The sequence below is a fragment of the Aminobacter sp. GW821-FHT11F06 genome (assembly GCF_058808215.1).
On sequence record NZ_JBXARL010000004.1, the window covers coordinates 1 to 221,696 of the forward strand.

At 63.4% G+C, this 221,696-nt stretch carries 221 protein-coding genes, 1 tRNA gene and 2 pseudogenes (1 of these 224 running past the window's edge); 95 read left to right on the forward strand and 129 right to left on the reverse strand.

Annotated elements, in window-relative coordinates; translation table 11 throughout:
- Positions 1-599: sugar nucleotidyltransferase (locus AC1RTB_RS11370; protein WP_492879000.1), on the reverse strand; the 599-nt coding region annotated here is incomplete at its 3' end.
- Positions 600-872: 273 nt separating this feature from the next.
- Between AC1RTB_RS11370 and AC1RTB_RS11375 the strand changes: the two genes are divergently transcribed.
- A complete protein-coding gene (locus AC1RTB_RS11375; protein ID WP_492878998.1) occupies positions 873-1,466 on the forward strand; it encodes an ankyrin repeat domain-containing protein in 594 nt (197 codons plus the stop codon).
- 71 nt (positions 1,467-1,537) lie between these two features.
- The gene (locus tag AC1RTB_RS11380; protein WP_492878996.1) at positions 1,538-2,641 is read left to right on the forward strand and encodes a CaiB/BaiF CoA transferase family protein; all 1,104 of its coding nucleotides are present in this window, start codon (positions 1,538-1,540) and stop codon (positions 2,639-2,641) included.
- 105 nt (positions 2,642-2,746) lie between these two features.
- On the opposite strand, the gene AC1RTB_RS11385 is transcribed toward AC1RTB_RS11380, so the two are convergent.
- From AC1RTB_RS11385 to AC1RTB_RS11410, 6 genes are all read right to left on the reverse strand, one after another.
- A complete protein-coding gene (locus AC1RTB_RS11385) occupies positions 2,747-3,145 on the reverse strand; it encodes a F0F1 ATP synthase subunit epsilon (RefSeq protein WP_109574319.1) in 399 nt (132 codons plus the stop codon).
- A 107-nt stretch (positions 3,146-3,252) separates the two neighbouring features.
- Positions 3,253-4,806 carry a F0F1 ATP synthase subunit beta gene (atpD, locus tag AC1RTB_RS11390; protein ID WP_492878994.1) on the reverse strand — a complete coding sequence of 518 codons (1,554 nt, stop codon included), beginning with the start codon at positions 4,804-4,806 and terminating at the stop codon, positions 3,253-3,255.
- A 21-nt stretch (positions 4,807-4,827) separates the two neighbouring features.
- Complete coding sequence (locus AC1RTB_RS11395) at positions 4,828-5,712, reverse strand: F0F1 ATP synthase subunit gamma (RefSeq protein ID WP_492878992.1); 885 nt, start codon at positions 5,710-5,712, stop codon at positions 4,828-4,830.
- Positions 5,713-5,728: 16 nt separating this feature from the next.
- Positions 5,729-7,258, reverse strand: a complete 1,530-nt coding sequence (gene atpA, locus AC1RTB_RS11400; RefSeq protein WP_492878990.1) for a F0F1 ATP synthase subunit alpha — start codon at positions 7,256-7,258, stop codon at positions 5,729-5,731.
- Positions 7,258-7,818 carry a F0F1 ATP synthase subunit delta gene (locus tag AC1RTB_RS11405; protein ID WP_492878988.1) on the reverse strand — a complete coding sequence of 187 codons (561 nt, stop codon included), beginning with the start codon at positions 7,816-7,818 and terminating at the stop codon, positions 7,258-7,260. Before AC1RTB_RS11405 ends, atpA begins: the two co-directional genes overlap by 1 nt.
- A 238-nt stretch (positions 7,819-8,056) precedes the next feature.
- Positions 8,057-8,452 carry an AGROH133_08824 family phage infection protein gene (locus AC1RTB_RS11410; RefSeq protein WP_492878987.1) on the reverse strand — a complete coding sequence of 132 codons (396 nt, stop codon included), beginning with the start codon at positions 8,450-8,452 and terminating at the stop codon, positions 8,057-8,059.
- Positions 8,453-8,665: 213 nt separating this feature from the next.
- Here AC1RTB_RS11410 and AC1RTB_RS11415 point away from each other — a divergent pair, with 213 nt between their 5' ends.
- The 3 genes and pseudogenes from AC1RTB_RS11415 to AC1RTB_RS11425 form a co-directional block, all read left to right on the forward strand.
- Positions 8,666-8,908, forward strand: coding sequence for a type II toxin-antitoxin system Phd/YefM family antitoxin (locus tag AC1RTB_RS11415; protein ID WP_492878986.1), 243 nt, complete (start codon positions 8,666-8,668; stop codon positions 8,906-8,908).
- Positions 8,905-9,357 (forward strand): type II toxin-antitoxin system VapC family toxin, encoded by a 453-nt coding sequence (locus tag AC1RTB_RS11420; protein WP_492878985.1) that lies wholly within the window; start codon positions 8,905-8,907, stop codon positions 9,355-9,357. Before AC1RTB_RS11415 ends, AC1RTB_RS11420 begins: the two co-directional genes overlap by 4 nt.
- A gap of 18 nt (positions 9,358-9,375) precedes the next feature.
- Positions 9,376-9,909, forward strand: a pseudogene (locus tag AC1RTB_RS11425) (SAM-dependent methyltransferase); the annotation flags it as partial.
- A 5-nt stretch (positions 9,910-9,914) separates the two neighbouring features.
- On the opposite strand, the gene AC1RTB_RS11430 reads toward AC1RTB_RS11425, so the two are convergent.
- Positions 9,915-12,098 (reverse strand): primosomal protein N', encoded by a 2,184-nt coding sequence (locus AC1RTB_RS11430; protein WP_492878983.1) that lies wholly within the window; start codon positions 12,096-12,098, stop codon positions 9,915-9,917.
- A 90-nt stretch (positions 12,099-12,188) separates the two neighbouring features.
- Here AC1RTB_RS11430 and fsa point away from each other — a divergent pair, with 90 nt between their 5' ends.
- Complete coding sequence (fsa, locus tag AC1RTB_RS11435) at positions 12,189-12,842, forward strand: fructose-6-phosphate aldolase (protein WP_492878982.1); 654 nt, start codon at positions 12,189-12,191, stop codon at positions 12,840-12,842.
- A gap of 57 nt (positions 12,843-12,899) precedes the next feature.
- Here the strand turns inward: fsa and AC1RTB_RS11440 are convergent, their stop codons facing one another.
- A complete protein-coding gene (locus tag AC1RTB_RS11440) occupies positions 12,900-13,337 on the reverse strand; it encodes an Lrp/AsnC family transcriptional regulator (RefSeq protein ID WP_492878980.1) in 438 nt (145 codons plus the stop codon).
- Positions 13,338-13,468: 131 nt separating this feature from the next.
- Here AC1RTB_RS11440 and AC1RTB_RS11445 point away from each other — a divergent pair, with 131 nt between their 5' ends.
- Entirely contained in the window at positions 13,469-14,359 is an 891-nt protein-coding gene (locus AC1RTB_RS11445) for a DMT family transporter (protein ID WP_492878978.1), read from the forward strand.
- Here the strand turns inward: AC1RTB_RS11445 and AC1RTB_RS11450 are convergent.
- Genes AC1RTB_RS11450 through leuS form a run of 3 tightly spaced genes read right to left on the reverse strand, consistent with a single transcriptional unit; the run spans position 14,356 to position 18,685 of the window.
- Positions 14,356-15,486 (reverse strand): AAA family ATPase, encoded by a 1,131-nt coding sequence (locus AC1RTB_RS11450; protein WP_492878977.1) that lies wholly within the window; start codon positions 15,484-15,486, stop codon positions 14,356-14,358. The genes AC1RTB_RS11445 and AC1RTB_RS11450 overlap by 4 nt on opposite strands.
- Before the next feature lie 18 nt (positions 15,487-15,504).
- Positions 15,505-16,068 (reverse strand): LPS assembly lipoprotein LptE, encoded by a 564-nt coding sequence (lptE, locus tag AC1RTB_RS11455; RefSeq protein ID WP_492878976.1) that lies wholly within the window; start codon positions 16,066-16,068, stop codon positions 15,505-15,507.
- Positions 16,055-18,685, reverse strand: coding sequence for a leucine--tRNA ligase (gene leuS, locus AC1RTB_RS11460; RefSeq protein WP_492878975.1), 2,631 nt, complete (start codon positions 18,683-18,685; stop codon positions 16,055-16,057). The genes lptE and leuS overlap by 14 nt, the downstream gene beginning before the upstream one ends.
- Before the next feature lie 141 nt (positions 18,686-18,826).
- On the opposite strand from leuS, the gene AC1RTB_RS11465 reads away from it, so the two are divergent.
- The 3 genes from AC1RTB_RS11465 (at position 18,827) to AC1RTB_RS11475 (ending at position 20,244) form a co-directional block, all read left to right on the forward strand.
- On the forward strand, positions 18,827-19,489 hold the full coding sequence (locus AC1RTB_RS11465) for a YggS family pyridoxal phosphate-dependent enzyme (protein WP_492878973.1): 663 nt from the start codon (positions 18,827-18,829) through the stop codon (positions 19,487-19,489).
- 97 nt (positions 19,490-19,586) lie between these two features.
- Entirely contained in the window at positions 19,587-19,841 is a 255-nt protein-coding gene (locus AC1RTB_RS11470; RefSeq protein WP_492878972.1) for a type II toxin-antitoxin system Phd/YefM family antitoxin, read from the forward strand.
- Between the two features lies 1 nt (position 19,842).
- Complete coding sequence (locus AC1RTB_RS11475) at positions 19,843-20,244, forward strand: type II toxin-antitoxin system VapC family toxin (RefSeq protein ID WP_492878970.1); 402 nt, start codon at positions 19,843-19,845, stop codon at positions 20,242-20,244.
- Positions 20,245-20,348: 104 nt separating this feature from the next.
- Here the strand turns inward: AC1RTB_RS11475 and AC1RTB_RS11480 are convergent, their stop codons facing one another.
- The 3 genes from AC1RTB_RS11480 to AC1RTB_RS11490 form a co-directional block, all read right to left on the reverse strand.
- Entirely contained in the window at positions 20,349-21,455 is a 1,107-nt protein-coding gene (locus tag AC1RTB_RS11480) for a branched-chain amino acid ABC transporter substrate-binding protein (protein WP_492878968.1), read from the reverse strand.
- Between the two features lie 151 nt (positions 21,456-21,606).
- On the reverse strand, positions 21,607-22,734 hold the full coding sequence (locus tag AC1RTB_RS11485; RefSeq protein ID WP_492878966.1) for a phospholipase effector Tle1 domain-containing protein: 1,128 nt from the start codon (positions 22,732-22,734) through the stop codon (positions 21,607-21,609).
- A gap of 103 nt (positions 22,735-22,837) precedes the next feature.
- Positions 22,838-23,110 carry an usg protein gene (locus AC1RTB_RS11490; protein WP_492878964.1) on the reverse strand — a complete coding sequence of 91 codons (273 nt, stop codon included), beginning with the start codon at positions 23,108-23,110 and terminating at the stop codon, positions 22,838-22,840.
- 309 nt (positions 23,111-23,419) lie between these two features.
- Between AC1RTB_RS11490 and acs the strand changes: the two genes are divergently transcribed.
- Positions 23,420-25,372, forward strand: a complete 1,953-nt coding sequence (acs, locus tag AC1RTB_RS11495; RefSeq protein ID WP_492878962.1) for an acetate--CoA ligase — start codon at positions 23,420-23,422, stop codon at positions 25,370-25,372.
- Positions 25,373-25,419: 47 nt separating this feature from the next.
- Here the strand turns inward: acs and AC1RTB_RS11500 are convergent, their stop codons facing one another.
- Positions 25,420-25,689, reverse strand: a complete 270-nt coding sequence (locus tag AC1RTB_RS11500) for an excalibur calcium-binding domain-containing protein (protein ID WP_492878960.1) — start codon at positions 25,687-25,689, stop codon at positions 25,420-25,422.
- Positions 25,690-25,864: 175 nt separating this feature from the next.
- Between AC1RTB_RS11500 and AC1RTB_RS11505 the strand changes: the two genes are divergently transcribed.
- Positions 25,865-26,689 carry a creatininase family protein gene (locus AC1RTB_RS11505; protein ID WP_492878958.1) on the forward strand — a complete coding sequence of 275 codons (825 nt, stop codon included), beginning with the start codon at positions 25,865-25,867 and terminating at the stop codon, positions 26,687-26,689.
- A 47-nt stretch (positions 26,690-26,736) separates the two neighbouring features.
- On the forward strand, positions 26,737-28,353 hold the full coding sequence (locus tag AC1RTB_RS11510) for an ABC transporter substrate-binding protein (RefSeq protein WP_492878956.1): 1,617 nt from the start codon (positions 26,737-26,739) through the stop codon (positions 28,351-28,353).
- A gap of 78 nt (positions 28,354-28,431) precedes the next feature.
- Here AC1RTB_RS11510 and AC1RTB_RS11515 read toward each other — a convergent pair whose 3' ends face one another.
- Positions 28,432-29,697, reverse strand: coding sequence for a class I SAM-dependent methyltransferase (locus AC1RTB_RS11515; protein WP_492878954.1), 1,266 nt, complete (start codon positions 29,695-29,697; stop codon positions 28,432-28,434).
- A 153-nt stretch (positions 29,698-29,850) separates the two neighbouring features.
- Here AC1RTB_RS11515 and AC1RTB_RS11520 point away from each other — a divergent pair.
- Positions 29,851-30,265: pseudogene (locus tag AC1RTB_RS11520) on the forward strand (MerR family transcriptional regulator).
- Positions 30,213-30,608 (forward strand): carboxymuconolactone decarboxylase family protein, encoded by a 396-nt coding sequence (locus AC1RTB_RS11525; RefSeq protein ID WP_492878952.1) that lies wholly within the window; start codon positions 30,213-30,215, stop codon positions 30,606-30,608. The pseudogene AC1RTB_RS11520 and the gene AC1RTB_RS11525 overlap by 53 nt, the downstream one beginning before the upstream one ends.
- A gap of 309 nt (positions 30,609-30,917) precedes the next feature.
- Here the strand turns inward: AC1RTB_RS11525 and AC1RTB_RS11530 are convergent, their stop codons facing one another.
- A complete protein-coding gene (locus tag AC1RTB_RS11530) occupies positions 30,918-31,184 on the reverse strand; it encodes a PepSY domain-containing protein (RefSeq protein WP_492878950.1) in 267 nt (88 codons plus the stop codon).
- Positions 31,185-31,268: 84 nt separating this feature from the next.
- Positions 31,269-31,481 carry a DUF1674 domain-containing protein gene (locus AC1RTB_RS11535; protein WP_492878948.1) on the reverse strand — a complete coding sequence of 71 codons (213 nt, stop codon included), beginning with the start codon at positions 31,479-31,481 and terminating at the stop codon, positions 31,269-31,271.
- A gap of 106 nt (positions 31,482-31,587) precedes the next feature.
- Here AC1RTB_RS11535 and htpX point away from each other — a divergent pair, with 106 nt between their 5' ends.
- From htpX to purH, 4 genes are all read left to right on the forward strand, one after another.
- On the forward strand, positions 31,588-32,604 hold the full coding sequence (gene htpX, locus AC1RTB_RS11540) for a zinc metalloprotease HtpX (protein WP_492878946.1): 1,017 nt from the start codon (positions 31,588-31,590) through the stop codon (positions 32,602-32,604).
- Entirely contained in the window at positions 32,601-34,004 is a 1,404-nt protein-coding gene (locus tag AC1RTB_RS11545) for an RsmB/NOP family class I SAM-dependent RNA methyltransferase (RefSeq protein ID WP_492878944.1), read from the forward strand. Before htpX ends, AC1RTB_RS11545 begins: the two co-directional genes overlap by 4 nt.
- Before the next feature lie 92 nt (positions 34,005-34,096).
- A complete protein-coding gene (locus AC1RTB_RS11550; RefSeq protein WP_492878942.1) occupies positions 34,097-35,815 on the forward strand; it encodes a heparinase II/III family protein in 1,719 nt (572 codons plus the stop codon).
- A gap of 93 nt (positions 35,816-35,908) precedes the next feature.
- Entirely contained in the window at positions 35,909-37,525 is a 1,617-nt protein-coding gene (gene purH / locus AC1RTB_RS11555) for a bifunctional phosphoribosylaminoimidazolecarboxamide formyltransferase/IMP cyclohydrolase (protein WP_492878940.1), read from the forward strand.
- 149 nt (positions 37,526-37,674) lie between these two features.
- On the opposite strand, the gene AC1RTB_RS11560 is transcribed toward purH, so the two are convergent.
- The 3 genes from AC1RTB_RS11560 to AC1RTB_RS11570 form a co-directional block, all read right to left on the reverse strand.
- A complete protein-coding gene (locus tag AC1RTB_RS11560) occupies positions 37,675-39,051 on the reverse strand; it encodes an MFS transporter (RefSeq protein WP_492878938.1) in 1,377 nt (458 codons plus the stop codon).
- A 106-nt stretch (positions 39,052-39,157) separates the two neighbouring features.
- Entirely contained in the window at positions 39,158-43,951 is a 4,794-nt protein-coding gene (locus AC1RTB_RS11565) for an NAD-glutamate dehydrogenase (RefSeq protein ID WP_492878936.1), read from the reverse strand.
- A gap of 189 nt (positions 43,952-44,140) precedes the next feature.
- Positions 44,141-44,752, reverse strand: coding sequence for a LysE family translocator (locus AC1RTB_RS11570; RefSeq protein WP_492878934.1), 612 nt, complete (start codon positions 44,750-44,752; stop codon positions 44,141-44,143).
- A 203-nt stretch (positions 44,753-44,955) separates the two neighbouring features.
- On the opposite strand from AC1RTB_RS11570, the gene AC1RTB_RS11575 reads away from it, so the two are divergent.
- Positions 44,956-45,270 (forward strand): YciI family protein, encoded by a 315-nt coding sequence (locus AC1RTB_RS11575; RefSeq protein ID WP_492878932.1) that lies wholly within the window; start codon positions 44,956-44,958, stop codon positions 45,268-45,270.
- Positions 45,271-45,353: 83 nt separating this feature from the next.
- On the opposite strand, the gene typA is transcribed toward AC1RTB_RS11575, so the two are convergent.
- From typA to AC1RTB_RS11590, 3 genes are all read right to left on the reverse strand, one after another.
- Positions 45,354-47,174: a translational GTPase TypA gene (gene typA, locus AC1RTB_RS11580; RefSeq protein ID WP_476781814.1), complete on the reverse strand. Its 1,821-nt coding sequence runs from the start codon at positions 47,172-47,174 to the stop codon at positions 45,354-45,356.
- 131 nt (positions 47,175-47,305) lie between these two features.
- A complete protein-coding gene (locus AC1RTB_RS11585) occupies positions 47,306-48,265 on the reverse strand; it encodes a small ribosomal subunit Rsm22 family protein (RefSeq protein WP_492878930.1) in 960 nt (319 codons plus the stop codon).
- Between the two features lie 206 nt (positions 48,266-48,471).
- Complete coding sequence (locus tag AC1RTB_RS11590) at positions 48,472-50,520, reverse strand: M3 family metallopeptidase (RefSeq protein WP_492878928.1); 2,049 nt, start codon at positions 50,518-50,520, stop codon at positions 48,472-48,474.
- 123 nt (positions 50,521-50,643) lie between these two features.
- Between AC1RTB_RS11590 and AC1RTB_RS11595 the strand changes: the two genes are divergently transcribed.
- Together AC1RTB_RS11595 and AC1RTB_RS11600 are read left to right on the forward strand one after the other, a co-directional pair.
- A complete protein-coding gene (locus AC1RTB_RS11595; RefSeq protein WP_492878927.1) occupies positions 50,644-51,120 on the forward strand; it encodes a MarR family winged helix-turn-helix transcriptional regulator in 477 nt (158 codons plus the stop codon).
- Positions 51,117-52,370, forward strand: a complete 1,254-nt coding sequence (locus AC1RTB_RS11600; RefSeq protein ID WP_492878925.1) for a multidrug effflux MFS transporter — start codon at positions 51,117-51,119, stop codon at positions 52,368-52,370. Before AC1RTB_RS11595 ends, AC1RTB_RS11600 begins: the two co-directional genes overlap by 4 nt.
- A 3-nt stretch (positions 52,371-52,373) precedes the next feature.
- Here AC1RTB_RS11600 and AC1RTB_RS11605 read toward each other — a convergent pair whose 3' ends face one another.
- Genes AC1RTB_RS11605 through AC1RTB_RS11620 form a run of 4 tightly spaced genes read right to left on the reverse strand, consistent with a single transcriptional unit; the run spans position 52,374 to position 54,728 of the window.
- Complete coding sequence (locus AC1RTB_RS11605; RefSeq protein WP_492878923.1) at positions 52,374-52,778, reverse strand: nuclear transport factor 2 family protein; 405 nt, start codon at positions 52,776-52,778, stop codon at positions 52,374-52,376.
- 27 nt (positions 52,779-52,805) lie between these two features.
- Positions 52,806-53,564 (reverse strand): DUF429 domain-containing protein, encoded by a 759-nt coding sequence (locus AC1RTB_RS11610; protein ID WP_492878921.1) that lies wholly within the window; start codon positions 53,562-53,564, stop codon positions 52,806-52,808.
- Entirely contained in the window at positions 53,561-54,466 is a 906-nt protein-coding gene (gene pdxY, locus AC1RTB_RS11615) for a pyridoxal kinase PdxY (protein WP_492878920.1), read from the reverse strand. Before pdxY ends, AC1RTB_RS11610 begins: the two co-directional genes overlap by 4 nt.
- A 4-nt stretch (positions 54,467-54,470) precedes the next feature.
- Entirely contained in the window at positions 54,471-54,728 is a 258-nt protein-coding gene (locus AC1RTB_RS11620; RefSeq protein ID WP_492878918.1) for a hypothetical protein, read from the reverse strand.
- Between the two features lie 102 nt (positions 54,729-54,830).
- On the opposite strand from AC1RTB_RS11620, the gene AC1RTB_RS11625 reads away from it, so the two are divergent.
- The 5 genes from AC1RTB_RS11625 (at position 54,831) to ppa (ending at position 58,437) form a co-directional block, all read left to right on the forward strand.
- The gene (locus AC1RTB_RS11625) at positions 54,831-55,466 is read left to right on the forward strand and encodes a LemA family protein (RefSeq protein ID WP_492878916.1); all 636 of its coding nucleotides are present in this window, start codon (positions 54,831-54,833) and stop codon (positions 55,464-55,466) included.
- A 213-nt stretch (positions 55,467-55,679) separates the two neighbouring features.
- Positions 55,680-56,516 (forward strand): TPM domain-containing protein, encoded by an 837-nt coding sequence (locus AC1RTB_RS11630; RefSeq protein ID WP_492878914.1) that lies wholly within the window; start codon positions 55,680-55,682, stop codon positions 56,514-56,516.
- 6 nt (positions 56,517-56,522) lie between these two features.
- Positions 56,523-57,161, forward strand: coding sequence for a TPM domain-containing protein (locus tag AC1RTB_RS11635; protein WP_492878912.1), 639 nt, complete (start codon positions 56,523-56,525; stop codon positions 57,159-57,161).
- Between the two features lie 128 nt (positions 57,162-57,289).
- Positions 57,290-57,796 carry a GNAT family N-acetyltransferase gene (locus tag AC1RTB_RS11640; protein ID WP_109574280.1) on the forward strand — a complete coding sequence of 169 codons (507 nt, stop codon included), beginning with the start codon at positions 57,290-57,292 and terminating at the stop codon, positions 57,794-57,796.
- 104 nt (positions 57,797-57,900) lie between these two features.
- Positions 57,901-58,437 (forward strand): inorganic diphosphatase, encoded by a 537-nt coding sequence (gene ppa, locus AC1RTB_RS11645; RefSeq protein WP_476783301.1) that lies wholly within the window; start codon positions 57,901-57,903, stop codon positions 58,435-58,437.
- 88 nt (positions 58,438-58,525) lie between these two features.
- Here the strand turns inward: ppa and AC1RTB_RS11650 are convergent, their stop codons facing one another.
- Positions 58,526-58,840, reverse strand: a complete 315-nt coding sequence (locus AC1RTB_RS11650) for a DUF167 family protein (RefSeq protein ID WP_492878910.1) — start codon at positions 58,838-58,840, stop codon at positions 58,526-58,528.
- A 7-nt stretch (positions 58,841-58,847) separates the two neighbouring features.
- Entirely contained in the window at positions 58,848-59,138 is a 291-nt protein-coding gene (locus AC1RTB_RS11655; RefSeq protein ID WP_109574439.1) for a YggT family protein, read from the reverse strand.
- A gap of 243 nt (positions 59,139-59,381) precedes the next feature.
- Between AC1RTB_RS11655 and AC1RTB_RS11660 the strand changes: the two genes are divergently transcribed.
- The 3 genes from AC1RTB_RS11660 (at position 59,382) to AC1RTB_RS11670 (ending at position 61,633) form a co-directional block, all read left to right on the forward strand.
- Positions 59,382-59,457: transfer RNA gene (locus AC1RTB_RS11660), tRNA-Ala, on the forward strand.
- A 373-nt stretch (positions 59,458-59,830) separates the two neighbouring features.
- Positions 59,831-60,475, forward strand: a complete 645-nt coding sequence (locus tag AC1RTB_RS11665; RefSeq protein ID WP_492878908.1) for a class I SAM-dependent methyltransferase — start codon at positions 59,831-59,833, stop codon at positions 60,473-60,475.
- A gap of 186 nt (positions 60,476-60,661) precedes the next feature.
- Entirely contained in the window at positions 60,662-61,633 is a 972-nt protein-coding gene (locus tag AC1RTB_RS11670) for an Lnb N-terminal periplasmic domain-containing protein (RefSeq protein WP_492879039.1), read from the forward strand.
- 24 nt (positions 61,634-61,657) lie between these two features.
- Here the strand turns inward: AC1RTB_RS11670 and AC1RTB_RS11675 are convergent, their stop codons facing one another.
- Entirely contained in the window at positions 61,658-63,736 is a 2,079-nt protein-coding gene (locus tag AC1RTB_RS11675; RefSeq protein ID WP_492879037.1) for a TonB-dependent receptor domain-containing protein, read from the reverse strand.
- 255 nt (positions 63,737-63,991) lie between these two features.
- On the opposite strand from AC1RTB_RS11675, the gene AC1RTB_RS11680 reads away from it, so the two are divergent.
- Entirely contained in the window at positions 63,992-65,482 is a 1,491-nt protein-coding gene (locus AC1RTB_RS11680; RefSeq protein WP_492878906.1) for a glycosyl transferase family protein, read from the forward strand.
- On the opposite strand, the gene AC1RTB_RS11685 is transcribed toward AC1RTB_RS11680, so the two are convergent.
- Positions 65,457-66,551 (reverse strand): fatty acid desaturase, encoded by a 1,095-nt coding sequence (locus AC1RTB_RS11685; RefSeq protein ID WP_492878904.1) that lies wholly within the window; start codon positions 66,549-66,551, stop codon positions 65,457-65,459. The genes AC1RTB_RS11680 and AC1RTB_RS11685 overlap by 26 nt on opposite strands.
- 225 nt (positions 66,552-66,776) lie before the next feature.
- Here AC1RTB_RS11685 and AC1RTB_RS11690 point away from each other — a divergent pair, with 225 nt between their 5' ends.
- Complete coding sequence (locus AC1RTB_RS11690) at positions 66,777-68,042, forward strand: AGE family epimerase/isomerase (protein ID WP_492878903.1); 1,266 nt, start codon at positions 66,777-66,779, stop codon at positions 68,040-68,042.
- Here AC1RTB_RS11690 and AC1RTB_RS11695 read toward each other — a convergent pair whose 3' ends face one another.
- Positions 68,043-70,073: an acyltransferase family protein gene (locus AC1RTB_RS11695; RefSeq protein ID WP_492878901.1), complete on the reverse strand. Its 2,031-nt coding sequence runs from the start codon at positions 70,071-70,073 to the stop codon at positions 68,043-68,045.
- Between the two features lie 230 nt (positions 70,074-70,303).
- On the opposite strand from AC1RTB_RS11695, the gene AC1RTB_RS11700 reads away from it, so the two are divergent.
- Both AC1RTB_RS11700 and AC1RTB_RS11705 read left to right on the forward strand, forming a co-directional pair.
- A complete protein-coding gene (locus AC1RTB_RS11700) occupies positions 70,304-70,738 on the forward strand; it encodes a hypothetical protein (protein ID WP_492878900.1) in 435 nt (144 codons plus the stop codon).
- A gap of 165 nt (positions 70,739-70,903) precedes the next feature.
- Positions 70,904-72,145, forward strand: coding sequence for an MFS transporter (locus AC1RTB_RS11705; RefSeq protein WP_492878898.1), 1,242 nt, complete (start codon positions 70,904-70,906; stop codon positions 72,143-72,145).
- A 60-nt stretch (positions 72,146-72,205) separates the two neighbouring features.
- On the opposite strand, the gene AC1RTB_RS11710 is transcribed toward AC1RTB_RS11705, so the two are convergent.
- The 6 genes from AC1RTB_RS11710 to hemC all read right to left on the reverse strand — a co-directional run bounded on the left by AC1RTB_RS11710 (position 72,206) and on the right by hemC (position 78,201).
- Entirely contained in the window at positions 72,206-72,934 is a 729-nt protein-coding gene (locus AC1RTB_RS11710; RefSeq protein ID WP_492878896.1) for a glutamine amidotransferase, read from the reverse strand.
- A 7-nt stretch (positions 72,935-72,941) separates the two neighbouring features.
- On the reverse strand, positions 72,942-73,421 hold the full coding sequence (locus AC1RTB_RS11715) for a tellurite resistance TerB family protein (RefSeq protein WP_492878894.1): 480 nt from the start codon (positions 73,419-73,421) through the stop codon (positions 72,942-72,944).
- Between the two features lie 47 nt (positions 73,422-73,468).
- Entirely contained in the window at positions 73,469-75,043 is a 1,575-nt protein-coding gene (locus tag AC1RTB_RS11720; protein ID WP_492878892.1) for a heme biosynthesis protein HemY, read from the reverse strand.
- Positions 75,044-75,053: 10 nt separating this feature from the next.
- Positions 75,054-76,433: a COG4223 family protein gene (locus tag AC1RTB_RS11725; protein ID WP_492878890.1), complete on the reverse strand. Its 1,380-nt coding sequence runs from the start codon at positions 76,431-76,433 to the stop codon at positions 75,054-75,056.
- Positions 76,434-76,554: 121 nt separating this feature from the next.
- On the reverse strand, positions 76,555-77,271 hold the full coding sequence (locus AC1RTB_RS11730) for a uroporphyrinogen-III synthase (protein ID WP_492878888.1): 717 nt from the start codon (positions 77,269-77,271) through the stop codon (positions 76,555-76,557).
- Positions 77,272-78,201, reverse strand: coding sequence for a hydroxymethylbilane synthase (gene hemC / locus AC1RTB_RS11735; RefSeq protein WP_492878886.1), 930 nt, complete (start codon positions 78,199-78,201; stop codon positions 77,272-77,274).
- A 98-nt stretch (positions 78,202-78,299) separates the two neighbouring features.
- Between hemC and tsaD the strand changes: the two genes are divergently transcribed.
- Genes tsaD through AC1RTB_RS11760 form a run of 5 tightly spaced genes read left to right on the forward strand, consistent with a single transcriptional unit; the run spans position 78,300 to position 81,824 of the window.
- Positions 78,300-79,385 carry a tRNA (adenosine(37)-N6)-threonylcarbamoyltransferase complex transferase subunit TsaD gene (gene tsaD, locus AC1RTB_RS11740; RefSeq protein WP_492879035.1) on the forward strand — a complete coding sequence of 362 codons (1,086 nt, stop codon included), beginning with the start codon at positions 78,300-78,302 and terminating at the stop codon, positions 79,383-79,385.
- Positions 79,382-80,365: an NAD(P)H-dependent glycerol-3-phosphate dehydrogenase gene (locus tag AC1RTB_RS11745; RefSeq protein ID WP_492878884.1), complete on the forward strand. Its 984-nt coding sequence runs from the start codon at positions 79,382-79,384 to the stop codon at positions 80,363-80,365. Before tsaD ends, AC1RTB_RS11745 begins: the two co-directional genes overlap by 4 nt.
- A 28-nt stretch (positions 80,366-80,393) precedes the next feature.
- Positions 80,394-80,690, forward strand: coding sequence for a YciI-like protein (locus tag AC1RTB_RS11750; protein ID WP_492878883.1), 297 nt, complete (start codon positions 80,394-80,396; stop codon positions 80,688-80,690).
- 31 nt (positions 80,691-80,721) lie between these two features.
- Positions 80,722-81,156 (forward strand): EVE domain-containing protein, encoded by a 435-nt coding sequence (locus AC1RTB_RS11755; protein ID WP_492878881.1) that lies wholly within the window; start codon positions 80,722-80,724, stop codon positions 81,154-81,156.
- Positions 81,157-81,167: 11 nt separating this feature from the next.
- On the forward strand, positions 81,168-81,824 hold the full coding sequence (locus AC1RTB_RS11760) for a class I SAM-dependent methyltransferase (RefSeq protein WP_492878879.1): 657 nt from the start codon (positions 81,168-81,170) through the stop codon (positions 81,822-81,824).
- Here the strand turns inward: AC1RTB_RS11760 and gcvA are convergent, their stop codons facing one another.
- A complete protein-coding gene (gene gcvA, locus AC1RTB_RS11765; protein ID WP_492878877.1) occupies positions 81,825-82,742 on the reverse strand; it encodes a transcriptional regulator GcvA in 918 nt (305 codons plus the stop codon).
- Positions 82,743-82,876: 134 nt separating this feature from the next.
- Between gcvA and AC1RTB_RS11770 the strand changes: the two genes are divergently transcribed.
- Positions 82,877-83,125 (forward strand): hypothetical protein, encoded by a 249-nt coding sequence (locus AC1RTB_RS11770; RefSeq protein WP_492878875.1) that lies wholly within the window; start codon positions 82,877-82,879, stop codon positions 83,123-83,125.
- Between the two features lie 71 nt (positions 83,126-83,196).
- Here the strand turns inward: AC1RTB_RS11770 and AC1RTB_RS11775 are convergent, their stop codons facing one another.
- The gene (locus AC1RTB_RS11775) at positions 83,197-83,745 is read right to left on the reverse strand and encodes a L,D-transpeptidase family protein (protein WP_492879033.1); all 549 of its coding nucleotides are present in this window, start codon (positions 83,743-83,745) and stop codon (positions 83,197-83,199) included.
- A 129-nt stretch (positions 83,746-83,874) separates the two neighbouring features.
- On the opposite strand from AC1RTB_RS11775, the gene AC1RTB_RS11780 reads away from it, so the two are divergent.
- Together AC1RTB_RS11780 and AC1RTB_RS11785 are read left to right on the forward strand one after the other, a co-directional pair.
- The gene (locus tag AC1RTB_RS11780) at positions 83,875-84,558 is read left to right on the forward strand and encodes a response regulator transcription factor (protein WP_492878873.1); all 684 of its coding nucleotides are present in this window, start codon (positions 83,875-83,877) and stop codon (positions 84,556-84,558) included.
- Between the two features lie 73 nt (positions 84,559-84,631).
- Positions 84,632-85,087, forward strand: a complete 456-nt coding sequence (locus AC1RTB_RS11785; RefSeq protein ID WP_492878871.1) for a cyclic nucleotide-binding domain-containing protein — start codon at positions 84,632-84,634, stop codon at positions 85,085-85,087.
- Between the two features lie 687 nt (positions 85,088-85,774).
- Here the strand turns inward: AC1RTB_RS11785 and xth are convergent.
- The 3 genes from xth to AC1RTB_RS11800 all read right to left on the reverse strand — a co-directional run bounded on the left by xth (position 85,775) and on the right by AC1RTB_RS11800 (position 90,302).
- Positions 85,775-86,581 carry an exodeoxyribonuclease III gene (gene xth, locus AC1RTB_RS11790; RefSeq protein ID WP_492878869.1) on the reverse strand — a complete coding sequence of 269 codons (807 nt, stop codon included), beginning with the start codon at positions 86,579-86,581 and terminating at the stop codon, positions 85,775-85,777.
- Positions 86,582-86,846: 265 nt separating this feature from the next.
- A complete protein-coding gene (locus tag AC1RTB_RS11795; RefSeq protein ID WP_492879031.1) occupies positions 86,847-87,449 on the reverse strand; it encodes an outer membrane lipoprotein carrier protein LolA in 603 nt (200 codons plus the stop codon).
- A gap of 192 nt (positions 87,450-87,641) precedes the next feature.
- A complete protein-coding gene (locus AC1RTB_RS11800) occupies positions 87,642-90,302 on the reverse strand; it encodes a DNA translocase FtsK (protein ID WP_492878867.1) in 2,661 nt (886 codons plus the stop codon).
- Between the two features lie 342 nt (positions 90,303-90,644).
- On the opposite strand from AC1RTB_RS11800, the gene AC1RTB_RS11805 reads away from it, so the two are divergent.
- Positions 90,645-91,064 carry a hypothetical protein gene (locus AC1RTB_RS11805; RefSeq protein WP_492878866.1) on the forward strand — a complete coding sequence of 140 codons (420 nt, stop codon included), beginning with the start codon at positions 90,645-90,647 and terminating at the stop codon, positions 91,062-91,064.
- Between the two features lie 128 nt (positions 91,065-91,192).
- Here AC1RTB_RS11805 and AC1RTB_RS11810 read toward each other — a convergent pair whose 3' ends face one another.
- The 3 genes from AC1RTB_RS11810 to AC1RTB_RS11820 all read right to left on the reverse strand — a co-directional run bounded on the left by AC1RTB_RS11810 (position 91,193) and on the right by AC1RTB_RS11820 (position 94,027).
- Positions 91,193-92,566, reverse strand: coding sequence for an ammonium transporter (locus tag AC1RTB_RS11810; protein WP_492878864.1), 1,374 nt, complete (start codon positions 92,564-92,566; stop codon positions 91,193-91,195).
- A 29-nt stretch (positions 92,567-92,595) separates the two neighbouring features.
- Entirely contained in the window at positions 92,596-92,934 is a 339-nt protein-coding gene (locus tag AC1RTB_RS11815) for a P-II family nitrogen regulator (RefSeq protein ID WP_492878862.1), read from the reverse strand.
- Between the two features lie 220 nt (positions 92,935-93,154).
- Positions 93,155-94,027, reverse strand: a complete 873-nt coding sequence (locus AC1RTB_RS11820; RefSeq protein ID WP_492878860.1) for an acyl-CoA thioesterase — start codon at positions 94,025-94,027, stop codon at positions 93,155-93,157.
- A 93-nt stretch (positions 94,028-94,120) separates the two neighbouring features.
- Between AC1RTB_RS11820 and AC1RTB_RS11825 the strand changes: the two genes are divergently transcribed.
- Positions 94,121-95,383: a ubiquinone biosynthesis hydroxylase gene (locus AC1RTB_RS11825; RefSeq protein ID WP_492878858.1), complete on the forward strand. Its 1,263-nt coding sequence runs from the start codon at positions 94,121-94,123 to the stop codon at positions 95,381-95,383.
- Between the two features lie 188 nt (positions 95,384-95,571).
- On the opposite strand, the gene AC1RTB_RS11830 is transcribed toward AC1RTB_RS11825, so the two are convergent.
- Both AC1RTB_RS11830 and AC1RTB_RS11835 read right to left on the reverse strand, forming a co-directional pair.
- Positions 95,572-95,928 carry a YciI family protein gene (locus AC1RTB_RS11830; protein ID WP_492878856.1) on the reverse strand — a complete coding sequence of 119 codons (357 nt, stop codon included), beginning with the start codon at positions 95,926-95,928 and terminating at the stop codon, positions 95,572-95,574.
- Entirely contained in the window at positions 95,925-96,134 is a 210-nt protein-coding gene (locus AC1RTB_RS11835) for a hypothetical protein (protein WP_492878854.1), read from the reverse strand. The genes AC1RTB_RS11830 and AC1RTB_RS11835 overlap by 4 nt, the downstream gene beginning before the upstream one ends.
- Before the next feature lie 193 nt (positions 96,135-96,327).
- Here AC1RTB_RS11835 and AC1RTB_RS11840 point away from each other — a divergent pair, with 193 nt between their 5' ends.
- On the forward strand, positions 96,328-96,753 hold the full coding sequence (locus AC1RTB_RS11840) for an OsmC family protein (RefSeq protein ID WP_492878852.1): 426 nt from the start codon (positions 96,328-96,330) through the stop codon (positions 96,751-96,753).
- Positions 96,754-96,793: 40 nt separating this feature from the next.
- On the opposite strand, the gene AC1RTB_RS11845 is transcribed toward AC1RTB_RS11840, so the two are convergent.
- A complete protein-coding gene (locus AC1RTB_RS11845) occupies positions 96,794-97,768 on the reverse strand; it encodes an AraC family transcriptional regulator (protein ID WP_492878850.1) in 975 nt (324 codons plus the stop codon).
- A gap of 666 nt (positions 97,769-98,434) precedes the next feature.
- Here AC1RTB_RS11845 and AC1RTB_RS11850 point away from each other — a divergent pair.
- Positions 98,435-99,553: a Glu/Leu/Phe/Val family dehydrogenase gene (locus tag AC1RTB_RS11850; RefSeq protein ID WP_492878846.1), complete on the forward strand. Its 1,119-nt coding sequence runs from the start codon at positions 98,435-98,437 to the stop codon at positions 99,551-99,553.
- 213 nt (positions 99,554-99,766) lie between these two features.
- Here AC1RTB_RS11850 and AC1RTB_RS11855 read toward each other — a convergent pair whose 3' ends face one another.
- The 6 genes from AC1RTB_RS11855 to sdhC all read right to left on the reverse strand — a co-directional run bounded on the left by AC1RTB_RS11855 (position 99,767) and on the right by sdhC (position 104,388).
- Positions 99,767-100,405 (reverse strand): YceH family protein, encoded by a 639-nt coding sequence (locus AC1RTB_RS11855; RefSeq protein WP_492878844.1) that lies wholly within the window; start codon positions 100,403-100,405, stop codon positions 99,767-99,769.
- Between the two features lie 95 nt (positions 100,406-100,500).
- Positions 100,501-101,280: a succinate dehydrogenase iron-sulfur subunit gene (locus AC1RTB_RS11860; RefSeq protein ID WP_476800288.1), complete on the reverse strand. Its 780-nt coding sequence runs from the start codon at positions 101,278-101,280 to the stop codon at positions 100,501-100,503.
- A complete protein-coding gene (locus AC1RTB_RS11865; RefSeq protein ID WP_492878842.1) occupies positions 101,268-101,732 on the reverse strand; it encodes a DUF3052 domain-containing protein in 465 nt (154 codons plus the stop codon). The genes AC1RTB_RS11860 and AC1RTB_RS11865 overlap by 13 nt, the downstream gene beginning before the upstream one ends.
- Before the next feature lie 2 nt (positions 101,733-101,734).
- Positions 101,735-103,570, reverse strand: a complete 1,836-nt coding sequence (sdhA, locus tag AC1RTB_RS11870; RefSeq protein WP_492878841.1) for a succinate dehydrogenase flavoprotein subunit — start codon at positions 103,568-103,570, stop codon at positions 101,735-101,737.
- A gap of 4 nt (positions 103,571-103,574) precedes the next feature.
- On the reverse strand, positions 103,575-103,970 hold the full coding sequence (gene sdhD / locus AC1RTB_RS11875) for a succinate dehydrogenase, hydrophobic membrane anchor protein (protein ID WP_492878839.1): 396 nt from the start codon (positions 103,968-103,970) through the stop codon (positions 103,575-103,577).
- A gap of 1 nt (position 103,971) precedes the next feature.
- Positions 103,972-104,388 carry a succinate dehydrogenase, cytochrome b556 subunit gene (sdhC, locus tag AC1RTB_RS11880; RefSeq protein ID WP_492878837.1) on the reverse strand — a complete coding sequence of 139 codons (417 nt, stop codon included), beginning with the start codon at positions 104,386-104,388 and terminating at the stop codon, positions 103,972-103,974.
- Positions 104,389-104,794: 406 nt separating this feature from the next.
- Between sdhC and AC1RTB_RS11885 the strand changes: the two genes are divergently transcribed.
- Positions 104,795-105,148, forward strand: coding sequence for a hypothetical protein (locus AC1RTB_RS11885; protein WP_492878835.1), 354 nt, complete (start codon positions 104,795-104,797; stop codon positions 105,146-105,148).
- 21 nt (positions 105,149-105,169) lie between these two features.
- On the opposite strand, the gene AC1RTB_RS11890 is transcribed toward AC1RTB_RS11885, so the two are convergent.
- The 9 genes from AC1RTB_RS11890 to rplS form a co-directional block, all read right to left on the reverse strand.
- Entirely contained in the window at positions 105,170-106,387 is a 1,218-nt protein-coding gene (locus AC1RTB_RS11890) for a GGDEF domain-containing protein (protein ID WP_492878834.1), read from the reverse strand.
- A 175-nt stretch (positions 106,388-106,562) separates the two neighbouring features.
- Positions 106,563-107,972: a 3-isopropylmalate dehydratase large subunit gene (gene leuC, locus AC1RTB_RS11895; protein WP_492878832.1), complete on the reverse strand. Its 1,410-nt coding sequence runs from the start codon at positions 107,970-107,972 to the stop codon at positions 106,563-106,565.
- A gap of 70 nt (positions 107,973-108,042) precedes the next feature.
- Positions 108,043-108,213 carry a hypothetical protein gene (locus AC1RTB_RS11900; RefSeq protein ID WP_492879041.1) on the reverse strand — a complete coding sequence of 57 codons (171 nt, stop codon included), beginning with the start codon at positions 108,211-108,213 and terminating at the stop codon, positions 108,043-108,045.
- 63 nt (positions 108,214-108,276) lie between these two features.
- The gene (locus tag AC1RTB_RS11905) at positions 108,277-108,693 is read right to left on the reverse strand and encodes a CopD family protein (protein WP_492878830.1); all 417 of its coding nucleotides are present in this window, start codon (positions 108,691-108,693) and stop codon (positions 108,277-108,279) included.
- Positions 108,690-109,013, reverse strand: a complete 324-nt coding sequence (locus AC1RTB_RS11910; protein ID WP_492878828.1) for a DUF3817 domain-containing protein — start codon at positions 109,011-109,013, stop codon at positions 108,690-108,692. Before AC1RTB_RS11910 ends, AC1RTB_RS11905 begins: the two co-directional genes overlap by 4 nt.
- An 81-nt stretch (positions 109,014-109,094) precedes the next feature.
- Positions 109,095-109,919 carry an amino acid ABC transporter permease gene (locus tag AC1RTB_RS11915; RefSeq protein WP_492878827.1) on the reverse strand — a complete coding sequence of 275 codons (825 nt, stop codon included), beginning with the start codon at positions 109,917-109,919 and terminating at the stop codon, positions 109,095-109,097.
- Between the two features lie 236 nt (positions 109,920-110,155).
- The gene (locus AC1RTB_RS11920) at positions 110,156-110,953 is read right to left on the reverse strand and encodes a transporter substrate-binding domain-containing protein (RefSeq protein WP_492878825.1); all 798 of its coding nucleotides are present in this window, start codon (positions 110,951-110,953) and stop codon (positions 110,156-110,158) included.
- Positions 110,954-111,109: 156 nt separating this feature from the next.
- Entirely contained in the window at positions 111,110-111,625 is a 516-nt protein-coding gene (locus AC1RTB_RS11925; protein WP_492878823.1) for a GNAT family N-acetyltransferase, read from the reverse strand.
- A 68-nt stretch (positions 111,626-111,693) separates the two neighbouring features.
- Positions 111,694-112,245: a 50S ribosomal protein L19 gene (rplS, locus tag AC1RTB_RS11930; RefSeq protein ID WP_492878821.1), complete on the reverse strand. Its 552-nt coding sequence runs from the start codon at positions 112,243-112,245 to the stop codon at positions 111,694-111,696.
- Positions 112,246-112,600: 355 nt separating this feature from the next.
- On the opposite strand from rplS, the gene AC1RTB_RS11935 reads away from it, so the two are divergent.
- From AC1RTB_RS11935 to AC1RTB_RS11945, 3 genes are all read left to right on the forward strand, one after another.
- On the forward strand, positions 112,601-113,356 hold the full coding sequence (locus tag AC1RTB_RS11935; RefSeq protein WP_492878819.1) for a sulfite exporter TauE/SafE family protein: 756 nt from the start codon (positions 112,601-112,603) through the stop codon (positions 113,354-113,356).
- 71 nt (positions 113,357-113,427) lie between these two features.
- Positions 113,428-113,724: a type II toxin-antitoxin system HigB family toxin gene (locus tag AC1RTB_RS11940; RefSeq protein ID WP_492878817.1), complete on the forward strand. Its 297-nt coding sequence runs from the start codon at positions 113,428-113,430 to the stop codon at positions 113,722-113,724.
- The gene (locus AC1RTB_RS11945) at positions 113,724-114,137 is read left to right on the forward strand and encodes a helix-turn-helix domain-containing protein (RefSeq protein WP_492878815.1); all 414 of its coding nucleotides are present in this window, start codon (positions 113,724-113,726) and stop codon (positions 114,135-114,137) included. Before AC1RTB_RS11940 ends, AC1RTB_RS11945 begins: the two co-directional genes overlap by 1 nt.
- Positions 114,138-114,156: 19 nt before the next feature.
- On the opposite strand, the gene trmD is transcribed toward AC1RTB_RS11945, so the two are convergent.
- Both trmD and rimM read right to left on the reverse strand, forming a co-directional pair.
- Positions 114,157-114,855, reverse strand: a complete 699-nt coding sequence (trmD, locus tag AC1RTB_RS11950; RefSeq protein WP_492879030.1) for a tRNA (guanosine(37)-N1)-methyltransferase TrmD — start codon at positions 114,853-114,855, stop codon at positions 114,157-114,159.
- Positions 114,852-115,454, reverse strand: a complete 603-nt coding sequence (gene rimM, locus AC1RTB_RS11955) for a ribosome maturation factor RimM (protein ID WP_492878813.1) — start codon at positions 115,452-115,454, stop codon at positions 114,852-114,854. The genes trmD and rimM overlap by 4 nt, the downstream gene beginning before the upstream one ends.
- A gap of 69 nt (positions 115,455-115,523) precedes the next feature.
- On the opposite strand from rimM, the gene AC1RTB_RS11960 reads away from it, so the two are divergent.
- Complete coding sequence (locus AC1RTB_RS11960; protein ID WP_492878811.1) at positions 115,524-116,462, forward strand: tyrosine recombinase XerC; 939 nt, start codon at positions 115,524-115,526, stop codon at positions 116,460-116,462.
- 70 nt (positions 116,463-116,532) lie between these two features.
- Entirely contained in the window at positions 116,533-117,603 is a 1,071-nt protein-coding gene (locus AC1RTB_RS11965) for a TraB/GumN family protein (RefSeq protein WP_492878809.1), read from the forward strand.
- Here the strand turns inward: AC1RTB_RS11965 and AC1RTB_RS11970 are convergent.
- Positions 117,600-118,079, reverse strand: a complete 480-nt coding sequence (locus tag AC1RTB_RS11970; protein WP_492878807.1) for a DUF2867 domain-containing protein — start codon at positions 118,077-118,079, stop codon at positions 117,600-117,602. The two genes, AC1RTB_RS11965 and AC1RTB_RS11970, sit on opposite strands and share 4 nt — an antisense overlap.
- A gap of 188 nt (positions 118,080-118,267) precedes the next feature.
- Between AC1RTB_RS11970 and AC1RTB_RS11975 the strand changes: the two genes are divergently transcribed.
- Positions 118,268-118,612: a hypothetical protein gene (locus tag AC1RTB_RS11975; protein ID WP_492878805.1), complete on the forward strand. Its 345-nt coding sequence runs from the start codon at positions 118,268-118,270 to the stop codon at positions 118,610-118,612.
- Between the two features lie 72 nt (positions 118,613-118,684).
- Here the strand turns inward: AC1RTB_RS11975 and lpdA are convergent, their stop codons facing one another.
- The 10 genes from lpdA to mdh form a co-directional block, all read right to left on the reverse strand.
- On the reverse strand, positions 118,685-120,091 hold the full coding sequence (gene lpdA / locus AC1RTB_RS11980; protein WP_492878804.1) for a dihydrolipoyl dehydrogenase: 1,407 nt from the start codon (positions 120,089-120,091) through the stop codon (positions 118,685-118,687).
- Positions 120,092-120,117: 26 nt separating this feature from the next.
- Positions 120,118-120,873 carry an SDR family oxidoreductase gene (locus AC1RTB_RS11985; RefSeq protein WP_492878802.1) on the reverse strand — a complete coding sequence of 252 codons (756 nt, stop codon included), beginning with the start codon at positions 120,871-120,873 and terminating at the stop codon, positions 120,118-120,120.
- A complete protein-coding gene (locus tag AC1RTB_RS11990; RefSeq protein WP_492878800.1) occupies positions 120,870-121,364 on the reverse strand; it encodes a hypothetical protein in 495 nt (164 codons plus the stop codon). Before AC1RTB_RS11990 ends, AC1RTB_RS11985 begins: the two co-directional genes overlap by 4 nt.
- Positions 121,364-122,008 carry a LysE family translocator gene (locus AC1RTB_RS11995; protein WP_492878798.1) on the reverse strand — a complete coding sequence of 215 codons (645 nt, stop codon included), beginning with the start codon at positions 122,006-122,008 and terminating at the stop codon, positions 121,364-121,366. Before AC1RTB_RS11995 ends, AC1RTB_RS11990 begins: the two co-directional genes overlap by 1 nt.
- Positions 122,005-122,463: a VOC family protein gene (locus tag AC1RTB_RS12000; RefSeq protein ID WP_492878797.1), complete on the reverse strand. Its 459-nt coding sequence runs from the start codon at positions 122,461-122,463 to the stop codon at positions 122,005-122,007. Before AC1RTB_RS12000 ends, AC1RTB_RS11995 begins: the two co-directional genes overlap by 4 nt.
- A gap of 66 nt (positions 122,464-122,529) precedes the next feature.
- Positions 122,530-123,783, reverse strand: a complete 1,254-nt coding sequence (gene odhB, locus AC1RTB_RS12005; protein WP_492878795.1) for a 2-oxoglutarate dehydrogenase complex dihydrolipoyllysine-residue succinyltransferase — start codon at positions 123,781-123,783, stop codon at positions 122,530-122,532.
- A 22-nt stretch (positions 123,784-123,805) separates the two neighbouring features.
- Complete coding sequence (locus tag AC1RTB_RS12010; protein WP_492878793.1) at positions 123,806-126,796, reverse strand: 2-oxoglutarate dehydrogenase E1 component; 2,991 nt, start codon at positions 126,794-126,796, stop codon at positions 123,806-123,808.
- A gap of 119 nt (positions 126,797-126,915) precedes the next feature.
- Positions 126,916-127,812, reverse strand: coding sequence for a succinate--CoA ligase subunit alpha (gene sucD, locus AC1RTB_RS12015; RefSeq protein WP_476782446.1), 897 nt, complete (start codon positions 127,810-127,812; stop codon positions 126,916-126,918).
- A gap of 4 nt (positions 127,813-127,816) precedes the next feature.
- Positions 127,817-129,013, reverse strand: coding sequence for an ADP-forming succinate--CoA ligase subunit beta (gene sucC, locus AC1RTB_RS12020; RefSeq protein ID WP_492878791.1), 1,197 nt, complete (start codon positions 129,011-129,013; stop codon positions 127,817-127,819).
- A gap of 11 nt (positions 129,014-129,024) precedes the next feature.
- Complete coding sequence (mdh, locus tag AC1RTB_RS12025) at positions 129,025-129,993, reverse strand: malate dehydrogenase (protein WP_492878789.1); 969 nt, start codon at positions 129,991-129,993, stop codon at positions 129,025-129,027.
- 230 nt (positions 129,994-130,223) lie between these two features.
- Here mdh and AC1RTB_RS12030 point away from each other — a divergent pair, with 230 nt between their 5' ends.
- A complete protein-coding gene (locus tag AC1RTB_RS12030) occupies positions 130,224-130,667 on the forward strand; it encodes a GNAT family N-acetyltransferase (protein ID WP_492879028.1) in 444 nt (147 codons plus the stop codon).
- A gap of 257 nt (positions 130,668-130,924) precedes the next feature.
- Here the strand turns inward: AC1RTB_RS12030 and AC1RTB_RS12035 are convergent, their stop codons facing one another.
- Both AC1RTB_RS12035 and acnA read right to left on the reverse strand, forming a co-directional pair.
- On the reverse strand, positions 130,925-131,623 hold the full coding sequence (locus AC1RTB_RS12035; RefSeq protein WP_492878787.1) for an outer membrane protein: 699 nt from the start codon (positions 131,621-131,623) through the stop codon (positions 130,925-130,927).
- 514 nt (positions 131,624-132,137) lie between these two features.
- Entirely contained in the window at positions 132,138-134,828 is a 2,691-nt protein-coding gene (acnA, locus tag AC1RTB_RS12040; protein WP_492878785.1) for an aconitate hydratase AcnA, read from the reverse strand.
- A gap of 284 nt (positions 134,829-135,112) precedes the next feature.
- Here acnA and ccmA point away from each other — a divergent pair, with 284 nt between their 5' ends.
- The 5 genes from ccmA (at position 135,113) to AC1RTB_RS12065 (ending at position 138,588) form a co-directional block, all read left to right on the forward strand.
- On the forward strand, positions 135,113-135,724 hold the full coding sequence (ccmA, locus tag AC1RTB_RS12045; RefSeq protein ID WP_492878783.1) for a heme ABC exporter ATP-binding protein CcmA: 612 nt from the start codon (positions 135,113-135,115) through the stop codon (positions 135,722-135,724).
- Positions 135,725-135,970: 246 nt separating this feature from the next.
- Positions 135,971-136,636, forward strand: coding sequence for a heme exporter protein CcmB (gene ccmB / locus AC1RTB_RS12050; protein WP_492878781.1), 666 nt, complete (start codon positions 135,971-135,973; stop codon positions 136,634-136,636).
- Between the two features lie 126 nt (positions 136,637-136,762).
- A complete protein-coding gene (ccmD, locus tag AC1RTB_RS12055) occupies positions 136,763-136,933 on the forward strand; it encodes a heme exporter protein CcmD (RefSeq protein ID WP_492878779.1) in 171 nt (56 codons plus the stop codon).
- Complete coding sequence (locus AC1RTB_RS12060; protein ID WP_492878777.1) at positions 136,930-137,508, forward strand: DsbE family thiol:disulfide interchange protein; 579 nt, start codon at positions 136,930-136,932, stop codon at positions 137,506-137,508. The genes ccmD and AC1RTB_RS12060 overlap by 4 nt, the downstream gene beginning before the upstream one ends.
- Positions 137,509-137,535: 27 nt before the next feature.
- Positions 137,536-138,588 carry a DUF2332 domain-containing protein gene (locus AC1RTB_RS12065; RefSeq protein WP_492878775.1) on the forward strand — a complete coding sequence of 351 codons (1,053 nt, stop codon included), beginning with the start codon at positions 137,536-137,538 and terminating at the stop codon, positions 138,586-138,588.
- A 3-nt stretch (positions 138,589-138,591) separates the two neighbouring features.
- On the opposite strand, the gene AC1RTB_RS12070 is transcribed toward AC1RTB_RS12065, so the two are convergent.
- The 5 genes from AC1RTB_RS12070 to dapF all read right to left on the reverse strand — a co-directional run bounded on the left by AC1RTB_RS12070 (position 138,592) and on the right by dapF (position 143,575).
- Positions 138,592-138,759 carry a hypothetical protein gene (locus AC1RTB_RS12070; RefSeq protein WP_492878773.1) on the reverse strand — a complete coding sequence of 56 codons (168 nt, stop codon included), beginning with the start codon at positions 138,757-138,759 and terminating at the stop codon, positions 138,592-138,594.
- 220 nt (positions 138,760-138,979) lie between these two features.
- Entirely contained in the window at positions 138,980-139,633 is a 654-nt protein-coding gene (locus AC1RTB_RS12075; protein ID WP_492878772.1) for a septation protein A, read from the reverse strand.
- 3 nt (positions 139,634-139,636) lie between these two features.
- Complete coding sequence (gene ftsY / locus AC1RTB_RS12080) at positions 139,637-141,397, reverse strand: signal recognition particle-docking protein FtsY (protein WP_492878770.1); 1,761 nt, start codon at positions 141,395-141,397, stop codon at positions 139,637-139,639.
- A gap of 13 nt (positions 141,398-141,410) precedes the next feature.
- Complete coding sequence (gene mtaB / locus AC1RTB_RS12085; protein WP_492878768.1) at positions 141,411-142,694, reverse strand: tRNA (N(6)-L-threonylcarbamoyladenosine(37)-C(2))-methylthiotransferase MtaB; 1,284 nt, start codon at positions 142,692-142,694, stop codon at positions 141,411-141,413.
- The gene (gene dapF / locus AC1RTB_RS12090) at positions 142,694-143,575 is read right to left on the reverse strand and encodes a diaminopimelate epimerase (RefSeq protein WP_492878766.1); all 882 of its coding nucleotides are present in this window, start codon (positions 143,573-143,575) and stop codon (positions 142,694-142,696) included. The genes mtaB and dapF overlap by 1 nt, the downstream gene beginning before the upstream one ends.
- A 221-nt stretch (positions 143,576-143,796) precedes the next feature.
- Here dapF and AC1RTB_RS12095 point away from each other — a divergent pair, with 221 nt between their 5' ends.
- Together AC1RTB_RS12095 and zapE are read left to right on the forward strand one after the other, a co-directional pair.
- Positions 143,797-144,342, forward strand: coding sequence for a protease inhibitor Inh/omp19 family protein (locus AC1RTB_RS12095; protein ID WP_492878764.1), 546 nt, complete (start codon positions 143,797-143,799; stop codon positions 144,340-144,342).
- Positions 144,343-144,380: 38 nt separating this feature from the next.
- Positions 144,381-145,568 carry a cell division protein ZapE gene (zapE, locus tag AC1RTB_RS12100; protein ID WP_492878762.1) on the forward strand — a complete coding sequence of 396 codons (1,188 nt, stop codon included), beginning with the start codon at positions 144,381-144,383 and terminating at the stop codon, positions 145,566-145,568.
- A 13-nt stretch (positions 145,569-145,581) separates the two neighbouring features.
- Here the strand turns inward: zapE and AC1RTB_RS12105 are convergent, their stop codons facing one another.
- On the reverse strand, positions 145,582-146,277 hold the full coding sequence (locus AC1RTB_RS12105; protein WP_492878761.1) for a ceramidase domain-containing protein: 696 nt from the start codon (positions 146,275-146,277) through the stop codon (positions 145,582-145,584).
- A 207-nt stretch (positions 146,278-146,484) separates the two neighbouring features.
- Between AC1RTB_RS12105 and AC1RTB_RS12110 the strand changes: the two genes are divergently transcribed.
- The 4 genes from AC1RTB_RS12110 (at position 146,485) to AC1RTB_RS12125 (ending at position 149,788) form a co-directional block, all read left to right on the forward strand.
- Positions 146,485-147,246: a DUF1223 domain-containing protein gene (locus tag AC1RTB_RS12110; RefSeq protein ID WP_492878759.1), complete on the forward strand. Its 762-nt coding sequence runs from the start codon at positions 146,485-146,487 to the stop codon at positions 147,244-147,246.
- A gap of 488 nt (positions 147,247-147,734) precedes the next feature.
- On the forward strand, positions 147,735-148,121 hold the full coding sequence (locus AC1RTB_RS12115) for a DUF2794 domain-containing protein (protein ID WP_395449276.1): 387 nt from the start codon (positions 147,735-147,737) through the stop codon (positions 148,119-148,121).
- A gap of 135 nt (positions 148,122-148,256) precedes the next feature.
- Positions 148,257-148,766: a GNAT family N-acetyltransferase gene (locus AC1RTB_RS12120; protein ID WP_492878757.1), complete on the forward strand. Its 510-nt coding sequence runs from the start codon at positions 148,257-148,259 to the stop codon at positions 148,764-148,766.
- Positions 148,763-149,788: a histone deacetylase family protein gene (locus AC1RTB_RS12125; protein WP_492878755.1), complete on the forward strand. Its 1,026-nt coding sequence runs from the start codon at positions 148,763-148,765 to the stop codon at positions 149,786-149,788. The genes AC1RTB_RS12120 and AC1RTB_RS12125 overlap by 4 nt, the downstream gene beginning before the upstream one ends.
- Here AC1RTB_RS12125 and AC1RTB_RS12130 read toward each other — a convergent pair whose 3' ends face one another.
- Positions 149,789-150,340, reverse strand: coding sequence for a DUF308 domain-containing protein (locus AC1RTB_RS12130; RefSeq protein WP_492878753.1), 552 nt, complete (start codon positions 150,338-150,340; stop codon positions 149,789-149,791).
- Positions 150,341-150,638: 298 nt separating this feature from the next.
- Here AC1RTB_RS12130 and AC1RTB_RS12135 point away from each other — a divergent pair, with 298 nt between their 5' ends.
- The gene (locus AC1RTB_RS12135) at positions 150,639-152,711 is read left to right on the forward strand and encodes a putative bifunctional diguanylate cyclase/phosphodiesterase (protein ID WP_492879026.1); all 2,073 of its coding nucleotides are present in this window, start codon (positions 150,639-150,641) and stop codon (positions 152,709-152,711) included.
- A gap of 13 nt (positions 152,712-152,724) precedes the next feature.
- Here AC1RTB_RS12135 and AC1RTB_RS12140 read toward each other — a convergent pair whose 3' ends face one another.
- The 6 genes from AC1RTB_RS12140 to AC1RTB_RS12165 form a co-directional block, all read right to left on the reverse strand.
- Positions 152,725-153,588: an SDR family NAD(P)-dependent oxidoreductase gene (locus AC1RTB_RS12140; RefSeq protein WP_492878751.1), complete on the reverse strand. Its 864-nt coding sequence runs from the start codon at positions 153,586-153,588 to the stop codon at positions 152,725-152,727.
- A gap of 37 nt (positions 153,589-153,625) precedes the next feature.
- Positions 153,626-154,066, reverse strand: a complete 441-nt coding sequence (locus AC1RTB_RS12145) for a nuclear transport factor 2 family protein (protein ID WP_492878749.1) — start codon at positions 154,064-154,066, stop codon at positions 153,626-153,628.
- 12 nt (positions 154,067-154,078) lie between these two features.
- Positions 154,079-154,984 (reverse strand): NAD-dependent epimerase/dehydratase family protein, encoded by a 906-nt coding sequence (locus AC1RTB_RS12150; RefSeq protein ID WP_492878747.1) that lies wholly within the window; start codon positions 154,982-154,984, stop codon positions 154,079-154,081.
- Between the two features lie 82 nt (positions 154,985-155,066).
- Entirely contained in the window at positions 155,067-156,698 is a 1,632-nt protein-coding gene (locus AC1RTB_RS12155; RefSeq protein ID WP_492878746.1) for a copper resistance CopC/CopD family protein, read from the reverse strand.
- Positions 156,699-156,702: 4 nt separating this feature from the next.
- Positions 156,703-157,233, reverse strand: a complete 531-nt coding sequence (locus tag AC1RTB_RS12160; protein ID WP_492878744.1) for a copper chaperone PCu(A)C — start codon at positions 157,231-157,233, stop codon at positions 156,703-156,705.
- A gap of 90 nt (positions 157,234-157,323) precedes the next feature.
- Positions 157,324-157,731 (reverse strand): hypothetical protein, encoded by a 408-nt coding sequence (locus AC1RTB_RS12165; RefSeq protein WP_492878742.1) that lies wholly within the window; start codon positions 157,729-157,731, stop codon positions 157,324-157,326.
- A 142-nt stretch (positions 157,732-157,873) separates the two neighbouring features.
- On the opposite strand from AC1RTB_RS12165, the gene AC1RTB_RS12170 reads away from it, so the two are divergent.
- Positions 157,874-158,809 (forward strand): thioesterase family protein, encoded by a 936-nt coding sequence (locus AC1RTB_RS12170; RefSeq protein WP_492878740.1) that lies wholly within the window; start codon positions 157,874-157,876, stop codon positions 158,807-158,809.
- 66 nt (positions 158,810-158,875) lie between these two features.
- On the opposite strand, the gene amaB is transcribed toward AC1RTB_RS12170, so the two are convergent.
- The gene (gene amaB / locus AC1RTB_RS12175) at positions 158,876-160,387 is read right to left on the reverse strand and encodes an L-piperidine-6-carboxylate dehydrogenase (protein ID WP_492878737.1); all 1,512 of its coding nucleotides are present in this window, start codon (positions 160,385-160,387) and stop codon (positions 158,876-158,878) included.
- 562 nt (positions 160,388-160,949) lie between these two features.
- Here amaB and AC1RTB_RS12180 point away from each other — a divergent pair.
- Positions 160,950-161,588, forward strand: a complete 639-nt coding sequence (locus tag AC1RTB_RS12180; protein ID WP_492878734.1) for a protein-L-isoaspartate(D-aspartate) O-methyltransferase — start codon at positions 160,950-160,952, stop codon at positions 161,586-161,588.
- Here AC1RTB_RS12180 and AC1RTB_RS12185 read toward each other — a convergent pair.
- The 4 genes from AC1RTB_RS12185 to AC1RTB_RS12200 all read right to left on the reverse strand — a co-directional run bounded on the left by AC1RTB_RS12185 (position 161,585) and on the right by AC1RTB_RS12200 (position 166,721).
- A complete protein-coding gene (locus tag AC1RTB_RS12185) occupies positions 161,585-162,160 on the reverse strand; it encodes a GNAT family N-acetyltransferase (RefSeq protein ID WP_492878732.1) in 576 nt (191 codons plus the stop codon). The genes AC1RTB_RS12180 and AC1RTB_RS12185 overlap by 4 nt on opposite strands.
- A gap of 104 nt (positions 162,161-162,264) precedes the next feature.
- On the reverse strand, positions 162,265-163,044 hold the full coding sequence (locus tag AC1RTB_RS12190; protein ID WP_492878730.1) for a Bax inhibitor-1/YccA family protein: 780 nt from the start codon (positions 163,042-163,044) through the stop codon (positions 162,265-162,267).
- 195 nt (positions 163,045-163,239) lie between these two features.
- Entirely contained in the window at positions 163,240-165,783 is a 2,544-nt protein-coding gene (locus AC1RTB_RS12195; protein ID WP_492878728.1) for an ABC transporter permease, read from the reverse strand.
- A gap of 230 nt (positions 165,784-166,013) precedes the next feature.
- On the reverse strand, positions 166,014-166,721 hold the full coding sequence (locus AC1RTB_RS12200) for an ABC transporter ATP-binding protein (protein WP_492878726.1): 708 nt from the start codon (positions 166,719-166,721) through the stop codon (positions 166,014-166,016).
- Positions 166,722-166,785: 64 nt separating this feature from the next.
- Here AC1RTB_RS12200 and AC1RTB_RS12205 point away from each other — a divergent pair, with 64 nt between their 5' ends.
- Together AC1RTB_RS12205 and thpR are read left to right on the forward strand one after the other, a co-directional pair.
- Positions 166,786-167,412 (forward strand): arylesterase, encoded by a 627-nt coding sequence (locus tag AC1RTB_RS12205; RefSeq protein ID WP_492878724.1) that lies wholly within the window; start codon positions 166,786-166,788, stop codon positions 167,410-167,412.
- A gap of 138 nt (positions 167,413-167,550) precedes the next feature.
- Positions 167,551-168,147, forward strand: coding sequence for an RNA 2',3'-cyclic phosphodiesterase (gene thpR, locus AC1RTB_RS12210; protein ID WP_492878722.1), 597 nt, complete (start codon positions 167,551-167,553; stop codon positions 168,145-168,147).
- On the opposite strand, the gene AC1RTB_RS12215 is transcribed toward thpR, so the two are convergent.
- Positions 168,051-168,569, reverse strand: a complete 519-nt coding sequence (locus AC1RTB_RS12215; protein WP_492878721.1) for a low molecular weight protein-tyrosine-phosphatase — start codon at positions 168,567-168,569, stop codon at positions 168,051-168,053. The two genes, thpR and AC1RTB_RS12215, sit on opposite strands and share 97 nt — an antisense overlap.
- Positions 168,570-168,622: 53 nt before the next feature.
- On the opposite strand from AC1RTB_RS12215, the gene AC1RTB_RS12220 reads away from it, so the two are divergent.
- The 3 genes from AC1RTB_RS12220 (at position 168,623) to AC1RTB_RS12230 (ending at position 170,109) form a co-directional block, all read left to right on the forward strand.
- Positions 168,623-168,919, forward strand: a complete 297-nt coding sequence (locus tag AC1RTB_RS12220; RefSeq protein ID WP_492878719.1) for a 4a-hydroxytetrahydrobiopterin dehydratase — start codon at positions 168,623-168,625, stop codon at positions 168,917-168,919.
- Positions 168,920-168,994: 75 nt separating this feature from the next.
- Complete coding sequence (locus AC1RTB_RS12225; RefSeq protein WP_492878717.1) at positions 168,995-169,363, forward strand: YkvA family protein; 369 nt, start codon at positions 168,995-168,997, stop codon at positions 169,361-169,363.
- Positions 169,364-169,605: 242 nt separating this feature from the next.
- Positions 169,606-170,109, forward strand: coding sequence for an invasion associated locus B family protein (locus AC1RTB_RS12230; protein ID WP_476788153.1), 504 nt, complete (start codon positions 169,606-169,608; stop codon positions 170,107-170,109).
- A gap of 64 nt (positions 170,110-170,173) precedes the next feature.
- On the opposite strand, the gene AC1RTB_RS12235 is transcribed toward AC1RTB_RS12230, so the two are convergent.
- Complete coding sequence (locus tag AC1RTB_RS12235; RefSeq protein ID WP_492878715.1) at positions 170,174-170,506, reverse strand: DUF1294 domain-containing protein; 333 nt, start codon at positions 170,504-170,506, stop codon at positions 170,174-170,176.
- 144 nt (positions 170,507-170,650) lie between these two features.
- On the opposite strand from AC1RTB_RS12235, the gene rlmN reads away from it, so the two are divergent.
- Together rlmN and AC1RTB_RS12245 are read left to right on the forward strand one after the other, a co-directional pair.
- A complete protein-coding gene (gene rlmN, locus AC1RTB_RS12240) occupies positions 170,651-171,886 on the forward strand; it encodes a dual-specificity RNA methyltransferase RlmN (protein ID WP_492878713.1) in 1,236 nt (411 codons plus the stop codon).
- Entirely contained in the window at positions 171,883-172,350 is a 468-nt protein-coding gene (locus AC1RTB_RS12245) for a hypothetical protein (RefSeq protein WP_492878711.1), read from the forward strand. Before rlmN ends, AC1RTB_RS12245 begins: the two co-directional genes overlap by 4 nt.
- Here the strand turns inward: AC1RTB_RS12245 and AC1RTB_RS12250 are convergent.
- Positions 172,331-172,972: a LysE family translocator gene (locus AC1RTB_RS12250; RefSeq protein WP_492878709.1), complete on the reverse strand. Its 642-nt coding sequence runs from the start codon at positions 172,970-172,972 to the stop codon at positions 172,331-172,333. The genes AC1RTB_RS12245 and AC1RTB_RS12250 overlap by 20 nt on opposite strands.
- Positions 172,973-173,116: 144 nt before the next feature.
- Positions 173,117-174,382, reverse strand: a complete 1,266-nt coding sequence (locus AC1RTB_RS12255) for a Glu/Leu/Phe/Val family dehydrogenase (protein ID WP_492878707.1) — start codon at positions 174,380-174,382, stop codon at positions 173,117-173,119.
- A 346-nt stretch (positions 174,383-174,728) separates the two neighbouring features.
- Here AC1RTB_RS12255 and AC1RTB_RS12260 point away from each other — a divergent pair, with 346 nt between their 5' ends.
- The 7 genes from AC1RTB_RS12260 (at position 174,729) to AC1RTB_RS12290 (ending at position 181,562) form a co-directional block, all read left to right on the forward strand.
- Positions 174,729-175,787 carry a dipeptidase gene (locus AC1RTB_RS12260; protein WP_492878705.1) on the forward strand — a complete coding sequence of 353 codons (1,059 nt, stop codon included), beginning with the start codon at positions 174,729-174,731 and terminating at the stop codon, positions 175,785-175,787.
- A 38-nt stretch (positions 175,788-175,825) separates the two neighbouring features.
- Positions 175,826-177,463: an ABC transporter substrate-binding protein gene (locus AC1RTB_RS12265; protein WP_492879024.1), complete on the forward strand. Its 1,638-nt coding sequence runs from the start codon at positions 175,826-175,828 to the stop codon at positions 177,461-177,463.
- A 28-nt stretch (positions 177,464-177,491) separates the two neighbouring features.
- Complete coding sequence (locus AC1RTB_RS12270) at positions 177,492-178,550, forward strand: ABC transporter permease (protein ID WP_492879022.1); 1,059 nt, start codon at positions 177,492-177,494, stop codon at positions 178,548-178,550.
- Positions 178,547-179,464 (forward strand): nickel transporter permease, encoded by a 918-nt coding sequence (nikC, locus tag AC1RTB_RS12275; protein WP_492878703.1) that lies wholly within the window; start codon positions 178,547-178,549, stop codon positions 179,462-179,464. Before AC1RTB_RS12270 ends, nikC begins: the two co-directional genes overlap by 4 nt.
- The gene (locus AC1RTB_RS12280; protein ID WP_492878701.1) at positions 179,461-180,294 is read left to right on the forward strand and encodes an ABC transporter ATP-binding protein; all 834 of its coding nucleotides are present in this window, start codon (positions 179,461-179,463) and stop codon (positions 180,292-180,294) included. The genes nikC and AC1RTB_RS12280 overlap by 4 nt, the downstream gene beginning before the upstream one ends.
- Complete coding sequence (locus AC1RTB_RS12285; RefSeq protein ID WP_492878699.1) at positions 180,291-181,040, forward strand: ABC transporter ATP-binding protein; 750 nt, start codon at positions 180,291-180,293, stop codon at positions 181,038-181,040. Before AC1RTB_RS12280 ends, AC1RTB_RS12285 begins: the two co-directional genes overlap by 4 nt.
- A gap of 81 nt (positions 181,041-181,121) precedes the next feature.
- Positions 181,122-181,562, forward strand: a complete 441-nt coding sequence (locus AC1RTB_RS12290) for an RbsD/FucU family protein (protein WP_492878697.1) — start codon at positions 181,122-181,124, stop codon at positions 181,560-181,562.
- 222 nt (positions 181,563-181,784) lie between these two features.
- On the opposite strand, the gene AC1RTB_RS12295 is transcribed toward AC1RTB_RS12290, so the two are convergent.
- Positions 181,785-182,567 carry an IclR family transcriptional regulator gene (locus AC1RTB_RS12295; protein ID WP_492878695.1) on the reverse strand — a complete coding sequence of 261 codons (783 nt, stop codon included), beginning with the start codon at positions 182,565-182,567 and terminating at the stop codon, positions 181,785-181,787.
- 116 nt (positions 182,568-182,683) lie between these two features.
- Here AC1RTB_RS12295 and AC1RTB_RS12300 point away from each other — a divergent pair, with 116 nt between their 5' ends.
- The 8 genes from AC1RTB_RS12300 (at position 182,684) to AC1RTB_RS12335 (ending at position 190,911) form a co-directional block, all read left to right on the forward strand.
- Positions 182,684-183,433, forward strand: coding sequence for an SDR family oxidoreductase (locus AC1RTB_RS12300; protein ID WP_492878693.1), 750 nt, complete (start codon positions 182,684-182,686; stop codon positions 183,431-183,433).
- A 14-nt stretch (positions 183,434-183,447) separates the two neighbouring features.
- Positions 183,448-184,332 carry an amidohydrolase family protein gene (locus tag AC1RTB_RS12305; RefSeq protein WP_492878691.1) on the forward strand — a complete coding sequence of 295 codons (885 nt, stop codon included), beginning with the start codon at positions 183,448-183,450 and terminating at the stop codon, positions 184,330-184,332.
- Positions 184,329-185,873 carry a sugar ABC transporter ATP-binding protein gene (locus tag AC1RTB_RS12310; RefSeq protein ID WP_492878689.1) on the forward strand — a complete coding sequence of 515 codons (1,545 nt, stop codon included), beginning with the start codon at positions 184,329-184,331 and terminating at the stop codon, positions 185,871-185,873. Before AC1RTB_RS12305 ends, AC1RTB_RS12310 begins: the two co-directional genes overlap by 4 nt.
- Complete coding sequence (locus AC1RTB_RS12315; protein ID WP_492878687.1) at positions 185,870-186,865, forward strand: ABC transporter permease; 996 nt, start codon at positions 185,870-185,872, stop codon at positions 186,863-186,865. The genes AC1RTB_RS12310 and AC1RTB_RS12315 overlap by 4 nt, the downstream gene beginning before the upstream one ends.
- 101 nt (positions 186,866-186,966) lie before the next feature.
- Positions 186,967-187,914: an ABC transporter substrate-binding protein gene (locus AC1RTB_RS12320; protein WP_492878685.1), complete on the forward strand. Its 948-nt coding sequence runs from the start codon at positions 186,967-186,969 to the stop codon at positions 187,912-187,914.
- Between the two features lie 64 nt (positions 187,915-187,978).
- Positions 187,979-188,833 (forward strand): fumarylacetoacetate hydrolase family protein, encoded by an 855-nt coding sequence (locus tag AC1RTB_RS12325; protein ID WP_492878683.1) that lies wholly within the window; start codon positions 187,979-187,981, stop codon positions 188,831-188,833.
- 19 nt (positions 188,834-188,852) lie between these two features.
- Positions 188,853-190,130, forward strand: coding sequence for an L-fuconate dehydratase (locus AC1RTB_RS12330; protein ID WP_492878681.1), 1,278 nt, complete (start codon positions 188,853-188,855; stop codon positions 190,128-190,130).
- A 4-nt stretch (positions 190,131-190,134) separates the two neighbouring features.
- On the forward strand, positions 190,135-190,911 hold the full coding sequence (locus tag AC1RTB_RS12335) for an L-fucose dehydrogenase (RefSeq protein WP_492878679.1): 777 nt from the start codon (positions 190,135-190,137) through the stop codon (positions 190,909-190,911).
- Between the two features lie 61 nt (positions 190,912-190,972).
- Here AC1RTB_RS12335 and AC1RTB_RS12340 read toward each other — a convergent pair whose 3' ends face one another.
- The 11 genes from AC1RTB_RS12340 to AC1RTB_RS12390 all read right to left on the reverse strand — a co-directional run bounded on the left by AC1RTB_RS12340 (position 190,973) and on the right by AC1RTB_RS12390 (position 201,647).
- On the reverse strand, positions 190,973-192,412 hold the full coding sequence (locus AC1RTB_RS12340; RefSeq protein ID WP_492878677.1) for an NAD-dependent succinate-semialdehyde dehydrogenase: 1,440 nt from the start codon (positions 192,410-192,412) through the stop codon (positions 190,973-190,975).
- Positions 192,413-192,436: 24 nt separating this feature from the next.
- On the reverse strand, positions 192,437-193,264 hold the full coding sequence (locus tag AC1RTB_RS12345) for an aspartate dehydrogenase (RefSeq protein ID WP_492878675.1): 828 nt from the start codon (positions 193,262-193,264) through the stop codon (positions 192,437-192,439).
- On the reverse strand, positions 193,251-193,952 hold the full coding sequence (locus AC1RTB_RS12350) for an ABC transporter ATP-binding protein (protein WP_492878673.1): 702 nt from the start codon (positions 193,950-193,952) through the stop codon (positions 193,251-193,253). Before AC1RTB_RS12350 ends, AC1RTB_RS12345 begins: the two co-directional genes overlap by 14 nt.
- Positions 193,946-194,704: an ABC transporter ATP-binding protein gene (locus AC1RTB_RS12355; RefSeq protein WP_492878672.1), complete on the reverse strand. Its 759-nt coding sequence runs from the start codon at positions 194,702-194,704 to the stop codon at positions 193,946-193,948. The genes AC1RTB_RS12350 and AC1RTB_RS12355 overlap by 7 nt, the downstream gene beginning before the upstream one ends.
- A complete protein-coding gene (locus AC1RTB_RS12360; protein ID WP_492878670.1) occupies positions 194,701-195,684 on the reverse strand; it encodes a branched-chain amino acid ABC transporter permease in 984 nt (327 codons plus the stop codon). Before AC1RTB_RS12360 ends, AC1RTB_RS12355 begins: the two co-directional genes overlap by 4 nt.
- Positions 195,685-195,703: 19 nt before the next feature.
- Entirely contained in the window at positions 195,704-196,618 is a 915-nt protein-coding gene (locus AC1RTB_RS12365; protein WP_492878668.1) for a branched-chain amino acid ABC transporter permease, read from the reverse strand.
- A gap of 78 nt (positions 196,619-196,696) precedes the next feature.
- Positions 196,697-197,860, reverse strand: coding sequence for an ABC transporter substrate-binding protein (locus AC1RTB_RS12370; RefSeq protein ID WP_492878666.1), 1,164 nt, complete (start codon positions 197,858-197,860; stop codon positions 196,697-196,699).
- Between the two features lie 26 nt (positions 197,861-197,886).
- Entirely contained in the window at positions 197,887-198,855 is a 969-nt protein-coding gene (locus tag AC1RTB_RS12375) for an MBL fold metallo-hydrolase (RefSeq protein WP_492878664.1), read from the reverse strand.
- Between the two features lie 10 nt (positions 198,856-198,865).
- Positions 198,866-200,035, reverse strand: coding sequence for an ABC transporter substrate-binding protein (locus tag AC1RTB_RS12380; RefSeq protein ID WP_492878662.1), 1,170 nt, complete (start codon positions 200,033-200,035; stop codon positions 198,866-198,868).
- A 67-nt stretch (positions 200,036-200,102) separates the two neighbouring features.
- A complete protein-coding gene (locus AC1RTB_RS12385; RefSeq protein WP_109574143.1) occupies positions 200,103-200,648 on the reverse strand; it encodes a 3-hydroxyanthranilate 3,4-dioxygenase in 546 nt (181 codons plus the stop codon).
- A gap of 39 nt (positions 200,649-200,687) precedes the next feature.
- On the reverse strand, positions 200,688-201,647 hold the full coding sequence (locus tag AC1RTB_RS12390) for a dihydrodipicolinate synthase family protein (RefSeq protein WP_492878660.1): 960 nt from the start codon (positions 201,645-201,647) through the stop codon (positions 200,688-200,690).
- Positions 201,648-201,892: 245 nt separating this feature from the next.
- Between AC1RTB_RS12390 and AC1RTB_RS12395 the strand changes: the two genes are divergently transcribed.
- Entirely contained in the window at positions 201,893-202,804 is a 912-nt protein-coding gene (locus AC1RTB_RS12395) for a LysR family transcriptional regulator (RefSeq protein ID WP_492878659.1), read from the forward strand.
- On the opposite strand, the gene AC1RTB_RS12400 is transcribed toward AC1RTB_RS12395, so the two are convergent.
- From AC1RTB_RS12400 to AC1RTB_RS12410, 3 genes are read right to left on the reverse strand one after another with little or no spacing between them, the layout of a single operon-like run.
- Complete coding sequence (locus AC1RTB_RS12400) at positions 202,801-203,670, reverse strand: alpha/beta hydrolase (RefSeq protein WP_492878656.1); 870 nt, start codon at positions 203,668-203,670, stop codon at positions 202,801-202,803. The two genes, AC1RTB_RS12395 and AC1RTB_RS12400, sit on opposite strands and share 4 nt — an antisense overlap.
- 12 nt (positions 203,671-203,682) lie before the next feature.
- Complete coding sequence (locus tag AC1RTB_RS12405; protein ID WP_492878654.1) at positions 203,683-204,471, reverse strand: alpha/beta fold hydrolase; 789 nt, start codon at positions 204,469-204,471, stop codon at positions 203,683-203,685.
- 49 nt (positions 204,472-204,520) lie between these two features.
- On the reverse strand, positions 204,521-205,678 hold the full coding sequence (locus AC1RTB_RS12410; protein WP_492878652.1) for an FAD-dependent oxidoreductase: 1,158 nt from the start codon (positions 205,676-205,678) through the stop codon (positions 204,521-204,523).
- 231 nt (positions 205,679-205,909) lie between these two features.
- Here AC1RTB_RS12410 and AC1RTB_RS12415 point away from each other — a divergent pair, with 231 nt between their 5' ends.
- The 3 genes from AC1RTB_RS12415 to AC1RTB_RS12425 all read left to right on the forward strand — a co-directional run bounded on the left by AC1RTB_RS12415 (position 205,910) and on the right by AC1RTB_RS12425 (position 210,012).
- Positions 205,910-206,836 (forward strand): LysR family transcriptional regulator, encoded by a 927-nt coding sequence (locus AC1RTB_RS12415; RefSeq protein ID WP_492878650.1) that lies wholly within the window; start codon positions 205,910-205,912, stop codon positions 206,834-206,836.
- 336 nt (positions 206,837-207,172) lie between these two features.
- On the forward strand, positions 207,173-208,348 hold the full coding sequence (locus tag AC1RTB_RS12420) for an ABC transporter substrate-binding protein (protein WP_492878648.1): 1,176 nt from the start codon (positions 207,173-207,175) through the stop codon (positions 208,346-208,348).
- A gap of 197 nt (positions 208,349-208,545) precedes the next feature.
- Positions 208,546-210,012: a DUF1254 domain-containing protein gene (locus tag AC1RTB_RS12425; protein WP_492878646.1), complete on the forward strand. Its 1,467-nt coding sequence runs from the start codon at positions 208,546-208,548 to the stop codon at positions 210,010-210,012.
- A 25-nt stretch (positions 210,013-210,037) separates the two neighbouring features.
- Here the strand turns inward: AC1RTB_RS12425 and AC1RTB_RS12430 are convergent, their stop codons facing one another.
- From AC1RTB_RS12430 to AC1RTB_RS12475, 10 genes are all read right to left on the reverse strand, one after another.
- Positions 210,038-210,808 carry an exodeoxyribonuclease III gene (locus tag AC1RTB_RS12430; protein WP_492879020.1) on the reverse strand — a complete coding sequence of 257 codons (771 nt, stop codon included), beginning with the start codon at positions 210,806-210,808 and terminating at the stop codon, positions 210,038-210,040.
- 4 nt (positions 210,809-210,812) lie between these two features.
- Positions 210,813-211,451, reverse strand: a complete 639-nt coding sequence (locus tag AC1RTB_RS12435) for an alpha/beta hydrolase family protein (RefSeq protein ID WP_492878645.1) — start codon at positions 211,449-211,451, stop codon at positions 210,813-210,815.
- Positions 211,452-212,540, reverse strand: coding sequence for a tetratricopeptide repeat protein (locus AC1RTB_RS12440; protein ID WP_492878643.1), 1,089 nt, complete (start codon positions 212,538-212,540; stop codon positions 211,452-211,454). It abuts the gene before it with no gap.
- Positions 212,537-213,409, reverse strand: a complete 873-nt coding sequence (gene ku, locus AC1RTB_RS12445; RefSeq protein ID WP_492878641.1) for a non-homologous end joining protein Ku — start codon at positions 213,407-213,409, stop codon at positions 212,537-212,539. Before ku ends, AC1RTB_RS12440 begins: the two co-directional genes overlap by 4 nt.
- Before the next feature lie 40 nt (positions 213,410-213,449).
- On the reverse strand, positions 213,450-215,909 hold the full coding sequence (gene ligD, locus AC1RTB_RS12450) for a DNA ligase D (RefSeq protein ID WP_492878639.1): 2,460 nt from the start codon (positions 215,907-215,909) through the stop codon (positions 213,450-213,452).
- Positions 215,910-215,915: 6 nt separating this feature from the next.
- On the reverse strand, positions 215,916-216,152 hold the full coding sequence (locus AC1RTB_RS12455) for a hypothetical protein (protein ID WP_492878638.1): 237 nt from the start codon (positions 216,150-216,152) through the stop codon (positions 215,916-215,918).
- A 311-nt stretch (positions 216,153-216,463) separates the two neighbouring features.
- Positions 216,464-217,276 carry an SDR family NAD(P)-dependent oxidoreductase gene (locus AC1RTB_RS12460; protein WP_492878636.1) on the reverse strand — a complete coding sequence of 271 codons (813 nt, stop codon included), beginning with the start codon at positions 217,274-217,276 and terminating at the stop codon, positions 216,464-216,466.
- Between the two features lie 20 nt (positions 217,277-217,296).
- On the reverse strand, positions 217,297-218,037 hold the full coding sequence (locus tag AC1RTB_RS12465; RefSeq protein WP_492878635.1) for an SDR family NAD(P)-dependent oxidoreductase: 741 nt from the start codon (positions 218,035-218,037) through the stop codon (positions 217,297-217,299).
- Between the two features lie 132 nt (positions 218,038-218,169).
- Positions 218,170-219,525 carry an MFS transporter gene (locus AC1RTB_RS12470; RefSeq protein ID WP_492878633.1) on the reverse strand — a complete coding sequence of 452 codons (1,356 nt, stop codon included), beginning with the start codon at positions 219,523-219,525 and terminating at the stop codon, positions 218,170-218,172.
- A 36-nt stretch (positions 219,526-219,561) separates the two neighbouring features.
- Positions 219,562-220,494, reverse strand: a complete 933-nt coding sequence (locus AC1RTB_RS12475) for an alpha/beta hydrolase (protein WP_492878631.1) — start codon at positions 220,492-220,494, stop codon at positions 219,562-219,564.
- A 223-nt stretch (positions 220,495-220,717) separates the two neighbouring features.
- On the opposite strand from AC1RTB_RS12475, the gene AC1RTB_RS12480 reads away from it, so the two are divergent.
- Positions 220,718-221,626, forward strand: a complete 909-nt coding sequence (locus tag AC1RTB_RS12480; RefSeq protein WP_492878629.1) for a LysR family transcriptional regulator — start codon at positions 220,718-220,720, stop codon at positions 221,624-221,626.
- Positions 221,627-221,675: 49 nt separating this feature from the next.
- Here the strand turns inward: AC1RTB_RS12480 and AC1RTB_RS12485 are convergent, their stop codons facing one another.
- Positions 221,676-221,696, reverse strand: partial view of an amidohydrolase family protein gene (locus tag AC1RTB_RS12485; protein ID WP_492878627.1) — the end only. 1,356 nt of this gene lie beyond the right edge of the window; 21 of the gene's 1,377 nt are visible here — the last part of the coding sequence; its start codon lies beyond the right edge, outside the window; its stop codon occupies positions 221,676-221,678.

Sequence of the window (221,696 nt, forward strand, 5' to 3'; positions counted from 1 at the left end):
TCGGTGATCTCGAGCTCGCCACGAACGGATGGCTTGATCGACGCGGCGATGTCGACGACCGAATTGTCGTAGAAATACAGCCCGGTGACCGCCCAGTTCGACTTCGGCTCGGCCGGCTTTTCTTCGATCGTCAGCGCCTGCTGGGTTGCCTTGTCGAAGCTCACGACACCGTAGCGCTGCGGGTCCTCGACCTGATAGGCGAAGACCGAGGCCCCGCTTTCGCGGGCGACCGCGGTGCGGCAGCGCTCGGAAAGCCCATCGCCGTAAAAGATGTTGTCGCCCAGGATCAGCGCCACCGGGCTTGTGCCGATGAACTCGCGGCCGATGATGAAGGCCTCGGCCAGGCCGTTGGGCGCGGGCTGCTCGGCATAAGAAAACGACACGCCAAAGGCCGACCCGTCGCCGAGCAGCTGCTGGAACTGCGGCAGATCGCGCGGCGTCGAAATGATCAGGATGTCGCGGATGCCCGCCAGCATCAAAACGCCAAGCGGATAATAGATCATCGGCTTGTCGTAGATCGGCAAGATCTGCTTGGAGACCGCAAGCGTGGCCGGATAAAGTCGCGTGCCACTACCACCGGCTAATATGATGCCCTTCACAGTGGATTCCCGATATCGTTGCCTTTGACCCCCGTCCGGCTGACTTTCGCAATAGCCCGTATGGCGGATGCAAACAAGACACTGCGTACCCCGGCCACAATCGCGCACAGATTTGGGTTCATCAGGTAATAGTTGGGAAGCAACTGTCCGTCTCCGATCCTGGACTGGCCCCGCGCATTGAAAGGCACCAAAATGACCAGGGCTTTGCCTGCCTTTGCTTATTTTCTGTTCCTCGCCGTCGTGGCGTGGATTTCACCCGCTACTGGAGATGACATGCTCGAACGCGAACTGCACGCAATGGCGGCGAAGGGCGATGCACCCGCTATCAGAGAGCTCCTGGCCAAGGGCGCCAGCATCGACGCCCGCGACCAAGGCGGTCGCACAGCGCTTCTGGTCGCCACGCATGCCAATCAGGTCGAGGCTGCCAAGGTGCTGATCGATGCCGGCGCCGACGTCAACGCCAAGGACGCCATCAGCGACAGCCCTTACCTTTACGCCGGCGCGCGCGGACATCTGGAAATCCTGCGCATGACGCTCACGCACGGCGCTGACCTCAAGAGCACCAACCGTTATGGCGGCACAGCCCTCATCCCCGCGGCCGAACGCGGCCATGTCGACACCGTGCGCACGCTGATCGAGGCCGGCGTCGATGTCGACCATGTCAACAAGCTCAACTGGACGGCTCTGCTGGAGGCGATCGTGCTGGCCGATGGCGGGCCGCGTCATGTCGCGATCGTCAAGCTGCTCGTTGACGCCGGCGCCGACGTCAACCTTGCCGACGGTGACGGCGTGACACCGCTTCAGAACGCACGCAAGCACGGCTTCTCCGAGATCGAAAAGATCCTGGTCGCCGCCGGCGCGCGATAGTGTCCCCGTGGATTGCCAGGCCATGAACGCTACAGCGCTGCCACGGCTCGTCTGACCAGGAAAGAAGCATCATGCCGGCACCGGCCAAAGGCCCACTTGTTGGTATCCGCGTCGTCGAGTTCGTCGGCCTCGGGCCTGCTCCGTTCGCCGCCATGCAGTTCGCCGACATGGGTGCGGATGTCATCCGCATAGCTCGACCGGGTGCGGTGCCGACGCTGCCCGACCCCATTTCCGGGCGCGGGCGGCCGACTGTGGAGGCAGACCTCAAGGACCCTGACGACGCGGAAATGGTGCGAAAGCTGGTCGACAGTGCCGATGCCCTCATCGAAGGGTTCAGGCCCGGCGTCATGGAACGGCTCGGCCTAGGGCCTGAACCAATACTCGAGCGCAATCCACGCCTCGTCTATGGCCGGATGACGGGTTGGGGCCAGACCGGGCCGCTGGCAGCCCATGCAGGTCATGACATCAACTTCATCGCCATCACCGGCGCGCTCGCCGCGATCGGACCGGCCGAGCGGCCTTTGCCGCCGCTCAACCTTGTCGGCGACTTCGGCGGCGGCGCGATGTTCCTTGTCAGCGGCATGCTGGCGGCACTTCTTTCCGCGCAACGCACCGGAACCGGACAGGTCGTGGACAGCGCGATCTGCGACGACACCATCCAGCTGATGACAATGGCCCATGACATGGCGGCCGCCGGACATTGGAGAGCCGAGCGCGAGGCCAATCTGCTCGATGGCGGCGCGCCTTATTACGGCACCTATGAATGCGCCGATGGGGTGCACATTGCCGTCGGCCCGATCGAGCCGCAGTTCTTCGACCTGTTTCGCAAGGCAATCGGCCTGGATGAAGACGCACGGCTTCTCCGTGCGGACCCGCGCAACTGGCCAGCCCTTCGGGAGAAAATCGCCGCGCTGATCCGCACGCGCGGCAGCTCCGAATGGCTCGCTCTGCTTGAATATTCCGACGCCTGCGTTTCGCCGGTGCTCGACCTTCATGAAGCCGCAAGGCATCCGCATCTTGTCGCCCGACAGAGCTTCGTCGAGCTCGACGGCATCATGCAGCCGGCTCCCGCACCACGCTTTTCGGGCACGCCAACTGAGGCACGCGCCCGCCCGCACGACTTGCTATCGCTGATCGACGCGGTCCGGACTTGGGCGGACAACCCAACCAACTGACATCGCATCAGAACGGGTACTTGGACCTCAAAAAGCAAAAAGCCGCCGGGGTGACCGACGGCTCGCAGTATTGATTCCTCGGGCCGCAGCCCGCTTGCGAAAACCTTAGATAGCGGCTTCCAGCGTCGAAAGATGGTTCAGATAGGCTTCCGCCTTGGTGCGGGCCTGATCTTCCTTGGCGTCCGAGACGTCCTCGCGCGCTTCCTGGATACGACGCAGCAGTTCAGCGCGGTCGATATCCTTGACCGGCGTCGCCGATTCGGCGAGCAGCGTGCAGCCAGCCGGAACAATGTCGGCGAATCCGCCGAAAACGACGTAGCGCTCTTCCTTGCCGGCAACGGTCTTCACCGTCACGACACCCGGCTTGATCGTGGTCATGACCGGCGCGTGGTTGGCCATGACAGTCATTTCGCCCTCCGCACCCGGAATGACGACGGACTCGACCTGCTCCGAAACGAGCAGACGCTCGGGCGAGACCAGTTCGAATTTGAAAGCTTCAGCCATGGTGTCTCACAAATGCTTGGAGAAAGTTCCGAGCAGACCTGCCCGAATGCCGGGCAGTCATCGGCGCGACAGCGCGGACCTTGGGGCCCGCGCTGCAGCTTTTATGATTATGCCGCTTCCGCAGCCAGGCGCTGGGCCTTCTCGATCGCCATGTCGATGCCGCCGACCATGTAGAAGGCAGCTTCCGGCAGGTGATCGTATTCGCCGTCGACAAGGCCCTTGAAGCTCTTGATCGTGTCTTCGAGCGGAACCAGCTGGCCCGGCGCACCGGTGAACACTTCGGCGACGAAGAACGGCTGCGACAAGAAGCGCTCGATCTTGCGGGCGCGGGCGACGGTGACCTTGTCCTCTTCCGACAGCTCGTCCATGCCCAGAATGGCGATGATGTCCTGCAGCGACTTGTAGCGCTGGAGGATTTCCTGAACGCGACGGGCGACCGAGTAGTGCTCTTCGCCAACGATCAGCGGGTCGAGCATGCGCGAGGTCGAGTCGAGCGGATCCACGGCCGGGTAGATACCCTTTTCGGAGATCGCGCGGTTAAGAACGGTCGTCGCGTCAAGATGCGCGAACGAGGTTGCCGGCGCCGGATCGGTCAAATCGTCGGCGGGCACGTAAATCGCCTGCACCGAGGTGATCGAACCCTTGTGGGTGGTGGTGATGCGTTCCTGCATCTGGCCCATGTCGGTCGACAGCGTCGGCTGATAGCCCACGGCCGAAGGAATACGGCCGAGCAGAGCCGACACTTCCGAACCCGCCTGGGTGAAGCGGAAGATGTTGTCGACGAAGAACAGCACGTCCTGGCCCTGGTCGCGGAAATGCTCGGCGATGGTCAGGCCCGACAGGGCGACGCGGGCGCGCGCACCGGGCGGCTCGTTCATCTGGCCGAACACCAGGGCGCATTTGGAACCTTCGGTCGAGCCGTTGTTCTCGTGCGGGTCCTTGTTGACGCCCGACTCGATCATTTCGTGATAGAGATCGTTGCCTTCGCGGGTGCGCTCGCCAACACCGGCGAACACCGAATAACCGCCATGCGCCTTGGCGACGTTGTTGATCAGTTCCTGGATCAGAACGGTCTTGCCCACACCAGCACCGCCGAACAGGCCGATCTTGCCGCCGCGAGCATAAGGTGCCAGCAGGTCGACGACCTTGATGCCGGTGACGAGGATCTGCGCTTCCGTCGACTGGTCGACATAAGCCGGCGCTTCCTGGTGGATGGCGCGCTTCAACTTGGTCTTGACCGGGCCGGCTTCGTCGACCGGCTCGCCAATGACGTTCATGATGCGGCCGAGCGTTTCGTCGCCAACCGGAACCATGATCGGCTCGCCCGTGTCATACACGGCCTGGCCGCGAACGAGGCCTTCCGAGATGTCCATGGCGATGCAGCGAACGGTGTTTTCGCCGAGATGCTGCGCCACTTCGAGAATGAGGCGGTTGGAGCCGTTCATCGTCTCGAGTGCGTTCAGGATCTTGGGCAGGTTACCGCCGTCGAAGGATACGTCGACAACGGCGCCGATGACCTGGGAGACGCGGCCAGCCACGCCCTTGGCCGACAATACAGGAGCCGAAGCCTTCACGGCTGCTGCCTTGGCGGGCGCCGCCTTCTTTGCTGCCGGGGCTTTTGCCGCCGCCGGAGCCGCTTTCGGAGTAGCTGCTTTAGCCATGGTGTTAACCTCTTTGGTCGATTAGAGCGCTTCCGCGCCCGAAATGATTTCGATCAGTTCTTTGGTGATCTGAGCCTGACGCTGGCGGTTGTAGGACATCGTCAGCTTGTTGATCATGTCGCCGGCGTTGCGCGTCGCATTGTCCATGGCGCTCATCTTGGCGCCCATCTCGCCGGCGGCGTTTTCGAGCAGCGCCCGAAAAACCTGCACGGAAATGTTGCGCGGAATGAGGTCGCTCAGAATCTCGCCCGGCTCGGGCTCGTATTCGTAGACGGCACCGCCCGCGGCATCCGCATCGGCGCCAACGGCCGGGGCAGCGGCGGGAATGATCTGTTGCATCGTCGGGATTTGTGCGATCACCGACTTGAATTCCGAATAAAACAGCGTGCAGACGTCGAACGCACCGTCGTTGAACAGCGACGTCACCTTCTTGGCGATGCCGTCGGCGTGAACGAAGCCGACTTGCTTGGCTTCGCGCAGATCGACACGCTCGATGATCATCGACGCGTAGTCGCGGCGCAGGATGTCGAAACCCTTCTTGCCGACGCAGATGATTTTCACCGTCTTACCCGCAGCGAGAAGCTTGCGGATGTGATCGCGCGCAAAACGCGCGATCTGCGAATTGAAGCCGCCGCACAGGCCGCGCTCGGCCGTGCAGACGACGAGCAGATGCACGTCGTCCTTGCCGGTGCCGGTCATCAGCGCCGGGGCATCGCTGCCCCCGGCCACTGCTCCGGCAATGTTGGCCAGAACGGCGCCCATGCGCTGTGAATAAGGACGCGCGGCTTCCGCAGCTTCCTGCGCACGGCGCAGCTTCGCCGCGGCGACCATCTGCATCGCCTTGGTGATCTTCTGCGTCGCCTTGACCGAGGCGATACGGTTGCGGAGGTCTTTTAACGAAGCCATGCCTTACCCGTCAGTGTCAGGCGAAGTTTTTCGCGAACGCGTCGATATGGGCCTTGAGCTTGCCGCGAACGTCGTCGCTCAGCGCCTTTTCGATACGGATCGCGTCGAGAACGTCCTTGCCGTCCGAACGCATATGCGCAAGCAGACCCTGCTCGAAGCGGCCGACCTGGTTGATCGCCAGCTTGTCGAGGTAGCCGTTGACGCCAGCGAAGATCACCGCGACCTGCTCTTCGGTCTTCAGCGGCGAGAACTGCGGCTGCTTCAGAAGTTCGGTCAGGCGTGCGCCGCGGTTGAGCAAGCGCTGGGTGGCGGCGTCGAGATCGGAGCCGAACTGCGCAAAGGCCGCCATTTCGCGGTACTGAGCGAGCTCGCCCTTGATCGAGCCGGCGACCTGCTTCATCGCCTTGATCTGCGCCGACGAACCGACGCGCGAAACCGACAGACCGACGTTCACGGCAGGACGGATGCCCTGGAAGAACAGGTTGGTTTCGAGGAAGATCTGGCCGTCGGTGATTGAGATCACGTTGGTCGGGATGTACGCCGACACGTCGTTGGCCTGGGTTTCGATGACCGGCAGAGCCGTCAGCGAGCCGCCGCCATTGTCGTCGTTGAGCTTTGCAGCGCGCTCGAGAAGACGCGAGTGCAGGTAGAAGACGTCGCCGGGATAGGCTTCGCGGCCGGGCGGACGGCGCAGCAGCAGCGACATCTGGCGATAGGCGACGGCCTGCTTGGACAGATCGTCATACGAGATCAGCGCGTGCATGCCGTTGTCGCGGAAATATTCGCCCATGGCGCAGCCGGCGAACGGTGCCAAGAACTGCATCGGAGCCGGGTCGGAAGCCGTGGCGGCGATGATGATCGAGTATTCGAGCGCGCCGCGCTCTTCGAGCACCTTGACGAACTGAGCGACGGTCGAGCGCTTCTGGCCGACGGCGACGTAGACGCAGTAAAGCTTTTCCTTGTCCGGACCGGACTGGTGGATGGCCTTCTGGTTCAGGATGGTGTCGAGAATGATCGCGGTCTTGCCGGTCTGACGGTCACCGATGACCAGCTCGCGCTGGCCGCGGCCGACCGGGATCAGAGCGTCGATGGCCTTGAGGCCGGTCGACATCGGCTCGTTGACCGACTTGCGGGGAATAATGCCGGGTGCCTTGACATCGACGCGGCGGCGTTCGACCGCCTTGATCGGGCCCTTGCCGTCGATCGGATTGCCGAGCGCGTCGACGACGCGGCCGAGCAGGCCGGGACCAACGGGAACGTCGACGATCGAGCCGGTACGTTTGACGGTGTCGCCTTCCTTGATGTCGCGGTCGGCACCGAAGATGACGACGCCGACATTGTCGCTTTCAAGGTTCAGCGCCATGCCGCGAATGCCGCCCGGGAACTCGACCATTTCGCCCGCCTGGACGTTGTCGAGACCGTACACGCGGGCGATACCGTCACCCACCGACAGAACCTGGCCGACTTCGGAGACTTCGGCTTCCTTGCCGAAATTCTTGATCTGGTCTTTCAGAATTGCGGAAATTTCCGCGGCGCGGATGTCCATCAGCCGACCTCTTTCAGTGCAAGCTTGAGCGAATTGAGTTTGGTTTTGAGCGACGTATCGACCTGGCGCGAGCCCATCTTCACGATCAGGCCGCCGAGCAGCGAAGGATCAACAGCGACCGCGATCGCCACATCCTTGCCGGCAACGCTCTTCAGCGCCGTCTTGAGTTCCGTTTCCTGAGCCGCCGTCAGCGCATGCGCCGAAGTCACTTCGGCTGAAGTTTCGCCACGATGCTCGGCAGCGATCTGGCGGAACGCCTTGATCATGCCGGGAAGGGCAAACAGGCGGCGATTTTGCGCCACGAGGCGGAGGAAATTGCCGGCCAGACCGGTGATCTTGGCCTTGTCGGCGATCGCCGCGATGGCCTTTTCCTGCTCTTCGCCGGAGAAGACCGGGCTCTTGATCAGGCGATCGAGATCAGCACTGCCATCAAGCAGCGCCGCGAAACGACCGAGGTCGGCTTCTACCTTTGCAACAGCGCCTGCTTCGAGCGCGAGATCGAACAACGATCCCGCATAGCGCTCAGCAACACCGGAGATTGGCGAGGAAGATTGGGTCACGGACCGTCTTTTCTCTTGTCTGACAGGCCGCAAGATTGTTGGCGCGAGCGTTAGACTCTAGCTAAATCTTTGACCTTACTGCGTTTTTTGACCCCGGAGCTTGCGGCAACCGCATCCCTCCGGCCGAAAGTCGATTGCCGTCTAGCACAGGCTTTTGAGGACCGCAACACGTCCTCTAACAGCCATTTGAGGCACTATTGTCGCATCTTGCGCCTTGGAGCGGTGGCCTGGCGTCGATTCACAGCCAGAAGCCGAAAACAAACCCCAGCGGAAGGGCAGCCAGCGCCAGTTCGATAATGATGGCGACCCAGTTGTAAGGCGTGTTGGCACCGTCCGACATCATGGCGACGATCCGGCCGAAGGCTGTGAACAGCCAGGAAACGCCAAGCGCCATGTACAGCCATGGCTGGGCGAGCAGTATCGCGCACAGGCCAACGCCGAGGAAAAAGCCGGCCATGGTGGCGCGCCCTTGGGCGATGGCTTCGGGATTGTCGGGACGGGCTTGCAGCCTGAGCAGGCGAAAGGCGATTCGCGGGGCGAAAAACAAGATGACGCCGAACAGCAGCGTGACCACCGCCGAACTCCACGCCAGCCACTCGCCCTGGCTCATCGGCCACGGAAATGAAAACTCCATCTATCCCCCTCCGATTGGAGCGCCGCACCTTCACCCGAGGCGCAAAGGACGCTCCAACCTACTAAACCGGTCGCGAATCCGTGGCGATCATAACCTGCAAATGCGGACAACGCGAAGCGCGTTCACGGCCAATCTTGCAAGCACGCCAATGCTGGCTTTTTGCCCCTGGACCCCCTATATTATGACCACATGAGACCACAAGGACGCGCGGCCATGAAAACGATGCAGGTTCGGGATGCGAAGGCAGGGTTTTCCGCCGTAGTCGAGGCGGCCGAGAACGGCGAGCCGACCATTATCACCAAGCACGGCAGGCCAGCAGCTGTGGTGATCCCGGTGAGCGATGCGAACCGCCTCTATCCCAAGCACAAGCCCAATCTTGGGGCTTTTCTCATGAGCTTTCCCGGCGGATTGGAGTTCGAGCGCAACGACTCTCCGATGCGTGAGATCGATCTGTGACAGGCTACTTGCTGGACACGTCCGTCCTGTCGGCTTTCGCTCCCGAGAGAAAATCAGTCTCACAGGAATTCTCGGATTGGATGACCGCCCAGGGCGAGGCCCAGACCCTCTACATATCCAGCATTACCGTCGCCGAGGTGGAGAAGGGTATTCGTAAGCTGGACCGTTCTGGCGGCACGGCGCGGGCTGAGCGGCTTGCGACATGGCTTGATTCGCTGCTGTCCGTTTTTGGTGATCGCATTCTGGCCGTCGACGCTCGTGTCGCGAGGGTCGCCGGTGCGATGGAAGACGCAGCCGTTGCCAGCGGCCGCCATCCCGGCTTGGCCGATGTGCTGATAGCCGCAACAGCACAAGCGCACGATCTTTTGCTGCTGACTGCGAACGGCAGGCATTTTGAGCCGCTCGGTATCATGCATATCAATCCATTCGAGTCATTGCCGGGCGAGTAATATGCTCCCCTCACTACGTCCAAGGAGAGGATCATGGCGATACCGGAACGAATTGCCTGGGCGGTCGGCCACCTCGACATCAGGTCAGGCGACCGGCTGCTTGAGATCGGCTGCGGGCGCGGCGTCGCCATGGCGGAGATCACGCCGTTGCTGATCGACGGTCACATCACCGGCGTTGACCGATCCGACAGCGCGGTGAGTTCGGCTGAGGACAAGAACCGCGCCGCGATTACGTCAGGCAAGGCGGCTGTCGTTCAAGGCGCTCTCGCGGGCTGGTCGGGCAAGGGCCGCCCCTTCGACAAGGTCTTTGCCATCAACGTCAATCTGTTTTGGCTCGAAGCCGCGCGCGAACTCAAGGAGATCCGCTCCTTGCTTGCGCCAGAGGGCCGGTTGTTTTTGTTTTTCGAACCGCCAAACGCCGACCAGGTTCCGACCATCGAACATGCAGTTGCAGTGCGCTTGGCAGCCGCAGCTTATACGCTGGAGAAGACAATGATTGGCCCGAGCCCAAAACCACCACTTCTCGGCATGGTCGCAAGGCCAGCGACATAGCCGAATCACAAAAAGCTCTGCGGATCGATATCCACCTGCACACGCACCGAGCCGCGCACCTTAGGCCCGGCCGCAAGCAGCGCGCGGATGTAGCCCTGGATGTCGGCCTTGCGGTCGGCCTGGACCAGCAGCCGGAAGCGGTGACGCCCACCGATCAAGGCCAGCGGCGCTTCGGCGGGGCCGAGCACATGGACGTCCTGCGCCACCTGTGCCGCGCGCCTCAGGCCACGCGCATGGCTTTCCGCCTCGGGCCGTGTCGCCGCACTGACGATGATGCCGGCGAGCCGGCCAAAGGGCGGCAATGCGGCCTTCTCGCGTTCGGAAATCTCCCTGTCGTAGAAGGCCTCCGAATCGCCTGACACGATCGCCCGCATGACCGGATGGTCGGGCTGGAAGGTCTGCAGCAGGCCAAGGCTTTTCTTGCCGGTGCGCCCTGCCCGCCCCGTCACCTGCGACAGCAGTTGATAGGTGCGCTCGGCCGCGCGCGGATCGCCATTGGCGAGGCCCAGATCGGCGTCGACCACGCCGACCAGCGTCATGTTGGGAAAGTTGTGGCCCTTGGCGACAAGCTGGGTGCCGATAACGATGTCGGCGTCGCCATTGGCGATGGCTTCCAGCTCCAGCCTGAGCCGCTTTACCCCGCCCAGCATGTCCGACGACAGCACGATGGTTCGTGCGTCGGGGAAGTGCGACACCACCTCCTCGGCGATGCGCTCGACCCCCGGCCCGCAGGCGACGAGATGATCGAAAGTGCCGCATTCCGGGCAGGCTTCGGGGCGCTTTTCGTTGTGGCCGCAATGGTGGCAGACGAGTTGACCGCGAAAGCGGTGCTCGACCAGCCAGGCCGAACAGACCGGGCAGCCGAAGCGGTGGCCGCAGACCCGGCACAGCGTCAGCGGCGCATAACCGCGACGGTTGAGGAACAGCAGCGATTGTTCCTGGCGCCCCAGCGTCTCGCGCATCTTGCCAAGCAGCACCGGCGACAGGAAGCCGCCACGCGCCGGCGGCGCGCGCCGCATGTCGATGGTGGCAAGCTTGGGCAGTGCCGCCTCGGCAAATCGGGCCGACAAGACGGCCCGCGCATACTTGCCTTGCTCGGCATTGACCCGGCTTTCGACCGACGGCGTCGCTGATGCCAGCACCACCGGAAAGCCGCCGATATGGGCACGGACCACGGCCATGTCACGGGCGTTGTAAAAGACGCGGTCCTCCTGCTTGTAGGCAGGGTCGTGCTCTTCGTCGACGACGATAAGGCCGAGATTGTTGAACGGCAAAAACAGCGCCGAGCGCGCGCCTGCGACCACACGCACGCCACCTTCCGCCACCTGGCGCCAGACGCGCTCGCGCATCCTCGGCGGCAGGTCGGAATGCCATTCGGCGGGCTTGGCGCCGAAGCGGTTCTGGAAGCGTTCGAGGAAGGCCTGGGTCAGCGCGATTTCCGGCAGCAGGATCAGCACCTGCTTGCCCTTGTCGAGCGCCGCCGCCACCGATTCGAAATAGACCTCCGTCTTGCCCGAGCCGGTGACGCCGTCGATCAGGGTGACGGCGAATCGGTCGGCTTCCACCTGGGCGCGCAGGCTGACCGCCGCCGCTTCCTGGTCGCCCGTCAACTCGGCACTGCCGTAGGACGTGTCGGGCGCGGCCACCACCGGGCGTGGCGGGATCATCACCGTCTCGAACACGCCCTGCGCCCTCAGCCCGTCGATGACGGTCGAGGAAACGCCGGCGGCGTGCGCCAGCCCCGAACGCGTCCAGGCCATGCCGTCATTCGCCATTTCAAGCACCCGGGCGCGTGCCGCCGTCATCCGGTCGGGTTCGCCGTCGCTGCGCTTGATGCCTTCCGTCCATGGCTCCGGGTCGAAGGCTTCGGGCGCGCGCAGGATCATCCGCGCCACCATGCCGGGCGGTGACAATGTGTACTGCGCGATCCAGTCGACCAGGCGCCGCATATGCTCGGTGATGGGCGGACAATCGAAGACATGGGCGATGGGCCGCAGCTTCTTGGGGTCGACCACTTCGACAGGCCCGTCCCAGACGATGCCGGCCACCTCGCGCGGCCCCAGCGGCACACGCACGATCGAACCCGGCATCACCTGCATGCCGTCGGGCACCGCATAGGAATAGGGGCGCTCGGCCGGCATCGGCACCAGCACGGCGGCGGCTCTTGTTCTTGGCGAATCGGCGGTCATGACGCGTGACCTTGCCCCGAACTTGGTTTAGAGCAAAGGCCGACAAGCGTGGTGCCCCAGGGGCATCCTTCCATTGCTAAGGAGACTGTTATGAAGTTTTTCGTCGATACGGCCGACGTGAAGGACATCCGTGAGCTCAATGAGCTCGGCCTTCTCGACGGAGTCACCACCAACCCCTCGCTGATTCTCAAGTCCGGCCGCAACATCGCCGAAGTGACCAAGGAAATCTGCGACATCGTCGAAGGCCCTGTTTCAGCGGAAGTCGCTGCGACCGAATTCTCCGAGATGATGAAGGAAGCGGCGGTCCTGTCGAAGATCGCCGACAACATCTGCATCAAGGTGCCGCTCACGCTCGACGGTCTCCGCGCCTGCCGCGCGCTGACCTCGGAAGGCCGCATGGTCAATGTCACCTTGTGCTTCTCCGCCAACCAGGCCCTGCTCGCCGCAAAGGCCGGTGCCACCTTCATTTCGCCGTTCATCGGCCGCCTCGACGACATGGGCGTCGACGGCATGGAGCTGATCGCCGAGATCCGCCACATCTATGACAATTACGGCTTCGACACCGAGATCCTCGCCGCGTCGATCCGCTCGACCGAACACGTCAAGCGCGCCGCAATGATTGGTGCCGATGTCGCCACCATCCCGCCGGCAACGCTCAAGGCGCTGGTCAAGCACCCACTGACCGACAAGGGCCTCGAGATGTTCCTGTCCGACTGGGCCAAGACCGGCCAGAAGATCGGCTGATTTCTTTCATTCGAACATCAAAGCCGGCGCAGCCCATGCGCCGGCTTTTTTGTTACCTCAAACCAGCGGCGGCAAGCGCCGTTTTACCGGCTGCGCCTTGACGATGGAGCTGTTGGTCTCGGCCTTGTCGGTGATCTGGTCGAGGATCTTGTCGAGCTCGTCGATCGAACGGATATGCAGCCGGGCGATGAAGCAATCGTCGCCCGTCACCTTGTCGCATTCCGAGAACTGCGGAATGTCCTCGATCAGTTTTTGGACCTGATGCAGCTTGCCGGGCAGCGGCCGGATGCGCACGATCGCCTGCAGCGTGTAGCCGAGCGCGTGCGGGTCGATGTCGACGGTGAAGGCACGGATGACGCCGCGTTCCTCCAGCCGCCGCAGCCGCTCCGACGTACTGGGCGACGACAGGTTCACCCGCCGCGCCAGCTCCTTGAGCGAAATCCGGGCGTCATCGACAAGAATTTCGACAATGCGCCTGTCCAGATCGTCCAGCATGCGAACCTCTTAGGCATCTTCGTCATACGACCTTACAGAATTAGCCTTAACCACGCAAATGCCTTCGCATATCCATATATTCGCTCGAACCACACGCATACAAATACAGCCCTGAACAAAAGAGGCTGAGAATGTCGGACAAGCTGCGCGGCACGGTCGAAATGACCGCTGCAATGGTGATTTCAGGCACGATCGGGCTGTTCGTCGTCCTGTCGGGCCAGCCTGTCATGGATGTGGTATTCTGGCGCTGCGCCTTTGGTGCGATCACCCTGCTGATCGTCTGCGCTGCGTTGGGCCTGTTCCGGGCCGACTTCATGTCGCACCGCCAGATCGTCTATGCCGCCATCGGCGGGATCGCCATCGTCTCCAACTGGGTTCTGTTGTTCGCCGCCTTTCCGCGCGCTTCGATCTCGATCGCAACCGCCGTCTACAACACGCAACCCTTCATGCTGGTGGCGCTGGGCGCGCTGTTTTTTGGCGAGCGCCTGACACTGACCAAGCTGGCATGGCTCGGCATCGCCTTCGGCGGCATGCTGATGATCGTCCAGGCCAAGCCCGACACCGGTTCTGTCGGCACCGATTATCTCGGCGGCATCCTGTTGGCGCTGGGCGCCGCGTTCTTCTACGCGATTGCCGCCATCATCACCAAGAAGCTCAAGGGCGTGCCGCCGCATCTGATCGCGCTGATCCAGGTGACGGTCGGCATTGCGATGCTCGCGCCCTTCGCCAATTTCGCTCAACTCCCCACCGACGCAAGCACCTGGGCGCTGCTCGTCGCCGTCGGCGTCATCCATACGGGGGTGATGTACATCCTGCTTTACGGCGCGATCCAGAAGCTGCCGACCAACCTCGTCGGCGCGCTGTCCTTCATCTATCCGGTCGTGGCCATCCTGGCGGACTTCCTGGCCTTCGGCCATCGCTTGCAGCCGCTGCAGCTCATCGGTGCCGCCGCCATCCTGGTCGCTGCCGCCGGCATGACGCTCGGCTGGTCTCTCATCAAGCCGCGTATTGCACGCGCTTAGTCATCGTCCGGCATGAGGCCCGTCGGGCGCATGCCTTCGATCATCGTCGCTCCTTCGATGCGCACGACAGTCAGCGCGCGAGACCCGGTGCGATCGCGCACAAGATCGGCAAGCTCACGCGAGTGCGTCACCACCCAGACCTGCGTGCGTGCGGCGGCGCGCGCAATCATGTCGGCCAGCGACGGCAACATGCGCGGATGCAGGCTCGACTCCGGCTCGTTGAGCGCGATCAGCTGGGGCAGGCGATACGACATCAGCGCGCCGGCCAGCGCCAGGAAGCGGATCTGCCCGTCGGACAATTCTTGCGGCCGAAACAGGCGTTGCGGAAATTCCGGCAGCATCAACCCGAACGTCGCGTTCTCGCCTGGCACCGGCACGTCCAGTTGCGCCCCGCCCATGGCCTCGGCGATGCAGGCGTCGAGATCGACGGTATCGTCGCGAATGTGGCGCAGCGTGGCGAACACAGCGGCCAGGTTGGCGCCATCCTCGTCGAGCATCGGCGACGTCGTCGCCAAGGCCGGCTTGCGCACCGGCGAATCGGCATCGGTGCGAAAGCCATGATAGAAGCGCCAGCCGGCAACGGCGGCGCGCAGATCACCGACTTCGGGATAGCGCCCTGCAGCCCCCAGAAGCGCAAGCGCGGTTTCGGAATTCAAGATGCGCTCGGGATGCTCGACCCGGCGGCCCTCACTGTCACGGGCAAACACCGCCGGCCCCTTGCGCGTCATCATCTCGACCGGACGTCGCCCGGCCTCGACAACAAGCGTCTCTTCCTTGACATGCGGTTCGAAGGCAAAGCCGGCCGACACCGGGGGCGGCAGGCCGATCTCGACCTTGTAGGTGTATTTCGCCGCCGTTTCGTCATCCACGAACTTGGCGTCGATGCTGACGCGAGCAGGCTGGCCGGTGCGTCGCTTGCCCGACCACAACGCCGAACTCATGCCGCCCTCGCCCGCGATCTCGCGAGCGAGCGAACCCTCGGCGGAAGCCTTGATGAGTTGCAGCGCCCGATAGAGGTTGGACTTGCCGACACCGTTTTCGCCGACAAACACCGAGACCTGGCCGATATCCAGCCTGATCGACTGCAGGGACCGATAGCCGGCGGCTGAAAATGACGTCAGCCGCATCGACCGATCCAGCCCATCTTAGCTCTTGGACATGTCCTGGGCGATGGCGAGCCTCAGCAATTCGGCCAGCTCGCGCGCCGCACGGTTTTCGGCGTCGCGTTCCGCCCGCACGCTGGCATACTCCTGGCGTGGGCGATCGTAGGATGCCGTCACGCTGCGCTTGCCGCCGGCAATACGCTTGCCGGTCTTGATGTCGGTGATGACATAGCTGCCTGTCAGCGTCATCGTACCGGCAGTCGGCTCATCGTCCTTGGTGGTCACCTGGGCCAGAAGTGCCGCTTCATTCAATGCCCCGACCACGAGATCCATCGTGTAGGGCGCCGCGGCCTGCTGGCCGGTCCCGCCATTGAACATGAAGATCAGATGGTTGCGGACTTCCTGGCCGTAACGGGTGTTGACCGGCTTGATGTTGATCGACGCAAGCTGGGTCGCCGTGCCCGCCGCCACGCCGGACGACACCGGCCCGTCCGAGTAGAGCGGACGCACCGTGCAGGCCGAAGCCAGTGCAAGCGAAGCAAACAGCGCCAAACGTGCAGCAACACGCCACGAACTGGGAGATTTCCGCGCCTCAGGCAACGACATTGACGATCCTCTGCGGCACAACGATGACCTTGCGCGGGGGCTTTCCATCCAGCGCCTTCTGCACTGCTTCAAGCGCCAGCGCTGCTTTTTCGACGGTCAATTGATCTGCGTCGCGGGCGATTGTCAAATCCCCTCGCTTCTTGCCGTTGACCTGTACCGGATAGGTGATTTCGTTGTCGACGATCAGTGCGGGATCGAATTTCGGCCACGCCCGATCAGCCACCATGCCCTCGCCACCGAGTGCTGCCCAGCACTCCTCGGCCAGATGCGGCATCATCGGTGCGATCATGACGATCAGGATGTCGACCGCCTCGCGCAGCGCCGAAACCATTTCTTTTGATGCCTTGCCGGCAGCCGCATCTGCCAGCGGCGACTGCAACGCATTGGTCAGCTCGTAGATGCGCGCGACGGCCTTGTTGAAGGCCAGCTTGCCAATGTCTTCGCCGACCGCCTTCAACGCCTTGTGCGCCGCCTTCGACACGACAGCGGCATCGCCCTCGGCTGCCGGCTTGGCTTCGGCCTTGGCCAGCACATCGGCCGATTCGGAAACCAGCCGCCACACGCGCTGGACGAAACGATGCGCGCCCTCGACGCCCGCCTCGGTCCACACGACATCGCGCTCGGGCGGCGAATCGCTGAGCACGAACCAGCGCGCCGTATCGGCGCCATAGCTGGCGATGATGTCGTCGGGGTCGACCACGTTCTTCTTCGACTTCGACATCTTCTCGATCGAACCGATCTCGACCGGCGCGCCGGACGACAGCAGCGTGGCGCGGCGTTTGCCGTCGATGTCTTCGATCTTCACCTCGTTCGGCGAAACCCATTCGGCCGAAGCGCCACTGCCGAGACGGTAGGTCTCGTGCACGACCATGCCTTGCGTGAACAGGCCCTTGAACGGTTCGGACAGGTCGAGGTGCCCAGCCTTGCTCATCGCGCGGGTGAAGAAGCGCGAATAAAGCAGGTGCAGGATCGCATGCTCGATGCCGCCGATATACTGGTCCACCGGCAGCCACGAATTGGCGGCCTTCGGATCGGTCGGTTCGTTTTCCCAAGGTGCGGTGAAGCGGGCAAAATACCACGACGAATCGACGAACGTGTCCATCGTGTCGGTTTCGCGCCGAGCAGCCTTGCCGCATTTCGGGCAATTGACATGACGCCAGGTCGGGTGACGGTCGAGCGGATTGCCCGGACGGTCGAATTCGACATCGTCTGGCAGCTTGACCGGCAGGTCGGCCTTCGGCACCGCCACCACGCCGCAATCGTCGCAATGGATCATCGGGATCGGGCAGCCCCAGTAGCGCTGACGCGAAATGCCCCAGTCGCGCAGGCGGAACTGCACCTTGCGCTCGCCCATCGGCCGGTTGCCGATCGAGATCTGCTCCAACCGATCGGCGACGTCGTTGAACGCATCCTTCGGCGTCATGCCGTCGAGGAAGCGCGAATTGATCATCACGCCATCGTCGGTATAGGCCTCTTCGGTGACCTGGAAGGTCTTGGCGTCGCCATCAACCGGCATCACCACCGGCACCACAGGCAGGCCGTATTTGTTGGCGAAGTCGAGGTCGCGCTGGTCGCCCGACGGGCAGCCGAAGATGGCGCCCGTGCCGTAGTCCATCAGCACGAAATTGGCGACATAGACCGGCAGCGTCCAGCTCGAGTCGAACGGATGGACAACCCGAATGCCGGTGTCCATGCCCTTCTTCTCGGCCGTCTCTAGTGCCGCGACCGACGTGCCCATGCGGCGCACATCGTCCATGAAGGCGGCCAGCTCAGGTTTGTTTTCGGCGGCCTTCTTGGCCAGCGGATGATCGGCCGAAATCGCCATGAACGAGGCGCCGAAGATCGTGTCGGGCCGCGTCGTGTAGACCTCCAGCTCGCTCTCACCGGTGGGTGCGGTACCGGCAGCCAGTGGCCAGCGGATCAGCAACCCTTCCGAGCGGCCGATCCAGTTGCGCTGCATCAGCTTGACCTTCTCGGGCCACTCGTCGAGGCCTTCGAGCGCGTCCGACAGGTCCTGCGCGAAATCGGTGATCTTGAAGAACCACTGCGTCAGCTCGCGCTGTTCGACCAGCGCGCCCGAGCGCCAGCCGCGCCCGTCGATGACCTGCTCGTTGGCGAGCACGGTCATGTCCTCCGGGTCCCAATTGACCTTGGAAGACTTGCGCGTCACCAGGCCCTTCTCGACGAAGTCGATGAACAGCATCTGCTGGCGATGGTAATAATCGACGTCGCAGGTCGCGAACTCGCGGCTCCAGTCGAGCGACAGGCCCATCGACTTGAGCTGCGTGCGCATCGTTGCGATGTTCTGATAGGTCCAGTCCTTGGGATGGACCTTGTTTTTCATCGCGGCGTTTTCCGCCGGCATGCCGAAGGCGTCCCAGCCCATCGGATGCAGGACGTTGAAGCCCATGGCCCGACGGAACCGGGCAACCACATCGCCCATCGCGTAGTTGCGGACGTGGCCGACATGGATGCGCCCCGACGGATAGGGGAACATCTCGAGCACATAGTATTTCGGCCGCGGATCTTCGTTCTGCGTTTCGAAGAGCTTTGCCTCGCCCCAGGCCTTCTGCCATTTGGGTTCGGACGCGCGCGGATTGTATCGTTCGGTTGCCATAGGATGTTTTTCACTTAAAAGCGTGCATGGACCGGGGCGAAAACCCGCGGTTCAGGAAATCGTTACGGGTGTTCACCATGGATTCCCGGACCCGTCAACTCCGGCAGGCCGGGGGCGGTCAAAAAGCAGCAGGGCCAAACTATGGAAAGCTCGGTCGAACAACTCGCGGCAGTGAAGCATAAGATAGGTGCTGCCGAGCGTGAGGCCAACCGGCCGGCAGGGGCCGTAACGCTCGTCGCCGTGTCCAAGACCTTCGATGCCGAACATATCCGTCCGGTCATCGAGGCCGGCCAGCGTATCTTCGGCGAAAACCGCGTCCAGGAAGCGCAGGGCAAATGGCCCGAGCTGAAGGCGGAATTTCCCGACATCGAGCTGCATCTCATCGGCCCGCTGCAGTCCAACAAGGCCAAGGAGGCGGTGGCGCTGTTTAACGTCATCGAAACTGTCGACCGCGAAAAGATCGCCGCCGAGCTCGCCAAGGAAATCGAACGCCAGGGCCGCTCACCCAAACTCTACGTCCAGGTCAATACCGGCTCTGAGCCGCAAAAGGCCGGCATCGAGCCGCGCGAAGCTGTCGACTTCGTCAAGCGCTGCCGCGAGGTCCACGGCCTCGCCATCGAGGGTCTGATGTGCATCCCCCCGGCTGAAGAAAATCCAGGCCCGCATTTCGCGCTGCTTGAAAAGCTGGCGCGTGAGGCCGGCGTCGAAAAACTGTCGATGGGCATGTCGGGCGACTACGAAACAGCCGTCGCCTTCGGCGCCACCAGCGTTCGGGTCGGTTCGGCGATCTTCGGGACGCGGTGAGACCGAGCAGAGCGGAATGGCCATCGCTCCACCCGTCTCTTGAGTTGTGGGGCATGCCGCATTACATTCAACCTAGCCAAGCTAGCTAGGTGCTGCAATGAACTGGCATCTTCAAGACGCGAAGAACAACTTCTCCAAGCTCGTCCAGCGCGCCCGCACCGAAGGGCCGCAGACCGTCACCGTGCGCGGCGAGCCGGCGGTGGTGGTGCTTTCGACCGAAGAGTACGAGAAGCTGGTCGGCAAGCGGAAATCAATCGCAGAGTACCTGCTCTCAGGCCCGGCTTGGGATGAAGAGTTTGCAGCGGAGGTTGAGCGTCGCTCGGACACGATGATCCGCGATATCGAGCTTTGAAATGTACCTGCTCGATACGAATGTCGTCTCCGACATACAGCGACGCCTGCCCAAACCCACGGCTTGGCTTGCCTCGATCGATCCGTTTTCGGTCAGCTTGAGCGTGATCACCATAGGCGAGATTGAGCGCGGCATCATCAAACTGCGGCGTGAGGACGCCGAGCGGGCCAAGCGACTGGAGTTTTGGCTACGCGAGCTGCGCCACGAGAACGCGGATCGAATTCTTCCCATAACCGAAGAGATCGCGCTGGCTTGGGGCCGGCTGACAGCCGGCCGAACGAGAGGCAGCGCTGACACGCTCATCGCCGCCACATCGCTCGTTCACGATCTGGTTCTCGTGACGCGCAACGTCGCCGATTTCGAAGATATAGGCATTCCGCTGCTGAACCCCTGGACACTATAGCCCAACTGGCCGGCTCCGCCGCTCACTGACCGTTCGCTGGAAGTTCGCGCAAAGAAAAAGGGCCCGAGCTTTCGCCCCGGCCCTTTCAAAAAAACCGCGTTGCCCTATTCCGCGGCGACGATCTTGCCGGCGTCCCACTTGAACAGCGAGAAGCTCGGCGAGGTCAGGTCGCCATTTTCGCCATAGGTCAGGTTGCCGATGGCAGTCGCGATCGGCGCGCCGGACTTGAGTGCTGCCACAACCGCTGCGGTGTCATCGGATTTGCCGGCCTTTTCGATGCCGGCCTTGAGCACTTCGACAGCGGCATAGGCGTTGAGCGTGAAGGCTTCCGGCGGGATGCCCTTGTCCTTCAGCACCTTGACCGCATCGGCCGAGGCCGGGTTCTTCAGCGCATCCGAAGCGTTGGTGAACAGCGTGCCCGCACCGGCGTCATTGGCAATCGCCCAGAACTCGGTGTTGGACAGGCCTTCGCCGCCGATGATCAGCGCCTTGACGCCGCCGTCATGGAGCTGGCGCGCCAGAAGGCCGCCCTCGGGGTGGTAGCCGCCGAAATAGATGACATCGACATTGTCAGCCTTGATGCGGGTAACGAGCGCGGACAGGTCCTTTTCGCCAGGCGTCAGCGAATTGTACTGCACTTCCTGCAGGCCACCGGCATTGATGGCCGCCTTGAATGCATCGGCCAGGCCTTTGCCATAGGTGCCCTTGTCGTGGATCACGGCAACGCGCTTGTCCTTCATGGTCTTGAGGACATAGGCAGCGGCGACCTCAGCCTGCTGATCGTCGCGGCCGCAGGTCCTGAGCACATTGGTCAGGCCGCGTGCGGTCAGATCAGGGGCGGTTGCCGTCGGCGTCACCATCAGGATGCCATTTTCGGCAAAGACGTCGGAAGCGGGGATCGCAACACCCGAAGTCACCGGGCCAACGACATATTTCACGCCTTCGCCAACGAGCAGGTTGGCAGCCGAAACGCCCTGCTTGGGATCGCCGGCGTCGTCGGCGAGCTTCAGCACGATCTTTTCGCCAAGGATGCCGCCCTTTTCGTTGATGGCATCGACTGCGGCCTGGGCGCCGTTCTTGACCTGGTCGCCATAGGCGGCGACGGGGCCGGTCAGCGGTGCGACAAGGCCGATGGTGATGTCGGCATGCGCCGCCGAAGCAAACGCAAGCGACGCGGCAAGCGTCACGCCCGCAAAGGTTTTCATGGTCATGGTTCTCTCCCTCTAACTCGCCAAGCCGTGAAGGGTTGGCGGAAAGTTCTTGTTGCGGAATACCCGTCTCTGACCTTGCCTGCAATCGGCCCAGCCGCTTCGGGGCCGCAAATGACTTGTGCCAGCACTATTCGCGACACGCAGGGGCCCGTCAATAATAGCGCTTCACGCGCGGATGCTGGCTCAGGGGTGGTGGCCGATAGGGTGGCCTGTAGATGTCGAAGCGTTCCTCGATGTCGGGGCAAAGTAGGTCGAGATCAACCGCCTTTGCTCGTATCGAACGCTCCCCCGGCAGCCAGAATATCCCCAGACCTGTGCGCTCGTCATGCGCCAGACCAAGCACCTTTCCGTCGAGGTCGACCGTCATCGGCAAGTCGAGACCGGTCAGTTTGCGCAGCCTGTCCAGCATCCAGCCAAGACTGAGCGTGGCCAGACTGTCATCGTCGTCATATCCGCCGCCAATGTCGGAGTGCACGCCCGGAAACCAGCATTCTTCGACCACCTGACCCGCTGCCCTGCCACGGGCATCGACGTCGTCCCATCGCACCGGAGCAAATGTCTTGCGGTTTTCGTCGATCGAAAGCGCATGCAGGCCGACCGGCACCCGTATCGACAGCTCGGTGTCATGGAACTCCTGCTTGTAGGGATTGACCACATTCATGATGCCCGGCAGGCCCAGTGCCCGCACGGTATCGAACACGCCGATCACCGCGGGCATCACCAGTGATGCCGCGTATTTGATGCTGAAATAGGCGCCCGCCTTTTGCCGCTCGGCCTTTTCCTTGATCTTGTAGGCTGCGACCGCCTCTTCGGCGATGGCACGGCGCCTTTTGGCGCCAGCACCCTCCTTGTCCTTGGAGATGGGGGCACCCTTGTCCAGCTGGGCGATGCCGCAGGTTGACAGCACCCCGCCAAGGCAACGCACCGTGTAGGCCCCACGGCTAAAGCCGAAGAAGCCGATCTTCATGCCCGGTTCCCACGCAATCAACAGCGCTTCGTAGCAATCGACGATGTTTGCCGTAATGCCCCAGCCGGTGGCCTTGCTCCAGAGATTGCGCAGCGTACGCGTCCAATCCCACTTGCCCTCTTCCGGCGCACCCAGTCCGGCGTCGTAGAAGGCCTTGAACCCCGCTCGTCCATCGACGGCCGAGTACATCTGAAACACATTGGTGTTCTTGACCCGCTGGCCTTCGACTTCTTCGACCTGATCGGCGCGGACGCCGCGTTGACCGGTTCCATCGGAAAAGATCAGAACCCAAGCATCCCCTGCTCCAGGCATGTCAATTCTCGCTGAGAAGAGCCCCTTTGTCAGATTATACTAACATGGACTGCCCAAGACGCGTCCTTGTTTGTGCGTCATTGAAGGGGAGAGCTATGTCAGGCTAATGCATCAGAAATTCGCCGTCGACCTTGCGCCATTCGTTCGGCGCGATCAGCTTGCGGTGGGTGTAGTGCACCGAATGCAATGGGCCATCGAGCTTGGCGCGCCAGAACTCGATGAAGCCAAACAGCATCGGGAATTTGGGCGCCAGATCGTAGTCCTGCCAGATGAAAGTCTGCAGCACATGGGGATGGTCGGGCAGATGGTAGAGGATCTCGGCCGTGGTCAGGCCGTAGCCCTTGAGCATCAGTTCCAGTTCAGAAGCGTCGCGCATCGCAAGCCTTCCGTGTCGGACAGTTCTCCACGGCATGAATCTGCGCCGCGATGGTTAACCGTCTGCTAAAACAACGAAATGCGTGCGCGATAGTTCCAAGATATCAGCACTTTAGCAGCCACCCACCATCATTGCTAATCGCCAGATGGCGGCGGCGATTTGCCGCTACGCAATGACGCGAGGCAAATCCAATGTCTAATATTGTGGCGCACTGCAAATTGATAATAATGCGCGCCAACGTGCGGCCCAGAGTCGCCATCCGCCGGCCAGCAGCAGCCGCCGGATCGTTTCCGGGAGGAAGGGAAAGAAATGTCCGAAGTCCGTGTCCACCGCGTCCAGCCGGCGTGGAAGAACAATGCGCTCATCGACAACGACACCTACCTGAAATGGTATGGCGAGAGCGTCAAGAACCCCGACAAGTTCTGGGGCAAGCACGGCAAGCGCATCGACTGGTTCAAGCCCTACACCAAGGTCAAGAACACCTCCTTCGACGGCAAGGTTTCGATCAAGTGGTTCGAGGACGGATTGACCAACGTCTCCTACAATTGCATCGACCGCCACCTCAAGAAGCGCGGCAACCAGACCGCCATCATCTGGGAAGGCGACAACCCCTACGACGACAAGAAGATCACCTACAACGAGCTCTACGAGCACGTCTGCCGCCTCGCCAATGTGATGAAGAAACACGGCGTCAAGAAGGGTGACCGCGTCACCATCTACATGCCGATGATCCCAGAAGCTGCCTACGCGATGCTCGCCTGCACGCGCATCGGCGCGATCCATTCGATCGTCTTCGGCGGCTTCTCGCCCGACGCGCTCGCCGGCCGCATCGTTGACTGCGAATCGACCTTCGTCATCACCGCCGACGAGGGCCTTCGCGGCGGCAAGACGATCCCGCTCAAGGAAAACACCGACAAGGCGATCTCGATTGCCGGACGCGAAGGCGTGGTGGTCAAGAACGTGCTTGTGGTGCGCCGCACGGCCGGCAAGATCAACTGGTACGACGGTCGCGACCTTTGGCATCACGACGAGGTCCGCTCGGTCAAGCCTGAATGCAAGCCCGAGAAGATGAAGGCCGAGGACCCGCTGTTCATCCTCTATACCTCGGGCTCGACCGGCAAGCCCAAGGGCGTGCTGCACACCACAGGCGGCTATCTCGTCTACGCCTCGATGACCCACCAGTACGTGTTCGACTACCATGACGGCGATATCTACTGGTGCACAGCCGATGTCGGCTGGGTCACCGGCCACAGCTACATCGTCTACGGCCCGCTCGCCAATGGCGCGACAACGCTGATGTTCGAAGGCGTGCCGAACTACCCCTCGGCCTCGCGCTTCTGGGACGTCATCGACAAGCACAAGGTCAACATCTTCTACACCGCACCCACCGCCATCCGCGCGCTGATGGGTGCCGGCGACGACCACGTCAAGAAGACCTCGCGCAAGAGCCTGCGTGTTCTGGGTTCGGTCGGCGAGCCGATCAATCCGGAAGCCTGGGAGTGGTATTTCAATGTTGTCGGCGAAAAGAAGGTGCCGATCGTCGACACCTGGTGGCAGACCGAGACCGGCGGCATCCTGATCACGCCGCTGCCGGGCGCCACCGACCTCAAGCCCGGCTCGGCGACGCGGCCGTTCTTCGGCGTGGTTCCCGAACTTGTCGACAATGAAGGCAAGCTTCTGGAAGGTGCTGCCGACGGCAACCTGTGCATCGCCGATTCCTGGCCGGGCCAGATGCGCACGGTCTATGGCGACCACGAGCGCTTCATCCAGACCTACTTCGCCACCTACAAGGGCAAATACTTCACCGGCGACGGCTGCCGCCGCGATGCCGACGGCTATTACTGGATCACCGGCCGCGTCGACGACGTCATCAACGTCTCCGGCCACCGCATGGGCACCGCCGAGGTCGAGTCGGCACTTGTCAGCCACGACAAGGTCTCCGAAGCCGCCGTCGTCGGCTACCCGCACGACATCAAGGGCCAGGGCATCTACAGCTACGTCACGCTGATGGCGGGCGTCGAGGCCACCGAGGACCTGCGCAAGGAACTCGTCGCCCATGTCCGCAAGGAGATCGGCGCCATCGCCTCGCCCGACAAGATCCAGTTCTCGCCCGGCCTGCCCAAGACGCGCTCCGGCAAGATCATGCGCCGCATCCTGCGCAAGATCGCCGAGGACGATTTCGCAGCCCTCGGCGACACCTCGACGCTGGCCGATCCCGCTGTCGTCGACGATCTCGTCGCCAACCGCCAGAACAAGCGCTAAGTCGGCGACCCCCTCGCGTCAAACGATGCGAGGGGGTTCCCAACGGCTCAGCAGCCGATCTGCTGACGCAGCTCGTCAACCAGCTCTTTCGACGGGCAGACGTTCTCGCAGGGAATGCCGTCATTGTCGGCGTCAGCCCGCCTGTAGCCGCCGCACCAAAGCTCCACTGCCTCGGCACAGGAACTCACCTGCTTGCAGGTTCGAGCCTTGGCCAACACGATCGGCCGGCCCTCGTTTCCGCTGAGCTCCGCGCGCGATGTCGCGCCAGCGCTCCCTGATGCGATTACCCAAATTCCCAGGATCGATCCGATCCGCATGCACGTCTGAAGCAATTGCATCCCCCAAGGCCCGACGCACGATAGCCTTGCCGTCCAAACAATCAAACTCTTGCCCTTGGTCCACCCGTTTCCGGCTCGCTATTGACAATCCGCTCAACAAGGAAAATTATTTTCGTATAGGATAATATTTTTCACAAGCGAGCTAGGAGGCTTCATGGCCCGGGAAATCGAATGGGCGCGGATGACGGCGCCCGAGTTGCGCGATATCGCGGCACGTGGAAACGCCATGGCCATCCTGCCGGTTGGTTCGCTGGAACAGCATGGCCCGCATCTGCCTGTCATAACCGACACGGCGAGCGCCGAGGCCGCCGCCCGGCGCGGCGCACGCCTGGTCGACGAGCAAGTGCCGCTGGCCGTGCTTCCTGGCCTTTGGCTCGGCATGAGCGAGCATCATTTGCCGTTCGGCGGCACCATCAGCCTCGACTACACCGCCTATTTCCATGTCCTGAAGTCGATTGTCCGCTCGCTCAAGGCAATCGGTTTTACGCGCCTGCTCATCGTCAACGGCCATGGCGGCAATATCGATCCGCTGGCCATGTCGACGCGCGAACTGGCCGTCGAATTCAACATGCCGATCGTCTACACGACGCCGTGGATGCTCGCGCCGGAGGAAACGGCAGCGCTGTTTGAAACGGATGACGGGCCCAAGCATGCCTGCGAAGGCGAGGCGTCGGTGATGCTGGCAATCTCGCCCGACACCGTCAAATCAGACAAGTTCGAAGCGGCCTTCACGGCCGAGGCCGGAAAACACGAGGCGCCACATGGCGCGCATCGCTTCTACTCGTTTTCCGAACGGGCTCCCAACACCGGCACATGGGGCGTCCCGGCCAAGGGGACCGCGGAAAAGGGCGAACGTTTCCTCGACCTGCAGGCCCGCGAGCTCGCCAAGCTGATCGTCGACCCGATCCTTTGGACGCAGCCCGACGCCGTGTGGCGGCCGGGCCGTGGGCTCGACACCCGCGCCGGGCGTGCCGACTGATACGGGCTGCAACGTCACGCCCGCAACACCTGAAGGGGAAGAACCCGATGAAATCCTTGAAACGCGGCTCGGTTCGGGCTGCCCTGTATCTTTCAGTCGCCGCCGCACTTGGCTTGCTCGGCGGCCAGGCATCCGCCAAGACGCTTGTCTATTGTTCGGAAGCAGCACCCGAAGGCTTCGATCCAGCCCTCTACTCGACCAACAGCACCTGGGATGCGTCGTCGAAGCCGATCTATGGACGGCTGGTCGAGTTTGAAAACGGCACCACGAACCTGCTTCCCGGCCTGGCCGAGAGCTGGACCGTTTCCGACGACATGCTGACCTATACGTTCAAGCTCCGTCCCGGCGTGAAATTCCAGAGCACCGACTATTTCACCCCGACCCGCGACATGAACGCCGACGACGTGGTGTTTTCCTTCGACCGCCAGCGTCTCACCGACAATCCCTGGCACGCCTACATCACTGGCGCGAGCTACGAGATGTATGCCGGCATGGACATGCAATCGTCCGTCAAGGATATCTCCAAGGTCGACGACCACACGGTCAAGCTGGTCCTGAGCCAGCCGAACGCCTCGATTCTCTCCAATCTTGCGATGGACCTGGGTTCGATCCTGTCCAAGGAATATGCCGACAAGCTCGCAGCTGCCGGAACGCCGGAAAAGCTGAATTCGGAGCCGATCGGCACAGGGCCGTTTCAGTTTGTCGGCTACCAGCAGGACGCCGCGGTGCGCTTCAAGGCCAACCCAACCTATTGGGGAACCAAGCCGAAGCTGGACGAACTCGTTTTCGCCATCACCGCCGATGCAACCACGCGCATGCAGCGCCTGAGGGCCGGCGAATGCCAGGTCGCCGCCTATCCGGCACCCGCAGATGTTCCCAGCCTCAAGGCCGACCCCAACCTGGTCGTCATGGAAAAGCCAGGCCTCAACGTCGCCTACCTCGCCTACAACACCTTGACCCCGCCATTCGACAAGATCGAAGTGCGCAAAGCGCTGAACATGGCGATCGACAAGAAGGCCATCCTCCAGTCGGTGTTTCAAGGCCTCGGTGAGGTCGCCAAGAACCCGATCCCGCCGGCGATGTCGGGATACAACGATGCGGTTGTCGACGACCCCTACGATCCGGTCGCTGCCAAGAAGATGCTCGACGACGCAGGCGTCAAGGACTTGAAGATGAAAGTCTGGGCCATGCCGGTCAGCCGGCCCTACATGCCCAACGCACGTCGTGTCGCCGAACTGATCCAGGCCGACTTCCAGAAGGTCGGTGTCAGCGTTGAAGTCGTGTCTTACGAATGGGCCGAATATCTGAAGCGTGCCCGCGACAAGCAGCGCGACGGCGCAATCATCCTGGGCGGCACCAGCGACAATGGCGACCCGGACAATCTGCTGTCTTATTTCTTCTCTTGCACAGGCGTTGGCGGCTCAAACTTTGCCAACTGGTGTCACCAGCCGTTCGAGGACCTGCTCCAGAAGGCCCGCACGACGGTCGACCAGGCCGAGCGCGCGAAGCTTTATGAACAGGCCCAGTTGATCTTCAAGGAACAGGCCCCTTGGGCGACGCTCGATCACTCGACCGTCTCCTTGCCGATGTCCAAGAAGGTCAGCGGTTATGTGATGGACCCGCTGGGATCACATCGCTTCGAGGCTGTCGATCTGGCCGAATAGGGCTTTTGGCCCCAAACCCCTCGCGTCCCATGGCGCGAGGGGACCCTTTCCGCTGACGCAGTTCCAGCAGCCCCAGCTTCAGCGATAAAGATCCGCCCGCGTCGGTGGCAAGCCGCTCGGCCCACGCGCCCGTTTGGTGACAACGGTCTGGAAAATCTGCGTCGAGCCGCGCTCGAAGGTCACCGAACAGCCAGTCAGATACAGCAGCCAAAGCCGCGCTTTGGCCTCGCCCACCTCGGCGATCGCCTCGTCGAAGCGCGCGTGCAGACGCTCGGCCCACAGGCGGCATGTCTGCGCGTAGTGCTCCCTGAGGTTCTCGGCATCGTAGACGAGGAAGCCGTGGGCCTCGATATTGCCGAGCGTCATGCCGATCGTGTCGAGCTCGCCGCCGGGAAAGATGTATTTGACCAGCGCCTTGAACTCCGCCCCCTTGTGCAGGGTCTTTTTCAAGCTGCCTTTGCTGCGCTTGGTGATGGCATGATGCAGGTAGATGCCACCCGGCTTGAGCAGGCGATGCACGGCCGAAAAATAGGCATCGTGATTGGCAAGGCCCAGATGCTCGAACATGCCGATCGACGATATCTTGTCGAACGAGCCGGAAAGCTCGGTGTAGGATTTGATCTCGATAGTGATGCGATCCTCCAGCCCTTCGGCGCGGATGCGCTCGCGGGCCAGTTCGGTCTGCGCTTCCGACAGCGACACGCCGTGGCCGACAACGCCGTAATGTTTCGCTGCATGGATAAGCATCGCTCCCCAGCCGCAGCCAATGTCGAGCAGTCTCTCGCCTGGCTTCAGCCGAAGCTTGCGGCAGATGTGGTCGAGCTTGTCGGCTTGCGCCTGGTCGATGCCGTTGGCGAAATCCGTGAAATAGCCACAGCTGTAGACCATGCGCTCGTCGAGGAAGAGCCGGTAAAAGGCGTTCGAAATGTCGTAGTGGTGCTGGATCGCTTCCTTGCTTGAGCCGCTGACGAAGGGATTGCGTCCGGCAAGCCCTGCCTGCGCGGCCATCTGCTTTCGCGAAAACAGCACGGCGGGCAGGTCGCGCAGGATCGCGAGCTTCGGCAACAACTTGAGCTTGGTCTTCAGCTTGCCCGAAGGCAGCGCATAGAAATCGAAAAGCGATCCCTCTTCCACGTCGATCGTCTTGGCAATCCACATCTCGATCAGCGTCGACAAAGAGGGACGGCGGATCACCTGCCAGACGATGTCCTGGTCGTTGATGGCGAGCACCGGGCCGGTGGCCGGACCGATCCGCTCTCCGGTCCACAATCTGACCGCAAATCCCGGATCCAGGCTTTCGACAACGGTTCGAACGATCCGTGCCGCTTTGTCTGCTGCATTCATGTCCTGCCCCCCAGTACGCCTACAACAGCGTGGTCCAGAGCGCGATGTTGGCCAATTGGCCGGCCGTTCGCAACCCACTTGTCGAAAAGGCCTTGACTTAGAGTGCACTCGAACTCCTAGCCTGGCGAGCGTCGTAACGAGACAAGGTTGACCATGAAGATCGGCGAACTCGCAAAACGCTCAGGGCTGACCGCCTACACGATCCGCTACTACGAGCTGATCGGCCTGCTGCCTGTGGCCGACAAGGATGCGTCGGGGCAGCGGGACTATGACGCGTCGATCCTCACCTGGATCGAATTTCTGGGCCGCCTCAAGGCCACCGGCATGCCGATCCGCGAGATGCTGCGCTACGCGGCACTTCGCCAAGAGGGTTCGAGCACCGACGCGGAACGCCGCGCCTTGCTGGTGGCACACCGAAAAAAGGTGCGCGCCCATGTCGCCGACCTCCAGGCCAACCTTCTCGTCCTCGACGCCAAGATCGCAGGCTATGCCGACGCGGAAAAAAGGATCGAAAAATGACCAGCCAGAACGAAAGCCGCTTCGAACGCGGCGCACGCGCACTCTCTGAAATCGACGGCGAAGGCGGCCGCAAGGTCGTCGATTCGCTCGCCGACATCGCACCCGATTTTGCCCGCTACATCATCGAGTTCCCGTTCGGCGACATCTATTCGCGCCCCGGCCTTGACCTGAAATCGCGGGAAATCGCAACGATCGCTGCGCTGACCGCGCTCGGCAACGCTGCCCCGCAGCTCAAGGTGCATATCCAGGCGGGACTGAATGTCGGCCTCAGCCGCGACGAGATCACGGAAATCATCATGCAGATGGCGGTCTATGCCGGCTTTCCGGCAGCGCTCAACGGCCTGTTCGCGGCCAAGGACGTGTTTCAGCAGGAGCACATAATGGCGGCATAAATAGGTAGCTGGTGCATAGTGCTATGGTCGCACTTGTCAAAAGGGCGGAAAGACCCCACCTTGCTGTTCGTGTTCAACGAACTGAAAGGAGGTGATCCGATGTCGAGTGATTTCGTTTTCCAAAACGTGGCCTCAGCGGATTGCCCTTTCGGGAAGCAGTCTTCCCGTTAAGGCGCGAGATGCGCGGCTGGTGACCTAGGTCACAGCCAGAAGCCGCGCCATGGACGGAAACACGGAAAGGCCGCGCCTTCGCAAGAAGGGCGGCCTTTTTGTTGGGTGCTATCTGTGTTTCGCAAGCGGTAGCCGGCGCTATATCCTCGGCTGGCCAGTAACCGCGTCGATCTTGATTTCGACCTTGGCTTTGTCAGACGTGTAATAGACCACGTCGTAATAGCCCTCGCTCTCCCATCTGATCTCGGTGACATAGCGGAACTGGTCGCGCTTTTCGATCTTGGCGATGATCTCGGAAAGCTTGAGCGATTTCTCAGGCGGTATCGGCGGCTCTTTGGTCTGGGCCTGCGCCGGCATCACTCCAAGCAGCGCGGCAAACAACAGTCCCGCAATCACCAGCTTCATCATCATCGCTCCTTTCACAATTCGATGCGAAACGAACAGCTTGTGATTTCGGTTCCATCAGAGCGCCGTGCGTCCGAATGGACGCTAAAAGTCGCTGGTCAGGCCCTTGATTTCCCAATCGCCATAGCGCCCGGGCTCCTTGCCGCCACGCCCGCCGATCTCCCGGGGAAGCTTGGCCTGCTCAGCCTCATAGGCCACGCGCCGTGCTTCGGCTTCGGCCAATGCGCGCCTGGCGGCCGGCGAAAGCTGCTTCGGTGCGGGCGTCTCCAGCTCGGTTTGCTGTGTGGCGTCGTTCATGGGATTCCTCGGAAATGATTGAAACGGAACCTTGTCTCTCCCATCATATAGCGAAGCGTGACGCGAGGATCGACCCTGGCGCGCACGGAAAAGGACGGAGTAGACGATGAACATGATGCGCACGGCGATGCTACTGGCGACCATGACGGCGCTGTTCATGGGCGTCGGCTACCTGATCGGCGGTACCGGCGGCATGACCATCGCCTTCGTGATGGCAGCGGGCATGAACCTGTTCAGCTACTGGAATGCCGACAAGATGGTTCTGCGCATGAACCATGCCGTCGAGGTCGACGAAAGCAACGCGCCCGAATATTACGCCATCGTGCGCGGGCTTGCCGCCAATGCCGGCCTGCCGATGCCGAAGGTCTATCTGATCGACAATCCGCAGCCCAATGCCTTTGCCACCGGGCGCAATCCGCAAAATGCCGCCGTCGCCGCCACCACCGGCCTGCTGCAGCGCCTGACGCATGAAGAGGTCGCAGCCGTCATGGCCCACGAACTCGCCCATGTGCAGAACCGCGACACGCTGACCATGACGATTACCGCGACGATTGCCGGCGCGATCTCGATGCTCGGCAATTTCGCCTTCTTCTTCGGCGGCAACCGCGACAACAACAATCCGCTCGGCTTCATCGGCGTGTTGGTGGCGATGATCGTCGCGCCATTCGCCGCCATGCTGGTGCAGATGGCGATCAGCCGGACGCGCGAATATTCAGCCGATCGGCGCGGCGCCGAGATCTGCGGCAATCCGCTCTGGCTCGCTTCCGCCCTTGACAAGATCGCCCGCAACGTCGAACGCATCCACAACCCCGAAGCCGAGCGCAATCCAGCGATGGCTCCCCTCTTCATCATCAATCCTCTTTCCGGCGAGCGCATGGACAATCTTTTCTCGACCCACCCCAACACCGAAAACCGCATCGCCGCCCTGCAGGCGATGGCGAATGAGGGTGTCGGTCGTCCTGCCCCGCGCACGGCACCGCAGCCAACCGCGCAGCGCGCAGCACCTTCGAGCCAGCAAGGTCCCTGGGGTGGCCGTCCCGCCGACCAGCAAGAGTCCGAGCAGCCACGTCCGTCCGGCCCCTGGGGACGCAACCCATCCGGGCCGAAAGGCCCGAGGTCGTGAGCGCCGACAAGCGCGACGACAAGCGAAACCGCGCACGCACCAATGACGCCAGGGGCAGCCGCCCGTCTGTCGTTCCCGACGTTCCCGGCATCGCCGCGCGCATGGCCGCCGCCCGCCTGCTTGCCGCGACCATCGACGCCAGGACACCGCTCGACGGCCTGACCGACCACGAGCACGGCCATCCGCAATTCCGCGCGCTTGATATGCGCGACCGTTCGCTGGTTCGCGCCATCCTGGCCACGGCCCTTCGCCATCGCGTCACCATCGCCAAGCTGATTGGCCGGCGCCTGGAAAAGCCGCTACCGGCCAACGCCACTGTGCTGACCCATATCCTGCATGTCGCGGCAGCCCAGATCCTGTTCCTCGACATTCCCGATAGTGCCGCCGTCGACCTTGCTGTCACCCACGCCAAGGCCGACCCGCGCACTGTGCGTTTTTCCGGCCTGGTCAACGGCGTGCTGCGCACCCTTGCCCGCGCCAAGGCTGCCGAACTGCCTGAGATGCTGGCCACGACAAACGACGCACCCGACTGGTTCGTCGACCGGCTGACGGCGGCCTATGGCGCAGAGGAAGCCAAGAAGATTCTCGCGGCGCACCGCATCGAGGCACCTGTCGATTTCACCGCCAAGTCCGATCCCGCTAAATGGGCGGAGCAACTGGGCGGCACCGTTCTGCCTACCGGCTCGGTGCGCATCGAGCGCCTTGCAGGCCCGGTCGCCGAACTGCCCGGCTTCGCCGAGGGCGCCTGGTGGGTCCAGGACGCCGCCGCAGCTTTGCCCGCTCGGCTGTTCGGTGACGTCAGCGGCCAGCGCGTCGCCGACCTTTGCGCCGCACCCGGCGGCAAGACCGCCCAGCTCGTGCTCACGGGTGCGAAGGTCACCGCCGTCGAAGCATCCAAGAACCGCCTCGCTCGCCTGACCGGCAATCTCGAACGTCTCGGCCTCGAGGCCAACAAGGTCAACGCCGACATCCTCGTCTATGAGCCCGAACAACTGTTCGATGCCGCGCTGCTCGACGCGCCATGCTCGTCGACCGGCACAGTGCGCCGTCACCCCGACGTGTTGTGGACCAAGTCGCCGGCCGACATCACCAAGCTCGCCGGCGTCCAGCGCGCCCTGCTCGACGCAACGCTGAAGCTGGTCAAGCCAGGCGGCAGGATCGTCTTTTCCAACTGCTCGCTCGATCCCGAGGAAGGCGAGGCTCTCGTCGCCGGCTTCCTCGCTGATCACAAGGGCAAGGTCGAACTCGACCCGATTCGTGTGGGCGAGGTTACTGGCATCGACGATTTCGTCACCGCCACAGGCTTTTTGCGTACCACGCCGGCGGGCCTTGATCTCGGCAACCCCGCGATCTCTGGTCTCGACGGCTTCTTTGCCGCGCGGTTCCGCCGTCTCGCCTGAGACGGCAAACCGGTGTTAACGGAAAATTCACCCTCGCGCCCGCCATTGAAACAACCTAATTTGACCACGACGTAGGTTGCGTCAGGAGGGCTATGTCAATCGCGGCGGACAACACGACGCGCCTGTGGGCACTCGTCGCCAAGGAGTTTTGGCGCAAGGCGCGCAGGCGCTTGCGCGCCGGTCCGGCTTACCGCTGGCGCTACTCCGGGCGCACGCCCGAACGTGTGCTGATCGCCCCGCCCGACCTGCGCCTGGCCGACCCCCAGATCGCGCTCGAAATCTATTATGGCCGCTTTCCGCTGTCGGGCCATCTTGTCGAGACCGGCGGCCAGTCGCCCTTCCTCGTCGAGGTGCCCAATCGCGGATGGCAGCGCAGCCTGCATGGCTTCCGCTGGTTGCGCCACATGCGCGCCGCCGGCACCGAGCTTGCCGCGGCAAATGCCCGCGCGCTGGTAACCGACTGGATCGCCATGCACGGCAACCGCATCTCCGGAACGGCCTGGGAGCCGGCGACCACCGCCAAGCGCATCATCGCCTGGCTGCAGCATTCCTCGGTCGTGCTGCAGGGGGCCGAATTCGCCTTCTACCGCGCTTTCCTTCGCTCGCTAGCGATGCAGATCCGCTACCTCCGGTCGATGGCGCGCGAGATGCCGGCTGGCAAGGACCGGCTCAGGGCGCGCATCGCGCTCGCCTTTGCCGCCCTGTCGCTGCCCGCGCCCGTTTCCGCGCTGCGTTCGGCCACTCGCAATCTCGCCGACGAACTCGACCGCCAGATCCTGCCCGACGGCGGGCATGTCTCGCGCAACCCGATGGCGGTGCTGGAAATCCTCGCAGACCTCCTGCCGCTGCGCCACACCTATGCCAACCAGGCCGAGCAGCCGCCCTTGGCGCTGATCAATGCCGTCGAGCGCATGTTGCCGGCGCTACGCTTCTTCCGCCACCAGGATGGCAGCCTTGCCCGCTTCAACGGCATGGGCGCCACCATCCACGACCGCATCGCCGCGATCCTGCGCCATGACGACACCGCCGGCGCACCGCCCTTGCATGCCACCCATTCCGGCTACGAGCGCCTCGCCATGGGCGGCACGACGGTCATTGCCGACACGGGCACGGCACCTCCCATCGAGGTGTCGAACTATGCCCACGCCGGATGCCTCTCGTTCGAGATGTCGTCGGGCCGCCAGCACTACATCGTCAATGCCGGCGTCGACACCTATGGGCTGGCCGAACTCAAGCCGCTGGCGCGCGCCACCGCCGCCCACTCCACAGTCACCATCAACGACACCTCGTCAGCCAGTTTCGCCCATTCGCATCGCATCAGCGGCCTGGTGGGCAGCCCGCTTTTCGGTGGGCCGAAGTCGGTGCCGTCGCTACGTACCGACAAGCCCGGCATTCATGGTTTCACCGCGAGCCATGACGGCTACGCCCAGCGCTTCGGCCTCCACCACGAGCGCGAACTGAGCCTCGCGGCTGGCGGCAACATCCTGTCGGGCTGCGACCGCATCCTTCGCGCCGGCAACAGGCAGATCAAGAATGGCCGCGACCTCGTCACCGTTCGCTTCCATGTCCACCCAGACGTCCAGCTGTTCCGCGACCAGAAGGAGCGGCTGGTGCTGACCGGCCCCGATATCGACACCTGGGTATTCATCTCCCCGGACGTTCCCGCCGAAGTCGAGGAATCGATCTATTTCGCCGGTCTCGGCGGACCGCGCCGCTCGCGCCAGATCGTGCTGTCCTTCAAGGCATCGGAAATCTCCGAGGTGCATTGGCAGTTCTCGCGCACCCGCATCATCAGCCGCCTCGAAAACTGAGCGAAAGGCGCTGTGCGCCTTGATTTTGAGGCCTCATATGCTAGGCCGCGCATAACCGCGTCTCCCCTCCCTGCCGTGAAAGGCCCCTTCGCCATGGCCGTCATTTCCAAGAAGATCCCCGCGCCCGATCTGGTACCGATCCGCCGCGCCTTGCTGTCGGTCTCCGACAAGACCGGCCTGATCGGTTTCGCCCAAAGCCTCGCCAATGTCGGTGTCGAGCTGGTCTCCACCGGCGGCACGGCCAAGTCCATCGCCGCCGAGGGCATCGCTGTCCGCGACGTCTCCGAGCTGACCGGCTTTCCCGAGATCATGGACGGCCGCGTCAAGACGCTGCATCCCTCGGTCCACGGCGCGCTTTTGGGCGTCCGCGACGATCCCGAGCATGTCGCAGCCATGGCCGAGCACGGCATCGAGCCGATCGACCTGGTCGTGGTCAACCTCTATCCCTTCGAGGAGGTGCGTAATTCGGGCGCGCACTACGCCTCGATCGTCGAGAACATCGACATCGGCGGCCCCGCCATGGTCCGCGCCTCGGCCAAGAACCATGCTTATGTCGCCATCGTCACCGATCCGGCCGACTACCAGGACGTGTTGGATTCCATCATCGCCAACAATGGCTGCCTGTCCTACGCGTTCCGCAAGAAGCTCGCCGCAAAGGCCTTTGCCCGCACCGCCGCCTATGACGCGGCGATCTCGGGCTGGTTCGCCGAAGCGCTTGAAATCGAAACACCCGACTGGCGCGCCTTCGGCGGCAAGCTTGCGAGTGTCATGCGTTATGGCGAAAACCCGCACCAGTCAGCCGGCTTCTACCTGACCGGCGACAAGCGCCCCGGCGTCGCCACCGCGACCCAGCTCCAGGGCAAGCAGCTCTCCTACAACAACATCAACGACACCGATGCCGCCTTCGAACTCGCCGGCGAGTTCGATCCGGTCCGCACCGCCGCGGTCGCGATCATCAAGCACGCCAACCCTTGCGGCGTCGCCGAGGGCGACACACTCAAGGACGCCTACCTGAAGGCCTTGGCCTGCGATCCGGTCTCCGCCTTTGGCGGTATCGTCGCGCTCAATCGCATCCTCGACGCCGAGGCCGCCGAAGAGATCGTCAAGATTTTCACCGAGGTCATCATCGCGCCCGGCGCCACGCCTGAGGCACAGGCGATTGTCGCTGCCAAGAAGAACCTGCGCCTGCTTGTCACCGGCGGCCTGCCCGACGCGGATCGCGCCGGCCTTTCGGTCAAGTCGGTTGCCGGCGGCCTGCTCGTCCAGTCGCGCGACAACGCTGTCGTCGACGCGCTCGAACTCCAGGTGGTGACCAAGCGCCAGCCGACCCAGCGCGAGCTGGAGGACCTGAAGTTCGCCTTCCGCGTCGCCAAGCACGTCAAGTCGAATGCCATCGTCTATGCCCGCGACCTCGCCACGGTCGGCGTCGGCGCTGGCCAGATGAGCCGCGTCGATTCGGCCCGTATCGCTGCCCGCAAGGCACTCGACGCGGCTGAAGCAGCCGGCCTGGCCGAGCCGCTGACCAAGGGTTCGGTCGTCGCCTCCGACGCCTTTTTCCCCTTCGCCGACGGTCTTTTGTCAGCGGTCGAGGCAGGCGCCACCGCCGTCATCCAGCCAGGTGGCTCGATGCGTGACGAGGACGTCATATCAGCTGCCGACGCGCATGGCATCGCCATGGTCTTCACCGGCGTGAGGCATTTCCGGCACTGAGGGTAAAAGTCCCTTCTCCCCCCTTGTAGGAGAAGGTGGCTGAGCGAAGCGAAGCCGGATGAGGGGTGGTCCAGCTTGACGAATACCCCTCAACCGTCTCGGCGCTCTGCGCCGATCCACCTTCTCCCACAAGGGGAGAAGGGAAAAAGCTACTTCACCTCGTCGGCCGGATAGGGCGTGCGCAACAGCACGGCTAGCCCGACGGCGAAGAAGATGATGATCGTCGCCATGCCAAGGCGTGGCGAACCGCTCAAGGCGGTGACGGTGGCAACCGTAAAGGGTGCGACGAAGCTCGTCGCCCTGCCCGACAGCGCATAGAGCCCGAAATAGCGGCCGGCCTCGTCGGCTGAAACGCTGCGCGCCATGTAGGAGCGCGACGACGCCTGCACCGGCCCAAAGGCGATGCCGACCAGAAGGCCGAAAGCGATGTAGGCCTTCTCAGCTGGCGTTCCGAACAGTCCGCCCGTGTCGGCACCCGGCATCTGCCACAGCCCAAAGAGCGTATAGCCGGGCCCTGTCGAGACGATGCCGATGGTGGCGACCGTCAATAGCACCAGCGCAACCACCACCACGACCTTGGAACCAAAGCTCGTGTCGAGGCGGCTGGCGACGAGGCAGCCGAAGATGGCGATGACGTTCAAGATGATACCGTAGATGCCGATCTCGGTGATCGACCAGCCAAACATCGCCGCGGCAAAGGCTCCGCCCAGGCCCAGCAGCGCGTTGACGCCGTCCTGGTAGATCATGCGGGCAACGAGGAAGCGGAAGATGCCGGTGCGCTGGCGTACTTCTCCCAACGTCGACTTGAGTTCGCTGAGACCCAGTCGCACGGCCGGGCGGATGGCGATGCCCTTGCCGCTATCAGGGGTGAAGAAGAACATCGGCAGGATGAAGATGAAATACCAGACCGCCGAAATCGGGCCTGTGGCGCGTGCATCCTCACCGAGCGCCGGGTCGAGGCCGAACACCGGTGCCGCGCCGATGATGGTCTTGCCGGTCTCGGGCGATGCCGCCATGAAGGCGACGACGAAGATCAGCACGATCATGCCACCGAGATAGCCCAGCCCCCAGGCGATGTTGGAGACCTTGCCGATCTCGTCTTTCGACACCAGGCGCGGCATCATCGAATCATTGAACACGATGGAGAATTCCGCCGCCACCGAAGCGAGCGAAAACAGCAGCACCACCGGCACCAGCGGCGAGCCGGGAGCCGCATACCAGAGCAGGCACAGGCTGGAAATCTTGATCGCCGCAAAGAAGGCGATCCACGGCTTGCGCGGGCCGGTCTGGTCGGCGATCGAGCCGAGCACCGGCGACAATATGGCGATGACGAAGCCTGCGGCGGCGATGCCATAGCCCCAGGCCGCCTGCCCCATGGCCGGGTCGGTCGCCATGCGCGCGACGAAATAGGGACCGAAGATGAAGGTGGTCACCACGGTGAAAAAGGGCTGCGCTGCCCAGTCGAAGAACATCCAGCCCCAGACGCCACGACGCGGCGTGCGTTGAACCACCATCGTATCAGCCATCATTCCTCCAGCCACACCGCATCAGCGTGGCTTGGAGCTATAGCGCAGTTCGTTCGCTCGGGAAAACGCCTGCCGCCTCAATGGCGGCAGGCCAGATCGAAAACCGTTATCGGCCCGACAGATCGCTCATCAGCCCGGCGGCAACCGTCAGCCGCGACACGGAGATGTCGCCACCTTCCGTCAGCGCCTGCAGCCTTTCGCGGGTGCGGTTGATGCGTTCACCGCCCGCTTCGAGCCAGGCCGCGACGGGATCGGCAGCAGTTCCAAAGCCGGTCAGCGCCGCAACCGCGATGCCCCGGCGTGCCGCAGCGATCGTGTCCGATGCCCGCGACAGCGCCAGACCCTCATAGTAGTCGGAGCTCGAAATCGCATTGGCGGCGTCTTCGATGCGCGGAATCCGGAACGCCTCGCTGACCCCGAAGAACGCCTTGGCGGCGGCAACGATGTCGGCCTTGGCCGTCTTGGCCACCAGCGCGATATCGGGCACCAGTTCGCCGACTTCAAGCAACGACAGCCGCTCGGCCAGTTTCTCTGGAGCCCCGGCGGCGGCAAAGCCCGCCTTGCGCTTCTGGATGCGGTCCTGGGTGAAGGCGGGCAACATCCCTGCGAACTTGTGTTCGAGGGCCGCGCGCGCCTCATGCAGTTCGGCTATGCGGCTCGCCAGCGGTGCATCACCGTGCTCGTTGCGGAGATACCAGCCGCTGGTGGCAAAGATAAGCCGGCTCACCGCCTGGTAAAGATCGAGCTGCGTCATGCCGTCGACAATGTTGTCGAGCGCATCGATCTCGGCATAAAGCGCGGGCAGCGCAAAGCCGTCGCGAACCACCGCAAAGACACGCGCCACGTCCGCCGCCGAGCGGCCGCTTGCTTCCTGCAAGCGGTTGACGAAGGACGGTCCGCCACGATTGACGAGATCGTTGACCAGCACTCGCGTGATGATCTCGCGGCGCAGCCGGTGGCCATTGATCTCGGCTTCGTATTTCTTCGACATGCGGCCGGGGAAATAGCCCATCAGGTCGCGTGCGAACTGCGCATCGTCGGGCAGGTCGCTGGCGACGATGTCGGAGAACAGCACGATCTTGGCGTAGGCCAAAAGCACGCCGAGCTCGGGGCGGGTCAGCGGCTCGCCGCGCGTCTGGCGCTCGGCGAGCGCTGCCGCACTTGGCAGGTTCTCGACCGCGCGGTCGAGCAGGCCACGCGCCTCGAGCGCGCTCATGAAGCGGCCCTGATGCGCGATGTCCTGGAGGCCGCGCCGGGCGGCAAGAGACAGCGCCAGCGTCTGCTCATAGTTGTTGGCAAGCACCAGGCCCGCCACTTCCTCCGTCATCTCGGCCAGCAGCTTGTTGCGCGCCGGGCGCTGAAGCCCGCCGCTGCGCATGGCCGAGGCCAGCGCGATCTTGATGTTGACCTCGACGTCGGACGAGTTGACGCCACCCGAATTGTCGATGGCATCCGAGTTGCAGCGCCCACCCTTGAGCCCGAACTCGATGCGCGCCCGCTGGGTGGTGCCCAGATTGGCACCTTCGCCGATCACCTTGGCACGCACCGCGCTGGCGGTGGCGCGGATCGCGTCATTGGCGCGGTCGCCCACCTCCTGGTTGGTTTCGCCGCTGGCGCGCACATAAGTGCCGATGCCGCCGAACCACAAAAGGTCGACCGGCGCACGCAGGATCGCGCTCATGATCTCGGTCGGCGAAGCCGTTGTCTTGTCGAGACCGATCGCCGCAGCCGCGGCAGCCGGCAGCGTCACCGACTTCTGCGCGCGTGAGACGATCACACCACCCGCCGAAAGCTTCGACTTGTCGTAATCCTGCCAGCTCGAACGCGGCAGGTCGAACATGCGCTTGCGCTCGGCAAACGACGCCGCCATGTCCGGATCGGGATCGATGAAGATGTCGCGGTGATCGAACGCCGCGATCAGCCGTGTCTGCTCCGACAGCAGCATGCCGTTGCCGAACACATCGCCCGACATGTCGCCGACGCCGACGACGGTGAATGGCGTCGTCTGGATGTCGCGGTTCATCTCGCGGAAATGCCGCTTCACCGCTTCCCAGGCGCCACGCGCGGTGATGCCCATCTTCTTGTGGTCATAACCGGCCGAACCACCAGAGGCGAAGGCGTCGTCGAGCCAGAAGCCATGCGCCTCGCTGATGCCGTTGGCGGTGTCGGAGAAGGTCGCCGTGCCCTTGTCGGCGGCGACGACGAAATAAGGATCGTCGACGTCGCGCCGCACCACGCCCTTCGGCGGCACGACCTTGTCGCCGTCGATATTGTCGGTGATCGACAGCATCGAGGAAATGAAGTTGACGTAAGCCGCCTTGCCCGCCTCGAAGGTGGCGTCACGGCTGCCGCCGACAGGCAGGCGCTTGGGGAAGAAGCCGCCCTTGGCGCCTACGGGCACGATCACGGCGTTCTTGACCTGCTGCGCCTTGACCAGTCCCAGCACCTCGGTGCGGTAGTCCTGCGCCCGGTCCGACCAGCGCAAGCCGCCACGGGCGACAGGGCCGAAGCGCAGATGCACGCCCTCTACCTCCGAGCCATAGACGAAGATCTCGCGCCATGGCCGTGGCTCGGGCAGCCCGTCGACGCTGCGCGAATCGAGCTTGATCGCCAGCGACTGGCCCCTTTCCTTCTTGCCGCCGACGAAGTGGTTGGTTCTCAGCGACGCCTCGATCAGGTTGACGTAGCGCCGGATGATGGTGTCGTCGTCGATGTTCGGAACCGCGTCCAGCGCATCCTTGATCTTGGCCTTGAGGTGCTTGAAGGTGACCAGTCCATCCTGTTCCTGCGCCGGGTCGAGCCGGGCCAGGAACAGCCCATGCAGGCCGCGCGCGATATCGGGGTAGCGGTTGAGTGCTGCCGCGATGAAATCCTGGCTCTGCGGAATGCCGGCCTGCTGGAGATAGCGGCCATAGGCGCGCAGGATCACGATCTGGTTGGAGCCGAGGCCCGCCGTCTGGGCCAGCGCGTTGTAGCCGTCATTGTCGGCGTCGCCATTCCACACCGACAGGAACACCTCCTCGAACAGCGCCCCGCCATCGGCGAGGTCGATCGGCTGGCCGTAGGCGTTCTCCAGTTCCATGTCGTGGATGAAGATCTGGTCTTCGCCCTTTTCACCGAGCTCGAACGTGCGTTCGCTGATGACGCGGAAGCCCATGTTCTCGAGCAGTGGCACGCGCCGCGACAGCGCCACCGGCGCGCCATGGTGGTAGATCTTCAGCGAAGCCTGTTGCGGCGACTGGCCGGCATCGCGATAGCAGTCGATGACGATCGGATTGCGCGAGCTGATCGTGGAAATCCGCTCGGCATCAAGCAGCGCCGCCGCCGGCGAAAAGCTGTTTTGATAGTCCTGCGGGAAATGCATGGCGACGCTGACAAGTGCCGCCGGCGAGCCCGCTTCGGCCGAAGCCTCGCGCAGTCCGTCCTCCCAGGTCGTCACGATGTCGCGGATGGCCGCCTCGATCGCCGCCTGCTCGACCTTCGGCGTCTTGCCGCCGGAACGGCCGATGATGAAGTGCACACGCGCCAGCCCGCCTTCCGGGAAAGCGGGGTAATAGGCCGACAGCCGGCCATCAAAGGCATTCTTGAGATAGGCGCCGATCTTTTCGCGCACCACCGAATCGTAGCGATCGCGCGGCACGAAGGTCAGAACGGAGACGAAGCGGTCGAACTGGTCGACCCGCACCAGCGCGCGCACGCGTGGCCGCTCGATCAGGCCGAGGATCGCCTCGGCATGCTTGCGCAGCGTCGGCACGGCGATCTGGAACAGCTCGTCGCGCGGGTAGGATTCAAGCACGTTGATCAGCGCCTTGCCCGAATGGTCGGCGGGATCAAAGCCCGACTTCTGGATCACCGTCTCGGCCTTGGACCGAAGATAGGGGATCTTCATCACCGAGCGCGTGTAGGCGGTCGAGGTGAACAGGCCAACGATGCGCAACTCGCCCGAAAGCTGGCCCTGGGCGTCGTAGGTCTTGACGCCGATGTAGTCGAGATAGGCGCGGCGATGCACCGCCGACTTGGCATTGGCCTTGGTCACGATCAGCGGGTCCGGACCGTGCAGGAACGCGCGGATTTCCGGCGTCGTCGACGTCGCATCGACGGTGTCGCGGCGCAATACCAGCACGTCGGGATCGGCAAGGATGCCAAGTCCCGGCTTGTCGGCGCGTTCCAGCATGCCGCTCTTTTCGCCGCCCGAATATTGGAACTCGCGCATGCCAAGGAAGGTGAAATTGTCGTCGCGCAGCCATTCGAGGAAGGCGATCGCCTCGGTCACCAGGTTCTTGTCGAGCGGGATCGGCGCGTAGCGGAATTCCGAAATCGCCTGGTCGAGCCGCGCCAGCATGCGCTTCCAGTCTGTGACCGCCGCGCGCACCTGGTCGAGCAGCTTCTTCAGCCGCTCGCGCAGCGCCTCGGCTGCTTCCTTGCCTTGCGCCGGAATATGGACATGGATGACGCTGACCTTGTCGGCGGCATCCTCGCCCTTGTGCGAGCCGCCGTCGGTCACGATCTCGTCGACGCCGCCGCGGCCATGGCGGACCATGATCACCGGGTGGGTGACCAGAACCGGCTCGCCGGCGGCCTCGGTGATCTCGCCGAGCACCGAATCGAACAGGAACGGCATGTTGTCGTTGACGACAGTGACGACAGTCACCGGCCGGCCGTGGCGAACGAAGCCTGCATCGGTCTCGATATCGATGACCGAGGAGCCCTTGCGGTGCTTGAGCACGGCCTGTTCGGCCAGCTCCGCCGCGCGTTCCAGCATGCCTGGCTCGTAATCGGCCACATCCTCGGCCGGAGCCCGGGCGAGCAGCAATTCAAGGAGCTGGGGAGGTCTATCGGAGGATTTGGAGGCGGATGCAGTCTTGGCGGTTTTCGCCGTCGACTTCATTGATTCGGACATGACGCTAGTTTCTCCCGTCCCGTCACATGCTTTTGCGACTATCGTAGCAGATGGCCTGCCTTTAGCGACAAAGGTTTGACGGAAGGTTGGGAAAAACGCCTAGGCAATGGGCAGAAAGTGCCTACGGATTGAGCTTACGCAGCGTCCCCAAGGGACGCCGATTCCAAAGCCTGATTAAAAAAATCGCCTTTACCTTGCGGCAATCGCCGCCGCCGCACCGGCCATGGTCGTCGCACTCACCCGATTGGCGATTCGCATCGCCCGTTTGCTCCGCAAAAGCTTGCGCGCCTGCGACGCGGCAAACACCCAGGTGAGGTCGATGGCGATCAGCACCGCCGCCATGGTCAGCGTCAATTCCAGCCAGCCGACGACGGACACCGAAGCGAGGTCGATGATGGTCGGCAGCAGCGCGAGGTAGAACATCATGATCTTGGGATTGCCCAGCGTCACCGCCATGCCGGCTGCAAACAGCCTGAGCGGAGAATCCTGGCTTGGCATCGAGCCTTCCCGCGCTTCGACGGACGCGGTCCACATCTTCCAGGCGAGATAGACGAGATAGGCGACACCGGCCCATTTCACGATCACGAAGGCCATGTGGAACGACTGCGCCACGAAGGCGAGCCCGAACACCGCCAGCGACAGCCAGATCGCCTCGCCGATCCACATCGCGGCAAGGAACGGCAGAACGTCGCGAAAGCCCTTGGAGATCACCCGCGCGATCAAGGCCGCGATCGAGGGGCCCGGCGAGCCGGCGGCGACAACAAGCGCGCCGGCAAAGATCAGAAGCGAAGTCGGTTCCATCGTCTTCTCCAAAAGCATGGAAAGCAAAGCTTACGGCATGCCACGCAACTTGCAATCGCCAGACGAGATGGCAGCCTATGTCATCAACTTTCCGCGATAGCTACCGACACGGGTTGCCGATGACAGCCTACTGGCGAATGAATAGCCCGCGCGCTGGCACGATCCGGGTGGCCGGCATGTCGGCACGCCATGGAGGAGACGTCATGGCCAAGTTTCTCTTCGTCTATCACGGCGGTGCGATGCCGCAGTCGGAAGAAGAAGGCGCCAAGGTGATGAAGGCCTGGATGGACTGGTTCGCTTCGCTCGGCGCGGCCGTCGTCGACGGTGGGGCGCCCGTTGGCAAGTCGCAGACGGTCGGCGCCAATGGCGCGGTCACCAATGACGGCGGCTCAAATCCGACCAGCGGCTACACGGTCGTCGACGCGAAAGACCCAGCCGATGCCGCGCGGATCGCCAAAGGTTGCCCGATCCTGGTGACCGGCGGTTCCGTCGAGGTCGCACCGATCATCGATATGTAAGCAATGAAATGAACGGCCTATGGCCGTAAACGAAAAAGGGCGCCTCTATCGGAGACGCCCTTTCTTGTTTCAAGCCGCGTGACTTACGCGGTCTTCGAGGACTTTTCGAAGCGCTTGCGCTCGTTCGGGTCGAGATAGAGCTTACGCAGGCGGATGGTCTTCGGCGTCACTTCGACCAGTTCGTCGTCCTGGATCCAGGCCAAAGCGCGTTCCAGCGTCATGCGGATCGGCGGCGTCAGGCGCACTGCTTCATCCTTGCCGGCGGCGCGGATGTTGGTCAGCTTCTTGCCCTTCAGCACGTTGACCTCAAGGTCGTTGTCACGGCTGTGGATGCCGATGATCATGCCCTGATAGACCTTGACGCCGGCGTCGATGACCATCGGGCCGCGATCTTCGAGGTTCCACATGGCGAAAGCCACCGACTCGCCCTGATCGTTGGAGATCAAGACGCCGTTGGTGCGACCGGGCAGCTCGCCCTTGTAGGGCTGGTAGGAATGGAACAGACGGTTCATCACCGCTGTGCCGCGCGTGTCGGTCAGAAGCTCGGACTGGTAGCCGATCAGGCCGCGCGTCGGCGCATGGAAGACCAGGCGCTGACGGTTGCCGCCCGAAGGCCGCAGCTCGACCATCTCGGCCTTGCGCTCCGACATCTTCTGCACGACGACACCGGCATGCTCCTCGTCGACGTCGATGACGACTTCTTCGACGGGCTCCAGCAATTCGCCGTTCTCGTCTTTCTGCATGACCACGCGCGGACGCGACACGGCAAGCTCGAAGCCCTCGCGGCGCATCGTCTCGATCAGAACCGCAAGCTGAAGCTCGCCGCGGCCGGAAACGAAGAACGAATCCTTGTCGGCCGATTCCTCGATCTTGAGCGCAACGTTGCCTTCAGCTTCCTTGAGCAGGCGGTCGCGGATGACGCGGCTGGTCACCTTGTCGCCCTCGGTGCCGGCCAGCGGCGAATCGTTGACGATGAAGGACATGGTGACGGTCGGCGGATCGATCGGCTGCGCATGCAGCGGCTCGGTCACGGCCGGATCGCAGAACGTGTCTGCGACAGTACCCTTCGACAGGCCGGCGATGGCAACGATGTCGCCCGCCTGCGCTTCTTCGATCGGCTGGCGCTCGAGGCCACGGAAAGCCAGGATCTTGGAGACGCGGCCGGTCTCGAGCAGCGTGCCGTCATGATGCAGCACCTTGACCGGCTGGTTCGACTTCAGCGTGCCGGATTCGATGCGGCCGGTGATGATGCGGCCGAGGAACGGGTTGGCCTCGAGAATGGTGCCGATCATGCGGAACGGGCCGGGGTGAACGGTCGGTGCCGGAACATGCTTGAGCACGAGGTCGAACAGCGGCGTGAGGCCCTGATCCTTCGGGCCTTCCGGGTTCTCGGAGACCCAGCCGTCGCGGCCCGAACCATAGAGGATCGGGAAGTCGAGCTGCTCGTCGGTGGCGTCGAGCGCTGCGAACAGGTCGAACACCTCGTTGATGACTTCCTGGTGGCGGGCGTCGGGACGGTCGATCTTGTTGATCACCACGATCGGACGCAGGCCAACCTTGAGCGCCTTGCCGACGACGAACTTGGTCTGCGGCATCGGGCCTTCGGCGGCGTCAACCAGCACGATCGCGCTGTCGACCATCGACAGGATGCGCTCGACCTCACCACCGAAGTCGGCGTGGCCCGGGGTGTCGACGATATTGATGCGGGTATCCTTCCAGTCGACCGAAGTCGCCTTTGCCAGGATGGTAATGCCGCGTTCTTTTTCGATGTCGTTCGAGTCCATGGCGCGTTCGGCGACGCGCTGGTTCTCGCGGAACGAGCCGGATTGTTTGAGGAGCGCATCGACGAGCGTGGTCTTGCCATGGTCGACGTGCGCGATGATCGCGATATTGCGGAGGTTCATATGTCTTCTCGGGAGCGTTGCGGGCACTGCCTGTCGACGCGCCGCGTTTCGTGTGGGCGGCTCATACAGGTTTTTTCGCAAATGCGAAAGGGGGGCGGCCAAATCGACTGATTTTCTGCCAGCGGGCAAGACTACAAAATGTCGCCCCAGTCGACACGGCGCGCCGTCTTGAACCGCTCGCCATCGCGCTTGGTTAGCATCTTTTCGTCAATCGAGCCATTTTCCTGGCATAGCTTCAGCTGGATCTTTCCCGATCCGCCGCGCGCCGGCGCCAGAACGCGGGCGCCAAATGTTTCGGCTCGCGTCCGCGATGCCGCAAGGAAGATGTATTTTTCGTCTTCCCATGGCACGTCGCCACGCTTGGTCAGCCGATGCAGGCGCGAGCGCGCCACGCGCCGCGAAAAATGGCACCAGTCAGGCTCGACGATCGGACAGGCCTCACTGTGCGGACAAGGTGCGGCCAGATGCGCGCCCAGTTCGATGAGCCGCGACCGCACCGCCATCATCCGCCGCCAGCCGGCCGGCGTGCCTGGCTCGACCACCACCAGCAGGCCGTTCGTTGCCGCCCACAGCCGCTCGACCAGCGCCAGCCCTTCGGCCGGCGACAATTCGTCGAGCACATAGGCAAGTGTCACCAGATCGGCTTTATCGGCTTTGAAGCTCTTGGAAACATCAGCCGCGCGCCATTCGACATAATCGACGCCCGAATGCGAAGACAGTTCCAAGCCCACCTTGCGGATCGACTGGCTCGCTTCGAGCATCAGCGCCGAGGATACCGTCGGCCAGCAGTCGGCAACCGCCCAAAGTGCGGTGCCTGGACCAGCGCCGACATCGAGCAGGCTCTTCGGCTCGAAATCCGGCAACAGCTCAGCGGCACTTTCGAGGCTCGCCCGCACCGCCGCGAATGTCGCCGGCAACCGCGTCGCCAGATAGGCGCTAGCGAACATCTCATCGGACAAATGCAGCCTGCCATCGCGCGTCTCAGCCCGGTAGCGAGAAGACAGCATATCGGCAGCACGCTGCAGCTCGGCGAGCGGCACGCCTTCAAGCTGTCGGTCGACCGCCGCCCGCAATGCTGCCGGTAGTTCCATTTTCTATGCGGCTCCTAGCCAATACCCTTGGTCGCGTTAGTACCCCCACCCCTACCCACAAGGGGGAGGGGACGCGCGCCGTCGTTATCCTTGCCGTCCAGACGTCAAAGTCGAGCCCAGCCTGCGGCGCCGCCAAGTCCCCCTCCCCCTTGTGGGGAGGGGTTAGGGGTGGGGGTAACTCGCAACAGAGCCTGCCAAGCCGGGAGTCAGCTCAGCCCACGCTTCGCCATCATCGCCTCGGGTGACGGCATCTTGCCGCGGAAAGCCTTGTAGAGCTCTTCCGGATCGGCCGAGCCGCCGGCCGAATAGATGTGCTTGCGCAGCTTCTCTGCCATGGCGGGGTCGAAAGCGTCGCCCGTTTCCTCGAAAGCAGCGAAGGCATCGGCGTCGAGCACCTCCGACCACATGTAAGAATAATAGCCGGCCGAATAGCCTTCGCCCGAAAACACGTGCAGGAAATGCGGCGTGCGGTGGCGCATGACGATTGCTTCCGGCATGCCAAGCTTTTCCAGCGTCTCGGCCTCGAAGGTAGCCGGTTCGGCAGGAGCGTCTGGACGGGCATGATAGGCCATGTCGACAAGCGCCGACGAGGTGAACTCGACCGTGGCGAAGCCCGCGCCAAAGGTCTTGGCCGCCAGCATCTTGTCGAGCAACTCCTTTGGCATCGCCTTGCCGGTCTTGTAGTGCAACGCGTGCTTTTCCAGCACCGCCGGCACCGTCAGCCAATGCTCGTAGAGCTGCGACGGCAGCTCGACGAAGTCGCGGCTCACCGACGTGCCCGCCACCGAAGGCCAGGTGACGTCGGTCAGCATGCCGTGCAGCGCGTGGCCGAATTCATGAAACAGCGTCTTGGCCTCGTCGAGCGACAGCAGCGCCGGCTCGCCCTCCGCCGGCTTGGCGAAGTTCATGATGTTGTAGATGATGGGCGTCGAACCCTTGCCCAGCTTGTAGCCGGACTGCAGCGCACTCATCCAGGCGCCCGAGCGCTTCGACTGCCGCGCGAAATAGTCGGCGAGGAAAAGCCCACGCTTGCTGCCATCGGCGTTGAACACCTCAAACACCCTGGCATCGGGATGCCAGGCGGTGATGCCGGTCTTTTCCTTGAAGGTGATCCCGAACAGCCGCGTCGCCACGTCGAAACAGGCGTCGATGATCTTTTCGAGCTGGAGATACGGCTTCAGCTCGGCCTCGTCGAAGGCGTATTTCTCGGCCCGCAGCTTCTCCTGATAGAAGCGCCAGTCCCAGGCCGCGAGCTTGTCGTTGCTGCCGGCAGCCGCTGCCAGCCGCTGCAACTCGGCCTCATCGGCGGCAGCCTTTTCGCGCGCCTTGTTCCACACCGGCTCCAGCAACTCCATCACCGCCTTCGGCGTCTTGGCCATGGTGTCGTCGAGCTTCAGCGCCGCATAGCTGCCATAGCCCAGCAGCCTGGCCTTTTCGGCACGCAGGCTGAGCGTGTCGCGCACCACGCCGGCATTGTCGGTTTCGCCGCCGGTCTCGCCGCGTCCTGCAAAGGCCTTGAACGCCTTTTCGCGCAGGTCGCGCCGCTCGGAGAATGTCGTGAAGGGTTCATAGATCGAGCGCGACAGGGTGACGGCATATTGGCCCTTCTGGCCGCGCGCCTCCGCTGCCTGGGCCATCGCCCCGCGCACGAATTCCGGCAGGCCGGCAAGATCGCCCTCGTTTAGGAACAGCACCCATTCCTTTTCGTCGGCGAGCACGTTCTGGCCGAACTTGGCGCCGAGCGAGGCAAGCTCCTCGTTGATATCAGCAAGCCGCTTCTTGCCCTCGGGGTCGAGCCTGGCTCCCGACCGGACAAAGCCCTTCCAGGTCTTTTCCAGCACACGCAGCGTCTCGGCGTCGAGGCCGAGTTCGGACCTGCGCGCGTAAAGATCGTCGATGCGGGCAAACAGTTTCTCGTTCATCGAGATGGCCGAGAAATGCCGGGCCATCTTCGGTGAGATTTCGCGTTCCATAGCCTGGATCGCGTCATTGGTGTGAGCACCGGCGCGGCACCAGAAGATCGACGAGACATGGTCGAGCGGCTCGCCGGCCAGTTCCAGCGCTTCAAGCGTATTGGCAACCGTCGCCGGCTCGGCATTGTTGGCGATGGCCTCGACCTCGGCGGCGTGCGCTCCAAGGGCGGCATCGAACACCGGCCCGAAATCGCCGTCTTCGATCCTGGTGAAATCCGGCAGGCCAAGCGGCCCGGCCCAATGGGTCAACGGATGACGCGCGAGATCGATCTGAGCAGACATGAAGAGCTTCCTTGATAACTGCGGACAGCCTCGATGTAGGGCCGGACCGGATGCCGCGCAACCGGATTGACTCATCGCCCATGGTAAACTAAGTGAGCCATATAATAAGGGTTGCTTAGTAATATGCCAACCAATACCGACATCGACACGTTCGGCTTCATCGTCAACGATCTCTCGCGCATCATCCGCGCCGAGATGGACCGCCGCACCACCGAAGCCGGCCTGGGCCTGACCACGGGCGAAGGCCGCGCCCTGTTCAACGTCCTGCGCGCCGGGCCGATCCGCCAGACCGCGCTCGCCGAGCGCCTTGGCGTCGAGGCGATGACGCTGAGCGGCCTCGTCGACCGGCTCGAGGCCAAGGGTTATGTCGTGCGAAAGCCCGACCCCGCCGACCGCCGCGCCAAACTCGTCACGCTGACCGACGCCGGCTCGGCGGTGGTCAAACAGATCGAGCCGATCGCCGCATCGATCCGCAGCGAGGCCGCCCATGGCATCGACCCCGACGACTGGCAGCGCGTGCTGACCTCGCTGAGGGTAGCCCGTGCCAACCTGCTGGCCGCCCGCAGCGAAGCGCTTTCGAGCGAGGATGCGGCGGCATGAACATGCGTTCCGACATTGCGGTCGCCGAAACGCTGGAGGCCGCCCCCGCACCGATCATGAGCGAGCGCCGGGTGTCGATGATCGGCGGCCTGATGGTCGCCATCGGCCCGATCTCGCTGGCGCTGTTCACCCCTGCCATGCCCGAGATCGTCCAGGCTTTCGGCACCACCGAAGCTGCGGTCAAAATGACGCTGTCGCTCTATTTCGGCGGCTTTGCCTTCGCCCAGCTCGTCTGCGGCCCGCTTTCCGACGGGTTCGGCCGCCGCCCGATCACGCTGGTTTTCATGGCGATCTATCTCGCGGCAAGTGTGCTGGCGCTGATGGCGCCCAATATCGAAACACTGGTCGCCGCCCGCTTCCTTCAGGGCGTCGGCGCGGCTGTCGGCGTTTCGGTGGCGCGCGCGGTCGTGCGCGACGTCTTCACCCATGAGCGCTCGGCCCGCATCATGAACATGATCGGCATCCTTTTGGCGCTCGGCCCGGCAATCGCCCCGACGCTCGGTGGCCTGACCATGGAGTTCTTTGGCTGGCATGCCATCTTCATCGTCATGGTGCTGCTCGGCATCGTCGTCATGCTGGTTGCCATCTTCGCCCTGCGCGAGACGGTGACGCGCGACCTGAGCCGCATCCGCCCGAAGGCCCTCATCACCTCTTACGGCTCGTTGTTTCGCAGTCCCTATTTCGTGCTGTGCTGCCTGGTCATCGCCGGCACGACGGGCGCGATCTACACCCAGGCCACGGTTCTGGCCTTCATCCTGATGGAGCGCGTCGGCCTGAGCCCCACCCAGTTCGGCGTCGGCATGCTGATGCAGACCGCCAATTTCATGGCCGGAGCGGTCGTTATGCGCATGTTCATGCGGCGCTTCGGCGCTGCGCGCATGGTGCCTGTCGGCCTGGCCTTCGTTGCCATCGGCTCCATCGCCATGGCCGGCCTGCTCAGGACCTACGAGCCGACTTTCCTGCTTGTCATGGTTCCTGTCGGCATCTACGCCTTCGGCATCGCCATGATCTCGCCGGCGATGATGACGGCGGCAATGGCCCCCTTTCCCGACAACGCCGGTGCGGCATCGGCCATGATGGGCTTTTTCCAGATGGGCGCTGGCATGGTCGGCGGCGCGGTGGCGGCATTGATAGGCGATCCGGTGACAGCCCTTGCCACCGTCATTCCCACAATGGGCCTCATCGCCATCATATCCTGGCTCGGCTGGCGCAGCCTGCCCGAGCCATCGCTGATGACCCGCCTCAAATAGCCGTTAGAAGTCGTTGCAGCCGTCGCCAACAGTCACTTGCGTATTGGCGACGATACGCTGGTTTTTGGTCGTGAAGGTCTCGCGCGCCAAAAGGTCGTTGTTGGGAAAATCATAGCAGGTCAGCACCGTGGTCGTCTCCGCCGTCTGGCTTTCGACCTTGTGGCGGATATTGGCCCCCTTCGCGGCAGTCTGCCACTCGTCCATGGAGCCTATGAACTCGTCCTTGGTCTGGGTGACGCCGAGATCGTCCAGCTTGATCGTCGCGTCGTCGGTGAGAAGTTCCGAAAGGGCAGCCCGGTCGACCTTGAGCAGCGCCGCATACCAGCGCTCGACAACACTTTCCTGCGCATGCGCAGGCATTGCCACCAGCAGCACCACCGCTGCCGCCATTGCACGAATTGGCTTCATCGCACGCCTCCGTGTTGGATCGGGGTATTAAACCCAGATCGCGACAGGAATGCCATGATTATCCCGCCCCGGCGGCGACGGAAAACTTGTGGTCTCGCCACGCCGATGCCGCTCGGCGATCAGCATCATGGCGCAAGCGTCGAGAAAATCATCGGCAGCGGCCCCGCGCGGTGGCTTTAGGTCGAGAAAGCTGCGGTCATGGCCGCATCGTGCCAGTAGGGCTCTGCGCTCTTCCATGCCATCAGGATTGACGCGGCCCTTGATCTTCTTGGGCAAGCTCATCGCCTGCTCGCCATTCAGCCGCCAGAACGCCACTTCGGGATGCGACTCGATCACCCGCTCGCGCAACTCCGGCCGCGCCAGCATCAGCGTATCGATCTCGCGGATCTTGGTGAAGATGCCGAAGGCCTGGATCGACACGCCGCGCGGAGGTTCAGAAGTTTTCGACGCCACGGCACTTGCCCGGCGATGTGCCGCATACCACTCATCGAGATCGGTGAAGGCAGCCACTTCGGCATGGACCGCCGCGCGCGACGGAATCGAAAACACACTCGACTGGCGCTGAGCGAGCAATGGCCGTACCAAAGCCTCCGGTCCGCGTCCGCCCTTGGTCGTGAAATCAGGAAGCCCGATCGGCATGTCGACGGCCACGACGGCATCGCCAGGCAGTGCCGCCAGAAGTCCCGCGAAGCTGCCAAACACCGCAGCGTTCGGCAGTGTCCCGGTGTCGTTGCGGATCACCGCGATCCAGCCGGCCTTGCAGCCGTCGACACCGGCAACCGTCACGCCCCGGATTCCTGACCGGGTTTGCGGCTCCGCGAGGGATGCGTGAGGGTGCGCAATTCGACCATCGCCATCGGATGCGACAGGCTTTGCGCGTCGGTTTCAAGCTGCAGCTCGTCGCCACCGCGCTTGGAGGTGCGGGCAAGGATCTCGTAGACCGAAGCGGTGGTCGTTTGCAGCGCCTTGGCCGCTGTCTCGCCGGCAAGCAGCCGCGCCAGAAACACCGCCGCACTGAGATCGCCAAGTCCGTTCGGCGGCCGCTCGACGGTGCGATGTTCGGCCAGCAGCGCCTGGGTCTGGGTGACCAGCAGATTGCCGGTGCCGCCAGCCATCATTGCATGCGCGGAGGTCACCAGCATCGTCGCCGGCCCGAGCCCGAGTGCTGCCGCCATGGTCGAGCGCATGTCGTCGGCCTTGGCGCCCGAGAGCCACTCCAGCTCGAAGCGGTTGGGTGTGGCGATGTCGGCCAAGGGCAGCAGCCGGTCGCGGATGCCGGCGGCCAACGCCTCGGCAACGTAGAGCCCGCCGGAATCGCCGATGACCGGGTCGCAGACATAAAGCGCCTTGGGATTCCTCGCCTTCACCGTCTCGACCAGCGAGGCCACCGCCTCCACCTGCCCGGGTTCGCCGAGATAGCCCGACAGCACCGCCGTGACCTCGCCCAGCCACGGTGCCCGTTCGAGATCGGCCATCAAGGCGGCGAATTGCTCTGTCGGCGGCACGATGCGCGTCGCGCGGCCATGGCCGGGATGCCAGGGCAAGATCACCGTTGGCACAGCCCAGACCGGATGGCCGAGCGTCTCCAGCGCAAACACCGCCGCGCGGTTGCCCACCGATCCGCGCGCGACATGGCTCGACACGACGATCACCGCGCGTGGCGCGGCTGTCCCGGCTTCAGATGTCATGAAATTATCCGCCTCGAACGAGATAGTTGATCAGCCACAAGACCAGGCCAACGGTCAGCACGAAGCCGAGGATGCGGCCGATGCGCGTGCCGATATGCTCGATCGGGTCCGCCTTGTCGACGTCGGCGGCACTGAGATGTTTGCGCATCTCGCCGGTCTTGCGCGCAACGAAAGAGCCGCCGCCGGGTTCACTCTCGCGCGCTATGCGGTCGAGGATACGGCGCGATTCCTTTTCGCTGTCGCTGTCTCTCGGCGACGTCATCGTCAAAACTCTCCCGGCATCATCGCCAAATCGAACGCCGGTTTTCTCCGGCCGTGTTTGTGATAATGCTGTGGCATCAGTTGCTTTGTCGAGGACAATCAGATGCGCATGCAAGCTTCGCCGGCACTTCCTGCTTTCCGCCTGCTTCCGGCCTTCGTCTTCCTGACGATCGTCGTACCGTTGCTTTCGGCCTGCGGCTACAACACCATCCCGACCCAGGAAGAGCAGGCGAAGGCCGCCTGGAGCGAAGTGCTGAACCAGTATCAGCGCCGCGCCGACCTTATCCCCAACCTCGTCGAAACCGTGAAGGGCTACGCCACGCACGAACAGGACACGCTCGAAGGCGTCGTCCAGGCCCGCGCCAAGGCAACCCAGGTCACCGTCACGCCCGAGACGCTGACCGACCCCAATGCCTTCAAGAGCTTCCAGGACAATCAGGCCGGGCTCACCAGCGCGCTGTCGCGCCTGCTCGCCGTCGTCGAGAATTATCCCGACCTCAAGGCCAACCAGAATTTCATGGCGCTGCAGGCCCAGCTCGAAGGCACCGAAAACCGCATCGCGGTTGCCCGCCGCGACTACATCGAGACCGTGCGCGTCTACAACACCTCGCTGAAGACCTTCCCCGCCATGCTGTGGAACTCGCTGTGGTTCCGCAACCAGCCGTTCCAGAATTTCACCGTCGCCGAAGACAAGCTCGAGGCCCCGAAGGTCAATTTCGGCACCAAGCAGGGCGGGTGATCGTAGCCCCAAGCTCGCAGCGAAGTGGCTGACATAATTATGGAAGTGGGCGCCTGGACACCCCCCTCTGGCCTGCCGGCCATCTCCCCCTCAAGGGGGGAGATCAGCTTGCCGCGCGACCTTGGTCTCTCACGATGGTTGAAAGATCCTCATAGCGGCCGACACTGCCAATCTCCCCCCTTGAGGGGGAGATGGCCGGCAGGCCAGAGGGGGGTGTTCAAGCAGATCCCCGCCCCCATACTCCTCTTCCTTCTGCTTTTCTTGATCCCCTTCGCCGCCCTCGCCGCCGAACTCCCCGCCCTCACCGGCCGCGTCGTCGACAATGCCGGCATCATCGACCCGGCGACCGAAGCCGCACTGGTCCAGAAGCTGGCCGATTTCGAAAAGAAATCGTCCGACCAGATCGTCGTCGCCACCATTCCCAGCCTCGGCGGCGAGGAGATCGAGCCCTACGCCAACCGGCTGTACCGCGCCTGGAAGCTCGGCCAGGCCGGCGAGGACAATGGCGTGCTCTTGGTCGTCGCGCCCAATGAGCGGCGCATGCGCATCGAGGTCGGCTACGGCCTCGAAGGCGTGCTGACCGACCTGCACACCAAGCTGATCATCGAAAACACCATGGTGCCGGCCTTCCGCGCCGGTGATTTTTCCGGCGGCATCTCCAAGGCCGTCGACGACATCGTCATGGTGGTCGAAGGCGACGGCGCCGAACTCGAGGCCCGCGCCAAGCGCAACGAACAGACCAGCCTGACGGGCATGAGCGAAGATGACATCATCTTCTTCGTCTTCATCGCCCTGTGGGCGGCACTGTTCATCGGCGGCATGGCCATGGCGATCCTGCCGCGCATCTACGGCCGCAAGCTCGGGCCTGGCCGCTACATCTGGCTCGGCATGACCTTCAACTACAATCAGCGCTCCGGCGGTTCCGGCGGCGGCTGGAGCTCAGGTGGCGGAGGCTTTTCCGGTGGCGGTGGTGGCTGGTCGTCCGGAGGCGGTGGTTTCTCCGGTGGAGGCGGCTCTTCCGGCGGCGGCGGTTCTTCGGGGAGCTGGTAAAACGACATGACCCAAACCACACTCAACCCCAGTGACCACGAACGCATCGCCACCGCCATTCGCGCCGCCGAGGCCGAAACGGCTGGTGAGATCTACTGCGTCGTCGCCCACCGCAGCGACGGCTATTTCTTCGCCGCTGCCTTTGCCGTCACTGTCGGCGTCCTGCTCGTCAGCCTGGCGGCGGCTTTTGCGCTCGAATATTGGTGGATCGAAGTGCGGCTGCCACACTTCGTCATCGTCCAGCTGCTTGCGGTCGCCGCCGCCTGCGCGCTGTTGTGGTGGGCACCTGCCTTGCGCATCTGGCTTGTGCCGCGCCGCCTGCTCTGGCGCGCCGCGCACGCCAATGCGCTCAGGCAGTTTTATGCCCGCAACATTCACCTGACGACGTCGCGCACGGGCGTGCTGGTCTTCGTCTCGCTGGCCGAACGTTATGCCGAGGTGGTCGCCGACGCCGGCATCCACGCCAAGGTTCCGCAGGACAAATGGGATGGCGTCGTCCGCGATCTGATCGAGCAGGCCCGCGAAAACCGTCTCGCCGATGGCTTTGTTTCAGCCATCGCCACTGTCGGAGCCCTGCTCTCGCAGCATTTCCCGGTGTCATCAAACGACGTCAACGAACTCGACGATCACCTCGTCGAAATCTAGCTTGCGGCCATGGTGAGTCCATTTGGACACACCTTGCCGTGATCCTCGTTCCCAATCGTGTGAAAGGCCTCTCCGCCCGCTGACGGACTCTTTGCAACTGTCGAAACGCGGTTTATGGTTAAGAAACTATGAACACGCTGACCATCGACATCAGAAAAGCCGAGCCGCGCGATGCCGACGCCATCGCCGAGGTCCATCACGAGGCCTGGCGCGGCGCCTATTCCGGCATCATCCCGCATCGCGCGCTGACCACCATGATCAACCGCCGCGGCGGCGAATGGTGGGCCAATGCGATCCGCCGCGCCGCGACCGTCCTTGTCATCGAGATCGGCGGCAAGGTCGCCGGCTACGCCACGCTTGGCCGCAACCGCGCCCGCGAGCTCAAGCAGCAGGGCGAGATCTACGAACTCTACCTTCGCCCCGAATGCCAGGGTATCGGTCTTGGCAGCCGCCTGTTCGCCGCTGCCCGCCAGCGCCTCGCCGACCACGGCCTCAAGGGCATGGTGGTCTGGGCGCTCGAGGAAAACGAGAACGCGCTGTCCTTCTACGCCGGTGCCGGCGGCCGCGACATCGCCGAAGGCGTCGAGGTTTTCGACCAGAAGGCGCTGAAAAAGGTCGCCTTCGTCTGGGAATGATCCCTGGCCGGCCAAAGCACCACGCCTTTGGTCGAATCAATATTGCATTGCACACGCGGCCCAAGGCGTTTATCGGGAGGCACCTTTAATCTGGAGCTTTCCCCATGCGCATCGACGCCATTTCGATCGGCAAGAATCCGCCCGAAGATGTCAACGTGATCGTCGAGGTGCCCGTTGGCGGGCAGCCGATCAAGTATGAGATGGACAAGGAGGCCGGCACGCTTGTCGTCGACCGCTTCCTCTACACCCCGATGCACTATCCCGGTAACTACGGTTTCGTGCCGCACACGCTCTCCGGCGACGGCGACCCGATCGACGTTCTGGTCTGCAACACCCGCCAGCTCATCCCCGGCTGCGTCATCAATGTGCGCCCGATCGGCGTGCTGGTGATGGAAGACAATGCCGGCCAGGACGAGAAGGTCATCGCCGTGCCCTCGCCCAAGCTGACCCGCCGCTACGAAAACGTCTTCAACCACACCGACCTGCCCGAGATCACGCTGCAGCAGATCGAGCACTTCTTCGCCCACTACAAGGATCTCGAGCCCGGCAAGTGGGTCAAGATCGAGGGCTGGCACGACGCGGACTACGCCAAGAAGATGATCGTCGAAGCCATCGAGCGCGCCAAGCAGCTCAAGGCCTGAGGCCCGAAAAGTTCAATCGCCAAAGGGCGCGGCCAGCTCAGCTGACCGCGCCCTCGCTTTGTGTTCCAAGTTGAAGAGCGGCGTCGGCTCAGCCCTTGGCCAGCCCCGCCATCAGCTTGGCCAGGTCGCCGGCGTTGCCTGCAATGCGCACGGTTTTCAGCCGCGACGTGCCGCCGACAACAACCGACACTGACTTTTTGGGAATGCCGAGTGCCACGGCCAGCAGCTTTTCCAGCGCCGCATTGGCCTCGCCCTTTTCGGGCACCGCGCGCACGCGTGCCGCCAGATGGCTGCGCCCGTCGGCCGTCATTTCAACGCCTTCGACGGCGTCCTTCGAGGAGCGTGGCGTCAGCCGCACGAACAGCTCGACGCCGTCGTCTCGCTCCCTGAAGAAGCCGGACATGGCGCGGTCAGATGACCAGCGGTGCCACCGTGGTCAGGATGAACTGGCGCACGAAGAACAGCGCCAGCAACAGGATGATCGGCGAGATGTCGATGCCGCCAAGGTCGGGCATGAAGCGGCGGATCGGCCGCAGCGCCGGCTCGGTCAGGCGGAACAGCATGTTGCCGATGGTGCCGACGACCTGGTTGCGCGGATTGACCACGTTGAAAGCGTAGAGCCAGGAGAAGATCGCCGAAGCGATGATGATCCACCAATACAGGTCGAGGGCCAGAACGATCGTCTGAATGAGGGCGAGCATGCCATTCTCCAATGAATTGCCGACATTTAGCCATTGCACGCCTGAGCGGCAAGCCCCGCAGCTCCATGCGTAGGCGCCGCGACGGGGACACGCCACGGTTTTTTTGCTCCGCCTGTCGGATTTGGCAGCCGCGCCTCGCTCCTGACCCGGCATCCCGGCCAACACACGGCTATATCGCCCCTACGTCAACTGCTCGCTTGACAGACGCCGCGCGCAGCCAATAAATGCGCCCATCCGCTGGACGGGGCTGTAGCTCAGCTGGGAGAGCGCGTCGTTCGCAATGACGAGGTCAGGAGTTCGATCCTCCTCAGCTCCACCAGCGGATTTTTTGGCTGAATTTCCCCAAGATCAAAAGTATTGCGTGGTTGCGCGAGCGTGTTGCTGCGCTTGAATTCGGCAGCAGCCTCAGCCTCCACGTACTGCCAAGCACGCGCCGAATATTGCGGCATTGCGAGGTGGCATTACACCACTACCCGAATGGATGAATTGACGGAGAAGCCCCGTTTGGCTCGGATATTGGGCAAGGGACGAGTGTCTAATCTGCAGTCGAGCTGAGGGTCAGCTGCCGGCCCTCTGTCGCAACGAGGGGGAAAACCATGCCTGTGCCGCACAATTTTTCACAAGGTGATGCGCCGATCGAGCTTCAGACATCGTTCTGGAACGGATGGAATGCCGATAATCGCGAGCACAAGATGAGTGAGATCAGCGCCCGCCAGGCTGAAGTCATTCTGGGCTGGATCGACAATATCGGCCGAAAAAACCTCGACATACTGGATGTCGGCTGCGGCAGCGGCTGGTTTGCGCCCGCACTTTCGCGCTACGGCAAGGTGACGGCAACAGACCTTTCCGACGATGTGCTGGACCGTGCGGCGAAACGTTGGCCGCACGTGACATTCACGCCGGGTGATTTCATGGCCTTGGATTTTGGCGAGGCGACATTCGACGTCATCGTGACGCTCGAGGTCTTGTCGCATGTCTTCGATCAACAGGCCTTCATCCGCAAGCTTTCCACCCATCTGCGGCCTGGCGGGCATTTGATGCTGGCAACGCAAAACCGGCATGTTCTCGAAAAATATAACGCTGTTCCCCCGCCCGCCCCGGGCCAGCTGCGCCGCTGGGTCCACCAGCACGAACTTGCCGACTTGCTCATGCCTGAATTCGAACCGCTGCACCTGTTCACGGTGTCGCCGATCGCGCGCAAGGGGATCATGCGGCTGGTCAACTCCTGGAAGTTGAACGCTCCGGTTCGCGCCGTTTTCGGCAATCGCGTTGAAAGACTGAAAGAACGCATGGGGCTTGGATGGACATTGATGTCGCTGTCGAGGAAGCGCGCGTAGCGCTCCCACCTTGGCTGCGGACGGCCGCGATTGCCTCGCCGCAGAAGCTCCCGCGCTCTCGACTTGGAGCTTTCGGTCAGATAGCCGTTGGCAGGAAGCGGCGCGCTGCCTGAGCCGCGAGATATCGAAAGTCGACCGGACATGAGATTGCACGGCACCCTGCGGATCGTTTCCGCAATCATTCTCATGCTCGTTGTCGTCGTTGCGACGGCCTGGGCCTCTCTTGCCCTTTGGTACCGGCTGCCTATGCCGGAACTGGTCCGAGGGCTCGCCGCATGCCTGTTCGCCCTGCTCGGCATCGCCACCGCCATTGCTTTGTTCAGCCGCCTGCACCTTCGTGCGCTTGTGTCTTTCGCGGCCGCCTTCGCCGTGGTCCTGTTGTGGTGGAGCACCATCCATCCGCCCGAACATGTCGATTTCGCCCCCGATGTCTCGCGCCAGGTAACGGGAACGCGCGACGGCGACATGCTGACGCTGACAAACGTTCGTGACTTCGAATGGCGCAGCGACAGCGATTTCACCGAGCGCTGGACGACCAGGACCTATGACCTGACCAAGCTCCGGACACTCGACTTGTTCATGTCCTACTGGGCCGGCCCGGAAATGGCCCATGTCATCATGAGCTTCGGTTTTGAAGGCGGCGACCAGATCGCCTGGTCCATCGAGGTCAGGCGGCGCAACGGCGGCAAATTCTCCCCGCTCGCCGATCTGTTCAAGAACAATGCGCTTGTCATCGTCGCCGCCGATGAGCGCGACGTTGTCGGTGTCCGCTCGAACGTCCGCGGCGAGGACGTCCAGCTCTACCGGCTCAACGTGTCGCCAAACGCCGCCAGGGTGCTGCTGCTCGAATATGTCGCCGATGCCAATGCCCTGGCAAAGACGCCACGCTTCTACAACTCCATCACCACCAACTGCACCACCGTCATCGTCAAGATGATACGTGCTGTCGGCGACCTCATCCCGCTCGACTGGCGCCTCATCGTCAACGGCTATCTTCCCGAATACGCCTATGATCGCGGCGCGCTGGATAGCCAGTTGTCGATGCAGGAACTGCGCGCGCGCGCCCATATCAGCGAGCGCGCGCTGGCAGCCGGGCTGACACCTGATTTCTCGAAGCTCATCCGCGTCGGCGTGCCCTCTCCTGTCCGGGCTCAGTAAGCGCTCGGACAGGAACCGACCGGTTCAGAAGCTCGTGGTCAGGCTCACCCACAAGCGCCTGCCTTCCATCACCGCATTGTGCTCGGAGGTCTCGACCCGCTCGTCCAGAAGGTTGTAGATAGCGGCGTTCATCACGACGTTGTCGGAAAAGGCATAGGTGGCGCCGACATCGACGGTCGCATAGGCGTCGTATTTGCGGCCTGCTGCCCCCTTGATCTTCACCGGCTTGCCGGCTGTTCCGATGCGCGGGCCAGCGTTGATCTCCGAGCCGTGATAATTCGCGACCGCCCAGGCCGAAAGTCCTTCCGTCGGCGTGATCCAGTCGAGGCGCAGATTGGCCATATGCTCGGGCGTGCGGGCCAGCGGGAAGCCGGCATAGATGCCGGTCTGCTGTTCCGAATGCGTATAGGTGTAGCTGCCACGGACGGAGAGCGTGTCGGTCGCCTCCCAACTCGCCGTCAGTTCCAGGCCTTGGATGACGGCGTCGTCGATGTTGTAGTTGTACCAGAGCCGGTAATTGGGATCCTCGCTCCAGCGCACCGGTTTTCCCGAGGCATCGAGCACCATGGCGGTGGATAGCTTGTCCTTGAAGTCGGTGTAGAAATACGTCGCGCCTGCGCCGAAGCCGTTGTGGCTGTCCCAAAGCGCGCCCAATTCAAAGCTCGTGCTGGTCTCGGCCCGGAGATTTGGGTCGGCGATGATGACGCCACATGTGCCGTTGGGTCCGTAGGTGCAGCCGCCGCCACCGGTCGCATAGGCATAGCCAGGCGCGATCGCCCGCACATCGGGCGCGCGGAAGCCGGTCGAGACGCCCCCCTTGAGCGTCAATTGATCGGTCGGGTTCCAGACACCGTAAAGCCGTGGGCTGAAATGCGAGCCATATTCCTGGTGATCGTCCAGCCTGAGCCCGCCGGTCAGGGCAAAGCTGTCGGAGAGCTTCCACTCGTCTTCGGCAAACAGTGCCCACTGCAGGATCTGAAACTGCTCGTCACGACCTGTCCTGCGGCCCGGGTTCTGGTCGGTCAGCAGCGCGTCGAAGACCTGCCCGCCGGTCACCAGCGTGTGCGAGCCGAGAAGCTCGAACGGCGTGGTGAACTTGCCATCGAGGACCGAGTTGCGGATTTCGGGCGAGCGCGGGCTTTCCAGGAAATCGCTACGCTTCTTGTCCCAGTTGAAGCTGGTGCGCTCGGCCCATTCCTGCTGGAACGAGAATTCCGAGGTCGTCCAGCCCCAGTCGCCGATATGGGTCAGCGACCAGTGGTCGCGATCATTGATGTTGTAGGTCGAAGTTCCGTTCGCGGCGATCGTCTGGCCGGCGTTGGCATCGCGTTTGAGCCGCGCCGTGCCGCCCTCGAGCCGGAACTCGTGATTTTCGTTCGGCACGAAAGTCAGGCGCCCGCCCAACGTCCCTTCCTTGGCGCCGGTAATGCCGCCGAGCAGCGAATCCTCGCCGCGCTTCAGGCCCTGACCCCAGACCTGCAAGCCGAGCGTGTCCTTGAGCACCGGTCCGTTCAGATAGAACGAGCCCTGGCCGGAATTGCCGTATTCGTTGTGCTGCTGCACGGTTCCATCGGCCGTGAACGAGCCGGACCATGCCTCGCCGACCTTGCGGGTGATGATGTTGATGACGCCACCCATCGCATCCGAGCCGTAGAGCGACGACATCGGCCCGCGCACGACCTCGATGCGCTCGATCGCCGCAAGCGGCGGCAGGAAGCTCTGCTCGAAACCGGAATTGCCGTTGACGCGCGCCTCGCGCGTGCTCTGGCGCTTGCCGTCGACGAGGATCAGCGTGTACTGGCCGGGCAGTCCCCGGATGAAGATGTCCTTTTCGTTGGCCGGACCGGTGACGGTCACGCCTTGCACGTCGCGCAGCGCGTCCGTCAGGTCGCGGTAGGTGCCCTTTTCCAGCTCCTCGCGCGAAACGACAGTGATGCTTGCCGGGGCATCCTTGACGTTCTGCTCGAAGCCTGACGCGGTCACCACCAGCTGCGGCAAGACAGTGGTGTCGCTGGCTGCGGCCGGCTTTTGCGCGGTCTGCGCGTATGCGGCGGAAGACACAAGCAGTGTCGCGCCCGACAGGCAGGTGCAGGCAAGCAACATGTGGATGCGACGCAACCTGCCCTGGCTGGCGCTGTCTCGACTGTATCCCCAACGGCTCGGCCGGATCGCAGCCAGACGGTTGAAACTATTCATGAAAGCGCCCCATCACCTAAACTTGAGTATAAAAGTCTTCTTATTTATCGAATAGGGATGGTCAACTCCGGTGTTTGCGAGCGATTCCAAATTCAGAAAAACGCAACTTGAACCCGTGCTGGCGTCTCGCCGGGTTTCTTTTGCGTTCGATGGCGAGTGGGCATGAACAGAACTGACCTGAGTAAGCCGCACGTGACGGCGAACCCAACCCAAGACGCAACCGAGCCGCGTCTTGGTCAACTCCGCCTGCTGGTGGCGCTGGATGCGCTTTTGGTGGAAGGCAGTGTCGGCAAGGCGGCCGAGCGGATGGGCCTTGGCGCTCCGGCGATGAGCCGGCTCTTGAAGCAGATTCGCGAGCTCTATAGCGATCCGATCCTGGTCAGGAGCGCGCGTGGCATGGTGCCCACGCCCTTCGCCGAAACGCTGCGTCTGCGCTTGCGGGCGGTAGCGGCGGAGACCGAAGACCTGCTCGACCCGAAACGGGACGCAGACACGAACATCGCGTCTTCGGGCGCTTCCGATTGGAACCACGCAACGATCATCGATGCGCCACCGCTCGCCATGCGTCCGAGCCTCTATCTCGAAGGAGAGCCCTTTCCTGCCGACTTTGCCCGCAAGCTGGCATCGATCGGTGGGGATGCCGCCCCTCGGCAAAGGCTTGCCAGGCATATCGCAACCATCGGCGTCGGTGCCGGCGGCGCCCGGCCACTGTCCCTGGACGAGGCAGACGAGGCGTTCTCGCTGCTGCTTGCAGGCGAGGCCGACCCTATTCAGCTTGGCGCGCTGCTGGTCGTTTTGCAGTATCGCGGATTGACGGCCGTTGAACTTGCCGGCCTGACAAGGGCAAGCCGGCGCCATCTCGATCCTTCTCCAGCCCCATCAGGGTTTGCCGACCTCGACTGGCCAGCCTATGTGTCGCCGAAATCGAGATCGGCACCGTGGTTTTTTCAGGCTGCGCGGCTTGTGGCGGATGCTGGCTACCGCGTCCTGCTGCATGGCAACAGCGGCAGCGGGGTTGCCAGCGGCATACTCGAGAAGGCAGCAGGCGCCATAGGCATTCCTGTCACAGCAAACATCGCGGAAGCGAAGAAAGCCCTGCAGGCGCAGCACATCGGCTATCTGCCGCTCGCGGCGATGTCACCGCAGCTTCATGGTTTGCTCGGTATATACAACCTTCTGGAGATGCGCTCGCCGCTCAGTGCCGTCGTGCACCTGCTCAACCCACTGAGCGCCGGCGCGAGCCTGCTCGCGGCATTTCGGCCGAATTACCGCGATCTGCACCGCGATGCAGCCGCCTTGCTCGACTGGCCGAGGCTCGGCGTTCTGGGCAACAGCCGCGATGTCGCGCAGGCCACGCCCTTTCGGGCGACAACCATGTTCACGCTCGACAGCGGCAAAGCCGGCGAGCTGATCATACCTTCGAAAGCACGGCCGAAAGCCGAGCTGCCGACAGGCCTGACCAGTTTCGAATACTGGCGGGCGGTGTGGTTTGGAAAAGCCAAGGATGAAGCGGCGGAACGAATTGTCGTCGATACCGCCGCTGCCGCGCTTGTGACGCTAAATCCGATGCTGGCTTTCGACGATGCTTGCATTCAGGCCGCCGAATGCTGGCGCAGGCGCCTGGCGCCTACCTCAGCGCTTCGGCGAAGGTGACCAGACGGCGGCGGTTCTCGCACCAAAGCGCGAGATTGATGCAGCCGACGCTCTTCCAGAAGGTCAGCTTGACTGTCTGGCTCGCATCGCGCAGTTCGGCATTGCTGTCGAAACAAGCCTGCAGGCGGTAGAACGGCACGCGGCTGCACAGATGATGGATGTGGTGCAGGCCGATCGACCCGGTAAGCCACTGGGCCACCGCGGGCAAGGCGTACCACGAGCTGCCGCCAAAGGCCGCGACGTGCAGGTCCCAGGCATCGCCGGCATCCCAGCGCGTCTCTTCGAACTGATGCTGGACATAAAACAGCCAGCCGCCGACCCAGGCCCCCATCACCACGACAGGAAGCACCGCCAGCATCACCGTCCAGCCGGCCAGCAGCACAAGCCCGCCATAGACGAGCACCAGCGCCACATTGAGCCCGCCGGCGCTGCGCCAGGCTTCGACGCGCGGAATGGCTTCGTTGTAGGGCAGCCGGTGCATGATCAGGAAATAGATCGGCACGCCGATCACGATCAGGATGAACGGATTGCGGTAGATGCGGTACATCAGCCGCTGGCTGGTGGTCATCGCCTCATATTCGGCGACGGTGCGGGTGTCGATGTCACCAACGCCGCGCTTGTCGAGATTGCCCGACGAGCCGTGATGCACGGCATGCGCCTTCTGCCACAGCGTGTAAGGCGTGAAAGTGAAAACGCTCAGCACCCGGCCGATCATCCGGTTGGCCTCGCGCGAGCTGGTGAACGAGCCATGGCCGCAATCGTGCTGGATCGCAAACAGACGTACAAGAAACGCGGCACAGACCGGCGCCACAAGCGCCAGAAGAAGCCAGCGCCAGCCGCCGAGCACTGGCTCGGCATAAGCGGCGAGCCAGACAAGCGCCGCCCCCATCGCCAGGAATGGCACCAGCGTTACCGCCAATTCGAACGCCGCGCGGCGGTCGTCTGGATCGCGAAAGCGATTGCAATGCGATGCAAGCCGGCGAACCAGCGCTTTTTCAGCAGCATGACCTGCAGCCTGTGCAGACCCTGTAGGCAGGTCGTCCGCCGTGGACGACATCAATTTCGTCATTTAGTCCCCGAAATCTCGCTGCCAACTCGGTCAAGCGCGCCATTTGTCCATAAAGCGCGGCAAGCGCCATGGCTAGTGGCACCACCGTGGCATATTTGCTGAATCCAGCGTCCATGCACCGCTGCACGCAAATCATGGCGATTTCCTGTTGAGTGCTTGAGCCATAACGTCTTAGGTCGCGGGTATCAGTCAGGATGGACCACCTGCCGCAGAGGAACTTGATCCATGGCTTCTTTGGAAATATCCGCCGGCTCGGCCAAATGGACGACGCTCCACAGCCATCGCCTGTGGCTGATGCAGCAGGCGGACGCCCTGTTTTCCTTCTTTGAGCGCGAAAGCCTCAATCCGCTCGGCGGCTTCCATGACCTCGACGATCACGGCCGACCGCTGGTGCCTGGCGCCGTTCCGGGCAAATTCGCCGGCCGCCAGATCCATGCCACCACCCGCATGGTCCACTGCTTTTCCATGGCCCATCTGCTTGGCCGGCCCGGCGCCGACACACTTGTCGACCACGGCATGGATTTCCTGTGGAACGGCCATCGCGACGCGGTCGATGGCGGTTATTTCTGGGGTGTCGGCTATGACGGGCCGACCAACGACACCAAGCAGGCCTATGGCCATGCCTTCGTGCTGCTCGCCGCCTCGAGCGCCAAGGTCGCCGGCCATCCCGACGCCGATCGCCTGTTGACCGACATCTCGACAATCCTCTCGGAGAAATTCTGGGAAGAGGCGCATGGCGCGGTGGCGGAAGAATTCACCCGCGACTGGAAACCCTTCGACAGCTATCGCGGCCAGAATTCCAACATGCATCTGACCGAGGCGCTGATGGCCGCCTTCGAAGCGACCGGCGACAGCAATTATCTGTCGATGGCCGAACGCATCGCCGATCTGATCATCCGCCGCCATTCAGCCGCCGCCGGCTGGCGCCTGCCCGAACATTTCAGCGCCGACTGGAAGGTCGACCGCGATTATTCCGGCGACCCGATGTTCCGCCCCTTTGGTACCACACCCGGCCACTCGCTCGAATGGGCCAGGCTTTTGCTGCAGCTTTGGGAGCTCGGCGGCCGCAAGCTCGCCTGGCTGCCCGACGCCGCCAAAAACCTGTTTGGCCAGGCAACCGCTGATGGCTGGGACATTGCCAAGGGCGGCTTCTACTACACGCTCGAATGGGACGGTTCGGCCCGCATCAAGGACCGTTACTGGTGGCCATGCTGCGAGGCGATCGGTGCGGCCAGCTTCCTCAACGCCATCGATGGCGACAAGGCCTATGAGGAATGGTACCGGCGCATCTGGAGTTTTTGCGCCACCCGCTTCATCGACCGCAGCAATGGCGGCTGGCACGCCCAGCTCGACAACGACCTCAGCCCCAATGCCGGTCCGTTCTACGGCAAGCCCGACATCTACCACGCGCTCCAGGCTTGCCTGATCCCGCTATTGCCGACCACCGGCAGCATCACGCGGGGCCTCGGCACGACGGGCATCAAGCTCTAGCTAGCGAATTCGCGCAGCATCAAGGACGCCAATGGCGGTTCGCTGGGCCGCCACCTGATTGCCGAAGATCGCGCGCTGCATCGAACCGGCCAGCGTCGCCGCATAAGGCGTGGCGATGTGGTGCCGATCACGGAAGGTCAGCTTGCCGCCGATCATCGCCGGACAGGTGACGTCATTGCAGAATAGTTCTGTAAGATCGACATATCTGACGCCCGCCAGGCCGGCAGTCGCTGCCTGTTCGGCCTGGGACACCCGCTCGTCGATCGCTTCGTTTCTCGGCGTGTCGCAAACGCTCGAATTCCTGCCCTGCCACAACGACCGGGCGACGCAGCGGTCGAGATACGACTTGTGCACGGGACCGTCCCTGAGCAGGACGACATCGGCGCCCGTATCGCGAAGTGTCTTGAGCGACGCCCGCAGGCCTTCGGCCCAGACATTGCGGCTGACTAGATGGTCCAGACCGCCATTCACGTCATTTTCGACATAGCTGTACGAAAACTGCGCAACGATCACCGTGTTGGGCTTCAGTTCGGCGATTTCTTTCATCGCTGATTTCCGCCACGTGTCGCATTCGGAATAGGCCCGCATCAGGCGCACGTTCCATGTCGGCACCGCCGCGACCGAACAGGAGGATTTGAGGTAGGTCACCACGCGCCAGTTGTTCGCCTCGGCGATCTTTGCCAGCGGCGTCGACCAATGGTCGGCATGCGAATCGCCGAACAGCACGATCGTCTTGCTCGGCTTCGACGCGCCGAGACTGCAGCTCCGCGGCCTGGTTTGCTCCAGGCTGGCGACGCAATTCGCGTCGAACTGGCGCGCCGACGAGGAACGCGCCGCACTCTCCGCGATGAATCTCTGGTCTGGATCGACGCTTCGTCCCGCGAGCTGGGAAGCGCCATAAGACAACGTCACGCCAAGAGAGGTAAGCAATGCTGCAAGCCCCAGCGAGCGTACCGAACCGGCTGAAAGCCAGCCATTCAGCCGCACCGGGTTCTCGACGAAACGGTAGCTGAGATAGGACAAGGCGACCGTCACCAGCAGGCACGCCAGCCGGCCAGCGAGCGAAAGGTCGGGCCAAAGGATCGTTGCATAGACGATAACGGGCCAATGCCAGAGATACAGCGAATAAGACAGCCTTCCGGTCCATTGGAACGGTGGCAGCGACAGGAGCGCCGCCGGCCCGGCGGCACTTCGGCGGGCACCGGAAAGCAGCAGCATCGCCGTGCCTGAAACGGGAATCAGCGCAATGAAACCTGGAAAGGGATCGGTTTCCGACACGGTCAGATAGGTCGCTGCGATCAGCCCGATGCCGGCCCAGCCCATCGCAGGCGAGAAACGAAAACCCGAGGCCCACCGTTCGGCAACCGCGAGCGAGACAAGACCGCCGACGGCGAATTCCCAGGCACGCAGCGGCGAAAAGTAGAAGGCCCAGGGCTGCGAAACCACAGTCATCCAGGCACTGGCTGCAAACGACACGACCGCAGCCACGCCAAGGAAGACCACCATGCCTTTCTCGCCCGTTCGAAAGCGCGCGACCAAAAGCAAAAACGCCGGCCACAGCAGGTAGAACTGCTCCTCGACCGACAGCGACCAGAAATGCAGGAACGGGTTGTTGGCCGTGTCAGTGGCGAAATAGTCGAACGACCATCGCAGCAGCCAGAGATTGATGACGTAGCTGGACGCAAACAGCGCGCCCTTGGCATAGAGCTGCTGCTCCGAAGGCGCGAGGATGAAATAGCCGGCCGCAAGCGTTGCCGTGATCACCAAAAGCGACGCTGGCAGCAGGCGCCGCGCCCGGCGCCCATAAAAGCGCCAGAGATCGACAGTGCCGCTGCTGCCGATCTCCTGCATCAGGTGCCTGGTGATCAGGTAGCCGGAGATGACGAAGAAGATATCAACGCCAATGAAACCGCCCGGCAGATCCGACATGCCGAAATGGAAAGCAACCACGCCACCTACGGCGATGGCGCGCAAGCCCTCGATGTCAGGCCGAAACGACGTTGGGAGAGCCGGAACAAGTCTGCTGGTCATGCCAACAGGATCGGCCACGGGGCGCGTTGCGACAACTCAAACTATATTGCAATGCAACATGGGCGCCAACGCACGATGTGGCTCGACACTGCAGAAACAAAGGTGTTGCGCGCCCATCTACTCATAACGCTGGGCCCGATATTTTTCCCCCAGCAGCCAAATTCAGCCGGAACCGATGCGGCTCCGGTCGGTTTTACCAATGCGAGGGGCAATATTCGTGAGGAAGATCAATGAGACATCCACTCGCCATCGCAGCTTTGATTGCCGCGTCCATGCTTTCCGCACCGGCACTCGCCGACGACGCGAAGCCAGTCGGGCGCATGATGGTCGATCCGGACACCACCGCCAGCACCGGCACAAAGGCCGATTTCGGCACTGTCATGTCAGCCATCCAGGCCAGCAGAAGCAGCGCGACGGCCATCCAGTCACTGACGAGCCTCGGCACTGTCAACATCGTCAGGATATCTGAGATCGCCAAGGGCGATGACAAGCAGGCACTGGACCAGGCCATCAGCGACAACGAGCCTGACATCACCGGCGTGCAGGCGGCGATCATGGCCAACAGTGCGTTGAAGTCGAAGCTCGACGCCGAAATGATCGATACCTCGGCAATCGTTGCGGCCAAGATCGAAGCCGACGGCGCTGTGACGGTCTTCGTGAAGTAGGCGTTCGCATATCGCTGGTCGCCCGGCCCCGCTGGCTTTCCCGACCGAAAAGCTTTGATCCAGCGGCACAAAACAGCGCGCTGAGCGGGAAATTGGGTTATGGCAGCGCCCGTCGGCCCGACGCGATCTGGGCCGGCGTCGCAACAGGTGCCTTCGCCCGCCCCAATGACATCCCAGCCCGCCACAGCACCCGAGCAGCGCTTCGCCGCCTTTCGCCATGGCGCGTTCGCGCGTTTCTGGATCGCGCGCTTCCTGGCCACCTTCTCGACCCAGATCATCTCTGTCGGCGTCGGCTGGCAGGTCTACGATCTCACCCGCAGCCCTTTCGACCTCGGCCTCGTCGGCGTCATCCAGTTCGCGCCAGCGCTTCTTTTGGTGCTGGTCACTGGCGTCGTCGCCGACCGTTTCGGCCGCAGGCTCATCATGGGCCTGGCAGCCCTTGTCGAGACAGCCTGTGCTGCTGCCCTGCTCGCGCTGATCTACCACGGCCTTGCCAGTCCGCTGCCGATCTTCGGCGTGCTTGCGGTGTTCGGCATCGCGCGGGCCTTTTTCGGACCGGCCTCGGCCTCGCTGGTCGCCAATCTTGTACCGCCTGAGGATTTCGCCAACGCGGTTGCCTGGAATTCGTCGGCCTGGCAGACCGCCACCATCGTCGGCCCAGTCGCCGGCGGCCTGCTCTATGGCGTCTCTCCCGAGGCCGCCTACGGTGCCGCCACCGCCCTCATGCTTGCCTCGGCGGTGCTGATCTTTTCGATCCCCAAGCCCAACCAGCGCAGCGAGACCAGCAAACCGTCGGTCGAGACGCTGTTTGCCGGGTTCCACTACATCTGGGGCGAAAAGATCGTGCTTGGCGCCATCTCGCTCGACCTGTTTGCCGTGCTGTTATCGGGTGCTGTCGCCCTGTTGCCGATCTATGCCCGCGATATCCTCGAGCTTGGGCCGTGGGGCCTCGGGCTTTTGCGTTCCGCTCCAGGCGTGGGCGCCATCATGGTTGCCGTCTGGCTTGCCGGCCATCCGATCCGCGACCACGCCGGGCTGATCATGTTTATCTTTGTCGCCTTGTTCGGCGTCTTCACCGCGATATTCGGCTTTTCGACAATTCCGTGGCTGTCGATCGTTTGCCTCGCCTTCATCGGCGCCACCGACATGGTCAGCGTCTACATCCGCGAAACCCTGATCCAGCTGTGGACGCCCGATCATGTCCGCGGCCGCGTCAACGCGGTCAACGGCGTCTTCGTCGGCGCCTCCAACGAGCTCGGCGAATTCCGCGCCGGCACCATGGCCGCGCTCATCGGCACGGCACCCGCCGTCGTCTTCGGCGGCATAGGTGCCGTGGCGGTCGCCGGCATCTGGGCCTGGACGTTCCCGGCGCTGCGGAAGGTCAGGCGTCTCGACGGAAGGGTGTGACGTTAGGGGAGTAGGGGAATAAGGCAGTAGGGCAGTATGGAACCCCACTGCCTTACTGCCTTATTGCCCTACTGCCTTACCCCCACGGCTCGGCTGGCCAAATATCTTCACCAGAAACTCATCAAGCCAGCGCTTGAGATGCATGTCCCAGATCAGCCGGCCGCCGAGGTGGTCGCGCCCCTGCTGCGCGCCGGGCAAAACGAAGCGCTCGGCCCCGCGCACCACCCAGCGCTGCATCATCACGCGTGTCAGTTCGGCATGGAACTGGATGCCCCAGGCGTTGTCGCCATAGCGGAAGGCCTGATTGGGATAGGTATCGGAAGACGCGAGCAGCACGGCATCGCTCGGCAGCGAAAAGCCCTCGCGGTGGAACTGGTAGACCATCTCGGGCCAGTGCATCAGCTTGCGGCCTTCCTCGGTCGCCTTGATCGGATACCAGCCGATCTCGACCAGCCCCTCGCCATGGCCCTCGACCTTGCCGCCGAGATGGTTGACCAGCATCTGCGCGCCCAGGCAGATGCCGAGGAACGGCCGGTTTTCCTTCAGCGGCACGGCCAGCCAGTCGGTCTCGCGGCGCACGAACTCGTCGTGATCGTTGGCGCTCATCGGCCCGCCAAACACCACGGCACCGGCATGTCCGTCGAGCGTTTCAGGCAGGTGGTCGCCGAGCGGCGGCCGGCGGATGTCGAGGTCGAAACCGCTCTCCAGCAGCACATGGCCGACGCGGCCGGCGCTGGAATGCTCCTGATGCAGCACCACCAGGATCTTTGGTCTCGCCTTCCCCGGCATCGGGCTCCTATTCGTCTGTTTCGGGTCCAACTGCGAGCTGCGCCTTCTGCGCGACCTTGCGCTTGGCCTCGATGCGGTCGCGGCCTTCCACCCCGATCAGCTCGGCGATGCGCCAGATGGTGTTGTCCTCCATCTCGCGCACCTCGCCATCGGCATAGACGATCTCCCACATCATGCCGATGAAGGCCTTGCGCGCCTCCTCATCGAGGCTGCGCTTGAGCACGCTGGTGAAGGCGTAGAGATCGACCGCCTCATTGTCGGCCTGCTCGCCGGCCTTGATCAGCCGGTCGAGTTCAACGCCCGAAACGCCGTAACTCTGGCTCAGAAGCTGCTTGGCGCGCTCCCACTCGACGTCCTGCCGGTCGCCGTCAGCATTCATGACGTGATACATCAGTGCTGCTGCCGCCACGCGCGGATCGTCGTCGCGCGATTGCCTGGAGCCAGCCGCGGGCAGGTCCTTCAGAAAAGAAATCATGCGTTCGAACATCGCCGAATCCTGTTTGAGCCAAGCCTAGATCTAGGTTCGGAGGGAAATCAAAACAAACGGAACCGCTTCTGGGCGTTTTCCCGTTCCACGTCCGGATCGACGCCCGGATCGTCGGGCAGGCGGATCGGTTCGGCCTTGTCGTCGTCGACGACAGCCGTGACAGCGTCTGGCGCTGGCGGAACGGCCTTTACCGCTTCCGCGCTCTTTTCCGACTCGGCATCGCCTTCCACCGTCACATCGACGATGTCATCGCCGGCGGGCTGCGCGGCCCTGATCGCCGGGATCGCCACGCGTGGTTCCACATCCTCGTCATACTGCTCGATGAGGTGGCCAAGCCTTTCCTCGGGCGCGCGCCATTCGAAAGCATCAAGCCTGCCGGTGACAGGCGAAAACGACGCCCAGCGTTCGGACACCACGCCGTCGGCGACCCAGGCCGGATCGCGCGGCGCCCGCACCGCCCGCGAAAGCCACTGCCGCACCTTGCCCTGGTCGCCCGTCTGGGCTTCCTCGATGTCGGCGAGCAAGAGATAGGCACCCTCGCGCGGCTGCATCCTCGCTGCGGCCTCGGCTTCGCTGCGGGCAAGCGCATAGTCCTGCGCCTCCAATGCCGCCCGCGCCACGGCGAGCGAGGATTCAGGATGGTTCTGTTTCAGCGACTGCAGCTTCTTCGCCCGCGCCAGCCGGTCGAGCACGGCATCGCCCGGGCGGCCATGGACGTAGAGCTCGGCGATATCAGGCTGCGGCTCGGCCCTCCAGGCTGCTTCCAGCACCTTCGAACCCTTGCGCAGGTCGTTCTGGCGGAACAGCGCCTTGGCGGCGATGATCGCCGCCGGTCCAAAATCCGGCCGCAGGCGATTGGCTTCAAGCGCTGCCACGCGCGCGGTGTTGAAGTCGCTGTCGAACAGCGACGTCGCCTTGGCACACAAAAGCACCGAACGCCTGTTATTGGCCACGTCGCGCTCGATCTGGCGCGTCGATTTCTGCGCATCGACAAGCGCCAGGGCGCCGTCCCAGTCGCCGCGCTCGGTCTTTTCCTCAAGCGTCGAATCCGCCGCCCAGCCAAGCTGCGGCGCAAGCCCTGCGGCACGTCCCGCATAGTGGCGCGCCGCTGCCCGGTCGCCGAGCCTTTCGGCTTCGAGATAGAGCCCGCGCAAGCCAAGCAGGCGCATCTCCGGATCGTCGAGCATCGTCTCGAATTTCTGGCGTGCACCGTCATGGTCGCCTTCAAGCAACGAGGCCTGGGCGTCGAGCAGATGGATCAGCGGCTCCTGGTCGGAATTGATCAGCTTGGCCGCTTCCTTGTTCTTCTTGCGCGCAAGGGCGGCATCACCAGCACCGGCCGCGATCATGCCGGTCGACAGCGCCTGATAGCCCCGGTCGCGCCGGCGGGCGCGGAAATGCCGCGCGATCGTATAGGGGCTGTTCCACACCGACTTGGTCAGCCACCACAACAGCATCACCGCCACAACGATGGCGGTGACGGCCACCGCCGCAACCATCAGGCTGATCTTGTACTGGTAGCCGCTGAAGGTCACGACCATGTCGCCCGGACGGTCGGCCAGCCAGGCAAAGCCAAGCCCAAGCGCAAAGACGACGGCGAGGAAGAACAGAATGCGGATCATCTGGCGCCCCTCATGCCTTCATCGCGCCGGCGACAAGCTTGTCGACCAGCGTTTCGACATCCAGCCGCGCCTTGAGCTTGGCAATGAAGTCCGCACCGGCAGCCTTGGCCGTGTCCGGCAATGTGTCATATTCGGCAAGCGCCTTGGCGAAATCGCCCTGGTTGACCGCCACTTCCATGCGCGCCACCGTTTCCGGCACACCAGCGCCCTCGACAGCACCGATCGGCCGCACCTGGACCAGCTGTTCGGCGCTTGAAACCAGCCGTTCGAAGATGCCCGCATCCTGGTTGACCGGCTTGGCTGCCGCGATCATCGCATTGGCCGCCGCATCGGTCGCAGCGACGATGTCCGCACGTGTCGGCACACCCTTTTCGGCTTGCGTCCTGAGTGCCGCCAGTTCCGGCGCATCGGGCGAAATGGCAGCGAAGGTTTCGAGTTCGGCACCGAAGCCGGCCCCGCGCTCGACCGCCGCCTTGAGTGCGGATGCCGCAATCGCCATCGCGATCTTGGGCTGCGACGCCTGTGCCTCGACCTTGGTCGCAAGCGACGAGACCGACTGCTCCAGCGTCGCGATCTTGCCGTCGTCGGCGGTGGCCGCCTCGCCTGTCGACTTCACAAGGGCGTCGAGCCCGGCAATGCGTTCGTTCAGCGCCGTAATCTCTGAAGACGTCGCCCCACCCTGGCTCAGCGCCGAAACAGCCGTTTCGATCTGCTTGATGCGCCCGTCAAGCCCGGCAAGCGCGTCGCTCGATCCGGCCTGACTGGTTGCCGATTTCAGCGCCTCGACCTCGGACTTCACCTGGCCGACAGTTGTGGCCAGCCCGTCAACCTGTCCCTTGACCTCGCTGCCAACGCTCGAAGTGCTGAGATCGGCGATCTGTGATTTCAACGAGGCGATTTCGCCTAACATCTGCTCGTCGCCGCCTGCTGGCCCAGTTGAGCCACCGGGCGTACCAAGCACACCGGCATATTGCAGCCCGCCCGCCACCAGAAGGGCGATCAGGCCACCCGCCAAGCCGGGCAACATGCCTGATGTGGCCTGCCGCTGCGCTGCCGCAGGTGCAGCCGTGCTTGAGGCGCGCGAACTGCTGCTGCTCGATGACGCAGCATCTGTCGGCGCTTCGGCCTTGGGCTGCTGCGCCGGTTGCGCGTTGTCGAAGCTGTAGTCGTAGGATGCGTATCCCGTATCGGCCTTGGCAGTCGTCTCGCTCGACGCCGGCTTTGCCGCATTGTCCGCCGCTGCCTCGTCGCCCGTGCCAGCCGAAACTGTGTCCTGCACGGCTTCGGCCTTGTCAGCGTCTTCGACGCGCGACACCGCGCCAGGCTCCAGTTCGATCGTCACCGGGTCGCGATGCGTCTTCGAATGGCGCGTATTCGGCGTCTTGACCATGCTTGGGGCTCCGCGATTTTCATTGGCACAGGTCCCGCAACAATGCGGGGTCGAAGATCAAAATCAGTAACACCCACCGTCCCGCGAAAAAAGGCCGCGTGATGGCGCAGTCAATCCAACATCAATCCGGCTCACCGAGAAGATCAAGCAGCGCGTCCTCGTTGGGATCCGGCGCGACCGCAACGCGCAGGCCCTCGACCAGCGCCGAGGCGATGCGTCCCGACAGGCAAAAGCACGTCGCGTCCCGCATCAAAAAATCCGCTTCGCTGTGTGTCTCCACCAGCATGCCAAACGCCGCGGCCGCTCGCGCCGAATAAATCAGCACCGCGTCGATCGGCTGCCCGCCCAGCCGCTGGCGCACGAAGTTCGGATCAGGCGCCAGTGCAATCGTGTCATAGGTTTCGATCGGCACCACCTTGGTGCCATTCATGCCGAGCCGGCGCTCGAAGTCGGGCATCCGCACCCGGCCACAGAGATAGGCAAGTGTTGCCTTGCCAAGTTCGATGGCGATCATGTCGGCAAGGGCAGCGGCATCGCCCGGGCCTTCGTTGACGGAGAAAAAGCCCGCCTTGCGCGCACTCTCCGCGGTGCGTGCCCCCACCGCGTGGCACGGCAGTCGCCGCAGCCGTTCGATCAGCCCGCTCGGCGCATGGCGCAACGCATTGGCGCTGGTCACAGCCACAGCCGTCGCATTGGTCGGGACGCTTCCGCGTACCACTGGCAGCGCACGCGTTTCAGAAAGCGGCAGAAGCACCGGTTCGAAGCCAAGCGCCTCAAGGCGCCGCGCGGTGCGGGTGGCGCCGGGATCCGGCCTCGTCACCAGCACACGGCGTGCCATCTAGCTCCACCCCTCGAAGAATTTCTCGCCAGCTCGCGCACGCACGTCTTCGCCCGCCTTCCGGCCAATCGTTGCGGCATCGGCGGCAACGCCCTCGGCCTTGGCCTCGTGCCACAAGGTACCATCTGGCGTCAGGATAAGCCCGGAAAATGACAGCCTGTCGCCATCGATGGTGGCATGTCCGGCAATCGGCGTCCGGCACGAGCCGTCAAGCGCTGCGAGAAAGGCCCGCTCGCAGGCCAGCGCCTGGCCGGTCGGCGTGTGGTCGATCGCCGAAAGCATGTCGGTGACCGCTTTGTCGCCGATGCGGCTTTCGATGCAGATCGCGCCTTGCCCCGGTGCCGGCGGAAAAATGTCGAGCGGCATCAGGTCGGTGATGACATTTTCAAGCCCGAGCCGCCGCAGGCCGGCATTGGCGAGGATCGTGCCCTGGGCCACGCCCTCGTCGAGCTTGCGCAGCCGCGTCTGCACATTGCCGCGGAACATCACAACGTCGAGGTCGGGGCGCATGCGCCGGATCAGCGCCTGGCGCCTGAGCGACGACGAGCCGACGACGGCACCCTCCGGCAGATCGATGATCCTGGCTGCCGCGCGGCCGATGAACGCATCGCGCGGGTCTTCGCGCGGCAAAAAGGCCGACAGCTCCAGCCCGTCGGGCAGCTGCGTCGGCATGTCCTTGGACGAATGCACGGCAAAGTCGATCTCGCCCGAATAAAGTGCCTCTTCGAGTTCCTTGGTGAAAAGGCCCTTGCCGCCAGCCAACGACAGCGGCCGGTCCTGGATGCGATCGCCGCTGGTCGAAATCGTCACGATCTCGAACGCTTCTTCCGGCAAGGCGTGCGCCGCCATCAGCCGCGCGCGCGTCTCATGCGCTTGTGCGAGCGCCAGCAGGCTGCCGCGTGTTCCGATTCTCAAGGCTCTTGTTTGCATAGCGCTTGGTCCGTGATAACCCCGCGCTGGCGGGGCGGTCCCGTACCTCCTATCTAGGAATTTACCACCGGGCAATCATGCAGGGTAGCGACCAATTGATCCGTGTTCTGGGCATCGAGACGAGCTGCGACGAAACCGCGGCCAGCGTCGTTGCGCTCGAAGCAGGCAAAGCGCCGCGCATTCTGTCGAGCACTGTCTTCAGCCAGATCGAGGAACATGCGGCCTTTGGCGGCGTCGTTCCCGAGATCGCGGCGCGCGCCCATGTCGAAGCGCTCGACGGCATTGTCGAGGCCGCCCTTGAGGATTCTGGCCTGTCGCTAGCCGACATCGACGCTATCGCCGCGACCGCCGGTCCTGGCCTTGTCGGCGGGCTGATCGTCGGGCTGATGACGGCCAAGGCGATTGCCGCCGCCGCCGGCAAGCCGCTGATCGCCATCAACCATCTCGAGGGCCACGCGCTGACAGCACGGCTCACCGACGGGCTCGACTTCCCCTATCTGCTCCTGCTGGTCTCCGGCGGCCACACCCAGATCGTTCTGGTCAAAGGTGTTGGCGACTATCAGCGCTGGGCCACCACCATCGACGATGCGCTCGGCGAGGCCTTCGACAAGACCGCCAAGATGCTGGCTTTGCCCTATCCCGGCGGCCCCAATGTCGAAAAGGCAGCAATGTCGGGCGACGCCACCCGCTTCGTCTTCCCACGTCCGATGAAGGGCTCGGCCCAGCCCGATTTCTCGTTCTCCGGCCTCAAGACATCAGTGCGCCAGGCAGCGACTGCCGTGGCACCTCTGAGCGATCAGGATGTCGCCGACATCTGCGCTTCGTTCCAGGCGGCCGTTGCCGACGCACTCGGCGATCGCGTCAAACGCGCATTGGCACGTTTCCGCGACGAATTCCCCGATAGCAATGCAGCAGCCCTCGTTGTTGCCGGCGGTGTCGCCGCCAACAAGCAGATCCGCGCCATGCTGGAAAAGCTCTGCGCCGACAATGGCTTCGCATTCATTGCGCCGCCCATGGCGCTGTGCACCGACAATGCCGCGATGATCGCCTGGGCCGGCATCGAGCGGCTGCGCGCCAACCTCGTTGAACCAGACGCATTCGATTTTGTGCCGCGCTCGCGCTGGCCGCTGGACAGCGTCTCAGCACCTGTGGTCGGCTCCGGCAGGCGGGGAGCCAAGGCATGAGCGCATACAAGGTCACCGTTCTCGGCGGCGGCGCCTGGGGCACAGCCCTTGCACTTGCCATGCTGCACGCGGGCCATGCCGTCACGCTATGGGCCCGCGACAGCGAAAGCGTCGAGGCCATTCGCAGCGGAACCAACCCGCGCTATCTCCCCGGCATCAGCTTCGAAACCGGCATCGCCACCACCACCGACCTCGCCGTGGCCCTTGCGGGCACCGACTGCGTGCTGGTCGTCACCCCGGCGCAGGCGCTGCGCACTGTGCTGACCCAGGTCAAGCCGCATGTCGCCGCCCATGTACCCATGGTGCTTTGCGCCAAGGGCATCGAGCGCGACACCGGCAGGCTTCTGTCAGCCATAGCCACAGAGATTTTGCCCGAAAACCCGGTCGCCGCACTGTCCGGCCCAAGCTTCGCCACCGACGTGGCGCGGGGCCTGCCGACGGCCGTTGTGGTTGCTTCGGAAGACGAAGCCCGGGCCTCGGCACTCGCCTTGCGCTTCTCAGCCGCCAATCTGCGCTGCTATTCGACCGACGATCTGATCGGCGTCGAGCTCGGCGGCGCGCTGAAAAACGTTTTTGCCATTGCCGCCGGTGCCGTCACCGGCGCCGGCCTCGGCGCCTCAGCCCAGGCGGCGCTCGTCACGCGCGGTTTCGTCGAACTGCGCCGCATCGGTGCAGCCTTCGGCGCCCGCCCCGAGACCCTGATGGGCCTGTCCGGCCTTGGCGACCTGATGCTCACCTGCTCGTCGGTGCAGTCGCGCAACTTCGCTTATGGCGTGGCGCTGGGCAAAGGCGAGGAACTGTCGGGCCGGCCGCTCGCCGAAGGCGTCGCCACCGCCTACATCGCCGCAAGATTGACTCACGAGCGCGGCATCAACGCGCCGATCGTCGAAGCGGTCGCTGCCCTGCTCGACAAGGCCATCACCATCAATGAGGCCATTGCCGGCCTGATGAACCGTCCGCTGCGCGCCGAAGCCGACTGATTCCTGAACCAAAGAGGATATGCACAACATGCTTTTCGCACTGATCTGCAAGGACAAGCCGGGCCATCTCCAGGTCCGCCTCGACGCGCGTCCCGATCACGTCGCCTTCCTCAACGATCTGAACGCCAAGGGCGCGCTCAAATTCGCCGGCCCCTTCCTCGACGCTGACCAAAAACCCGACGGCTCCCTGGTGGTCATCGAGGCTGCCGACGCATCAGCCGCCAAGGCTGTCGCCGACGCTGATCCCTACGCCAAGGCCGGCCTGTTCGAGAGTGTGGCGATCCGGCCATGGAACTGGGTGTTCAACAATCCGGCCAGCGCCTGATACCGGCCAAGCAGATCGAGGGGACGCGTAAATGAGCGACAAGAATTACTGGCTGTTCAAATCCGAGCCGTTCAAATTCTCCTTTGAGATGCTGAAGGCCAAGGGCAAGCAAGGCACGCAGTGGGACGGCGTGCGCAACTACCTCGCGCGCAACAACATGCGCGCCATGCAGATTGGCGATCTCGGCTTCTTCTATCACTCCAATGAGGGGCTGGAGGTCGTCGGCATCGCCGAGGTCTGCGCGCTGGCCCATCACGACACCACCACCGACGACCCGCGCTGGGAATGCGTCGACATCCGCTATCACAGCGAGATTCCGCAGTCTGTCACCCTCGCCGACGTCAAGGCCAATCCAGCCCTTGAGAAGATGGCGCTGGTCACCTCGATGCGCCTGTCGGTCCAGCCGGTGACCCCGGACGAGTGGCAGGAAGTCTGCCGCATGGCCGGCCTCAACAAGGCGCCGTGACGACAGGTTCCATGACAAGACTAACGCCCGAGAGCGCGGAAAACTTCATCCGCGCCAACACGGCACTGATGCGGCCGCCGCATGTGCCTGAAGTCGCGCTGTACCTCGCCGACGAGGCGCATGACCTCTGGCACCGCACCGAGGAGCAGCTGGCCGAGATCGGCCTGCCGCCGCCCTTCTGGGCCTTTGCCTGGGCCGGCGGACAGGGGCTGGCGCGTTATGTGCTCGACCACCCCGATACGGTCGCCGGCAAGCGCGTGCTCGACTTCGCCTCGGGCTCGGGCCTTGTCGCCATCGCCGCGATGCAGGCGGGCGCTGCAACAGTCGTCGGCGCCGACATCGACCCGTTTTGCGAAGCAGCGATCCGGCTCAATGCCGAGGCCAACGCTGTTGCCGTGAGCTTTGCCGGGACAGACCTCGTTGGCCACGATGCCGGCTGGGATGTCGTGCTCGCCGGCGACGTCTTCTACGAAAAGTCCTTCGCCGACAGGCTGGTGCCGTGGTTTTCCTCCTTGCATCAACGCGGCGCCGAAATCCTCGTCGGCGACCCCGGCCGCTCCTATCTGCCCAAGGACCGGCTCGAACGGCTCGCCATCTACGAGGTGCCGGTCACCCGCGCACTCGAAGATGCCGAGGTCAAGCGCACCACCGTCTGGCGCTTCGCCTGATTACGTCTGCGGATTGTGGACTTCGTTCAGGATCCAGTCCTTGAACGCGCTGACCCTGGCATCGTTCGCAGATCCGACGGGATAGACCAGATGATAGGCGAATTCGGGCGCCACTTTGATGCCCAGCTCAAACGGCCGCACCAGCCGCCCCTCGGACAAATCGTTGGCCACCATGGCGAAGTCGGCAAGTGCCACAGCACTGCCGTCGATCGCCGCCTGTACCGCATCGGATGAGGTGGTGAACACCACCGAGCGGCTGTCGTCAAAGTCGTCGACACCGGCGGCAGCCATCCACATCCGCCAGTTCGGCCAGGTCACGCCTCGCTGCGACCATTCGATATGAACAAGCGTGTGGTGAAACAGGTCGCGCGGCACGCGCAGCGGCGGGCCGGATGCCAGCAACGCTGGACTGCACACCGGGATGATCATGTTGTCGAACAGCCTGTCGGCACAGAGGCCTGGATATTTGCCCGTGCCGAAGCGGATGCCGACATCGACGTCGTCGAGATCGAAGTCGCGCACCTCGTAGCTGATGTCGAACCTCAGATCGATGTCGGGGTGCAGCTTGCGGAAACCATCAAGGCGCCGCATCAGCCACTTGGACGCGAACTGCGCGTCGAGTGTCACCTTGAGCAAGGCCGTCCCACGCGTCAGCTTGCGCGCCCGCGACACGGCCCGGCTGAGCAGGTCCAGCGCATCGGCCGAGGCATCGCACAGCACCGCCCCCGCCTCGGTCAGCCGGATGCTCCTGCTGGTGCGGGTGAACAGCACGACGCCAAGCTGGTCCTCGATTTCCTTGATCTGGTGGCTGACGGCGGCCGGCGTCAGGCCAAGTTCGTCGGCGGCGCGCGTGAAATTCAGGTGCCTGCCGGCAGCCTCCAGCGTCCGCAGTGCACGTGTCCCGGGTACGAAGCGCATCGTTGGATCTTCAAACTGAATTTGATGATTGAGAAAGAACTACTCATTTCTCTTTTGTCTTTCAACGCCACATCATGGGACCAGTTAGAGCAATGTCAAACCGGATTTGATATCCGGACGAAACGGACCACCCCATGTCGACCGATGTCTGCAAGGCACCCTATATTCAGCCAAACCGGCTCCAGCCGCTGTTTGATTGGCTTCGCCAGATGAAAGCGGCACTCAACCTGCCCGCCCAGGATTTCGGCTGCCTGACCGAGCACTATCGCCGTGACACCGGCATCCCCTGCAACGATATCGCAAAGGCGGTCGATGCCGATCTTGGCCGGCTCGGCCTGCTCGACATCGGCTGGCAGCAGCCGCGCCGCCGGAACCGCAGTTGAACTGATCTCCCAAGCTCACTCTGGGAGCAAACTCGGCCCGAAGATAGTCTCCCATCTTCGGGCCGCTTTCTTTAGCGCACCACTTTCAGCACCGTGCGGCTCGACAGATGCGGCAACAGCCGTGCCATCACCTGCGCGGTGACGGCGACGCACCCTTGCGTCGGGGTGAAGCCCGGCCGCGCCAGATGGAAAAAGATCGCGCTGCCACGCCCGCGCCGTCGCGGCCGGATGTTCCAGTCGAGCACGATGCAGGCGTCGTACAGCCGGTCATCGCGCTTCATGCGCTCATGGCCCGCGCCATAGGGCATCTTCACCGGCCTGTTGTAGTTGCCGTCATCAGGCACTTCGCACCAGCCAAGATCGGCCCTGATCGGGCGCATCACCAGCCGCGTTTGCCCCGCGACAAAGTGATCCCGGCGGAAATAGCCCGACAAAAGACGCATCGTCGCCAGCGGCGTCGCGCCATCGCCTTCGCGTTTGTCAGCGGAAATGCCGCCACTCCCCAGCGCACAAGGAAACACCGTTGCGCCCACCTGCAGCAGGCCCTTGGTCCGGTCGCCAGGTTTGGCTCTTACGACGATTGTGGAAATGCCCTTGCGCAAAAATTCATCCGCCCCAATTACGCCTTTGATTTTTCTTGTATGATCGCATTGCGGAACAAATCACCCGGTCAATGGTTGTCGCAGTCAGCTTCCGCATCCATAGTCTGTGGTCAACAGAATTTTGATTTTAAAACAACGGATTGCTCCATGACCTCACGCACCATCCTGATCGTCGACGATGACGACGATCTGCGCGGCACGCTTGTCGAGCAGCTCGCGCTCTATGAGGAGTTCGAAGTTCTCGAGGAAGCGACGGCGGCCAAGGGTGTCAGCGCAGCGCGCGCTGGCCTCATCGACCTGCTTATCATGGATGTCGGCCTGCCCGACATGGATGGCCGCGAGGCGGTGAAGATCCTGCGCAAGGGCGGCTACAAGGCGCCCATCATCATGCTCACCGGCCACGACACCGATTCGGACACGATCCTCGGTCTCGAAGCCGGCGCCAACGACTATGTCACCAAGCCGTTCCGCTTCGCTGTCCTGCTCGCGCGCATCCGCGCCCAGCTGCGCCAGCACGAGCAGAGCGAGGACGCCACCTTCTCCGTCGGGCCCTACACCTTCAAGCCGAGCCAGAAGCTTCTCATCGACGCGCGCGGCGGCAAGGTCAGGCTCACCGAAAAGGAGGCCTCGATCATCAAATATCTCTACCGCGCCGACCAAAAGGTGGTCACCCGCGACGTACTTCTCGAAGAGGTTTGGGGCTACAATTCAGGTGTCACGACGCACACGTTGGAAACGCATGTGTACCGTCTTCGCCAGAAGATCGAGCGCGATCCTTCCAATGCGGAAATTCTTGTGACAGAAAGCGGCGGATACAAGCTGGTCCCCTGACCGGTTTTTCGGCGGTGTGGGGCCGCTGGCTAACGACAGGGAGAAGGAGCCGGTCTGAGAAGTCGGGGACATAATGGCGCTGGATGACGACATCCGCATCCTGTCCGGCGTGAGGCTGTTCGAGGGCTTCACACAAGAACAGCTGCGTTTGCTGGCTTTTGGCGCGGAGAATGTGCATCTCCCCGCCGATCGCAAGCTTTATCGCGAGGATGACGAGGCCGATTCGGCCTATGTCGTCATCTCGGGGCGAATAGCGCTTTACCGCGAGGTTGACGGCGTGCGCGCCGAACTCGGCTCGGCAGGGCCAGGCTCGATGCTCGGCGAACTCGCGCTGATCGCCGACACCAGGCGGCTGACAAGTGCGGCAGCGGCCATCGATTCGGAAATCATCCGGCTCAACCGCAAAATGTTCCACCGCATCCTCGAGGAATATCCCGAGGCCGCGGCCCGGCTGCACCAGCACATCCTCGAAGACCTCCAGGACATGATCGCCCGGATCGAAAGCATGGCCCCGCGATTCGGCAGGTAGGTGCCAGCCACGCTGTGGTCGGGTCCTAGATGTGGAGTTACGGGGTGATTGCGCTCCGCTCCTGTTTGCCAGCGCAACGGCATGGATTCCCGACACTCTCCGCTCGCTCTGCTCGCTCACGAGGTCGGGAATGACGGATTGCAGGGGCGCTTTCCGCTAGTCTCGAATGTTTGCGGTGAATGCTAGCATCGGCGTTCCTTGCGCATCGGCGGCAACGTCGGTGGTTGGCGGGACCGGCTAACCTCCCCCCGTCATTCCCGACCTCGTGAGCGAGCAGAGCGAGCGGAGAGTGTCGGGAATCCATGCCGTTGCGCTGGCAAGGTCGAGGTAAACCGGCGCATCCGACCGCCCGAAACTGCTGGCCGGCCCCGCCTATATCTCCGTCGAAATCAAAACGCGCTCTGCTCGTTCACGAGGTCGGGAATGACGTAGTGCTGGGGTGCTTTCCGTCAATCTCGAATGTTCGCGTTTGACATCAGCGGCAAAAATTCGCGCTGGCATTGGCGGCAACGTTGGCGGTTGGCGGAAACGGCCAACCAAGCCCGTCATTCCCGACCTCGTGAGCGAGTGAAACGAGCGGAGAGTGTCGGGAATCCATGCCGTGACGTCGACCAAGACAAGGTCACCCAAAGAACATGTTCGATGGCATCCGACCGCCCGAAACTGCTGGCCGGCCTGGCCTATATCTCAGTCGAAATCAAACCGCGCTATGACCGGCACGTGATCCGACGGCCGCTCCCAGCCGCGCGCGGCACTCAAAATGTCGATGCCGGCGAGATCAGGCGCGAGGTTGGCTGAGGACCAGATGTGGTCGAGGCGGCGGCCACGATTGGAAATCTCCCAGTCCTTCGCCCGGTAGCTCCACCACGTGTAGATCTTCTGGTCGTCCGGCACATTCAGCCGCATCAGGTCGATCCAGTCGCCGGCCTTGCGCATCGCCTCGAAGTTTTCGGTCTCCACCGGGGTGTGGCTGACGACGTTGCGCAGTTGCTTGTGCGACCACACGTCGTGTTCGAGTGGCGCGATGTTGAGGTCGCCGACCAGCACCGAGGCTGAGCTCTCGTCCTGTTCGGCGCGGATCGCGTTCATCTCGGCGACGAAATCGAGCTTGTGGCGGAATTTCGGATTGATCTCGACATCAGGCTCGTCGCCGCCGGCCGGAACGTAGAAATTGTGCAGCGTCACCTTCTTGCCGCCGGCGTCGAAACGCACCGACAGATGACGGCTGTCATCGATCTCGCAGAAGCGGCGCTTCTCCACGATCTCAAGCGGCCGCCGCGCCACAGTGGCGACGCCGTGGTAGCCCTTCTGGCCGTGGATGGCGATGTGTTCGTAGCCGATCTTGCGGAACGCGGCGGACGGAAACTGATCGTCCGGACACTTGGTTTCCTGCAGGCACAAGACGTCGGGCGCGTATTCGCTCAAAAGCCGCTCGACCAGCGGCATGCGCAGGCGCACGGAATTGATGTTCCAGGTGGCGATGGAAAAGGGCATGGCAGGTTCCGGCAAGACGTTGCGGCGGAACCTGCCAGCCCGACCCTGCAATGACAAGGCTAGAAGCTGGGCGCGGCGCCACTGGCGCCGCTGTCCACAACTAAGCCGGGCAAAATCCGAACAAGAGGCTGCTTGATAGCTCGCCCTTCCGAGGCATATGGCGTGGTTTTCGAGAACCGGAGCGGAGCGTACTACAGTACGTGAGCACCGGAAGCGCAGAAAACCGCGTCAGATGACCGGCAGGGTAGAGCTAGCAAACAGCCTCTTAGTCGTTTTTCTTCTTGGTGTTCAGCTCGCGGTTGAGCTTGTAGTCGATCTTGAACGTGTCGGCGGCAAACGAGCCGCCCTGCTTGACGTTGAACACCATCACGGTGGTGTCCTTGCCCTGCGCGTCGGTGATCGTCCACTGCCTGAGCTCGTAGGTCTTGGGATCGAACATCATGGTGATGGTCGAGTTGCCGAACACCTGCTTGTCCGAAAGCTTGATGGTGGTCAGGTCGTCTTCTTCGGTGACGCTCTTGACCTTGCTGCCGGTCAGATCGATGCGATCGTCGAGCAAAAGCTTGAGCGGCGTCTTCGACAGCGGATAGAGGTCGGAGGTGCGCATCTTGGAATTCAGGATGACCACCGACTGGCCGTCGGAGATGACCTTGAAGTTGGACGGCGCCTCATAGTTGAAGCGAATCTTGCCCGGGCGCTCAAGGAAGAATTTTCCACCGGTCTGCTCGCCGCGCGGGCCGAACTGCACGAACTCGCCCGACATCGCGCGCACGCTCGAAAAATGGTCGGCGATGCGCTGGGCGGCATCCGAAGCCTGCGCCAGGGCCGGCGAACTGAGCCCCATTGCGGATGCGACGGTCAGCGCCATCACTGCTGCCAGGCCAAGCAGGCGCCGCCGCATCAGGCCAAAGCCACCCTTGGTGGCAAAAAGATTGTCTGTCATGCCGATAACTTTCGTCTCATTCCAGTTCGGCAACTCTATCGCCGCCCAGTGGGGCTGAAGTTTGACACATATCAGCGTCACGTCATGAACGCGAAAACGTGATCGCTGGTTCCGTCCTCACATCTTGTCGTCTTCGGTCGGCACAAGGATTTCGCGTTTTCCCGCATGGTTGGCGGCACCGACGATACCTTCCTTCTCCATCCGCTCGATGATCGAAGCGGCACGGTTGTAGCCGATGCCGAGGCGCCGCTGGATATAGCTGGTCGACGCCTTGCCGTCGCGCAGCACCACGGCCACCGCCTGGTCGTAGGGATCGTCCGAATCCTCGAAGTTCCCGCCACCACCGCCATTGCCGCCGCCGCCCTTGCCCGACGGTTCGTCTTCGTCTTCGCCGTCATCTTCGGTAATGGCGTCGAGATATTCCGGCACGCCCTGCAGCTTGAGATGGGCGACGACCTTTTCGACCTCTTCGTCGGCAACGAACGGGCCGTGGACACGCTGGATGCGTCCGCCGCCGGCCATGTAGAGCATGTCGCCCATGCCAAGCAGCTGCTCGGCACCTTGCTCGCCCAGAATGGTGCGGCTGTCGATCTTCGACGTCACCTGGAAGGAGATACGGGTCGGGAAGTTGGCCTTGATGGTGCCGGTGATGACGTCGACCGAGGGACGCTGCGTCGCCATGATGACGTGGATGCCGGCCGCACGCGCCATCTGCGCCAAGCGCTGGACGGCACCTTCGATATCCTTGCCGGCGACCATCATCAGGTCGGCCATCTCGTCGATGATGACGACGATATAGGGCAGTGGTGCCAGATCGAGGTTTTCGGTCTCGTAGATCGCCTCGCCGGTCTGGCGGTCGAAGCCGGTCTGCACGGTGCGTGAGATCTGCTCGCCCTTTTTCTCAGCCGTGGCAACACGGGCATTGAAGCCGTCGATGTTGCGCACGCCGACCTTGGACATCTTGCGGTAGCGGTCTTCCATCTCCCGCACCGTCCACTTCAGCGCCACCACAGCCTTCTTCGGGTCGGTGACGACAGGCGTCAAAAGATGCGGAATGCCGTCATAGACCGACAGTTCGAGCATCTTCGGATCGATCATGATCAACCGGCATTCCTGCGGCGTCATGCGATAGAGCAGCGACAGGATCATGGTGTTGATCGCCACCGACTTGCCCGAGCCGGTGGTACCGGCAACCAGCACGTGCGGCATCTTGGCGATGTCGACGATGACCGCCTCGCCATTGATGGTCTTGCCGAGCGCCAGCGCAAGCTTGGCCTTGGTCGTCTCGAAGTCGCGGCTCGCCAGGATCTCCCGGAGATAGACGGTCTCGCGCTTGGCGTTGGGCAATTCGATGCCGATGGCGTTTCGCCCCGGCACGACGGCGACACGCGCGGCGATCGCGCTCATCGAACGCGCGATATCGTCGGCAAGGCCGATGACACGCGACGACTTGATGCCAGGTGCCGGCTCAAGCTCGTAAAGGGTGACGACCGGGCCCGGACGGACATGGATGATCTCGCCCTTGACGCCGAAATCTTCGAGCACGCCTTCGAGCAGGCGTGCATTCTGTTCGAGCGCGTCCTTCGACAGGGAGGCATCGCGCACGACATTCTTGGGCTCGGCCAGGAAATGCAGCGACGGCATCTCGAAGGTCTCGGCGCCGATCAGCGTTGTCTGCGCCTCGCGCTGGACTCGGGCGCCCGGAGCCGGCCGAGGTGCGGGGGCTTCGACGCGCGCGACGGGTGCGCCATTGGCCGGCGAGCGGAAATTCTGCACTTGTGCGTTGGCGCCGCGACGCGGCTCGGGCGACATCGGCATGTCGTCGTCGCCAAAGACGTCCTGGTCCTCGGGATCGATGGATACGGAGCGCTCCTGCGCCACCATCTGGGCGAAGAATTCGGGTTCGACCCGCGCCCGGCCGCCTGTTGTAACGCGCTGCTCGGCGCGCTCCGCCGATTCGACGCGCTCGGCAGCCTGCCGCCAGGCGCTCTCGCGCTTGACCGGCGGCATGTCGTAGCCTTCCTGCTCGCGACGCTTGGCGGCACGGCGGCGCAGATAGGCCTTGGCCGACAGCCACCAATGCGTGATCGCACCGAGCGCCAGCACGCCTTCGCTGTCTTCGTCGTCCTCGTCGTCGAAGCTGGCGAAATCCTGCTCGCGCATATCGGGCTTGGGCTTGGGATTGACCACCGCAAAGCCGTTCTCGCGGTTGAGCAGGCCCGCGCCAAAGGCAAACAGCCAGATCGCAGGCGCAATCAGCAGCACGCCGATGACTGTGGCGATCAGCCCGGTCGGATAACCGCCGATGAACAGGCCCGGCACCTTGAGCACCATGTCGCCGAACACGCCGCCCAGGCCGGTCGGCAGCGGCCAGGTTGGCGGCGCGCCGACGCAGCCGGCGATTGCTGCGGCCAAAAGGGCCGAGCCGAACCAGACAAGGCCGCGCTTGGGCATGCGGTCGACACCGCGCGCGGTGACAAACAGCACGCCCCAGATCACCGCCGGCATCAGCGCCGCGACCGAGGCTAGGCCGAAGAACTGCATGGCAAGGTCGGCGAACACCGCACCGGGATAACCCATGGCGTTGGTGACGGGACTGTCGGTGGCATGGCTGAAGCTCGGGTCGGCGACGTTCCAGGTGCCGAGTGCCGCCAGCCCGAAGGCGACGAAGGCAAAAAGGCAGATGCCCGCCGCGCGGCCTGCCTGCCGTCGCGCGAATGCCTGAATGCCGTGCCCTGCGTCGGTCAGCGCGAGCGGTGAGGAAACCCCAGAACGCATGCCTCGTCCCCGTCCATTGATGCCGTGGCCCAGATGCGAACGCATCGCGGGCAGATTCGGTTGTCAGACTAGCGAGGGGAAGGTTAAGGCCGCATTAAGGTTAAGCCATCGTTCACATTACCCAGGCGTCAGGCGCACCCAAGACTGCGCGAACGAAGCCTCCGGGGTCACAGCAACAATGACGCCGGACACGTGATCCGGCGGCTCTCAAGCTCCTGGCAAGCCTCAACCCCTCGCTCCCCGGGAGCGGGGTTTTTCCATGGGCTGCGCTATTCGGGCTTGCCCCGACGCCTGCATCGCCATACCTTTCAATATTAGCAAAAGCTAAGACAGGAGGCGACGATGAAACACCATACCATCGAGCAACTGCAGGCATTCGCTGACATCCAACCCGCAGCTCCCTATCTGCCCATGACGCGGACCCAGCGCCTCGAACGCTGGGCCCAGTTGCTGGAACACCAGCCCGAACGGCGCCTCGGCACGCTTCCGGGCACTGAATATGCTCCACGCGCCGAGCGCATGGCGATGCGCGTCACTGGTTCGCCGCTCACCGTGGCATTCGAGGACCCGGGCTTTAGGGCATCCGGCCTTGCTGACGACAGCTACGGCGAAGCCAAACGCTTCTTCGACCTGTCCGACCGGCAGCTGCACAATATCGTTTGCTACTGCCACTTCGGCGAAGCCGTGAGAGGCGCCAGCGCCGCCCGGCGCGTTCGCGCCGCGATCGGCTGGTGGCCGCGGATCCAGGCATTTTTTGCCTGACCTTCAGCGACCTGGCGACCACAAAAAAGGAGGCCCGGATCGCTCCGAGCCTCAAAGCGTGGCTGCTTTTCGGCGGCCACGACGGGATTGGCAAAATGGAGCGGTCGATCGCTCGACCGCCCTTTGAATTATGAGTGGTAGGCCACCTCGCCATGCGAGGTCAGGTCAAGACCCTGACGTTCGGCTTCGACGCTCGGGCGCAGGCCGATGAGCAGATCGACCAGCTTGTAGAGCACCAGCGAGCCGATACCGCACCACAGCACAGTCACCGATACGGCAAGGAATTGCGTCCAGACCTGGCCGCCGACCGAAAGCGTACCGTAGCCGACGCCGCCCAGCGCCTTGGCATTGAAGACGCCGGTACCGATGGCGCCGATGATGCCGCCGACGCCGTGGATGCCGAAAACGTCGAGCGAGTCGTCATAGCCGAGCTTGATCTTCACTACCGCCACGAAGAAGTAGCAGACGGCAGAAGCGATCGCGCCGAGCACGATGGCGCCGACCGGACCGACAAAGCCGGCAGCCGGCGTCACCGCAACGAGGCCGGCGACCATGCCGGAGGCCGCTCCCAGCATCGAGGCCTTGCCGCGGGTGACCACTTCGATGATCACCCATGCGAGGATCGCGCCTGCGGTCGCGGTAAAGGTGTTGATCATGGCAAGGGCCGCGCCGCCATTGGCTTCGAGGTTGGAGCCGGCATTGAAGCCGAACCAGCCGACCCACAGGATCGAGGCGCCGACCATGGTCAGCGTCATCGAGTGCGGCGCCATATTGTCCTTGCCGTAGCCGGTGCGCTTGCCGACCAACAGGGCGCCGACAAGGGCTGCGATGCCCGCATTGATGTGCACGACGGTGCCGCCGGCGAAATCAAGCGCGCCCCAGCCATAGATCAGGCCGTCCGAATCCCAGACCATGTGGGCGATCGGGAAGTAGACGAAGGTCACCCACAGCGCCACGAACAGCAGCACCGCCGGGAACTTGATGCGCTCGGCGAACGAGCCGACGATCAGTGCCGGCGTGATGCAGGCAAAGGTCATCTGGAAGACGATGAACACATATTCGGGAATGACCACGCCCTTGGTGAAGGTCGCCGCCATGCTTTCAGGCGTCACCCCCATCAGGAAGGCCTTGCCGAGGCCGCCCCAATACGGGCTCGGCGCATCGCCAAAGGCCATCGAATAGCCCCAGAACGTCCAGATCACGATCACCAGCGCCACGATCATCGTGCACTGCATCAGCACCGACAGCATGTTCTTGGCGCGCACCAGCCCGCCGTAGAATAGCGCCAGGCCCGGCAGCGCCATGAACAGCACCAAGAGCGACGAGGTCAGCATCCAGGCGACGTCGCCCTTGTCCATGACATCGGCGGGCGCGGGCGCTGCGGCGGCCACCGCCGGAGCGGTTTCCTGGGCAAAGGCCGCGACCGTTCCCAGCGCGGCAAGTGCGAGCGTGCCCAACAAGGCCGAGCGCGCCGCGGTCTTCAATGAGGTTGGAATTTGCATTGATGTCTCCATGACAATTGGCTGGCCGCTCAGAGCGCGTCGGTGTCGGTTTCGCCGGTGCGGATACGCACGGCCTGGTCGATGCCGAAGACGAAGATCTTGCCGTCGCCGATCTGGCCGGTCTTGGCGGCGGCGGTGATGGCCTCGACGGCCTTGTCGACAAGGTCAGTGCTGACAGCGACTTCGATCTTGATCTTGGGCAGGAAGCTCACGGCATATTCGGCGCCACGGTAAATCTCGGTATGCCCCTTTTGCCGACCGTAGCCTTTGACTTCGGTGACGGTCAGGCCCTGGATGCCGACATTGGTGAGCGCTTCACGCACCTCGTCGAGCTTGAAAGGCTTGATGATTGCCATCACGATTTTCATCAGGTTTCACCCCTTGCTGGCGGGTCCCCCGCGTTTGCAGACATCGCCAGCGGACCCGAAAGCCACCGGTGAGTGACCTAGGCTATTCAAGCTCCGTGCCAGTTGGCGCCGGCGTTGATTAACGTATTGAAATTGAAAGAAAATATACTTCGGACGCGCAGCATCCTTCGCAAGTGCAGCAAAGCACTTGCTCACAGAATGTGCATAAATCCTGAAATGCCTACTTTGTAGGCTTTGTGCGCAGGCGGATCAGCCCTTCCTGTGCCACCGACGCAATCAGCGTGCCGTCCTGGGCGTAGAGCGCGCCGCGCGTGAACCCGCGCGAACCGCTCGTCGAGGGGCTGTCCTGGGTGTAGAGCAGCCAGCCGTCAAGCGCATGCTCGCGGTGGAACCACATCGCATGGTCGAGGCTCGCTGCCTGGATGTCGGGATCGAAGATGCCGCGGCCATGGGCAAAGGTTGCCGTATCGAGCAGCGTCATGTCGGAGAGATAGGCAAGCACCGCGGCACGCAGCGCCCGGTCGTTCGGCACCGGGCCGGTCAGCCGGATCCACACCTTCTGCAGCGGCGGCAGCTTGTCACGGCTCGAATAGTGCTCGGCATAAACGGGCCGTAGTTCCAGCGGCCGCTCCTTGGCCCAAAACAGCCTGATCTGCTCGGGCACATGGGTTGCTTCGGCCAAAAGCTCGCGCTGTGACTTCAGCTCTTCGGGCGGCGGCACGTCGAGCGGCATCGGCATCTGGTATTCGAGGCCCTGCTCCTCGACCTGGAACGAAGCTTCGAGCGAAAAGATCGCATGGCCGTGCTGGATCGCCACCACGCGCCTGGTGGTGAAGCTGCCGCCGTCGCGAATGCGGTCGACCTCGTAGATGATCGGCACGGTGATGTCGCCCGGCCGCATGAAGTAGCCATGCAGCGAATGCACGTGCCGGTCGGGCTCGACTGTGCGCTGTGCCGCGACCAGTGCCTGGGCGATGGTCTGGCCGCCAAACACCCTTTGCCACTGAACCTGCGGGCTGCGACCACGATACAGGTTGTGTTCCAGCTTCTCGAGATTGAGAATGCTGAGAAGCTCTTGTATTCCGGCCGGCATGCTTTCCCCTTTTCGGGACGAAGTATACTCCGGTTTCCAGCAGGAAGCCCCCGTCGAGTCAAGGCGGGAAGCCTAGTCGTAAAGGACACCGCCATGGTCACACGCGAATCTGACGACAATAAATCGGCGCAGCTCGATGTGCTGGTCGCCGGTGCCGGCTATGTCGGCCTTGCCACCGCCGTGTCGATCAAGCAGGCGCGGCCCAATCTGCACATCGCCATCGTCGATGCCGCCCCGGCCGAAATCTGGCGCAAAGATGGCCGCGCTTCGGCGATTGCCGCCGCCGCCTGCCGCATGCTCGACCAGCTCGGCTGCTGGGAGGAGATCGCGCCCGAGGCGCAGGCGATCACCAGCATGATCATCACCGATTCCAAGACGTCCGATCCGGTCCGACCCGTCTTCCTGACCTTCGACGGCGAAGTCGGCGCAGGCGAGCCCTTCGCCCACATGGTCGAAAATAAGTTCCTCAACGGAGCGCTGCGCCGCCGCGCCGCCGAACTCGGCATCGACATCATCGAAGGCGTCGCCGTCCAGGCTTACGAGGCCGGCGTCGGAAGCGCCAAGGTCCATCTCGCCGACGGCGTCAGCATCGACACCCGATTGCTGATCGCAGCGGACGGCGTCAAGTCCAGGCTGCGCGACATGGCCGGCATCAAGACCGTGCGCTGGGAGTATGGCCAGTCCGGCATCGTCTGCACCGTGTCGCATGAGCGCCCTCATGGTGGCCGCGCCGAGGAGCACTTCCTGCCGGCCGGACCCTTTGCCACGCTACCGCTCAAGCCGGCAAAGGATGGCACCAACCGCTCCTCGATCGTCTGGAACGAACGCACCGAGGACGCCGAAAAGCTGGTCAATGGCGACCCATTCGTCTTCGAGATCGAGATGGAGCAGCGCTTCGGCCTCCAGCTTGGCGAAATCCGCGTCGAAGACAAGCCGCGCGCCTGGCCGCTCGGCCTGACGCTGGCCCGCGCCTTCGTCGCCAACCGCTTCGCCCTTGCCGGCGATGCTGCCCACGGCATCCACCCGATCTCAGGCCAGGGCCTCAATCTCGGCTTCAAGGACGCGGCAGCCCTTGCCGAGACCATCGTCGAGGCCGACCGGCTGGGACAGGACATCGGCACGCTTGACGTGCTTGAGCGCTACGAACAGTGGCGCCGCTTCGACACCGTGCGCATGGGCGTCACCACAGACGTGCTCAACCGGCTGTTTTCCAACGACATCGCCCCCATCCGCGCCATCCGCGACATCGGCCTCGGCCTCGTCGACCGCGTGCCCAGCCTCAAGGACTATTTCATCCGCCAGGCATCAGGCCTGACCGGCGAAACCCCGCGCCTGCTCAAGGGCGACGCGATCTGATCCTGCGGGCGTCATCCCGGAAACCGAAGCGGAGCGAAGGTTATCCCATTGGCGGGAGCATCGTGTAGCGCGGCCGGGTCCTTGCCCTGGCGCACGTCATGGATGCTTTCGCAAAACGAGAACCCGGCCGCGCTGATCAATAGGTCCCGGGTCTCGCTCCGCTCGCCCGGGATGACGGCGCCGCTGAATCAAGCCCCCGGAATATCGTAGATCGCCCTGACCTCGATCTGGCCCATAGCGGCAAGCGGGATGTGCGAGGCGATCTCCAGCGCCTCTTCCTGGTCGGCCGCCTCGATCATGACGAAGCCGATCAGTTGCTCCTTGGTCTCGGCGAAGGGGCCGTCAGTGACCAGTTTCTTGCCGTAACGCCGCTTGACGGTTTTGGCGGTCTTCACCGACTGCAGCGCTTCCGCCGCGATCAGCTTGCCGCTGTTTTCCAGCATCCTGTCATAGGCAAGCGAATCCGCGTCGAGCTTCGCCGCCACGTCCCGCGACAGCGCGCCAAGCTGCTGTTCCTCATGATAAACCAGGCAAAGGTACTTCATTCCGCTCTCCCTTGTTGTGTTGGAAAGTCTAGCACCGGTTCAGCGGGCTTGCTGACCAGCTGCAACGCTGCCGCGTCAAAAAGCAACGCCAGCACGACGATGATGCCGAATGCCAAAAGCAACCGGCCGACGCCCGAGGACGGCACCTCCAGGGCATTCGTCCCAACGATTCCTTTTCCCAGATTGCCATGCGGTAGCAGCTGCATCTCACCCTCCGGCAGGCCGCAACGAGACGCCGCGACCACCCAAGGACGATGCGGCAGGCCATACTCAGACATTTTCGCGAGACAGTTTTTTCGAAGGCCACGGTTTTCTCGCCGACCCTTCATGCGAAGGTGGCATGCGCGCGCGGCAACGCTATAGTCTTTCAACTGCCGCTCAGTTGAACAGGAGAACGTCATGAACCGCACTGCCAACGCCATCTGGAAGGGCACGCTCAAGGAAGGTTCGGGAACCATCGACACGCAAAGCGGCGTGCTCAAGGGACAAGCCTATTCGTTCAAGGCACGCTTTGAAGATGAAAGCGGCAAGTCGGGCACCAACCCCGAGGAGCTGATCGCCGCCGCCCACGCCGGCTGCTTCGCCATGCAGCTGTCGCACTTCCTCGCCGAAAACGGCACACCCGCCGAAAAGCTCGATGCCAAGGCGACGGTCACGCTCATCCCCGGCACCGGCATCACCGAAAGCGCACTCACCCTCGTCGGCACCGTGCCCGGCATCGATGCGGCAAAATTCCAGGAACTGGCGGCCAAGGCCAAGGAAGGCTGCCCGGTCTCCAAGGCGCTCGGCGCCATCAAGGTTTCGCTCGACGCCAGGCTTAGCTGACTGAAACGATCAAGTGCGCCGAGCAATGCTCGGCGCCCGCTCACGCCGCTAGTGCATCGCCACGAACATCGGACGGTGTTGCGCCGTAGCGCTTGCGAAACGCCCTGTTGAAATAAGACAGGTCGTTGAAGCCTGCTTCATAGGCGATATCGGTGATGCTGTGGCGCGCCCAAAGCGGGTCGCTCAGCATCCGGTGCGCCCGTTTCAGCCTTTGGCCAAGCGCGAATTCGGTAAACGACAGCCCCTCGCTTTCAAACAGCTTCCTGACATAGCGTGGCGACAGCCTGTGCTCGGCGGCGATCTCTTCGGCCGAGATGCCGCGCAGGTCGGTACGTGCCGATATATCCGACTTGATCGCCGCCAGCCGCGCGGCGCGCAAGCCGCGCCCCAGCGCCACCTGTTCGGCATCGCGCGTCGCGCCCAGCGTCAGCGCCGTCAGGTCGAGCAGATGTGTCGCCACCATGCGCGCCATGTTGCCTGGCAATGCCTCGTCCATCTGCTGAAGTGCCGTGGCGTAGCTCAACAGCAGGCGCATCGGCCCTTCATGCACCGGGATCGGCCGCATCATCATGCTGGAGACATCGCCCAGCAAGGGCTGCAGCGCCTTCCGCTCGAAGCGAAGATTGACATAGGTGAAGCCGGGCCGCGTCACATTCGCGCCCACCTGGCCGCCGGGCACGAACATCGCGCAACCGGGCAGGACGCTTTCTTCAAGCTTGCCGATCTGCATGTGGCTGCCGCCGGCAAGGGCCGCGAGCAGAATGACATCGTCATTGTCGACCATGCGCGACGTGACCCCGACCCTCATCGGCGAGGCGACGCCAGTGGCAATGCCGATGCCCGGAAGCAGCCTGACCCGCATATCCACGTGAACAGGCGATTCATCGACCGGCTCCAGATCGGCGTTGAGAATCGTCTTGCCATAGACCTCGCGCAACATCGGCAGTCTGTCCTGCGCAGGCAGGCCGTCGGTCATCAGGCGGAATGAAGCGAACTGTCCGTTAGCACTCGTCATCGGATCAACTCATGTTACGCAACACAACCAAAACGTGAAGTCGAGCCTTCTAGTTCGCGTTATTCGATCCGTCAATACGGCGCTCGATAGCCTGCGGTGGGCCTATTTTGGATGGCCGCCTAAGCCGCATCATCGGGCCATCCAGTCCAAGATCGCGTCAACGCGGCCATCTAGTTTGCCGCTCGAAAGTCGAAGCGGGCCAGTCCCGACGGCGAAACGAGGAAACCGGGCATGCACCACCTTCAGTTCCTGAAGACGCTCGCGGCCCTCGCTGCGGCGGGCTTCAATCCACGTGCCTTCCTCGCTCCGATGGCATTAGGCGGCAGGCTTGCGAAGCCTACCGAACCGAAGCGACAGGAGGAGGCACAAAAGGAACCGGACAAGCCGGCTCCTTGAACCGACAGTCGCTCGGCGACGTCATGGAATGACAGGTTGGCTGCCAGCAGGGTGCTAAAGGGTGTGGCATCGAAGCGGCAGCTCAGCAGGCCGGACGCAGGGGGGCAGACCAGCGTCCGGCCATCTTTTTCACCGGCCGGCCATTTTTTCGTTTGTTGCGTGGCCGGCCACGTGCGCGCAATGCGCGGTCGCAGCACTGGGCCACTTCGAAACCAAAAATCGCGTGATCGGTTTATCCTTCTGAGGACCAGCTCACCGGGAGGAACCCTCATGCTGAACGTCCTTGAACCGCGCAACCGGCAACTGTCGGCCGCGACCACGCTCGAAATCACCGACATCACCGCTGATGTCGCCCATCTCGATGGTTTCGACCATCACGAGCAGGTCTGGCTCGGCCGCGACACGACGCGCGGGCTGACCGCCATCGTGTCGATCCATACCACCGTGCTCGGGCCTGCTTTGGGCGGCACGCGCATCTGGCCGCACAAGAGCTTTGAAGCCGGCGTCATCGACGCGCTGCGCCTGTCGCGTGGCATGACCTTCAAGTCGGCCATCGCTGGCCTGCCGCTCGGCGGCGGCAAGGCGGTCATCATCGCCGACGCCAAGAAGGACAAGACGCCTGCGATGCTCGAAGCCTATGCCGAGATGCTCAACGCGCTCGAAGGCCAATACATCACCGCCGAAGACGTCGGCATGACGCTCGCCGACGCCGACTTCCTCGCCGAGCGCGCGCCCAACGTCAGCGGCACCACCAAGGGCGGCAGCGGCAATCCCTCGCCCTTCACCGCTGAGGGTACCTTCCTGGGCCTCAAGGCGGCCCTGCGCCACCGTACAGGCAGCGACAATCTCAAGGGCGTCCGCGTCGCCGTGCAGGGCCTCGGCTCTGTCGGCTGGTCGCTGTGCGAAAAGCTCCATGCCGAAGGCGCTGTCCTCACCGTCTCCGACCTCGATACGGGCCGCACCGCTCGTGCCGCCGATAAGTTCGGCGCCACTGTCGTTACCGGCGACGCCATCCTGTCAGCTGACGTCGACATCTTCGCGCCCTGCGCCCTTGGCGGCATCCTGTCCGCCGTCACCATCCCGCAGCTCAAGGCCAAGATCGTCGCCGGTGCCGCCAACAACCAGCTCGCCACCGCCGAGGACGGCATCCGCCTGGTCGATAAGGGCATCCTCTACGCCCCCGACTACGTCATCAACGCCGGCGGTGTCATCAACGTCGCCGCCGAAATGGCCGATGGCGGCTACAGCGTCGAAGCGGTGAAGCCGCGCGTCGAAAAGATCGCCGACACGCTGACAGCGATCTTCCAGCGCGCCGAGCGCGAAGGCCGCACCACCGATGCGGTCGCCGAAACCATGGCCCGCGAGATCGTCGAAGCCGCGCGGAAATGAGGCCACGTGCTCCCTTCTCCCCGTTTACGGGGAGAAGGTGCCGGCAGGCGGATGAGGGGCAGAGCCTCCCTCTGTGACTGCCGGCGATCGCGTCGCAGCAACAAATACAAACGGCCCGGCTGCCTTGGCAACCGGGCCGTTTTGCTATCGCCGATTACGGCGAGATGACTGCATTTGCTGTGCAGACAGCTGGCTGTTGTTCTGCCGCCCGGCCTATCCGCCGACAGCGTCGAGCCGCGCCTTGAGTGCGGCCACTTCCTCCTCCAGGAGGCGAACGCGCTCCTCGAGCTCCGAAACAACTGATGTGGTGGCGCCCGGCGCTCGACTTGTCGTGACGACCGCGGCATCGACATCGCCTGATAAAAGATGCGCGAAGCGATCCTCGCGCTGGCCGGGTGCGCGGCCGATCTCCTTGACCAGCGCCGGCCTGCGGCCGATCAGCATGTCGAGTTCGCCGCGCACGGCGTCGGCATCGGTGAAATTCGCCATGCGCTCGGCGCGGGCGAGCAATTCGTAGACGGTCTGCGGTCCGCGCAGCAGAAGCAGGCCGATCAGCGTGCTCTGGTTGCGCGTCAGCGAGAATTTCTGCGCCATCTGATGTTCGTAACGCTCGACGCGCGAGGCGAATTGCTGGCGTGCCAGCCCCTTCGCCTGCAATGTGCCAAGCGCCCGGGCGATGTCGGCGACCTCCAGGGCCATGACCGGCTCGCGCGACGTCTTCTGGTTTGAGGCGGCAACCAGCGCATTCGACGTCATCGGATAGACGTCAGGCGTCAGTTCCTTCTTCTCGATCAGGCAGCCGAGCACACGCGCTTCGACCGGCGTGAGAAGAGGAAGGTCTGTGTCCGTCATATGCGCTCCTGCCTCAGACCCGCCGCTCGACCATCATCTTCTTGATCTCGGCTGCCGCGACGCCGCAGGCGCGCAGCCAAAAACCGATCGCCGAGCTAAACGCGGCGCTCGACCATCATCTTCTTGATCTCGGCGATCGCCTTGGCCGGGTTCAGGCCTTTCGGGCAGGTCTGGGCGCAGTTCATGATCGTGTGGCAGCGGTAGAGCCGGAACGGATCCTCGAGATTGTCGAGGCGTTCGCCCTTGGCTTCGTCGCGGGAATCGATCAGCCAGCGATAGGCCTGCAGCAGCGTTGCCGGGCCGAGATAGCGGTCGCCATTCCACCAGTAGCTCGGGCACGAGGTCGAGCAGCAGGCGCACAGGATGCACTCGTAGAGGCCGTCGAGCTTGGCGCGGTCCTCGTGGCTTTGCAGCCACTCCTTCGCCGGCTCAGGCGACACCGTCTTGAGCCACGGCTCGATCGAGCGGTGCTGGGCGTAGAAGTTGGTGAGGTCAGGCACCAGGTCCTTGACCACGGGCATGTGCGGCAGCGGATAGATCTTCACCGCGCCCGAAATGTCGTCGCAGCCCTTGGTGCAGGCGAGCGTATTCGAACCGTCGATGTTCATCGCGCACGAACCGCAGATGCCTTCGCGGCAAGACCGGCGCAGCGTCAGTGTCGGGTCGATCTTGTTCTTGATGTAGAGCAGCGCGTCCAGCACCATCGGCCCGCAATCGTCGACATCGACGAAATAGGTGTCGATGCTCGGGTTATCGCCATCGTCGGGCGACCAGCGGTAGATCCGGTACTCGCGCAGATTGGTCGCACCTTCCGGCTTCGGCCAGGTCTTGCCCTGCTTGATCTGCGAGTTCTTGGGGAGTGTTAGTTCGACCACGATCGGTTCCTCACAGCTTGGCGCAGTTCCTTGCGGATGACGAGCTTGAGCCCGCTCCACACGGCATCCACGGCACAGACCTTTACGTCGACCAGCCCTGTCGGCAGCGCGACGTCGCGAATGACATCCTCGGTGATGTCGGTGGCGATCTTCGATGCCTTCTTGGGCCAGGAGATCCAGACAGCGCCATCGGGCGCGATCATCTTCTTGAATGTCTCGACATTGCCGTCGAGGTCGGCGCGGCGCTTGGTGAAGGCATGCACGATGTCATGCCCTTCGCCCGTGTCCCCGAGACCCTGCCAGCCCGTCAGCCGCTTCGCCGCGAAATCTCGCGACGAAGCCAGTTCGCCTAGCTCATCCGGCAGGTCGACAAAGACAACACTCTGCCCATCCTTGAGGCCAAGCTTGGCCGCAAGCGGAACAGGCGAATATCCGGCCGCCGCCAGCGCCATGTCTAGTACACCCGTGCCTTGGGTGCGATCTTGGCGAGCGAGATGCCGCCGTCTTCTTCCTTGAGCAGCGGCTCGGTGTGTACCGGCCGGTAGGTCAGCGTCACCTTGCCGTCCTCGGCGACGTGGGCCAGCGTGTGCTTGCGCCAGTTGGCGTCGTCGCGGGCGGAGAAGTCCTCGCGCGCATGCGCGCCGCGGCTTTCCTTGCGCGCTTCGGCACCGTAGACGGTGGCAATCGCGTTCGACATCAGGTTTTCGAGCTCCAGCGTCTCCACCAGGTCCGAGTTCCAGATCATCGAGCGGTCGAAGACCTTGATGTCCTTCATCTCGCCCCAGATCTGGGAGATGCGCTTGCAGCCCTGCTCAAGCGAATCCTGGGTGCGGAACACAGCAGCGTCGTCCTGCATCGCCTTTTGCATCTTCTCGCGCAGCACTGCCGTCGGCGTGCCGCCATTGGCGTGACGCAGGCGGTCGAAGCGGTCCATGATCTTTTCGACCGAGGCCGCATTCGGCGCCGGGATCGGCGCGTTGCGGTCAACGACTTCGCCGGCGCGGATCGCCGCTGCGCGGCCGAACACCACCAGATCGATCAGCGAGTTGGAGCCAAGACGATTGGCGCCGTGCACCGAAGCGCAGCCGGCCTCGCCAACAGCCATCAGGCCGGGCGACACGCGGTCGGGATTGCCCTTGGTCGGGTTCAGCACTTCGCCCCAATAATTGGTCGGGATGCCGCCCATATTGTAGTGGACCGTCGGCAGCACCGGGATCGGCTCGCGGGTCACGTCGACGCCAGCGAAGATCTTCGCCGATTCCGAAATGCCTGGCAGCCGCTCATGCAGCACCGCCGGGTCGAGATGGTCGAGGTGCAGGTAGATGTGGTCCTTGTTCTTGCCGACGCCACGTCCTTCGCGGATCTCCAGCGTCATGCAGCGCGAAACCACGTCGCGCGAGGCCAGGTCCTTGGCCGACGGCGCGTAACGCTCCATGAACCGCTCGCCCTCGGAATTGACGAGATAGCCGCCTTCGCCGCGCGCGCCTTCGGTGATCAGGCAGCCCGAACCGTAGATGCCGGTCGGGTGAAACTGCACGAACTCCATGTCCTGCAAGGGCAGGCCGGCACGCGAGGCCATGCCGCCGCCGTCGCCGGTGCAGGTATGGGCCGAGGTCGCGGAGAAATAGGCGCGGCCGTAGCCGCCGGTCGCCAGCACCACCATCTTCGCCGAGAAGCGGTGGATGGTGCCGTCATCGAGGTTCCAGGCAACGACACCGGTGCAGGTGCCGTCTGGCTCCATGATCAGGTCGAGCGCGAAATATTCGATGAAGAACTGGGCGTTGTGCTTCAGCGACTGGCCATACAGCGTATGCAGGATGGCGTGGCCGGTGCGGTCGGCGGCAGCACACGTGCGCTGCACGGGCGGACCATCGCCATAGTTCATCATGTGGCCGCCGAAGGGGCGCTGGTAGATCTTGCCTTCTTCGGTGCGCGAGAACGGCACGCCATAATGCTCGAGTTCGTAGACGGCGGCGGGCGCTTCACGCACCAGATACTCCATCGCGTCGACATCGCCGAGCCAGTCGGAGCCCTTGACGGTGTCGAACATGTGCCACTGCCAGGAATCCGGCCCCATGTTCTGCAGCGAGGCGGCGATGCCGCCTTGTGCTGCGACCGTGTGCGAGCGGGTCGGGAATACCTTGGTGATGCAGGCGGTCTTCAGCCCCTGCTCGGCCATGCCGAGCGTGGCGCGCAGGCCAGCACCGCCGGCGCCGACAACAACGACGTCGAACTTGTGATCGACATAGGTATAGGCGGAAGCTCCGCTGGTCTTGCCGTCCTTGGCCACCTTGTCAGCCTCCAAATGCCAGTTTGAGCAGGGCGAAGAGCGAGGCGACGCCGACCGCTATGGTAAAGAAAGTATTGAGCATGATGAGCGTCAGCTTGAGGCCCTCGCCATGGATGTAGTCCTCGATGACGACCTGCATGCCGAGCCGCATGTGGTAGAGGCCCGAGATCAGCATCAGCGCCATCACCAGTGACACGAACGGGTTGGCGAGCGCGGCGCGGACGGTGGCGAAATCGGCACCGTTGAGCGCGATCAAAAGGCCGACGAAGAACAGCATCAGCGGAATGTTGGCGACAGCAGTCAGGCGCTGGCGCCAGAAATGTTCGGTGCCTTCGCGGGCGGAGCCAAGGCCGCGCACCTTGCCGAGCGGCGTGCGCATATCGTTGTTGTTGCCGCTCATGTCAGGCTCCCCGCACCATGTAGCCGACGATCCAGACCAGCGCCGTCAGCACCACCGATGCGACCAGCGATGCCCAGGCGACCTTCGACGCCGTGTGCTTTTCAAGCCCGGCACCGGTGTCCCAGACCAGATGGCGGATGCCGCCCAGCATGTGCAGCATCAGCGCCCAGGTATAGCCCAGCAGAACCAGCTGCCCGATCCAGGTGCCGAACACCCAGCTGACGAACTCGAAATAATGCTGCGACGTCGCCGCCGCGATCAGCCACCAGGCGACCAGAAGCGTGCCGAAATAGAGCGCGCTGCCGGTGATGCGGTGCAGGATCGACGTCGTCATGGTGATCGGCGGGCGATAGATGAAGAGATGCGGCGACAAAGGCCGCGCTCGTGTGGTTGGTTGGGTGGCTTGTGATTTGCTCATGGCTCCCCCGGTCTGCATCCGAGCGTGGCTATGTTTGAATACGGCGCCGCCGCACCGTTTTGCGACGTCGGACTGCGCGCTTTCTAATGCTCTTTTTGCACCGCGTCAAAGTCGGAAAACCGTTCTGGCTCACCTATTTAGTCGCAGCCGAACATCGGACATGCCTTCAATCGATTGAAGCCGCGAACTGCCACCCGGATGGGTAACCAGCCGCCCGGTCGGTCAGGCAAAGCCGGTGGCAATCGCCTCCCCGATGGCGCAACCGACGGCCTACCCGTCCGTTGGGACGCAAGGGCGCCCGGCCTTCAGGTAAAATTAACCATGTTTCTTAATCTTTGCCGCCCAAGCCTTAACAAAGATTAAGAAACGATTAATCTCCGATTCGACAAACCACGGAGATGGCGCCATGCATCTGGCACTGGCCTTGACCGCAACTGCATCGCTGGCCGCAGCCATTGGCTTCTCGGCACCGGCTTCGGCCGGCGGCTGGGACCGTGATCGCGTCTATGCCGATTCGTTCGGCAACCTCGTCGTCGACGGCGCCGCCGGCTACAAGCGCATCCTGGTCGGCCAGGGCAGTTCGGCCCGCAAGATGTCGAATTACCTGAACGCGGGCGCACCCAAGGTCGTCTATCTCGACCAGCAGGGCGAACGCACCGTCAGCAACTGCTATCGTCCGCCGATGCTGCTGAAGGGCCGCGGCTATATGTACGGTTTCTCCGAAGGCGAGTTTCCCCAGCCTGGCCTGCGCTGTCGCTGACAGGCTTTAGCGGCCCGTAGGTTACCGGTTCGGCGGCTTGATGCCGAACGGCACAACGGTCGAATCGCTAAACAACGCCACCGTTCCCGAAACCCTGACGCAATCGCGCCCGTCCTTCTTGGCTTCGTAAAGCGCGGCATCGGCACGTATCATCAGATGATCGATACCCTCGCCGGTAGCAAGTTCGGCGACGCCGAAGCTTGCCGTGAAGCGGCAGTGCGGCGGCAGGCCCTCGATCGGCAGGCCGGAGAAGGCACTGCGCGCGCCTTCGGCAAACAACCGTGCCGACGCCAGGTGCGCGCCCGGAAGCATGATGGCGAATTCCTCGCCGCCGATTCGCCCGGCGACATGGTGGCCGGCCTTGGATTCACTGATGAAGCGCGCGAACGCTTCAATGACGCGGTCGCCCGAGGCGTGGCCGTAATTGTCATTGATCGACTTGAAGTGATCGAGATCGGAGATGATCAGCGTGATCGGCAGGCCTTGGCGCGTCGCCTCGCGCAGCGCCGTCTCGGCCCTACGCTCGAAGCCGCCACGGTTGAGCAGGCCCGACAGCGCGTCGGTTTCGGATTTCTGCGTCACATCGGCAAGGATGTCGCGCACCAGGATGACCAGCAGCAGAAGCGCGATCGACAGCGCAAACACAGTGCCCAGCGCCTGCGAGATCATCGCATAGGTGCTTTGCAGGTAATAATGCGGGTCGACACCGGAGCCGCCGACGGCCAATGCCAGATAAGGCTTTGAGAAGAACTGCAGCGCGCTTGCCAGCAACACGCCCGACAGCGCGTAGTCGAACTGGCTGAGTTGCTGGCGCGACCGCAGCACGATCACCGCGCCGATGACCTGGGCAATGGCGTAGGGCGTCTGGAATGTCATCATGCGCAGCAGCGAGTCGCGCTCGAGGCCTTGCGTCAGGTAGACAGCAACGGTCGCCACGACAAGGAACGCCGCCATCGACCTTACAGGCGGCCCGGCGGCATAGCGGCGTGCCAGACCGACATTCATGATCAGCAGCGTCGCAAGGAAGGCGGCAAAGTTTGTGGCGGCGATCAGGCGCGTATCTTCGAACAGCGGTATGGAAAATTCCGTGCCGATATAGACGATGCCGGTGGCGTAGCAGAGCGCGAACCAGCGCGCCGCGACGCGCCTGGAGTCATAGACTGCGATCGTCATGAAAGCGCCGGCCAGCAGGCCGGCGACGAACACGTTGATTGCAAGGATGAAACCCGCACCGCTCATCAAGGTCGCACTCCCCCTCGCCCGAATAACACCATAACCGGGCGAAAAAGACGTTAACGCAACGCTCAAAATGCCGGCTATCTCACCTGTCCCCCTTTGAAACGAAAGAGGCGGCGGAACAGTTGCTCCGCCGCCTCGCTCATTTCGCATCGGCCGGTTGTGCCGGCCCGACTGGTCAGTGCCAGTCGCGGATGTCGACGAAGTGGCCGGCAATTGCCGCTGCGGCCGCCATGGCCGGCGACACCAGATGGGTACGGCCCTTGAACCCCTGGCGTCCCTCGAAGTTACGGTTCGAGGTCGAGGCGCAACGCTCATGCGGCTTGAGCCGGTCGTCATTCATGGCCAGGCACATCGAGCAGCCCGGCTCGCGCCAGTCGAAGCCGGCTGCAACGAAGATCTTGTCGAGGCCTTCGGCTTCCGCCTGTTCCTTGACCAGGCCCGAGCCCGGCACGATCATCGCGCTGACCGTCGAGGCGACCTTGCGGCCCTCGACAACCTTGGCGACGGCGCGCAGGTCTTCGATGCGGCCATTGGTGCACGAGCCGATGAAGACGCGGTCGACCGAAATGTCGGTGATCTTGGTGCCGGCGGTCAGGCCCATATAGTCGAGCGCGCGCTTCTTGGAGTTGCGCTTGTTTTCGTCCTCGATGATCTCGGCATCCGGCACGACGCCAGTGATGGCAACGACGTCCTCGGGCGACGAACCCCAGGTGACGATCGGCGGCAGCTTGGCTGCGTCGAGCACGATCACCTTGTCGAAATGCGCGCCTTCGTCGGTATGCAGCGTCTTCCAGTATTCGAGCGCCATGTCGAAGGCCTTGCCTTTCGGGGCGCGTGGCTTGTCCTTGACGTAGGCGTAAGTCGTCTCGTCGGGCGCAATCAGGCCGGCACGGGCGCCGCCTTCAATCGACATGTTGCAGATCGTCATGCGGCCTTCCATCGACAGCGCACGGATCGCCTCGCCAGCATACTCGATGACATAGCCGGTACCGCCGGCGGTGCCGATCTCGCCGATGATGGCCAAGACGATGTCCTTGGCGGTGACCCCATCCGGCAGCTGGCCGTCGACACGCACCAGCATGTTCTTGGCCTTCTTCTGGATCAGCGTCTGGGTGGCAAGCACGTGCTCGACCTCCGACGTGCCGATGCCATGCGCCAGCGCGCCAAACGCACCGTGCGTCGAAGTGTGGCTGTCGCCGCAGACGATGGTCATGCCTGGCAGCGTGAAACCCTGCTCGGGACCGACGATGTGGACGATGCCCTGGCGCTTGTCGTTTTCGGAGTAATACTCCACGCCGAAATCAGCCGAGTTCTTGGCCAAGGCCTCGACCTGGATGCGGCTTTCCTCGTTCTTGATGCCGTTCCTGCGGTCCGGCGAGGTCGGCACGTTGTGGTCGACAACGGCGAGCGTCTTTTCAGGATGACGCACGGTGCGGCCGGTCATGCGCAGCCCTTCGAACGCCTGCGGGCTCGTCACTTCGTGGACGAGGTGGCGGTCGATGTAGAGCAGGCAGGTGCCATCGTCCTGGCGGTCGACGATATGGTCGTCAAAAATCTTGTCGTAGAGGGTGCGCGGTGCGCTCATGATCTTGGATCCGTCGATATGAACAAGGGAAGGCTGAGGCGCCGAAAGCCCGTCGGCTCGGCGAAAACGACTAGATAAGTCGGCTGGTCAACGCGCCTGAAATCCGGGCAAAGAATCGCGACGGCAGGCGTTTGTGGTCCTGCAGCACGAAACCCTTGTAGGCCGGATCTCCAAAGAGCTCTTCCATGGCCTGCCTCATATCAATCTTTTGCGCGTCCGGCAATTGAGGCATATGCGTCATCACGCAACAGCCGACTGGCTCCGCTATCATCTGAACTGGGTGAGCGCTGACCGCCCGCCTCGTTCAAAACGGCTTGACGATCACAACGCCGACGATCCCAAGCAACAGCAACCCAACGATCCAGTGCAGCTTGAGGACAAGCGGCGCGGGTTTCGCCAGCCTTGCCCCAGACATCTGCCTGAGTTGGCCCGACAAGGCGCCATGCAGGCCCGACATCGTAACCACCAGCGCGAGCTTGGCATGCAGCCAGGCGTCGCCGAAGAAACCGGCATCATAAGCGAGGTAGAGCCCGAGCCCCCATGTCGCCAGCATCGCCGGCGTCACCAGCGCGGCAAAACCTGCCCGCAGTTGAGCCACCTGCTTGGCATCGATGCTGCCGACGGCGGCCATGCGCGACAGCGTCAGCGGCACGAAGATCATGCCCGACAGCCATATCACCATCGCCACGACATGCAGTGTCTTGATGACGAGATAGCTCATTGGCCACCCGCTTGCGCCCTGACCGCAAGATAGCGGTCGTTGACGAAGGTGCCGAACGGCAGCAGGCCGGCAAGCCCGGTGCGCAGCATCTCGTTGCGCGACCAGCCGCCGCCGGAGAAATTGTCGACCAGGGCAACGATGTAGAGCAAGAAGGCGAGGCCGTGAACCGGCCCCGCGGCACTGACGATCTCAGGATAACCGGCCAGGTGTTTCAGCGGCACCGCGATCAAAAGCAGGAAAAGCAGCGTCGTGCCCTCAAACAGGCCGGCTAAGCGCAGGCGGGTCAAAGGGTCGGTGAGGAATCTGCGGATGTGTTTCATGCCGCGAGATTGTCAGAGCCTCGCCAGCGCGCAATCGTCCACCCTGTCGCATGGCCGATTGTCGCGGTGGCCATCAGACGACTATTCGCGCGGCTGTGAACCCCGCCGCAAGCGCCGTTCCAGCGCGCGCAATGCCAGCGACAGGCTGACAGTCAGGATCAGGTAGACATAAGCGACGATGGAATAGGTCTCGAAAAAGCGGAACGAGCCTGACGCATAGACCTTGCCCATCTGGGTGATGTCGGCGACACCGAGCACCGAGACCAGCGAGGAATCCTTGACCATGGCGATGAAGTCGTTGCTGTAGGGCGGCAGGATGGTCTTGAACGCCTGCGGCCACACGATGTGGCGAAAGCGCCGGTAACGCGACAGCCCCAGCGCCTTGGCCGCCTCGATCTGGCCGACGTCGACGGCCTGGATGCCGGCCCGGAAGATTTCGGCGATGAAAGAGGAATAGGCAATCATCAAGGCGATGATCGCCCGCCACAGCAGCGAAAAGTCGCGCACCTGCATCGGCTCGACAAGTCCCGCCGCCTGCAGCGGAGTGGTCGCCCAGTTCCAGAACGCCACCCAGGCCGGCGCGCCGACGAACGCCACCCAAAACAGCAGCACCAGGATCGGCACCGAGCGGATGATCTCGACATAGAACCGCGAAATCTGGCGCAGCCAGATCGAGCCGGACAGCCCCATCAGGGCAACGCCGAGCCCCAGCGCCGACGCCAGCGCAAAGCCGACGATGGTGACGAAGACGGTGATGCCAAGGCCTTTGGTAACGACTGAAAAGACCTGGCTGTAGAGATCGTTGGCGGCGATGGCGACACCCGCCACGACAGCGATCAGCCCGCCGGCCACCAGCCACCAGGGAAAGTCGGGTTTCGTGCCGGAACGGGATGCGGGCGGCTGCATCTACCGAGCAATTGTTCGGGTTGCTGACAGGAGCGCTCTACGTCGCCCCCCTCTGTCCTGCCGGACATCTCCCCCACAAGGGGGGAGATCGGCTGTCAGGCCCGCTTGCACCAATCTACTGCGTTGCAGAACTCGCGACGCGAAACCGGCCGGCTGATCTCCCCCCTTGTGGGGGAGATGTCCGGCAGGACAGAGGGGGGCAACGTGGAGCGCCGACATCGCAGGATGTCTCAAGCTTACTGCCCCATCTTGTAGTCGAGGAACCACTTCTTGTTCAGCGCGTCGAGCGTGCCGTCGGCCTTCATCGCCGCGATCGCCGCGTTGATTGGCTGAACCAAGTCCGAGCCCTTCTTGAAGATGAAGCCGAAATCCTCGCCGCCAAGCGGCTCGCCGATGATCTTGAGCTTGCCTTCGGAGGCATCGACATAACCCTGCGCTGCCACGCCGTCGGTCAGCACCAGATCGACGTCGCCGGTCTTCAGCGCCTGCACGGTCGCGCCAAAGGTCTCGAACAGCTTCATGCGCGGGTTCTGCTCGTTGCCATCGAGCACATCGTAGACCGAGACGAAGAATGGCGTCGTGCCGGGCTGTGCGGCGATCAGGCCATCCTTGAGTGCCGCGAAGCTCTTGGCATCGTTGAAGCGGCTTTCATCGTTGCGCACCAGCATGCGCATTTCCGAATGGATGTAGGGATCGGAGAAGTCGACCTTCTCCTTGCGGTCTTCCTTGATGGTGATGCCGGTCATGCCGATATGGTACTGGCCGTCGGCCACCGCCTGGATCATCGCGTCCCACGAGGTGTTCTGGTACTCGACCTTGAAGTTGAGGCGCTTGGCCATCTCGTCCATGGCGTCATATTCCCAGCCGATCTGCTTGCCGGTCTTGGGATCGACGAACTGCAGCGGCGGATAGGCGTTTTCCGTCACCACCACCACGGCCTTGCCGCCGAGATCGGGCAGGCTCTGGGCGAAGGCCACGATGGGCAGAAGCACGACAGCCAGCGCGCCGGCCAGCGACAATTTGAAATTCTTCATGATGCGTTCCCCAAAAACACAAGACCGGTTGCACCGGTCGATTTGCGCCAGACTTTAGCTGTCTCAAGCCTGCTTGCAAGCATGCCCGATGCGCCAACGCAGCTGAATAAGCTGGTTCTGTTCTGCTTTTGCCGCCTTGGCGGAACAAAAACCGCGTCAGGCGCCCGGCTGATGGATCAGCAAGTTCTCGTCGTGGAACACCCCGTCCACCAGCAGCGCCCTCGGCTCGACGCCATAGCTTATGAAACCGAGGCTGAGATAAAGCCTGAGCGCCGGCACATTGTCGGCGATCACATGGGCATGTAGCGCAAGCCCGCGTTCTGCCGCGTGATCGATGATCTGGCGGACCAGTGCTTGCGCCGCACCGGTGCCGCGCCAGTCGGGGTCGACATAGACGCCGTACATCGAGCCTTTGTGCCGCGTCTTGCGCCGCTTTTCGGCGATGAATGTCGCAACGCCAACGAGCTCTCCGCCGCCAAGCACGCCGAACACCGCATCGGGTTCAGGCAGGCTGATCCGCGCCTCAAAATCGGCGTCGCCCAGATGTGCCTCGTCTTCCGGGCTCGAGCTGAAGGCAAGCGGCGCATTCGCGAGCGCCGCACGCCTCAGCTTGCGATAGGCACCACCTTCGCCCGACACCAGCCGGCGAACAACGAAATCCCGCGTGCTCACAACGAAAATCCTCCCCAAAACGCAAAAGGGCGGCCGAAGCCGCCCTTTCGAAAACAATGTGCCGGAAATTACTCGGCTGCGGGCTCAGCGGCGGCGGCTTCAGCTGCCTTGGCGGCCTCGGCTGCTGCCTTCTTCTCGGCGGCTTCCTGGGCTGCCTTCTCGGCGGCCAGCGCCTGGGCTGCTGCGACCTTCTCGGCTTCGATACGGGCCTTCTCGGCGACCAGCGCTGCGCGCTCGGCGTCGTTCAGCTTGCGGGCGCGCACGCCGGTGTTCTCGACGATACGAGCCGACTTACCGCGACGATCGCGCAGGTAGTACAGCTTGGCGCGACGCACCTTGCCGCGACGGACGATCTCGACGCCCTCGATCATCGGCGAGTAGACCGGGAACACGCGTTCCACGCCTTCGCCATAGGAGATCTTGCGGACGGTGAAGTTTTCCTGGAAACCCGAGCCGGCGCGGGCGATCACGACGCCTTCATAGGCCTGCACGCGGGTACGCGTGCCTTCAGTGACGCGCACCTGGACGCGCACGGTGTCGCCGGGCTGGAATTCAGGCAGGGTGCGCTTGGCTTCGATCTTGGCGGCCTGTTCGGCCTCGATCTGGCGGATGATATCCATCTCAGAAATCCACTTCTTGTTCTTCCGACAGCCAGAGCGCCCAACGCTCGCCTTGCAGTTCCAATGACCGCTCGGTTATGCCTTCTTCCCTCGCGGGTCTTCTGGCAGGGGCGACTACACCGTCACTGTTGACGGGTCCGGTCGATTATTCGTCCGGTTCGGGCGGGCACATACCGCTATTTCAGCCATTTGTCACGCCTTTGCCGCTTCTTTTTTGCTGCGAAGGCGCGCAGCCAAGGCATTGTGGCCGCTTCATCGACCTTGGACCACCTGGCCGCGATCGGCAAGCCATGGCTTGCATCGTTCGTTCGAGCTTCCTACAGACCCAAAAGCGCACCAGCAAAACAGGCAACCCGTGTCCCTCATCACAATCGGCATCCTCTTTCTCGCGGGCTTCCTGTCGGGCGTCGTCAACGCCATCGCCGGCGGCGGCACCTTCTTGACCTTCGGTGCAATGACCATGATCGGCATTCCGCCCATTTCAGCCAACGCCACCTCCTCTATCGCCCAGTTCCCCGGCTACATCACCTCGACTTACGCCTATATCAGCGACATCCGCCTGATGTGGCGTGGTGCGCTCGCGCTCGCTTTCATCTCGGCCATCGGCGCGCTGGTAGGCTCGCTCGTGCTTTTGTCGCTCGACAATGTCGCCTTCGGCGCGATGGTACCGTGGCTCTTGCTTGCCGCCACCGCGCTGTTCGCAGCCGGCCCCTGGCTGCGGCCGAAAAAACTCGCCGACCGACCCGAAGACGCGTCCACCTCACTTGCAGGACGTGTTGTCCAGTTCTTCACCGCGATCTACGGCGGCTTCTTCGGCGCCGGCATGGGCGTGATGATGCTGGCGACCCTCGGCCTCACCGAAGGCGGCGACTACCACCGCCTCAACGCGCTCAAGAACCTGCTCTCGATCGTCATCGCCGCGGTCGCCATCGTCATCTTCGCCTCAGGCGGCGTCGTCGCCTGGACGGCGGCGGCGATCATGGTGCCGGGCGTGGCGCTTGGCGGCTACGCCGGCGTCTGGACCGCGCGCCGCGTGCCGCAAGGCATAGTCCGCGCCCTCGTCGTCGCCATCGGCCTGTTTTTAGCGTTTTACTATTTTACAAAGGGCTAGCGGCCAAGCTGCCAATTCCCAAATTGGGAAATCCCCCTTGTTCCCAAATTGGGAAATGGCTATATGAAGCCATGCAGATATTAAGCAAGAAGACGTTGCGCGACTTCTGGGAGAAGCATCCTCAGGCGCAACGGCCTCTAACTGGCTGGTATCAGGCCGTTAGCGCTTCTGTCTGGACAGGTCCGGCGGACGTAAAGGCAACGTTCGGCGCAAACGTGGATTTTGTCGCCGACAACCGCATTGTCTTCGACATCGCCGGCAACAAATACCGGCTGGTCGCGCATGTCAGCTACACGTTCAAGCGCGTGCTGATCAAATTCGTCGGAACCCATGCGGAGTACGACAAGATAGACGTGGAGACAGTGTGATGAAGAATATTCGTCCCATTCGAAACGACGATGACCTTGAGTGGGCAATCTCGGAGGTCGGCAAATATTTTGAGAACGAACCGGAGCCCGGCAGCGAGGACGCCGCGCGCTTTGATGTTTTGTCCACCCTTATCGAGGCCTACGAAGACAGACATTACCCGATCGAGGCACCCGACCCCATCAATGCCATCATGGCCTACATGGAAATGCGCGATCTCAAGCAGCGCGACCTGGCCATTGTCTTGGGCTCAGCATCGCGGGCCTCTGAGATTCTGCACCGTAAGCGCATGCTGAACGTGGACATGATTCAGCGGCTCCACTCACACTGGCGAATTCCCGCCGAGACGCTTATCCAGCCCTATCATCTGGCGGCTACGTCAGAGTCTCATACCCGCAAGTCGGCTACCCGCTAGCGCCTGACGAAGGCGAAGCTCAACGCTTCTCCGTCCGCCCAGCCATCAAATCCGGCCGCCGTTCGGCCGTCAGCTTCTCGGCTTCGGCGCGGCGCCATTTGGCGATCTTGCCGTGATTGCCCGATGTCAGCACCTCGGGGATGGCGCGGCCCTCGAACTCCTGCGGTCGCGTATAATGCGGATGCTCCAATAGCCCGCCCTCAAAGCTTTCTTCGTCGCCAGAGATCTCGTTGCCCATCACGCCGGGCAACAGCCGGACAACCGCGTCGAGCAGCACCAGAGCCGCCGGCTCGCCACCCGAGAGGATGAAGTCGCCGACCGAAATCTCTTCCAGCTCCCGCGCATCGATGACGCGTTGATCAACACCTTCGAAACGCCCGCACAGGATCACGGCACCTGGACCTGCCGCGAGTTCCCGCACGCGTTCCTGGGTCAACGGCTTGCCGCGCGGGCTCATCAGGATGCGCGGGCGTTCGTCGCCCTCGGGCGAAGCATGGTCGATCGCCTTGGCCAAAATGTCGGCCCGCATCACCATGCCCGCCCCGCCGCCGGCCGGCGTATCGTCGACCGTGCGATGCTTGTCGGTGGCGAAGTCGCGGATCTGCACCGCTTCGAGCGCCCAGTCGCCACGCTCCATCGCCCGCCCCGCCAGCGACAGCCCAAGCGCACCCGGAAACATCTCGGGATAGAGCGTCAGGACGCTGGCACGGAACATCAGCGATTCCCCCCGGCGTCCTTCGGTCCGCGCGGGCGGCCTTTGTGCTCGAACTCGCCGTCGGAGGGTGCGTCCGCGTCGTCTTCGTTCTCGACCAGCCCGGCCGCAACCGTGTCGATGGCAACAAAGCCGCTCGCGATATCGACCACCGGTACGGCGGCCTGGGTGAAGGGGATCAGCACGCCGTTGCGGCCTTGATACTGGATTTCCAGAATGTCGCCGCCGCCGAAATTCTGCACGGCAAACACTTTGCCGACCGGCTCGCCGTTTTCGTCGCGCACCGCAAGGCCAACCAGGTCGGTGTGATAGAACTCGCCCTCATCGGCATCGTCGGGCAGTGCTGAACGATCGACGAACAGCTCGGTGTTGGTCAGCGCTTCGGCCGCGTTGCGGTCGTTGACGCCCTTGAAGCGCACCACCACCACCTCATTGGCCGGGCGGATCGCGGCGATCTCAAAGGCGCGGCCATCCTTGGCATAAAGCGGCCCATAATCGGCCAAGGCCAGCGGGTCGCCGGTAAACGCCTTGACGCGCAACTCGCCCTTGATGCCGTGGGCGGCGCCGATCACGGCCATCTGGATAGGATTTTGGGGTTTGGCCATCGCCTGCTTCACTGCTTGCTAACTTCACTGGTTCAACACTGCCATATTCCAATCGGACACCCGCTGCCAATGCAGGAATTCCTCATCGCCGCAAAACCCGACCTCCAGTCGGCTCGCGAGGGCTGGCTGAAGTCGCTTGCCGGCGAGCGGCGCCTGTCGGCGTCGACGGTCGATGCCTATGAGCGCGACACGCGCCAGTTCCTGCAGTTCCTCACCGGTCATTGCGGCGGCGCGCCCGGCATCGCTGACATAAGCGACCTGCGCCCGGCCGATCTGCGCGGCTTCCTCGCCTCCCGCCGCGCCCATGGTGCCGGCCCGCGCACGCTCGGGCGTGGCCTGGCCGGGGTGCGTTCGCTGCTGCGTTTTCTCGAACGCCAGGGCCTGGTCAACGCCGCAGGCTCCGCTGCCTTGCGTGCGCCAAAACAGCCGAAGTCGCTGCCCAAGCCGCTGACAGCGATCGACGCCAAGCGTGTCGTCTCGGCTGCCGAGCAGCTTGCCGAAGAGCCATGGATCGCCGCGCGCAATGCCGCCGTCCTGACCTTGCTCTACGGCGCGGGCCTGCGCATTTCCGAAGCGCTCAATCTCAACGGCGCGGAACTGGCCTCGCCTGACGACACTGTGCTGCGCATATCAGGCAAGGGCGGCAAGACCCGTCTGGTGCCGGTGCTGCCTGTCGCGCTCGTAGCGGTCGCCGAATACCGAAAACTTTGCCCCTATCATCTCGACGCCAGTGGCGCCCTGTTTCGTGGCGCGCGCGGCGGCAAGCTCGACCCGGCGATCATCCAGCGCGACATGCGCAAGATGCGCTCGGCCTTGAACCTGCCCGACACGGCAACGCCGCACGCACTGCGCCATTCCTTCGCCACCCACCTTCTTGGCCGTGGCGGCGACCTGCGCACCATCCAGGAATTGCTCGGCCACGCCAGTCTTTCCACCACCCAGATCTACACCGGCGTCGACACCGCCCGGCTGCTCGAGATTTACGAAGCCGCCCACCCCCGCGCCTGACATTCAAAGCCCGACAATTGTCGCTGCGCAATTAACCGTTTTGCCGCTTTTGGCGGCTACACAAATGCCCATGAGACGCACGACCGACTTCACCGACCGCGCCGCGACTTTTTCGCTGAAGCTGCTTGCAGCGCTCAACGTGCTGTTCTTCATCCTGTTCTTCACGGTGGCGTTCCTGCTCGCTGGCAAGGCGCATGCCGAAGCCCCCGTTTGCACCGGCACCGACATGCTGGCGGAGCTTGCCAAGGACAATCCGGCGCTTCTGACCAAGATCGAGGCCGAAGCCAAGGACACGCTCAACGGCCAGGGCCTGCTGTGGAAGCTGGAAAAGCTAGGCCAGAAGCCGTCCTGGCTCTACGGCACCATGCATGTCACCGATCCGCGCGTCACCAAGCTTGAGCCCCAGGCTCAAACGGCCTTCAACAGTGCCCACACGCTGGTCATCGAAACCACCGATGTGCTCGACCAGAACGCCATGCTTGCCAGCCTGATGAAGCAGCCCGAGCTGATGATGTTCACCGACGCCACGACACTGCCTTCGCTGCTGTCGCCGGAAGACGCCAAAATCGTCAATTCCGCGCTTGAAGCGCGCGGCATCCCGCCTGCAAGCGTCACCAAGATGAAGCCATGGATGCTGTCGGCGATGGTCGCGCTTCCGGCTTGCGAACTCGCCCGCAAGGCAGGTGGCGCGCCGGTGCTCGATATTCTGTTGGCACAGCAGGCCAAGGCCGCCGGCAAGGACGTCAAGGGCCTTGAGACCGCCGCCGACCAGCTTTCGGCGATGGCCTCGCTGCCGCTCGAATTCCATATCAAGGGCCTGGTCGAGACACTCAAGCTCGGCGACCGCATGGACGACGTCATCGAAACGATGGTCGTGCTCTATGAGCGTGGCGACACCGGCATGTTCTGGCCGCTGTTCCGCAACACCTTGCCCAGCGGCAGCTCCGACGATTCAGGCTACGCCGCCTTCGAAGAAGCGATGGTGACAACGCGCAACAAGACCATGGCCGAGCGCGCCGAGCCGCTGGTCAGTCAAGGCGACGCCTTCATGGCCGTCGGTGCGCTGCATCTGCCCGGCCCCGACGGGCTGGTCGAGCTGTTCCGCAAGGCCGGCTACACCGTAACCGTCGCCGACCGCTAATCCCTGTTGTCGGCTACCCGCGCCAGCATCGCCGGCACGATGATGCGGTGAAACGGCATGACAACAGCAAGATAGGTCCGGCCAAACCAGTTGTGCGTTGCGACCAGCGTCGTGGCACTGACCTCCTGCCGGCCCTCGCCCAGCTCCTTCAGCTCGACCAGCAGCCGAAAGTCGAGATGCCGGTCGTCAAGACCAAGCACGACCAGCTGCTCCGTCTGACTGAGGACCGGAAACATCCCCATCCGCTTTTGCTGCGGCGAAAGCTCCGCGAGCCTTGTCTTCAATCCGAACGGCCGGACCAGCAGGTTACGCAGCGCCATCAGCCAGCCGATCCAGGCCTGCCTGTCGCTGAACACGCGCTCAGCGGCGGTCACCACATCGAGCGACTGTCCCTTGACCACCACGGCAAAGCGGTCGGTGAAACTGGCTCCAGGCAGAAATTCGTCGGCATTGGCAAGAGCCGGCACCACGGACATGTCATTGATCTCCGGTAGCTCGTATCAGTCGAGCCTAGCCCCGTTTCGCTGCCTTGGCGGCGTGGCGAAACGCCGCCGCTGGAACGTTCATTTCGAAAATTTCACGTCATTGTGAAACCGAAATGCATTTCGCGCGTTGATTGCGATGTTCACGCAATGATTGCGGAGCGCAGCTGAGGGAGATCTCAATGGTGAACAATCCAGATCCAGGACGCCCACCCGCCAGCCAGTCGAGCATGGGCAGCACATGGCTCATAGCAGTCATCGTCGTGCTGCTCGCCGCTGCCGCCTATTATATCTTCGGTCCCAAGCGGGCGGCACCGCCGGTCGTTCAGCCACCGGCCGCCACGGCGCCTGCACCATCAACCACCGCTCCAGCCGAGCCAGCGCCGGCACCTTCAGGTACGATGGCGCCCGCTCCGGCACCTTCGGGAACGATGGCCCCGGCCCCCGCAGCGCCTTCTGGCGGCACCACAACGGCACCTTCGGGTGGCAGCACCACGGCACCTGCCCCGGCAGCCCCCGCAAACTGAGGTCCATGCCCTCAAACGCAAACGGCCCGCTCATCGAGCGGGCCGTTTCGTTATTGGCGATGTTGGCCGGTCCTACATGTGGATCGGCTTGAAGAAGGTGGCGAGGGCGGCTTCCTTGACCGCTTCCGACATCGTCGGATGCGCGTGGCAGGTGCGGCCGAGATCTTCCGACGAACCGCCGAATTCCATCAGCACCGCTGCCTCGTGGATCATCTCGCCGGCACCGAAGCCGACGATGTGCACGCCCAGCACCTTGTCGCTATCCTTGTCGGCCAGCACCTTCACAAAACCGTCGGTGTGCAGCATGGCGCGTGCACGCCCGTTGGCGGTGAACGGGAATTTTCCCGCCTTGTAGGCGATGCCGGCCTTCTTGAGTTCTTCTTCGGTCTTGCCGACCGAAGCCACTTCCGGGCTTGTATAGACCACGCCCGGGATGACGTCGTAATTCACATGACCGGCCTGGCCTGCGATGATCTCGGCAACCGCGACACCCTCGTCTTCGGCCTTGTGGGCCAGCATCGGACCCGCGACCACGTCGCCGATGGCATAGATGCCGGCAACGTTGGTGCGCAAATGGCCGTCGGTCTTGACCCGGCCGCGCTCGTCGAGTTCGACGCCGGCTTCGGCAAGGCCAAGCCCGTCAGTGAAAGGCTTGCGGCCGGTGGCGACCAGAACGACGTCAGCGTCGATGCTCTCGGCAGCGCCGCCCTTGACCGGCTCGAAGGTCACTGTAGCACCCTTCTTCGCCTTGGCGACGCCCGTCACCTTGGAGCCGAGCTTGAACTCGAAGCCCTGCTTGGCGAGCATGCGCTGGAACTGCTTGGCGACGTCGCCGTCCATGCCGCCCAGGATGGTGTCGAGATATTCGACCACCGTCACCTTGGCGCCGAGGCGGGCCCATACAGACCCGAGCTCGAGGCCGATGACGCCGCCGCCGACAACCACCAGATGACCCGGCACCTTTTCCAGCGACAGTGCGCCGGTCGAGGAGATGATCACCTTCTCGTCGAAAGCGACGTCGACACCCGGAATGCCGGCAACGTCGGAGCCGGTGGCAATGACGATGTTCTTGGTCTCGATCTCCTCGACCTTGCCGTCCTCGCCAACGACCGCCACCTTGCCGGAAGCAACCACCTTGCCGGTGCCCCTGAAGCTGTCGATCTTGTTCTTCTTGAACAGGAACGAAACGCCGGTCACGTTGGAGCCGACAGTCGCATCCTTGTGCGCCATCATCTTCTTGAGGTTCATCTTGGGCGTGCCGACCTCGACGCCGAGCGCGTCGAAGGAATGCTGCGCCTCGGCCAGCATTTCCGAGGCATGCAGCAGCGCCTTGGAGGGAATGCAGCCGATGTTCAGGCAGGTGCCGCCGAAGGTCGCGTTCTTCTCGACCACGGCGACCTTCAATCCGAGCTGTGCCGCCTTGATGGCGCACACATAGCCGCCTGGGCCCGATCCGATAACGACGACGTCATATGCCATGAATCCTGTCCTTCTTGCCTGGGCGGTCAGCGGCCGCCACTCACGTTCAAAATTGAGCCCGTCGTATATGATGCCTCATCCGACAAAAGCCAGATGACGGCATGTGCAACTTCTTCGGCCTTGCCTTCGCGCTTCATCGGAACTGCGCCGCGAACGGCAGCGATGCGGTCCGGCTGGCCGCCCGAGGCGTGGATTTCGGTGTCGATGATGCCCGGGCGCACCGCATTGACGCGCACGCCCTCGGTCGCAACCTCTTTGGCAAGCCCTATGGTGAAGCTGTCGATCGCACCCTTCGAGGCCGCATAGTCGACATATTCGCCGGGCGAACCCAGTGTCGCCGCGGCTGAGGAGATGTTGACGATCGCGCCACCAGCGCCACCATGCAGGCTCGACATGCGCTTCACCGCCTCGCGGGCGCACAGGATCGAACCCACGACATTGATGCGCATCATGCGTTCCAGCCGCGCCAAATCCATCTCGTCGACGCGCGCCTTGGCGTCGACCACGCCGGCATTGTTGACGAAGGCGTCGAGCCGGCCAAAGGCAGCGTCGACAGCGGCAAACATCGCCAACACGTCAGCTTCGTTGCCGACATCGCCCTTGACCGCAAACGCCTCGCCGCCAGCGGCCTTGATCTCGGCCACCAGCGCATTGGCAGCGGTCTCGTTCGAGGCATAGTTGACCGCAACGCGGTAGCCGGCCTTGGCGGCCAGCCGGCAGATGGCGGCACCGATGCCGCGGCTGCCGCCGGTCACCAGCAGGACTTTGCCTTGAGCACTCATTCCTGGCACCCCTTCATCTCGAACACGTCCCACGGCACTTTGGAAATTCCGTCGGGGCCATAGGCAGCGGAGGTCCTGAGCGAATGGCCGAGGTCGGAGAAGATCAGCTTCTTCGGTGCGGCGGACCCGGTGCGTTCACGTGGCATCAGCCCGACATTGCCTTGCTCGTCAACGCTGTAGATCACGCCCTGCCACACCGTGCAGGCCTCGATCTCCTCGCCGGTCACATCGCCTTCCGGGCACTGGTGCATCAGCATGCCGTTTGGCCGCGCCACGTCCTGCGACCACATCACCACGCCGTCGAGCACGACGTCATTGTCCAGCACCATCTTGAAGCTGTTGGTCACGACAGCCGATTCCAGCGTCGGCCTGAAGTCGATCTCGGCGACCTTGTCGCGGTCGCCGTAAACGGCAAGCTCGACCGGGCATGCGGCATCAGCCGTCGTCGCCGACAGCACCGCCACAGCCGCGATGAGCACGTGTAGCCGCATCAGCTGGCCTGCACCGTGGCGAGCTTCACGCCGAGCCCGATGAAGATCATGCCGGTCGCCTTGTTGAACCAGCGGCCCCAGGCAACGAAGCGCTCGCGCACCGAGGCCATGGTGAAGAACACCGACACGCCGACGAACCAGGCAATCAGCGCCACCGCCATCAGCAGGCCATAGACGCCCTGCACCGCAGCCGGCGTCTCATGGCTGACCATCGCCGAAAACAACGGCAGGAAAAACAACACCGCCTTGGGGTTGAGCGCGTTGGTGACGAACCCCATCAAGAAGCAGCGCATCGCCGAAATTTCCTTGGGCTGGTCTGCACCGTCCTTGACGTCAACAGCGGCCATTTCCATCGGCCCAGCGCGCAGCGCCTTGATGCCGAGATAGACAAGGTAAGCAGCACCAGCCCATTTGATCAGGGAAAACAGCAGCAGCGATTTCGACACGATCAGCCCGATGCCCAAAATGGTGTAGCTGACGTGGAACAGCAGTGACACGCCGATGCCGATGCTGGTGATGATGGCGGCACGGCGACCATGCACAACGCTCTGGCGCACCACCATGACGAAGTCGGCACCCGGCATCACCGCCAGCACCGCAAACACGGCCATCAGGCCGGCAAATTCAAAAGCGTATTGCGTCATGGCCTGTCGTCCCTCGCTGGCGCTCCCAGAAGCGCGTTGCCCAAAGGCGCGTTAAATGCCCAGACATGGCCGAACGGGTCCTGGATCTTGGCGTAGCGGGCGCCCCAGAACATGTCGTCGGGCTGCATGATGACCTTGGCGCCTGCGGCGGCCGCGCGCTCGACGGCGGCGTCCACTTCACCCGGCAGCTTGAGATTGATGTTGATGCTCATGGAGGCACCGCCCCGCGTCATCGGCGACAAAACGTCTGCGCCGAATTCGGGAAACTCGTCGTGCAGCATCACTTCGCCGCCGAACATGGCAAGGTTCGCATGCATCACGCGAACCCCGTCATCGGCCATCTGCTCGAAGGTCTCGACCGCGTCGAACGCCTTTTCGTAGAAGGCAATCGCGGCCTTGCCGCCCTTGACGCACAGATGCACCTGGATTGGAGGAATTTCCGGTTCGAACGCCATGATCCGGTCCTTTCGGCTAGCGCAACTAGAGCGGGTTTGTTCAAACCCGCTCTACACGCCTCTGCCTCAGAGGTCGAGAACCAGACGTTCCGGATCTTCCAGGCTGTCCTTGACGCGCACCAGGAAGGTCACGGCTTCCTTGCCGTCGACGATGCGGTGATCGTAGGAAAGCGCGAGATACATCATCGGACGGATGACGATCTGGCCGCCGACCACGACCGGACGGTCCTGGATCTTGTGCATGCCCAAAATGCCCGACTGCGGCGCATTCAGGATCGGCGTCGACATCAGCGAACCGTAGACGCCACCATTGGAGATGGTGAAGGTGCCACCCTGCATGTCGGCGACGGACAGCTTGCCGTCGCGCGCGGCGAGACCGAGGCGGCCGATTTCCTTTTCGATCTCGGCGATCGACATCTGGTCGGCATCGCGCACCACCGGAACCACCAGGCCCTTTTCGGTGCCGACGGCAACGCCGACATGGGCGAAGTTCTTGTAGATGATGTCGGTGCCATCGATCTCGGCGTTGACGGCCGGGATTTCCTTCAGTGCGTGCGTCACTGCCTTGGTGAAGAAGCCCATGAAGCCGAGCTTCACGCCGTGCTTCTTTTCAAAGACGTCCTTGTACTTGGTGCGCAGCGCCATCACGGCGCTCATGTCGACCTCATTGAAGGTGGTCAGCATGGCAGCCGCCGACTGCGCTTCCTTGAGGCGGCGCGCGATCGTCTGGCGCAGCTTGGTCATGCGCACGCGCTCTTCGCGCGGAGCATCGACAACACTGGAGGGAACGCGAGCGACCACCGGGGCGGCAACCGGAGCTGCCGCAGGCGCGGAAATGCCCTTGGCAATGGCGTCGAGCACGTCGCCCTTCAGCACCTGGCCGCGCTTGCCCGAACCGGCGACCTGATCGACGGAGAGATTTGTCTCGGCGAGCAGCTTGGCGGCAGCCGGTGCCGGCGGCATCTTGCGTTCTTCGATCCCCGGTGCGCCGGCAACCGAAGCTGTCTGCGCCACTGCTTCCTTGACTGTCGAAGCCGAAGCCTGGGCGACAGCTGCAGGCTTGGTCACGGCCACGGCACCGTCACCGGCACCGATGGTGCCGAGCAGCGCGCCGACGCCAACGGTCTCGCCTTCCTTGACGGTCAGTTCGACCAGAATGCCGGCGGAGGGTGCCGGCACTTCGATGGTGACCTTGTCGGTTTCGAGTTCGACCAAGGGCTCGTCGACGGCGATCACGTCGCCGGCCTTCTTGAACCACTTGCCGATTGTTGCCTCGGAGACGGATTCGCCGAGGGTAGGGACACGGATTTCGGTAGCCATTTTTTTGCCTGTCCGTTCTTGGTTATTCGCCGAGGGCGTCGTCGAGGAATGCCTGGAGCTGCGCCAGGTGCTTGGACATCAGGCCCGTCGCCGGAGAGGCGGCGGCCGGACGGCCGGTGTAGCGCACGCGCTGGTGCTTGGCGTCGATATGGGCGAGCACCCATTCCAGATACGGGTCGATGAACGACCACGCACCCATGTTCTTGGGCTCTTCCTGGCACCACACCATCTCCGCGTTGCGGAAGCGGCTGAGCTCGGTGATCAGCGCCTTGGCCGGGAACGGATAGAGCTGCTCGACGCGCAACAGATAGATGTCGTCGATGCCGCGCTTCTCGCGCTCCTCATAGAGGTCGTAATAGACCTTGCCGGTGCACAAAACGACGCGGCGGATCTTCGAATCCTTGACCAGCTTGATCGGCTCGTTGCCGAGATACTGGGCGTCGTCCCACAGCAAGCGGTGGAACGAGCTCTCGCCCGAGATCTCCGACAGCGAAGACACCGCACGCTTGTGGCGCAGCAGCGACTTCGGCGTCATCAGGATCAGCGGCTTGCGGAAGTCGCGCTTCAGCTGCCGGCGCAGGATGTGGAAGTAGTTGGCCGGCGTCGTGACGTTGGCCACCTGCATGTTGTCTTCAGCACAGAGCTGCAGGAAGCGTTCGAGGCGTGCCGACGAATGCTCCGGACCCTGGCCTTCATAGCCGTGCGGCAGAAGGCACACGAGACCCGACATGCGCAGCCACTTGCGCTCGCCACTGGAGATGAACTGGTCGAACACCACCTGCGCGCCGTTGGCGAAGTCGCCGAACTGCGCTTCCCAAAGCGTCAGTGCCTTGGGCTCGGCAAGCGAATAGCCATATTCGAAGCCGAGCACGGCCTCTTCCGAGAGCATCGAGTTGATGACCTCGTAACCGGCCTGTGCCGCCGACAAATTGTTGAGCGGGATGTAGCGCGTCTCGTCCTTCTGGTCGTAGAGCACCGAATGGCGCTGCGAGAACGTGCCGCGCTCGGAATCCTGGCCGGAAAGGCGGATCGGGTTGCCGTCGAGCAGGATCGAGCCGAACGCCAGCGCTTCCGCCGTCGACCAGTCGATGCCTTCGCCCGATTCGATCATCTTGCGGCGCGTTTCGAGGAAACGGCTGATCGTCTTGTGCGCCTCGAAACCGGCCGGCACCTCGGTCAGCTTCTTGCCGATTTCCTTCAGCGTCTTGACCGGCATGGCGGTCTTGCCGCGACGCTGTTCGTCCTGGTTGTCGGCCGTGCGCAGGCCCGACCAGGCACCATCCAGCCAGTCGGCCTTGTTGGGCTTGTAGGCCTGGCCGATCTCCCACTCGGTTTCGAGATGGGCACGCCAGTCGGCACGCATCTTGTCGAGCTCGGCCTGGGCCATCTGGCCCTCCGCGATCAGCTTGTCGGCATAGATCTGCACCGTGGTCTTATGGGTGCGGATGTTGCGGTACATGATCGGCTGGGTGAAGGCAGGCTCGTCGCCTTCATTGTGGCCGAAGCGGCGGTAGCAGAACATGTCCACGACCACCGGCTTGTGGAACTTCATGCGGAATTCGGTCGCGACCTTGGCCGCGAACACCACAGCTTCCGGATCGTCGCCATTGACGTGGAAGATCGGCGCTTCGATCATCTTGGCAACGTCGGACGGGTAAGGCGACGAGCGCGAGAAACGCGGGTTCGTCGTGAAGCCGATCTGGTTGTTGATGATGAAATGCAGCGTGCCGGCGACGCGATGGCCGCGCAGGCCCGACAGGCCGAGGATTTCGGCGATCACGCCCTGGCCGGCGAATGCGGCATCGCCGTGCAGCAGCAGCGGCATCACCTTGGCGCGCTCTTCCTGCGGCACGATCTCGCCGCGCGCACGGCCGAACAGCTGGTCCTGCTTGGCGCGCGCCTTGCCCATCACCACGGGATCGACAATCTCGAGATGCGAGGGGTTGGCGGTCAGCGACAGGTGAACCTTGTTGCCGTCGAATTCGCGGTCCGAGGAAGCGCCGAGATGGTACTTCACGTCGCCCGAGCCCTCGACGTCGTCAGGGGCGTAGGAGCCGCCCTTGAACTCGTGGAAGATCGCGCGGTGCGGCTTTGCCATCACCTGGCTGAGCACGTTGAGGCGGCCACGATGGGCCATGCCAAACACGACTTCCTGCAGGCCGAGCGCGCCGCCGCGCTTGAGGATCTGCTCGAGTGCGGGGATCAGCGCTTCGCCGCCGTCGAGGCCGAAGCGCTTGGTGCCCTTGTACTTGACGTCGATGAACTGCTCGAAGCCCTCGGCCTCGACCAGCTTCTGCAGGATCGCCTTCTTGCCTTCGTCGGTGAAGGCGATCGCCTTGTCGGGTCCTTCGATGCGGGCCTGGATCCATGCCTTCTCCTCGGGATCGGAGATGTGCATGAACTCGACGCCGAGCGTCGAGCAATAGGTGCGCTTGAGGATTTCGAGCATGTCGCGGATGGTCGCGTATTCGAGCCCGAGCACATGGTCGATGAAGATCGGCCGGTCGTAGTCGGCCTCGGTGAAGCCGTAAGCTTCGGGCGACAGCTCGTTATAGTCTTCCAGCGGCTTGGCGATGCCAAGCGGGTCGAGATTGGCGTGCAGATGGCCGCGCATGCGGTAGGCGCGGATCATCATGATCGCGCGGACAGAGTCGCGCGTTGCCTGCAGCACATCGGTCGGCGAAGGGGCAGCGCCGGTTGCGGCGACAGCCTTGTCCTTGACCTTCTTTTCGATGAGCTTTTCGACCATGCCCCAGTTGCCGTCGAGCGCGGAAACCAGTTCGCCATTGGCCTGCAGCGGCCAGCTCGGCGTCGACCACGAAGCGCCCTTGGCGTTCTTGCGGATGTCGCCGGCGTCGTCCTTCAGCGCCGAAAAGAAATCGCGCCACTCGGGATCGACCGCTTCGGGGTCATCGAGATAGGCGGCGTGCAGCGCCTCGATATAGTCGGCATTGCCGCCATAGAGGAACGAAGTGAGGGAAAATTGGTCGTTGGCCTGATCTGATCGTGCCATCTTATCGCTCGGAGCCTCTGGCTCCTCTCCTGTTTTGAAGGGAGTAGGGCAGTAAGGCAGTAGGGCAATGATCTGGATTCCCTACTGCCTTACTGCCCTACTCCCCTATTCACTTGGCCTTAGCCCTTGATCGCCTCGACCAGCGTGGTGCCGAGACGTGCCGGCGATGGCGACACGCGGATGCCCGCGGCCTCCATGGCCGAAATCTTGTCTTCCGCGCCGCCCTTGCCGCCCGAGATCACAGCACCGGCATGGCCCATGGTGCGGCCTTCCGGTGCGGTGCGCCCGGCGATGAAGCCGGCCATCGGCTTCTTGCGGCCGCGCTTGGCCTCGTCGATGAGGAACTGCGCTGCGTCCTCTTCGGCCGAGCCGCCGATTTCGCCGATCATGATGATCGACTTGGTTTCCTCGTCGGCCAGGAACATCTCGAGCATGTCGATGAATTCCGTGCCCTTGACCGGATCGCCGCCGATGCCGACAGCCGTCGACTGGCCGAGACCGGCATTCGTCGTCTGGAACACCGCCTCATAGGTAAGCGTGCCGGAGCGCGAAACAACGCCCACCGAACCCTTGCGGAAGATGTTGCCCGGCATGATGCCGATCTTGCACTGGTCGGGCGTGACGATACCCGGGCAGTTCGGGCCGATCAGGCGCGAGGTCGAGCGGTCGAGACGCGCCTTGACCTTGATCATGTCCATGACCGGGATGCCTTCGGTGATGCACACGATCAGCGGGATCTCGGCGTCGATCGCCTCGATGATCGCAGCGGCAGCCCCCGCCGGCGGCACGTAGACCACGGACGCGTTGGCGCCGGTCTTTTCCTTGCCTTCGGCAACCGTCGAGAAGATCGGCAGCGGCACGGAACCGTCCCACTTTTCGCCGCCCTTCTTGGGGTGGATGCCGCCGACCATCTTGGTGCCGTGATAGGCCAGCGCCTGCTCGGTGTGGAACGAACCGGTGTTGCCGGTCAGGCCCTGCACCAGGATCTTGGTGTTCTTGTCGATGAGAATGGACATTGGCTCAGTTTCCCTTCACCGCGGCGACGATCTTCTTCGCCGCGTCGTCGAGGTCGTCGGCGGAAACGACGTTCAGCCCACTCTCGTTGATGATCTTCTTGCCAAGCTCCGCATTGGTGCCTTCGAGGCGAACCACCAGCGGAACCTTGAGCCCGACTTCCTTGACGGCCGCGATCACGCCTTCGGCGATGATGTCGCACTTCATGATGCCGCCGAAGATGTTGATCAGGATGCCCTTCACGGCCGGATCGGCGGTGATGATCTTGAACGCCGCCGTCACCTTCTCCTTGGAAGCGCCACCACCAACGTCGAGGAAGTTGGCGGGCTCGGCACCGTAGAGCTTGATGATGTCCATCGTCGCCATGGCGAGACCGGCGCCGTTGACCATGCAGCCGATGTTGCCATCGAGCGCGACATAAGCGAGGTCATACTTCGACGCTTCGATTTCCTTGGCGTCTTCTTCGGTGGTGTCGCGCAGCTCGACCACGTCGGGGTGACGGAACAGCGCGTTGTTGTCGAACGACACCTTGGCGTCGAGCACGCGCAGGCGGCCGTTCTTCATGACGATCAGCGGGTTGACCTCAAGCAGGCTCATGTCCTTTTCGACAAACGCCTTGTAGAGGATCGGAAACAGCGTCTCGCCGTCCTTGGCAGCTTCGCCCGAAAGCTTCAGCGCCGCATTCAGCGCCTTGAGGTCGTCAGCGGTGACGCCCTTTTCGGGATCGATCGCAACGGTGATGATCTTTTCGGGCGTGTCATGGGCAACAGCCTCGATGTCCATGCCGCCTTCGGTCGAAACCACGAAGGCAACGCGGCCGACGGAACGGTCGACAAGGATCGACAGATACAGTTCGCGGTCGATGTCGGCGCCATCTTCGATATAGAGGCGGTTGACCTGCTTGCCGGCCGGGCCAGTCTGCTTGGTCACCAGCGTGTTGCCGAGCATTTCCCTGGAAAAGGCGACAACCTCTTCGATCGACTTGGCGAGACGCACGCCGCCCTTGGCGTCAGCCGGCAGTTCCTTGAACTTGCCCTTGCCGCGGCCACCGGCGTGGATCTGGCTCTTCACGACATAGAGCGGGCCCGGCAGCGCCTTGGCCGCCGCTTCCGCTTCCTCGATCTTGAACACCGGAACGCCGTCAGCGACGGGCGCACCGAACCCCTTCAAGAGCTGCTTGCCCTGATATTCGTGGATGTTCATGCGCTTGATCCTTACTTCGTGGCGAGGTTCGGCGCGATGGCGACGCAGGCTTCGCAAAGGCCCTTCACGGCCTCGACCGACTTTTCGAACATCTTCTGCTCGGCTTTGTTGAAGTCGATCTCGATGATGCGCTCGACGCCACCAGCGCCAATCACCACCGGCACGCCGACATACATGTCCTTGATGCCATACTGGCCCGACAGATACGATGCGCAAGGCAGCACGCGCTTCTTGTCCTTGAGATAGGCTTCAGCCATGGAAATCGCCGAAGATGCCGGAGCGTAATAGGCCGAGCCGGTCTTGAGCAGGCCGACGATCTCGCCGCCACCCTTGCGGGTGCGCTCGACGATCGCGTCGAGCTTTTCCTGGCTGGTCCAGCCCATCTTGATCAGATCCGGCAGCGGAATGCCCGCAACCGTCGAATAACGCACCATCGGCACCATGTCGTCGCCGTGGCCGCCGAGCGTCATGGCGCTGACGTCCTCGACCGAAACCTTGAACTCTTCAGCCAGGAAGTGGCGGAAGCGCGCCGAGTCGAGAACGCCGGCCATGCCGACAACGTGGCTGGAGGGCAGGCCCGAGAACTTCTGCAGCGCCCACACCATGGCGTCGAGCGGGTTGGTGATGCAGATGACGAAGGCCTTGGGGGCATACTTCTTGATGCCGGCGCCAACCTGTTCCATCACCTTGAGGTTGATGCCAAGCAAATCGTCGCGGCTCATGCCGGGCTTGCGCGGTACACCGGCGGTGACGATGCAGACATCAGCACCTTCGATGCCGGCATAGTCGTTGACGCCGGTGAAGCGCGAGTCAAAGCCGTCGACCGGCGAGGACTGGGCGATGTCGAGGCCCTTGCCCTGCGGGGTGCCTTCGGCAATATCGAACAGAACCACGTCGCCGAGGTCTTTGAGACCGATCATGTGGGCGAGCGTGCCGCCAATCATGCCGGAGCCGATGAGGGCTATCTTGTTACGTGCCATGAAGGAATTTCCCTTTGCCTTTAACGACGCCGTGGCGGCGGGGTGGAGTAGGTTTGGGCGAGAGAGGCCGCGAGAATGCAGCCAGAAACAGCGGCTCGCAATAGCTCCGTGACCAAAAAAATTCAACCGATTATTTTGACCTCAACTATTTCAATCGGTTAGAAACAATGGGATTTACGTAAACGTCAAAGTTTTGTGACGACTTTACGAAGAAAGGATGAAGAAGCGTGATGACACCAGTCGAAATCCGCTGGCTTTCTCCCGGCGACGAACACCTGCTCGACAATGTCGCCCACGACGTCTTCGATGAAGCGGTCGATCCTGAAAGGCTCGCGGCTTGCCTTGTTTGCCCTGGCCATCTTCTTTTCGTGGCCCTCGATGATGGCCAGGTTGTGGCACAGGCAGCCGGCATGGTTCACCGCCACCCCGACAAGCCGTCAGAACTCTACATCGATGAAGTCGGCGTCTCCCCCGCCTGGCGACGCCTGGGCATCGCCAGCCGCCTGATGGATGCGCTGTTCGCCACCGGGCGCGAAGCGGGCTGCGAGGAAGCCTGGCTCGGCACCGAACGCGACAACATCCCTGCCCGCGCGCTTTATGCCGCGCGCAAGGAACCAGCCGGCCCGGCGGAAACCTTCGTCATGTATGTCTATGATTTGGGGGATGGCGGCTGACAGGCTGCGCGCTGGCGTGGAGCCACGGCTCTGCAAATTTCATTGCAACCTAGCGGCTTTGTACCCCCCACCCCTTACCCCAAGGGGGAGAGGGGGATGCCCTCGTCACTGTTTTCACCCAAATTTGCAGGCCCAGGCTCAGATGCCCAAAAGTCCCCCTCCCCCTTGTGGGGAGGGGTTAGGGGTGGGGGTATTTGCCTCCGCTCCCAACCAACAAAAACCCAACACAAGGCTGGCGCTACAGAGAAATCGTACCGTCAGAACTTGTAGGCGATGCCGACGCGGACGTCGTTGCTCGTCACGCCGACCTGGCCGGCGGCCAGCCCGTCCGACATGTCGAAATTGCCGAAATCCGTGTAGCGATATTCCGCGCGCCCGACGAGATTGTTGGTGAATGCGTACTCGATGCCCGCGCCGATCGTCCAGCCGACCATCGTGTCGTCGGATTTGGCAGCAATCGTGCCGCCTGCATTGAACCTGGTCGCATCGACACCACCGAAGGCCAGGCCGCCGGCGATATAAGGCAGGAAGCGGTCCATCGCGTAGCCTGCCTTCATGCGCAAGGCGCCGGTCCAGTTGAGCTGATAGTCAACGCCGGCGTCGAACGGGCCGGGAACGCCGTTCAGCGCCGCCTGGCCAAATCCGTCGGCGTTGGTCCAGGCGATATCGCCTTCGACACCGAGCACAACATTGTTGGTGAACTGGTAGTTGTAGCCGGCATAGACGCCGCCGAGCCAGCCATCCATATTGCCATCGGCCGAGACGCCGGGGAGGCCCTGGACTTCAAAAGACCCGTCACCCCAGAGATATCCGGTCTGCACGCCGACATAACCGCCGGTCCAGCTGTAGATCGGCGCCATGGCTACCGGCGCGGGTTCAACAACGGCCAGGTCGGCCGCCGAAGCGATGCCGGAAAGTCCTACCAGGAATGCGGAAGCAAGGAACAAGCGTTTCACGGTTGTACTCCACTTTAGCCCAGTCTAATACATAGCATACCCGCCCGCACTGGACACCCAATCCATCATTTCAGCGGTGTTTTTTCGGCGCCGCCTGTAGCCGCGCGGCAACAGGTTTGGGCGCGGCGGGTGTCGCAATAGGCTGGACCGAGGATAGGTGTCGCATCCCTATTCAAGAACTGGATTGCTGCGATCGGGCTCGCAACCTCCGTCTCATTCCTTCCCACCCCCCTCTGGCCTGCCGGCCATCTCCCCCTCAAGGGGAGATCAGGCCTTCATCTGCGCCCCAGCCAATCACCGACGTTGTACGCTGATTTCCTGCGAATTCGCAGGATGAGCACCGCCGTGGACGCGACTGATCTCCCCACCTGAGGGGGAGATGGCCGGCAGGCCAGAGGGGGGCAACGTAGGGCGCGGGGCGCGCTGTCTCGCTTCTGTCACAAGGGACGCCCCAACAAAAAACCGCCGGAGCTTGCGCACCGGCGGCTTGTTTCACATGAATCGCGCGAAAAACTTACGCGGCGAGGTCGCGCAGGACGTACTGCAGGATGCCGCCGTTCTTGTAGTAGTCGAGCTCGTCGAGCGTATCGATGCGGCACAGGATCGGAACGTCCTTCACCGAACCGTCGGCGAAAGTGATCTTGGCGACCATCTTCTGGCGCGGCTTGATCGTCTCGAGACCCTCGATGGTGACGGTTTCATCACCCTTGAGGCCAAGCGTCTTCCAGGTCGTGCCCTCTTCGAAGGTGAACGGAATCACGCCCATGCCGACAAGGTTCGAGCGGTGGATGCGCTCGAAGGACTGGGCGATGACCGCGCGCACGCCGAGCAGATTGGTGCCCTTGGCAGCCCAGTCGCGCGACGAGCCGTTGCCATATTCGACACCGGCGAAGATGACCAGCGGCACGCCTTCGCTGCGGTACTGCATCGCCGCGTCGTAGATCGGCATCTCTTCCTTCGACGGATAATGGAAGGTGTAGCCACCCTCGCGGCCGTTTTCGCCAAGCATGTGGTTGCGGATGCGGATGTTGGCGAAGGTGCCGCGCATCATCACTTCATGGTTGCCGCGACGCGTGCCGTACTGGTTGAAGTCGGCGACGCCGACACCGTTGTCAGTCAGGTACTTGCCGGCGGGCGAAGCCGCCTTGATCGAACCGGCAGGCGAAATGTGGTCGGTGGTGATCTTGTCGCCGAACAGGCCGAGCACGCGCGCGCCCTCGATCTTGCCGATCTTGGCCGGCTTGGAGCCCATGCCGACGAAGTAAGGCGGGTTCTGCACATAGGTCGACTTGTCGTCCCACGCGTAGGTCTGGCCTTCCGGCGCCTTGACGTTCTGCCAGTTCTCGTCGCCCTTGAAGACGTCGGCATATTTGCGGGCAAACAGCTCGCGGGTGACGTTTTCGGCGATGAACCGGTCGATCTCGACATTGGTCGGCCAGATATCCCTCAGGAACACCGGATTGCCGTCGCGATCCTCACCGAGCGGCTCGGTGGTCAGGTCCTTGGTGACCGAACCGGCGAGCGCATAGGCAACCACCAGCGGCGGCGAGGCGAGATAGTTCGCCTGCACGTCGGGCGAGACGCGGCCTTCGAAGTTGCGGTTGCCCGAAAGCACGGCCGCGCCGATCAGGCCCTTGTCGTTGATCGTCTTGGAGATCGGCGCCGGCAGCGGGCCGGAATTGCCGATGCAGGTCGTGCAGCCGAAGCCGACGAGGTTGAAGCCGATCTGGTCGAGCTCCTTCTGCAGGCCGGCCTTTTCCAGATACTCGGCGACGACCTGCGAACCAGGTGCCAGCGAGGTCTTGACCCAAGGCTTCTGCTTGAGGCCGAGACGGTTGGCGTTGCGGGCGAGCAGGCCGGCACCAATCAGCACGCTCGGGTTCGAGGTGTTGGTGCAGGACGTGATCGCGGCGATCACCACGTCGCCATGGCCGAGGTCGAAGTCCGCGCCTTCGACGGCGTAGCGCTTCGACTGGTCGACGGTCTTCTTGTATTCGGCTTCAAGCGCGGTGGCAAAGCCCGCGGCGATGCCTTCGAGCGGGATGCGGCCTTCGGGACGCTTCGGACCGGCCATCGAGGGAACGACGGTTTCGAGGTCGAGCTCGAGCAGGTCAGTGAAGACGGGATCGGCCGAGCCGGTGTCGCGCCACATGCCTTGCGCCTTGGAATATTCCTCGACGAGCGCGATGCGGTTTTCAGCGCGGCCCGACATGTTGAGGTAGCGGATGGTCTCGGAATCGACCGGGAAGAAGCCGCAGGTCGCGCCATATTCGGGCGCCATGTTGCCGATGGTGGCGCGATCGGCCAGCGTCATGTTGGACAGGCCCGGGCCGAAGAACTCGACGAACTTGCCGACGACGCCCTTCTTGCGCAGCATCTGGGTGACGGTCAGCACGAGATCGGTCGCGGTGACGCCTTCCTTCAGCTTGCCGGTCAGGCGGAATCCGATGACTTCGGGCAAAAGCATGGAGACCGGCTGGCCAAGCATCGCAGCCTCTGCCTCGATGCCGCCGACGCCCCAGCCCAGAACGCCAAGGCCGTTGACCATGGTGGTGTGCGAGTCGGTGCCGACGCAGGTGTCGGGATAAGCGGTGATTTCGCCGTCCTCGGTGTTCGTCCAGACGGTCTGGGCGAGGTATTCGAGGTTGACCTGGTGGCAGATGCCGGTGCCGGGCGGCACGACGCGGAAGTTGCGGAACGCCTGCTGGCCCCACTTCAGGAACTTGTAGCGCTCTTCGTTGCGCTCATATTCGAGCTCGACGTTGCGGGCAAAGGCGAGCGGCGTGCCGAATTCGTCGACGATGACCGAGTGGTCGATGACCAGGTCGACAGGCACCAGCGGGTTGATCTTCTGCGGGTCGCCGCCGAGCGCGGCAAGGCCGTCACGCATGGCGGCCAGATCGACGACGGCGGGAACGCCGGTGAAATCCTGCATCAGAACGCGGGCCGGACGATACGCGATCTCGACGCCGGCGGTGCCCTTGTCGGTCAGCCAGCCGGCAACAGCCTGGATGGCTTCCTTGGTGACGGTGCGGCCGTCTTCGTTGCGCAGAAGGTTTTCGAGCAGCACCTTCATCGAATAAGGCAGCTGCGAAATGCCGGTCAGGCCGTTCTTCTCGGCCTCGATGAGGCTGTAATAGACATAGTCGGTGCCAGCAGCGGTAAGGGTGCGGCGGCAATTAAAACTGTCGAGTGATTTGGACACGTGCGATCCATCCTTGTCTGTTCAGCCTACGCGGGAACGGACTCCGATGGCATGCAATCACGCGCAAAGGTGCGGGTACGGCCATTTCCGCTGTCCGGTCCCAAGCAACCCGAGCCGTTCAAGGCGGCGCGTGCGCTGGTTCGGCGCAAATTCTGTTTCCATGCCGACCGCTGGCATGGTCGAGTGGCATATAGAGAATTTATTGGAATAGTTCTAGACCGAGATTCGCCTATTTTGCCGCAACGCAAAGTGACGGCGACAAGACTTTCGGCGATGGGGAACAGATGCGGCTGATCGCCGAAAATCTAAGCGGAGAACGTGGCGGCGAGGCAGTATTTGCCGGTATCGGCTTTTCGCTCGAGGATGGTGCCGCCCTTGTCGTCACCGGTCCCAACGGCTCGGGCAAGTCGACGCTGCTGCGCGTCATCGCCGGTCTGTTGCCGCATGTATCAGGGCGAATCGCTGTCGAGGGCGGCGGCGAGGAGTTTTCGACGGTTGCCGCAGCCTGCCACTATCTCGGCCATCAGAACGCGATGAAGGCTGCCCTCACCGTCACTGAGAACCTGGAATTCTGGCAGAGCTTTGCCGGCAACGGAAAGCTCGGCATCTCAGATGCGCTCGAAGAGGTCGGGCTTGGCGGCCTCGGCCACCTGCCCTTCGGCTATCTCTCGACCGGCCAGAAGCGCCGCGCCGCGATCGCCAAGCTGTTGATCAGCCACCGCCCGGTCTGGCTGCTCGACGAACCCACAGCCGGCCTCGACAAGGCCTCGGAAGCGCAATTCGCCGAGCTGATGAAGGCGCATTGCGCGTCAGGCGGCATCATCATCGCCGCGACGCATCTGCCACTGGGACTGAGTGGGACAAAGACGTTGGAGATGGGGCGGATGCATGTTTAGCGCCATATTCAGCTCGCCTCAGCGATCCTTCGCGCCCCCCTCTGTCCTGCCGGACATCTCCCCCACAAGGGGGGAGATCACGCCTTCATCAAGGCGTTCGCAAATTTCCGGCGTCTCAGGACGAGTGAAGCGGGCCAAGCTGCCAATCTCCCCCCTCGTGGGGGAGATGTCCGGCAGGACAGAGGGGGGCAACGTAGAGCTCTCGCTATCCTCGAAAGATCTATTGGAGATCGCTGGAGGGCATTCATGCTAGCCCTCTACCTCCGCGACCTGCGCATAGGAATCCGCTCCGGCGGCGGGGCGCTGACGGGGGTGCTGTTTTTCCTCGCCGTCATTGTCACCATCCCCTTCGGCGTCGGCCCCGACCTCAATCTGCTCGCCCGCATCGGCCCGGCGATCCTGTGGATCGGCGCCCTGCTCGCCAGCCTGCTTGGCCTCGACCGGCTGTTTCAGGCCGACCGCGAGGACGGCTCGCTCGACCTGCTGGTGCTCAACGCCGACCGCCACATGCTGGCGCTGACTGTGTTCGTCAAATGCCTGGCACACTGGTCGGCGAGTGTGCTGCCGCTGGTCATCGCCGCCCCGCTGCTCGGGCTGTTCATGAACATGTCGCCGCTCGGCATCGCTGCGGCCGCGCTCACGCTGCTCGTCGGTACGCCGGCCATCGTCTTCATTGGTGCGGCCGGTGCGGCTGTCACAGTCGCCCTGCCCCGTGGCGGCCTGCTGATTTCGGTACTAGTGCTGCCGCTGGTCATCCCGGTGCTGATCTTTGGCGTGACCGCCGCCTACGGTGCGGTCAACGATCCCGACCCGTTCGCCCCGCCTTTCATGATCCTGTGCGCGCTGACCATGTTTTTGGCCGTCATCGGACCGCTGGCGGCGGCGGTTGCGCTGCGCTCGGGCACCGACTGATCACGATCGCTTCAACGATTACGGTGCGGCGCGGCGTCCGATTGCCTAGCGGCACACCCACGGCTAAGTGAAGGACATGCTCGGAAACAGCGACATGATGGATTTTTGCCAGCAGACAGGTGCCCAATGAGTGCGCACGCTCTTTATGTCGCTGCTGCCTATGGCGTCTCGGCAGTTGCCATCGCCGGGTTGATCATCTGGATCCTCGCCGACCAGCGCGCCCGCAAGCGCGAAATGGCCGAGATCGAGGCGGCCGGCCTCCGCCGCCGCTCCGACCGCAGTGGAAAACAGGTATGAGCACCGAAACCGAAAAGCCTGTGCGTCCGCGCAAACTTGTCGTGCTGCTGCCGCTGCTGCTGTTTCTGGCACTCGCCGGCGTTTTCCTGATGCAGCTCCTGTCCGGTCGCGACCTGACGGTGGTGCCCTCGGCCCTGATCGGACACATGGCACCCAAGACCGAATTGCCGCCGCTCGAAGGGATTTCGCTTCCTGGCCTGAACTCGGCTGAATTCATCGGCAAGGTGACGCTGGTCAATGTCTGGGCGTCGTGGTGCGTACCTTGCCGCGAAGAGCATCCTGTCATCGTCGGCCTGTCCAAGGACGAACGCCTGACCATTGTGGGGCTGAACTACAAGGACAAGGCGGAGAACGCGCGCCGCTTTCTTGGCGACCTCGGCAATCCGTTCGACGCCGTTGGCGTCGACCCCAACGGCCGCGCTGCGATCGACTGGGGCGTATACGGGATTCCGGAGACATTCCTCGTCGGCAAGGATGGCAAGATCGCGTTCAAGCATGTCGGGCCGCTGTCGCCCGAAGCGGTCACGACCACGCTGATGCCCGAAATCGAAAAGGCGGCAGCCGCTTCCCAATAAGCGGCGGCACGGGTTAGGCTCGCCGCCATGTCCGACAGCGATCTCCGCCGCATCCGCGCCCATTTCCACAATCAGGCCGATGCCTGCGACCAGCTCGGTTCGCCCTTCACGGCGCGATTGGCCCGGGTGCTGGCGAAGGTTCTCGACGATCAAAGCGCGGTCGGGCGCAAGGTGCTTCGCTGGGCCGGCGATCCGCGCGCCGATGCGCTGGCATTGAGACTGACCGGTGGGCTGCACGCTCTGGTGCTGTCTGGCGCCGACGCCGAGCTGGCAAAAATCTATCCGCCCGAAACAGCCGATGATCTGGCCATCGCGTCGACCCTAGCAAGCGCCCTCGCACGCAACGAGGCTCACCTGCTTGCCATGCTCGACAGCGCACCGCAGACAAACGAGATCGCCCGTTCTGCTATGCTGCTGCCGGGGTTTCTGGCGATCGCCGGGGAAAGCGGCCTGCCGCTGGAACTGACCGAGATCGGTGCGAGTGCCGGGCTCAACCTGCTCTTCGACCGGTTTCACTATCGTTATGGGGAAAGGGACTGGGGCGATGCGGGCTCGCCGGTCCAGCTGGCGCCTGACATACGCGGCTCAGCACCGCCGCTTGCAGGCGAACTACAGGTCGTCAGCCGCGCAGGCTGCGATATTGCCCCGATCCGCATCTCGGACTCGGCGCAAAGGCTCAGGCTTCGAGCCTATGTCTGGGCCGACCAGACATTGCGGCTTGAGCGGCTCGATGCCGCGATCAGCCTCGCCGAGCAGGCCCCGCCAATATTGGTGAAGAAAGGTGCCGCAGAATTTCTGGAGCAGCGGCTGTCAGCACGAAAGCCGGATACGGCCTTCGTGCTGTTCCACTCGATCATGTGGCAATACATGCCGGAAATGACGCGAGCGACAATCTTGGAGCTTCTGGAGTCGACTGGAGAGGCGACGACGATACGGTCGCCGCTCTACTGGCTCAGGATGGAACCGCTTGCGGCGGGCGATCCGTATGCCACGCTCAGCCTGACATCATGGCCGGGCGGCACAACAAGAGCGCTCGCCCGCTGCGACTATCACGGCCGCTGGATCGAGTGGCTGGGCTGAAGCTCAGCCGTAAACCTGCTTGTAGGCCTGGAACAGCATCTCGCTGCGGTCGGCGCGCATGTCGGCCAGGTCACGGCCAGAAAAGCCGTCGATCTCGGCGACGAGGCGCTTGTACTGCTTGCGCTTGGAAGCGCTTTCGCGGGCACGGGTCAGAAGGCTGTCAAAAAACATTGTTCGTTCCTTTCATCATGCCGCTTTTCGCGGCGCGATATGACCTCCCTAATCAATCTGAAGATGACATAGGAACTGCTGCGCTGCAAAATAAGATGCTGCAATGCAGCAATGCGTGACGCGCATAACGGGTTAATGCAGTCTCAACATATCGGTATGGGTAGCCCTTGCGGCTGGCTACCCATGGTCCTGCTGGCGAATTCGTCGAGCGATCGACCGTCTATTTCGAAGAATGCTCGTCGAGCGAATGGCGCATGATCAGCGGCATCTGGCTGAAGGTGAATAGAAGGGTGATCGGCATGATGCCCCACACCTTGAACGCCACCCAGGCGTCGGTCGAAAACGAACGCCAGACCACCTCGTTGACCACGGCGAGGAACAGGAAGAACAGGCCCCAGCGAAAGGTCAGCTTGCGCCAGCCCTCGGCATCGAGCCGGAAGGCGGAGGCAAAGACATAGCCGAGCAGCGACTTGCCGAAAAACAGGCCGCCGAGCAGGATCGCGCCGAACAGCGTGTTGACGATTGTCGGCTTCATCTTGATGAAAACGTCGTCCTGCAGATAGAGCGTCAGCGCGCCGAAGACGAAGACGACGACGCCCGAGACCAGCGGCATGATCGGCAGCGAACGGGTGAGCAGCCACGAGGCGATCAGCGCAATCGCCGTTGCCGCCATGAACAGGCCGGTGGCGATGAAGATCGGCCCGCCCAGCTCGGCCAGCGTCGGGAAATGCGACGCCAGCCATTCACCGCGCGCATTGGCGAAGAAGAAAACGACGAGCGGCCCGAGCTCCAGCACCAGCTTGAGGATCGGGCTGACTTCCTCTTTCTTGGTCGTCGGGTCCGAAGGGTCGCGTTCGAGGATCGGTGCATTCATAGTTCAGGCGACTCCTGCGATCGCCTTGGCGAAATCGCTTGCCGAAAAGGGTTCGAGATCGTCGACCTGTTCGCCGACGCCGATGAAATAGACCGGCAGTTTATGTTTGGCGGCGATTGCGACCAAAATACCGCCGCGCGCCGTGCCGTCGAGTTTTGTCATCACCAGGCCGTTCACGCCTGCGATATTGCGGAAGATCTCGACCTGGTTGAGCGCGTTCTGGCCGGTTGTGGCATCGACAGTCTGCAGCACAGTATGCGGTGCCTCGGGGTCGAGCTTGCCGAGCACACGCACGATCTTTTCGAGCTCGGCCATCAGCTCGGTCTTGTTTTGCAGCCGGCCTGCGGTGTCGATGATCAAGACGTCCGAGCCGGCCTCCTTGGCTTTCTCGAACGCGTCATAGGCAAGGCCTGCGGCGTCCGCACCGAGCTTGGAGGCGATGACAGGCGACTTCGTCCGTTCGCCCCAGATCTTCAGCTGTTCGATGGCGGCGGCGCGGAAGGTGTCGCCGGCAGCCAGCATCACCGACAACCCGCCTTCGGTCAATTTTGCCGCAAGTTTGCCGATGGTCGTGGTCTTGCCGGTGCCGTTGACGCCGACGACAAGGATGACATGCGGCTTGTGCGACAGGTCGAGCTCCAGCGGCAGCGCCACATGCGTCAGGACCTTTTCGATCTCGACGGCCATGATCGAGCGGACCTCGTGATCGGACACGTCCTTGCCGTAGCGGCTGGCGGCAAGCGCGTCGGTGACGCGAAGGGCCGTCTCGACGCCGAGATCGGCGCGGATCAGCACATCTTCGAGGTCCTGCAGCGTGTCTTCGTCGAGCTTTCGCTTGGTGAAGATGCCAGCGATGTTGCCCGACAGTTCCTTTGACGAGCGCGACAGGCCCTGGCGCAGGCGCTGGAACCAGCTGACCCTGGGCGTCGGCGCTGCAGCCTCGACGATCTCGGCCTTCTGCTCGACCTTTTTGCTGACAGTGACCTTGCCGGCTGCGGGCTTTGGGGCCGCAGGTGCAGGCTCGACCAGCGCGATCTCCTCTCCCCCCTCGAGGGGGAGATGGTCCGAAGGGCCAGAGGGGGTCGTCTCGGCAGTGCTCGGCACTTCCTGCGCAGCCGCCGCACCTGACGATTCGGCGACCCCACCCGGCCGCTGCGCGGCCACCCTCCCCTCAAGGGGGAGGGGAATCGCAGGCGCAAGCTCCACAGCTTCGACGGCCGGTTCCGGATTTTCAGGCGCGACCGGCTCGATTTCAGGCGCGCGCATCGTCGGCGGCGTCTCGGACGGCCCGGGCTGGGACGGAATTTCTTCAGGTTGATCCGGTTCGACCGGCTCGGCCGGCGGAACCGGGATTTCCACCGGAAGCGGCTCGGGCTCGACCGGGGTCGGCTCCGGGACCGGCGGCTCAGCAGGCTTTTCGGGTGCAGGCTCCGGCACTTCAGGCGCAGGCGCAGGTTCATCCGGCGCGACCTCTTCTCCCCCCTTGAGGGGGAGATGGTCCGAAGGACCAGAGGGGGTCGTCTCGGCAGTGCTCGGCGCTGGCTGAGCGACTTCGTCCAGTGTGGCGTCCGACGACCCGGCGACCCCACCCCGATCGACTTCGTCGATCGCCCCTCCCCTCAAGGGGGAGGGAGACTCGAGCGCAGGCTTCAACGCCTCAAGCGCGTCGAAATTCAGCGGCGGCAGGACCTCGTCCTCGGCCGGCTGCTCTGGAGCTTCCTTCTTGCCGAAGGAAAAGACTTTCTTGATGAACCCGAATGCCATGCGGTCGCTTTCGTCAGGCCGCGCGTGCGGCGGCCGGTGCCGCTGTGAGCCGCTCGCCGTCATGTCCGGCGATGTCGACTTCCATGATTTCGCCTGGTGTCCCGCGATCGAGCGCAACCAGCGTAAAACCTTCCGTGCGGCCAAGCCCTTCGCGCTCGACAAGCACCTGTTGGCGTGAGCCCTTGAGCGCATCGAGATGGCGCTGATAGGCAGCTTCGCCGGCGGCGCGCAGCCGTGCTGCCCGCTTCTTGACGATCTCGCGCCGGACCTGCGGCATGCGCGCGGCCGGCGTGCCCTCGCGCGGGCTAAACGGGAAGACGTGGAGATGGGTCAGCCCGCACTCCTCGACGATCCGCATCGAATTTTCGAACATCTCGTCGGTTTCGGTCGGAAAGCCGGCGATGATGTCGGCGCCGAAGACGATGTCGGGGCGCAGCTTGCGCACGTCATGGCAGAACTGGATCGACTGGTCGCGCAGATGGCGGCGCTTCATGCGCTTCAGGATCATGTCGTCGCCCGACTGCAACGACAGATGCAGATGCGGCATCAGCCGGTTTTCGGTGGCGATGGCTTCGAGCAGGTCTTCGTCGGCCTCGATCGAATCGATGGAGGAAAGCCGCAGGCGCCTGACATCAGGCACCTGGCGCAGGATCGTCTTGACCAGTCTGCCCAGGCGCGGGGTACCCGGCAGGTCGGCACCGTAGCTGGTCATGTCGACGCCCGACAGCACCACTTCGGCATAACCATTGCCGGCGAGCCGCTTGATCTGCTCGACAACGGCCCCCATCGGCACCGAGCGCGAATTGCCCCGGCCGTAAGGAATGATGCAGAAGGTGCAGCGATGGTCGCAGCCATTCTGGACCTGCACGAAAGCGCGCGCCCGGCCCTCGATGGCGTCGACCATGTGGCCAGCGGTCTCGCGCACGGAAAAAATGTCGTTGACGCGGGCCTTTTCAGAATCGTTGACGCCGAAATCGGGCAGCGCCCGGTAATTGTGCGCCTTGAGCTTTTCCTCATTGCCGAGCACGAGGTCGACTTCGGCCATGTCGGCGAAGGCGGCCGGGTCGGTCTGGGCGGCGCAACCGGTGACGATGATCCGCGCCTCGGGGTTTTCCCGGCGCGCCTTGCGGATCGACTGCTTGGCCTGGCGCACGGCTTCGCTGGTCACCGCGCAGGTGTTGAAGATGACGGCCCCGCCCTTGAGCTCGTCGAGGCCCGCAGCCTTGGCCTCGCGGCGCATCACCTCGGATTCATAGGTGTTCAGCCGGCAGCCGAAAGTGACAACATCGACAGCCATCAGGCAACGTCCTGCTGGTCGCGGGTCCAGCCACCGCTGGCCGGATCGAAGTGGCCGGAAAATTCCCACTCGGCCGGGCCGGTCATGACGACATGATCATCAGCGCGCCAGTCGATGTGCAGCGGCCCGCCGGGCACGGTGACGGTGACGCTGCGGCCGGTCCGCTTGGTGCGGGCGGCACTGACAGCGGCGGCACAGGCGGCGGTGCCGCAAGCACGGGTGAGACCGGCACCACGCTCCCAGGTGCGCAGGATGATCGTCTCGCGCGAGGTCACCTGGGCGATCGAGATGTTGGCGCGCTCGGGGAAGATCGGATGGTTTTCGAGCAGCGGGCCGAAGCGGCCGAGATCATAGGACCACACATCCTGGTCGACCCAGAAGATGGCATGCGGGTTGCCCATCGAGGCGACCGAAGGCGAATGCAGCACCGGCGCGTCGATCGGGCCGATCTGTAATTCGATCATGCGGGTGTCGCGGAACTCCTCGGCCAGCGGAATGTCCTGCCAGCCAAAGCGCGGCACGCCCATGTCGACGGAGATCGTGCCGTCCTCATGCTCTTCGGCATTGAGAATGCCGGCGATTGTCTCGAAGGTGAACAGCTTCTGGCCGGTCTCTGCGGCCAGCGCCTGGACGACGCAGCGCATGCCGTTGCCGCAGGCCTGCGCCATGGAGCCGTCGGAATTGATGATCTCGATATAGTTGGCGGTACCGGGCGTGCGCGGGTCGTGGATCGCCATGATCTGGTCGAACTTGGTCGCCGCATCGGCGTTCAGCGCAACCGCAGCCGCAGGCGTGACACGGTCCGCGCGACCGCGCATGTCGGCAACGATGATCTCGTTGCCGAGCCCGTTCATCTTGGCGAATGGGGCCATATTGGCCATGGTGGAAATTTCTCGCGGCTGTTTGGCGCCTATATGGCGGAAACATCGCCGAATTACCAGTCTTGGCGGGCCGGGCCAAGACTTGCGACAATTTTGCAACAAATTCTGACGCAAACCCTATTTTAACCATATGCGGTTGAAATTGTGCCAACTTCGCCGCTTTACAGGCGAACTGTCGACGCGCGGGGGCGCCCCCAGAACTGCCCCACGGAGGGAATGCAATGGCTTTTTCGAAAACCGGCCTGCTGGCCGCATCGCTGGTGGCGCTTTTGGCGGCTGCCGGCTGTAACAGCACGCGCCTTTCCTCGATGGACACCCAGCCGGCCCCGCTGCCCGCGGCGCCCGCAGGCACGGTGACCAGCGGCCAGTTGCCGCCACCCGCAGCACCCGGTGCCGCCGGCGCATCGCAATTCCCGTCAGCCCCGCAGCAGCAGACCCAGGTCGCTGCCCTGCCCGCCGACGGTGGTGCCGCCGCTGCCAACGCGCCCGACCTGACCGCCACCTCCGTGGCAGGCGTGTGGAGCGCTTCGGTTTCGGGCCAGAGCTGCAAGGTGGCGACGCCGCAGACCAAGTTCGGCCAAGGCTTCCGCGCTGGCCCGCTGCGCTGCCCGGCCCCGATCGACGGCGTCAAGTCGTGGAACGTCGCCGGCAAGCAGCTGACGCTTTACGATGAAGGCGGCGCGTCGCTGGCCAGGCTCTATTCCTCGGGTGAAGGCCGCTTCGACGGCCAGACCTCGAACGGCCTGCCGATCTCACTCCACCGCTAATATAAAGGCGGGTCTTCGAATTCGTGCCAGAGTGACCCATGCATCTGCGTGACGGCCTACAGACCCATGTGACCGTCAGGCAGCGCTATGACCATCTGGTCGAGTTGGGCAGCGTCCGCCGCGATCCCGCACAACTTACGATCGTTGCGGCACTCGACCGGCTGATCGACGAGATTTCCGAAAAAAGGCTGGCGCGCAAGTCGAGCGCGCTGGGCTGGCTGTTTGCCAAGCGCAAACCGCAGCATGTGCCGGTCAAGGGCCTCTACGTCCATGGCGGCGTCGGCCGCGGCAAGACAATGCTGATGGACATGTTCTTCGAGCTCGTGCCGGTCAAGCACAAGCGCCGCGTCCATTTCAACGACTTCATGGCCGATGTGCACGACCGCATCCAAAAGCAGCGCGCGGCACGCAAGAACGGCACCTCGCGCGACGACGATCCGATCCCGCCAGTGGCCGCTGCCCTTGCCGAAGAGGCCTGGGTGTTGTGCTTCGATGAGTTCTCGGTCACCGACATCGCCGATGCGATGATCCTGTCCAGGCTGTTTTCCCAGCTGTTTTCGCTCGGCGTGGTGCTTGTCGCCACCTCCAACGTGGCACCCCACGATCTCTACCGCGACGGCCTCAACCGCCAGCTGTTTTTGCCATTCATCGGCATGCTCGAACAGAACACCGTGGTGCTCAACCTCGACGCCGACACCGACTACCGGCTGGAAAAGCTCGACCGCGTGCCGGTCTACCTGACCCCGCTGGGCGAAGCTGCCGACCTGGCGATGGACAGGGCCTGGGCAAAGGTGACCCACGGCATTGCCGCCGAGCCGGCCATCGTCGCGGTCAAGGGGCGCAAGGTGCATGTGCCCGCGGCTGTCGATGGATGCGCGCGCTTTTCCTTCGCCGACCTGTGCGAAAAGCCGCTCGCGGCGCGCGATTATCTGGCGATCACGGCGAAATATCCGACCGTTTTCGTCGACCACGTGCCTGTCTTGGCCGAAGCCAACCGCAACGAGGCCAAGCGTTTCATCCTGCTGATCGACACGCTCTATGACCAGCATGCGCGGCTGGTGCTGAGTGCTGCGGCAACGCCCGACAAGCTTTATGCCGGCAAGCGCGGCCACGAGGCGTTCGAGTTCGACCGGACCTCGTCGCGCCTGATCGAGATGCAGGGAGCCGAATGGCTCGATGCCTGGGCCGAGAAGCATTCGAAGCCGGCAACGTCGCTGGCCGGATAAAACCGGCCCGCCGTCAGGCGCGGACCGTTTGCACGCCCGCCGGCCCTGTTCGCGGCGCCCCATAACGCGTGGTCGCGGCCAGCAGCACGCCCAGCATCAGCCCATCGAACACATGCCACATGAAATGCGTGCCGATCGGCAAGGCCTCGCAGACAAGCGGGTCCATCACCCGGCAAGCGACAGCACCGAGAAAAATCGCGGCAGCCGCAATGTTGTACCAGCCGGCCGGACTGCCCCTGGCGATGACCACGCAGCCAAAGAAGATCAGCGCCAGGAACGGCGGCAGGTAGCCGGTGGTGCCATTGGAGGCCGCGCGCAACCAGTCCGGCACCATGAAGGTGACAAAGCCGACCGCGATGTAGAAGCCGAAGAAAATCGCAAGCGCCTTGGGCCACGCCATGCCGGCGAAGCGGCGCAGGTTGAACAACGAATAGGCAAGCGTGAAGCCGGCGATCGGCAGGATGTCGCCCCATTTTGTGGCTTCGGTGGCGAAGGTGTGAAACAGCGTCGAGCCGACGCCGATGGCCACCACCCACCAGCCCAGCACCTCGGCGAAGACACCGGCCTTGCGCCGCCGCGCCTCATAGACGCCCCACAGACCGGCTGCGAAAAAGGCGAGATTGCTCAAGGCGTTGAGCGGCTCGGCCCAGAGGCCGACATCGGTGCGCTCGCAATAAAGGTCGAGATGTTGGCTGAACTGTTCCAGCATCGCAGCTTTCCCCTCTCCGGTTTTCGGATTCTAACGCTATTGGAGCATTTTCGATAAGAAATTCAGCACAGCCGAGCTAACCCAAGGGAAATGAGACCTCGCTAAAATTTCACCGCAACGTGACTTCCCGTTGAATGGCGCATCTGCCACATATTTCAGCAACCAAAAGAAAAAGCCGGTGACGCCGGCCGAGGAACTGGATTGGTCATGGAGTTTCGCAGATTTTTTCGGCTGGCAGCGTTGGCGCTGGCCCTCGCCGGATTTACCGGCACAGCCAATGCCGAACCAACGACGCGCCCTCTCGGCGTGATCGAGCTCTTCACCAGCCAGGGCTGCAACTCCTGTCCGCCGGCTGACGAGCTGTTTGCCAAATTCGCGACCCGCGCCGACATCGTGGCACTCGCCTATCACGTCACCTATTGGGACTATCTCGGCTGGCAGGACAAGCTGGGGAGCGCCGACAACACCGAGCGCCAATATGCCTATATGCGCGCCTTCGGCTCGCGCTCCGTCTATACGCCCCAGGCCGTTATCAACGGCCGCACCCATGTCAACGGCGCCAAGCGCGAGGAAGTGACAGGCACGCTCGACAATCTTGCCGCCACCGGACAGGGCATGAATGTCGACCTCAAGGTCACCGACAATGGCGACACCTACACCATCGACGTCGGCAGCGCCGATGGGCCGAACAATGCAGCCCATGTCGTGGTCGTTCATTTCCAGCCGCCACAGGTCGTCGACCTGCAGAAGGGCGAAAACAAGGGCCGCAGCGTCACCTACTGGAATGCCGTCACCGACGTGCACACCGCAGGCATGTGGCATGGCAAGGCGCAGCGTTTTGAACTGCCCAAAACCGAAGTGGAAAAGAAAGGCGGCTGCGCGGTGTTGCTGCAGGCGGTCGGCAAGGATGGCCTGCCCGGCCCGATCCTCGGCGCCACCGTCGTGCGCAAGCCGGTCACCGCGTTGTGACGCAAAAAAGCCGACGCCAGCTTGCTGCCAGACGTCGGCTTCAGATTTTGGGATCGTCGCACCTGGTTCTCAAAGAGAACCGAGGTTGGTTCGATCCGACTCAGACCCGTGGGCGGGGGGCTTGGGGTTTACGAGCCGGTGCCGGACCGAACCGTCTCAGGCAACGAGGGTAAAATCGTTGGACATTGGGGCGTCAGCGCGGATAAAAAACGGCAGGAATGTGGCGAGTCATCACCAATTCCAACAACCTGTCTCGCAAACGTTACCTCGACTACAACCCTCCGTGAACCATTCCAAGCAGGCTAGATTCGCTGCCGCGGGTTGCAATTCGGGCGCGAATGCGCGATTCTAACAACGTCGCACGTCCTCTTGGGCGCGCAACGGACGCTGTAGAAGTTTGAGTCTGTGCGTGATCCTTTCCGAAAGATCGTTTTCGATTTTCGGGCGGCATGCACGCGTCGAAGTCGTATTCTGCAAGGGAACGATTGATGACTGATCGCGGTGCTGGGGCGGAGGATGGCGAGACATCCGCGGTTTTGATCCCGCTCCATGAGGCCCGTAGGGAGCGCCAGGATCTCCCGGTGGCATTCGAAAGACGTGAACTCGATCAGATTCTCAGGCTCTACGGACGCATGGTCGCCGCCAATGAGTGGCGCGACTACGCCATCGACCATCTCAGCGACCGCGCCGTCTTCTCGGTCTTTCGCCGCACCAGCGAAACCCCGCTGTTCCAGATCGTCAAGGACCCCAAACTCGCCCGCAAGCAGGGCGCCTTTTCGGTTGTCGCCGCCGGCGGGCTGATCCTCAAGCGTGGCCATGAGTTGGCCCGCGTGCTCGGCGTCTTCGACAAGCGGCTGAAGCTCGTCGAGGCCTGATCTCAACAGTTTCAATATGTTGGGATGTTCGACATCGGGCCATGACCGGACGATGCTTCCGTCCAGAGGCTGAATCTCTCTCGCCACGGCTCGGCTGGCTGCTATCAATTCCGCCTCAACTGGAAATTCAGCCGCATGAACATCGCCACCAAATCAGCCGCCACCATTCGCCCGGCGACGTCAAACGACGTGCCGCTGCTGATGAAGGCGATCGTCGACCTTGCCGAACATATCGGCCAGACGGACCTGATCTGCACCGAGGAAAACCTCAAGCATTTCGGCTTCGGCGAGAACCCAGCCTTCGAGGCGGTGATTGCCGAGGCGGACGGCGTATTCGCCGGCATGTGCCTGTTTTTCCCGATATTCTCGACCTGGTACGGCCGTCCCGGCGTGTTTGTCCAGGATCTGTTTGTCGACAAGGATTTCCGCAGTCTTGGTATTGGCGCGCAGCTTTTGCGGCATGTCGCCAAGCTTTCCAAGAACAAGGGCGGCGTCTACATGCGGCTTTCGGTCGACGAGGCAAACCCACGTGCGCGAGACTTTTATGCCAGGCTGGGTTTTGAATGGACGAGCGATCAACGCTCTTACATCGCCGAGGAACGGACTTTCACCGCGCTGAGCGAATCTACCGGGGAACCAAAATGAAGACTTTCTACGCCGAGGAGCAAAAACGCCACGATCCCAAGGCTTTCCTGTCGATGGGCGCGCAAAAGCCCAATCCGGAAAAGCCCGAGCGTGTTGAGCGCCTGCTTTTGGGCGCGCGCGCCGCGGGTTCCGCGATCCATCGCCCGGCGAACTACGGCCTTGACCCGATCGCGGCGGTCCATACGCCCGAATACATCGATTTCCTGACCCATATCTTCGAGCGCTGGCAGCGCATGGAAGGTGCCTCAGCCGAGGTGATCCCCAACATCCACCCGATCGCCCGCAACGGCACCTATCCGGCGGGTGCTGCCGGCCAGGCCGGCTATCACATGGCCGACACAGCCTGCCCGATCTCGGCCGAAACATTCGAAAGCGCCTGCTGGAGCGCCTGGAGTGCCGTGGCAGCCACGGAAGCCGTGCTTTCGGGTGAGCCGGCGGCCTATGCGCTGTGCCGCCCGCCCGGCCATCATGCCTTTGCCGATGTCGCCGGCGGCTTCTGCTTCTTCAACAACTCGGCCATCGCCGCCCAAAGGCTACGCGGCACAGCGGCACGCGTGGCCATCCTCGACGTCGACCTGCATCATGGCAACGGCACGCAAGGCATCTTCTACAACAGGGCCGACGTTTTGACCGTTTCGCTGCACGCCGACCCGAGCCGCTTCTATCCATTCTTCTGGGGCCATGCCGACGAGCGCGGCGAAGGTGCCGGCCTCGGCTACAACTACAATTTGCCCTTGCCGCGCAAATCGGGTGATGCCGAGTTCTTCGAAGCACTCGGCCAGGCCAACCGCCGCATCCAGGCCTTCGCACCCGATGCATTGGTCGTGGCACTCGGGCTCGACGCTTTTGAAGGCGACCCGTTCGGCGGGCTGTCGGTGACGACGTCGGGCTTTTCGCGCATCGCCGAAGCGATCGCCAGGCTTGGCCTGCCCACCGTCATCGTCCAGGAAGGCGGCTATCTCTGCGATGCGCTCAGCAACAATTTGACCGCCTTCCTCTCTGGCTTTGGCGGCACGAACTGATCACACCGCGGCGCGAATGTGCCAGGCGCGATAAAACAGCAGCAGCGCGTAGAGCAGCATCAGGATGGTAGCGAGGCGCATCAGCGACGCAGCGCTGGTCAGCGGCACGAACATCAGTGCGAGGCCGAAAGCGGCATAGACCGCGCCGCCCACCAGCGTCGGCCACAACCGCGTCTGGCGGTCGCTGTGCAGGAAGCTCGACGCCATCTCGATTAGACCGACGACCAGGGCAAGCAGGCCGACAAGGCTGGCCATGAAGGACAAGGTGAAGACACTGGCAAGCAAGCCACTGCACAAGACGATCACGCCCGCCGCGATCGACAAAAAGTTGCGGGCGAGTGCCAGCCAGTGGCCGATTGTTCGCGGCGCCGCGTAATCGATCGTCGCCAGCCCCAGAATACCATCGACGAGCAAAAGGCCGCCACCGACCATGACCAGCAATTGCACCGCCTGGATGGGGTAGAAAAACGCGACAAGCGCCGCCGCCACGATCAGAATGCCCCGCAACGCCGTCAACGTCGCTTCGAAACGCTTGGTCTTGCCCTCGGCCATGCCCTGCTCCCTTGACCATGGAGCGCCGCGCGTTCGGTTGGACGCGCACGAACGCTCCAGCACTTTGGATCCGCGCGTCTTGCCTTTGCGAAAATCGGTTCTGATTTTCTGGCCGGCGCGCCAGACACCCATTTGTGAGAGATATGCGGTGGATTCGCAACCGGGCTGCAAAGCGCTGGCAGGAGCAATCCGTTTCTCGCGCCACGCGCAGGGATCGCAGCTAAATTAGCAATTTCTTTCATCTTTCGGGAGGAGACTTGCCTGGGGCCGGCCGCTGGCTGGTGGTGAGGGCGTGGCGATGTTCAAGGTCATTTCCTGTCTTGCTTACGAGCATGACTATTCCTTTGTCGTTGTAGCCGCGATCGTGTGCGTGGCCGGTGCGGCCATGACGATGCGGCTGTTCGGACGTGCCTCCGGCCTCTCGGCCCAGGCCCGCCCCGGCTGGATCATGCTCTCGGGCGTTGCCTGCGGTGCTGCGATCTGGACCACCCATTTCGTCGCCATGCTTGGCTTCCAACTGCCCTTCGACGCCGCATTCGACCCGGCCTTGACCATCGCTTCGCTGCTCATCGCCATCGCATTCACCGCCGCCGGACTGCATCTCTCGGCAGTGCCGCCCGCTGGCGTGCCGGTCGAAACCGGCGGCGTGGTGATCGGCATCGGCGTCGTCGCCATGCATTTCACCGGCATGCGCGGCTTCGATTTCGCCGGCCACATCGAATGGGACACCAATCTTGTCGAGGCCTCGATCCTGTTTGCCGTGGCTTTCGGCGCGCTAGCCATGAATCTGGCGGCGCGACAGCGTTTTCGCCACGCCAAGCCGCTCTCCGTCATAGCTTTGGTGCTCGCCATCTGCGCCATGCACTTCACCGCCATGGGCGCGGCGACGCTCGTGCCCGATCCATCGGTGCCGGTGCCGACAAAGGTGTTTTCGAGCGAATTCCTCGCCGTTCTGGTACTCGCCACCATGGCCATCATCGCCGGGCTGACGCTTTATGTGATGGACGCCAAGTCGCAGCGCGAACTTGTCGACAGCTTCCGCTACGCAGCCCAGCATGATCCATTGACCGGCCTGCCCAACCGCGCCTTCTTGTCCGACAATCTGCCGGCAATGCTCAGGCGCAGTGCCGCCGCCGGCAAGCAAGCCGCGGTGATCGTGCTCGACCTCGACCGCTTCAAGGAAATCAACGACGTTCATGGCCACAATGCCGGAGACATGCTGCTGCAGACGCTCGCCAACCGGCTCAAGGCCCTGACCGGTCCCGGCGAACTTGTGGCGCGTGTCGGCGGCGACGAGTTCGTCGCCGTCAAGCAGGACGTCACCTCAAGACAAGAGATCGACGGCTTCGTAAGCCGGCTCGTCGCCAGCATGCTCGCCCCGATCCAGAACAAGGCCAAAACCTTGACGGTCGGCGCCAGCGTCGGCGTCAGCCTCTACCCCGCGCATGCCGGCGATGCCGACGACCTGATCGGCGCGGCCGACCTTGCCATGTACCGCGCCAAGCGCGCGGTGACCGACAAGATCTGCTACTACGACCGCTCGATGGATGAGGGCCGGCGCGAACGCAGCGCGCTCGCCATCGAACTGCGCCACGCGCTGGAGCGCGACGAATTCGAGCTCTACTACCAGCCGCAGCTCGACGTGATGTCAGGCGAGGTCACCGCCTATGAGGCGCTGCTGCGCTGGCACCACCGGGAACGCGGCATCGTCGCACCCGAAGAGTTCATCCCCATTGCCGAGGAAAACGGGCTGATCATCCCGATCGGCGAATGGGTGCTGAAGACCGCCTGCGCCGAGGTGGCCGGCTGGCGCAAACCCTACAAGATCGCTGTCAACATCGCCTCGGCCCAGCTGACCCAGGCCGATCTGCCCAAGATCGTGCACGAGACGCTGCTTGCCACCGGCCTTGCCGCCTCGCGGCTGGAACTCGAGATCACCGAAGCCAGCATCATCGAGGACCGCGACCGCGCCCTGCATGTCGTGCGACAGCTCAAGGCGCTCGGCGTCACCATCGCCATGGACGATTACGGCGTCGGTTATTCGTCGCTGTCGACGCTGCAGATCTTCCCCTTCGACAGGGTCAAGATCGACCGCTCCTTCGTCGAGGACGTCGCCAATGACAGCGCAGCGGCAGCGATCGTCCGGGCGACAATCCTGCTTGCCAACGACCTGCGCATTCCGGTGCTCGCCGAGGGCGTGGAGAAGCAGGAGAATTTCGAGTTCCTGCGCGCCGAAGGCTGCGCCGAAATGCAGGGCTTCCTGTTTGGCCGGCCGCTGCCGCTGTCGGAGATCGCCAGCCTCGTTGGCCGCAGCGAAGCCCCGACCGACACGCGCGGCTCGGCACTCGCCAGCCAGTCGAGTGCCGCCTGAGGTTTATCGGGTTTCAGCGCGCATGCGGACGCGGCGTATAGCCATCGCCCGCGATGACCGGCAGATGCGTCCAGGCGTCGTTGGTCATGCGCATCCAGGCACCAGCGGCAAGCACGCCGCCATCGACATGGATTGTCGTGCCCGACACCCAGCCTGAAAGCACGTCCGAGGCCAAAAACAGCGCCGCTCCCGCCGAGTCCGATCCCTCGCCGAAGCGGCCGATCGGGAACCAGCGCTTGAGGTGCTCGAGGTTTTCCTGCGGCACGCGCGGTGTCGCCACGATCTGCGCCGAATTGGTGGTCTCGGGCGCGATCGCGTTGACGCGGATGCCATGTTGGCCGAGTTCGACGGCGAGGCTCTGGGTGAAGCCGGTCACAGCCGCCTTGAAGGCCGAATAGACCACCGTCATCGGGATGCCGCGGAAGGCCTCGATTGTCGAGACATTGATGATGCTGCCGCCCGCACCACTCGCGCGCATCAGCGGGATCGCCGCCTTGCTGACATGGAACATGTGCAGCAGGTTGACGTGATAAAGTGCGTTCCACTCTTCCTCGGTCGAGTGCTCGAACGGCGTCTTGAAGCCGAGATAGTCGCCGACATTGTTGACCACAACGTCGAGCCGCCCGAAACGCTCGCGTACAGCCTCGATCAGCCGCGCGACATCGGCCGCCTTGCGCACATCCGCCTCGACAACGAGGTGGTCGGGGCCCAACGCCTCGCGCACCGACACAACCCGCTCCGGATCGATCTCGGCAACAGTGACCTTCATGCCGGCGCGGGCATAAAGTTCGGCGGTGGCGCGGCCGATGCCGGCACCTCCGCCGGTCACCAGCGCCACTTTTCCGGCAAGGCCAAGGATGGAGATTTCGTCCGGCATGCTGTCCTCCGCAGTCGATGATATTGGCGCCGAGCAGCTAAGCCGCCGTTTCCTGCGCCTCGTATGTGTGGGTGCCGACGACGACCAGTTCGCGCCTGGACAGGCGCCAGCCATCGGAGGTGCGGGCAAAGCGGTCGCGGTAGCGGATGGTCATTTCGTAGCAGAGGTAGCGGCCAGCCGGATCGCGGAAATAGTGCCGCGCCAGGCAATAGGTCTCGCCCTCCGCACCGCCCTCGACCAGCTGGACCATCTGGTTGAGCACGGCATGGAAGGTCTTGAGGTAGCGGCTGGCGACCATCGCCGGAATGCCGCGGATCTGTTCGAGGCCTTCGAATGTACCGCGCGGCGCAATCACGATGCCGTCTGATGTAAACTGCGCCGCGAGCAGGTCGCCATCGCCGGTATCGACGGCATAGGCATAGCGCTCGGATACACGCCGAAGCGCTATCTCCATGAGCAAGGCTGCCTGATTGTCCATGCGTACCTCCTGCTAGCTGCCGGAGACCTGCGCGAAGACCTCGCGCAGCGCCCGCTGCACATCGTTGCGGCGATAGCCCAGCAGCTTCGTTTCTTCCGCATCCGGCTCATAGGCGAGGATGTTGCCACGCCCGGGCACGATGAAGAGGTCGGGCAGCAGCGGGTGCTCCTCGTTGCGTTCTTCGACCCGTTGCGGGTTGCCGACGGCATCGAACAGCGACTGGAAATACTGCTGGAAGGTCAGGTTCTCGTCACCGACAAGATAGGCCTTGCCGCTCTCGGCGCGCTGGAACGCGCCCCAGATGGCTTCCGCCAGCGACTGCACCGACATGTAGTTGGTGCCGCCCGGCGGCGCGAAAATCGGCAACTCGGTTTCGCCGCGCGCATAGGCCATCAGCGTCTCGTAACGCTTGGTCGGCAGGCCCTGGACATAACCGACGATCGACGGCGGATTGAGGGTCGAGACGTTGAAGTCGTCGGTGGCAAGCGCGCGCACGCCCTCGTCGGCCAGGCTGCGGCCACGCACATAGGCGTTGGTCTCGACCAGATTGGGCATGACCTGGTGATAATAGCTGCCGATATGGACGACGCGGCGAACACCCGCCTTGCGCGCCAGCTCGACGAAAGCCGGCACGCCTTCGATCTGCATCCTGGTCCAGAATTCGTTCTCGTCCGTGCCTTTGGGCAGATGGCGGATGTCGTTGCCGGCGGCAAACAGGATGCCGTCGAAGGGCGCGAGATCGGCGGCGGAGAAGTCGCCCTTGGTGTAATCGCCATAGATGGTCGGATAGGCAGCCATCGGCGTGGTCTCAGGCGCCGGCTTGCGCGCCGCCAGCACCACCTCGTTGCCTTGCGCCTTGAGATAGCCGGCCGTGTGGCCGCCGATCATGCCCGTTCCGCCGACAATAAGGATTTTCACGCGCAATCTCCCAGGCATCTCTCAATGCCGGGACGATAGGTGCGGTTGCGCGCGCGGCATCGTCCGTATCGACTAACTCGCTCTATGGGCGGATGGCGATCTCGCTGGTCAGCGTTGTCTGTTGGGTCTCGGAAATTCCGATATCGATCGCCACCGTCCACTTCCCAGGCACCGGCAGTTCGAGATTGTCGACACGCCAGGTGCCGTCGCCTGGCTTGCGCGCGGCCGCGCTGACCTGTGCCGTATCCGGCTTGCTGAGCCGGAGCACGACGCTTTGCGCGTCGAGCGGGCCGAAATCGCCAGTCATGACAACGATCGAAGCGCTGGCCTTGCCTGCGTGGCCGGGCGCGATGCTGAGGTCGGCCATGGCGTCAGCGGTGTGGATATGGATCGACGCCGGTTCGGCGGCCTCGATCGCCAGCACGCGCGGCGGCGGGGTGAAGCGGAAGCCGGCGACAACGCCCAGGATCGCCACCATCAGCAGCGTCTCCACGACAATGTTGCGCACCAGGCGCTGCTGCGCATCCGCTTGCTCTGCCAGTGCCGGCTTGGTCAGCCGCCAGCGATTGTAAGCGGCGAGAACAAGTAGCGGCGCGACCAAGGCAAGTTTGAGCAGCAAAAGCCGGCCATAGGCGGTCTGCCAAAGGGCCGGGACACTGTCGACCTGGATGAGGGCGAGCACGACGCCCGCACCGATCAGCGCCGCGACCACCCAAGGGATCGTCGCCGAGAAGCGCCGCAGCGCCTCGCTCGCATCGGACGTCTGGCGGAAGGTAGAGCCGAGTGGCAAAAGCGCGCCAGCCCAGAATGCGATGCTGACCCCGTGGACGAAGACCATCGGCCGCGTCAGCCATTGCGGCGAAGCAGCACTGGCGTGGCCACTTGCGGCGAGTGCGGCGCCAACCCCGACAAGGGCAGCCAGCGACAGCCAGCGTGCCAGCCAGCCCTCGGCAACCAGCGCAAGCAGTGCGAGCGCCAACGCGATGAAGGCAATTGCCGCGGTGAAGCCGTAGCTGGTCGCCGCAGCCGCCTGCCAGGCCATCGGCTGGCCGAACATCCCAAGCGGCGCACCGAGCGCATCGAGCCCCTGCAGGCCGAACGAGACCGGTACAGCGACAAGGCCGAGGATGGTGAATGCGGTGGCGGTACCAGCGCCATGGCGGCTTTTAGGCGCGAGCCAGGCCAAGCCAAAGGCGCTGCCGGCGCCTAAGAACAGGCCGAGATAGAGCGCGAGTTTTGCAGCCCAAAGTGCCCTGTGGAGGGCTTGGTCGTCCAGGGCCGGGGCAACGGGTGCTGCCACGCTCGGCGTGCCCACGGCGAATGTCAGCGCACCGCCGACCGGATGACCGTCAGCCGAGACGACCCGCCACGACAGCAGATAAGTGCCGTCAGCCATATCCTTTGCCGGCAAATCGACGCCGACAACGTCCCCTGAAAGCACCCCTTCAAGCCGCGCGGAACCACCGTTCGGACGCATAAGCTCAAGTACCAGCGGGGTCACCGGTTCGCTGAATGTCAGCGTGATTTGCCCCGGCGCCTGCCCGACAACGGCACCTTCGGCCGGTGTCGAACGCAGCAGCGAGGCATGGGCGCTTGCCACAGCCGTCGCACCCAAAAGAGTGGCGACGGCAACGATCAGGCCGGCAAGCCAGCGGCGCGCGCCATCGGGCAGACTGAGCCTGCCTTGGCGATGAAGTGGATGGCGCGCGCTCATGTTCTTAGTGGCTGGAGTGGTCTTGGCTCTGGCCGCCGATCGCATCGACGGCAAATTCGACCTTGACCGTGCCGGCCTTGGCGAAGGTCAGCGTGCCCGAGAACGTCTCACCCTGCTTCACCGGCGCTTTCAGGCCGACAAACATGATGTGGTACGAGCCAGGCTTGAAGGCGACCTCGCCGCCGGCCGGGATTTCGACGCCGTCAGCGAGCTGGCGCATGGTCATCACGCCCTTGGCGTCGACAGCCATTTCATGGATTTCGGCCTTTTCGGAAACGTCCGACTGGATCGAAACCAGCCGGTCGGCCTCGGCTCCGGTGTTCTTGACCGTGAGGTAGCCGACGGCAACCTTGGCGCCGGCAGGTGTCGCGCGCGACCAGGGGTGGCCGATCTCGAGATCGCCGACCTTGAAGCCATGGGCGAGCAAGGCATGGGTCGAGGCAAACAGCAGCATCGCGGCAAAGACGACGATGCCGAACCGTTCTTCGAAGCTGCGGAAAAGCGGGCGCGCGAAGGCGCGGGCGGACATGTTCATGGATAACTCCGTATGGAGGCGCGCCAAAGCTGGTTGGCGCCAAATTTGTCTAAATGGGATCGGTGATCCGCGCGGACGCGGCAAGCGACGTCAGGCGGCCAGCGGCGGGGCGCGTGGATTGCCGGGGGCGTATTTCCGCACCGTCGAAGGGTCGGGCCGCGTCGCGGGAAACTGGACGAGCGTCTCGACAGGCGACGAGAGCGCCAAGGCGACGCCTTCGGGCGGCGTGGAGAGTGCAGCCGAGAGCATGTTGCAGCCGAGCGTGCAGCATTGAGGCAGGCTCGGATGGTCGCTCTTGGCGGGGGCGGTGTGATCTGTCGCCGTGGTGATGCACAGCGGATTGCCGAAGATGTCGAGTGGCGGCGTGCCTTGCCCAAGTGCTAAAGCACCGGCTGCCGTCTGCAGGACGAGCATCAGCGCCGCGACAAGCGCGACCCCAAATCCCCATCCCTTGCGGCGAAACACGACCAAGCGGCCTACCCTCAGCTTCTGCTGCATTGTTAGCACCATCGCGGCACCGGGCAAATCGCAACCGCTGCGACATTTTCGGAAGCCGGCAGCATCCGACGGCATCGTCCGATACGACGATGGTCGGCCCGCACGCGCCCGCTAGGCTGACCGCGAGACGGGGAGGATCGGCATGACATCAGGTTTGCGCGATGTCTGGCGTGGCGGCGTCGCCACCTGGGAATGCGACGAGATGGGCCACATGAACACGCGCTTTTATGTGGCGCGCTGCATGGAAGGCGTGGCGATGCTGTTCGGGCTTATCGGTCTGCCCGGCCTGTTTTCGCCCGGCTCGGCGACAACGCTTGGCGTGCGCGACATGCATATCCGCTTCCTGCGCGAGGCGCGTGCCGGCTCCTCGATGCACATCAGCGCCGGCTTTTCCGCGATTGGCGACGATCGCGCCGACGTCGTTGCGATGATGTACGACACGGCCTCCGGCGAATGCGCAGCGACCTTCCGTATCGGGTTTCGGCACCTCGCCACCAAGGACGGCACAGCCCAGCCCTGGCCGGAAGCCTTTGCTTCACGCGTATGTCGTGAACTGGTCGAGGTGCCGAAACTGGCCACGCCGCGTAGCGTCGGCGCACTGCCAGCCACATCATCCGGCTCGTCTGCCCGTGCCGAAGCGCTCCGGCTGCGGCAGACGGGCCAGGGCTTCGTTGGACCTCAATCCTGCGATCCGTTCGACCGCATGCTGCCGCAGGCTTTTGTCGCGGCGATGGCCGACAGCGTGCGCAACATCATCACGCCGCTGCGCGAACTGGTCGCCAGCCACAGCGAACGGCGCGGGCCCCATTTTGGTGCCGCGGCACTGGAATTCCTGATCGTGCTCGATGATGCGCCACGCAATGGCGACTGCTGGGAGGTGCGCACCGGCCTTGCCCGCGCCGACAGCCGCACCATGTCGATCGTCAACTGGATGCTCGACCCGTTCGACGGCCGCGCCTTCGGTTCTATGGAGGTCATCGCCATCTGCTTCGACCTCGAAGCACGCAAGCTGATCCCGATCAGCCCTGATGCGCTGGCAGAGCTGCGAGAACTGGCGATTCCGTCGCTCACGCTCTGAAACGGGCAAAGAAAAAGCGTCGCCCACTTTCGCAGGCGACGCTTGATGCCAGTCAGGCCTGTTCGCTCAATCGATATCGAACGACACGCCCTGGGCCAGAGGCAGCGCCTTGGAGTAGTTCACCGTGTTGGTGGCGCGGCGCATGTAGGCGCGCCAGGCGTCGGAGCCCGACTCGCGGCCGCCGCCGGTTTCCTTCTCGCCACCGAACGCGCCGCCGATTTCCGCACCCGAGGTGCCGATATTGACGTTGGCGATGCCGCAATCCGAACCCTCGACCGACAAGAAGCGCTCGGCCTCCTGCAGGTCGAGCGTGAAGATCGACGACGACAGGCCAGCACCGACAGCGTTGTGCGCGTCGAGCACGGCGTCGAAGTCGGAATACTTCATCACATAGAGGATCGGCGCGAAGGTTTCTTCGAACACCGGCCCGACCTGGCCGGGCATCTCGACGAGCGCCGGCTTGACGTAATAGGCGCCGTCATGGCCCTGGTCGACGCGCGCGCCGCCAGTGATCTTGCCGCCATGCTCGGAAGCCGCCTTGAGTGCCTTCTGCATGCCGTCGAAAGCGGCCTTGTCGATCAGCGGACCGACAAGCGACGCGGTCTCCAAGGGGCTTCCGACCGAAACGCTCTCATAGGCCTTCTTCAGGCGTGGCACGAGCGCGTCATAGACGCTGTCATGCACGAACAGGCGGCGCATGGTGGTGCAGCGCTGGCCAGCGGTGCCCATGGCGCCAAAGGCGATGGCGCGCAGCGCCATGTCGAGATTGGCCGAGGGGCAAACGATGCCGGCATTGTTGCCGCCGAGCTCGAGGATGGCGCGGGCGAAACGCTTGGCCAGGCGCGGGCCGACGTCGCGGCCCATGCGGGTCGAGCCGGTGGCCGAAACCAGCGGCACCTTGGGGTGGTCGACCAGCACTTCGCCGACGGCGCGGTCGCCGATCAAAACCTGCGACAGGCCTTCGGGCGCATCGCCGAAGCGGGCGGCGGCGCGCTTGAAGATGGCTTCGCAGGCAAGCGCTGTCAGCGGGGTCTTTTCCGACGGCTTCCACACCACCGAGTTGCCGCAGACGAAAGCCAGCGCCGCGTTCCACGACCACACCGCGACGGGGAAGTTGAAGGCCGAGATGACGCCGACGACGCCGAGCGGGTGCCAGGTTTCCATCATGCGATGGCCCGGACGCTCGGTGGCAATGGTGAGACCATAAAGCTGGCGCGACAAGCCGACGGCGAAGTCGCAAATGTCGATCATTTCCTGGACTTCGCCGAGGCCCTCGGAGGGGACCTTGCCGACTTCGATCGACACCAGGCGGCCGAGTTCGGTCTTGGCGGCGCGCAGCTCCTCGCCGAGCAGGCGCACGAGCTCGCCACGCTTGGGGGCCGGCACATTGCGCCAGGTCTTGAACGCCTTGTCGGCGCGCTCGATGGCCTTGCTGGCGTCAGCAGGCGAAATCGAGGTCAGCGCGCCGATCTGTTCGCCGGTCACGGGGCTGCGCACGATCAGGTCGCCGCCGGTAAAATCGGCCTTGGCAACGCCGAGCCGATCGAGAAGGGCAGCGGTTTCGCTGGTCACGTTCATGCTGAATTCCTTTCCTCGTTCCTCACCCACCCAAGGCTGTTTGCGCGTCCTTGTCGGCACGTCGCCAGCCGGGGCGTTATCGTTTCTCCCGAGCATGGAGCCAGGAGACGCTTGGCACTGCCTATAGCCTGTTCGACCACCCAAACGCCACACCAGTCATGTCGGTGCGCGCTCTGTCCGGCGGTTCGGCCGTCTGTGGTCCACAAGCGCGGCGAACCGGCGTGGCGAAAGACAGTGTCGATGTGTGGGGAGGGGCTGAAAAAAACAACACCCGCCGGGGGAGGAAGTCCGGCGGGTGTCGTATTGGTGGCCAGCGTCTGGGAGGAGGTAGGCGCTGACCTATTCGTCGGAAACCTGGGAGGAGGTAGGTCCGACAAATTCGATGACCCATATCTAGCTCCGGTGAGCCAGGATTTAAAGTGTTGATATTGCATAGGAGCTTTGCATTTTGTGCAATGCAGCACGAGCCGTCGCATTGCAACATCAAGGAGACGCTGCGGCAACCACACCACGACGGAACCTTGCGCCCTCGCCCAAGTTAAAGGGCAACGGCAGGCAAGCCATGATCGACTACCGGGCGGCACGCCTCAGAATGGTCGAATACCAGATCGCACGGCGCGGCATAACCGACGTGGCGGTGCTGGAAGCGATGGCTGCGGTGCCGCGCGAGGAATTCGTGCCGCTGGCACTTCGCGACCATGCCCATGAAGATACGGCGCTGCCCATTGCGCATGGCCAGACGATCTCTCAGCCCTATATCGTCGCGCTGATGGCACAGGCAGCCGAGCTGCGATCTGGCGACAAGGTTTTGGAGATCGGCACTGGCTCGGGCTACGCGGCAGCCGTGATGGCCGAGATCGCCGGGCGCGTGATCACCGTCGAGCGTCTTGGCTCGCTGGCCGACGCCGCGCGAAGCCGGCTGCAACAGCTGGGCTACACCACTGTCGAAGTGATATCGGGCGACGGCACGGAAGGTTGCGAGCGACAGGCGCCGTTCGATGCCATCCTGTCGGCGGCAGGCACCCGCAAGGTGCCGCCGGCCTGGAAGCAGCAGCTGACGATCGGCGGCCGGCTCATCCTGCCGCTCGGCCCACTCGGCGACCAGCAACTGGTCAAGATCGTGCGCCAAGGCGAAAAGGACTATAGCCAGAAGATTCTGGCCGGCGTGCGCTTCGTGCCGCTTGTCGGCGGATCGGGTTAGCCCTTGCCGCCCTTTGCCCTGAAGCGGCGCTCCGGCATCGAATTGGCATCCGGCGGCACAGTTGCCCCGCCATTCATCGCCAGTTGCATGAACACGGTGTCGAGCCAGCGGCCGTGCTTGTAGCCTGAGCCTTCCATGCGCCCGGTGTGGTGGAAACCGAGCCTTTCATGCAGCCGCACCGACGGACTTTCGGCATGGCCGTCGCCGATGACAGCGACAATCTGGCGAAAGCCGAGCGCGATCGTCTCGTCGATCAGCGCCTGCATCAGCGCCTTGCCGATGCCCGCACCCTTGGCTTCGGGTGCGATGTAGATCGAATCCTCGACGATGAAGCGATAGGCCGGGCGCGCCCGAAACGGCCCGGCATAGGCGTAGCCGATGACCGCGCCATCGCGTTCGGCAACGAGATAGGGATAACCGCCATCCATCAGCGCCTCGAAGCGTTCGCCCATTTCGGCACGCGTCGGCGGCTCCAGCTCATAGCTCGCCGCGCCATTCAGCACGGCATCCTCATAGATCTGCGTGATCTGGTCGAGATCGCCTGGCAAGGCGTGTCGTATCATAATGCTCATTTTTTAGGCAACCAGTTGTTCTGCCTACATTTGAGCAAAAATCGGCACAAATGAAAAGGGCGACCGTTAGGCCGCCCTTCAAATCATGACTGGTCCAGAGCTTGTTATTCGCGGTTGCCCAGGAACGACAGCAGGAAGGAGAACAGGTTGATGAAGTCGAGATAGAGCGTGAGTGCGCCCATGGTCGCCTTGCGGCCGGAAACGAGAACGTCGTCACCGTCGAAATACATCTCCTTGATCTTCTGCGTGTCGTAGGCGGTCAGGCCCGCGAACACCAGCACGCCGATCGCCGAGATGGCGAACTGCAGGGCCGAAGACTGCAGGAAGATGTTGACCACCATCGCGATCAGGATGCCGAACACGCCCATGATCAGGAACGAGCCCATGGCCGTCAGGTCACGCTTGGTCGTGTAGCCGACCAGCGACAGCGCGCCGAAGGCGGCAGCGGTCACGAAGAAAGTCTGAACGATGCTAGCGCTGGTATAGACCAGGAAGATCGACGACAGCGATAGGCCCATCAGGCCGGCAAAGACCCAGAACGCGGTCTGCGCGCCGGATACGCTCATCGACTGGATGCGGGCGCTCAGGAAGAAGACCATGCCGATCGGTGCCAGCATGACGACCCACTTCAGCGGCGAGCCGTAAAGCGCGACGCCAAGGCTGGTCAGCATCTTGCCGTTGCCCATCGTGGCGACGGCGGTGGCCGGATCGTTGGTGGTCGCCAGCATCATCGTGCCGAACGCTGCCAGGCCGGTGATGACGAGACCGAGCGCCATAAGGTTGTAAACCTTGATCATATAGGCGCGCAGGCCCTCGTCGATCGACGCGTCGGTGCGGCTGCCTGCCGTCGCCACGCGCGTCTGGTAGTTTCTAAAGTCGGACATGGTTTCCTCTGTTGCTTCTGCCCCGTCGGGTGTCAGGCCGAAACCCAGGCGCCGCTGGCGGGACTCCAGCATGCCTCCGGCGAAATATGATGGTTCTTTCTGGTCTAAACAAGGCCCGTTACGGCCTGAAACCCACTGTGAGGGCACATTTCTCATACAATTGTCGTTGAAGTCCAGCCCCAAGCGCCATTTCGCCTACTCGCTGCGCAGTATAGGCGCTGCCTTGTGGCCAAGCACACGCCAGGTCCCGACCAGGCCAAAACCGACGGTCAGCACCAAGGCGAAGACAATCGTTGCCACCGCGACCTCGGGCAGGAAATGCGACGGCAGCGTCATGATTCGGGCCACGACGAACCAGGCGGCGACCCCGCCGGCGACAAGTGCGAACACCGCCGTGGCAAGGCCGATCAGCATGTATTCGAGCGAAAACGCCGCGATCAGCGTCCGTCGTGTCGCCCCCAGCGTCTTGAGGATCACCGCGTCGTGGACGCGGGCGCGGTTGCCGGCAGCGAGCGCACCCGCCAGCACCAGCACCGAAGCGATCAGCGCCACGCCGGCTGCGGCGCGGATTGCCGTGCCGAGCTGGGCGACGAGCCGGTTGACGACATCGAGCGCGTCCTTGACCCTAACCGTGGTGATCGCCGGATAGCTGCGCGTCACCGAATTGAGGATGCGTGATTCGTCGGCCGGTGCTGCCTTGTCTTCGGTCAGCGTGGCGAGCCAGCTATGCGGCGCACCGGCGAATGTGTTGGGCGAAAACACCATCACGAAGTTGATGCCCATCGTTTCCCACTGCACGTCGCGGAAATTGGCGATCCTGGCGGTGACGTTGCGGCCAAGCACGTTGACCGTCACCATGTCGCCGAGCTTGAGGCCGAGCTCGCGCCCCTCCTGTGCCGAAAACGACACCAGCGGCTCGCCGGCATAATCGGCCGGCCACCACGTGCCTTGCGACAGCGTCGAATTCTCGGGAATGTTCTTGGCGTAGGTCAGGCCACGATCGCCGCGCAGCACCCACGCGCCTTCCGGTGGCACGTTGAGCTTCTGCACGTCGGTGCCGTTGAGCGCCATGACGCGGCCGCGCAGCATCGGCACCCGAACCAGCTTGGCCCCAGGCGCTTCGGCCTCGACCAATTTGGCGAAAGCGTCGACCTCGCCGGGCTGGATATCGACGAAGAAGAAGTTCGGCGCGCGTTCCGGCAGGCTGCCGGCGATCTGGCGGCGCAGATTGCCGTCGATCAGCGCCAGCGTCACAAGAAGCGTCAGGCCAAGGCCGAGGGAAAGCACCACCGACGGCGTCAAGGCGCCCGGCCGGTGGATGTTGCCGATGGCGAGGCGAAGGGCGGTCGAACGCACGCGCGGGCTCTTGCGCGCCAGCCACTGCACGCCGCTCGCCACGGCACGCAGCACCAGGAACGAAAAGACGGTGGCGCCGACAAAGATGGTGGCAATGCGCCGGTCGCCGGCAAACCAGATGGCAAGCAGCGCCAGCACCGCAGCAATGCCGAGCGCCGTCGCGATATAGACAAGCCTTGGCAGGCCGCGACCCTCGAACCCCATCTCGCGGAACAGTGCTGTTGCCGGCACATCGCGGGCGCGGCCGAGCGGCAGGATGGCGAAAGCGAGCGTCACCAATATGCCGAACAGTGCAGCCATGGCGAGCGCTGCGGGATAAATGCCCGCTTCGGCCGGCACCGGGATGACCGACTGGAGTGCGGCACTTGCGGCAAACGGCATCATTGCGCCAAGCACGAGGCCGATGACGACGCCAACGGTTGCTATCAGCAGGATCTGGATGAGGTAGACTGAAAGCACGAAGCCGCCCGAGGCACCCAGGCTTTTGAAGGTGGCGATGACGCCGCGCTTGGCGTCGAGATAGGCGCGCACGGCGTTGGCCACGCCAACGCCACCGACCACCAGCGAGGTCAGCCCGACCAGCGTCAGGAACTGGGTGAAGCGCTCGATATTGGCCGAAAGTGCCGGTGCGGCATTACTGCGGGTGCGCACGCTCCAGCCGGCCTCCGGGAATTCGGCATTGGCGCGTTCGCGAACGGCGTTGACTTCAGCCTCGCTCGTGCCCACCGGCAAGCGGATCTTGTAGGCATGCTCGACAAGGCTGCCGGGCTGAATCAGACCGGAAGCGCTCAGGCCTTCCATCGAAACCAGCAAGCGCGGCGCAAAGCCGAAGCCATCCGAGACCGCGTCGGGTTCGGTGATCAGCTTTGCCCTGAGCTCGAAGGTCGAGCCGCCGAGCTTGATGCGGTCGCCGAGCTTCAGGTTGAGGCGCTCGAACAACAAATCCGGGGCCACGGCACCAAAAGCGCCCGCCTTTTCAGCAAACAGTTCGTCGCGCGGCAGGACCGGCTCGGTGACCAGCGCGCCGTAAAGTGGGTAGACGCCGTCGACGGCCTTGGCCTCGACCAGCGACTGGTCCGAACCGTCCTCCAGCCGCGCCATCGAACGCATGCCGGCATTGTGCGACACGGTGCCGAGGCTTTCGAGGAAGGTCTTTTCCTTGTCCGTCGCTTCGCGCTGGATCAGCTGGAAGCGGATATCGCCGCCGAGCAGCGCCTGGCCTTCGCTGGCAACGCCGGCGGTAATCGCCCGCGCCACCGAATTGACCCCGCCGATCGCCGCCACCCCAAGGGCGATGCAGGTCAGGAAAATAAGAAAGCCGCGCAGGCCGCCGCGCATTTCACGCGAGGCAAAGCGGAAGGCAAGGGGCAGGTCTTTCAGCATGCGAGCACCGAAATGCTGAAGGCAGAACCTTGGACCGCCTGCGTATCTTCCCACCCCCCTCTGGCCTGCCGGCCATCTCCCCCGCAAGGGGGGAGATCAGCAGCGTCGCCTTTGGCATCCGTCCTGCACCGTTTGCGGTTGGCGAAAGCGGAGATGAAGGCTGATCTCCCCCCATGCGGGGGAGATGGCCGGCAGGCCAGAGGGGGGTGCGAAGAAACGCTACACATCGCCTAAGCCCGCATTTTCTTTGCGTCGACGGCAGCCTCTGCCGTCTCGATCCGCCCCGAGCGCATCGCCACCTGCCGGTCGCAACGCGCCGCAAGGGCGGGATCGTGAGTGACGAGCACCAGCGTCATGCCGCGCTCGGCGGCCTTGGCAAACAGCAGGTCGGCGATCTGGCGGCCCGTCGCCTGATCGAGATTGCCGGTCGGCTCGTCGGCGATCAGGATGCGCGGCTCGGGCGCAAGCGCCCGGGCAATCGCCACGCGCTGCTGCTCGCCGCCCGAAAGCTCGCCCGGGTAATGTGTCACGCGATCGGCGAGGCCGACAGCCGCCAGTTCGCGTTCGGCGATGGCGAAAGCGTCGCGCTTGCCGGCCAGCTCGAGCGGCACGGCAACATTTTCCAGTGCCGTCATGTTGGGAATCAGGTGGAACGACTGGAACACGATGCCGATGTTACGCCCCCGAAACGAGGCGATCTGGTCTTCGCTGCGGCCATTGAGCAACTCGCCGGCGATTTGTACCGTTCCCGAATCGACCCGCTCCAGACCCGCCAGGACCATCAGCAGCGTCGACTTGCCGGAACCCGAGGGGCCAACGATGCCGGTCGCCTCGCCGGCAGCAACATCGAGGCTCACGCCTTTCAGCACATGCACGGATGAGGCCCCGGTCCCGAGCGTCAGCGATACGTCTCTCAGTTCGATGACTGCTTCTGTCACGGCAAATCTGTCCTATATGAAAACTGTTGGGCGGGGACCGTCTTCGTCATATCGGGTCTAATTCATGGTTTTCAAAAAACTATTCGCCGCAGCCCTGTTCATGCTTGCGGCATCTCTTGGTGCGCCGGCGTCGGCGGAGCCATTTCGCATCGTTGGATTCGGCGACAGCCTGATGGCCGGCTACGGCCTTGGCCCTGGCGAGGGTTTTCCAGAAAAACTTGAGGCAGCGCTACGCGCCCGCGGTCACGATGTGGTGATCACCAATGCCGGCGTCTCGGGCGATACCACGAGCGGCGGCGTGTCCAGGCTCGACTGGTCGGTGCCAGAAGGCACGCAGCTGGTGATTCTCGAACTCGGCGCCAACGACATGCTGCGCGGTATCGACCCAGCCCTCGTCGAGCAGAACCTCGACAAGATGCTCGCCCGGCTCAAGGAGCGGAATATCCCGGTGCTGCTCGCCGGCATGGTCGCTACGCCCAGTCTCGGTCACGCCTATGGCGAACAGTTCGGGACGATCTATCCGAAACTGGCGGAGAAATACGGCGTCCCGCTTTATCCGTTCTTCCTCGATGGCGTTGCCGGTGACCGTTCGCTGTTGCTCGAAGACGGCATGCACCCCAACGCAGCGGGTGTCGATCGGATGGTCGAACGTGCGTTGCCGACTGTGGAAAAGGCGATTGGCACCCAATGAACTCGCCATGCAACGCCGCCACACTTCACAAGCAACGGTGGCTTTGAAACAGCAAGTGCTGAACAAAGCTCTTGCCCACCGAGGCGATCGATGATTCGCTGAGGCTACGGATTGCGATTCGAGGAAGGGAGCCTGGCCATGCCGCGACTTTTCACCGCCCTCGAGATTCCGCGTGATGCCGCTCTATCGCTGTCCCTGCTCAGGGGCGGTCTACCCGGCGCCCGCTGGATCGATGTCGAGAATTACCACCTCACCTTGCGTTTTTTCGGCGATATCGAAGGCCACGTCGCCGACGAGATCGTTGACGCGCTCGACCGTGTCGACCGGCCCGGCTTCCCGCTCACCTTGTCGGGTGTCGGCGCGTTCGGGCAGAAAAAGCCGCATGCGGTCTGGGCCGGCGTCACACCCTCGCCGGAGCTGAATGCACTACAGGGCGAGATCGAACGCATCAGCAAGCGCCTTGGCCTGCCGTCTGATCCGCGCAAATTCACGCCGCACGTCACGCTGGCGCGGCTGCGGAACACCAGCCCGCTCGACGTCGCGCATTATTTGTCGGCACGCGGCAATTTTTCCACCCTGCCCTTCCGCGTCGGCCGCTTCGTCTTGATGTCGTCGCGCGACTCGGTCGGCGGCGGCCCCTATATCGTCGAGGAGGCGTGGCCGCTCAATGGCGCCGATGCCCGCGCGGCCAGTCGGTCGACGAGCGACTCCGAGGCCTCGCAGATCATGCGGTAGACCGCAACAAACCCGTCTTCGCCGCCATAATAGGGATCGGGCACATCTTGTGCCCGGCCCGTGGCATGACCGAGGAAGAGTTCGACGCGCCCGTTGCCCGCCTGCGGTGACAGCGCATTGAGATCGTCGACATTCGAGCGGTCCATGCCAAGGATCAGGTCGAAGCGCGCGAAATCGCCCGCCACAACCTTGCGCGCCTGCTGCGCTGAAATGTCGATGCCATGAAGGGCCGCGACCGCGATCGAGCGCGGATCGGGCGCCGAGCCGGCATGCCAGCCGCCGGTGCCGGCCGAGTCGATCGTGAAATCGGCTTCCAGGCCACGTTCGGCAAGCACGGCGCGAAACACGCCCTCGGCCAGCGGCGAACGGCAGATATTGCCGAGGCAGACGAAAAGGATGGATTTTACCGGCTTCTCGCTCATCGTTCTCGCGCTATGCTGGTGAGGAAAGACTTCGATACCCACGGGAGCATGAAATGGCCAGAGAGAAACTTGAACCTGCCGAACTGAACCAGGCCCTGGCCGAGCTCGGCGGCTGGACACTTGCCGCCGACGGGCTGTCGATGTCGCGCAGCTTCGTGTTCAAGAATTTCAGCGAGGCCTTTGCCTTCATGACCCGCGTAGCACTTGCCGCCGAGAAGATGGACCATCATCCCGACTGGTCGAACGTCTACAAGACCGTCGACGTCAAGCTCAACACCCATGATGCCGGCGGGCTGACCGAGCTCGACATCAAGCTGGCAAAGCGCATGAACAGCTATTTCGGTTCCTGAGGACGGCATCTTGCAGCGGAACGGTAACCTTCCCACATCCATGGCAAACGGGTTCGGACAAAGGAGTCTGTCTGGATGGTGAAGTTCCCTGGCTTTGACGGCTTCCGCGACGGCATGAACGATGCGCCGCCAAGCGAGGGCGAAGTGCGCGACAAATTCTGGCGCACCGCCAAGCGCGCCGCCCGTCATGTGCCCTTCATGGAAGAGGTGGTCGCTGCCTATTATTGCGCGCTCGACAAGGAGACCCCGCTTCGTGCCAAGGGTATCCTTCTGGCAGCACTCGGCTATTTCATCCTGCCGGTCGACACCATCCCCGACGTCATCCTCGGCCTCGGCTTCACCGACGACATCGCCGTTTTGACAGCGGCGATCACCGCCGTGCGCGCCCATATGACGCCGGCGCACCGGCTTGCCGCCAAGGAAGCGCTGTCGCAGGACTGGTAAGACGCGGGGCCCGCCTGTTTCATCCTGAAACGAAAAGTCAAACTCTTGCCGTTTTCGTGGTTTTCAACCGCATCAGGGACAAGTTGCCTGTTGCACGACAGGCAGTTAGGCGGGGCTCCATGCGGTGAATGTCCTTTATGCGAGGTCATTCACCCTTTGGTAACCCAGATTAAATCAAAATGAAGCGAACGGGCGGGCGCGCAGTCGGCCTGCCCCGCTCCATTTGAGGTACAGGAAAAGCGATGCGCGGTTTGATAGCTACAATTTCGGGTCTGGTGCTTGCCGTGTCGGCAATGCCGGCACTCGCCCAGTCGGCGACCAAGATCGGTCAGCACAACGCCTGGGGCACCTACAGCTACCAGGCACAGAACGGCAAGGTTTGTTACGTGCTGACGGTGCCGACCGACAAGCAGCCGCCGACGCTCGACCATGGCGACATGTTCTTCTTCGTCAGCCAGCGCCCGGGCCAGAAGGTCTCGTTCGAGCCGCAGTTCATTGCCGGCTACAATTTCCAGGAAAACTCCAAGGTCTCCGTCACCATCGACGGCAAGAGCTTCTCGATGTTCACCAAGGGCAAGTCGGCCTGGGTCGAGAACGCCGCCGAGGAGCCGGCCCTGATCGCCGCCATGAAAGGCGGAACCGACATGAAGGTCCAGGCCAAGTCGGGCCGCGGCAACCCGACGAGCTATGTCTTCTCGCTCAAGGGCATTTCGGCCGCGCTGACGTCGATCACCACCTGCAAGTAAGCGCATTCGATACGTGTTTCGAAAGCCGGGCGATTGGGTCGCCCGGCTTTTTTATTGCGGAAACCTACGAAACCACCGCGCCGCTCAGTGCATTGAGCAGGCCAGACACCCAGTGCGGCACGATCAGCCAGATAACCAGGGCGGTGATCGCAACCGCCTGCAACAGCACGATACGGTACAAACGCGACCGGAACGGCTCCTTGCGGGTCTTGTGCCGGAACAAATGCTGGGCCGCGACCGCGCCGATGCTGCCGCCGGCGAATGCAAGCCAAAGCAGGGTTTTCTCAGGGATACGCCGCACGCCATTGCGGGCCAACCGCTTGTCGCGCCAGAAGGCTACGAACGCCGCAATGTTGACGGCGAGCACCACCAGGACGATATGGAGGATGTTGCTCATCGGCCCAGCATCGTGGCCAATGCCTAACAGACTGCAAAGCTGCGGCACAAATGCATGGCCGCCAAAACGTGACGTGGCGACAGACCTGTGATATGTCGCCCCAAAATCCTACATATGCCGCGATATCAACCGATCTGAGCCCGAATGACCCTTTCGCTCGACCTCACCACCGATGCCACCCGCAACGCGTTGCGCGCCCGTGCGGCCGCGCCCGTCAAGGAGTCGCTGATCGGCCTCACCCGCGAGGAGCTTGCCGAAGCGTTGATCGCCTCTGGTACGGTTCCCGAACGCCAGGCCAGGATGCGTGTCCAGCAGCTGTGGCATTGGCTCTATGTCCGCGGCGTCTCCGACTTCGCCGACATGTTCAACATCTCCAAGGACCTGCGCGCCGAACTGGCCAAGCACTTCACCATCGCGCGTCCCGAGATCGTCGAGGAACAGATTTCCTCCGATGGCACGCGCAAGTGGCTGTTCCGCTTTCCGCCGCGTGGTGCCGGCCGCCCCGTCGAGATCGAAACCGTCTACATCCCCGAGGAAGGGCGCGGCACGCTGTGCATTTCGTCCCAGGTCGGCTGCACGCTGACCTGCTCGTTCTGCCACACCGGCACGCAGAAGCTGGTGCGCAACCTGACGGCGGAAGAGATTCTGACGCAGCTGATGACGGCACGCGACCGGTTGGGCGACTTCCCCGACCGCAACACGCCCGACGGTGCCATCGTGCCGGCCGAAGGCCGCAAGATCTCCAACATCGTCATGATGGGCATGGGCGAGCCGCTCTACAATTTCGAGGCGGTCAAGAAGGCTTTGCTGATCGCGTCCGACGGCGACGGGCTGTCGCTGTCCAAGCGCCGCATCACGCTGTCGACCTCGGGCGTCGTGCCGGAAATCTTCCGCACCGGCGAAGAAATCGGCGTCATGCTGGCGATCTCGCTCCATGCCACCAATGACGATCTGCGCGACCTCTTGGTGCCAATCAACAAGAAGTACCCGCTCAAGGATCTGATCGAGGCCTGCCGAACCTATCCCGGCCTGTCGAACGCGCGCCGCATCACCTTCGAATATGTGATGCTCAAGGACGTCAACGATTCCCTCGAGGACGCCAAGGCGCTGGTCAAGCTGTTGCGCGGCGTACCGGCCAAGATCAATCTGATCCCGTTCAACCCATGGCCCGGCACCAACTACCAGTGCTCGGACTGGGAGACGATCGAGAAGTTCGCCGACTACATCAACAATGCCGGCTATGCCTCGCCGATCCGCACCCCGCGCGGCCGCGATATCCTCGCCGCCTGCGGCCAGCTCAAGTCGGAATCCGAGCGCATGAAGAAGTCCGAGCGCCTGGCGCTCGAAGCCATGATGATCGCGGGACACGGCGAGGCGTGAGCCGCTTCCTGCTCTATCTCGGCAAATTCGCCCATATGGTGCTGGGCTATCTCGCGGCGTCGCTTGCCGCCAGCGCTTTCCTCAATGTGGTCTTCCTCGGTGCAGCCGGCCTGATTGCCGCCGAAATCCCGCCCGAGGTGGCGACCGGGTCGATGGTCTTCACCATCCCCTTCACCGCGCTGTTCGTCGCCTATTTCGCCTTCGTGCCGGCGGTCGTCGTCATGCTTTTGGCCGAACTTTTGGGCAAGCGCGACTGGCTGTTTTATGCGCTATCAGGCGGCTTCGTTGCCCTGGTGTTCATCGGCTTCGCCTACCAGGCAGGCGACCCGAGCTTCGCCTACCGCGACCCGCTGCTGCCGGTCTCGATCATCGGCAGCGGCCTCATCGGCGGCATCGCCTACTGGTTCGTCACCGGCCGCTTTGCCGGTGTCCTGGGTCCCAGGCCTACTTCGCCTGCGCCGTAAGGATTTTCAGCGCGAAGGCTGAAAACACGCCCGCGAACAGATAGTCGACGATGCGCGTGACGCGCGGGCTCTTCTTGAGCAGGCCGGCGAACTTGTCGGCGGCGATCACCATCGGTGCTGTGATCGGCAGCGACAGGATGATGAACATCGCGCCGAGGAAGAACAGCTTTCCCGGCGCGTTGGTGTCGTGGGCCGACACGAACTGCGGCAGGAAGGTCATGAAAAACAGGATGATCTTGGGGTTGAGCAGGTTGATGCCAAGCCCGGTCGCCCAGTTCTGGAACACCGAGCGCGGCGCCCGCTTGGTCGTGTCGGGCGAAAAGGCCGAACCCTTCGATATCGCCTGGAAGGCGAGCCAGACGAGATAGCCGGCACCAACGATCTTGAGCGCCATGAAGGCCTGCGGCGAGGCGACGATCAGCGCCGACAGCCCGAGCGCCACAAGCGTGGTGTGGAAGACGATGCCGGTCATCGCACCCGCCATGCAGGCAAAGCCCGCCTTGCGGCCTTCCGACAGCGCCCGGCCGACGAACAATGTCATGTCGGGTCCAGGCGTGATCGCGATGATGAAGGTCGCGATTGCAAACTGGATGATGGTCGACCAATCGGGAATGAAGGACATTGTCGGGCCGCCGGTTCCGCCTGGAAAGGCAAGGGTTGTGGGAGATTTCAGGGCGGAAGCCCTACGCCCGCGAACTTGGCGCTTCAACTGGAAAGTGCGGACCAGATCGCCGCCGGACCATTTCGATCCGGCGGCGTGACCAATTTAGCTCGCGAAATAGTTCTGCGTGCCGTGGGCTTCGATCGCCTCGGCGAGACGTGCGAGTGCATGGACGTAAGCTGCGGTGCGCACCGAAACGTCCTTGGCCTTGGCGACGTCCCAGATGGCGCGGCCCTCGCGTTCCATGATGGTGCGCAGGCGCTCGTGGATCTCCTCGAGCGGCCAGTAGTAACCCTGACGGTTCTGCACCCATTCGAAATAGGAGACGGTGACGCCGCCGGCATTGGCCAGGATGTCGGGCAGGACGACGATGCCCTTCTTCTCGAGGATGGCATCGGCTTCCGCGGTGACCGGGCCGTTGGCCAATTCGAGCACGATGCGGGCCTTGACCTGGTCGGCATTGTCGATGCGGATCATGTTCTCCAGCGCCGACGGCACCAGGATGTCGCAATCGACGCCGACAAGCGCATTGCCGTCGAGCAGTTCATGGCCGGCGTGGCCGGCGGTCGTGACGACCGAGCGGCCGCTGTCCTTGGCAACGAAGAGTCGGTCGAGGTCGAGCCCGTTGGCCGCCTGCACCGCACCTTCGGAATCGGAAACGGCGACGATCTTGTGGCCGTCCGAGGCAAGCAGGCGCGCAATGTGCTGGCCGGCATTGCCAAAACCCTGCACGGCGATGCGCAGGCTGCCCTTGAGGCCGAGCTCTTCGGCGAGGTGGCGCACGAGATAGAAGCCGCCGCGCGCGGTGGCGTCGCCACGGCCGAGCGAACCGCCCAGCGCCAGCGGCTTGCCGGTGATGACGGCAGGCGAAGCCTGGCCGACGATCTGCGCATACTCATCGGCCATCCAGCCCATGATCATCGAGTTGGTGTAGACGTCGGGTGCCGGGATGTCGCGGTCGGGACCGATGATGCGGGCGAAAGCCTGGATGTAGGCGCGGGAAAGACGTTCCAGCTCCGCCTTGGACAGCTTGCGCGGGTCGACCTGCACGGCACCCTTGCCGCCGCCATAGGGCAGGTTCATCACGGCGCATTTGAAGGTCATCCAGAACGCCAGCATCTCGACCTCGTCGGCGGTCGACTCCGGATGGAAGCGGATGCCGCCCTTGGTCGGTCCGCGCGTGTCGTCATAGCGGCAGCGCCAGGCGATGAAGGATTTGCGCGAGCCGTCGTCCATGCGGATCATCAGACGGGCTTTGGTGGTCTCGCGGGCAAATTTCAGTTTCTCGATAACGTCGGCGTCGACGTTCAGGTGTTTTGCCGCCTCGTCGAGGCGCACGAGTGCATGATCGAGAAGACTGACTTCTGACATATAAACTTCCTAACCTAATCAATGGATTTGCAGTTTGGCGAGCGACCTGAAGGCCGCCTGTGGTGGCCTGCACAAATTTTGTTCAGAACTCAATGCCGTACAGGGACGCAGGCTGCCGCAAGGTCACCCGCAGCCATCCGCCGGCCGGAACCACGAGCCGAAATTTCCGTGCGTTTTCGGGGCGTGAATTATATGTCCGCGCCCTAATGGTCCAGGCCGAGATTCCTGTTGGTCCTGGACAGCAGGACCAAGCGGATTTGCGGCCCCAGTGCAAAGCTCACCCCTGGGGACAGGTTGACTTGCCCTGCCGCACATCATCCAACTGCGCCGCAGACAGGGGTAGGTAATGCAGGCAATTTTCGACGGCCACAACGACGTGCTTTATCGGTTGTGGAACAACGCCGCCAAGGGCGCGGACCCGGTGGCGGAGTTCATCGAAGGCACCAAGCTGGGCCATATCGACATGCTCCGCGCCAAAAAGGGCGGTCTCGCCGGTGGTCTGTGCGCGATCTACATCACCTCGGCCAACATGCCCGACGAGGTGCGCGACGAAAACGGGCACTATGCCATTCCGCTGTGCAAGCCGCTCGAACGCGCGCCTTCGCTCGACATCGCCCTCGACATGGCTTCGATCGCCTTCAGGATCGAGCGGGCCGGCGGCTGGAAGATCTGCCGCAGCGGCGCCGACATCGATGCAGCCCGCGCCGAAGGCAAGTTCGCCGCCGTGCTGCATATGGAAGGCTGCGAGGCGATCGACGCCGATCTCGCCGCGCTCGACGTGTTCTACGCCGCCGGCCTGCGCACGCTCGGCCCGGTGTGGAGCCGCAACACCGTGTTCGGCCACGGCGTGCCATTTGCGTTCCCGTCAAGCCCCGACACCGGCCCCGGCCTGACCGAAGCCGGCAAGCGGTTGGTCAAGGAATGCAATCGCATCGGCATCGCCATCGATCTCGCCCACATCACCGAACAGGGTTTCTGGGACGTCGCCAAGCTGTCCGACCAGCCGCTGATCGTCAGCCATTCCAACGCTCATGCGATCACCCCGATCAGCCGCAACCTGACCGACAAGCAGCTCGCCGCCGTGCGCGAAAGCAACGGCCTGGTCGGGCTGAACTTCGCCGTCACCATGCTGCGCGAGGATGGCGCAAAGAACGTCGACACCCCGCTCTCCCAAATGATCCGCCATGTCGACTATCTGGTCGAACATGTCGGCATCGACGGCGTGGCGCTGGGCTCGGACTTCGACGGCTGTACCGTACCGGGAGAGATCGGCGATGCCGCCGGGCTCCAGAAGCTCGTTGCGGCCCTTGGGAACGCTGGCTATGGTGACGCCGATCTGGCGAAAATATGCCGTGACAACTGGCTGAGGGTCTTGCGCTCTGCCTGGCACGAAACGGCGGCCTAACAACAAATAATTCGTCAACTTGGGGAACTGAAAAAATGATGATTGGTAAAATGAACGGGCATTTCCGCCTGATGCTTGCAGGCGCTGCCTTGTCGGCGATGGTTTTCGCTTCACCCGCGCTTGCGGTGACACCGGCCGACACGCTGGTCCAGGCTTGGGCCATCGACGACACCATCACGCTCGACCCGGCTGAATCCTTCGAGCTCAGCCCTGCCGAATTCCTCGGCAACGCCTACGACATGCTTGTCCGCCTCGACGTCAGCGACACCACCAAGGTGCGCCCCGGCGTCGCCGAGAGCTGGACCGTCTCCGACGACGGCCTGGTCTACACCTTCAAGCTCAAGCCCGGCCTGAAGTTCGCCTCGGGCAACCCGATCACCGCCGCTGACGTCGCCTGGTCGTTCGAGCGCGTCGTCAAGCTCGACAAGAGCCCGGCCTTCATCCTCACCCAGTTCGGCCTGACCAAGGACAATGTCGCTGACAAGGCCAAGGCCGTCGACGACAACACCTTTGTCTTCACCGTCGACAAGTCCTATGCACCGAGCTTCGTGCTCAACTGCCTGACGGCAACTGTCGGCGCGGTGATGGACAAGAAGCTGGTGCTCGAACACGTCGCCCCGGTCACGCCGACCGACGAATACAAGTTCGACAACGACTTCGGCAATGGCTGGCTCAAGACCGGTTATGCCGGCTCGGGTCCGTTCAAGATCCGCGACTGGCGCGCCAACGAGATTCTCGTGCTTGAGCGCAACGACAACTACTACGGCGAAAAGGCTACCCTTGCCCGCGTCATCTATCGCCACGTCAAGGAAAGCGCGACCCAGCGTCTGATGCTCGAAGCCGGCGACATCGACGTGGCCCGCAATCTCGAGCCGGGCGATCTGGAGGCGATCTCGAAGAACGCCGAGATGACCACCACCAGCGCGCCGAAGGGCACGGTCTATTACATCAGCCTCAACCAGAAGAACCCCAACCTGGCTAAGCCCGAAGTGCGCCAGGCGCTCAAGTACCTTGTCGATTATGACGCAATCGGCTCGACCTTGATCAAGGGCATCGGCGAAATCCGCCAGACCTACCAGGCCAAGGGTGTGCTCGGCGCGCTCGACTCGAACCCGTTCAAGTTCGACGTCGCCAAGGCCAAGGAACTGCTGGAGAAGGCAGGCCTGAAGGACGGTTTCACCGTCACCATGGATGTGCGCAACAGCCAGCCGGTGACCGGCATTGCCGAAGCCTTCCAGCAGACGGCGGGCGAAGCCGGCGTCAAGGTCGAGATCATTCCCGGCGACGGCAAGCAGACGCTGACCAAGTACCGCGCCCGCAACCACGACATGTATATCGGTCAGTGGGGCATGGACTACTGGGATCCGAATTCCAACGCCGAGACCTTCACCTCCAACCCCAACAATGCCGACGACGGCACTGTGAAGACGCTGGCCTGGCGCAATGCCTGGGACGTGCCGGAACTGACCGAGAAGACCAAGGCTGCCCTTCTGGAGCGTGACAACGACAAGCGCGCGGCCATGTACAAGGAGTTGCAGCAGACGGCCCTCGACACCAGCCCGTTCGTGATGATCTTCCAGCAGACCGAGGTCGCCGGCCTGCGTGGCAACGTCAAGAACTACAAGCTGGGGCCGAACTTCGACTCCAACTTCGTCGCTCCCGTGACCAAGGACTGATCCGAAAAGGATCGATCCGTTGAGCAGCATGGAAAACCAGACGCAAGCGGGGCGCGCCAACAGGCGCGCCTCTGCCATCGCAGGCTCGATCGCCAGTTTCCTGGTGATCGTGGCAACGACCTATCTCGGCCTTCTGGCCGTCACCTTCTTCATCGGCCGCATTGTTCCCATCGATCCGGTGCTGGCGATCGTCGGCGACAGGGCACCTGCCCATGTCGTTGAGCGCACCCGCATCGAAATGGGCTTCAACCTGCCCTACTACCAGCAGTTCTACCTCTATGTGAAAGGTGTGCTGCAGGGCGATTTCGGCACCTCGGTTCTGACCACCAACGCCGTCATGGCCGATATCCGCCGCGTCTTTCCCGCGACCATGGAACTGGCGACCGTCGGCACCATCATTGGTGCTGCCTTCGGCATCCCGCTCGGCGTGCTGGCAGCCGTCAAGCGCGGCAGCCTCGCCGACCAGATCGTGCGTATCATCGGCCTGATCGGCTATTCGATGCCGATCTTCTGGCTCGGGCTTCTGGCGCTTTTGGTGTTCTACGCCCGGCTCGGCTGGACCGCCGGCCCCGGCCGCATCGACGTGGTGTTCGAATATACCTTCACGCCGATCACCGGCTTTTACCTGCTCGACGCGGTCCTCAACCGCGACTGGGCGGCATTCAAGGACATCTTCGCCCACATCATCCTGCCGGCCTCGCTGCTCGGCTATTTCTCGCTCGCCTATATCAGCCGCATGACGCGTTCCTTCATGCTCAACGAGTTGAGCCAGGAATACATCGTTGCGGCCCGCGCCAAGGGCCTGTCGGAAACCCGCATCATCTGGGGCCACGCACTGCGCAACGCCGCTGTGCCGCTGGTCACAGTGATCGCGCTGTCTTACGCCGGCCTGCTCGAAGGCTCGGTGCTGACCGAAACGGTCTTCGCCTGGCCCGGCCTTGGCCTTTACATCACCAATTCGCTGCAGAACGCCGACATGAACGCGGTCCTGGGCGGCACGATCGTCATCGGTTCGGTGTTCATCGCGCTCAACCTGTTCTCCGACCTGCTCTATCGCCTGCTCGACCCAAGGACGCGGATACGATGAGCGACGCTGTTATGACCCGCCGCGAATGGCTTTTGACCGACAGGCCGCAGTCGCGCCTGCAGGCACGGCTTGGCCAAGCCTATCTGACCTGGCGCCGCTTCACTGCAAACAAGCTCGCCGTCGTCGGCATGTTCATCATCCTGGCGCTGCTGCTCATTGCCGCCTTCGCGCCGTTGCTCGCGCCCTACTCGCCCTATATCGGCGACCTCAAGAATGCGCGCCTGATGCCGCCCAGTGCCGAGTATTGGCTTGGAACCGACGACCAGGGCCGCGATATCCTCTCGCGGCTGATCTACGGCTCGCGCCTCACCTTGCAGGTGGTGGCGCTGGTCGCCATCATCGCCGCCCCGGTCGGGCTGCTGGTCGGCACCGCCGCTGGTTATGCCGGCGGCTGGGTCGATGCGGTCTTGATGCGCATCACCGACATCTTCCTCGCCTTCCCCAAGCTGGTGCTGGCGCTGGCCTTTGTGGCGGCGCTTGGACCCGGCATCGGCAACGCCATCATCGCCATCGCGCTGACCTCATGGCCGCCCTATGCCCGCATCGCGCGCGCCGAAACGCTGACGTTGCGCAGCTCGGACTACATCTCGGCGGTCAAGCTGATGGGCGCCTCGCCAATGCGTATCGTGGTGCGCCACATCATGCCGCTATGCATCTCCTCGCTGATCGTGCGCGTCACGCTCGACATGGCCGGCATCATCCTGACCGCCGCCGGCCTAGGCTTCCTCGGGCTCGGCGCCCAGCCGCCGCTTCCCGAGTGGGGCTCGATGATCGCCTCGGGCCGCCGCTTCATCCTCGACCAGTGGTGGGTCGCGGCCGCTCCCGGTGCCGCCATCCTCATCGTCAGCCTCGGCTTCAACCTGCTGGGCGATGGACTGCGCGACGCACTCGACACACGCAGCGGTGGCCAATGAGCACGCTGCTGCATGTCGACGACCTCCGCGTTTCCTTCCCCACCCGCACAGGTGTGGTGGAGGCGGTGCGCGGCGTCTCCTTCGCGCTCGGCCAGGAGCGGCTCGGCATCGTCGGCGAGTCCGGTTCGGGCAAGTCGCAGACCGGCCGCGCCATCATGGGGCTGACGCCGCAGCAGGCCGAGATCAAGGCCAAGCGGCTCGAATTCGCCGGCATCGACCTTTTGAAGACATCGGCGGCAGAACGGCGGGCCTTGCGCGGCAATCGCATCGCCATGATCCTGCAGGACCCGAAATATTCGCTCGATCCTGTCATGACCATCGGCCGGCAGATCGTCGAGACCCTGCGCACGCATGAAAAGATCGGCAAGTCGGAAGCACGCGAGCGCGCGCTCGACATGCTCTCGGCGGTGCAGATCCGCGACCCCAAGCGCGTCTTCGACCTCTACCCGCACGAGGTGTCGGGCGGCATGGGCCAGCGCGCCATGATCGCCATGATGCTGATCGCCGGCCCTGAGCTTCTGATCGCCGACGAGCCGACCTCGGCGCTCGACGTCACCGTCCAGCTCGACATTCTGCGCATCCTCGACCGGCTGGTCATCGACCGTGGCATGGGGCTGATCTTCATCTCGCACGATCTGCGCCTGGTCTCGACTTTCTGCGACCGGGTGATCGTCATGTATGCCGGCAAGGTCGTCGAGGAGCTCAAGGCCTCCGAGCTGTCGCACGCCAGGCACCCCTACACGCAAGGCCTGCTCAACTGCATGCCCAAGATCGGCACGAGCCGGCACCCGCTGCCCGTGCTCGACCGCCAGCCGGAGTGGCTGCTTTGACCCCTGCCCTTTCCATCGATCGCCTGCGCGTCGTCTATGACGACTTCATCGCGCTCAAGGATGTGAGCCTGACAGTTGCCCAGGGCGAATCCTTCGGCCTTGTCGGCGAATCCGGTTCCGGCAAGTCGACGCTGCTGCGCGCCGTCGCAGGCTTGGCACCCGTGACCTCGGGCACCATCGACGTCGGCGGCAAGCGCCTCGGCAAGACGCGTGACAAGGAATTCTACCGCCAGGTGCAGATGGTGTTCCAGGATCCTTACGGCTCGCTGCACCCGCGCCAGACGGTCGACCGGCTGCTGCTCGAGCCATTGGCGATCCACGGCTTTGCCGACATCGACAAACGCATCCAGCGCGCGCTTGACGAGGTTGGTCTCGGCTCCGGCTTCCGCTTCCGCTATTCGCACCAGCTCTCAGGCGGCCAGCGCCAGCGCGTGGCGATTGCCCGCGCGCTGATCCTCGAACCTTCGGTGCTCCTGCTGGACGAGCCGACATCGGCGCTCGACGCCTCGGTGCAGGCCGAAGTGCTCAATTTGCTCGAACAGATCCGGCGCGACCGCAAGCTGACCTTCGTCATGGTCAGCCACGACCTCGGCGTCATCACCCATATGTGCGAGCGGCTGATGGTGATGCAAAGTGGCGCGGAGGTTGAGCGGCTCGAAGCCGGCGATCTCGCCTCCCGCAATGTCACCAAGGACTATACGCGCAATCTTCTGGTCGCCAGCGAGGGTTTTGTCCGCGAGCCTTGAGCCAAGGCTTTCGCTTGCCTGTTGCCGCGCGCGCCTGCACATTGCAGCCGATCAGCAACCCGCGTCATCAGGTATCCGCCCATGCTACTCGGCATCGATCCACTGCTCGGCCCCGACGTGCTCTACGTGCTTCGCTCGATGGGACATGGCGATGACCTGATCATCGCCGACGCCAATTTCCCGGCCGAAGCGATCTCGCGCCAGACCGTGTTTGGCCGCCCACTGCGCATCGACGCCGACATTGTCCGGGTGATGAAGGCGGTGCTTTCGGTGATGCCTGTCGATACCTTCGTCGACGATGCCTTCGGCCGCATGGAGGTCGTCGGCAAGCCGGACGAACTCCCCGAAGTTCAGCGCGAGGTGCAGAAGCTCATCTCGGGCACCGGAACCAAGATGGTCGGCATCGAGCGTTTCGCCTTCTACGAACGCGCCAGGAAGGCCTACGCCGTCATCCAGACCCAGGAGCGCCGCTTCTACGCCGACTTCGCCGTCCGCAAGGGTGTCGTCCCGCCGGACGCTTAGTGCATTTGCGACCGACGTAGAGCCGCCCCTCATCCGCCTGCCGGCACCTTCTCCCCGTAATGACGGGGAGAAGGGACGCTGCCGCAACGCTGACGCCCCCCTCTCCCCGTTTTTCACGGGGAGAGGGTAAGGGTGAGGGGCAGCGCTAAGCTTCAATATCCCCCTCCCCCTTGTGGGGAGGGGTTAGGGGTGGGGGTATTCCCAAGTGCTGGCGTCTGCGGACTAAGACAGCGACAGCTTCGCCGCGACGTCCTTGAGCAAAACGAGCGTCTGGTCGATATTGGCCTGGGCGTCGTCCAGCCGCTGGATATAGGGACAGGTCAGCACCGCAATCGCATAGCCGTCGGGCGTCAGGATCGGTACGGAGATGTCGTCGACGCCCCTGATCTGCTGGCTTTCGGCGATGCGGTGGCCGTCCTTGCGGTAGCCTTCGAGCACCGGCTCGAGTTTGGCCCGGGCGATTGCCAGCTTGGTTCCTTCCCAGCGTATCGTCGCTTCCGCCTGGGAGTGCTCGTCCTGGAAGGCGAGCAGGGTCTGGCCCGAACCGGTCGCCAACAGGTCGATATGCGCGCCGATCCGGATGCCGAATTCCCAATTGCCGGGGCAGCTGGCATGCGCGACAACGAGTGCCGCGCCACCTTCCGGAACCACCAGATGGCAGGACTGGCCGGCGTCGCTGGCAAAACCATCCATCAGCGGTAGCGCTCGCGCGACGAGCCTCCGCACCGGCGGATGCCGGTGCGCCAAAACGAAAAGCTTCATGGTCAGGGCGTAGCGGTCGCCTTCGGGTGAGCGGCTGACATAGTCGCGCGCCACCAGCCGTTCGAGCATGCGGTAGACCTCGCTCGGCCCCCGGCCCATCGCCTTGACGATTTCGGCGCGCGTCAGCCCACCCGGCTGCTCGGACAGCAACTCCAGAATGTCGAGCCCCTTGTCGAGCGCCGGCGCCCGGTAGCGCTCGTCCTTATCCTGGTCGTTTGCGGCGTAGGCTGGCCGTTTGGGCATCGCTCGAAATCCTCCCGGTCGACCGCCCCACATTTCCCGTTGCAAGGTCGGTTCATTTATGAATAGTATGTTCGTATATAGACAGACGCAAGCAGTTTGCTGGGAGGGCAACGGTTATGCGATTGAGCGGGAAACGCATCTTCATTTCCGCCGCTGCCCAAGGCATCGGCCGCGCCAGTGCGCTGGCCTGCGCCAAAGAAGGCGCCCACGTCATTGCGACTGACATCAACGACCAGGCGTTGGCGGCCCTCGCCGCCGAAAGCAGCCGCATCGAGACCCATCGTCTCGACGTGCGCGATGGTGCGGCGGTCACAGCCTTCGCCAGGCAGCAGCCGGCACTCGACGGGCTCTTCAACTGCGCCGGCTTCGTCCACAACGGCACCATTCTGGATTGCAGCGACGAAGACTGGGATTTCAGCTTCGACCTCAACGTCAAGAGCATGTACCGCACGTCAAAGGCCTTCCTGCCCGGCATGCTGGAGCAGGCGGAAAAGACCGGTGGCGTCGCTATCCTCAACATGGCGTCGATGGCGTCTTCGATCAAAGGCTTCCCCAACCGCCTGCTTTATGGCGCCACCAAAGCCGCGGTGATCGGCTTCACCAAGGGCATGGCCGCCGACTATGTCCGCCGTGGCGTGCGCTGCAACGCGCTCTGCCCCGGCACCGTCGACACACCCTCGCTACGTGGCCGCATCGCCGCTGCCGCCGACCCGGTGCAGGCCGAAAAGGACTTCATCGCCCGCCAGCCGATCGGCCGGCTGGCCACCGTCGACGACATCGCGCCGCTGGTCGTCTACCTCTTGTCCGATGAATCCCGCTTCGTCACCGGCCAGGCTGTCCTGGTCGACGGCGGCGTCACCATCTAGGCGGGGCGGCGGCCATGATCGAAAGGATCGACGGCCACTGTCATTACTGGACGCTCCGGCGCGGCGACTATGGTTGGCTGACGCCTGACGCGACCCATCTCGCGCCGATCTATCGCGACTTTAGCGCAGCCGAGATGCGGCCGCTCGCCGAAACGGCTGGTATAGGCCAGCGCATCCTGGTCCAGGCAGCCCCGACCGAAGCGGAAACACAGTTCCTGCTTGATCAGGGACGCGAAGACAGAGCAGTTGCAGGCGTCGTCGGCTGGGTCGATCTGTCTTCGCCCGATGGCATTGCATCGCTTGAGCGGCTGGCCAAAAACCCGCTCTTCAAGGGCGTGCGGCCGATGCTGCAGGATCTCGACGATCCCGACTGGATCGCCACCCGCCCGCATCCTGAAGCCATCGCCGCGATGAAGCGGCTCGGCTTGCGTTTCGACGCTCTGGTCATGCCCCAGCATCTCGCGGCGCTGATGCGTTTCGTCGATGCCAATCCTGACCTTCCTGTTATCATCGACCACGCCGCCAAGCCGGCACTTGCGGCTGAACCAGGCGATCCGCGCCACGCCATGTGGGAGACGGGCATGGCGGCTCTCGCCCGTGCGCCGCAGGTCTGTTGCAAACTCTCCGGCCTGCTCACCGAACTGCCCGTCGACCGCCGCTCGACGCCTGAAAAAGCCGTCGCGGCTCTCAGGCCGACAGTCGAAAAACTGCTGGCCTGGTTCGGTCCGCGCCGCATTGTCTGGGGATCGGACTGGCCGGTCCTGACCTTGGCGGCGAGCTTCGGCTTCTGGATCGAGGTCACCGAGCTTTTGCTGGACGGGCTCAGTTCAAACGAACGGGCGCAGATCCTGTCTGGGGCAGCGCAGCGTTTCTACGGCCTCGAAGGAGGACGCGCATGAACGCCCTCGTCGTCATGAAGGATATCGAAAAGTCGTTCCCCGGCGTGCGCGCGCTGCACAACGCCCAGCTCGAACTGCGCTCGGGCGAGGTCCATGCGCTGATGGGCGAAAACGGCGCCGGCAAGTCGACGATGATGAAGATCCTCGCCGGCATCTACCGGCGCGACGGCGGCGAAATCCTGCTCGACGGCAAGCCGGTCGAGATCAACTCGCCACGCCAGGCGCAGGACCTCGGCATCGGCATCATCCATCAGGAACTCAACCTGATGCCGCATCTGACGGCGGCGCAGAACATGTTCATCGGCCGCGAGCCGCGCAAGGCCGCCGGCCTGCTGCTCGATGAAGGCAAGCTCAACGCCCAGGCCGCCGAAATCTTCGCCTCCATGCACTTGAAGCTCGATCCGCGCACGCTGGTCGGCGGGCTGACCATCGCCCGCCAGCAGATGGTCGAGATCGCCAAGGCGCTGTCCTACCGGTCGCGCGTGCTGATCATGGACGAGCCGACCGCCGCCTTGAACGACGCCGAGATCAACGAGCTGTTCGCCATCATCGCCCGGCTCAAGGCCGAGGGCGTCGGCATCGTCTACATCTCGCACAAGATGGACGAGCTCAAGCGCATCGCCGACCGCGTGACCGTCATGCGCGACGGCGAATATATCGGCACCGTGCCAGCCGAAACTACGCCGGTGGAAAAGATCATCTCGATGATGGTCGGCCGCGCCCTCACCGAAGACCACCCCCACGTGCCCGATCATGCCAGTTCGGAGGTCGTGCTGGCGGTCAACAACCTCAATCGCGGCGCGGTCATCCGCGATGTCAGCTTCTCCGTCCGCAAGGGCGAGATCCTTGGTTTCGCCGGCCTGATGGGTGCCGGCCGCACCGAGGTCGCCCGCGCCATATTCGGCGCCGACCGGCGCGACGGCGGCGACATCTTCATGCATGGCAAGAAGGTCGACATCCGCAAGCCGCAGGACGCCGTGCGCGCCGGCATCGGCTACCTCTCCGAGGACCGCAAGCATTTCGGTCTCGCCACCGGCATGGACGTGCGCAACAATGTCGTGCTGGCGAGCCTGCGCCGCTTCACCGGTCCCGGCGGGCTGCTGAAGGAGGCCGCCATGCACGATGCGGCAAGCCGCTACATCGACCAGCTGGCGATCAAGACCCCGTCCGACCGCCAGGAAGTGCGCCTGCTCTCCGGCGGCAACCAGCAGAAGATCGTCATCGCCAAATGGCTGTTGCGCGATTGCGAGGTCTTGATCTTCGACGAGCCGACACGCGGCATCGATGTCGGCGCCAAGAACGAAATCTACAAGCTGCTGAACGCGCTCGCCCAGCAAGGCCGCGCCATCATCGTCATCTCGTCCGAACTGCCCGAGGTGCTCCGGCTCAGCCACCGCATCGCCGTCATGTGCGAGGGCAGGCTTACCGGCATCCTGCCTGGCGGCGCCAGCCAGGAAGAGATCATGCATCTCGCCACGCTGCGCGGCGACGCTGCCAACAACAACAAACAAACTAAGCCGGCAAAGGGAGAGGCCAAATGAGCGCGACGGCATCCACCGCAAACGTCTCGATCGGCTCAAGATTCTCCGGCGCCCACAGGCTGCTCGCCTTCGCCAGCCTGATCGCGCTGATCCTCGTCTTCAGCCTCGCCTCGCCCAACTTCATGCAGACCTCCAACATCATCGCCATACTGCAGGCGACGTCGGTCAATGGCGTGCTGGCGATTGCCGCGACGCTGGTCATCATCACCGGCGGCATCGACCTGTCGGTCGGCACGCTGATGACCTTCTGCGCCGTCATCGCAGGCGTGGTGCTGACCTTCTGGGGCATGCCGCTCGGCCTCGGCGTGCTGGCGGCCATCCTCGCCGGTGCTGCCAGTGGCACCTTGTCCGGCACCTTCGTCGCCAAGCTCAAGATCCCGCCCTTCATCGCCACGCTCGGCATGATGCTGATCCTCAAGGGCCTGTCGCTGGTCATCTCAGGCACGCGGCCGATCTATTTCAACGGCACGCCCGGCTTCACCCAGATCTCGCAAGGCTCGCTGATCGGCACCGTCATCCCCGGCCTGCCCATCCCCAACGGCGTGCTGATCCTGTTTCTGGTGGCGATCGTGATAAGCTTCATCCTCGAGCGCACCATTCTCGGCCGTTTCACCTTCGCGCTCGGCTCCAACGAGGAGGCAGTGCGGCTATCCGGCGTCAACACCGACCGCTGGAAGATCGCCGTCTATGCGCTCGCCGGCAGCATCTGCGGCGTCGCCGGCCTGCTCATCGCCTCGCGCCTGAACTCGGCCCAGCCGGCGCTTGGCCAAGGCTACGAGCTAGACGCCATCGCAGCGGTCGTCATCGGCGGCACCTCGCTGTCGGGCGGGCGCGGCACCATCATCGGCACGCTCATCGGCGCGCTCATCATCTCGGTGCTCGCCAATGGCCTGCGCATCCTTTCGGTCGCCCAGGAATGGCAGACCGTGGTCACCGGCTCGATCATCATTCTCGCCGTCTACACCGACATTCTGCGGCGCCGCAGGCTTTGAGGAAGGCTTGCTTCGCGCAGTGCATCGCCCTGCGCCAACACCAAGAAGAGAGCGAAAGCGCTCCCCCGGCAACGATCAACCAAAGTTCAATCGGAGGAAACATGTTCACCAGACGCACTGTGCTCGGCGCCATCAGCGCCATGGCAATCCTCGGCTACGGCTCGACCATGGCAATGGCCCAGGACAAGATGTACATCCCGCTGATCTCCAAGGGCTTCCAGCACCAGTTCTGGCAGGCCGTGAAGGCGGGCGCCGACAAGGCCGCCGCCGATCTCGGCGTCACCGTCACCTTCGAAGGCCCGGATTCGGAAACGCAGGTCGACCGCCAGATCGACATGCTGGCCGCCGCCCTTGCCAAGAAGCCGGCGGCGATCGGTTTCGCCGCCCTCGACAGCCAGGCGGCGCTTCCGCTGCTGCAGCAGGCCAAGGACGCCAAGATCCCGGTCGTCGCCTTCGACTCCGGCGTCGAAGGCGATATCCCCGTGGCCACCGCCTCGACCAACAATATCGCCGCCGCAGCGCTTGCCGCCGACAAGATGGCCGAACTGATCGGCGACGAAGGCAAGGTGGCGCTTGTCGTGCATGACCAGACCAGCCGCACCGGCATCGACCGCCGCGACGGCTTCGTCAACCGCATGAAGGAAGCTCATCCGAAGGTCGAGATCGTCGCCATCGAATATGGCGAGGGCGACCATCTCAAGTCGACCGAGATCACCAAGGCGATCCTGCAGGCCAACCCCGACATCAAGGGCATGTTCGGCGCCAATGAAGGCTCGGCCATCGGCGTCGTCAACGGCGCCAAGGAACTGGGCCGCAAGCTGGTGATCATCGGCTACGACTCGGGCGCCCAGCAAAAGCAGGCGATCCGCGACGGCCAGATGGCCGGCGCCATCACCCAGAACCCTGTCGGCATCGGCTACAAGACCGTCGAAGCGGCGGTCAAGGCAGCCAAGGGCGAAGCCGTCGAAAAGCACATCGACACCGGCTTCTACTATTACGACAAGACCAACATCGATAAGCCCGAGATCGCAGCCGTCCTGTACGACTGATCTTGTCCAAACCCACCCGGAGGCGGTTCGCCGCCTCCGGTTTCTTCCCAACAAGGTGATTTCAATGAAACTGCTCCGCTACGGCCCCAAGGGCAATGAAAAGCCCGGCATGCTCGACTCCACTGGCCGCGTCCGCGACCTCTCAGGTGTTGTTGTCGACATCGCCGGCGACGTGCTGACGCCCGAGGGCCTTGCCCGCCTGCGCAGCATCGATCCCCAGACGCTGCCGCTCGTCGCCGGCACACCACAAGAGGACCTGCGTCTCGGCGCCTGTGTCGGCCGCATCGGAAAATTCATCTGCATCGGCCTCAACTATGCCGACCACGCCGCCGAAACCGGTGCCGCGATCCCCGCCGAACCCATCGTCTTCAACAAATGGACCTCTGCCATTGTCGGCCCCGACGACGATGTCGAGATACCGCGCGGCTCGCTCAAGACCGACTGGGAGGTCGAGCTCGGCGTCGTCATCGGCAAGCCCGGCCGCTACATCGACGAAGCGGATGCCATGTCCCATGTCGCCGGCTATTGCGTCATCAACGATGTCTCCGAGCGCGAATACCAGATCGAGCGCGGCGGGACCTGGGACAAGGGCAAGGGCTGCGACACCTTCGGCCCGACCGGCCCGTGGATGGTGACTGCTGACGAGATCGCCGACCCGCAATCGCTCAAGCTCTGGCTCGATGTCGACGGCAAGCGTTTCCAGGACGGCTCGACCAAGACGATGATCTTCACCGTGCAGCAGATCGTTGCCTATCTCAGCCGCTTCATGAGCCTGCAGGCCGGCGACGTCATCTCCACCGGCACCCCGCCCGGCGTCGGCCTCGGCCAGAAGCCGCCCGTCTATCTCAAGGCCGGCCAGACCATGCATCTTGGCATCGAAGGCCTCGGCACCCAGCGGCAGCGCGTCGTCGCCGCCTGAAACCTTAGGGACCCCTGCTATGACCAGCATCATCGACATGCGGGTGCTCGACCTGCGCTTCCCGACCTCGCAGCATCTCGACGGCTCCGACGCGATGAACCCGGACCCCGATTATTCGGCGGCCTATGTCATCCTGGAGACCGACACGCCCGGCATCGAAGGTCATGGCCTGACCTTCACCATCGGCCGAGGCAACGAGATCTGCTGCGCGGCGATCGAGGCGATGCGCCACCTCGTCGTCGGGCTGGACATGGACAAGGTCGCAGCCGACATGGGCGCCTTCTGGCGCCATGTCACCTCGGATAGCCAGCTGCGCTGGATCGGGCCCGACAAGGGCGCGATCCACCTCGCCACCGGCGCTGTCGTCAACGCCGTGTGGGACATCTGGGCCAAGATGTCGGGCAAGCCGGTGTGGAAGCTGGTCGCCGACATGTCGCCCGAAGAGCTCGTGCGCTGCATCGACTTCCGCTACATCACCGACTGCATCACCCCTGACGAAGCACTCGCCATGCTCCGCGACAAGGCTCCCGGCAAGGCCGAGCGCATCGCCACGCTCGAGCGCGAAGGCTACCCCTGCTACACCACCTCGGCCGGCTGGCTCGGCTATGAGGACGAGAAGCTGCGCCGGCTCTGCCAGGAGGCCATCGACGCCGGCTTCAACCACGTCAAGCTCAAGGTCGGCCGCGACAAGGCCGACGACATCAGGCGTCTGCGCATCGCCCGCGAGGTACTTGGGCCGGATCGCCAGCTGATGATCGACGCCAACCAGGTCTGGGAAGTCGACCAGGCCATCGACTGGGTGCGCGATCTCGCCTTCGCCAAGCCATGGTTCATCGAGGAGCCGACAAGTCCCGACGACATCGAAGGCCACCGCAAGATCCGCGAAGGCGTCGCCCCTGTTCAGGTCGCCACCGGCGAGATGTGCCAGAACCGCATCATGTTCAAGCAGTTCATCATGCGCGGCGCCATCGACGTGGTCCAGATCGATTCCTGCCGTCTCGGCGGCGTCAACGAGATCCTCGCGGTGCTGTTGATGGCGGCGAAATACAATCTGCTGGTCTGCCCGCATGCCGGCGGCGTCGGCCTGTGCGAATACGTCCAGCATCTGTCGATGATCGACTATGTCTGCATCGCCGGCACCCGCGAAGGCCGCGTCGTCGAATATGTCGACCACCTGCATGAGCACTTCAAGGAACCCTGCATAGTGCGCAACGCCGCCTATATGCCGCCCACGGCGCCCGGTTTCTCAATCGAGATGAAGCCGGCGACTCTCGTAGACTACCAGTTCAAGGGCTGACGCAATGGATCTCGGGCTGAAGGACAAGGTCGTCATCGTCACCGGCGGCGGGGCGGGCATCGGCGGCGCTGTCACGCTCGGCCTCGCCGCCGAGGGTGCCATTCCAGTCGTCTTCGGCCGCAGCCCGTTGGCCGAAGACTTCGCAGCCAGGCTCAAGAAGCTTTCGCCGCGTGGGAAATTCATCCAGCTCGAACTGATGCACGACCCGGAGATCGAGGCGGCGGTCAACGAGGTCGCAAAGACCTTCGGCCGCATCGACGGGCTGGTCAACAATGCCGGCATCAATGATGGTGTCGGTCTCGATGCCGGTCCCGACGCCTTTCGCGAGTCGCTCGAACGCAACCTGATCCACTACTACACGACCGCCCATCACAGCCTGCCGTGGCTCAAGGCGGCGCGTGGTTCGATCGTCAACGTCTCGTCCAAGACCGCGCTGACCGGCCAGGGCAACACCAGCGGCTACACCGCCGCCAAGGGCGCGCAGCTGTCGCTGACGCGCGAATGGGCGGCAGCGCTGCGCGGCGACGGTGTCCGTGTCAACGCCGTCATCCCGGCCGAAGTGATGACGCCGCTCTACGAAAAATGGCTCAAGACCTTCGACGATCCCGAGGCACGCCTTGCCGAAATCACCAGGCGTATCCCGCTCGGCCAGCGCATGACGACGGCGGAGGAGATCGCCGACACGGTGCTTTTTCTGCTGTCGGACCGCGCCAGCCACACCACCGGCCAGTGGCTGTTCGTCGACGGCGGCTACACCCATCTCGACCGCGCGCTGGATTGACCAAGGCTTTTGTGAAAGTGGCCGATGCCTTGCCGGGCACCGGCTGCCTTGATCGCCTGCGTCAAGCAATCGTCATGCGGTGCGACACATTCTTGATGACAGTGTACTGCGCCAGCCCTTCGAGCCCGCCCTCACGGCCGTAGCCGCTTTCCTTCACGCCGCCGAACGGCGTTTCGGGAACGGAGGCCTCCAGCGTGTTGATCGAGAAATTGCCGGCCTCGATCCCGTCCGCAAGCTGGTCGGCGGTGCGGGCGGAGTGCGTGAAGGCATAGGCCGCCAGGCCGAAGGGCAACGCGTTGGCCTTTTCGATGGCCTCTTCGACGGAACCCACCGGGTTGATCAGCGCCATCGGGCCGAACGGCTCCTCGTGCATGGCGCGCGCGTCATCAGGCAGGTCGGCGATCGTGGTGACGGGGAAGAAATAACCGCGATTGCCGAGCCGCTCGCCACCCGTCAGCACGCGGGCACCCTTGGCGCGCGCGTCCGCCGTCAGCGCTTCCAGGGCTTCGATTCGGCGATGATTGGCCACCGGCCCCATCTGGGTGGCCGCATCCAGGCCGTTGCCGACGGTGATCGCACGGGCTGTCTCGGCGAATGCCTTGGTGAAGGCTTCATAGATGCGCTCCTGCACGTAAAAGCGCGTCGGCGAGGTGCAGACCTGCCCGGAATTGCGCGCCTTGCGCACCGCCGAGGCGATCGCGGCAGCGACGGGGTCGACATCGTCGCAGACGATGACCGGCGCATGCCCGCCGAGTTCCATCAGCACCGGTGTCATGTGACGCGCCGCCATCTCCGTCAGGTGCTTGCCGACAGCGGTCGAGCCTGTGAAGGCGACCAGCCTGACCTGGCTCTGGGGGATGAGATAGCCCGAAATGTCCGCAGGCACGCCGAAGACCAGATTGAAGACGCCGGCAGGCAGGCCCGCGTCGTGGAACGCACGCGCTATATGGAAGGCGCCGGCAGGCGTTTCTTCCGCCGCCTTCAGGATGATCGAGCAGCCGGCGGCAAGCGCGCCGGCGATCTTGCGTGCCGGCTGGCTCATCGGGAAGTTCCACGGCGAGAACGCCGCGACCGTGCCGATGGGCTCGTGATGCACGATGTATTTGATCCCCGGCTCGCTGGGAATGACGCGGCCATAGGTGCGCTGGCCTTCGGCTGCGTCCCATTCGAAGAACTCGCAGCCGCGAATGACTTCGAGACGAGCCTGGGCCAGCGGCTTGCCGTGCTCAAGCGTGATGGCATGGGCGATCTCGTCGATGCGCTCGCGCATCAGCTGGGCGGCCTTGAGGATGATCTCGGCGCGCTTTGCCGGCGAAGTCCTGCGCCAGACATTGAAGCCTTTGGCCGCGGCATCGAGCGCGTCGTCGAGGTCCGCGCGCGTGGCGACCGGCACCGCGCCGATGACGGTTTCGTCAGCCGGATTGAGCACAGGCTGGGTGTCGACGGTCTTGCGCCAGGAGCCGCCGATGTAAAGCATGAGGTCGGGGTAAGTTTTCGTCATGATAGTCTCCATGGTCCTTGGCGGCTAACGCACAAGGGGGGCAAGCTGGTTTTCGATAAGCCTGACGAGGCTGAGCGCGGTCATCTCGGATGATTTCGGATTGTTCTTGAGCGGCTCGTTTTCGAGGCGCAGATCAAGCCGGCCAAAGGCACCGGAGGCGCTGACCTCGTGGACGTTGCGCATGGCTGCAGGGTCGGCCACCAGCACGATGCGCGTGCGGTCGAGGCCGATACCCGACAAAGCGGAAATGACGGCGACATTGGCGTTTTGGGGAAACGCATCCGCCGCCTCACGCGCCGTGCCGGTAAAGAACACAGTGCGTTCCGCAAGCGTGTCGAGATCGACAAGCTCGGCTGCCTTGGTGCCCCGCCAGGCCAGCGGCGGCTTGACGATGGTGTGCGTCACCTCGTCGATCGGCAGGATCGAGGCTGCGGCCAGCGCGCCGAGATCGCCGAGCGCACCCGAAGGCATGACGATACGGCTACCCGTCTCACGCGCCACGGCAAGAAGCCGCTGGTAGAGTGCGTCGTCGCAGAACGCGCTTGTCGAGGAGACGACAAAGCTGGCGCCATGGCGCAAAGCCGTCTCGCCCCAGATGGCGACCGCTGGCCGTCCGGCCGCCTCGATGACCATGTCAATGTCGAGCCCGACCAGTTCTTCCGGCCCGGAGATCAGTCGGGCACCTTCAGGCAAGCCTTGGCGCGCCCGTCCACCGTCGCGGACGCCGACCGCAACGATCTCGACGCCATCAGGCTTACGCTCGGCAAGCAGTTCGCCAACGCGGCTGGCAATCGCGCCCCAGCCGACGAAACAGATCCGCAACTGACGTTGCCGCTTGTCAGAGGCCGACATAGCGCTGCACCAGCTCGGCGTTGCGGGTCAGGTCCTCGCCGGTTCCGGACCAGACGGTGCGGCCCTTCTCCAGGATGTAGTGGCGGTCGGCCAGACGCTTCAGAACGTTGAGGTTCTTGTCGATCAAAAGGATCGACTGCCCCTCGGCTTTCAGCGCTGCGATGCAGGCCCAGATCTCGGCGCGGATGACCGGCGCGAGGCCTTCGGTCGCCTCGTCGAGGATGAGCAGCTTCGGATTGGTCATCAGCGCGCGGCCGACGACCAGCATCTGCTGCTCGCCGCCCGACAGCGTGCCCGCTGCCTGGCTGGCGCGTTCGCGCAGGCGCGGAAACAGCGCGTAGACTCGCTCCAGCGTCCAGGCGTCCTTGCGGCCAAGGCGATTGGCGGCGGTGGCAACGAGGTTTTCGCGCACTGTCAGCGTGGAGAACGCCTGGCGTCCCTCCGGCACGAGGCCGACGCCAAGCCGCGCCACCGTCTCAGGCGTGGCACCGCAAACATCGCGACCGCTGAAGCTGACCTCGCCCGACAAAGGCTTGAGCAGGCCCATGATCGACTTGACAGTGGTTGTCTTGCCCATGCCGTTGCGGCCAAGCAGCGTCACCACTTCGCCGTCGCCGATCTCCAGCGCGACGTCGAAAAGCACCTGGCTGCGCCCATAGGCCGACTGCAGTTTGGCGACGCTCAGCATAGCTCGTCTCCCTCGCCCAGATAGGCCGTTCGGACCTCGGGATTGTCCCTGATTTCATCGACCGAGCCGGTGGCGATGATGCGGCCATAGACCAGCACCGAGACTCGGTCGGCGAGCGCGAACACCGCCTCCATGTCGTGCTCGACAAGCAGCATCGAGACCTGGTTCTTGAGCCCGCGCAGCATCTCGATCATCTGCTGGCTTTCGACATGGCCGAGACCGGCCATCGGCTCGTCGAGCAAAAGGAGGCGCGGTTTGGTGGCGAGCGCCACCGCAAGCTCGAGCTGTTTCTGCTCGCCATGCGACAGGTTCGCGACCAGCTCGTCGGCGCGCTCCGCAAGGCCCGCACCTGCGAGATAGCTGCGCGCGTCTTCACGCAGCTCGGTCTCGTGCCGGACATTGCCCCAGAAACGGAAGCTGTGGCCCTGCCGCACCTGGACGGCGATGGCGACGTTATCGAGCACTGTGTAGTCGGGCAGCAGGCAGGTGATCTGGAAGGTGCGCGCGAGCCCCATCGACACGCGCTTGGCGGTCGGCAAGGTGGTGATCGGCTGGCCGTCGAGTTCGATCGTGCCTTCGTTCTGCTTGAGCTCGCCCATCAGCTGCGAGATCAGCGTCGTCTTGCCGGCCCCATTAGGGCCGATCAATGCGTGGATCTCGCCCGGCTTGACGGTCAGGTCGACATGATCGGTGGCAAGCAGTCCGCCAAAGCGCTTGACCATGCCCTGGACGTTGAGGACGGGCGTGCTCATGCGCGCCTCCCCAGCATGCGGGCGCCAAGCGCCTGGACGCCGCCCTGGGTGTAGAGCACGACGAACAGCAGGATCAGGCCAAGGCCGAGCTGCCAGTTCTCCGTCCATGATGCGAGGATGGATTCAAGCACGATGAACACCGCAGCACCGAGCAGCGGGCCGAACAATGTGCCGACGCCGCCGAGGATGACCATCACCATCAGCTCGCCCGACTTGGTCCAGTGCATCATGTCGGGGCTGGCATAGCGCAGGAAATTGGCCATCAGCGCGCCGGCAAGGCCGCAGCCCATGCCCGAGATGACGAAGGCCATCAGCTTGTAGCGATAGGCCGGCAGGCCGATCGCCGCCATGCGCTTTTCGCTCTGGCGCAGGCCGACGATGACGTTGCCGAAGCGCGAATTGACGATGCGCCAGAGGATGAAAAAGAACAGTGCCGTGATCGCCAGGCAGACATAATAGACTGTCTGCTTGTCGCGCATGTTGAGCCCGGGCAGCTCATTGGCGCGGCGGATGATCAGGCCATCGTCGCCGCCATAGGTTTTCAGCGAGACAAACAGGAAAAACAGCATCTGGGCGAAGGCCAGCGTGATCATGATGAACTGCACGCCGCCGGTGCGCAGCGACAGCGCGCCGATAAGCGCCGCCATGATGCCGGAGACCACCAGCGCCACCGGGATGGTGATCAAAAGCTGGTTGGTGCCAGGAATGAAGCCGAACAGCGGCTCGCCCAGCGTATAGTGCTGGTAAAGGATGCCGACGACATAACCGCCGATACCGAAGAAGGCCGCGTGGCCGAAGCTCACCATGCCGCCATAGCCGAGCACGAAGTTGAGGCTCGCAGCGGCGATGCCGTAGATCAGCACGCGCGTCGCCAGCGACGTCAGCGCGGCATAGCCGGTTGCGTCGGCGACCGTCGGCAATGCGATCAGCGCGATCAGCACGCCGGCAAGCAAAGCGGGTCGCTTGAGTGATTTTTCCATGGGCCAGTCAGCGCCTAGTTCAGGAATTTCGGATGAACAGGCCCTTCGGCCTGATGAGAAGCACGATCGCCATCAAGAGATAGATGCCCATCGACGAGATGCCGGCGCCAAGCGCGTCGGCCTCGGGGCCGACCATGACCTGGCGCAAAAGGCCGGGCAGATAGGCGCGCAGGCCGGTGTCGACGATGCCGAGGATGAGGCTGGCGAAGAAAGCGCCGCGGATCGAGCCGACGCCTCCGATCACCACGACGACGAAGGTGGTGATGAGGATCTGCTCGCCCATGCCGACCTGCACCGCAAGGATTGGTCCGGCCATGAAGCCGGCGAGGCCGGCAAGCAAAGCACCGAGGCCGAACACCAGCGTGTAGAGCAGCCGGATATCGACGCCGAGCGCCCGCACCATCTCGCGGTTGGTCGAGCCGGCGCGAACCAGCATGCCGATGCGTGTCTTGTTGATCAAAAGGTAGAGCCCCAGCGCCACCAGCAGGCCAACCGCGATGATCGCCAGCCGGTAGATCGGATAGACGAGCCCCGGCAGCAGTTCGACCGAGCCGTCGAGCAAGGCCGGCATCGACACGAACAGCGGCTGGCGTCCAAACAGAATGGTGATGGTCTGGTTGAAGATCAGGATCAGGCCGAAGGTCGCCAGCACCTGGTCGAGATGATCACGCCCGTAGAGCCGCCGCACGACCAGGAATTCGATCGCGGCACCCGTGACGGCAGCCGCGGCAAGGGCTGCCGGAATGCCGAGCCAGAACGACCCGGTTTCGGCCGCGACCCACGTGCCGGCATAAGCGCCGATCATGTAGATCGAGCCATGCGCCAGGTTGATGACGCCCATGATGCCGAAGATCAGCGTCAGGCCGGCCGCCAGCAGGAAAAGCATGACGCCGAATTGCACGCCATTCAGCATCTGTTCGAGGAAGAGCGTCATCGCCTATCACTTCGCTTGGGAAGATGGGGGAAGGTGGCGAGCGGCAGTTGTGCCGCCCGCAGCATCGATCGGGCCGAGTTACATCTTGCAGTCGGCCGCGTAGGCGTCGCCATGGTCCTTGAAGACCTCGCCGACGGTCTTCAGCACTGGCTTGCCGTCGGCGCCCTTTTCGACCTTCAACGCGTACCAGTTCTGAACCGGGTGCTGGTTGGGGCCGAAGGCGAACTTGCCGCGCACCGACTCGAAATCGGCCTTGCGCAGTGCTGTGCGGAACGCGTCGGCGTCGTCGATATTGCCGCCTGTCGCCTTCAGCGCCGAAGCGTAAGCGAGGGCCGCGTCATAGCCTTGGCTGGCATAATAGGTCACCGGACGGTTGTAGGTCTTGTTCCAGGCGTCCATGAACTTCTTGTTGGCCGCATTGTCGAAGTCCGAGTTCCAGTGGCTGGAGACGTTCAGGCCGATGGCCGCATCGCCAACGGCGGCGAGCGTCACGCCGTCCATCGACGGCTCGGCCACGACCATCGGGATTTCCTTCATCAGGCCCGACTGCTCGTACTGGCGCAGGAAGGTGATGCCGAGCCCACCCGGATGGAACTGGAACACCACGTCAGGCTTCGCCGCGCGCACCTGCGCGAGTTCGGCGGCAAAATCGGTCTGGTCGAGGCGGGTGTAGATCTCGCCTGCGATCTCGCCCTTGAAATAGCGCTTGAAGCCAGCGATGGCATCCTTGCCGGCCTGGTAGTTGGGGGCGAGCACGAAGGCCTTCTTGTAGCCGAGATTGGTGGCGTTCTGGCCAGCGCTCTCATGCAGGGAATCGTTCTGCCAGGAGACGACGAAGTAGTTCTCGTTGCACTCCTTGCCGGCGAGATTCGAGGGCGCGGCATTGGGGCTGATGTAGAAGGCGCCGCTGTCGACGATATCAGGAATGGTAGCCCCGGCGACGTTGGAAAAGACGATGCCGGTGAACAGCTTGATGCCGTTTTCGCTGAGGAAGCGCTCGGCGATCTGCTTGCCCTGGCCGGGCTTGAGACCGTCATCCTCGACGACCAGTTCGACAGGCACGCCACCAAGCTTGCCGTCTTCCATGGCGAGCTTGAAGCCATCGCGGATGTCCTGGCCGAGATAGCCGGCAGGGCCCGAAAGCGTGGTGATCATGCCGATCTTGACCGGGTCGGCGGCGAAGGCCGGCAGGGCCGCCACAGCGGCGATCGAAGCGGCAAGCAAGACATTTCTAAAACTCATGGCTCAGTTCTCCTCTGGGTGGCGCCTTACTGGCGCACGTTGTTGTTTGCCGGCTCACCAGTCACCTCGACCTCGAGAGGACAAAACCGGTAGGAAGCCGCATCCGCCTTGAGCCGGCCGAAGACAGGAGCGGGAAAATGGTAAGGCGCGAGCACCGTGTTGGCCGCAGCCGCCTCAGCGAGCAGCGCCATGCGTGTCATGCGCGCCTGCTTGGGGTCCTCGCAGAAGTTGCAGACGATGCCATCGTCGCCGAGTTGCAGCGGATGATGCACGGCGTCGGCGAGGAACAGCACATCGCCCTCTTCAGTTGCCAGCGACACCACCACCATTCCAGGCGAATGACCGGGCGCCGGACGCAAACTGAGGCCCGGAACGACCTCTGCATCGGAAGCAACCGCCTCGAAACCGACCGTCTCGATGATAGGCAACACGCTGTCTGCGAAGGCGCCGTGCAATGTGGTGCCTTGCGGCTCAGCCTCATGGACAGATGACCAGTGGGCGAGCTCGATCTCGGATACGACATAGCGGGCATTGGGAAAGGTCGGCCGCCAGGTTTCGCCTTCCCGCCGGGTGTTCCAGCCGACATGGTCGGCGTGCAGATGCGTGTTGATGACGATATCGACATCTTCGGGCGCGATGCCGATGGCCTTCAGCGTGTCGAGGAATTTGGTTTCGCGGCGATGCCAGGCCGGCCGGTGCGGCCGCTCCTTGCCATCGCCGATGCCGCCATCGATCAGCGCGACATAGTCGGGCGTTTCGATGAGATAGCAGTTGAAGCTCAGCGCCACCGTCTCGCCAGCGGGATCAACCGTGCCAGCAGGCGAACGCTCAGCGGCAAGCTCAAGATCGTCGCGCGAAAGCCCGCCGAAGATCGCCTTGGCCGGCCAGGCGACATTGGCCATGTCAGGGATGCACGTCACCGCAACCGGACCAGCCTCAAGCCGCTCCAGTTCGATGTCGAGTTCCCGAATATGTCGCCTGACGACCTTCATCATATCGGCCGCCTCACATCCGGCATTCGCCAGCGAACGGATCGCCGTGGTTGGTCAGCAGCTTCTTGCGGGTTTTCAGCACCAGCTTGCCGGCGTCGTCACGCACCACCTGCATCGCGTACCAGTCCTGCACCGGATGCTGGTTGGCACCGAAGCTGAAGGAGCCGCGTGTGGTCTTGAACTCGGTCTTCAGCATGGCCTGGCGGAAGGCTTCGGTGTCTTCGACATCGCCTTCGGTCTGCTTGAGCGCCGAGGCTATGGCGAGTGCCGTGTCATAACCCTGCGCCGCATACATTGTCGGCGTGCGCTTGTAGGTCTCCTCGAACTTCTCCACGAACGCACGGTTGGTGTCGTTGTCGAGGTCAGTGTTCCAGGCGCCCGAGACATTCAGGCCCTCGGCGGCGTCGCCCACCGCCTTGAGGATGGCGTGGTCCATCGACGGTTCGGCGATGACCATCGGCACGGCGCCGAGCAGGCCCGACTGCTGATATTGGCGCAGGAAGGCGATACCGAGCCCGCCGGGCTGGAACTGAAACACCACGTCGGGGCTGGCCGCCTTGATCTGCGCCATCTCGGCGGCGAAATCGGTCTGGTCGAGGCGCGTATAGATCTCGCCCGCGATCTCACCCTTGAAGTAGCGCTTGAAGCCGGCGATGGCGTCCTTGCCCGCCTGATAATTCGGCGCCAGCACAAACGCCTTCTTGTAGCCAAGGTCGCTGGCGTTCTGGCCAGCACTGCCCTGCATCGTATCGGTCAGCCACGACAGGACGAAGTAGTTCGGATTGCAGCCCTTGCCGGCGAACTCCGAGGGACCCGCATTGGGGCTGACGAAAATAGCGCCCGCATCGACGATCTCGGGAACCGTGGCGCCCGCCACGTTGGAAAAGACGATGCCGGTGAACAGCTTGACGCCTTCGTCGTTGAGAAAACGGTCGGCGATCTGGCGGCCGCTGCCCGGCTTCAAGCCGTCATCTTCCACCAGTACCTTGACCGGGACACCGCCAAGCTTGCCGCCCTCCAGGTCGATGGCGAGCTGGAAGCCGTCGCGCACGTCCTGGCCGAGATAGCCCGCCGGGCCGGACAAGGTCGTGATCATGCCGATCTTGACCGGGTCCTGGGCGAGAGCGCTTGAGGCAAACAGCGACGCGGCCGCAAGGGCCAGAATGGAAGACTTCAGTTTCATGCCTTGGAAAATCCTGGGGTAAGGCGGCCCGCGCCATCGGGGCGGGCCATATCGACGTTCGAAGGAGCTAAAGCTTGACCCAGCCCTCAGGCGGGGCCTTGCCGGGATGGATCGAACCGCAGTTCGGGCAGGTGCGCGCCTTTTCGTCGGCGTAGAACGCCTGGTAGATCGGTGGCAGGTCGCGCACGATGCTCTTCAGCGAAACCTCGACGCGCTTGACCAGCGCGTTGCAGTCGAAGCAGTACCATTCGAAGGCATCAAGCAAACCGTCGTTGCGCTTGGGTTCGACGACGAGGCCGATCGAGCCTTCCTGCGGGCGCTGCGGCGAGTGGCGCACATGCGGGGGCAACAGGAAGATTTCGCCCTCGCGGATCGGCACGTCGTAGAAATTGCCGTTGTCCACCACCTTGAGCATCATGTCGCCCTTGAGCTGGTAGAAAAACTCCTCGACCGGATCGTCGTGATAGTCGGTGCGCTTGTTGGGGCCGCCGACCACGGTCACCATCATGTCGGCATCTTCCCAGATCTGCTGGTTGCCGACCGGCGGCTTGAGCAGGTGCTGGTGCTCGTCGATCCACTTGGAGAAGCTGAAGGCAGCTAGGCGTCTTGTCATTGTCATTCCTCCTGTTGGGCGGCGCGTCGATGGTAACTCTCAGGCGGTGGTCTTGAGACCACAATTTTCGAAGGCGGCGCGTGTCACGCGCTTCTCTTCTTCGGTGAGTTCGAGCAGCGGCGGACGAACCCTGCCACCCGTCTGGCCGAGCAATTCCTGCCAGTATTTCTGGTGCGAATGCGGCTTCTCGGCAGGCCGTGTATCCTTGAGCGCGGCACGCACCGGATCGAGGCTGTCGCGCACCGCGCGCGCCTTGTCGGCCTGGCCGGCGAAGGCCAGATCGGTGTACTGGCGCATGCGCGTGTCGTGCTTGGTCTGGATCAGGTAGGGTGGCGACGAGCAGAGATAAAGCTGCCAGTTGAGCTCCAGGATGTTGTCCAGCCATTCCTCTTCCGAGGCCGTGCTGACCAGGATGCGGTCGCCGGCAAGTGCGGTCAGTTCCTTGTACATCGGACGCGGCACCGAATACTTGATGGCGACGACGTTTTCGATGTCGGCGAGCTTGTTGCACAGCTCGGGGCTCATCAGATAGCCGCTGTCGGGATGGCTCCACAGGGCGATGCCGATATCCACCTTGTCGGCGATGGTGCGGTAGTAGTTGAGCAGCGTCTCGTCCTGCTGCTTGAAGAAATGCAGCACCGGCGCATGCACGACGATGTAGTCAGCACCGCATTTCTGCGCATGCCTGGCGAGGTCGATCACCACGTCCATGTTCTGGTCGGAGCACGACATGATGGTCTGGGCACGGCCGGCGCAGGCGTCGACGGCGAGGTCGAAGCTGCGCTTGCGCTCGTCCAGCGACATCGAGAAGAACTCGCCCTGCTTGCCGGCGATGAAGAAGCCGTCGATCTTGAGGTCTTCGATCCAGTGGTCGATATTGCCACGGAAGCCAGCCTCATCAATCGACAGGTCGTCCTTGAACGGCATCAGGCCGGCAGCCCAGATGCCCTTCATCGTCGCCCTGGAATAGGCCTTGGCATCTTTCTTCGTATATTTCATCGGTCATCCACCTGAGTGTCGTCGCCCGCACACTACCCTGCATGGCGAGCCAGATTCTTTCGCTGGTGAAAGCTATTCGAACGTTGCGCGCGCCAAATGGCACCCGTCACGTTCAAGAAATCCTCCACGCCCGCGCCGCATGCGCCAAGCCTTGCTCCCAACACAGAAAACACGGGCACCATCTATATAACAATCGTCATTCGTGTTATTAATTGAGACGAAATTCCGATAAATCTGGGCGCCTCGTGAAAATCACCATCAAGCAGATCGAGAGTTTTCTCGCCGTCGCCGATCTCGGCAATTTTTCGCGCGCCTCCGAGCGGCTGAACACCGCGCAGCCCGCACTTTCGCAAGCGATCAAGGATCTCGAGGCGGAGCTCGCCGTACGCCTGTTCGACCGCACGACGCGGCGTGTCGAACTCACCGACGCCGGGCGCGAATTCCGTCACTCCGCCGCCAAGGCGCTGGAGGAACTGGAGCACGCGATCGAAGGTGTGCATGAGCTGGCGGAACGGCGGCGCGGGCGCCTGCGCATCGCCGCACCGCCGTTGCTTGCCGCCGTGGTGCTGCCGCAGGCCATCGCCGACTTCCAGAAGCGTTATCCCGGCATAGTCGTCCAAATCGCCGACGTCGGCACCGAGCAGATCGTCGAAAGCGTCAGGAGCGGCAAGGCCGACTGCGGCCTCGGCACATTCTCGCCGGCCGAAGAAGGCATCGAGCGCTTGCCCCTGGTGCGCGACAGCCTGATGCTGTTTTGCGACGAGCGCAGCCCGTTCAGCAGCGCAACCTCGGTGTGCTGGCGCGAGCTGGGAGATCAGCCGCTGATCGCCTTGACCCGCGACAGCGGCATCCGGCTTTTGGTGGAAGTCGGTTTCGAAACGGTCGAGATCGCGCTCAAGCCGGTCTATGAGGTCACGCAGGTGACGACGGCCATCGCCCTGGTCGAAGCCGGCCTCGGCGTCGCCGTGCTGCCGACCTATGCGCTGGCTGCGGCGCGCTACCGCAAGGTCGTCGGCAAGCCTCTGACCGAGCCCAATATCTCGCGCGAAGTGGTGATGATCCACGCGACCGGCCGCTCGATCTCGCCGGCCGTTTCGGCTTTCGCCACAGTGGTGCGCCGCTATGCCCAGCTGCTGACGCCGCGCGAAACCGGCTAACCGTTGATGAGCTTGACCAGCGCCCGCGACAGCTCCGTGTCATCAGACGCAAGATCGAGCAGCACGTCGAAATGGTTGCGGCCGGCGACCTCAATCAGCTCGGAGGCAAAACCCGCCTCGCGCCAGAGCCGGTCATATTCGGTCGACTGGCGCTTGAAGCCGGCCGGCTCGCCATCGGCATAAGCGACGATGATCGGGCAGCCTACATCAGGAATGTTCGCCGCCGGGCTGAGTGCTTCGACCTCGGAAGCATCCAGCGACAGCCAATCCTGCACGAACGACCTGGCGATCGGCCCGAGATGAAACAGGCCGCTGATCGGCATCGCGCCCTTGATGACATTTTCGGGCACGCCGAATTGCTGGTGCCAGCCGCCGCTCAGCACAGCGCCCGTCAGATGCCCGCCAGCCGAACTTCCCCCGACAAAGATGCGGTCGGGGTCGATGCCATAGGCGCGTCCATTCCTGGCCAGGAAAGCGATTGCCGCGCGCACCTCGCGCACGATCTCCCCAAGCGTCACATCAGGCGCGAGCCTGTAGTCGACGACGGCGGTGGCGATGCCATGGCTCGCCAGCATCCCGGCCATGAAGGCTGAGTCATGCTTGGACAGCATGCGCCAGTAGCCGCCATGGATGAAGACAAACACCGGACGCAGGCCTTCGCCTGTGCCGTAGATGTCGATGGTCTGGCCGCTCTGCGCGTCGTAGACGACATCGAGATGCGTCGCGTGAGCACACATCTCCTCCGAGCGGCTGCGATAGTTGCGCATCGCAGCGTCGAACACCTCAGGGGTCACCGACCCGCGCGCGCCATAGTCACGGTCGATGATCTCTCGCGGCCAGTTGGCTTCTTCGGCAAGCACGCTCATGCGGGGGCGCTCCTACTTCACGAAGGCGCGGATGGTCTCGGCCACGACCTTCGGCTGTTCCAGCGTCGGGAAGTGTGTCTTGCCCGGCAGCTTGTTGGGCTTGTACCAGTCATTCTTTGCCGCAAAATCAAGCTGCGCTTGCGCGTATTCCGCCTCGAAGGGCTGCGAATAGATGTGGGTGATCGGGCGCTTTTCCTTCAGCGCCGCCATGCGCTGCATCGGGTTGCCCCACTTGCGGTAGGCCCTGGCGATCTCACGGCCCGATCGCGCCCACATCTCGAAGCTGTATTTGGCCATCTCTTCGTTGACGTGATTGATGATGTCCTGGTTGTCGGTATCGCCGATCCAGTAATTGAAGAAGTCGCCGCGGCCGTTTTCCCAGTTGGTGCGATCCTGGATGTGGTCGATCATCGAGAAGAACGCCTCATCAGGCGTCGTCTGGATCCAGTCAATCACCACCGAGCGCGGGATGCGCGCCACACCGAGGCGGTCGGTGATCTCGATATTGGCCCAGCCGCCATGCGAGGTCGAAACCGGCACCACTGTGTCGATCTTCATCTTGTCGAGGAAGGCGATGACATCGTCGGCCTGCTCGCTGGTGGTGAAGTCGCCGTCATGCGCGCGGTGCTCGCCATGGCCGCGCCAGTCGAGACGAATGACGCGGTTGGTGGTGGCGAGTTCGGGCACCAGCGTCTTGAACAGGCGGTGATCCTGGCACCAGCCCGACAAAAGCAGCAGCACCGGGCCTTCGCCGGTATCGTCATAAGAAAAAGTGTTGGCGCCGATCTCGATGGATTTCATGTGCGGACTCCAAAATTCCGAAGGCAAGCTTCGCCTGATATCAGTGGCTTCAGACCAGGGCTTTGGTCGCGGTCGGCGCATGGCGCGCCGTCTTCATGCGCTCGGCACCGATCTCGCGGCTCTTGCCGGTGATCTTCAAGACTTGCGAACGCACGTCGTCGGGCCAGAAATTCATGTCGCCAAGCCGCTCGGCCGTATCCTGCGTGTGCTCGGTCATCGGGCGTTCCAGCGCTTCCCAGGCTGCCAGCGACTGGACGACATCGGTGCCTTCATCGACGGCAGCGGCAAGGCCAAGGCCATTCATCAAGGCGCAGCCACCGCCCTGTCCGAGATAGGGCGGCATCGCATGCGCGGCATCGCCGAGGATGGCGACACGCCCCTTGCTCCACTGCTTGAGCTTGACCACCTCGAAGGCATCCCAGCGGCCGGCGTCGCCGAAACGGGCAACGAGATTGGCAAGATGCGGGAAGGATTCGCTCCACAGCTTGCGGTCGGCCGGAACCTTCAGCGCCGCCGCATCGTCGGCCGCGCAGCACAACGCGACATAGAGGTCCGTGGCGCTCGCCGGCGTATAGAGGATACGGCGCGTGCCGGTGAAATATTCGATGTAGCGCTCGCGGTCCTCGGCCGGAACGTCGCCATCGTCGCGCGAAATCAGCATGCGGATCGCGCCATAGCCGAGATGCTTGCGGTACATCATCAGGTCGAGCGAATCCCGGACCTTGGAATTGATGCCGTCGGCCCCGACGATCAGGTCGGCCCTGCGCTTCGAACCATCAGCGAGCAGCAGCTCGCCCTCAGGTGTCGCGCCCACCGCTTCCGAACTGGTGAGAATCTCGACGCCGCTCCTGCGGCAGGTATCGACAAGCGAATTGATCAGCGTCTCGCGCAGGATGGTGATCAGCCTGGCATCGCCCGGGCCGTTGATCGGAATTTCTTCCATCGTCGTGTTGTTGTGGTCGCGGGTGTGGAACTGCGGGCCGATATGCGCGCCGACCACGGCCTCGTCGTAGGCGCCAATCGCCTGAAGCACGCGCAGGCCGTTGCTCCAGATATAGATGCCCGCACCGAAGGTCCTGAGCGTCGGCGCGCGCTCATGCACCGTCACCGACCAGCCACGCTGGGCTAATGCCGCGGCCGTGGTCAGGCCGCCAATTCCCGCGCCTGCGATTTCCGCGCGGCGTCCGGCTCCGGTTTTCTGCATCATGTTGTGGATTTCCTCCCCGTACGGCAGGTCCTGCCGACGTTTGCGGCGAGGCCGCGACCAGGCGACCTCAGGCCAAAATACCTCCAGGCACCGGCAACGTTGCTCGCGCCGCCAGCGCCTCCTCATGGCAAGGTCCCAGCGAATGGAAATTCAAACAAGTGAATTCTCTGGATATTTCTATGAGGATTTGGAATATCAACCACATTTGTCATTTGGGAGGATGATGCCGCGATGAAGCTTGTCACCAGCCGCCTGACCATCCGCCATCTGCGCATGGTCGTGGCCATCGTCGAGGAAGGCAACCTCGTGCGCGCGGCCAAGCGGCTGAATATGACCCAGTCGGCCGTCACCAAGGCGCTGCAGGAGATCGAGGCCCTCACCAAGGCGAGGCTTTTCGACCGCACCAATCGCGGCGTCGTGCCGACGATGTTCGGCGACACCCTGGCCGAGCACGCCCGTCTCGTCATCACCCAGCTTGCCCATGCCGAGGAGCATCTCGCCGACCTGCGCGACGGCACCGGCGGTCGTGTCGCCATCGGCACGCTGCTTTCGGCCTCGGCCGAATTACTGCCAACGGCCATCGCCCGCCTGCGCAAGGACCGGCCCAAGCTGGTGGTCAAGATCGTCGAGGGCACCAATGACGTGCTCATCCCCGCCTTGCGCGCCGGCGAACTCGACATGGTGGTCGGGCGCCTGTCCGAGCAACGCGACCGGCTCAATGTCGTGCAGGAAGTGCTGATGGACGACATCGCCTGCGTTGTAGCCCGCCGCGGCCATCCGCTCGCCGAGCGCAAGCATGTCAGCCTGGCCGACCTCATCGGCTGGGAGTGGATCCTCCCACCGCAGGAAACCAGCCTGCGTCGCCAGATCGACATCGCCTTTCGCGAGGAGGGGCTTGAGCCGCCACCGCATGCGGTGGATTCCGTATCGCTTTTGACCAACCGTGGGCTTTTGATCGACGCCGACTATCTCGGCGTCTTTCCCGCCCAGGTCGCCCGCCGCGAGGCCGCATCCGGCGCCATCACCATCTTGCCGGTGACATTGCGCGCCACCGCCATGCCGATCGGCATCACCACCCGCACAAATGCCCGTCTGTCGCCCGCCGCCGAGGTGCTTGTCGAGACCCTGCGCCGCACCGCCCGCGACCTCGCGCAATGACGCATTAGCAATCAGCAAGCAGCCGATATTCCCACTCGTCATGTCTGGGCGACGAGTTTTCCATTTACCGCGCCTGCGATTGCGCCAAGTTTTGGCGTTGGACAACACCGTGGAGGAGCAGCGTGTTGTGCCTGCGATCTCTGGACCGGTGCCAAGGCCGGCGCGTCAGCGCCAATCGTCCTTGCGCCGGACAAAGTGCCTGATCGCGCGCATCGCTGCGACCTCCTCGTTTTATTTCGTCTGCTGGCCGCAAAGGTGCTGCGCAAAACCGTGATCGATAGACGCGGCAGCCGCACCGGACCGGTCAGGGAACATTCACCGGGAGGGACTGACCTGATGCATTTCAAGGGAATTTTGTCGGCTGCATTTCTGGCGCTGACTGTAAGTGCGGCCTACGCTGAAGACCCGCTCAAGATCGGCATGATCACCACGCTTTCGGGTCCGGCCGGCTATCTCGGCCAGGACATCCGCGACGGCTTCCAGCTTGCCATCGACGCCAACAAGGGCCAGCTCGGCGGCAAGTCTGTCGAACTGGTGGTCGAAGACGACTCGCTGAAGCCCGGCAACGCCAAGCAGATCGCCGACAAGATGTTGTCCGAGCAGGGCATCAAGCTGTTCACCGGCATGGTCTTCGCCAATGTCGCTTTCGCCGCCCTGCCCGACATTCTGGACGCCGACGCCATCTATGTCAGCGCCAACACGGCCTCCGCAACCTTTGCCGGCAAGGAATGCCACCCCAATTATTTCGTCAGCTCCTGGCAGGACGACAGCCAGGGCGAAAGCGCTGGCGCGCTCGCCCAGTCACTCGGCTACAAGAAGGCCTTCCTGATCGCGCCGAACTACCAGGCCGGCAAGGAAACGATGGGCGCCTTCAAGCGCTTCTACAAGGGCGAGGTTGTCGGTGAGACCTATACCGGCCTCGACCAGACCGATTTCGCCGCCGAGATGGCGCAGATCCGCGCCGCCAAGCCCGACGTCGTCTATGAGTTCGAGCCCGGCGGCCTCGGCATCGCCTTCATGCGCCAGTACCAGCAGGCCGGCCTGCTCAAGGAGATCCCGATGGTCGTCCATCCGGCCTCGCTCGACCAGGTCATCGTCCAGGCTGTCGGCGACGCGGCCGCCGGCGTCAAGGTCACCAGCCACTGGAACGACGATTTCGACAATCCGGTCAACAAGGCCTTTGTCGAGGCATGGCGCGCCAAGTTCGGCGACCGTCCGATCACCTACTACGCCGCGCAAGGCTATGACGCAGCACTGCTGATCGGCACGGGCCTCGAAAAATCGGGCGTCGACGACCTGCCTGCCTTCCGCAAGGCGTTGCTGACCTCGGAAATCCCTTCGGTACGCGGCTCGTTCAAGCTCGGTCCCAACCAGCATCCGGTGCAGGATTGGTATTCGCTCCGGGCGGAGAAGGGCGCAGACGGCAAGATGGTGCTCAAGACCGACTCCAAGGTGCTGACCGCGCACAGCGACAGCTACGCCGCCGATTGCAAGATGCCGGCAGCCAACTGACGCCAAGACAACGAGCGGACAATCCGGGCGGCGCCTCGTGCGCCGCCCGTTTTGTTTGACGCGCAAGGATACGCTAACCATGGAGCGACGAATGAATACTCAAGAGTGAGAAGCAGACACCGGCCCAACCGTCTTGGCTGGCGAGCAGTTCGGGGCCGTGTTACCAACGCAGTGCTATAACATCTTGCGGAGACATCATGAGATCGTGCACTCCAACTGAAAGTGCGCTTGCTCGGCGCTCTCGTTCCAGGATTGGCGATTGGGCGCGTGCCCGGCTCTTCGCCGCAGGTCTGGCCGCCATCGCCGCCGCCAGCCCCGCAGCGGTTCACGCGCAGTCCCTCGCTCCGGAAGAGGCGCGCGCCATCGCCAAGGAAGCCACCATCTACGGCTTCCCGCTGGTCGACAATTACCGCATCCAGCATTCCTATTTCGTCGACACCAGCGGCCCCGAATTCAAGGCGCCGTGGAACACGCTCAACAATATTGCCCGGGTCTACACCCCCGACGACAAGGCGATCCAGACGCCCAACTCGGACACGCCCTATTCATTCCTGGGCGCGGATCTGAGAGCGGAGCCTCTGGTACTTACCGTGCCTGCCATCGACAAGGAGCGCTACTACTCGCTCCAGTTCATCGACCAGTACACCTTCAATTTTGCCTATGTCGGCAGCCGCGCCACAGGCAGCGATGCAGGCAGCTTCCTGCTGGCCGGCCCGAACTGGAAAGGCGAAACACCTCCTGGCATCAAGAGCGTGATCCGGTCTGAAACCGAGTTCGCTTTCGTCATCTACCGCACGCAGCTGTTCAATCCCGGCGACATCGACAACGTCAAGAAAATCCAGGCCGACTACAAGATCGAGCCGCTGTCGAAGTTCCTCGGCCTGCCAGCGCCGGCAGCCGCACCGGCCATCGACTTCATCAAGCCGCTTGCCGTCGAGGAGGAGAAGACCTCGCCGGAGTTCTTCAACGCCCTGAATTTCGTCTTGCAGTTCGCGCCGACGAACCCTGCCGAAACCGACATTATGGCGCGCTTCGCCAAGCTCGACATCGGTGGGGACAAGACCTTCGATTTCAAGGCGTTTCCCCCCGAGACACAAAAGGCGATCACCGACGGCATGGCCGATGCCTGGGCGGCGTTCAAGGAACACAAGGCGACGCAGCTCGACACCGGCAAGGAGTCCAGCGCCGATGCTTTCGGAACCCGGGAATTCCTGCATGGCGACTACATGGCGCGGATGTCGGGTGCGGTGCTCGGCATCTACGGCAATTCGAAGGACGAGGCGATCTATCCAGCCTATTTCACCGACGCGGATGGCAAGCCGACAAGCGGCGCCAACCGATACACGCTTCGCTTCGGTGCCAACGAGCTGCCACCGGTCAACGCCTTCTGGTCGCTCACACTTTATGAGTTGCCGTCCAGCCTCCTCTCAGCCAATCCGCTCAACCGCTACCTGATCAATTCGCCGATGCTGCCCAACCTCAAGAAGGACGCCGACGGCGGTGTCACGCTGTACATCCAAAACGCCTCCCCGGGCGCCGACAAGGAAAGCAACTGGCTGCCGACGCCAAAAGGCCCGTTCTTCGCGGTGATGCGGCTTTATTGGCCGAAACCGGAGGCGCTGGACGGCAAATGGAAAGCCCCGGCGCTGCAGCACGTCAACTGAACACCATGCGGTGAACTGAACCGTCCTATTTCGCGCTGATCCACACCGGGGCGTGGTCGCTCGCATCGTCGCGGCCACGCACCTCGCGATCCACGCCCGCACCGGTCAGGCGCTTGGCCATCTTCTTGCTCAAAAGCAGGTGGTCGAGCCTGAGGCCGGCGTCGCGCGGCCACCGGTTCCGCCGGTAGTCCCAGAAGGTGTAGACAGTCTCGGTGGGAAATGTCTTGCGGATGGCGTCGGTCCAGCCCTGGTCCAGCAGTTGCTGGAATGCGGTGCGGCTCTCGGGCTGAACCAGCGCATTGCCGTCATAAGATTTGGTCGGATAGACGTCTCTTGGCTCCGGCGCGATGTTGAAGTCGCCGGCCAGGACGGCGGGAACGTCGGCCGCCAAAAGCGTCGCCGCATGCGCGTTGAGCCGCGCGTGCCAGGCCAGCTTGTAGTCGAATTTCGGCCCCGGCTGCGGGTTGCCGTTCGGCGCATAGAGCGAGGCGATCAGCACGCCATTGACCGCCGCCTCGACGTAGCGGCTTTGGCCGTCACTCGGATCGCCAGGCAATTCCATCCGCGTCGGGATCGGCTCGGTGTCGCGCGCAAGGATCGCCACGCCGTTCCAGGTCGACTGTCCCAGCCACACCGCGCCATAACCGGCCGCCTCGATGGCCGAACGCGGCAACTGCCTGTCAGCCGCCTTCAACTCCTGAAGGCACACCACGTCGGGTTTAGCTTCCTTCAGCCACGCCAGCAGGTTTTCGAGCCGGCGGTTGACGTTGTTGATGTTGAAGGTGGCGATCTTCATCCGATCAGGCGAGCCGCGCGGCCCAGTCCGAAACGGCATCGCCCAGCGTCTTCAGATGGTCGGCGGCCGAGAAACCCGAGATGCTCTTGCGCGGCTTGAGATCATGGTCGCCATCTTCGAGCCACAGCAGCTCGATGCTGTCCGACAGTTCATAGTTGGGAACCTCCTCCAGCGTGCCGAACTCGTCGCGCGTGCCTTGCACGATCAGCGTCGGCGTCTTGAGCGCTGCAAGATGCCTTGTGCGCAGCTGCGCGGGCTTGGCCGGCGGATGGAACGGATAGCCCAGGCACAGCAGTCCGACGATCCTGCCCGAGGCAAACAGCTCGTCGGCGACCATGCTGGCAACGCGCCCGCCCATCGATTTGCCGCCGATGATCAGCGCACCCTTGGCGCCGAGTTGCTCGATCGCTTGCTTATATTCGGGGTTCAACGTCTCCGCCCGTGGCGGCGGCTTGCGTCCGGCTTCGGTGCGCCGCGCCGCCATGTAGCCGAATTCGAACCGGGCCACGCGAAAGCCGGCATCCGCAAGTGCTGTGGTCGTCGCCGTCATCGACGCCGAATCCATCGGCGCGCCCGCACCATGGGCCAACATAACGGTGACCGGTGCATCTTCGGAACCGTCGAATAGAAAGTTCACGCCCATCTAGCTTGCCGTTCGTTCCCTGAGGTGGAGGTCGGCATACTGGATGCCCTTGGCGGCGGTCTTCGCCCATTCCGAGGTGGCGTCGAGTTCGAGGTAGAGCGACCACCAGCGCCGCGCTTCGGCAAGGTCGCCGGCCTCATATTCGAGGTTGGCGAGATTGAACACGGCATCCGCATAAGACGGGTCGAGCGCCACCGCTTTCTTGAGATGCCGCCGCGCCGTATGCGCCTTGCCTTCAGCTGAAAACAGGCCGGCGAGGTTGAACCAGGCCTCGACGAATTTCGGGTCGAGCTTGATCGCCCTGAGGTAAGTCTGCATTGCTTCCTGATTGTGGCCTGCCGCGCGCAAACTGTTTGCCCGGTTGAACGCAGCGACACTGTCGCTCGGATCGGCAGCCAGGCAGCGCGCATAAAGTGCCGCGGCCTCGACGTAGCGACCACCCTCCTCCGCTTCTTCGGCACGTGTGAACATGTCTTCGATCTCCGCATCGCTGGTTCGTTCGAGCGGCAACAGCCGCTGTCCGTCCAGTTCGGCAAGATCCGCACCGAGGCGCGCGTAGATCGTGTCCTTGCCGTCGGCATGCAGCGACATGGCGCTCAGCGAGGCCACGGCACCCGAGCGGCGAACCGACCTGGCGATGGCGCTCCACGTCGCGCCTCCAGCCAGCAGCCCGGCATATTTCCGGGCGAGGATCAGATCGCGAAACGCATAGGGCTCATGATCGCTTTCAAAGGCGTCGAACAGCGACAGGAAGTCGAAGGCGCGCGGTGCGATGCGCGACTGCTCGATCAGCGACAGCCTGGTCATCTCGGCACCCTCGACCCCGTCCAGCAGGTCGAGCATCCGCAGGAAGCCGTTCTCGCTGAGCACCGGACGTCCCGAGGCCGATGCCGCATTGATCCGGGCCTCCAGCTGGGCCTCGTCGAACTTGCCGAGCAATGTCCGGCCGAGCACGACATGCGTCGTGCGTCGCGTGACGCCGTGCTGCAACTCGCCGCCTTGGCGAGCGACCTCACGCACACCGAGCCGCCTCGGAAAAGCGGCGAGCGCACCAACCAGGCCAAAGATTTTCCCGGCAACCTCCGTCACTTCTTGCTCTTCGCCGCCTTGCCGCCGGCAACGGCGGTCAGCTTGGCCGCCGGCTTCTCGGCCGGTTCGGCCTTGGTCTTGCTCTTGGCCGGCGGCTTGGCCTGGCCAAGGCTGGCCTTCAGCGCATCCATCAGGTTGATGACATTGCCGCGTTCGGGTGCCGCCGCGATGATCGGCTTGTGCCCCTTCAGCTTCTCCTTGATCATCTTCATCAAGGCGATCTCGTAGCGGTCCTCGTAGTTCTTCGGATCGAACGTCGTCAGCTTCTGCTTGATCAGCGCCTCGGCGAGTTCAAGCATTTCGGGATCGGGATTGCCGGCGGGGATGTTGCCGAAATATTCAGCCGTGCCCCGCACTTCGCTCGGGTTGCGCAGCGTGCAGACAAACATGCCGTTTTCGCGTGCCCCGATGGTCACCACCCGTTCACGGCTCGACAGCACGAGGCGGGCGATGGCGAGCTTGCCCGACTTGCGCAGCGCCTCGCGCAGCACCGAAAACGTCTCTTCGGCCATCGCGCCATCGGGCGCCAGGTAATAGGGCGCGTCCTGGTAGATCACGTCGACGGAATCCTCATCGACGAAGGCTTCGATATTCATCGTGTGGTTGGATTCGATCTTGACGCTGTCGATGTCGGCTTCGTCGATGACAACATATCTCTTGTCTTCGTATTCGTAGCCCTTGACGAGATCGGAGCGCTCGACAAGGCCAAGCTCCGGATCGACTGGTTTCATGTTGATCCGGTTATGCGTGTCCTTGTGCAGCTGATTGAAGCTGATGCGCTCGCTCGTGCTGGTCGCCGGGTACAGCCGTACCGGGCAGCTGACCAGGCTGAGCTTCAGATATCCCTTCCAACTTGCCCTTGGTGCCATGCTTGTCTCCTACGCGACACAATTCAAGACATACTCTTGGTCAAGACTTACTCTTGGCGATGACCTCAGCCGGCAAGTCCCGGGCATGATCAGCAATATCCGCCCAAGGATCGCCTGACTTGGCCACAAGTCCGGGAAGCGAAGAATAGTTCAAATCGGCGGGAGCGTCGATGGACTCGAGATCCGACCAACTGAGCGGGGTCGACGCCGGCATGTTGGTGCGGGCGCGAAGGCTGTAGGGTGCCGCCGCCGTGGCGCTGCGGGCATTGCGATGGAAATCGATGAAGATACGCTTCTTGCGGTTGTCCTTGCCCATCACGGTGGTGAAAGTCTGCGGCGCGGTCGCCGCAATTTGCGACGAAATCAGGCTGCTTGCCTGATGGAATGGCTTCCAGCCGAGCTTGCCCGTCGTCGGCACGACAACATGGATGCCGCTGCCGCCAGACGTCTTGACGAACGGCACCAACCCCATCTTGGTGAGCTCGTCGCGGACATGCACGGCCGCCTCGACAACCTCGCGCCAGCCGATGCCTTCGCCCGGATCGAGGTCGAAGACGATCCGGTCCGGCTTGTCCAGGCGCTTGCGAAGCGCACCCCAGACATGGAACTCGACAACGCCGAACTGAGCCAGCGCCAGATAGCCCTTGGCATCTTCGACCGAAATGTAGGTCTTAACCTCGTCGTCCGAGTTCTTTGTGTCGAAAGAAGCAATGGTTGCCGGCATGCCCTTGAAGGCATGGCGTTGAAAGAAGCAGTCCTTCGGTTGGCCGGTCGGACAGCGAAACAGCGAAACCGGCCGACCCATGATATGCGGCAGCATGAAATCGCCGACGGCGGCATAATAGACTGCGATATCGAGCTTGGTCGGTCCGGACTTTCCCAAAACCCGGCGTGTCGGATTGGTGATCGAAATGGCGGCAAGGTCGGCATCGGTGATCAGCCGCTTGCGCGGCGCCTGCGGCGCTTCCGAAAGCTCGGCCTCGCGCAGGCCCTTGAACACCGCGTGACGCAAGGCATTGTCGGTGGTGCGATTGGCGTAGTGGATGCGGGCATTGAGCACGGGCCGCACAGGGATGACCTCCTTTGGCGCTCCATCGAGCTTTGCCGCGCCCTCGCGCAGACCTTCCAGCCGGTGCAGCAATGTCACCAACGTCTCAGCGTCGAAGCCGGTTCCCACCTTGCCGCGATAGTGCAGCTCGCCATCGACCCATTCGCCAAGCGCAAGTGCCGCCAGCCCCTCGGCCGCTTCCGATGTTGTGTAGCCCGCAATGTAGAAATCGCCCCGCTCCAGCGCCTTGGTCTTGGTCCAGCTATGCGAGCGCCCGGAGGTGTAGTGCGCCGAAATCCGTTTCGACACGATGCCTTCAAGCCCCATATCGGTTGCCTGGTCATAGAGCCCCTGGCCGTCGCCCTCGACGTGGTCGCTGAGCTGAAGTGCCGATTGCGCGTGGACATGGCCGGCGAGCAGCTGCTCCAGCATGCCCTTGCGCTTGTCGAGCGTAACCTTGCTCAGGTCCCACCCGTTGAGGTGGACAAGATCGAAGGCGTAAAACACCAAAAGCTCGTCGTGTCCGCTGGCAAGCGCGTCCTGCAGCGCGGCAAAACGGCTGATGCCCTTGTCGTCGAGCACGACGATCTCGCCATCGATGACGGCGTCGTTGCAAGGCAGGCCGCGAAAGGCCGACGCCAGCTGGCCGTAGCGTTTCGTCCAGTCGATGCCGCTGCGGGTGATCAGCTTCGCTGTCCCCTCAGTCAGATGCACCATGGTGCGATAGCCGTCGAACTTGATCTCGTGCAGCCACCCTTTTTCCGATGGCGGCTTCGGCGTGGCGGTCGCGAGCTGCGGTTCGATCCGCGCCGGCATAGGCCCCCTTGCGGCACCGGCCAATTTGCCGGGCTTGAGATCACCAGGTTTCGAAGGCGGCCTTTTCGCTGGTGCAGCCAGTTCCTCGATGCGACGTCCTGACTTCACGCTTTCGGGCCGCGCTTCGAGAATATCGACGCTCTCGTCGGCAGCAGGATCATGCTCCTTGAACAGCAGCCAGTTGCGCTTGTCGTCGCCGGGTTTCGGCTTCAGCCGCGCCAGCATCCAGCCGCCCTTGAGCTTTTCGCCCCACAGCCGGAACTTGAAGGCGCCCTTCTCAAGCGACGTCCGGGCATCCTCCATCGGCGCCCACACGCCGGCATCCCACACGATCATCGGCCCGCCGCCATATTCGCCTTCAGGGATCAGGCCCTCGAAGTCGATGTAATCAAGCGGGTGGTCCTCGGTCTCGACGGCCAACCGCTTGTCCGCAGGGTTGAGCGAGGGCCCGCGCGGCACAGCCCAGCTCTTCAGCACGCCGTCGAGTTCGAGGCGCAGATCGTAGTGGTCGGCGGTGGCATGATGCTTGTGCACGACAAAGCGGTTGCCTTCGTCGGCCTGCTCGACGCCGCGCGGCTCGCGCGTCTTGGTGAAATCGCGCTTTTGCCGGTAGCTGCGAAGCTTTTCCGCCGCCATCCCGGCCTAACGCGCCACGTCGTCAGGCGCGGGCTCCAGTTCCAGCTCTGTGGGGGTCGCACCGGCCATCAGCCTGTCGAGCAAGGCGTCGTTGACGTCGTAATACTGACCGGAAACCAGCACGCGGGAAACTGTCTGCCCGTCGCCGCGAAACAGCCTGGAACTGACAAAAACCTTGTGCCGGCCAAGCGCATCGGCAACGGCTCTGCGCTTCCTGATCTGGTTGGCAACCGGTGTACGCATAGGCCCAAGGCTCCACGCAACGCTGCCTAACTATCCCTCAAAGTGCGAAATTGATCAATGCGCGCGATTCGCGCGCCGTCGCAGGCCGGTTCCATATGATCGCACGCGCGCCGAACCGCACCCGTGCCGCGTGCTCGGAGGACGAGGGTCTCTTCGGCAGAAAATGCAGACGGCCAAATGCCGGTCCGGCGATGGCCGCGGCCACACATTGTCCGTTGAAGTGGAAAATGGCGCAAGGCAGCGCCGCCGCGTCCCCCGATGACGACACATGGCGCCACCGGGCAAATCGCCACGACCGCTCCGTCCCCCTGTCAAAGGTTTCCGGTGGCCTTGCCTATGCGCCAATAGATGCCGCCGCCGGTCATGCCGCCATCGACCGGCAGGTCCGCGCCGGTAATGAACGATGCCTCCGGTCCAAGCAGGAATAGCACCGCTGCGGCAATTTCATCAGGATCGGCGCCGCGCGACAGCAAGGTCGCCTCGCGGTTGCCTTCGTAGAACTGCTTGGCACGCTCGGCATCGTGTTCAGCGTTCGGGCGCATGGTCATCGGCGTTTCCACCAATCCGGGGCAGATGGAATTGACCCGGATGCCACGGTCCGCCAGTTCCAGCGCTGCCGCGCGGGTCAGCCCAAGCAGGCCCCATTTGCTGGCGCAATATGCCGCGCTGAAATAGCCGATCAGCCCTGCGGTCGACGAGATGTTCACGATCGAGCCGCCGCGCTGCATCAAGGGCGCCAGGGCCCTTATGGCTAGGAACGCGCCGTTGAGATTGATGCCGATCAGCCGGTCCCATTCCTCCGGTGTGGTCTGGGTCAACGTCTTGCGCAAAGTGATGCCGGCATTGTTGACGAGCCCGTAAAGCTCAACGCCGTCCGCTTCGATGCGCGCGGCAAGTCTGGCCCAGCTTTCGGCCTGGGCCACATCAGCCTGTTCGACAACCAGCCGGTCCTGCCACTCAGCGGTTGCGGCCCGCAATTCACTCCAGCTTTCGTCGGTTTCCGGAAGCACATCGAGCGCGTAGACGGTCGCGCCGGCACGCAGCAGCCGGATGACCTCGGCTGCCCCTTGCCCGCGCGCGCCTCCGCTGACGACGGCAGCTTTGCCAGTCCAATATTCCTGCATCAAATCGCTCCTCTGGATCATCAAGCCTTGGAGGCTCCGCCATCGACAGCGATGACGTGGCCGGTGACGTAAGACGACACGGTCGATGAAAGGTAGAGCACCGTGTTCGCGATCTCTTGCGGCTCGCCGAGCCTGCCTGCTGGGATTTTCGCCAGATAGGCCTGGTAGGTTGCCGGATCGCCATGCATCCAGCTGCTCATCGGAGTCTCGATGAAGCCTGGCGCGATCGCGTTGACGCGAATACCCAGATGGCCCCATTCGAGCGCCAGGCATTGCGTCAGATGGGCAACACCGGCCTTGGCGGAGGCATAGTCGGCGCAGTTCGGACGGGCCTTGATGCCGGCATAGCTGGAAAGGTTGATGATCGAGCCACTGCCCTGCTTCGCCATCTGCCGGGCAGCCGCCTGCGCGCCAAAAAACGTACCCTGCAGATTGACCGCGATGGTCTTGAGCCAGTCCTCCAGCTCCAGTTCCAAAGAGTCGCACCGCTTCAGCATGCCGGCGTTGTTGACCCAGATGTCCAGTTGGCCATAGCGCGCGGCCACATCTTCGACCAGAGCGCGGACAGCCGTCACATCCGTGACATCAAGCGCCAGGAATTCGGTGTTGTCGGGCACAGTGTCGGGCTTGTGCATGTCGGTCATGACGACACGCACTCCCTGGGCTGCCAACGACTCGACGGTGCTGCGACCTATGCCGCCATTGGCGCCGGTGACGACAGCGACCTTGCCGGCGAGATCAGAAAACGTGGTGGTGTTCATCAGTGAATAGTCCTGTGTTTTTGCCAATATTTCCGCGCGGCGACGCGCCCGGCCAAACCCGGCAAGGCATGCTGGTCTCGCGAGGATAGGTGTTTGGGCGAGGTCCCGGCGCGTGTCGGGACCTCGGATGCTTCAGGCGCGTTTTCTGGCGCTATCCGGCATCAAGCCGGATCCGCTCGGCAGGGGAGCGCCTTTGCGCAGGCCGGGAACGGTGATGTCATTGAGGTCGACACCGGCAGTCTCGCGGATCATCAGGGATGCGACACAGGCGACCAATCCCAGCACCATGATGTAGCCCATGTAGACGTGGCCGAAGCCTATCGAGTTGAGCCAGGTGTTGAGATAGGGAGCTGTGCCACCGAAGATGGCGACGGACAGCGAGGACACGAACCCGACGCCGCGAGCGCGCGCATGTGTCGGCACCTGTTCGGCGAGCAGGGCGGGGAAGATGGCGGCAAGCAGTGCCCACGAGCCGAGCCCCATCAACTGGGCGACAAACAGGGTCCACGGCTGGTCCGTGACGACCTGGGAGATCGGGATCGTAAAGACGATGACCGACAGCCCCCACGCCATCACCATCGGCTTGCGGCCGAAGCGATCGGAAAGCAACCCGCACACCGGCAGCCACAAGACACAGACGATCTGCGCCAACAGGGAGGCGAAGTAGGCGCCCGAAGGATCCATGCCATGGGTGGCGATCGCCGTTGCAGGCGCAAATGTCACCCATGTGTAGTAGGCGGCGTTGGACGCAGCGCCAAGCATCACGATGTTGAGGGCGATCCTTGCGGCCTGCCATCCGGTGATCTCGACCTTGATATGCCTGGCTTCGGCGGCGGCATTTTCTTCGAAGACCGAAGATTCCGCAGCGCTACGGCGCAGGAACAAGGCATACACGCCCAGAAGCGCTCCAACGGCAAAACCTGCCCGCCAACCCCAGCTTTCCATCGCCTCGGTGCCGAGCACGCTGGTCAGCAGCGCCGCGAGCGCCGTTGCAGCCATCACGCCGATGGTGACGCTGACGAAGACGCTGCTTGACCAGAACCCGCGGCGTTCCTTCGGAGCGATCTCCGCGACATAGGCAAAAGCCACGCCCGATTCACCGCCATGCGCCAGTCCCTGCAGCAGCCGGACGACAAAAAGCAGTACGGACGCACCGACACCGATCTGCTGGTAGGACGGTATCAGGGCGATGCCGAGACTGGTCAGCGCCAGCAGGCTCATGGTCATGATGAGTGTGAGTTTTCGGCCGTAGCGGTCGCCGATGGCCCCGAAGACCCAGCCACCGACGGGCCGGGCAATAAAGCCGCCGGCGAAGACCGCCAATGTGGCGAGCAAGGCCGACGCCCTGTCCGAATTGTCGAAGAGATTCATGGCAAGGTATACGGAAAAGATCCCGTAAAGTGTCCAGTCGAACCATTCGAGCGCATTGCCGATGGAAACGGCCCTCAGCGACTTCAGCCGCTGCTGCCGGTCGGTTATTTGTGTCATCGAAATTCCTCCCTCGAAAAATATCTGGCGTCGCGCTTAAAGCAGATGCTCGGAAAACCACTCCGCCGCCGCCGTGCTCGTCTTGTCGAAATGCTCGCGATAGACGGCGTAGTGGCCGCCCTGCACCAGCATCAGTTTCTTTGGATGATGGGCCTCGCTGAAGGCATCCTGCTGCAGGTCGGTGGGCGTCAGCGCGTCGTTGTCGGCGGCGATCAGCAGCAAGGGCGTCGGCGCGATGCGCTTGATGTAGACGCCGGGCTCGTAGGTGCGCGCCAGTTCCAGCGAGCGAAGCGTGATTTCGTTCACCCAGCTCGGGCAACGCGCGGCCTCGGTGCTCATATAGTTGTAGGAATCCGCTTCCGGATACGCCACCGCGGCGGTCGGATCCTTGTCGACCGTGCGGATCGTGGCGGGGGCGGCACCTGCAAAGCGTGCTTCGCGATCAGCCTCGAAAGCCGCGCGCAGCCGCGCCGCCTTCTCGCCGCTCGCACGGCGCTGTGCCGCCTTGAAGCCGCTGATGGTCGGCACCTGGCTGACGACACATTTCACCCGCTTGTCGACCGCCGCCACGTAGAGCGCATGGCCGCCGCTGTAGCTCGATCCCCAGATGCCGACGCGTTCGCGATCGATCTCGGGACGGGTGCGGACATAGGATATCGCGGCACGGAAATCTTCGACCTGGCGGTAAGGATCGATCTCCTGTCGGGGGCTGCCTTCGCTCTTTCCGAGATTGCGGAAGTCGAAGGTCAGGGCTGCCAGGCCTGCGTTGACGATGACCGCCGCATAATCCTCCAGGTCGCCGCCAGCCACCATTCCCCAGCCATGCGCCAGAACCACGACCGGCAGCGACTTCGCTTGCCCATCAGGCAGGTAGAACGTGCCGCGTATCAGGCTGCCGTCCACGGCGAACTCGATTGGCTCTGCCGATCCATTGAGGCTTACGCCTGCGTGCGATGAGCTTTGTTGCATGTTGTCTGTCCCAGGAAAGCGCATATCCGCGAATTTCGGGAACAGCTCTCATGGCCAGCGCCATTCGATCAAGCCGCATTTTACGCCTGATTGATCGTATATTCCGATTGATGTATGGTCGCGCCCAAGCGCACCATCCGCTGACGAGGCGGAAAAATGCCTGCTGGCTTCGTCGGCCACACAGGGTTTCCATATAATTATCCGATTGATAATAGTGGGTTTTATGATGGAGCTACGTCAGCTCGAATGTTTTCTCGCAGTCGCCCAGGAATTGCATTTCGGCCGCGCCGCCGAGCGGCTCTCGATGAGCCAGTCATCCGTCTCGGAAACGATCAAATCCTTGGAACGCGCCATAGGAGCACCGGTTTTTGATCGCACCAGCCGCCGTGTGTCTCTGACCCCGCTCGGCGAGAACCTCAAACGTGGCAGCGAGCCCGCCATCATCGCGCTGCGCGCCACCTACCAGGATTGCAAGCGCCAGGCTGCCGGCAAGATGCGCCGGCTGAAGATCGGGTTTTTAGGTGGCGGCTTTTATGAACTCCACACGGCGCTGATTGCGGAGTTTGGCGACAAGCACCGCGATGTCGAACTCGAATTCGTCGAATTGACCTATTTCAATCACTTCTCGGCGGTGATCGACGGCACGGTGGATGCGGGATTTTGTCGCCTGCCGCTCGGCACGGATGCACTGCACAGCGGCCCAATCGTCATGCGCGATCAGCGCATGCTGTGCGTACCGCATGATCATCCCTTCACGCAGTTTGCACTGCTGGACCCTGAACGGCTGATCGAAGAAAAACTGGTGCGTATAACGCCGGGATCCACGCCTGACGAATGGGACAATTTTCATTTTCCCAAACATACCCCCCAAGGCCGGCCGATTGACCAGGGACCTGTGGTCCGCACCATTCGCGAGGCGATCTCCGCGGTCGGCGCAGGACAAGGACTTGTCATGCTGACCAAACGGGCTGCGAACTACTATGCGACACCAGGCATCAGCTTCGTCGAGATAGACCTTCCCCCAACGCCCTCGGCCTTGGTGTGGCGGCGCAATGATATCCGCCCCATCGTTCAAGACCTCAATGCGACGCTCGTGCGCATCGCCAAGCGCTACGGCACCATGCCGTCATGAAATCACTGGTCCGGTTGGAGCCAAGTTGCCCGTGTGCGACTGCGCAGGTTCAGGCCGGCACGAGATGGAA

Coding starts and splice junctions, on each gene's coding strand:
- AC1RTB_RS11375 (WP_492878998.1), top strand. CDS start 873: ATGCTCGAACGCGAACTGCACGCAATGGCGGCGAAGGGCGATGCACCC.
- AC1RTB_RS11380 (WP_492878996.1), top strand. CDS start 1,538: ATGCCGGCACCGGCCAAAGGCCCACTTGTTGGTATCCGCGTCGTCGAG.
- AC1RTB_RS11385 (WP_109574319.1), bottom strand. CDS start 3,145: ATGGCTGAAGCTTTCAAATTCGAACTGGTCTCGCCCGAGCGTCTGCTC.
- atpD (WP_492878994.1), bottom strand. CDS start 4,806: ATGGCTAAAGCAGCTACTCCGAAAGCGGCTCCGGCGGCGGCAAAAGCC.
- AC1RTB_RS11395 (WP_492878992.1), bottom strand. CDS start 5,712: ATGGCTTCGTTAAAAGACCTCCGCAACCGTATCGCCTCGGTCAAGGCG.
- atpA (WP_492878990.1), bottom strand. CDS start 7,258: ATGGACATCCGCGCCGCGGAAATTTCCGCAATTCTGAAAGACCAGATC.
- AC1RTB_RS11410 (WP_492878987.1), bottom strand. CDS start 8,452: ATGGAGTTTTCATTTCCGTGGCCGATGAGCCAGGGCGAGTGGCTGGCG.
- AC1RTB_RS11415 (WP_492878986.1), top strand. CDS start 8,666: ATGAAAACGATGCAGGTTCGGGATGCGAAGGCAGGGTTTTCCGCCGTA.
- AC1RTB_RS11430 (WP_492878983.1), bottom strand. CDS start 12,098: ATGACCGCCGATTCGCCAAGAACAAGAGCCGCCGCCGTGCTGGTGCCG.
- fsa (WP_492878982.1), top strand. CDS start 12,189: ATGAAGTTTTTCGTCGATACGGCCGACGTGAAGGACATCCGTGAGCTC.
- AC1RTB_RS11440 (WP_492878980.1), bottom strand. CDS start 13,337: ATGCTGGACGATCTGGACAGGCGCATTGTCGAAATTCTTGTCGATGAC.
- AC1RTB_RS11445 (WP_492878978.1), top strand. CDS start 13,469: ATGTCGGACAAGCTGCGCGGCACGGTCGAAATGACCGCTGCAATGGTG.
- AC1RTB_RS11450 (WP_492878977.1), bottom strand. CDS start 15,486: ATGCGGCTGACGTCATTTTCAGCCGCCGGCTATCGGTCCCTGCAGTCG.
- lptE (WP_492878976.1), bottom strand. CDS start 16,068: ATGTCGTTGCCTGAGGCGCGGAAATCTCCCAGTTCGTGGCGTGTTGCT.
- leuS (WP_492878975.1), bottom strand. CDS start 18,685: ATGGCAACCGAACGATACAATCCGCGCGCGTCCGAACCCAAATGGCAG.
- AC1RTB_RS11465 (WP_492878973.1), top strand. CDS start 18,827: ATGGAAAGCTCGGTCGAACAACTCGCGGCAGTGAAGCATAAGATAGGT.
- AC1RTB_RS11470 (WP_492878972.1), top strand. CDS start 19,587: ATGAACTGGCATCTTCAAGACGCGAAGAACAACTTCTCCAAGCTCGTC.
- AC1RTB_RS11475 (WP_492878970.1), top strand. CDS start 19,843: ATGTACCTGCTCGATACGAATGTCGTCTCCGACATACAGCGACGCCTG.
- AC1RTB_RS11480 (WP_492878968.1), bottom strand. CDS start 21,455: ATGACCATGAAAACCTTTGCGGGCGTGACGCTTGCCGCGTCGCTTGCG.
- AC1RTB_RS11485 (WP_492878966.1), bottom strand. CDS start 22,734: ATGCCTGGAGCAGGGGATGCTTGGGTTCTGATCTTTTCCGATGGAACC.
- AC1RTB_RS11490 (WP_492878964.1), bottom strand. CDS start 23,110: ATGCGCGACGCTTCTGAACTGGAACTGATGCTCAAGGGCTACGGCCTG.
- acs (WP_492878962.1), top strand. CDS start 23,420: ATGTCCGAAGTCCGTGTCCACCGCGTCCAGCCGGCGTGGAAGAACAAT.
- AC1RTB_RS11500 (WP_492878960.1), bottom strand. CDS start 25,689: ATGCGGATCGGATCGATCCTGGGAATTTGGGTAATCGCATCAGGGAGC.
- AC1RTB_RS11505 (WP_492878958.1), top strand. CDS start 25,865: ATGGCCCGGGAAATCGAATGGGCGCGGATGACGGCGCCCGAGTTGCGC.
- AC1RTB_RS11510 (WP_492878956.1), top strand. CDS start 26,737: ATGAAATCCTTGAAACGCGGCTCGGTTCGGGCTGCCCTGTATCTTTCA.
- AC1RTB_RS11515 (WP_492878954.1), bottom strand. CDS start 29,697: ATGAATGCAGCAGACAAAGCGGCACGGATCGTTCGAACCGTTGTCGAA.
- AC1RTB_RS11525 (WP_492878952.1), top strand. CDS start 30,213: ATGACCAGCCAGAACGAAAGCCGCTTCGAACGCGGCGCACGCGCACTC.
- AC1RTB_RS11530 (WP_492878950.1), bottom strand. CDS start 31,184: ATGAAGCTGGTGATTGCGGGACTGTTGTTTGCCGCGCTGCTTGGAGTG.
- AC1RTB_RS11535 (WP_492878948.1), bottom strand. CDS start 31,481: ATGAACGACGCCACACAGCAAACCGAGCTGGAGACGCCCGCACCGAAG.
- htpX (WP_492878946.1), top strand. CDS start 31,588: ATGAACATGATGCGCACGGCGATGCTACTGGCGACCATGACGGCGCTG.
- AC1RTB_RS11550 (WP_492878942.1), top strand. CDS start 34,097: ATGTCAATCGCGGCGGACAACACGACGCGCCTGTGGGCACTCGTCGCC.
- purH (WP_492878940.1), top strand. CDS start 35,909: ATGGCCGTCATTTCCAAGAAGATCCCCGCGCCCGATCTGGTACCGATC.
- AC1RTB_RS11560 (WP_492878938.1), bottom strand. CDS start 39,051: ATGGCTGATACGATGGTGGTTCAACGCACGCCGCGTCGTGGCGTCTGG.
- AC1RTB_RS11565 (WP_492878936.1), bottom strand. CDS start 43,951: ATGTCCGAATCAATGAAGTCGACGGCGAAAACCGCCAAGACTGCATCC.
- AC1RTB_RS11570 (WP_492878934.1), bottom strand. CDS start 44,752: ATGGAACCGACTTCGCTTCTGATCTTTGCCGGCGCGCTTGTTGTCGCC.
- AC1RTB_RS11575 (WP_492878932.1), top strand. CDS start 44,956: ATGGCCAAGTTTCTCTTCGTCTATCACGGCGGTGCGATGCCGCAGTCG.
- typA (WP_476781814.1), bottom strand. CDS start 47,174: ATGAACCTCCGCAATATCGCGATCATCGCGCACGTCGACCATGGCAAG.
- AC1RTB_RS11585 (WP_492878930.1), bottom strand. CDS start 48,265: ATGGAACTACCGGCAGCATTGCGGGCGGCGGTCGACCGACAGCTTGAA.
- AC1RTB_RS11590 (WP_492878928.1), bottom strand. CDS start 50,520: ATGTCTGCTCAGATCGATCTCGCGCGTCATCCGTTGACCCATTGGGCC.
- AC1RTB_RS11595 (WP_492878927.1), top strand. CDS start 50,644: ATGCCAACCAATACCGACATCGACACGTTCGGCTTCATCGTCAACGAT.
- AC1RTB_RS11600 (WP_492878925.1), top strand. CDS start 51,117: ATGAACATGCGTTCCGACATTGCGGTCGCCGAAACGCTGGAGGCCGCC.
- AC1RTB_RS11605 (WP_492878923.1), bottom strand. CDS start 52,778: ATGAAGCCAATTCGTGCAATGGCGGCAGCGGTGGTGCTGCTGGTGGCA.
- pdxY (WP_492878920.1), bottom strand. CDS start 54,466: ATGACATCTGAAGCCGGGACAGCCGCGCCACGCGCGGTGATCGTCGTG.
- AC1RTB_RS11620 (WP_492878918.1), bottom strand. CDS start 54,728: ATGACGTCGCCGAGAGACAGCGACAGCGAAAAGGAATCGCGCCGTATC.
- AC1RTB_RS11625 (WP_492878916.1), top strand. CDS start 54,831: ATGCGCATGCAAGCTTCGCCGGCACTTCCTGCTTTCCGCCTGCTTCCG.
- AC1RTB_RS11635 (WP_492878912.1), top strand. CDS start 56,523: ATGACCCAAACCACACTCAACCCCAGTGACCACGAACGCATCGCCACC.
- AC1RTB_RS11640 (WP_109574280.1), top strand. CDS start 57,290: ATGAACACGCTGACCATCGACATCAGAAAAGCCGAGCCGCGCGATGCC.
- ppa (WP_476783301.1), top strand. CDS start 57,901: ATGCGCATCGACGCCATTTCGATCGGCAAGAATCCGCCCGAAGATGTC.
- AC1RTB_RS11650 (WP_492878910.1), bottom strand. CDS start 58,840: ATGTCCGGCTTCTTCAGGGAGCGAGACGACGGCGTCGAGCTGTTCGTG.
- AC1RTB_RS11655 (WP_109574439.1), bottom strand. CDS start 59,138: ATGCTCGCCCTCATTCAGACGATCGTTCTGGCCCTCGACCTGTATTGG.
- AC1RTB_RS11665 (WP_492878908.1), top strand. CDS start 59,831: ATGAGTGAGATCAGCGCCCGCCAGGCTGAAGTCATTCTGGGCTGGATC.
- AC1RTB_RS11670 (WP_492879039.1), top strand. CDS start 60,662: ATGCTCGTTGTCGTCGTTGCGACGGCCTGGGCCTCTCTTGCCCTTTGG.
- AC1RTB_RS11675 (WP_492879037.1), bottom strand. CDS start 63,736: ATGTTGCTTGCCTGCACCTGCCTGTCGGGCGCGACACTGCTTGTGTCT.
- AC1RTB_RS11680 (WP_492878906.1), top strand. CDS start 63,992: ATGAACAGAACTGACCTGAGTAAGCCGCACGTGACGGCGAACCCAACC.
- AC1RTB_RS11685 (WP_492878904.1), bottom strand. CDS start 66,551: ATGACGAAATTGATGTCGTCCACGGCGGACGACCTGCCTACAGGGTCT.
- AC1RTB_RS11690 (WP_492878903.1), top strand. CDS start 66,777: ATGGCTTCTTTGGAAATATCCGCCGGCTCGGCCAAATGGACGACGCTC.
- AC1RTB_RS11695 (WP_492878901.1), bottom strand. CDS start 70,073: ATGACCAGCAGACTTGTTCCGGCTCTCCCAACGTCGTTTCGGCCTGAC.
- AC1RTB_RS11700 (WP_492878900.1), top strand. CDS start 70,304: ATGAGACATCCACTCGCCATCGCAGCTTTGATTGCCGCGTCCATGCTT.
- AC1RTB_RS11705 (WP_492878898.1), top strand. CDS start 70,904: ATGACATCCCAGCCCGCCACAGCACCCGAGCAGCGCTTCGCCGCCTTT.
- AC1RTB_RS11710 (WP_492878896.1), bottom strand. CDS start 72,934: ATGCCGGGGAAGGCGAGACCAAAGATCCTGGTGGTGCTGCATCAGGAG.
- AC1RTB_RS11715 (WP_492878894.1), bottom strand. CDS start 73,421: ATGTTCGAACGCATGATTTCTTTTCTGAAGGACCTGCCCGCGGCTGGC.
- AC1RTB_RS11720 (WP_492878892.1), bottom strand. CDS start 75,043: ATGATCCGCATTCTGTTCTTCCTCGCCGTCGTCTTTGCGCTTGGGCTT.
- AC1RTB_RS11725 (WP_492878890.1), bottom strand. CDS start 76,433: ATGGTCAAGACGCCGAATACGCGCCATTCGAAGACGCATCGCGACCCG.
- AC1RTB_RS11730 (WP_492878888.1), bottom strand. CDS start 77,271: ATGGCACGCCGTGTGCTGGTGACGAGGCCGGATCCCGGCGCCACCCGC.
- hemC (WP_492878886.1), bottom strand. CDS start 78,201: ATGCAAACAAGAGCCTTGAGAATCGGAACACGCGGCAGCCTGCTGGCG.
- AC1RTB_RS11745 (WP_492878884.1), top strand. CDS start 79,382: ATGAGCGCATACAAGGTCACCGTTCTCGGCGGCGGCGCCTGGGGCACA.
- AC1RTB_RS11750 (WP_492878883.1), top strand. CDS start 80,394: ATGCTTTTCGCACTGATCTGCAAGGACAAGCCGGGCCATCTCCAGGTC.
- AC1RTB_RS11755 (WP_492878881.1), top strand. CDS start 80,722: ATGAGCGACAAGAATTACTGGCTGTTCAAATCCGAGCCGTTCAAATTC.
- AC1RTB_RS11760 (WP_492878879.1), top strand. CDS start 81,168: ATGACAAGACTAACGCCCGAGAGCGCGGAAAACTTCATCCGCGCCAAC.
- gcvA (WP_492878877.1), bottom strand. CDS start 82,742: ATGCGCTTCGTACCCGGGACACGTGCACTGCGGACGCTGGAGGCTGCC.
- AC1RTB_RS11770 (WP_492878875.1), top strand. CDS start 82,877: ATGTCGACCGATGTCTGCAAGGCACCCTATATTCAGCCAAACCGGCTC.
- AC1RTB_RS11780 (WP_492878873.1), top strand. CDS start 83,875: ATGACCTCACGCACCATCCTGATCGTCGACGATGACGACGATCTGCGC.
- AC1RTB_RS11785 (WP_492878871.1), top strand. CDS start 84,632: ATGGCGCTGGATGACGACATCCGCATCCTGTCCGGCGTGAGGCTGTTC.
- xth (WP_492878869.1), bottom strand. CDS start 86,581: ATGCCCTTTTCCATCGCCACCTGGAACATCAATTCCGTGCGCCTGCGC.
- AC1RTB_RS11795 (WP_492879031.1), bottom strand. CDS start 87,449: ATGGCGCTGACCGTCGCATCCGCAATGGGGCTCAGTTCGCCGGCCCTG.
- AC1RTB_RS11800 (WP_492878867.1), bottom strand. CDS start 90,302: ATGCGTTCTGGGGTTTCCTCACCGCTCGCGCTGACCGACGCAGGGCAC.
- AC1RTB_RS11805 (WP_492878866.1), top strand. CDS start 90,645: ATGAAACACCATACCATCGAGCAACTGCAGGCATTCGCTGACATCCAA.
- AC1RTB_RS11810 (WP_492878864.1), bottom strand. CDS start 92,566: ATGCAAATTCCAACCTCATTGAAGACCGCGGCGCGCTCGGCCTTGTTG.
- AC1RTB_RS11815 (WP_492878862.1), bottom strand. CDS start 92,934: ATGAAAATCGTGATGGCAATCATCAAGCCTTTCAAGCTCGACGAGGTG.
- AC1RTB_RS11820 (WP_492878860.1), bottom strand. CDS start 94,027: ATGCCGGCCGGAATACAAGAGCTTCTCAGCATTCTCAATCTCGAGAAG.
- AC1RTB_RS11825 (WP_492878858.1), top strand. CDS start 94,121: ATGGTCACACGCGAATCTGACGACAATAAATCGGCGCAGCTCGATGTG.
- AC1RTB_RS11830 (WP_492878856.1), bottom strand. CDS start 95,928: ATGAAGTACCTTTGCCTGGTTTATCATGAGGAACAGCAGCTTGGCGCG.
- AC1RTB_RS11835 (WP_492878854.1), bottom strand. CDS start 96,134: ATGCAGCTGCTACCGCATGGCAATCTGGGAAAAGGAATCGTTGGGACG.
- AC1RTB_RS11840 (WP_492878852.1), top strand. CDS start 96,328: ATGAACCGCACTGCCAACGCCATCTGGAAGGGCACGCTCAAGGAAGGT.
- AC1RTB_RS11845 (WP_492878850.1), bottom strand. CDS start 97,768: ATGACGAGTGCTAACGGACAGTTCGCTTCATTCCGCCTGATGACCGAC.
- AC1RTB_RS11850 (WP_492878846.1), top strand. CDS start 98,435: ATGCTGAACGTCCTTGAACCGCGCAACCGGCAACTGTCGGCCGCGACC.
- AC1RTB_RS11855 (WP_492878844.1), bottom strand. CDS start 100,405: ATGACGGACACAGACCTTCCTCTTCTCACGCCGGTCGAAGCGCGTGTG.
- AC1RTB_RS11865 (WP_492878842.1), bottom strand. CDS start 101,732: ATGGCGCTGGCGGCGGCCGGATATTCGCCTGTTCCGCTTGCGGCCAAG.
- sdhD (WP_492878839.1), bottom strand. CDS start 103,970: ATGAGCGGCAACAACAACGATATGCGCACGCCGCTCGGCAAGGTGCGC.
- sdhC (WP_492878837.1), bottom strand. CDS start 104,388: ATGAGCAAATCACAAGCCACCCAACCAACCACACGAGCGCGGCCTTTG.
- AC1RTB_RS11885 (WP_492878835.1), top strand. CDS start 104,795: ATGCATCTGGCACTGGCCTTGACCGCAACTGCATCGCTGGCCGCAGCC.
- AC1RTB_RS11890 (WP_492878834.1), bottom strand. CDS start 106,387: ATGAGCGGTGCGGGTTTCATCCTTGCAATCAACGTGTTCGTCGCCGGC.
- leuC (WP_492878832.1), bottom strand. CDS start 107,972: ATGAGCGCACCGCGCACCCTCTACGACAAGATTTTTGACGACCATATC.
- AC1RTB_RS11900 (WP_492879041.1), bottom strand. CDS start 108,213: ATGACGCATATGCCTCAATTGCCGGACGCGCAAAAGATTGATATGAGG.
- AC1RTB_RS11905 (WP_492878830.1), bottom strand. CDS start 108,693: ATGAGCTATCTCGTCATCAAGACACTGCATGTCGTGGCGATGGTGATA.
- AC1RTB_RS11910 (WP_492878828.1), bottom strand. CDS start 109,013: ATGAAACACATCCGCAGATTCCTCACCGACCCTTTGACCCGCCTGCGC.
- AC1RTB_RS11915 (WP_492878827.1), bottom strand. CDS start 109,919: ATGCAGCCGCCCGCATCCCGTTCCGGCACGAAACCCGACTTTCCCTGG.
- AC1RTB_RS11920 (WP_492878825.1), bottom strand. CDS start 110,953: ATGAAGAATTTCAAATTGTCGCTGGCCGGCGCGCTGGCTGTCGTGCTT.
- rplS (WP_492878821.1), bottom strand. CDS start 112,245: ATGGATATCATCCGCCAGATCGAGGCCGAACAGGCCGCCAAGATCGAA.
- AC1RTB_RS11940 (WP_492878817.1), top strand. CDS start 113,428: ATGCAGATATTAAGCAAGAAGACGTTGCGCGACTTCTGGGAGAAGCAT.
- AC1RTB_RS11945 (WP_492878815.1), top strand. CDS start 113,724: ATGAAGAATATTCGTCCCATTCGAAACGACGATGACCTTGAGTGGGCA.
- rimM (WP_492878813.1), bottom strand. CDS start 115,454: ATGGCCAAACCCCAAAATCCTATCCAGATGGCCGTGATCGGCGCCGCC.
- AC1RTB_RS11960 (WP_492878811.1), top strand. CDS start 115,524: ATGCAGGAATTCCTCATCGCCGCAAAACCCGACCTCCAGTCGGCTCGC.
- AC1RTB_RS11965 (WP_492878809.1), top strand. CDS start 116,533: ATGAGACGCACGACCGACTTCACCGACCGCGCCGCGACTTTTTCGCTG.
- AC1RTB_RS11970 (WP_492878807.1), bottom strand. CDS start 118,079: ATGTCCGTGGTGCCGGCTCTTGCCAATGCCGACGAATTTCTGCCTGGA.
- AC1RTB_RS11975 (WP_492878805.1), top strand. CDS start 118,268: ATGGTGAACAATCCAGATCCAGGACGCCCACCCGCCAGCCAGTCGAGC.
- lpdA (WP_492878804.1), bottom strand. CDS start 120,091: ATGGCATATGACGTCGTCGTTATCGGATCGGGCCCAGGCGGCTATGTG.
- AC1RTB_RS11985 (WP_492878802.1), bottom strand. CDS start 120,873: ATGAGTGCTCAAGGCAAAGTCCTGCTGGTGACCGGCGGCAGCCGCGGC.
- AC1RTB_RS11990 (WP_492878800.1), bottom strand. CDS start 121,364: ATGCGGCTACACGTGCTCATCGCGGCTGTGGCGGTGCTGTCGGCGACG.
- AC1RTB_RS11995 (WP_492878798.1), bottom strand. CDS start 122,008: ATGACGCAATACGCTTTTGAATTTGCCGGCCTGATGGCCGTGTTTGCG.
- AC1RTB_RS12000 (WP_492878797.1), bottom strand. CDS start 122,463: ATGGCGTTCGAACCGGAAATTCCTCCAATCCAGGTGCATCTGTGCGTC.
- odhB (WP_492878795.1), bottom strand. CDS start 123,783: ATGGCTACCGAAATCCGTGTCCCTACCCTCGGCGAATCCGTCTCCGAG.
- AC1RTB_RS12010 (WP_492878793.1), bottom strand. CDS start 126,796: ATGGCACGATCAGATCAGGCCAACGACCAATTTTCCCTCACTTCGTTC.
- sucD (WP_476782446.1), bottom strand. CDS start 127,812: ATGTCCATTCTCATCGACAAGAACACCAAGATCCTGGTGCAGGGCCTG.
- sucC (WP_492878791.1), bottom strand. CDS start 129,013: ATGAACATCCACGAATATCAGGGCAAGCAGCTCTTGAAGGGGTTCGGT.
- mdh (WP_492878789.1), bottom strand. CDS start 129,993: ATGGCACGTAACAAGATAGCCCTCATCGGCTCCGGCATGATTGGCGGC.
- AC1RTB_RS12030 (WP_492879028.1), top strand. CDS start 130,224: ATGACACCAGTCGAAATCCGCTGGCTTTCTCCCGGCGACGAACACCTG.
- ccmA (WP_492878783.1), top strand. CDS start 135,113: ATGCGGCTGATCGCCGAAAATCTAAGCGGAGAACGTGGCGGCGAGGCA.
- ccmB (WP_492878781.1), top strand. CDS start 135,971: ATGCTAGCCCTCTACCTCCGCGACCTGCGCATAGGAATCCGCTCCGGC.
- ccmD (WP_492878779.1), top strand. CDS start 136,763: ATGAGTGCGCACGCTCTTTATGTCGCTGCTGCCTATGGCGTCTCGGCA.
- AC1RTB_RS12060 (WP_492878777.1), top strand. CDS start 136,930: ATGAGCACCGAAACCGAAAAGCCTGTGCGTCCGCGCAAACTTGTCGTG.
- AC1RTB_RS12065 (WP_492878775.1), top strand. CDS start 137,536: ATGTCCGACAGCGATCTCCGCCGCATCCGCGCCCATTTCCACAATCAG.
- AC1RTB_RS12070 (WP_492878773.1), bottom strand. CDS start 138,759: ATGTTTTTTGACAGCCTTCTGACCCGTGCCCGCGAAAGCGCTTCCAAG.
- AC1RTB_RS12075 (WP_492878772.1), bottom strand. CDS start 139,633: ATGAATGCACCGATCCTCGAACGCGACCCTTCGGACCCGACGACCAAG.
- ftsY (WP_492878770.1), bottom strand. CDS start 141,397: ATGGCATTCGGGTTCATCAAGAAAGTCTTTTCCTTCGGCAAGAAGGAA.
- mtaB (WP_492878768.1), bottom strand. CDS start 142,694: ATGGCTGTCGATGTTGTCACTTTCGGCTGCCGGCTGAACACCTATGAA.
- dapF (WP_492878766.1), bottom strand. CDS start 143,575: ATGGCCAATATGGCCCCATTCGCCAAGATGAACGGGCTCGGCAACGAG.
- AC1RTB_RS12095 (WP_492878764.1), top strand. CDS start 143,797: ATGGCTTTTTCGAAAACCGGCCTGCTGGCCGCATCGCTGGTGGCGCTT.
- zapE (WP_492878762.1), top strand. CDS start 144,381: ATGCATCTGCGTGACGGCCTACAGACCCATGTGACCGTCAGGCAGCGC.
- AC1RTB_RS12105 (WP_492878761.1), bottom strand. CDS start 146,277: ATGCTGGAACAGTTCAGCCAACATCTCGACCTTTATTGCGAGCGCACC.
- AC1RTB_RS12110 (WP_492878759.1), top strand. CDS start 146,485: ATGGAGTTTCGCAGATTTTTTCGGCTGGCAGCGTTGGCGCTGGCCCTC.
- AC1RTB_RS12115 (WP_395449276.1), top strand. CDS start 147,735: ATGACTGATCGCGGTGCTGGGGCGGAGGATGGCGAGACATCCGCGGTT.
- AC1RTB_RS12120 (WP_492878757.1), top strand. CDS start 148,257: ATGAACATCGCCACCAAATCAGCCGCCACCATTCGCCCGGCGACGTCA.
- AC1RTB_RS12125 (WP_492878755.1), top strand. CDS start 148,763: ATGAAGACTTTCTACGCCGAGGAGCAAAAACGCCACGATCCCAAGGCT.
- AC1RTB_RS12130 (WP_492878753.1), bottom strand. CDS start 150,340: ATGGCCGAGGGCAAGACCAAGCGTTTCGAAGCGACGTTGACGGCGTTG.
- AC1RTB_RS12135 (WP_492879026.1), top strand. CDS start 150,639: ATGTTCAAGGTCATTTCCTGTCTTGCTTACGAGCATGACTATTCCTTT.
- AC1RTB_RS12140 (WP_492878751.1), bottom strand. CDS start 153,588: ATGCCGGACGAAATCTCCATCCTTGGCCTTGCCGGAAAAGTGGCGCTG.
- AC1RTB_RS12145 (WP_492878749.1), bottom strand. CDS start 154,066: ATGGACAATCAGGCAGCCTTGCTCATGGAGATAGCGCTTCGGCGTGTA.
- AC1RTB_RS12155 (WP_492878746.1), bottom strand. CDS start 156,698: ATGAGCGCGCGCCATCCACTTCATCGCCAAGGCAGGCTCAGTCTGCCC.
- AC1RTB_RS12160 (WP_492878744.1), bottom strand. CDS start 157,233: ATGAACATGTCCGCCCGCGCCTTCGCGCGCCCGCTTTTCCGCAGCTTC.
- AC1RTB_RS12165 (WP_492878742.1), bottom strand. CDS start 157,731: ATGCAGCAGAAGCTGAGGGTAGGCCGCTTGGTCGTGTTTCGCCGCAAG.
- AC1RTB_RS12170 (WP_492878740.1), top strand. CDS start 157,874: ATGACATCAGGTTTGCGCGATGTCTGGCGTGGCGGCGTCGCCACCTGG.
- amaB (WP_492878737.1), bottom strand. CDS start 160,387: ATGAACGTGACCAGCGAAACCGCTGCCCTTCTCGATCGGCTCGGCGTT.
- AC1RTB_RS12180 (WP_492878734.1), top strand. CDS start 160,950: ATGATCGACTACCGGGCGGCACGCCTCAGAATGGTCGAATACCAGATC.
- AC1RTB_RS12185 (WP_492878732.1), bottom strand. CDS start 162,160: ATGAGCATTATGATACGACACGCCTTGCCAGGCGATCTCGACCAGATC.
- AC1RTB_RS12190 (WP_492878730.1), bottom strand. CDS start 163,044: ATGTCCGACTTTAGAAACTACCAGACGCGCGTGGCGACGGCAGGCAGC.
- AC1RTB_RS12195 (WP_492878728.1), bottom strand. CDS start 165,783: ATGCTGAAAGACCTGCCCCTTGCCTTCCGCTTTGCCTCGCGTGAAATG.
- AC1RTB_RS12205 (WP_492878724.1), top strand. CDS start 166,786: ATGGTTTTCAAAAAACTATTCGCCGCAGCCCTGTTCATGCTTGCGGCA.
- thpR (WP_492878722.1), top strand. CDS start 167,551: ATGCCGCGACTTTTCACCGCCCTCGAGATTCCGCGTGATGCCGCTCTA.
- AC1RTB_RS12215 (WP_492878721.1), bottom strand. CDS start 168,569: ATGAGCGAGAAGCCGGTAAAATCCATCCTTTTCGTCTGCCTCGGCAAT.
- AC1RTB_RS12220 (WP_492878719.1), top strand. CDS start 168,623: ATGGCCAGAGAGAAACTTGAACCTGCCGAACTGAACCAGGCCCTGGCC.
- AC1RTB_RS12225 (WP_492878717.1), top strand. CDS start 168,995: ATGGTGAAGTTCCCTGGCTTTGACGGCTTCCGCGACGGCATGAACGAT.
- AC1RTB_RS12230 (WP_476788153.1), top strand. CDS start 169,606: ATGCGCGGTTTGATAGCTACAATTTCGGGTCTGGTGCTTGCCGTGTCG.
- AC1RTB_RS12235 (WP_492878715.1), bottom strand. CDS start 170,506: ATGAGCAACATCCTCCATATCGTCCTGGTGGTGCTCGCCGTCAACATT.
- rlmN (WP_492878713.1), top strand. CDS start 170,651: ATGACCCTTTCGCTCGACCTCACCACCGATGCCACCCGCAACGCGTTG.
- AC1RTB_RS12250 (WP_492878709.1), bottom strand. CDS start 172,972: ATGTCCTTCATTCCCGATTGGTCGACCATCATCCAGTTTGCAATCGCG.
- AC1RTB_RS12255 (WP_492878707.1), bottom strand. CDS start 174,382: ATGTCAGAAGTCAGTCTTCTCGATCATGCACTCGTGCGCCTCGACGAG.
- AC1RTB_RS12260 (WP_492878705.1), top strand. CDS start 174,729: ATGCAGGCAATTTTCGACGGCCACAACGACGTGCTTTATCGGTTGTGG.
- AC1RTB_RS12265 (WP_492879024.1), top strand. CDS start 175,826: ATGATTGGTAAAATGAACGGGCATTTCCGCCTGATGCTTGCAGGCGCT.
- AC1RTB_RS12270 (WP_492879022.1), top strand. CDS start 177,492: ATGGAAAACCAGACGCAAGCGGGGCGCGCCAACAGGCGCGCCTCTGCC.
- nikC (WP_492878703.1), top strand. CDS start 178,547: ATGAGCGACGCTGTTATGACCCGCCGCGAATGGCTTTTGACCGACAGG.
- AC1RTB_RS12280 (WP_492878701.1), top strand. CDS start 179,461: ATGAGCACGCTGCTGCATGTCGACGACCTCCGCGTTTCCTTCCCCACC.
- AC1RTB_RS12290 (WP_492878697.1), top strand. CDS start 181,122: ATGCTACTCGGCATCGATCCACTGCTCGGCCCCGACGTGCTCTACGTG.
- AC1RTB_RS12295 (WP_492878695.1), bottom strand. CDS start 182,567: ATGCCCAAACGGCCAGCCTACGCCGCAAACGACCAGGATAAGGACGAG.
- AC1RTB_RS12300 (WP_492878693.1), top strand. CDS start 182,684: ATGCGATTGAGCGGGAAACGCATCTTCATTTCCGCCGCTGCCCAAGGC.
- AC1RTB_RS12305 (WP_492878691.1), top strand. CDS start 183,448: ATGATCGAAAGGATCGACGGCCACTGTCATTACTGGACGCTCCGGCGC.
- AC1RTB_RS12310 (WP_492878689.1), top strand. CDS start 184,329: ATGAACGCCCTCGTCGTCATGAAGGATATCGAAAAGTCGTTCCCCGGC.
- AC1RTB_RS12315 (WP_492878687.1), top strand. CDS start 185,870: ATGAGCGCGACGGCATCCACCGCAAACGTCTCGATCGGCTCAAGATTC.
- AC1RTB_RS12320 (WP_492878685.1), top strand. CDS start 186,967: ATGTTCACCAGACGCACTGTGCTCGGCGCCATCAGCGCCATGGCAATC.
- AC1RTB_RS12325 (WP_492878683.1), top strand. CDS start 187,979: ATGAAACTGCTCCGCTACGGCCCCAAGGGCAATGAAAAGCCCGGCATG.
- AC1RTB_RS12330 (WP_492878681.1), top strand. CDS start 188,853: ATGACCAGCATCATCGACATGCGGGTGCTCGACCTGCGCTTCCCGACC.
- AC1RTB_RS12335 (WP_492878679.1), top strand. CDS start 190,135: ATGGATCTCGGGCTGAAGGACAAGGTCGTCATCGTCACCGGCGGCGGG.
- AC1RTB_RS12340 (WP_492878677.1), bottom strand. CDS start 192,412: ATGACGAAAACTTACCCCGACCTCATGCTTTACATCGGCGGCTCCTGG.
- AC1RTB_RS12345 (WP_492878675.1), bottom strand. CDS start 193,264: ATGTCGGCCTCTGACAAGCGGCAACGTCAGTTGCGGATCTGTTTCGTC.
- AC1RTB_RS12350 (WP_492878673.1), bottom strand. CDS start 193,952: ATGCTGAGCGTCGCCAAACTGCAGTCGGCCTATGGGCGCAGCCAGGTG.
- AC1RTB_RS12355 (WP_492878672.1), bottom strand. CDS start 194,704: ATGAGCACGCCCGTCCTCAACGTCCAGGGCATGGTCAAGCGCTTTGGC.
- AC1RTB_RS12360 (WP_492878670.1), bottom strand. CDS start 195,684: ATGGAAAAATCACTCAAGCGACCCGCTTTGCTTGCCGGCGTGCTGATC.
- AC1RTB_RS12365 (WP_492878668.1), bottom strand. CDS start 196,618: ATGACGCTCTTCCTCGAACAGATGCTGAATGGCGTGCAATTCGGCGTC.
- AC1RTB_RS12370 (WP_492878666.1), bottom strand. CDS start 197,860: ATGAGTTTTAGAAATGTCTTGCTTGCCGCTTCGATCGCCGCTGTGGCG.
- AC1RTB_RS12375 (WP_492878664.1), bottom strand. CDS start 198,855: ATGATGAAGGTCGTCAGGCGACATATTCGGGAACTCGACATCGAACTG.
- AC1RTB_RS12380 (WP_492878662.1), bottom strand. CDS start 200,035: ATGAAACTGAAGTCTTCCATTCTGGCCCTTGCGGCCGCGTCGCTGTTT.
- AC1RTB_RS12385 (WP_109574143.1), bottom strand. CDS start 200,648: ATGACAAGACGCCTAGCTGCCTTCAGCTTCTCCAAGTGGATCGACGAG.
- AC1RTB_RS12390 (WP_492878660.1), bottom strand. CDS start 201,647: ATGAAATATACGAAGAAAGATGCCAAGGCCTATTCCAGGGCGACGATG.
- AC1RTB_RS12400 (WP_492878656.1), bottom strand. CDS start 203,670: ATGAGCGTGCTTGCCGAAGAAGCCAACTGGCCGCGAGAGATCATCGAC.
- AC1RTB_RS12405 (WP_492878654.1), bottom strand. CDS start 204,471: ATGAAATCCATCGAGATCGGCGCCAACACTTTTTCTTATGACGATACC.
- AC1RTB_RS12410 (WP_492878652.1), bottom strand. CDS start 205,678: ATGATGCAGAAAACCGGAGCCGGACGCCGCGCGGAAATCGCAGGCGCG.
- AC1RTB_RS12415 (WP_492878650.1), top strand. CDS start 205,910: ATGAAGCTTGTCACCAGCCGCCTGACCATCCGCCATCTGCGCATGGTC.
- AC1RTB_RS12420 (WP_492878648.1), top strand. CDS start 207,173: ATGCATTTCAAGGGAATTTTGTCGGCTGCATTTCTGGCGCTGACTGTA.
- AC1RTB_RS12425 (WP_492878646.1), top strand. CDS start 208,546: ATGAGATCGTGCACTCCAACTGAAAGTGCGCTTGCTCGGCGCTCTCGT.
- AC1RTB_RS12430 (WP_492879020.1), bottom strand. CDS start 210,808: ATGAAGATCGCCACCTTCAACATCAACAACGTCAACCGCCGGCTCGAA.
- AC1RTB_RS12435 (WP_492878645.1), bottom strand. CDS start 211,451: ATGGGCGTGAACTTTCTATTCGACGGTTCCGAAGATGCACCGGTCACC.
- ku (WP_492878641.1), bottom strand. CDS start 213,409: ATGGCACCAAGGGCAAGTTGGAAGGGATATCTGAAGCTCAGCCTGGTC.
- ligD (WP_492878639.1), bottom strand. CDS start 215,909: ATGGCGGCGGAAAAGCTTCGCAGCTACCGGCAAAAGCGCGATTTCACC.
- AC1RTB_RS12455 (WP_492878638.1), bottom strand. CDS start 216,152: ATGCGTACACCGGTTGCCAACCAGATCAGGAAGCGCAGAGCCGTTGCC.
- AC1RTB_RS12460 (WP_492878636.1), bottom strand. CDS start 217,276: ATGCAGGAATATTGGACTGGCAAAGCTGCCGTCGTCAGCGGAGGCGCG.
- AC1RTB_RS12465 (WP_492878635.1), bottom strand. CDS start 218,037: ATGAACACCACCACGTTTTCTGATCTCGCCGGCAAGGTCGCTGTCGTC.
- AC1RTB_RS12470 (WP_492878633.1), bottom strand. CDS start 219,525: ATGACACAAATAACCGACCGGCAGCAGCGGCTGAAGTCGCTGAGGGCC.
- AC1RTB_RS12475 (WP_492878631.1), bottom strand. CDS start 220,494: ATGCAACAAAGCTCATCGCACGCAGGCGTAAGCCTCAATGGATCGGCA.
- AC1RTB_RS12480 (WP_492878629.1), top strand. CDS start 220,718: ATGATGGAGCTACGTCAGCTCGAATGTTTTCTCGCAGTCGCCCAGGAA.